Here is a 230,686-nt window from a genome sequence, read left to right as displayed (position 1 = left end):
GAGTGATGAAGGTTTTCGGATCGTAAAGCTCTGTTGCCAGGGAAGAACGTCTTGTAGAGTAACTGCTACAAGAGTGACGGTACCTGAGAAGAAAGCCCCGGCTAACTACGTGCCAGCAGCCGCGGTAATACGTAGGGGGCAAGCGTTGTCCGGAATTATTGGGCGTAAAGCGCGCGCAGGCGGCTCTTTAAGTCTGGTGTTTAATCCCGAGGCTCAACTTCGGGTCGCACTGGAAACTGGGGAGCTTGAGTGCAGAAGAGGAGAGTGGAATTCCACGTGTAGCGGTGAAATGCGTAGAGATGTGGAGGAACACCAGTGGCGAAGGCGACTCTCTGGGCTGTAACTGACGCTGAGGCGCGAAAGCGTGGGGAGCAAACAGGATTAGATACCCTGGTAGTCCACGCCGTAAACGATGAATGCTAGGTGTTAGGGGTTTCGATACCCTTGGTGCCGAAGTTAACACATTAAGCATTCCGCCTGGGGAGTACGGTCGCAAGACTGAAACTCAAAGGAATTGACGGGGACCCGCACAAGCAGTGGAGTATGTGGTTTAATTCGAAGCAACGCGAAGAACCTTACCAGGTCTTGACATCCCTCTGACCGGTCTAGAGATAGACCTTTCCTTCGGGACAGAGGAGACAGGTGGTGCATGGTTGTCGTCAGCTCGTGTCGTGAGATGTTGGGTTAAGTCCCGCAACGAGCGCAACCCTTATGCTTAGTTGCCAGCAGGTCAAGCTGGGCACTCTAAGCAGACTGCCGGTGACAAACCGGAGGAAGGTGGGGATGACGTCAAATCATCATGCCCCTTATGACCTGGGCTACACACGTACTACAATGGCCGGTACAACGGGAAGCGAAGCCGCGAGGTGGAGCCAATCCTAGAAAAGCCGGTCTCAGTTCGGATTGTAGGCTGCAACTCGCCTACATGAAGTCGGAATTGCTAGTAATCGCGGATCAGCATGCCGCGGTGAATACGTTCCCGGGTCTTGTACACACCGCCCGTCACACCACGAGAGTTTACAACACCCGAAGTCGGTGGGGTAACCCGCAAGGGAGCCAGCCGCCGAAGGTGGGGTAGATGATTGGGGTGAAGTCGTAACAAGGTAGCCGTATCGGAAGGTGCGGCTGGATCACCTCCTTTCTATGGAGAATCGTTTTCTGCGATGGAAACATTCAAATATGAAGCGTAAGCTTCAAAACTCAGGTTTAGGCCTGTTACTCACTCGTTGCTCAGTTTTGAGAGCTCAAACTCTCAAGCTTCGACGAATACTTCATTCACACATTCGTGTGGAACCGAAATATTCATCGGGTTTCGCTTCGATGAAGCGAATTGCACCTTGAAAACTGGATACCGAAACGAAATTGCGTTTTAGAATATTCCTTTAAGCTGATCTTGTGTAAACAAGTGAAATAAAGGTAGCAGGTAAGGAAAGATCTTTTGCCTCTGGCAAAAATCATTCTTTATCGAACATCGACATGTTCTTTCTTGGAAAGAAAAGTCTAGGTTAAGCTACAAAGAGCACACGGAGGATGCCTAGGCGCCAGGAGCCGACGAAGGACGTGGCGAACAACGATAAGGCCTCGGGGAGCTGTAAGCAAGCTTTGATCCGGGGATGTCCGAATGGGGAAACCCGGCTGTCTTCATCGACAGTCACTTTCTGCTGAATACATAGGCAGAATAGAGGCAGACCAGGGGAACTGAAACATCTAAGTACCCTGAGGAAGAGAAAACAATAGTGATTCCGTCAGTAGCGGCGAGCGAACGCGGATTAGCCCAAACCAAGGAGCTTGCTCCTTGGGGTTGTGGGACGTCTCACATGGAGTTACAAAGGAACCGGTTAGATGAAGAGGTCTGGAAAGGCCCGCCAGAGAAGGTAAAAGCCCTGTAGTTCAAAACTTGTTCTCTCCGAGACGGATCCCGAGTAGTGCGGGGCACGTGAAACCCCGTATGAATCCGGCAGGACCATCTGCCAAGGCTAAATACTCCCTGGCGACCGATAGTGAAGCAGTACCGTGAGGGAAAGGTGAAAAGCACCCCGGAAGGGGAGTGAAATAGATCCTGAAACCGTGTGCTTACAAGAAGTCAGAGCCCGATCTAGGGGTGATGGCGTGCCTTTTGTAGAATGAACCGGCGAGTTACGTTCCCGTGCAAGGTTAAGGTGAAGAGCTGAAGCCGCAGCGAAAGCGAGTCTGAATAGGGCGAATGAGTACGTGGACGTAGACCCGAAACCGGGTGATCTACCCCTGTCCAGGGTGAAGGTGCGGTAACACGCACTGGAGGCCCGAACCCACGCATGTTGAAAAATGCGGGGATGAGGTGGGGGTAGCGGAGAAATTCCAATCGAACCCGGAGATAGCTGGTTCTCCCCGAAATAGCTTTAGGGCTAGCCTCGGAAAGAAGAATCGTGGAGGTAGAGCACTGATTGGGTGCGGGGCCCGCAAGGGTTACCAAGCTCAGTCAAACTCCGAATGCCATAGATTTAGTTCCGGGAGTCAGACAGTGAGTGCTAAGATCCATTGTCGAAAGGGAAACAGCCCAGACCATCAGCTAAGGTCCCCAAGTGTGTGTTAAGTGGGAAAGGATGTGGAGTTGCACAGACAACCAGGATGTTGGCTTAGAAGCAGCCACCATTGAAAGAGTGCGTAATAGCTCACTGGTCGAGTGACTCTGCGCCGAAAATGTAACGGGGCTAAACACACCACCGAAGCTATGGCTTGATGCTTGCATCAGGGGTAGGGGAGCGTTGAATGCGGGTTGAAGGTGTACCGTAAGGAGCGCTGGACTGCATTCAAGTGAGAATGCCGGTATGAGTAACGAAAAGATCTGTGAGAATCAGATCCGCCGAAAGCCTAAGGGTTCCTGAGGAAGGTTCGTCCGCTCAGGGTAAGTCGGGACCTAAGGCGAGGCCGATAGGCGTAGTCGAAGGACAACAGGTCGAAATTCCTGTACCACCGTAATCCGTTATGAGCAATGGGGTGACGCAGTAGGGTAGTGACGCGGACTGATGGATGTCCGTCTAAGCAGTGAGGCTGGTGTGTAGGCAAATCCGCATATCATTAAGGCTGGGCTGTGATGGGGAGCGAAAATTGTAGTAGCGAAGGTCATGATCTCAGACTGCCAAGAAAAGCCTCTAGCCAGGAGAAGGTGCCCGTACCGCAAACCGACACAGGTAGGCGAGAAGAGAATTCTAAGGCGCGCGGAAGAACTCTCGTTAAGGAACTCGGCAAAATGACCCCGTAACTTCGGGAGAAGGGGTGCCTCGGTAGGGTGAATAGCCCGAGGGGGCCGCAGTGAAAAGGCCCAAGCGACTGTTTAGCAAAAACACAGGTCTGTGCGAAGCCGCAAGGCGAAGTATACGGGCTGACGCCTGCCCGGTGCTGGAAGGTTAAGGGGAGTGGTAAGCCCTTCGGGGCGAAGCTATGAACCGAAGCCCCAGTAAACGGCGGCCGTAACTATAACGGTCCTAAGGTAGCGAAATTCCTTGTCAGGTAAATTCTGACCCGCACGAATGGCGTAACGACTTGGGCGCTGTCTCAACGAGAGATCCGGTGAAATTTTAATACCTGTGAAGATGCAGGTTACCCGCGACAAGACGGAAAGACCCCATGGAGCTTTACTGCAGCTTGATATTGAATTTGGGTACGATCTGTACAGGATAGGTGGGAGCCGTTGAGCCTTGAGCGCCAGCTTGAGGGGAGGCATCCTTGGGATACCACCCTGATCGTATCTAGGTTCTAACTTGGTACCGTGAACCGGTGCGAGGACAGTGTCAGGTGGGCAGTTTGACTGGGGCGGTCGCCTCCTAAAGAGTAACGGAGGCGCCCCAAGGTTCCCTCAGAATGGTTGGAAATCATTCGAAGAGTGCAAAGGCAGAAGGGAGCTTGACTGCGAGACCTACAAGTCGAGCAGGGACGAAAGTCGGGCTTAGTGATCCGGTGGTACCGCATGGAAGGGCCATCGCTCAACGGATAAAAGCTACCCTGGGGATAACAGGCTTATCTCCCCCAAGAGTCCACATCGACGGGGAGGTTTGGCACCTCGATGTCGGCTCATCGCATCCTGGGGCTGAAGTAGGTCCCAAGGGTTGGGCTGTTCGCCCATTAAAGCGGTACGCGAGCTGGGTTCAGAACGTCGTGAGACAGTTCGGTCCCTATCTGTCGTGGGCGTAGGAAATTTGAGAGGAGCTGTCCTTAGTACGAGAGGACCGGGATGGACGTACCGCTGGTGTACCAGTTGTTCCGCCAGGAGCACCGCTGGGTAGCTATGTACGGAAGGGATAAGCGCTGAAAGCATCTAAGCGTGAAGCCCCCCTCAAGATGAGATTTCCCAGTATGTAAGACCCCTTGAAGACGACGAGGTAGATAGGTTGGGGGTGGAAGTGCAGTAATGCATGGAGCTGACCAATACTAATCGGTCGAGGGCTTATCCTAAGATAAAACGCAAATGAGTTTCGGATCCAGTTTTCAGGGTGTAACCTTGAACGTATGTACAAGAGACATACGACAAGCGCATGGCTATTCATTCACACGATAAGTGATGAAGCGAATAACCGTACGATAGAATTTGCATAGCAAATTCATGTTTGGTGGCGATAGCGGAGGGGTTCCACACGTACCCATCCCGAACACGACCGTTAAGCCCTCCAGCGCCGATGGTACTTGGACCGCAGGGTCCTGGGAGAGTAGGACGTCGCCAAGCAAAAGTGAAAAGGATGATAATCTCAATGAGATTATCATCCTTTTTTATGCATTTTTAGATGGCCACCTGCTTCTAAGGTTGACAGAGAGAATGGGGTTTGCCACACTCTAAGTGTGTAATCTTTTTTATGGATGTCCAAGTATACGAGCGAGGTGATGAAGATATGGAGATCAGACAATTACAGCGTGAGGAATTTGAAGCGGCTATTGAATTATCTCAATATGCTTTTCAGTTTACAATGTCCCTAGAGGATCTGGAAAAGGCCAAGAAGAAATTCAAACCAGAACAAACATGGGGAATATTCGACGGACATGACTTAAATGCTAAACTGACTTTGTTACCGCTTCAGGTATACATAAATGGTCAGGTTTTTGATATGGGGGGCATTGCTGGTGTGGCGACGTGGCCAGAAAAGCGTCGCGGAGGCATGGTATCACGTTTATTGACGCATGCACTTGAAGAGATGAAGTCTGCGGGACAAAGTCTTTCTTTTTTGCATCCATTCTCCTTTGCCTTCTACCGTAAATTTGGATGGGAAACGTATACAGAGTACAAAAAATACGTCATTCCCATTGATAAATTCCCTGCAAAACTTAAAACAGAAGGTACAGTCAAACGCGATATCAAGGATATTTCAGAACTGGACCAAGTGTATCAAGCGTATGCATCTCGTTATAATGGCACGCTGGTACGAGATAAGGAATGGTGGCAAGAGCGGATTTTAAGTGAGAACTATCGAACTGCGGTATATTACTCAGAAACAGGCGATCCGCAAGGATATGCACTATACAAAATTGAAGATAAACAGTTGAATTGTGATGAGTTGGTATATGAAAATGAGACGGCTCGTCGGGCTTTATGGACTTATTTTGCAAATCATGACTCAATGATAACCCAAGGTAAATTTATTTACGTTCCAGCAGATGACAATTTGCCATTTTTACTTGATGATCCTCGAATTCAACAGGAAACTGTGCCTTATTTTATGGGGCGTATTGTGGATGCAGCTGCTTTTGTAGAAAGATTCCCTTTTGAGCAGATTGGAGAGGAAACAAGTTTAACCTTAAATCTGACTGATCGGTATGCTCCATGGAATGAAGGAGTATGGAGATTAACGATTACGACGAAAGGGCAAGGGTGTCTGGAGAGAGTGAACAAAAGCATTTCATCTAAAAATGCCATAGTAGTTGACTTGAAACTTGGGATTCAGTCACTGACGACTCTGATGCTTGGCTACCAGCAGGTTGATGATCTGTGTAAATGGGGGCGTATTGAAGGTAGCAGTGAGTATGTGTCTGCCCTTAAACGCGTAATACCAGTAAATCAAACGTTTTTATTGGATTTTTTCTGATAAAGGCCTATTTAGATCTTTTAAGCTCATCTTTCAGAGAATATAACTTGTGTGGTTATCATTATTTTCAACTCTTTCTGTAATGGGAAGAGTTTTTTTATGGTATTGTATAAAACATAATTAGATTGCGAAAAATGGTATTGACCCCTTGGCAAAAATGAATAATGTGCTATAATGTGAATATAGTCAAAGAAAGTCAAAGTCAATCAAACCTAGTGTGATTCTGTAGAAATATTATGCTGATGGATTGGCCGTATGAAGTAATTTCGATAGTAAAGAAGCAAACGAGAATTGAAATGATTTGCGTATAGTTAGGAGCTGACTCTTATGAACATAAGAGAAGTGTATGATTAATCGCAAATAAAGGCCACACTAGAGACAAGACGGTACATTTCAATGGATGTAGAACAGGCAATAGCCTCAATACAGCTTAGATTCGTGACTTTACCGTTTGGTTAAGTTCAATATACGGCGGACTCTGTGGAGCGTGAAATGTACTTGAATACTTGCGTTTCCGTTAGTGGAGGATGATGAAATGCGCAATGTTTCCGATATTATTGAACAATATTTGAAGAGTATATTGCTGGAAAGTCCCCAAGGTTTGGTGGAGATTCAGCGCAATGATCTGGCTGACCGCTTTTCCTGCGTTCCGTCGCAAATTAATTATGTAATTAGCACCCGGTTTACGCTGGAAAAAGGCTATGTGGTGGAAAGTAAACGCGGTGGTGGGGGCTACATTCGTATTCAGCGAATTCAGCTACCCGCACAGCATGCCATCCATACACATCTTCATCAGAGCATCGGGGAGGAAATTAGCCAATCAGCAGCAGAAGGACTGATTTATCAGTTAGAGGAAGCCCATTTTTTAAGCAAAAGGGAAGCTAATCTAATGAAGGCTGCTTTATCGAGAGATACATTATTACTGAAGCTTCCCTATCGTGATCAACTGCGAGCAAGATTGCTTAAGGCTATGCTGATCTCGTTGCTGGCGACCAAATAGTGTGTGAATAGAGACTAATGTTTGGATGTAGGGTGGGTATTAAATCCTGACATTGAAGGAGGTGCTTTTATGCTGTGCCAAGAATGTAATATGCGGCCGGCAACTTTGCATTTCACCAAAATTGTGAATGGCGAAAAGACAGAGTTTCATATTTGTGAGACGTGTGCGAAGGAAAAAGGGGAGATGATCCCTGGAACACCTAACGGCTTTTCAATTCATAGCTTGCTGTCGGGGATGTTGGATTTTGACTCCAGTACAAAGAGCCAGTCTCCAGGCCACAGTGGTCCGCAGAACCTGCAATGCAAGGATTGTGGCATGACCTATGCACAGTTTAGTAAGCTGGGACGTTTCGGATGCCCGTCGTGCTATCAATATTTTGATAATCGTCTGGACCCTCTGTTCAAGCGTGTGCATGGCAGTACGAATCATGTTGGTAAAGTTCCGGTTCGCACTGGTGGCCGACTGAAGGTTAAACGGCAAATTGACGATTTGAAAAAAGAGATGCAACAGCACATTGTACAGGAAGAGTTTGAATCAGCTGCTGAGCTTAGGGATCAAATCAGAGAGCTTGAAAAAGAAATGACTGAAGAGTAAAGTTTGTGAAGAGTAGGAGGGATGCGTAATGCCCAATATTCGGTTTACGGAGAAGCCGCTAAGTGACTGGATGCGTGGTGATGCTGCGGATTCGGAGATTGTCATTAGCAGCCGGGTAAGAATTGCGCGTAACTTGCAGCATCTGCCTTTTCCCATGCTTGCTACCAATCAGCAGTCGGCAGAAGCACTTCAGCGCTTGACGGATATCCTTCAGTATGATGATTTAGGCGGTTTTGGTACTTTTCATACGTTGAAAATATCCGAGTTGGATGAGATCGACAAGCAGGTGCTGGTTGAGAAGCATTTGATTAGTCCTAATTTGGCGAACGAATCTCGTAACGGTGCTGTCTTAATTAGCGATGATGAATCGGTTAGTGTTATGATAAACGAAGAGGATCATCTGCGTATCCAGTGCTTATATCCGGGATGTCAGGTTAGAGAAGCTTGGGAACGCGCTATGGTTATTGATGATGCATTTGAAGCGCATGTTGATTATGCATTTGATGATCGGAGAGGTTTTCTAACCAGTTGTCCAACGAATGTCGGCACAGGTATGAGAGCTTCGGTGATGATGCATTTGCCCGCATTAGTCATGACTCATCAAATCAATCGTATATTGTCTGCTGTTTCACAGGTAGGTCTTACAGTTCGCGGCATTTACGGTGAAGGCAGCGAAGCGGTCGGAAATTTGTTTCAGGTGTCTAATCAGATTACACTGGGACAAACCGAAGCGGAGATTATTGAGAATCTACATGGCGTGGTGCTACAAATTATTGAGCACGAGCGTTCTGCCAGAGAAAGGCTAATGAATGAATCTATGCTGCGAATTACAGATCGGGTGATGCGTTCATTCGGTATTTTGTCGTATGCAGCAGTATTGGATTCCAAGGAGGCTGCACAGCGGCTGTCTGATGTACGTCTTGGCGTAGATTTGGGAATTTTGGAGCGTCCTTCCACCGCAGCGATGAATGAGCTGAATGTGATGACACAACCCGGGTTCCTGCAAAAAAGCTTTGGGGATAAAATGAATACCGAAGAGCGCGATATGTACCGGGCGAAGCTGATCCGGCAAAAATTAGGCACAACCCTTTAATATATAAAATGATCTGAAATACACACTGTGGAGGTGCAGGATATATGATGTTTGGAAGATTTACGGAACGTGCACAGAAAGTGCTTGCTTTGGCTCAGGAAGAAGCAGTTCGATTGGGACACAACAACATTGGTACAGAGCACATTTTGCTAGGCCTCATTCGTGAAGGTGAAGGAATAGCAGCGAAAGCCTTAATCGGTTTGGGCCTGGGACTGGAAAAAATCCAGGATGAAGTGGAAACGTTGATTGGACGCGGTCAAGAGCAACCGACGAACATTGCCTATACTCCACGTGCCAAAAAAGTCATCGAACTGTCTATGGATGAAGCCCGCAAACTGGGCCATACCTATGTAGGTACAGAACATATTTTGCTGGGTCTTATTCGTGAAGGCGAAGGCGTAGCAGCACGGGTACTGAATAACCTGGGCATCAGTCTGAACAAAGCGCGTCAGCAAGTGCTTCAATTGCTCGGCAGCAGCGAGGCTGTTTCCAGCCATCACGGTGCTCCAGCTAATGTCAGCACGCCAACCCTGGACAGTCTGGCACGCGATCTGACGGCATCTGCGAAGGAAAACAACCTGGACCCTGTTATTGGGCGTAGCAAGGAAATTGAACGCGTAATTCAGGTGCTCAGCCGCCGTACAAAGAACAATCCGGTTCTGATTGGTGAGCCTGGGGTAGGTAAAACGGCGATTGCCGAAGGATTGGCTCAAAAAATCATAGCGAATGAGATTCCCGAAACGTTGCGCGACAAGCGCGTAATGACACTGGATATGGGCTCTGTGGTAGCAGGCACCAAGTATCGTGGCGAATTCGAGGATCGTTTGAAAAAGATTATGGACGAGATTCGTCAAGCGGGTAATATCGTGTTGTTCATTGACGAGCTGCATACGCTGATTGGTGCTGGTGGAGCGGAAGGCGCAATTGATGCGTCCAACATCCTGAAACCTGCTCTGGCACGTGGCGAGCTGCAATGCATCGGTGCGACCACGCTGGATGAATACCGCAAATATATTGAGAAAGATGCTGCTTTGGAGCGTCGCTTTCAACCCATTACAGTGGATCAACCTTCTCCAGAAGAGGCGATTCAAATTCTGTATGGTCTGCGTGACCGTTACGAAGCGCATCACCGTGTAAAGATCACAGATGAGGCTATTGAAGCGGCCGTAAAATTGTCAGATCGTTATATCACCGACCGCTTCCTGCCAGATAAGGCTATTGACCTTATTGATGAAGCGGGCTCCAAAGTAAGGCTGAATTCTTACACTGTACCGCCAAACCTGAAACAGCTGGAAAACCGTCTGGAAGATATCCGTAAAGAAAAGGATTCAGCGGTACAAAGTCAGGAGTTTGAAAAAGCGGCAGCGTTGCGCGATACAGAGCAAAAAATCCGCGAAGAGCTAGACGTGACGAAAAACCAATGGAAAGAACAACAGGGGCGTACAGATTCTGAAGTTACCCCAGAGGATATCGCTCAAGTCGTTGCAATCTGGACAGGTGTTCCAGTCAGCAAGCTGAAAGAGGAAGAAACACACCGCTTGTTGAATATGGAAGAGTTGCTGCATGAGCGGGTAATTGGACAGGACGAAGCAGTTAAGGCAGTAAGCCGGGCGATTCGCCGGGCACGTGCCGGACTGAAAGATCCGAAGCGTCCAATTGGGTCCTTTATTTTCCTCGGTCCAACTGGGGTTGGTAAAACAGAGTTGGCACGCGCCTTGGCTGAATCCATGTTTGGAGATGAAAATGCGGTTATCCGTATTGATATGTCTGAATATATGGAGAAACACTCAACGTCTCGTCTGGTAGGAGCGCCTCCAGGGTACGTTGGATATGAGGAAGGCGGTCAACTGACCGAGAAGGTACGCCGTAAGCCTTACTCTGTTGTATTGCTGGATGAAATTGAAAAAGCACACCCAGAAGTATTCAATATTCTTCTGCAAGTACTGGAAGATGGTCGTCTGACAGATTCCAAAGGTCGTGTCGTTGATTTCCGTAATACACTCATCATCCTAACATCAAATGTTGGTGCACAGGCGATTAAACGTAACTCCACGCTTGGTTTTACAGCTGTAGTGGACGCTGGAGCGGATTACGATAATATGAAGGGCAAAGTGATGGATGAATTGAAGAAAAGTTTCCGTCCTGAGTTCTTGAACCGGATTGATGAAATTATCGTTTTCCATTCTCTCGAAGAAAAACATATTGCTGAAATTGTGTCACTCATGTCTGAGGAGCTGCGTAAGCGCCTGAATGAGTATGAAGTGGACTTCGAGTTGACAGACAATGCTAAAAAATTCCTTGCCAAGGAAGGCTTTGATCCAGCGTATGGTGCGCGTCCATTGCGTCGTGCAATCCAGAAGCATATTGAAGATCGCCTGTCCGAGGAACTATTGACTGGCAACATCACTAAAGGTGACTCTCTCTTCATTGATGAGGAGAACGGTGCATTGACTGTAACGAAAAAGGATAATGTATCTGCCAAGTCCTAAGGCAGTTTACTAAATAAATAGTAGAAAAGGGTGTCTCGCAGGCTGGAAAGCTATTGCGAAGACACCCTTTTTGTGTATAAAACACGGTGAAAAGGTTGGGTAAATGCTTTGGGAAAGTTTGTGATATTGCTTTACGTCCGCCAAGCTTCAATGGTAAACTTTTATTGTTACAGCTCTTTCTGGGCTGTATGAACATAAATTTGACATCATCGTCGTCAATAAGGAGCCAAGGAACAAAGTATGGCTAAAGTGAAAACTAAGTTTTCCTGTACGGAATGTGGATATGAATCGCCCAAATGGTACGGAAAATGTCCTGGATGCCAGGCATGGAATTCCATGGTCGAAGAAACGGAAAGCGTTGTAAAAACTCAAGGAATGGGGTCTTCCCTTCTTACTCATAGCACAAAAGACAAGCCACTCCCTATTATAGAGGTGGAGAGTGGCAAAGAAACACGAATTTTGACGGGAATTGGCGAATTGAATCGAGTACTCGGTGGAGGTGTGGTGCCGGGTTCACTCGTTTTGGTGGGCGGTGATCCGGGAATCGGTAAATCTACGCTTATGCTGCAAACATCTAATGAGCTGGCTTTAACTGGTTTAAAGGTGCTGTACGTGTCTGGTGAGGAATCTGTCCGTCAAACGAAACTACGTGCAGATCGACTCGGTGCCTTGTCCCCCAGCCTATACGTATTATGTGAGACGAATTTGGAGACGATTGAAGAAGCGGTGGACAGCTTGAAGCCGGAGTTTTTGGTCATCGACTCGATACAGACTGTATATTTGCCTGAGGTGACGAGTGCACCAGGTAGTGTGGCTCAGGTGCGGGAATGTACTTCACGCTTTATGCGAATTGCCAAGGGGCTAGGTATTGCTACGGTACTGGTAGGGCATGTGACCAAGGAAGGTGCCATTGCAGGTCCGCGTTTGTTGGAACATATGGTTGATTGTGTGCTTTATTTTGAAGGAGAGCGTCATCATACGTATCGGCTTTTGCGTGCAGTTAAAAATCGTTTTGGTTCTACAAATGAAATTGGTATTTTTGAAATGGCTGAAAGCGGTTTGCGTGAGGTATCCAATCCTTCCGAGTTGTTTCTGTCTGAACGCCCACTAGGGGTGGCGGGTTCTACTGTTGTAGCCAGTATGGAAGGAACCCGGCCTGTATTGGTTGAACTGCAAGCATTGATTGCAGCTACGCATTTTCCATCTCCACGCCGGATGGGCACAGGAGTCGATCATCATCGAATGGGATTAATCATAGCCGTGCTAGAAAAGCGGATGGGCATGTTTTTGCAAAACCAGGACGCTTATCTCAACGTAGCCGGAGGTGTAAAGTTGGATGAACCGGCGGTAGATTTGGCTATAGCTGTGAGTATTGCTTCCAGCTTTAGAGATGCTCCTACAAAGCCGTATGATGTGATTTTTGGCGAGGTGGGACTGACAGGTGAGGTGCGCGCGGTATCCCGAGCAGAACAGCGAGTACGAGAAGCGGAGAAACTAGGTTTCAAACGGGTGATCATGCCGGAGAAAAGCTTGAAGGGTTGGACACATCCGAAAGGGATACAAATTATAGGAGTAGGAACGGTGGCAGATGCACTAGCAGCCGCATTAGATTAGGGGGCATTGAGAATGAAAGAAGCGAGCCAACTGGATAAAATGAACGATTTGCTGCGGCTTGTGGCACCGGGAACTCCCTTTCGCGACGGGTTGGAAAACGTTTTGCGTGCCAAAACGGGTGCTCTTCTGGTCGTTGGCTATAGCCCAGAAGTTATGGAAGTCGTGGATGGCGGTTTCTCCATCAATTGTGATTTTTCACCGAACTATTTATATGAGTTGGCTAAAATGGACGGCGCAATCATATTAAGCGAGGATTTAAAACGAATTTTATATGCCAATACGCAACTGATTCCGGACTCCTCCATTTCTTCAATTGAAACAGGAATTCGGCACCGGACAGCAGAACGAGTTGCAAAGCAGACTGGCAAATTAGTTGTGTCTATTTCCCAGCGGCGTAATATTATTACCTTGTATCAGGGGACATTACGGTATGCGCTCAAGGAAATCGGGGTTATTTTAACGAAAGCCAATCAGGCTATTCAGACGTTAGAAAAATATAGATCTGTGTTGGGGCAAGCCTCTACGAATTTGACAGCATCTGAATTTGAAGAGCTGGTTACCATGCCGGAGGTCGTTAATGTCATCCAACGGATCGAAATGGTGCTGCGCATCAAAATGGAGATCAAACGATTTATTAACGAGCTCGGAAATGAGGGCCGTCTAATTAGTATGCAGATGGAAGAGCTTGTCAGCAATATTGAGGAAGAAGCATGGTTGTTGTATAAGGATTATGCCAAAGACGATAGCGACGAAAAGATTCGTGAAATTATATTGGGACTCAAACGTTCTACGGACGACGAATTGTTGGATGTGAATCATATTGTACGTTTACTAGGCTACCCTTCTTCAGCTGCGACATCAGAGGAGTATATTGCTGCACGCGGCTATCGGGTACTGAACAAGATACCGCGTTTACCGAATGTGATTATTCATAATCTGGTAGAGCGGTTTGGACGTTTTCCACATGTCATCACAGCAACGATAGAAGAACTGGATGAAGTGGATGGTATTGGAGAGGTTCGTGCGCGTACGATTAAAGAAGGTCTTAAACGTTTGCAGGAACAAGTTTTCATTGACAGGCAAATGTAAATGTAATACAGTAAAAGGATTATAATGGAACAATTCATACATTGAGGTGAAGAGATGATTACCAAATCAATTCCGAACTTGTGTACCTTAGGTAACTTGTTTCTCGGAATGATCGCCATTTTATTGGCTGTAGACGGAAAATACAGTCTTGCCGCTATTATGGTTATTGTCGCCATGTTGTTGGACGGACTGGATGGAAGAATGGCCCGGGTCCTGAATGCCCAAAGCGAATTCGGTAAAGAACTGGACTCCTTATCAGATATGATATCTTTTGGTGTTGCTCCCGCAGTTATTATGTACATGGTTGCTTTTCATGATGCGAATTCGGCTCTCGCTTGGACGGTTACTGCCATTTTCCCGATGTGCGGAGCGTTGCGTTTGGCTCGATTTAACGTACGTCCTGGTGTACCAGGTTATTTTACGGGTCTACCAATTCCGGCAGCAGGTGGCGTATTAGCCACTTTGTCCTTATTCCATAACGATATTTCTTTGTTATACATGTCGATTGCCATGTTGCTGGTCTCTTATTTGATGGTCAGCTCCATGAAATATCCAAATTTTAAAAAGGTTGGCCTCCCGAAAAAAGCAATTTGGGTGGCTCCATGGGTCGTAATTGCAGCGGTGGTGTTGGCTGTTAAATTCCCTGACCAGCTGTCGAAGCTGATTTTTGTGCCACTGGTGCTGTATGCATTGTATGGTATGAAGCTGAACATTCGTAAACTATCACGCAGACGTGGGCGTGATCGGGATCGTTCCAGTCAGGAAGAACAGGACGATCAATATCGTCATTCACAGCGGTAGTATCAAGCAAGTATAAGCATTTATTTCCTTGAATTATTTCAAGGAGATAAATGCTTTTTTTATGCATAAAAAGTGAAAACACAGGGTTAGTTATGTGGGAAATGGATCATACTGGTAAGAGAAATGCTATGTATCCAATAAATAGCAGACTAATGAAAAGAAAATAAAGGAGGTATAGAGATTCAATGTGGAGAAAGGCTATTTTAACTTTTACAGGATTGTGCGGAGCATGGTTTGGCTATACGTTATACCAGCGGGTAGGGGGCATTGTATCGTGGATGCCAGAATGGTTGAGTGATGGGTCTTTACCGGGAATGGTTGTTTGGATGATGGCGGGAGCAGTGTTATTTATGGCCGGGTGCTCATTCGCAGGAGCATCCGTGGCGAACCGGTTGCAACAGGGCATTGAAGGCTTGGTACGAATTCCGATGAACGAGATGATGGCAGGTGTGATTGGTTTAGCGGTGGGATTGATACTTTCCTTAGCAGTCTATCCGCTTTTTTCATGGTTGGGGGCCCCGGGTCAACTTATCCAGACGGCTGTTACCGTGATATGTGGATATGTGGGATTAATGGTTGGACTAGAAAAGCGGGACGAGCTGTCATCCTTTTGGAGTTCTGGCTTTTTTGGTCGGGGAACGGGTGCAGAAGAACGCAAGCTGGAGGAACATAAAATTTTGGACACCAGCGTCATTATAGATGGGCGTATTGCAGATATCTGCAAGACAGGTTTTATTGAAGGAACGATTGTGATTCCTGAATTTGTGTTAGAGGAGCTTCAGCATATTGCAGATTCATCAGATTTACTTAAGCGTAATCGTGGACGACGGGGCCTGGATATTTTGAATAAAATCCAAAAAGAGCTGGATGTGAATGTGCTCATTTACGAAGGTGATTTTGAGGAAATTTCAGAGGTTGACAGTAAGTTGGTCAAGCTGGCAAAGGTGTTACAGGGTAAAGTTGTAACTAACGATTTTAACCTGAATAAAGTATGCGAACTGCAAGGTGTATCAGTGCTGAATATTAACGATTTGGCGAATGCAGTGAAGCCTGTCGTACTACCCGGTGAGGAAATTATGGTGCAGATTATTAAAGACGGCAAGGAGCATGGGCAGGGTGTAGCCTATCTGGATGATGGTACGATGATTGTTGTGGAAGGCGGACGTGACTATATTGGCTCTCTTATGGAGGTGCTGGTCACGAGTGTACTTCAGACCTCTGCCGGACGTATGATCTTTGCCAAACCGAAATTATTGGAAAAAGCTCAATAAACGCGGTATGATGAAGTAGATGTGTTATCATACGGATCGTCCAAGTGCGATCAGGGCAGGAGTTATTTGAATGAACAATCGGGTAGGAGTTGTCATTGTGGCAGCAGGGCGCGGCTCCCGTATGGGGACGCAGGAGAGCAAGCAATTTCTGCTTTTGCGGGACAAGCCCATCTTCATACATACACTTGAAATATTCGCAGCTATGCCCGAAGTGGATGAAATGGTGATGGTGACTGGGACAGCAGATGTGGAACGCTGCCGAGATTGGATTCATCAATACAAAATCGGTAAAAATGTACGGGTGGTAGCTGGTGGCAGTGAACGCCAGCATTCGGTCTATCGCGGTCTGCGCCACTTACAAGCGGATTGGGTGATGGTGCATGATGGTGTGCGTCCACTCATTCAACCTGAGCTTGTACGTTCATGCCTTGAGGCAGCCCAGCGTACTGGTGCTTCTGTAGCGGCAGTACCTGTAAAGGATACGGTCAAGCAAGTGAACGGGGATGGTATCATTACAGCAACGCCGGATCGCCGAAGTCTGTGGAGTATTCAAACGCCACAGACTTTTCGTCTTTCCGATCTGCTGCGAGCCTATGAGGAAGCGGAGCAGTCGAGATTCTTGGGAACAGATGATTCTATGCTGATAGAGCGGCTAGGCATTCCGGTTACTGTCGTTCAAGGCAGCTACAAGAACATCAAAATTACTACACCGGAGGATTTGGATATGGCGGCGCTATGGGTGAAAACAGAGGGAGAGGATATCAAATGATCAGAGTGGGACAAGGATTTGACGTCCACCAGCTGGTGGAAGGAAGGCCATGCATCATCGGAGGTGTGAATATTCCGTATGAAAAAGGTTTATTGGGCCATTCCGATGCAGACGTACTGCTGCATGCCATTAGCGATGCTATCCTGGGCGCGCTTGGCTTGGGAGACATCGGGAAGCATTTTCCAGATAATGACCCAGAATTTAAGGATGCTGACAGTCTTAAGCTACTGGAGCATGTGTGGGGGCTAGCTAAAGAGCGAGGATATCGCTTGGGGAATATCGATTCTACGATTATCGCACAAAAGCCCAAAATGGCATCGTATATTCCGCAGATGAATGAAGTCATCGCTCGGGCGCTGGAAGCAGAGGAGCTATCCCAGGTGAACGTCAAGGCGACCACGACAGAGCAACTCGGGTTTCCCGGCCGGGGTGAAGGAATCGCGGCTCAATCGGTTGTCTGTCTTATCAAGTAAATGCTATCATCTTGAGTAATTCAATTTGGAGGAGATTATATGAGCACGGAAGTTCGTGTACGTTATGCACCAAGCCCTACAGGGCATCTGCACATTGGAAATGCCAGAACGGCATTATTTAATTATTTGTTTGCCCGCAATCAAGGTGGGAAATTTATTATTCGTATCGAAGACACAGATGTGAAGCGCAATATTGAGGGCGGAGAAGAAAGCCAACTTAAATATTTGAAATGGTTGGGTATGGACTGGGATGAGAGCGTAGACGTGGGAGGAGAGTTTGGACCTTATCGTCAGACTGAACGCTTGGACATATATAAAACATACTGGCAGGATTTGCTGGATCGTGGTTTGGCTTACCGCTGTTACTGCACTGAAGAAGAGCTGGAGCGCGAGCGTGAAGAGCAGACGGCACGTGGGGAGACACCGCGCTATTCTGGAAAACATCGTGATCTAACAGAAGAACAGTGCCAGGCATTTGAAGCAGAGGGCCGTGTACCAAGTATTCGTTTTCGTGTACCGGAAGATCGTGAATATACGTTTGACGATATCGTTAAAGGACAAATTACGTTCAATTCCAAGGAAAGCGGCGATTTTGTTATCGTCAAAAAAGACGGTATTCCGACATATAACTTCGCTGTAGCAGTTGACGATTATTTGATGAAAATATCGCATGTACTACGGGGCGAAGACCATGTTTCCAATACACCGCGGCAGTTGATGATCTTTGAAGCTCTCGGGTGGGAACCGCCACGCTTCGGTCATATGACGCTGATTGTAGGTGAGGATCACAAAAAGCTCAGTAAACGTAACGAATCCATTATTCAGTTTATGGAGCAGTATGACAAGTTGGGCTATTTGCCAGAAGCTATATTCAACTTCATCGCACTGCTGGGTTGGTCCCCAGAAGGCGAAGAAGAGATCTATGATCGGGAACAACTGATTTCGATTTTCGATCCTAATCGTTTGTCCAAAAGTCCAGCTGTGTTTGATACAAATAAGCTTGCTTATTTGAACAATCACTATATTAAAAAGGCTGATCCTGAGCGAATTGCCAGCATGGCGATTCCACATCTCCAGACAGCGGGGCTGTTGCCTACTGAGCTGTCTGCGGAACAACTGGATTGGGCTAAGGCCCTTGTTCGCTTATACCAGGAACAGATGACATCTGCGTCCGATATTGTAACGTTGTCTGAGTTGTTTTTCCGTTCACATCTGGAACTGGATGCTGAAGCAGCAGCTGTATTGGCCGAAGAGCAGGTTCCTGAGGTACTTAGAGCTTTTGCAGGTAAAGTTGAAACGAGTGAGGAATTTACAGCTCCACAAATGGCTAAGCTGATCAAAGAAGTTCAAAAGGAAACCGGTTTTAAGGGGAAACAATTATTCATGCCGATTCGTGTGGCTCTTACAGGCCAAACGCATGGACGGGATCTGAATGAAACTATCTTTTTGCTTGGACGTGACAAGGTACTGGATCGTCTCAAGGCACAAATTAAAGGCTGATATTTCTTGTCAATTTGTTGTCTTTTCGCTATAATGACTCCATTGATACGGATTGATATTTACGTGTAAAGGCTGCGAACAGGAGAAGTACACTGCATAAGGGCATCTGCCAGAGAGGACGGTCGAGGGGAAACCCCAGGCTGAGAGCCGTCCAGTTGACCTGCGGAGGAAATGCGCCTGGGAGCCGTGCGCCCGAACCCTCATTAGCATCAAATGCTGATGTGACAAGGGCGTGCCGATTCGTTCCCGTTACAGGACGCCAAAGACGGATTATCTGCTTTTTATGCAGCAGATATGTTCGAAAGCAGAGTGGGACCACGTTCATGCGTCTCTGCAGCTTAGGCTGCGGAGGCGCTTTTTCTTTTTTATCAGACTCAGACTCGTTATAGATAGAAAAATGTCGAAGAGTGCTGGTGGATGCGAAAATTGGCGGAACGTGAAGTGTTGTGATGATGCGGCAAGGATATGAAGGGAATAGGAGGGCGACATGTTCAGACATTTCAAATCCGACATTCAGACTGTTTTGGATAATGATCCGGCCGCCCGGAGTAAGCTGGAGGTCATTTTTACGTATTCCGGTGTTCATGCCCTTTGGGCACACCGAATCGCACATTGGTTTTATTTGCGAAACTGGTGTACTCTAGCCCGTGTTATATCCCAGGTATCAAGGTTTATGACAGGCATTGAAATTCATCCTGGCGCTCGTATCGGAGATCGGCTGTTCATTGACCATGGCATGGGAGTTGTCATCGGGGAAACCTGTGAGATTGGCGACGATGTCGTATTGTATCAGGGGGTCACACTCGGCGGGACTGGGAAAGAGAAAGGGAAGCGCCATCCGACCATTGGGAATAATGTTGTTATCGGCTCTGGTGCGAAGATATTAGGCTCTTTCACGATTGGGGCACAATCCAACATTGGCTCTAATTCGGTTGTGCTCAAAGAAGTTCCACCAAACAGTACGGTGGTGGGCATCCCGGGGCGAGTTGTCAGACAGGATGGTAGGCGTCCAGACCGACTTAGTCATCAGTTGCCTGATCCGGTTGTGGATTCTATGCGAGAGCTTCAACGGGAAATAGAACGTTTGCGTGCAGAAATGTCTGATTTGAAGGATGGGGCATCCGCTCAGAAACATCAGGTGGCCCAAGAGAATACATTAGAAAAATGATTTTCATGAGGGAGGAACATAACAATGCCGCTTCAAATTTATAATACAATGACGAGGAGTCGGGAGCCTTTTGTGCCACTGGAGCCTGGAAAGGTTAAAATGTATGTATGCGGTCCTACCGTGTATGATTACATTCATATTGGCAATGCACGACCTGTAATTGTATTTGATGTGGTGCGTAGCTACCTGGAGTACTTGGGCTATGATGTAAACTATGTGGTGAATTTTACGGATGTCGATGATAAACTAATCCGCAAAGCTCGGGAACTTGACATGAATGTTTCGGCAGTTGCTGAGAAATTTATTGCTGCCTACCATGAGGATCTGACAGGATTGAATGTTCCTGCTGCCAGTATGAACCCTCGTGTAACAGAGAGCATGGATCTGATTATTGATTTTATTAAGGAATTGGTAGACAAAGACTATGCCTATGAGAATGATGGCGACGTGTTCTATCGGACCAAAAAGTTCAAAGATTACGGACAACTGTCAGGTCAAAATCTGGAAGAGCTTCAGTTCGGAATTCGTATCAATGTGGATGAACGCAAGGAAAATGCCGAGGACTTTGTACTCTGGAAGGCAGCGAAGCCGGGCGAAATTCATTGGTCGAGCCCTTGGGGAAATGGACGACCAGGCTGGCATATCGAATGCTCTGCTATGGCTCGCCATTATTTGGGGGATACACTGGATATTCATGGGGGCGGACAGGATCTGCAATTTCCGCATCATGAATGTGAATGCGCACAATCCGAAGTGATTACAGGTAAGCCATTATCCCGCTACTGGATGCATAACGGATATATTCGCATAGATAATGAAAAAATGTCGAAATCACTCGGTAATGGTATTTTAGTTAAAGATTTGCGCGCTCATCACAAGCCTGAGGCTATACGTTATTTTATGTTGTCGACGCATTACCGAAATCCGTTAAACTACAACCAAGAGACTATGAGTCAGGCGGAGAACAGTGTCGAACGGATCGCCAATGCAGTTGCCAATGTGAAGCATCGTTTAGCTAATGCGCTGAAAGGTAATGAGGGAGTATCGACGGAACTGCAAACGAAGCTCGACGGAATTTTGCAGCAGTTTGGCGAAAAAATGAATGATGATTTCAACACACCTGATGCGATTACTGCTGTATTCGATTGGGTTAGCGAAGCAAACCATTTGTTGCAACGAGATGTCGTACATCAGGCAGAATTACAAGCTGTATTGCATACCTTTCATTCGATGAATAACGTGCTTCGCATTTATTCGGAGCCGAGTGAAGAGTTGCTGGATGACGAAATTGAGCAGTTAATTGCAGAACGTGTCGAAGCTCGTAAGACCAAAAATTGGGGTAGAGCTGACGAAATTCGCGATCTGTTGGCTGCAAAAGGCATTGTGCTTGAAGATACGGCGCAGGGGATGCGGTGGCGGCGAAAATGAATGATAAGCCACTGAACTCAGGAGCATCGGAAGGTACGGGGAACTGGTTCCCGTACCCTGCGTCCAAGCCAGCACGTTTGATGCCTCCCATTGCACTAGCTTACATTGGTGATGCAGTGTACGAGGTAGCTGTCCGGCAATATTTGTTGGCACAGCCTAACCTGCGTCCAAATCATCTGCATCGGCGAGCCACAGGGCTAGTCTCCGCCAAGGCGCAGAGTCGCATGTTAGGGCTATTGGAAAATGTACTGACGGAAGAAGAACGCGATATTGTCCGACAAGGAAGAAATGCTAAATCAGGAAGTTTGCCCAAAAATGCTGATGTGCTTGAGTATCGGCACGCCACTGCACTGGAGGGGTTGATTGGATCTCTTTATTGTGATGGACATTTGGACAGATTAAGAGAGTTGATTACGTACGGAATTGCACAAATGGAAAATACAGAAAAATCATAAATGGGAATGGACTGGATGGAACAAGTATCAGCCGTTTCCCGGGAGGAAGCTAGAGATGGAAGAAGAATGGATTGCCGGTAAGCATTCGGTAACGGAGGCATTGCGTTCAGGCAGAACAATAAATAAAATTTGGATTGCGGATAATGCGCAAAAACATTTGACACTGCCGATTACAGCTGAGGCGAAAAAAGCAGGAATTATTGTTTTGCAGGTGGACAAGCGTAAGCTGGATCAAATGGTTCCGGGCATTCAACATCAGGGAGTGGTCGCGCAAGCTGCGCCTTTTGCCTATGTTGAAGTGGAAGAATTGCTCGCAACTGCTCGTGATAAGGGAGAAGAGCCGTTTTTGATTTTGCTGGATGAGATTGAAGACCCTCATAATTTGGGCTCCATCCTTCGTACAGCGGACTGTACTGGAGCGCATGGTGTTATTGTGCCGAAAAGGCGTTCTGCAGCTGTAACTGTAACGGTGTCCAAAACATCGGCAGGTGCTGTGGAGTACGTTCCGGTTGCGCGTGTAAACAATCTGGGACAAACCATTGATCGTCTTAAAGAAGAAGGTGTATGGGTAGTTGGCACGGATGTTACAGCGACAGACCCTGTCTTTGGGAATGGAGTATTCACGGGACCAGTAGCCATTGTCATTGGTAACGAAAATAAAGGTATGGGCCGTTTGATTCGTGAGAAATGCGATGTACTCGTCAAGCTGCCAATGGCGGGGCAAATTAATTCCCTTAATGCTTCTGTAGCTGCAGGTGTTGTCATGTACGAAGTATTGCGCGGACGACAGGCACGGGGCTAACGATATGGCTGACACGCGGGATGTTCTGCTTGTGGACGGTTACAACATGATTGGAGCCTGGCCCGAACTTTCCGCACTGGTACAATCTGGTATGCAGGAAGCGAGGGACAGACTTCTTGAACGACTGGCGGATCATCAGGCGTATTCCGGCAGAAGAGTCATCGTCGTATTTGATGCTTACAGGGTGCCAGGATTAGGTAAAACTTTTGCTCAGAGCAAAGTCCAGATTTATTTTACCAGAGAAAAAGAAACTGCTGATGAGTGCATCGAGCGATTGGTTCGGGAGCTGAGCAGTAAAAGAAGAAGTATTTACGTAGCGACAAGCGATCAGGTAGAGCAACATGTCGCATTTGGGCAAGGTGCACTTAGGGTGTCGGCGCGAGAATTACTGATCGAGATTGAGGAATCCGAAAGAGAAGTGCAGAAGCGAATCCAGCAGGATAGTGCTAAATTGTCCCGTAACTCGCTAGATGCCAAACTGAGCCCGGAGCTTCGAAAGTTGTTTGAACGATGGAGAAGAGAATAAACCAATAATTGGACGCCACTCCATTTTGAAACCATTGACAATTTTGTTAGCGCTCTTCTTTTTTAGGTTGTTGTGGTTGACGGTATCAGGTTACATCGCGTATACTTGTCGTATATTTGAGAGAGTAACGGGTACCTTGCGTTGCAGCCGGAGGGATTGTTAGTGAGTGTGGACCTCAAGGATATCATGTTGTCAAAGTTTGATTACAAAAATGATGAAGACATTGTCGGAGCAGTCCATGAAGGTGATGGGGAAGCGCTGGAGTTTCTGATCAACAAATACCGGAACTTTGTGCGGGCCAAGGCCAGATCCTACTTCCTGATTGGTGCTGATCGCGAGGATATTATTCAGGAGGGCATGATTGGTCTCTACAAATCCATTCGTGATTTTAAGGGAGACAAGCTTGCTTCGTTCAAGGCTTTCGCCGAGTTGTGCATTACACGACAGATTATTACGGCAATTAAGACGGCTACACGACAAAAGCACATTCCTCTGAACTCTTACGTGTCTCTGGACAAGCCCATCTATGATGAAGAGTCAGACCGGACGTTGCTCGATGTGATTTGCGGAACACAAGTAAGTGACCCTGAAGAGCTGATCATCAATCAGGAAGAATTTGTGGGCCTTGAGGACAAGATGTCCGAGATTCTGAGCGAACTGGAACGCAAGGTACTTATGTTGTATCTGGACGGACGTTCGTATCAGGAGATTGCAGAGGATCTTGACCGCCATGTGAAATCCATTGATAACGCGCTGCAACGGGTCAAGCGTAAACTTGAAAAGTATCTGGAAGTAAGAGATAGTTGAAAGTAGAGGCTGACAGGGAAAAAGGCTCGAGTCCGAGTCTTTTTTTATTCGTTATAGGTATAGGCTATGCAGGTTTATAAGTGTTACAAATGATTTATACTAAAAAAGACGAATAATAGATATCGCCTTGATTTTTGAAGCGGCTTTTCAGAGAACAGTTTAAAAGGATGCACAGATGTTAAAATGCACCACAGTCGGGACTGCGAATTGTATGCAAACATTCGTTGACATGGAAAACCCCGTGTGATAAAGTGTTTTAGGTAGGCCTAAATTCGCGGTTTTTTTTAGGATCAATTATGAGACTTCCGGTGTTGGATGTCTTCGGGAGGTGCACATCATGCGGGTAATTATTACTTTGGCTTGTACAACATGCAAACAAAGAAATTACACAACGACGAAAAACAAGCGTAATCACCCCGACCGCATGGAGATGAAGAAATTCTGTAAGTCCTGTAACGAACAGACTTCTCATCGGGAAACCAGATAGTTTTTGGAGGTGTAGTCGGCGTGAAACGCAGTTTCAAGTCTCTGTTTTCCTTTTTCTCTGAAAGCTGGGCTGAACTCAAGAAGGTTCGCTGGCCCAATCGTAAAGAACTGACCAACTATACGCTGATTGTCATAGGGACAATTGCGTTCGTCACGATTTATTTTTGGGTTCTCGACATCGGCATTTCCGCTGTGATCGAAGCGATTATCTAGGAAGGGTTCCAGGTGGCTTGATATGGAAAAAAGATGGTACGTCGTTCATACCTATTCAGGGTATGAGAACAAAGTCAAAGCCAATTTGGAAAAACGCGTTGAGTCCATGGGCATGGAAGACAAGATATTCCGTGTTCTTGTTCCTATGGAAGAAGAACTGGTAACCAAGGACGGTAAGAAAAAAACCGTTATGCGTAAAGTCTACCCTGGTTATGTCTTAGTCGAAATGGTCCAAACCGACGACTCTTGGTATGTTGTACGCAACACACCAGGTGTTACGGGATTTGTAGGGTCAACAGGCTCGGGTTCCAAACCGACGCCATTGCTTCCAGAAGAAGTTGAACAGATTCTGAAGCATATGGGCATGGTAGAGCCGAAACCGAAGATTGAATTCGATGTTAAGGAATCCGTGCGAATTAAAGTTGGTCCTTTTGCGAATTTTGTGGGCTCCGTGGAAGAAATTTTGGTTGAGAAGAGCAAGCTTAAAGTTCACGTCAACATGTTTGGACGGGAAACCCCGCTTGAGTTGGATTATACTCAAGTGGAGAAAATATAGATTTTTCTTACAGGTTTCTTGTGGGAGGATCGATAGGTCCGTCTACCACTATTGAGTCAAGGAGGTGTCATCCATGGCAAAAAAGGTAATTAAAATGGTAAAACTGCAGATTCCTGCAGGGAAAGCTAATCCAGCGCCTCCAGTAGGTCCAGCTTTGGGTCAAGCAGGTGTCAACATCATGGCATTCTGTAAAGAGTTCAATGCTCGTACTGCTGATCAAGCAGGCCTGATTATTCCGGTTGAAATTTCGGTATTTGAGGATCGTTCTTTTACGTTCATCACCAAAACTCCACCGGCTGCTGTTCTGTTGAAAGTTGCTGCTAAAATCGAAAAAGGTTCCGGTGAACCGAATAAAACGAAAGTTGCAACTGTAAATCGCGCTGCTGTTCGTCAAATTGCAGAGCAAAAAATGCCTGACCTTAACGCAGCTTCCGTAGAATCGGCAATGCGTATGGTTGAAGGTACTGCTCGCAGCATGGGTATCACCATCGTAGATTAATTTTATTAATCTACGTGTGCCGGCAGTTTGACTGTCCGGCAAGTGTGGGAGGAATATCCGCTAATACCACATAAGGAGGAAAACATTATGGCTAAACATGGTAAGAAGTACCTGGAAGCTGCTAAGCTGATTGACAGCGAAGCAACTTACGAGCCTTTAGAAGCCGTTGAACTGGTGAAAAAGGCTGCGACTGCTAAATTCGACGAAACCGTTGAAGCTGCAGTTCGTCTGGGCGTAGATTCCCGTAAACAAGACCAGGCTGTTCGTGGTGTTGTTGTCCTGCCGCATGGTACGGGTAAAACACAACGCGTTCTGGTATTTGCAAAAGGTGACAAAGTGAAAGAAGCGGAAGCTGCTGGCGCTGATTTTGTTGGCGATCAAGATATGATCAACAAAATCCAACAAGGCTGGTTTGAATTCGACGTCTGCGTTGCGACACCTGATATGATGAGTGAGGTTGGTAAACTGGGTCGTTTGCTCGGTGGTAAAGGTTTGATGCCTAACCCTAAAGCAGGCACAGTTACTTTCGACGTTGCCAAGGCTGTTCAAGAAATTAAAGCCGGTAAAATCGAATACCGTCTCGACAAAGCCGGTCAAATTCATGCACCAATCGGCAAAGCTTCCTTCAGTGCTGAACAGCTGAACGAGAACCTTAAAGCCTTGGTTGAAGCCTTGAACCGTGCGAAGCCAGCGGCTGCTAAAGGTGTATACCTGAAAAACATCGCTATTTCTTCGACTATGGGACCAAGTGCACGTGTGAACGCATCTGTTTACAGATAATATTTTGATTGACATGTTCAATCAAAATTGTTATTCTATAAAAGTTGTGAGTCCTTGTGACTGACCATTAAAGTTGAATATGCTTACCGTAGACAGTAGGTGCCTTAGGGCTTAATTTCCTACCGAGGTGTTATGATAGAACGTTTCATGTGACGGGCTTGTCCCGTCCATGTAGATTTATCAAGCCTTCGTACTCTACGGAGGCTTTTTTCATGCTTATGAAAGCAAGCTTTGTGAGATCACCAGATCGGGTGCTTCGAACAAAGCGGATAAATTGATCAGGAGGTGTACAGTTTGGCAAATGCAAAGGTGATTCAAGCAAAACAAGAAGCTGTTGAAGTTGTAGCTGCAAAATTACGTGAGAGCGTAACGACTGTGGTTGCAGACTATCGCGGTCTGAATGTTGCCCAAGTAACTGAGCTGCGTAAGCAGCTTCGCGAAGCCGGAATCGAATTTCAAGTGCTGAAAAACACACTGCTCCGCCGTGCAACTGCGGCAGCAGAATTGACTGAACTGGACGCAGTATTGACAGGTCCTACTGCAATCGCGTTCGGCAAAGATGATGCAGTGTCTGCAGCTAAAATCTTGAACGATTTCGCTAAGAAGAACAATGCACTGGAACTGAAAGGTGCAGTTGTAGAAGGTCGCGTTATCGGTGTTGAGGAAATCAAAGCACTGGCAGAACTGCCATCCCGCGAAGGTCTCCTTTCCATGCTCCTCAGCGTGCTTCAAGCTCCTGTGCGCAACTTCGCGCTTGCAGTTAAAGCTGTTGCAGAAAAAGAAGAGCAAAGCGCATAAGTTAGGGATTAAACCTGCTGTATAGCAGTTGAGAACAAAAAAATACGAATTTAAATGGAGGTTCAACCATGAGTAAAGAGCAAATCTTGGAAGCAATTAAAGGTATGTCCGTATTGGAACTGAACGATCTCGTGAAAGCAATCGAAGAAGAATTCGGCGTAACTGCAGCAGCTCCAGTAGCTGTAGCAGGTGGCGCAGCAGGTGGCGCAGCTGAAGCTGAGCAATCCGAGTTCGACGTAATCTTGACAAGCGCTGGCGGTTCCAAAATCAACGTTATCAAAGCAGTTCGCGAAATCACAGGTCTTGGCCTGAAAGAAGCAAAAGAACTGGTTGACAACGCTCCAAAACCACTGAAAGAAAAAATCGCTAAAGAAGAAGCTGAATCCATTAAAGCAAAATTGGAAGAAGCAGGCGCTTCTGTAGAAGTGAAATAATTGACTGCTTTCTAGCAGACAATGAACTAAAACAAACCCCTTGAGGTGATCTTCAAGGGGTTTGTTGCTGTAAAACGGTAGTGCCAGCATGTCTGAAAGGTAATTGTAAAGGCTATGATGGTAGTACAACCGAAAGAGGTGGGCATGAATGGCTGATCATTACTACTCCAAGCGGCCAGAGACGGCGCATGAAAGACGGAGCCTGGAAACAGTGCTGCGGGGGCGGTCATACCGTTTTGTCAGCGATTCAGGCGTTTTTTCGAAGCAGGGCATTGATTATGGGAGTCGCGTGCTGATTGAAGCGATGCAGCTTCCTGCACAAGCCTCGGTATTAGATGTAGGATGCGGTTACGGGCCGATTGGTTTGGCGGCAGCCGCGCTTGTCCCAGAAGGACACGTCACAATGGTTGATATTAATGAGCGAGCCGTTCAACTAGCGATAGAGAATGCGGAACGTAATGGGGTTAAGAATGTCACCGTTAAGCAAAGCGATTTGTTTGCGGAAGTGAAGAATGAACGTTTTGACGTAATTTTGACGAATCCTCCTATACGTGCAGGAAAAGAAACAGTGCATACCATTTTTGAACTTGCTTATGAGCATTTAAATGAGGGTGGAACTTTGTGGGTAGTCATTCAGAAAAAGCAGGGGGCCCCTTCGGCGAGTGCTAAGATAGAGAGTCTTTTCGGTCATGTGGAGGAAGTTACAAAGGATAAAGGCTATCGAATTTTGAAGGCCAAAAAAAGTTTTTAAGAAAATGCAATAGGACCATTGACTTGAATCCTGGTCTGTGATATCATTATAAAATGTCAGTATTAGGATGCCCTCCATGGCTTTAGTTTGTTGAAATGTCAATAGATTTATGCGTAGTAGGTATAGTATTTATCGCTATTACGTATAATACAACCATTTTGGGCAAATCTACAAGTGATGAAGATCTTCCGGTAAGAGGATTCTGCAGATACGTTGCTCTTTTTTCGAATGCATTCGAGTAAGGGCTTTTCTGTATTTGTAAGATTGAATCTTCTGTATGTGTCTTATTATAAGGTCACAAACAGAGGTTCGCAATGTATTTTTAAAGTGAGTAGACATGAGGGGTGAGTTTAAGTTGGCAGGACATCTTGTTCAATATGGTCGACGCACTCGGCGCAGTTATGCACGTATTAATGAGGTACTCGAGGTTCCGAACCTGATTGAGATCCAACAAAAATCCTATGATTGGTTTTTGGAGGAAGGATTACGGGAAATGTTTCGGGATATTTCACCAATTCAAGATTTCACTGGAAATCTGATTTTGGAGTTTATCGACTATTCTCTCGGAGAACCCAAATATACCGTTGACGACGCAAAGGAACGCGACGTTACGTATGCAGCACCGCTTCGGGTAAAAGTCCGGCTTATTAATAAAGAGACCGGGGAAGTGAAAGAGCAGGAAGTATTCATGGGAGACTTCCCGCTGATGACTGAAACGGGTACGTTTATTATTAACGGTGCGGAACGGGTTATTGTCAGCCAGTTGGTTCGCTCTCCCAGCGTCTATTTCAGCACAAAAGTCGACAAGAATGCGAAAACAACATACACCGCAACGGTAATTCCTAACCGGGGGGCTTGGCTCGAACTGGAGATGGATGCGAAGGATATTATCTATGTCCGGATTGACCGTACCCGTAAAATTCCGGTTACGGTGTTGCTGCGTGCACTTGGCTTTGGCACTGATGCTGAGATTCTGGATTTGCTCGGCAATGACGAATATATCCGCAACACACTTGATAAAGACAATACGGATTCCACGGAGAAAGCGCTGATTGAAATTTATGAGCGTCTTCGCCCGGGTGAGCCACCTACACTGGATAACGCAAAGAGCTTGCTTGTTGCACGCTTCTTTGATCCAAAACGTTATGATCTGGCCAACGTAGGCCGTTACAAAATCAATAAAAAGCTTCACATCAAAAACCGTCTGTTCAATCAACGTCTTGCTGAGACATTGATTGATACAACAACTGGTGAAATTATCGCTGAAGCAGGACAAATGGTGGATCGTCGCCTGTTGGACGAGATTCTGGCCCAACTGGAGGAATCAGTAGGACACCGCACGTATCATGTTGCTAGCGGCGTGCTGGAAAGCAATGATATTCCACTTCAAACGATTGATGTGTTCTCGCCAATCGAGGACGGTAAAGTAGTAAAACTGATTGCTAACGGAAATATTGATAAATCGGTTAAGAATATTACGCCTGCCGATATTATTTCCTCCATCAGTTATTTTATTAACTTGCTTCACGGTATCGGAAGTACGGACGATATTGACCATTTGGGTAACCGTCGTTTACGTTCTGTAGGTGAGTTGCTCCAAAACCAGTTCCGTATCGGTTTATCCCGTATGGAACGCGTGGTGCGTGAAAGAATGTCGATTCAGGATGCTAATGTAATTACGCCACAAGCGTTGATTAACATACGTCCAGTAATTGCTTCGATTAAAGAGTTTTTTGGTAGCTCGCAGCTGTCACAGTTTATGGATCAGACAAACCCGCTTGCTGAATTAACGCACAAACGTCGTCTGTCCGCACTCGGACCCGGCGGTTTGACGCGTGAACGCGCAGGCATGGAAGTGCGTGACGTCCATCCAAGTCACTACGGCCGTATGTGTCCTATCGAGACACCAGAGGGACCAAACATTGGTTTGATCAACTCTTTGTCCACATTTGCACGTATCAACGAGTACGGATTTATCGAAGCTCCTTATCGTTGGGTAGATCCGAAAACCGGAAAAGTTACAGACCAGATTGATTACCTGACTGCTGATGAAGAAGATAACTACATCGTAGCTCAGGCGAACGCGGAATTGACTGAGGAAAACACCTTTAAGGATGAGGTCGTCATTGTCCGTTATAACAAACAGTCTGATAACATTATTCCAATGGCTAGTAGCCGTGTCGATTACATGGACGTATCACCTAAACAGGTCGTATCAGTTGCGACAGCACTGATTCCGTTTCTGGAGAATGATGACTCTAACCGCGCATTGATGGGTTCCAATATGCAACGTCAGGCTGTCCCACTATTGATTCCGAAGTCTCCATTGGTCGGAACAGGAATGGAGCACAAGTCTGCAAAAGATTCTGGTGTTTGCATTGTGTCCAAATACAACGGAGTTATCGAACGTTCTTCGGCTAACGAAATTTGGTTGCGTCGTATCGAAACTGTAGATGGTGCTGAAGTGAAGGGCGACATTGTTAAGTATAAATTACACAAATTTATGCGATCTAACCAAGGAACTTGCATTAACCAACGTCCGATTGTGAACAGAGGAGATATTGTCAAAGTTGGCGATATTCTTGCAGATGGTCCATCTACGGAGATGGGTGAGTTGGCGTTGGGACGTAACGTTGTCGTTGCCTTCATGACTTGGGAAGGTTACAACTACGAGGATGCGATCCTGCTGAGTGAGAAACTGGTCAAGGAGGATGTATACACCTCGATCCATATTGAGGAATACGAATCCGAGGCTCGTGACACGAAACTTGGACCTGAAGAAATCACTCGTGACATTCCAAATGTCGGTGAAGAGGCGCTTCGCAACTTGGATGAGCGTGGAATCATTCGTATTGGTGCCGAAATCGGTGCAGGTGACATTCTTGTTGGTAAAGTTACACCTAAAGGTGTGACTGAATTGACAGCTGAAGAACGTCTCTTACACGCAATCTTTGGTGAGAAGGCACGCGAGGTTCGCGATACTTCTTTGAGAGTTCCTCACGGAACAGATGGGATTGTTGTAGATGTAAAGGTGTTTACACGTGAAAATGGTGATGAACTGCCACCAGGTGTAAATCAGTTGGTTCGTGTATATATTGCTCAAAAACGTAAAATCTCCGAAGGCGATAAAATGGCTGGACGTCACGGTAACAAGGGTGTCGTTGCCCGTATTTTGCCTGAAGAAGATATGCCGTTCCTGCCGGATGGCACACCAGTACAGGTCGTTCTGAACCCGCTGGGGGTACCTTCACGGATGAACATCGGACAGGTGCTTGAAGTCCATCTGGGTATGGCTGCAATGCGTCTTGGTATTCATGTGGCAACTCCAGTATTCGATGGTGCCAAGGAGTATGACGTGTTCGATACAATGGAAGAGGCAGGCATGCAGCGTAATGGTAAGACTGTGTTGTATGACGGACGTACGGGTGATCGTTTTGAACGTGAAGTTACTGTCGGTGTCATGCACATGATCAAACTGGCGCACATGGTCGATGATAAAATCCATGCTCGTTCTACAGGTCCTTACTCTCTCGTTACGCAGCAACCATTGGGTGGTAAAGCTCAATTCGGTGGACAGCGCTTCGGGGAGATGGAAGTATGGGCATTGGAAGCCTACGGCGCGGCGTACACGCTTCAGGAAATTTTGACTGTGAAATCCGATGATGTGGTTGGACGTGTTAAAACTTACGAATCCATTGTCAAAGGTGAAAATGTACCTGAACCGGGTGTTCCAGAATCATTTAAGGTCTTGATCAAAGAGCTGCAAAGCTTGGGTATGGACGTGAAGATTCTGTCTGAAGACGAACAAGAGATCGAAATGAGAGAGCTTGATGATGAGGATGACACAAGCGGCGATAAGCTGAGTTTGAATCTGGAAGGCTCTGAGGTTGGCGTAGAGTAGTTTGACTGCTAACTGACTCATATCAGCTTTGTTATATACCTTGATCCATTCTAGGATGGATCAGGTTTCTTGATACCGCCCGGTGCTGCTGGGCGGTATCAAACCTAAAAACTCAGGATTTGGTTAAGGAGGGTTGCTCCTTGTTGGACGTTAACAATTTCGAATATATGAAAATCGGGCTTGCTTCCCCCGAAAAGATTCGTTCTTGGTCCCGCGGAGAAGTCAAAAAACCGGAGACGATTAACTATCGTACGCTTAAACCGGAAAAAGAAGGACTATTTTGCGAGAAAATTTTCGGACCTACGAAAGACTGGGAATGTCATTGCGGTAAGTACAAACGTGTACGCTATAAAGGTGTTGTCTGTGACCGTTGTGGAGTAGAAGTTACTCGCGCTAAGGTTCGCCGTGAGCGTATGGGCCATATTGAGTTGGCTGCTCCTGTATCGCACATTTGGTACTTCAAAGGCATTCCAAGTCGTATGGGTCTTGCTCTTGATATGTCTCCAAGATCTCTGGAAGAGATCATTTACTTCGCATCTTATGTTGTAACCGATCCAGGAGATACGCCTTTGGAGAAAAAACAACTCCTGTCCGAAAAAGAATACCGTAGCTACCGTGAGAAATACGGCTATGGCTTCCAGGCAGGTATGGGTGCTGAAGCGGTTAAAAAGCTTCTTCAAGATTTGGATATAGACAAAGAGTTAGAATTTTTGAAAGAAGAGCTGCGTACAGCTCAAGGACAACGTCGTAACCGTGCGATCAAACGCCTTGAAGTTATTGAGGCCTTCCGTAACTCAGGCAACCAACCGGATTGGATGATCATGGACGTACTTCCTGTTATTCCTCCTGAGCTTCGTCCAATGGTACAGTTGGATGGTGGTCGTTTCGCTACCTCTGACCTTAACGACTTGTATCGTCGTGTTATTAACCGTAATAACCGTCTGAAACGTCTGTTAGATCTAGGTGCGCCAGATATTATCGTACAAAATGAAAAACGGATGTTGCAGGAAGCTGTTGACGCCTTGATTGATAATGGTCGTCGTGGTCGTCCTGTTACAGGTCCAGGTAACCGTCCTTTGAAATCCCTCAGCCACATGCTGAAAGGTAAACAAGGACGTTTCCGTCAAAACTTGCTCGGAAAACGTGTTGACTACTCTGGTCGTTCCGTTATCGTTGTAGGTCCGTACTTGAAAATGTATCAATGCGGTTTGCCAAAAGAAATGGCGCTGGAACTGTTCAAACCTTTTGTTATGAAAGAACTGGTGAACAAAGGTTTGGCGCACAATATCAAGAGCGCGAAGCGTAAAGTAGAGCGTGTGAGTGCAGAAGTATGGGATGTGCTGGAAGAAGTAATCAAGGAGCATCCGGTTCTTCTGAACCGTGCCCCTACGTTGCATAGACTCGGTATCCAGGCGTTCGAACCGATTTTGGTTGAAGGTCGTGCGATTCGTCTGCATCCGCTCGTATGTACTGCATATAATGCCGACTTTGACGGTGACCAAATGGCTGTTCACGTTCCGTTGTCTGCGGAAGCCCAAGCTGAAGCTCGTTTGCTTATGCTGGCATCCGGCAACATTTTGAATCCGAAAGACGGCAAGCCAGTTGTTACACCTTCCCAGGATATGGTTCTTGGTTCTTTCTATCTGACTATGGATAACAAAGAAGAAGAAGGAAGTAATATGATCCTTCGCAACATGAATGAAGCTATATCGGCTTACCAACGTGGTACAGCTGGACTTCATGCTCGTGTAGCTATTCCGGTTAAAGCTTTGAATAAAACGAGCTTTACGGAAAAACAACAGGAAGCGATGTTGATCACAACGGTTGGTAAAATTATCTTTAATGAAATTTTCCCGGCAAGCTTCCCGTACATCAATGATGCTACCCGTGCGAACCTGCTTTATGGTACTGCGGAGGAGTTCTTTGTTTACGAGAAGGGTGTAAATCTTACAGAAGCCATTCAAAACGCTCCGCAAGCTAGCGGGGTAGGCAAGGATTACCTTGGTAATATCATTGCCCGTTGTTTTGAGACTTACCATACAACAGAAACAGCTGTAATTCTGGATAAAATCAAGCAGCTTGGCTTTACGTATTCCACTCGTGCAGGGGTAACGGTTGCTGTATCGGACGTAATCGTGCCGGTGGAAAAACAAGAGATTCTTAAGGGATCCGAAGACAAAGCGCAAGTTGTAACGAATCAGTACCGTCGTGGTCTGATTACGAATGAAGAACGCTATGACCGGATTATCGATATTTGGTCTAAAGCGAAAGATGATATTACTGAAGTATTGATGAAGTCCATGGATCGCTACAACTCCATCATGATGATGGTGGACTCCAAAGCGCGGGGTAACAAATCACAGATTACTCAGCTCGGCGGTATGCGTGGTCTGATGGCGAATCCATCCGGACGTATTATCGAACTCCCAATCAAATCAAACTTCCGTGAAGGTCTGACAGTACTCGAGTACTTCATCTCCACTCACGGAGCGCGTAAAGGTTTGGCGGATACTGCCCTTCGTACGGCTGACTCGGGTTACCTGACTCGTCGTCTCGTAGATGTGGCACAGGATGTTATCGTGCGTGAAGAAGACTGCGGAACGGATAAAGGCTTCACAGTAAGTCGTATCCAGGATGGTAAAGAAGTAATTGAAGATCTCTATGACCGTCTGGAAGGTCGCTATTGCTTTGAAACGGTACGTCATCCTGAGACTGGCGAGATTTTGGCTAGACGTAACGAATTGATTGACTCCGACAAAGCTGAAGCGATTGTTAAAGCTGGCGTACACAAAGTTCAAATACGTTCTGTATTAAGTTGCCGTGCTAAACATGGCGTCTGCAAGAAATGTTACGGTCGCAATCTGGCGACGGGTAAACACGTTGAGATTGGTGAAGCAGTTGGTATCATCGCTGCACAATCCATCGGTGAGCCGGGAACACAGCTTACTATGCGTACGTTCCACACAGGCGGCGTAGCGGGTGACGATATTACACAAGGTTTGCCTCGTATCCAGGAGCTTTTTGAAGCGCGTAATCCTAAAGGTCAGGCAACGATTAGTGAAATTGACGGTACAGTTAAAGAAGTTCGTGAAGGTAAAGACCGCCGTGAGATCGACATTCAGGGTGAAGCTGAAACGAAAACATACTCAGTAACGTATGGTTCCCGCCTGCGCGTAAGCGAAGGTATGACTGTTGAAGCTGGGGACGAACTGACGGATGGTTCAATTGATCCTAAAGAAATGCTGCGTATTAAAGGTATTCGCGGGGTACAGAACTATATCCTTCAGGAAGTTCAACGCGTATACCGGAACCAGGGCGTAGAAATCAACGACAAGCACGTAGAAGTTATGATTCGTCAAATGTTGCGTAAAATCCGTATCATTGATGCGGGCGACACGATCTTACTTCCAGGCTCCTTTGTTGATGTCCATGAGTATGAAAATGCAAACAAGATAGCGATTCTCAGCGGTCAAGAACCAGCGGTAGCTAAGCCAGTACTGCTCGGTATTACCAAGGCATCTCTGGAAACTGACTCCTTCTTGTCAGCAGCATCCTTCCAGGAAACTACTCGTGTCCTGACTGATGCAGCTATTAAAGGCAAGGTTGATCAGCTGCTTGGACTGAAAGAGAACGTAATTATTGGTAAATTGATTCCTGCGGGAACAGGTATGAACCGTTACCGTAGCGTGAAATTTGCCCAGCCGGAAGAGGGGCAGTCTCCATCTGAGGAGCTCGAACCAATTTCGGCAGAGTAATACAAAAATAGTATGATTACCGGAACACCGCTGACATAAGCTTTGCATAAAAGCTGCAGTAGACGGTGCTCCGGTGCTTTTTTCAAAAATGAATCGTGTTATTCTGTTTAAATGAATTATGGTTTATATTTGTCTTGACATTACTTATAGTCAATGCTAATATAGCAAAGGTGCGTGAGCAGCCTATATGCTATTGGGTCTTTTCGGAGGAATGAGATATGTCTAAAGAACAGGGACTGCAAGATGCTCATGTCAAAATCGGTACCAAACAAACCATTCGTATGGTAGAATTGGGCTTTGCCTCAGAAGTATATGTGGCAGAAGACGCAGATCAGCGTCTCACTTCCAACATCATTGCTTTGTGCAACAAGCAAGGAGTCAAAGTGACTCTCGTAGACACAATGAAAAATCTCGGAGCTGCATGTGGGATTGAAGTGGGAGCCGCAATGGCTGCTATCGTAAAACAATAGGGTAAGGAACGTTTTTGTCTAAGGAATCGTTATTCTTGGCGGCAAAGACTTTTCATTTGTTCTTTTATGAACCGCCTGGGTCTGTGGGCTTAGATAAGGTTTGTAAAGTAACAGCAAAAATTGAGGAAGGGGGTGGCAACCAACATGCCAACTATTAACCAACTGGTTCGTAAAGGACGTCAAGCCAAAATCGAGAAATCGAAATCACCGGCTTTGCAAAAAGGTTTTAATGCCTTGAAACGTGAAGCTACCGACATCAGTGCCCCGCAAAAACGCGGAGTGTGCACTCGTGTAGGTACTATGACTCCGAAAAAACCAAACTCCGCACTTCGTAAATATGCTCGTGTTCGCTTGACGAACCGTGTAGAGGTGACTGCTTACATTCCAGGTATTGGACATAACCTTCAAGAACACAGCGTAGTGCTGATTCGCGGCGGTCGTGTAAAAGACCTTCCGGGTGTGCGTTACCATATCGTTCGCGGTGCTTTGGATACTGCAGGCGTAAACAACCGCATGCAAGCTCGTTCCAAATACGGCGCAAAACGCCCTAAAGCTAAAAAATCCTAATGAATATAAACCGCGTATGTCGGTTTAACATGTAAGAAAGGGGGATATCCATGCCACGCAAAGGTCCAGTTACCAAAAGAGACGTGTTGCCAGATCCGGTATACAACAGCAAGTTGGTTACCCGCTTGATCAATCGCATCATGCTCGACGGAAAACGAGGCGTTGCTCAAAGCATTCTGTACAATGCGTTCAAGCTTATCCAAGAACGTACGGGGAATGACCCGATGGAAGTTTTTGAAGCAGCTATCAAGAATATCATGCCAGTCCTGGAAGTTAAAGCACGCCGTGTCGGCGGTGCCAACTACCAAGTACCAATCGAGGTAAAACCAGAAAGACGTACGTCCCTGGGATTACGTTGGCTCGTAAACTACTCCCGCAACCGCGGTGAGAAAACCATGGAAGAGCGTTTGGCGGCTGAAATTATCGATGCTTCCAACAACACAGGCGCTTCCGTGAAAAAACGTGAAGACACGCACAAAATGGCTGAAGCGAACAAAGCGTTTGCTCACTATCGTTGGTAGGATTCAGCTCAAAAAAATAACTTCAATTTTGAAGGGAGACCCATTTCATGGCAAGAGAGTTCTCCTTGAAAAATACACGTAATATCGGGATCATGGCTCATATTGACGCGGGTAAAACCACAACAACAGAGCGGATCTTGTTCTACACAGGCCGTACGCACAAAATCGGTGAAGTTCACGAAGGCGCTGCGACAATGGACTGGATGGAACAAGAACAAGAGCGCGGAATCACGATTACTTCCGCTGCGACGACCGCTGCCTGGAAAGGTCACCGCGTCAATATCATCGACACCCCGGGGCACGTTGACTTCACTGTTGAAGTTGAACGTTCCCTTCGTGTATTGGACGGAGCAGTTGGTGTTTTCAGTGCGAAAGAAGGCGTTGAGCCTCAGTCCGAAACCGTATGGAGACAGGCTGATCGCTACGGCGTTCCACGGATCGCATATGTAAACAAAATGGATATCATTGGTGCCGACTTCCTGAATGTTGTCTCTGACATGCGTGATCGCCTTCAAGCGAACGCAGTTGCGATTCAATTGCCAATCGGCGCAGAAAATGATTTTACTGGTATTATCGATATCGTTGAACAAAAAGCTCATATGTACAAAGATGATCTTGGTCAAGATATCGAAGAAGTAGAAGTTCCTGCGGAATTCAAAGATCAAGTTGAAGAACTTCGTAATGAATTGATCGAGAAGGTTGCTGAACTGGACGAAGAATTGACAATGAAATACCTGGAAGGCGAAGAAATTTCGGTTGCCGAAATTAAAGCCGCTCTCCGTAAAGGTGTTGTAGAAGTTAAAATCTTCCCAGTTATCTGTGGATCTTCTTACCGCAATAAAGGTGTTCAGCTGATGTTGGATGCTGTTCTCGACTATTTGCCGGCTCCTATTGATGTGCCAAGTATTCAAGGGCATTTGGAAGACGGTACGGAAGTTGAACGTCACTCTTCCGATGAAGAGCCATTCTCCGCATTGGCATTCAAAATCATGACGGATCCTTACGTTGGTAAGTTGACATTCTTCCGCGTATACTCCGGTGTTCTTCAATCCGGTTCTTACGTATTGAATGCAACAAAAGGTAAACGCGAACGTATCGGACGTATTCTTCAAATGCATGCGAACAGTCGTCAAGAAATCACTGTAGTTTACTCTGGTGATATTGCGGCTGCCGTAGGTTTGAAAGATACAGGTACAGGTGATACACTGTGTGATGAGAAGAGTCCTGTTATTCTCGAGTCCATGAACTTCCCTGATCCGGTTATCGAAATCGCGGTTGAGCCTAAAACCAAAGCTGACCAAGATAAAATGTCTGTAGCTCTCGGTAAGTTGACTGAAGAGGATCCAACTCTTCGCGCTCATACTAACGAAGAAACAGGTCAAACCATCTTGGCGGGTATGGGTGAGCTTCACTTGGACATCATCATTGACCGTATGCGTCGTGAGTTCAAGGTGGAAACAAATGTGGGTAAACCACAGGTTGCTTACCGTGAAACGTTCCGTGCTCCAGCACGTGTCGAAGGTAAATTCGTTCGTCAGTCCGGTGGTCGTGGTCAATATGGTCACGTATGGGTTGAGTTCGAACCGCTTGAGCCAGGTACTGGTAGTCAATTCGAAAGTAAGGTAGTCGGCGGCTCTGTTCCTAGAGAGTACATCGCTCCTGCTCTTGCTGGTATTGAGGAACAAATGAAAAACGGCGTTATCGCAGGCTTCCCGCTTGTGGACGTTAAAGCTACAATCGTGGACGGATCATACCATGATGTCGATTCCAATGAAATGGCATTTAAAATTGCCGGATCAATGGCGCTGAAAGCAGCGAAAGACAAATGTAAACCAGTATTGCTCGAGCCGATTATGAAAGTTGAAGTAACGGTTCCTGAGGAATATATGGGTGACGTAATGGGTATGTTGAACTCCCGTCGTGGTCGGATTGAAGGTATGGATTCCCGCAGTGGAGCTCAAATCATTCGTGCGAAGGTGCCTTTGTCCGAAATGTTCGGATACTCGACTACACTTCGCTCCGGTACACAAGGACGCGGTGTGTTCTCCATGGAACTTTCTCATTATGAAGAAGTTCCGAAGAGCATTGCTGAAGAGATCGTTGCCAAAACCAAAGGCGGCGAGTAATACAATGTATCAGCTGACCGGTATGCTCTGGGTTTTACCAAAAGGGCATCCGGCAGCCTAAAATAAAACAAGTTATTGAGGAGGAATTGTTCAAATGGCAAAGGCTAAGTTTGAGCGTAACAAACCGCACGTTAATATCGGTACTATTGGTCACGTCGATCATGGTAAAACTACTTTGACTGCTGCAATCACAACTGTATTGTCCAAAACTTACGGTGGTGCTGCTGTAGCATTCGATCAAATCGATAAAGCTCCAGAAGAGCGCGAACGCGGTATCACAATCTCCACTGCACACGTGGAGTATGAAACACCTAACCGTCACTATGCACACGTTGACTGCCCAGGTCACGCCGACTATGTTAAAAACATGATCACTGGCGCTGCACAAATGGACGGAGCGATTCTGGTTGTATCCGCAGCTGACGGCCCAATGCCGCAAACTCGCGAGCACATCCTGTTGTCCCGCCAAGTTGGTGTTCCTTACATCGTTGTATTCTTGAACAAATGCGACATGGTTGAAGACGAAGAGTTGCTGGAATTGGTTGAAATGGAAGTTCGCGACTTGCTGAGCGAGTATGACTTCCCAGGCGACGACACTCCAATCACTCGTGGTTCCGCTCGTGAAGCACTGCAAAACCCAGACGGCGACTGGGCTAAGAAAATCGTTGAAATGTTCGAAACAATCGACACTTACATCCCAACTCCAGAACGCGACACTGACAAGCCTTTCCTTATGCCTGTCGAGGACGTATTCTCCATCACTGGTCGTGGTACAGTTGCTACAGGCCGTGTAGAGCGTGGTACAGTTAAAGTGGGCGACGAAATCGAAATCATCGGTATTCAAGAAGAATCCCGTAAATCCGTAGTAACAGGCGTAGAAATGTTCCGTAAATTGCTTGATTCCGCTCAAGCTGGTGACAACATCGGCGCACTGCTTCGCGGTGTAGATCGTGCACAAATCGAGCGCGGCCAAGTATTGGCTAAACCAGGTTCTGTTAACCCACATACAGAATTTTCTGCTCAAATCTACGTTTTGACTAAAGAAGAAGGCGGACGTCACAAACCTTTCTTCACTGGTTACCGTCCACAGTTCTACTTCCGTACAACTGACGTAACTGGAATCATTACTTTGCCAGAAGGTTCCGAAATGGTAATGCCTGGTGATAACATCACGGTTACTGTTCAACTGATCAACCCGATCGCTATCGAAGAAGGAACTAAGTTCTCTATTCGTGAAGGCGGACGTACAGTTGGCGCTGGTGCCGTAGCAACAATCTCCAAATAAGAAGGCTTTTGCCTTTGAATAGAGCAACAGTGTACTGGAACGAGTAACGTTGTATTGGAACGAAGCTTAACGAGCCCCTGCCCTGGTGCGGGGGCTTTTCTCTTGAAAAAATCGCGAGCTGCGAGCACAATTGTATCTTTTGAAAATAAGATGCATTGTTTTTTCGTTTTTGCTTGCAATAGGCAGAACTATTCGATATAATAACTAATGTTGTTTGTGACTGTGCGATGATGTGAGAGGTTACTGACACACCCGGCCCCTTTGCCATGGGAGGGCTGTCGGAAAATTTTCACGGAGTATGTCCGATACCAAATTGGGCGATAGAAGGAGGGACTAAAATGGCAAAGCAAAAAATTCGTATCCGTTTGAAAGCATACGATCATAGAATTCTTGATCAATCCGCTGAGAAAATTGTTGAAACAGCAAAACGTTCGGGCGCAGGTGTATCCGGGCCAATTCCGCTGCCAACTGAAAAACAAATCATTACTATTCTCCGTGCGGTACACAAGTACAAGGATTCCCGGGAGCAGTTCGAAATGCGCACACACAAGCGTTTGATCGACATTGTTAACCCGACTCCACAAACTGTGGATGCCTTGATGCGCTTGGACCTGCCGTCCGGTGTAGATATCGAAATTAAATTGTAATATGTAATTAGGAAAAGAAATGAGGTGTCAACATGAAAGGTATCTTAGGAAAAAAACTCGGAATGACTCAAGTGTTTACCCCTGAAGGTAACGTACTTGCTGTTACGGTTATCGAAGCAGGTCCTTGTGTTGTTCTGCAAAAGAAAGATCTGGAAAACGATGGATACGAAGCTATCCAACTCGGTTTCTCTGATAAAAAAGAAAAAAGATCCAACAAACCTGAAGCAGGACATGCGAAAAAAGCAAATACTGCACCTAAGCGCTACGTTCGTGAACTTCGTGGCATCGACCTTGCTGCGTACGAGGTTGGCCAAGAACTGAAGGCTGATGTCTTCACAGAAGGCGAGTTCGTTGACGTAACAGGTATTTCTAAAGGTAAAGGTTTTGCCGGCGTTATCAAACGTTGGGGACAAAGCCGCGGACCAATGGCACACGGCTCGCGTTACCACAGAGGTCCAGGTTCTATGGGTTCCATTCAAGCTAACCGCGTTCCTAAAGGTAAACACCTGCCAGGACACATGGGGCATGAAACGGTAACTATCCAACGTCTTGAAGTTGTTAAGATCGATACAGAACGTAATGTGTTGCTCGTGAAAGGTTCCATTCCAGGACCTAAAAATAGCTTCGTTAAAGTATTAGAAACGGTGAAAAAATAAACAACTGAAGAAAGGAGGAACACGAAATGCCAAAAGTAGCACTATTTAATATTAGCGGCAGCCAAGTTGGTGAAATTGAATTGAACGACGCAGTGTTCGGTATCGAGCCGAATAAGCACGTTCTTCATGACGCTGTTGTTATGCAATTGGCTTCCCTGCGTCAAGGTACTCACAAAGTAAAAGGACGTTCTGAAGTACGTGGTGGCGGACGTAAACCTTGGAAACAAAAAGGTACTGGCCGCGCTCGTCAAGGTTCGATCCGTGCACCGCAATGGGTTGGTGGCGGTACTGTATTTGGTCCGACTCCACGCAGCTATGCATACAAATTGCCTAAGAAAGTTCGTCGTCTGGCGATCAAATCGGCGTTGTCATCCAAAGTGATTGAGAATGAAATTATCGTATTGGACGCTCTTACACTGAACGGACCTAAAACGAAAGAATTCGCAGCCATTTTGAATAACCTTAAAGCTGATCGTAAAGCATTGATCGTAGCTCCTAGCTATGATGATAATGTAGCACTGTCCGCTCGTAATATTCCTGGTGTGAAGTTTGTAGCCGCAGATGGCATTAATGTTCTTGATGTGCTCGGACACGACAAACTGATCATTACGAAGGAAGCAGTTCAGAAGGTAGAGGAGGTGCTCGCGTAATGAAGGATCCTCGTGATATTATCAAACGTCCGGTTATCACCGAACGTACGGCTGGTATGATGAATGACTTGAAATACGTTTTCGAGGTTGACATTCGTTCTAACAAAGTCGAAGTTAAAAAAGCAATCGAAGCCATTTTTAACGTGAAAGTAAGTAACGTAAATACGCTTCGTGTTCCTGCAAAACCAAAACGCTACGGACGTCATTCCGGCTATACGAGCGAGTGGAAGAAAGCGTTCGTAACGCTGAGCAAAGACAGTAAGCCGCTTGAGTTTTTTGAAACGGTATAATTGAAACTGTAAAGTAAGGAGGGAAACTCAGTGCCAATTAAAAAGTATAAACCAACGTCCCCGGCCAGACGTGCTATGTCTGTATCTACTTTCGAGGAGATTACAACTAATCAGCCCGAGAAATCGTTGCTGGCACCTCTGAGCAAGCAAGCTGGACGCAATAACCAAGGTAAAATTACGGTTCGTCATCATGGCGGCGGACACAAACGTAAGTACCGTATTATTGACTTCAAACGTAACAAAGATGGAATACCGGGCCGCGTTGCTACGATCGAATATGATCCAAACCGTACGTCCAACATCGCACTTATCCACTATGTGGATGGTGAAAAACGTTACATCATCGCTCCTAAAGGTCTGAAAGTAGGAGACGAAGTGGTATCCGGTGCAGGTTCCGATATTAAAATCGGTAACTCTTTGCCATTGGAAAACATTCCAGTAGGTACGGTTATCCACAACATCGAATTGAAACCGGGTAAAGGTGGCCAACTCGTTCGTGCCGCTGGTACGGAAGCCCAACTTCTTGGTAAAGAAGAAAAGTATGTTACAATTCGTTTGACTTCTGGTGAAGTTCGCCGCATTCTGAAAGTTTGCCGCGCGACAATCGGTTCTGTAGGTAACGAAGACCATGAACTGGTGAAAATCGGTAAAGCTGGTCGTAGTCGCTGGTTGGGACAACGTCCTGAAGTTCGCGGTGTTGTAATGAACCCTAACGATCACCCACACGGTGGTGGTGAAGGTCGCGCTCCAATCGGACGTAAATCTCCAATGTCTCCATGGGGTAAACCAACCCTTGGTTACAAGACACGTAAAAAAGGTAAAGCATCTGATAAGTACATCGTTCGTCGTCGTACTAAGTAATAAAACGTGCGCATAAGTCGCACGTTAACATATTAAGGAACGACTACGTTTTAACGAAGGGAGGATTCATAAATGGGTCGCAGTCTCAAAAAAGGACCATTCATTGATGGTTACCTGTTGAAAAAAGTAGAGGTTTTGAACGAGTCGGAGAAAAAAGTGGTAATCAAAACTTGGTCCCGTCGCTCTACGATTTTCCCGCAATTTATCGGACATACGTTTGGTGTATACGATGGCCGTAAACACGTGCCAGTATACGTAACGGAAGATATGGTCGGACACAAATTGGGCGAATTTGCTCCAACACGTACGTACAAAGGCCATACGGATGACGATAAGAAAACAAGAAGATAATCAACACAGCGTAGTGTTTGAGAGGAGGTAAACTCAATGGAAGCAAAAGCACATGCTAAATCCGTACGGATTTCTGCTCGCAAAGTGAAACTTGTTATCGATTTGATTCGCGGTAAGCAGGTTGGTGAGGCGATTGCAATTCTTCGTCACACTCCAAAGTCCGCTTCTCCAGTCGTTGAGAAATTGTTGAATTCTGCGATTGCAAATGCAGATCACAACTACTCTTTGGACGTAAATAAATTGGTAGTATCTCAGGTTTTTGTAAACCAAGGTCCTACAATGAAACGATTCCGCCCGCGTGCAATGGGTCGTGCAAGCCGTATTAACAAACGCACCAGTCATATTACTCTGGTGGTATCTGAAAAATAAGGAGGGAAAACGTGTGGGCCAAAAGGTAAATCCCGTCGGACTCCGAATCGGTATTATCCGTGATTGGGAATCCAAATGGTATGCAGGCAAAGATTTCGGTGATCTTTTGCTGGAAGACGTTAGAATTCGTGAACATCTGAAAAAAAGATTGAAAGACTCCGCTGTATCCCGTGTTGAAATCGAGAGAGCAGCTAACCGTGTCAATGTAACGATTCACACTGCGAAACCAGGTATGGTTATCGGTAAGGGTGGTTCCGAAGTTGAAAATCTGCGTAATGAAATTACTAAAATCGCAGGCGGTAAAAAGGTGCACATCAATATTTCTGAAATTAAAAATCCTGAACTGGACGCAATCTTGGTTGCTGAAAGCATTGCACAACAATTGGAACGTCGTGTTTCTTTCCGTCGTGCTTTGAAACAAGCGATTCAAAGAACTATGCGTTCCGGAGCAAAAGGAATTAAAACTCAAGTAGGCGGACGTCTTGGCGGTGCCGAAATCGCTCGTTCCGAAGGGTACAGCGAAGGAACTGTTCCACTGCATACGCTTCGTGCCGACATTGACTATGGTACAGCGGAAGCTCATACTACTTACGGCCGTCTTGGCGTAAAAGTATGGATCTATCGTGGAGAGGTTCTTCCTCCAGCTAAGAAACAAGCTCCTCAGGAAGGAGGCAACTAATCATGTTGGTACCAAAACGCGTAAAACATCGTAAACAACAACGTGGTCATATGAAGGGTCGTGCAAAAGGCGGTACTACACTGAACTTTGGTGAGTACGGTTTGCAAGCTACTGAACCTGCATGGATTACTAACCGTCAAATCGAAGCTGCTCGTATTGCGATGACTCGTTACATCAAACGTGGTGGTAAGGTTTGGATTAAAATTTTCCCTGATAAACCAATTACTCAGAAGCCTCTTGAGGTTCGTATGGGTAGTGGTAAAGGTAACGTAGAAAAATGGGTTGCAGTAGTGAAACCAGGCAAGATTATGTTTGAACTTGCTGGTGTTCCGGAAGAGATTGCTCGTGAAGCAATGCGTCTTGCCGCTCACAAACTGCCAATCAAAACTAAGTTTGTGAAACGTGAAGAATTGGGTGGTGAAGCAAATGAAGGCTAGTGAATTCCGCAACCTAACCACTGCTGAAATCGAACAAAAGATCTCCGGTTTTAAAGAAGAACTTTTTAACCTTCGTTTTCAACTCGCTACCGGTCAGCTTGATAACCCGACTCGGATCGGCGCTGTGCGTAAGGAAATTGCTCGTGCTAAAACTGTGATCCGTGAAAGAGAACTTGGGATTAGCTAAGATATCAGACCGGGTGGAAAATCCGCCTGTAATTAGGAAGGAGGCCAACAATGAGCGAACGTAATGCCCGTAAAGTATTAGTCGGTAAAGTAGTCAGCGACAAAATGGATAAAACGATTGTGATTGCTGTAGAAACTTACAAAAAACATGATCTCTACCATAAACGCATTAAAGTAACTAAGAAATTCAAAGCTCATGATGAAAACAACACTGCACAAATCGGTGATACTGTTAAAATCATGGAAACTCGCCCTTTGTCCAAAGACAAAAACTGGAGACTGGTCGAAATCGTTGAAAAAGCTGTTATAATCTAATGTAGTGTAGTTTTTCCGAAAGGAGGATAAATAAATGATTCAACCATTTACACGTTTGACTGTAGCTGACAATTCCGGCGCGAAGGAACTGATGTGTATCCGTGTGCTCGGTGGTACGGGACGTCGTACAGCTCAAATTGGTGACCTGATCGTTTGTTCCGTAAAACAAGCAACACCAGGCGGCGTTGTCAAAAAGGGTGATGTAGTAAGAGCGGTTGTTGTTCGTACTAAACGTTCTATCCGCCGTAAAGACGGTTCCTACATCGGATTTGACGAGAACGCAGCAGTGGTCGTTAAAGAAGACAAGAGCCCACGTGGTACTCGTATTTTCGGACCAGTTGCTCGCGAACTTCGTGACAAGGACTTCATGAAAATCGTTTCCTTGGCTCCGGAAGTGATCTAAACTCACCTTAAAATGTGCCCGTAGGAGGTGTACGAAATGCCAAAAGTGAAAAAAGTTCTGGAATCCCATAACAACAAGCTGCACGTCAAAAAAGACGACACTGTTCTGGTGATTACAGGTAAAGATAAAGGTAAAAAAGGTCGCGTTATCGCTGCTTACCCTCGTCAAAACCGTGTGCTTGTGGAAGGTGTTAACATGATTAAAAAACACCAAAAGCCTAATCAGCTGAATCCACAAGGCGGCATCATCGAGAAAGAAGCTCCGATTCACGTTTCCAACGTTATGCACATTGATCCGAAGAGCGGAAAAGTAACCCGTGTTGGTTACAAAGTTTTGGACAACGGAAAAAAAGTGCGCATTGCAAAACGTTCTGGCGAAGTGATCGACTAATTATTTTTTAAAGAAAGGAGGTATATGATTCATGGCTACAACAAGAATGAAAGAACGTTTCTTGAAAGAAATCACTCCTGCTTTGATGCAGAAGTTCAACTATACAACAGTGATGCAAGTGCCTAAAATCGAGAAAGTTGTAATCAACATGGGTGTTGGCGACGCAGTCCAAAACTCCAAAGTGCTTGATTCAGCTCTCAACGACATGCAGCTGATCGCTGGTCAAAAGCCAGTAATCACTCGCGCGAAAAAATCTATCGCAGGTTTTAAATTGCGTGAAAACATGCCAATCGGTGTAAAGGTAACACTTCGTGGCGAGCGTATGTATTATTTCTTGGACAAATTGTTCAACATTACTCTTCCTCGCGTACGTGACTTCCATGGTGTATCAACAAAAGCTTTCGACGGACGTGGTAACTACACGCTTGGTCTGAAAGAACAGTTGATCTTCCCGGAAATCGAGTATGATCAAGTTGATAAAGTTCGTGGTATGGACATCGTTATCGTAACGACTGCCAAAACTGACGAAGAGTCCCGTGAGCTTCTGACTCAGCTGGGCATGCCTTTCGCAAAATAATGTTGGCATAACGTTTCGGGCGTCTGATTTTAAAGACACCCTGTTCTCCGAAACTATTTAGGAGGTGTCAGGCTAAGTGGCAAAAACTTCGATGAAAGTCAAACAACAACGCGCACCAAAGTTTAAAGTTCGTGCTTACACTCGTTGCGAGCGTTGTGGTCGTCCACATTCGGTACTGCAAAAGTTTAAGATCTGCAGAATTTGCTTCCGTGAATTAGCTTATAAAGGCCAGATTCCTGGCGTGAAAAAAGCAAGCTGGTAAAAAGTCCTGTTTGGGAAGGAGGTTTATACACAATGACTATGTCTGATCCAATTGCAGATATGCTTACTCGTATTCGTAACGCGAACACAGTTCGTCACGAAACAGTAGAAATGCCTGCATCTACAATGAAAAAACAAATCGCCGACATCCTGAAACGTGAAGGATTCATTCGTGATGCGGAATTTGTTGAAGATAGCAAACAAGGGATCATCCGTATTTTCTTGAAATACGGTGCGAACAACGAGCGTGTTATCACAGGTTTGAAAAGAATCAGTAAACCAGGTCTTCGCGTTTACACGAAGAGCAATGAGATTCCACGCGTACTGGGTGGACTCGGGATCGCAATCATTTCAACATCCAAAGGTATCATGACCGACAAAGAAGCACGTCAGTCTAAAGCCGGCGGAGAAGTTGTTTGCTACGTTTGGTAAGATAACGTTTAAAAGATAGGAGGTGCAACAGATATGTCCCGTATTGGTCGTAAACCAATCACAGTACCAAGTGGTGTTGACGTGACTTTGAACAACACAGCGATCACAGTTAAAGGTCCTAAAGGAACATTGACTCGTGAGCTTCATAAAGACATGTCCGTTACTGTGGAAAACAATGAAATTAATGTAGTTCGTCCTTCGGACAACAAACTTCACCGCTCTTTGCATGGAACAACCCGCAGCGTTGTCAGCAACATGGTAAGTGGTGTAACTGAAGGATTTTCAAAATCTCTGGAGCTGGTTGGGGTCGGATATCGTGCAAGCAAATCCGGAGATAAAATCGTTCTGAACGTTGGATATTCTCATCCGGTTGAAATCACACCGGAAGCGGGCATCGAATTCGAAGTTCCTTCGAACACTAAAATCATCGTTCGCGGAATTGATAAAGAGCGTGTAGGTGCCTACGCTGCTAAAATTCGTTCCGTTCGTGAACCTGAACCGTACAAAGGTAAAGGGATTAAATACGAAGGCGAGCGCATCATCCGTAAAGAAGGTAAAGCCGGTAAGAAGAAATAAGTTTCTTACCGACTTTGTGCGGTCTTTCTGCTGGAAAGACTTCGTACTTCTTTTTTACCCAGTGCGTCTTAGTATAAAGATTTAAAAGGCAAACTGAAGGGAGTGAAAACTTGAGATGATTACAAAACAAGATAAAAATAAAGCACGTGTCAGAAGACATCTGCGTGTACGTAAGAAAATCGAAGGTACGGCTGTACGTCCTCGTTTGAACGTATTCCGCTCTTCCAAGCATATCTACGCACAACTGATTGATGATGTAGCTGGTGTAACATTGGTATCTGCATCCACTATGGATAAAGAACTGAGCAGCGAAATCAAAAACGGCGGTAGTGTAGAAGCAGCTCGTAAGGTTGGCGAACTCGTTGCTAAACGTGCGAAAGAAAAAGGTCATGCTAACATCGTATTTGACCGTGGTGGATACTTGTATCATGGACGGATTCAAGCTTTGGCTGATGCAGCTCGCGAAGCAGGCCTTGAATTCTAAGACATTTCTCAAAAGGAGGTTAACGACTTGCGTGTAGATCCGAATACTTTGGAACTGACTGAAAGAGTAGTAAATATTAATCGTGTAGCTAAAGTTGTCAAAGGCGGACGCCGTTTCAGCTTCAGTGCTCTGGTAGTAGTGGGCGACGGCAACGGCTGGGTAGGCGCTGGAATCGGTAAAGCTGGCGAAGTACCTGATGCAATTCGCAAAGGTATTGAAGATGCTAAGAAAAACCTGGTTCACGTTCCACTCGTAGGAACAACAATTCCTCACCTTGTTACAGGTAAGTTCGGTGCTGGCCGGGTTCTGTTGAAACCGGCATCGGAAGGTACTGGAGTTATCGCTGGCGGTCCGGTTCGTGCTGTACTGGAACTTGCTGGTGTAGGTGATATCTTGACAAAATCTTTGGGTTCTTCGAATTCCATGAATATGGTCAATGCGACTTTGGAAGGTTTGTCCCGTTTGAAACGCGCTGAAGAAGTTGCAAAATTGCGCGGCAAATCCATCGAAGAGCTGCTGGGCTAAGGAGGGAATATCATGGCGAAATTAGAAATTACCCTCGTTCGTTCGTTGATCGGCCGTCCTGGTAATCAGAGAACGACTGTTAAAACGCTCGGCTTGCGTAAAATCAACCATAAAGTAGTTCAACCCGACAATGCAGCTATTCGCGGGATGATTAATCAAGTTAGCCATTTGGTTTCTGTTAAAGAAATTGAGGCTTAAGAAATAAAGTATTTTAACAATAATCAAGGAGGTGCAACGAACGATGAAGTTACATGAGCTTTCCCCAGCTCCAGGCTCCCGCAAAGAACGTAAACGTTTGGGTCGTGGTCCTAGTAGTGGTACGGGTAAAACTTCTGGTCGTGGTCATAAAGGTCAAAACGCTCGTTCCGGCGGTGGTGTACGTCCGGGCTTCGAGGGTGGTCAAAACCCACTGTATCGTCGCTTGCCTAAACGCGGTTTCGTAAATCCTACTCGTAAAGAGTATGCGGTTTTGAATATCGAAGATTTGAACAGTTTTGCAGCGGGTACAGAAGTAAGCCCTGAGTTTTTGCTGAACAATGGCATTGTGAAAAACGCCAAATCCGGAATTAAAATTCTGGGTAACGGTGAAATCACTGTGAAATTGACAGTTAAAGCGAACAAGTTCTCTCAATCTGCGGTAGAGAAAATTGAAGCTGCCGGCGGTAAAACCGAGGTGATCTAATGTTCAAGACCCTGAAAAATATATGGCGGGTTGAGGATCTTAGAACCCGAATCCTGTTCACCCTGTTTATACTCTTTGTATATCGTATTGGCTCCTTCGTGCCGGTTCCCGGCGTGAACAAGCAAGTCTTTACTTCTCAGGATCAAGCAGGAAGCGAGTTGTTTGGACTCCTTAACACCTTCTCAGGGGGCGCATTGTATCAGTTTTCGATCTTCGCCCTCGGGATTATGCCATATATTACAGCGTCCATCATTGTACAGTTGCTGTCAATGGACGTGATTCCGAAACTTGCGGAATGGGCTAAACAAGGAGAGCATGGTAAAAAGAAGTTGGCTCAAATTACGCGTTATGGTACGGTAATACTTGGCCTGATTCAAGCATTCGGAACGTCGATTGGCTTTAATCGACTGTACGGTGCAGCGATGATTCCAGGAGCCACTTTTGCAGATTATCTGGTCATTGCCATTGTGCTTACAGCAGGAACTACGTTCCTTATGTGGCTCGGTGAGCAAATTACCGAAAAGGGAATCGGCAATGGTATCTCTATTGTTATCTTCGCAGGGATTGCGGCGGGTATTCCAAGACATATTCGGACGGTTGTAGAATCTCAGTTTATTCAGGCGGATCAGCTGTTTATGAATATTCTGAAGGCAATTATAATTGCTCTGGTGATTGTTCTGATTATTGTTGGTGTTATCTACATCCAGCAAGGTATTCGGAAAATCCCGGTACAATACGCGAAACGTGTAGTTGGCAACAAAATGTACGGTGGCCAGAATACGCATATTCCGATGAAAATTAATGCGGCAGGCGTTATTCCGGTAATCTTTGCGGTATCATTGCTGCAATTCCCGACAATTATTGCGAGTTTCTGGGCAGATCATGTTTGGGCTAAGTGGGTTACCACTTACTTGTATTATGACAAGCCGCTGGGCATGGTTTTGTATGTCGTAATGATTATCGGTTTCACATTCTTCTATACCTTTGTACAGATGAATCCGCAGCAAATGGCCGACAATATGAAGAAAAACGGCGGTTATATTCCGGGAATTCGTCCGGGTAAAGCCACGGAGAAATACTTGACACGAGTAATGTCACGTTTGACAATGACAGGAGCTTTGTTTCTGGCAGTCATATCCGTTTTGCCGGTATTCTTCGGTTCGCTTTCGGGCTTGCCTCGTTCCGTGCAAATTGGCGGTACTTCATTGCTCATCATCATTGGTGTAGCATTGGATACAATGAAGCAAATCGAAAGCCAACTGATCAAACGCCATTACAAAGGCTTCATCAACAAATAGGCAATAGGTACCGGCTTAGGATGTTCGCATGCTTACCGGCACCTTTTGTGCTGTTTCTTGTGTAGGGGTCGTCTTGAGGAGTGACAGATTGTGAATATTTTGATCATGGGCCCTCCGGGGGCTGGTAAAGGTACACAAGCAGATGTCATTGTGAAGGAATTCGGCATTCCTCATATCTCGACAGGTGATGCTTTTCGCCTAGCGATGAAACAGGGAACACCTATTGGCATTAAAGCTAAAGAATATATCGACAAGGGTGAACTTGTTCCGGATGACGTAACAATCGGCATCGTTGAAGAACGGCTGCAACAGCCAGATTGCAAGAAAGGGTTCTTGCTGGACGGTTTTCCAAGAACTTTGGCTCAGGCTGAAGCCTTGGATCAAATTTTGGGTCGTTTGAATACGAAGCTAGATGACGTTATTAACTTGAAAGTGGATAGTGACAACTTGTTGGCACGAATCACAGGACGGCGGGTTTGTAAAACCTGCGGAACTAGCTATCATATTGTCTTTAATCCTCCTAAGGTTGAAGGCATTTGCGACAAAGACGGTGGGGAACTCTATCAGCGTCCTGACGATAATGAAGATAGCGTAAGAACACGACTTGACGAATATAGTAATAAAACAGCACCACTCCTCACGTTTTATGAGAACCAGAATCTTCTGCGTCATATCGACGGAGAACAGGATATTGATGTGGTTTCCCAAAATATCGTGTCCTTGTTGCGGGGTTAGCTGTAATGATCATTTGCAAGTCGGGGGCGGAATCAAGCTTTATGAGGAAAGCTGAGAGAATAGTTACGGAAACGGATCATTTCTTGGCAGGACACATCGAGCCCGGTATTACGACCGGTGAACTTGATCATTTAGCTGATCGGTATATTCGCAGTCAGGGAGCTGTGCCGTCTTTTAAAGGTTATAACGGTTTTCCTGCTAGCATTTGCGCTTCAGTCAACGAACAACTGGTGCACGGATTTCCCGGCAAACGCAAGTTAAACAAAGGCGATATCATCGCGAAAACTCGCCAGTTTACAATGTCGCATGCCATTCGGCAATATATTGAGAATCCAAACCGTGGTATTCCTGAGCAGGGGCCGAGGCTGAAAACCGGCATTGTGCTGGCTATTGAATCTATGATTCAAATAGGTTCTCACCATGTAGGGGCGCTGGAAGACAACTGGACGGTCGTTACGATCAACGTAACCTCATGTGCTCATAACGAGCAAGCGGTGACGTGCGGAACGGGCGGCATGGACATTTTCACGAAACTGAGTGCGTAGGTGATTGGAATGATTCAGCAAGGAAACCTGCAAATCGGTCAGCTGGTGAAGATTCTGAAAGGCAGAGGTGCCGGACAGATTGCGGTTGTCGTTTCAGTAGCAGATAGCAGGTTTGTATATATTGCGGATGGGGATAAACGAAAGTTTGATCAAGCGAAGAAGAAAAATGTTCTTCATTTGGTGCCTCAGCCAAAGATTAGTAGCGAGATTGTAAACAGTTTAAACGAAAGCGGTCGGGTGACGAATGGAAAGCTGCGCCATGCAGTGAAAACTTTCCTGGATTCGTCCGAATACCAAGCTGAAGAGAAAGGAGACTGACTTTGGCCAAAGAAGATGTCATTGAGGTTGAAGGTACGGTAATCGAGCCACTGCCGAACGCTACGTTCAAGGTAGAGCTGGAGAACGGTCATCAAATTCTTGCTCATGTTTCCGGAAAGCTGCGGATGCACTTTATCCGTATTTTGACAGGCGACAAGGTGGTTGTACAGTTATCGCCTTACGATTTAACCAAAGGCCGTATAACGTACCGCAAGTAATTCATGCAGGTTTTTATTAAACGTATATCATTTAAAAAAACTTGTTTTGCTCGGCAAAACGATGTGAATGTTCACGAAGCGAGTTTTACCAGGGTAAAGCTTGGAGGAGGTAATCAACATGAAGGTAAGACCTTCTGTAAAACCTATTTGCGAAAAATGCAAAGTCATTCGCCGCAAAGGGAATGTAATGGTTATTTGCGAAAATCCGAAACACAAACAAAAACAAGGTTAATAGAAGGGGGTGTAGCGTAAAATGGCTCGTATAGCTGGTGTGGATTTGCCACGTGACAAACGCGTTGAGATCGCCTTGACTTACATTTTCGGAATCGGTAAAACGACTTCTCAGAAAATCTTGAAGGAAACAGGCATCAGTGCAAACACGCGTGTTCGTGATTTGACTGAAGATGAAGTGAGCAAATTACGTGAAACGATCGACAAAGAAGTTAAAGTAGAAGGCGATCTGCGTCGTGAAATTTCCTTGAATATTAAACGTCTGACTGAGATTGGCTGCTACCGTGGTGTTCGTCACCGTCGTGGGTTGCCTGTTCGCGGACAACGTACTAAAACTAATGCTCGTACGCGTAAAGGTCCTCGTCGGACTGTAGCGAACAAAAAGAAATAAGAAGGGAGGATAACATTCAATGGCTAAACCGAAAAAAGTTGTACGTACAAAACGCCGTGACCGTAAAAATATCGAGACTGGCGTGGCACACATCCGTTCCACGTTCAACAACACGATCGTTACGATCACAGATCCACACGGTAACGCAATCTCTTGGGCCAGCTCAGGCGGCATGGGATTCCGTGGTTCCCGTAAATCTACTCCATTCGCAGCGCAAATGGCCGCAGAAACTGCTGCTAAAGCTGCTATGGAACACGGCATGAAAACTGTCGAAGTCATGGTTAAAGGACCTGGTGCAGGTCGCGAAGCAGCAATCCGCTCTTTGCAAGCTGCTGGTTTGGAAGTTAACCTGATCAAAGACGTAACTCCGGTACCTCATAACGGATGCCGTCCTCCAAAACGTCGTCGCGTCTAATGAGATTTCTCCTCTGCGTGTAGTATAGATCCGGCACAAACTGCCAAGAATGGATGTTTAGGTATACTGCATGATAGACTATGGATAAGGTGAATGTTTCATATAGGAGCGACGTTTTGAAGGAGGGATATTGCAGTGATAGAAATCGAAAAGCCGAAAATTGAGACGGTTGACGTCAATGATGATGGCACCTATGGAAAATTCGTAGTAGAACCGCTGGAACGCGGATACGGTACGACGCTTGGAAACTCGCTTCGCCGTATTCTGTTATCCTCGTTACCGGGGGCAGCAGTCACATCGGTTCAAATCGATGGGGTTCTGCACGAGTTTGCAACGGTTCCCGGTGTGAAGGAAGACGTAACGGAGATCATTCTGAACTTGAAAGCTTTATCGCTTAAAATCCACTCGGATGAAGAGAAAGTACTCGAAATCGATGCGGAAGGCGAAGGAGTTGTAACGGCAGGAGATATCCGTGCGGATAGTGATGTGGAAATTCTTAATCCGGATCTTCACATTGCTACGCTCGGACCGGGTTCGAGACTTCACATGCGTATTTTTGCCAATCGCGGTCGCGGTTACGTTAAGCAGGATCGGAACAAACGTGATGACCAGCCGATCGGCGTCATTCCCGTCGACTCCATCTACACTCCGATTGCACGCGTGAACTACGGCGTAGAAAATACGCGTGTCGGCCAGGTTACGAATTATGACAAGCTGACACTTGAGGTTTGGACTGACGGAAGTATTCGTCCCGAGGAAGCAGTGAGCCTTGGAGCCAAAATTTTGACCGAGCATGTGATGTTGTTCGTGGGTCTCACGGACGAGGCTAAAGATGCTGAAATTATGGTTGAAAAAGAAGAAGACAAGAAAGAAAAAGTTCTTGAAATGACGATCGAAGAGCTGGATCTCTCCGTCCGTTCCTATAACTGCCTTAAGCGCGCTGGTATCAATACGGTACAAGAACTCACGACTAAATCTGAAGAAGATATGATGAAGGTCCGTAACTTGGGTCGCAAATCTTTGGAAGAAGTACAAGAGAAGCTCGAGGAACTTGGTTTAGGACTTCGTACGGAAGAATAGTACAGCAACGTTTTTGTGAAGGAGGGGAAATTACATGGCATACCAAAAATTGGGCCGTAACTCCAGTGCCCGTAAAGCTTTGTTTCGTGATTTGGTAACCGATCTGTTCTTGTATGAGCGTATCCAAACTACTGAGGCTAAAGCAAAAGAAGTTCGTTCTATTGCTGAAAAACTGATCACCAAAGCGAAAAAAGGAGATCTGCACGCACGTCGTCAAGTGGCTGCGTTCGTTCGCCGTGAAACTTTGGATGGTGAGCAGGATGCAATCCAAAAGCTGTTTAGCGAATTGGCTACACGTTACACTGAGCGTCCAGGTGGATACACTCGTATCTTGAAATTGGGACCTCGTCGTGGCGACGCCGCTCCAATGGTATATCTGGAATTGGTTGACCGCGCGTAAACAGGCGAAGATGAGGGAAGGGTGGACAGAATCGGCTTGATTCTGAACAACCCTTTTTTTCTCTTGGAGGAGTCCTTGAGGGACTTCTCCTTTGTTATGTTCGGTTATTCCTTGTAAGGCCAGAGAATACCCCTATAAAGGTGTGAGAAGCATGCGGAACTTGTGCATGAAGGTGAACTATGACGGAACCCACTATGATGGCTTTCAGACGCAGCCTAACGGTAACACTATTCAGGACTGCCTTGAACATGCTATCTACTCATTGACGGGCGAGCGTCTTAAAATTACAGGCTCAGGCCGTACAGATGCAGGTGTACATGCATACGGGCAGGTATTCAATTTTCACACTGAATCGCCGATTCCAATACAGCGCTGGTGTCTGGCACTTAATGCCTGGTTGCCTCGTGATATCATCGTTACGGATGCGAGAGAGGTGCCAATGTCCTTTCATGCACGCCGCATGGCGAAGCGGAAGACATATCGGTACAGTATTAATGCGAACCGGTTTCCGGACATCTTTCACCGTCGTACACAGGCCCATCATCCAACGAGTCTGGATGTAAGAGCGATGGAGGAAGGGTTGGCTCATTTAGTTGGCACCTTTGATTATACTTCGTTCGCATCTCGACGTTCCCAAAAGACGAATCATGTTCGCACTATTTACGAAGCCTATATGACAGTAGACCATTCCTTTTCACGTCCGGGCTCGGATGATCAGGGAATTATTCATACTTATATTACAGGTAGCGGATTTTTGCAGCACATGGTTCGGATTATTATGGGGACTTTGCTGGAAGTGGGAGAAGGCAAAAAATCGTCGGATGATATTCCTTCCATTTTGGAGGCGAAAAATCGTTCAAAGGCTGGACCTACGGCCGTCGGACACGCTTTAACTCTCTGGAATGTAGAGTACGACGAAAACATCAAAAAACATTGATTTTACTCTTGCGGAATTGATGGTTATCCTGTAATATAAAAGTTGTGTTTTCTTAATGGCTTTCCCACAGCCCCAATTAAGATAATCACTTTAAAGTAACATCTAATCCATCAATAATGCAGCAACTTAACGAACGAAGATAAATGATGATTTCTGTTAACGAACTTAAGGAGGATACTTTTCATGCGTACTACGTATATGGCGAAGCCAAATGAAGTTGAGCGCAACTGGCACATCATTGATGCCGAAGGCAAAACGCTCGGTCGTCTGGCAAGCGAAGCGGCTGCGTTGATTCGCGGCAAACACAAGCCACAGTTTACACCACATGTGGACACAGGTGATTTTGTTGTTGTAATCAATGCGGAAAAAATCGTATTGACCGGTAAAAAAATGGAGAACAAGAAATACTACCGTCACTCCCTGCATCCGGGTGGTCTGAAAGTAACGGTTGCACAAGAAATGGTTAAGAACAAGCCTGAGCGCATGTTGGAATTGGCTGTTCACGGTATGCTTCCTAAAACTCGTCAAGGCGAGAAAATGAAGCTGAGACTTAAAGCTTACAGAGGCACTGAGCATCCACATGCAGCACAAAAACCTGAAGTTTACGAACTTCGCGGATAATTAAAAGGGAGGACAGTTTCATGGCACAAGTACAATACTATGGGACAGGTCGTCGTAAACATTCGGTAGCTCGTGTTCGTCTCGTACCGGGTGAAGGACGCATTGTCATCAATAAGCGTGATATTAATGAATATTTCGGTTTGGAAACTCTCAAACTGATCGTAAAACAACCACTGAACCTGACAGAAACAGTTGGTAGCTATGACGTACTCGTTATCGCTCATGGTGGTGGTATCTCTGGTCAAGCCGGCGCAATTCGCCACGGTATTTCCCGTGCTTTGTTGAAAGCAGATCCGGAATTCCGTCCAGCTTTGAAAAAAGCAGGCTTCTTGACTCGTGACCCACGTATGAAAGAACGTAAAAAATACGGTCTCAAAGCTGCTCGTCGTGCACCACAGTTCTCGAAACGTTAATATTTCGAATACAGAAGAACCTTTTCCTTATGGAAAGGGTTCTTTTTTTAATTTCCTAATCATTACCCACATGTGGATAAGTAGACCTAGTTTAAAGCTATGAGTTTCGGCATGTTTCAGCGAATACATAAATAACCGCATGCAAATGCACGGAAAACGAGAAGTTATCCACGAAGGAATTGAAGATGATATTGTTATACACAAATACAGTTTGCTATTTCAACGTAGTTTATTCTGTAATGTTTATAACCTGTGACTAAATATATTGTCCGGCAATTTAGTTTAGCCTGGTCTTAATATTCTCTGCTAAGTGCTGTTTCGCGAGGGTACTTTGCTTTCACCTGTTTATGTAAAGTTCTCGTTGATATGTTCTGGGAGCACTGTCTATGCCTCTTGTAGAGCTGTTTTGGGCGTAGCAGGGATACAGCAAGGAATACCTCTTTTTATTTGTGTGTACTGAGCAGAAGGACGATCCTTAACCTAACTGTCGGCTGCCTAGGCTGCTGCAATTGCAACGGCGATGTACTTGTTGCTGGTAATAGAAATAGTCTACACAGCAATCGCCACAAACTATAAACAGGAGCACTATGCATTGTCCGACTGTTTACCCTCATAAAATCGCTCCTCATTGATGACAGCTTTAAAAAGACTTCCAGAGCGATAAGAGCCTTGTTTGTGTCCAGTGGATCAATTGTTCGGTAATTGCCTCTACAAGCGCTATAGGATTGGATAGAGGCATAATAAGAATTCAGCGCGGAGTCATTTCTTTTATAATTTCCACAATGAAGGTATCGCTGACGCCAGAGCTCCTGAATAGTATAGTGGTTTCATCTGGCTAAAAATTCGGGTAAATGCTATTTCGCTTTTACCCTCTTCTGAACTTATCCATATACGGACTTCATCTTTTGAATGCAGAATAAGAATTCTGAAGCTAAAGGTATTTTCAAATCCCTCAGTTGGCGTCCTTCGATAATCTTAGATTCAGAAACGATGCTTGTTATCTTCTATAGATAGTTTTGCATGATCAAGTAACCCAAAGCTGTTCAGTATTACCGATGGCTGCCTCGCACTGGGCACAGGATTAGGATACGCTGCTCCTAGTTGACTCTAAAGCATTTTACTCAGAAAATCCGCAAGCAGACGTTAAGTACAAAAAAACATTTTGGCTATCAAATCATTCAACCAAGTGATTTTACGTAGCATGATAGGTTGTCAAAAAAATGCTTATCCGTACGTTCGGTTTGCTCTTCCAAAGTCACCATAGGGAATATTCCTTCAAGGACCAAACTACTTCCATATGTTGTTGTATAAGAAAGGCCTTTTTTTAAAAGCGTACTGTTAGTACATCTTTGTCTTCGACAGGGTGGAGAACAAGCCATCTTTCTTGACGGAAAAAATCCCTAATTCAAGCATACTTTCAGCTACAATAGTTACCTTTAGTAACCAAAGAGCTTATGTACCATTCTCAAATGTTTGGTATAAGAATATTTTATATAAAGTCAATGTACTTGGTTGGATACGCAAGAAAGCATTAAAGAATGCTGACAGAACAACATTCCTACAAGTTTGGGTGGATAAATGCTTGCATCAGGACATTTTGCCTTGGATTGACAATGATTAAGAAAGTTTTATACTGTATTTAATCTTATTAGTTTAGTCGGTATTGGAGTGACACTATTTATGAATCTTCATATGGAGGCGCATTGATAATGAATTTATTGGAGAAAGAAGCGTTGATTAGAGTCAAGGCAATTGAACTGGAAGATGCTACGCCAGAGGAAATTATCCAGTATGCTGTTCTTACATTTCCCAATCTTACCTTTGCTTGTAGCTTCGGAGCAGAAGATGTAGTACTAGTAGACATGCTTCAAAAAATTAGCCCTTCCACCGACATTTTTTACTTGGACACCGACTTTCATTTTCAAGAAACTTACGATACGCGAGATCAGATGAAGGCCAGGTACAACTTGGATTTTGTTAGAGTCTCTCCCTTAATTACTCCCGAAGAGCAAGCGGCTAAACATGGAGAGGAACTGTGGAAAACAGATCCTAACACATGTTGTGGTATACGCAAAGTTGAGCCGCTGACACGCATTTTGTCGCAATACGATGCATGGATTACCGGTATTCGCCGCGATCAGGCCCCTACTCGTGCGAATTCAAAAAAGATAGAGTATGATGAAAAGTTTGGACTCGTTAAATTTAACCCCTTGGCAAGCTGGACATCCGAGGATGTATGGAACTATATCCGCACTCATGAAGTGCTGTATAATCCATTGCATGACCGCAATTATCCAAGTATCGGTTGTGAGCAATGTACCCGTGAGGTCCTACCAGGTGAAGATCCTCGTGCAGGTCGCTGGTCTGGCAATGAGAAAACGGAGTGCGGGCTCCATCAATAAAATGATATTCAGGTAGCTATGAGTCATATTTATGAAGAAGAAGGGAAGTGCATTATGACTGCAATTCTTCCGCATGGCGGAACACTTGTTGATAAAATCATTACAGGACCGAAGCAAAAAGCACTTTTGCAGGCCGCAGAGGAATTGTTTCCTATCCGTGTAAACTCATGGACCATTTCTGATCTGGATTTGATTGGAGTGGGGGCTTTCTCTCCTTTGACGGGGTTTATGAATGAATCTGACTATAGGTCAGTGGTAACAGATATGCGTCTTGCCGATGGTACAGTCTGGAGTATTCCCATTACTCTTGCAGTTGCAGAAAGTATAGCCAGTGAATTGAAATTAGGTCAGCAGGTGGCTTTAGTGGGGGAAACAGACGGTACCATTTATGCTGTACTTAATATTGAAAGTATTTATCAGGTAGATCAGGCTGAGGAAGCCAGAAGAGTATTCAAGACGGATGACCCGGCTCATCCTGGCGTAAACAAACTGTTAGATCGACCTGCTACGTATGTTGGTGGATCTGTGCAAGTGCTGAATCGGCCGGAGGCCACACAATTTAGTGAGTTTTACTATACACCATCACAGACACGCGACTATTTTGCAGAAAAAGGCTGGAAAACAGTGGTCGGTTTTCAAACACGAAATCCGGTACACCGAGCACATGAGTACATCCAAAAAAGCGCGATGGAGATTGTGGATGCATTGTTTCTAAACCCACTCGTTGGTGAAACCAAGTCAGATGACGTTCCGGCAGATGTGCGTATGAAGAGCTATCTGGTGCTGCTGGACAATTATTATCCGGCTGATCGGACTTTTCTGGGGGTATTTCCTGCTGCCATGCGATACGCGGGCCCTAGAGAGGCCATTTTTCATGCTATTGTGCGAAAGAACTATGGCTGCACCCATTTTATTGTTGGAAGGGATCATGCTGGTGTAGGAGACTATTATGGTACCTACGAGGCACAGGAAATTTTCAGGCACTTTACACCTGAAGAGCTGGGGATTACTCCATTGTTCTTTGAACACAGCTTTTATTGCACCCGATGTGGAAACATGGCTTCAAGTAAAACATGCCCACATCCCAAGGAGCAACATTTAACGCTCTCGGGCACCAAGGTACGGGAATTGTTGCGCTCTGGGGTTTGCCCGCCACCTGAATTTACACGACCGGAGGTTGCTCAAGTGCTGATTGAAGGTATGAAGGAATTTGTTCATGCCTGAGTTGTACTATCTACACGCCTCGTCCCATATAGATTATTAGTATCTGTATAGGACGGAGGCGTTTTGTTATGCAAAAAAATAATCGTAAAAACGAGGTTACACTGTGGATTCGCTATCGGACGTTGCAAAAAATGCTGTTGGGCTGTTGTCTCGCCGTTCTATTTATTACGCTGGCATTGTATGAGATACCTGCTTCGAGAGCTTGGACCCATTGGAGTTTACCCCTTACAGGTAAAGTAATTGCCATAGATGCTGGACACGGAGGGCCTGATGGAGGGGCGGTTAGCAAAGAAGGGATTATTGAAAAGGATATTAATCTGGCAATCGCTTTTTATTTGCGGGATTATTTACAGCAAGCAGGTGCTGTTGTTGTCATGACACGTGAGGATGACCGTGACCTGGCGCAGCAAGAAACGAAAGGTTATTCCAAAAGAAAAACGGAGGATTTGAAGCAGCGTGTGCGTATAATTGAGGAGCAGAAAGCAGACCTCTTTCTAAGTATTCATATGAACAGTATCCCGTCGAGCCGTTGGAGTGGAGCCCAGACCTTTTACGTACCTAACCATGCAGATAACGAGAATTTGGCGTCTTTAATTCAGGAAGAGATCAAACGTAACTTGGAAAATACGGACAGAGTGGCTAAGACCGTGAACACAGTTTATTTATTGAAAGCTCTCAAAATGCCATCAGCCCTTGTTGAAGTCGGATTTTTGTCCCATCCAGAGGAGGCCAGACGACTAAGTGACGTGAACTATCAAAGACAGGTGGCGGCGTCCATATATAAGGGGATTTTGCGTTACTGTGCCGGGGAAAAGGGGATCTCACCAGCACCTGAGGCCAGATAGTGGTATACTGTAAGTGTTTACCACTCCGTAAATTCATCAAAGCAGAGGTGCTGATAAATCATGCAATCAAGAGAGCAAGTTATAGAGTTACTTCAACAAGTGCGGGAGCCTTATACAGGACGCCGTCTAGTCGATCTCCATTTTATTCGGGATGTGGTTGTTAAAGAGGATCGTGTATCCTTGACCGCTATTAGTCTTAATAACCAGGAAGAGACGCTTGCAGAACTGGAGCGGGAAATCCGGCAGACTTTAGAAGAGGCGGGATTAAGCCACGTCCATATTCGTATTCGTGAGGCATCTGAGCATGAAAAGTCCGCAATTCAAGCTGGGGAGAATACCGAGGACGCCGCTGACCCGGTTTTGACCAAAGGACATGCTGTCGGTATGGAAGAACATGAGCTGCTTAACCCAGCATCTGGCGTCCGGTTTATTGCTATTGCAAGCGGAAAAGGTGGTGTTGGAAAATCGACAGTAGCTGTAAATTTGGCTGCTGCTTTAGCTAGACAGGGGAAGCGTGTGGGTTTAATTGATGCGGATATCTATGGATTCAGTGTGCCGGATATGATTGGAGTAGAGGATGTGCCTTCGGTCGAAGAGGGTATCATTCAGCCAGTGGAGCGATTTGGTATCAAAATCATGTCAATGGGCTTCTTTGTCAGAGAGAATAACCCGGTGATCTGGAGAGGTCCCATGCTAGGGAGAATGCTCAGACAGTTTTTTAGTGATGTCGAATGGGGAAAGCTGGACTATATGATTCTCGATTTACCACCAGGCACTGGCGATGTAGCGCTTGACGTACATCAAATGATTCCGCAGAGTGAAGAAATCATTGTTACTACTCCACATGCGACGGCGGCTTTTGTAGCTGCACGTGCAGGCGCAATGGCGCTTCAAACGGATCATAAGGTCATCGGTGTTGTGGAGAACATGTCTTATTATGTGTCCTCCACTGGAGAAAAGGACTATGTTTTTGGGCGAGGAGGAGGGGCTATGCTGGCAGACACTCTTCATACAAAACTTCTTGCTCAAATTCCGCTGGGTATTCCAGATAATCATCCGTCAGAAGCCGACTTTTCTCCATCAGTATATAAATCCGAGTCGGCGACAGGAGCCATTTACAATGATATTGCTGCTCAAATTATGATCTTGCATACGAAATCTAAATAAAGAAAAAAGGCTGGTTTTTAAACCAGCCTCAGATTGTCGAGAAACCCCGTCATTTTGAGACGTGGGTTTCTTTTTTACATCATAATGCTCTGGTCTCTGGAGAAGCAGGGGGGTTACCCCTGTTTCTCCAGGCGATCTAGGTGGATCGCCATCTTCTTCATGTTCTGCACGGCTGCCGTCATAAGGGCTTGTTCCCTGACGTTTGGAAGACCGCGCAAACGGCAATAGCGAAACCCATGGAGCTCTTTGGCATCCGCGAAGCTTCGCTCAATCGTCTCTTTTCGTTTGCGGTACAGCTTTTTACCAGATGGGCTCAGCCGGTTGCTCCGTACCCACTCTTTGCTGTCTTCCCAGACATGCCGAGTCACCACTTTGCGGTGGTTTCGAGACTGGGTACACTGACTTAGCAGTGGGCAATGCTGGCACTGAGCTGGGTCAGAGGCATACTGCCGGTATCCCTTACGGTCCGTCGTTCGGTAGGGCAGTTCCTGTTGGGCTGGGCATCTATACGCATTGCGTTTGGCATCGTATTCAAACTTCCATTTCGGAAACAGCCTTGTCTGGGATGGAATCTTCGGTGAGCAATCACGGCAAAAATCTTTCGGTTCTGCAAACCTCGGCAAATCGGCGTTGTTAAATAACCTGAATCTAGTGCAACAGCTTCTACTTGAAAACCAAAACGTTCTCTTTGGCGATCCAAACGGGACAAATAGGGGACAGAATCATGTACATTCCCCGGTGTCACATGCACGTCCGTAATCAGATTGTACTTCATATCCACCGTGCGGTGGTCCAGATAGAAGAAGCCTTCGGGCTTGCCATCACGGATCATATAGCCGCTGTCCGGGTCTGTTTTGCTCACTTTAATTTCTTTTTCTTCATTCACTTCCTCTCGGGATTTTAAGGCTTTTTTCCGTGGTTTCTCCGGTCATCCTTCACCGCTTCGTTCAGCTCGTCCATATAGTCTTTAGTATTTTGCAACACATGTTCTTTGGTGTACTGGTGCCTGTTAGCATTGGCTTTGACGTGTGTGGAATCGGTGACGAGAACACGCCCACCCACCATTCGGTGAGAGATCGCCTGCAGCACAATTTCATCGAAGATATCTTGAAAGATCGTGGTGTCTTTAAAGCGAGTGCGACGATTCCAGCTCATCGTCGTATGGTCCGGAACTTTATCCGTTAAGCCCAACCCCAGAAACCAAGGATAAGCTAGGTTCGTCTGAATTTCTCGCTCGAGTTGCCGTTCTGAGCGAATGCCATAGAAATAACCGAGAAAGATCATTTTAAACAATACGGTAGGATCAATGGCAGGACGCCCGTTGTCTGCACAATACAGTGGTCGAACTTTATCATCGATAAACGAAAAATCGATATACTTATCTACTTTGCGGAGCAAGTGATCTTGAGGAACCAGATCTTCGATGGAAACAAATTCGTAGGATTGTTGTTTTTCGCGGTTGGAGCGTAGCATATCAACACCATCCGTTCTACAATAGTTACCTATATTATACAACATTAACGCGGTGTCGTTTTAAACAAAATTAACATAAAATAGGCTGTCGAGACTTTCTCGACAGCCTGAGGCTGGTTTTTAAACCAGCCTTTTTATTATTGGCTTCCTCCTTGTTCTCCTTCGCCTCCACCTTCGCCGCCTGCACCGCCTTGCTTATCGCCGCCTGCACCGCCTTGCTCACCACTTTTTTTCTCAACCTTGGGTTGAAGCTCCTCTTGTACGACGGTTTTGAGTAAATTCATAACCTCAAGTCGGAAAATCGGATTTTGCATGGCATCATGCATGACTGTCATAGATTGTTTGCGATATTCAGGGGTTTTAGTTAAGTCCATATACATTTTGGTTAATTCTGGCGACTTGAGCATTGCTTCAATTGATTTTTGATAAGAAGGGTCTTTTATAAGTTGCATATGAAGCTGTTTGCTTTGGCTGTTGATGGCTTTGGCAAATTCTCCGGCAAAACGCGGATCAGTCATAATCTTTTCGATTTCTTTTTTATATTCAGGTGATATCAAAGTATCTTTGACTGCGATCTTCATCTGCTCAGCCGATTGCATGGGCATAAGCATTTTCATTCCCATGCTGCCACCAGCCCCACCACCAGATCCACCCTCTTCACTGCTTTGACCGGATTGTCCTTCTTTGGATGAACTGTTTTCCCCAGTTAAAGCTTCCTCTACCGCTTTTTTTCCGTCATCACTTTTCAGGATATCGACAACCATCGTTTTCATCTCTTTATAACTGTTCTGGGGGGGCGCAGAACCCTGATCCGAGCCGCATCCACTCAGTGCAACGCCCAGTACGCATACCGTGCTAATAAATCGCAAACGAGTCCAATTCATGGCCGTATTCCTCCTTCATCATGAATGTGGATAGTATGCGGATGAATGGGGAGAAATATGTCGATTTGCTTTTGGTTTTTAGCTGAGAACGATGTAAAATAACTCCTTAAAGACCCAGTGCCTGATCGCGTACCTCTTTGCCTTTTACTGTACCCTGTTGAAGCAGTTCAGATACAGTCACGAATTCATAGCCCTGTGCACGCAACTTGTCGATAATGACGGGCAAGGCTTCATGCGTTTGTTTACAGGAATCACTGGCATGCAGAAGGACGATATCGCCAGGATGCGCTTTATTTACAACACGGTCGATTATGACCTGAGTACCAGGGTTTTTCCAATCCAGGGAATCTGTATCCCACTGAATGGTTTTGTAGCCTAAAGTGCCGGCAACCTGAAGGACCCTTTTATCAAAGTCGCCATTAGGCATACGGATCAACTTCGGGGACTGTCCCGTCAGTTCGGTTAATGTGGTATGAGCAATTGAAATCTGCTTACGAATATCTTCATCGCTTAAGCTACTGTAATTTTCATGTTTATGGCCATGACTGCCGATTTCAAATCCACTTTCTTTAATCTGATTCACAAGCTCTGGATGTGTTTTACTCCAAGGGGCAGAAAGGAAAAAGGTGGACTTGGTCACTTTTTTATCCTCAAGGACTTTTAAGATGGGGGCAGTACGCTTATCCCCCCAACTAATATCAAAGGTGAGAGCGATCAACTTTTTGTCCGTGGGTACACTATAAATAGCGGTTGGTGCTTCCTCGGAAAAAACCGTAACATTATCGGTTTCTACATAAATGACTCCAACGGTAAAGACGGCTGCAGCCATTACGATTAAGAATCGTTTGATTTTTTTACCGTTTAATACATAGAAAAAAGAATTCATGGTTAATAACGCTCCTTTCATCCTAGAAGTGCTTGTTTACTTAAAGCTATGCCGGGGGTTGTCAATTATTCCATTGGACTAATAGGAGGAATTATCAAATGGGACTAAAAGCTTTTTTTCACGATTTACACACGACAAGACGGCTAATTTTTATCTCTGCAATTCTTTTCTGCACAAGTATTATAGTGGGATGGTTAAGTACAGGCACTATTCAATCCATGCTGGCGCAACAAATGAAGGGGCTGGGAGAAGTAGCGCAGCGCTTGCAGAATTCTGAGCATCCACAATGGAGTTTTTTTGTATTTATCTTTTTCAATAATGCAATTAAATGTGTGCTGGTTATATTTATGGGGGCTGTATTTGGAATCGTACCGTTTATATTTTTGATTGTGAACGGTATGGTATTAGGGTTCGTAGTACACTTGCAGACAGATATAGGAAGAAGTATCTATGAGGTTGTTGTAAAAGGGTTACTGCCTCATGGTGTGATTGAATTGCCAGTTTTGATTATCGCCTGTGCTTTCGGATTGAAGTTCGGAATCAACATAATGTCTACTATAGGTACAAGCATAGGGCTAAAGCGTAAAGAAACTGGCCTGTCGTGGGATGTATTTATGAAACAAACGTTGAGGGTGTCCATATGGTCTGTCATCTTACTGCTTATAGCAGCTGCAATTGAGAGTGGCATAACTTATCGTTTATTGTCACAATAAAATATTATGGCCAATTATTTATATATTTCTTGAAAATTGAACATAACAAAGGGGAGAGCCTAAAGAAAAGGCAAAGATTAATCGGATAAGTTTGAAACCTTAGCAGTTGAGTTTAAAAATAGGTAAAGATTGGAACAATAGTTGAGCAAATATAAGTACTTTATAATCTGCTGATAAGGGAGTATGGTCATATGTTGGGAATGCTGTTTAACGAAAAAGAATGCAAGGAACTTGACTACGTTCTTCGTAAGGAGCTAGATGAAATGCTGCTTGATATGAGCGATACTCGATTGGATCAAGATATTCGCTACGCAATCGCACTTCGATATAAAACAGTCTTCCGCATGTATGCCCGTTTTGCACCCGCCAAGGAACTATCAAAATATGCTCGCAGAGGGCGAGTCCCACAAACTAAACAATGAAAAAGGTAGAAACTACATCAGATATCAGGAAGTAAACTATTTTTAAAAGCTTATACTTTCTGATATCAAAAAAAGTATTGACTCTATTCAATATTCATGGTAAATTAATTTTCGTTCCTTTTTAAAGAATTTGCTCAAAAAAAAGAAATTAAAAAAACTCTTGCAAATCTTAAAAAGAGATGATATATTATAAAGGTCGCCACTGAGACGCGGTGACGAAAAAAAAGTAAGACATTATGCGAGTTTGATCTTTGAAAACTGAACAACGAGTGAGTACGGATTTTGTTTACAAAATCCAACGCTGAAATTTCGGTACATGCCATCAGGCTGTATAAAATGGAAGCAAACAAGAGATATTTTATCTCGTCAGTTTCAACATGAGCTTATCGCTCTTTCTATAAACCAGCTTCGGCTGGTCTTTAATGGAGAGTTTGATCCTGGCTCAGGACGAACGCTGGCGGCGTGCCTAATACATGCAAGTCGAGCGGGGTTATGTAGAAGCTTGCTTCTACATAACCTAGCGGCGGACGGGTGAGTAACACGTAGGCAACCTGCCCACAAGACAGGGATAACTACCGGAAACGGTAGCTAATACCCGATACATCCTTTTCCTGCATGGGAGAGGGAGGAAAGACGGAGCAATCTGTCACTTGTGGATGGGCCTGCGGCGCATTAGCTAGTTGGTGGGGTAAAGGCCTACCAAGGCGACGATGCGTAGCCGACCTGAGAGGGTGATCGGCCACACTGGGACTGAGACACGGCCCAGACTCCTACGGGAGGCAGCAGTAGGGAATCTTCCGCAATGGGCGAAAGCCTGACGGAGCAACGCCGCGTGAGTGATGAAGGTTTTCGGATCGTAAAGCTCTGTTGCCAGGGAAGAACGTCTTGTAGAGTAACTGCTACAAGAGTGACGGTACCTGAGAAGAAAGCCCCGGCTAACTACGTGCCAGCAGCCGCGGTAATACGTAGGGGGCAAGCGTTGTCCGGAATTATTGGGCGTAAAGCGCGCGCAGGCGGCTCTTTAAGTCTGGTGTTTAATCCCGAGGCTCAACTTCGGGTCGCACTGGAAACTGGAGAGCTTGAGTGCAGAAGAGGAGAGTGGAATTCCACGTGTAGCGGTGAAATGCGTAGAGATGTGGAGGAACACCAGTGGCGAAGGCGACTCTCTGGGCTGTAACTGACGCTGAGGCGCGAAAGCGTGGGGAGCAAACAGGATTAGATACCCTGGTAGTCCACGCCGTAAACGATGAATGCTAGGTGTTAGGGGTTTCGATACCCTTGGTGCCGAAGTTAACACATTAAGCATTCCGCCTGGGGAGTACGGTCGCAAGACTGAAACTCAAAGGAATTGACGGGGACCCGCACAAGCAGTGGAGTATGTGGTTTAATTCGAAGCAACGCGAAGAACCTTACCAGGTCTTGACATCCCTCTGACCGGTCTAGAGATAGACCTTTCCTTCGGGACAGAGGAGACAGGTGGTGCATGGTTGTCGTCAGCTCGTGTCGTGAGATGTTGGGTTAAGTCCCGCAACGAGCGCAACCCTTATGCTTAGTTGCCAGCAGGTCAAGCTGGGCACTCTAAGCAGACTGCCGGTGACAAACCGGAGGAAGGTGGGGATGACGTCAAATCATCATGCCCCTTATGACCTGGGCTACACACGTACTACAATGGCCGGTACAACGGGAAGCGAAGCCGCGAGGTGGAGCCAATCCTAGAAAAGCCGGTCTCAGTTCGGATTGTAGGCTGCAACTCGCCTACATGAAGTCGGAATTGCTAGTAATCGCGGATCAGCATGCCGCGGTGAATACGTTCCCGGGTCTTGTACACACCGCCCGTCACACCACGAGAGTTTACAACACCCGAAGTCGGTGGGGTAACCCGCAAGGGAGCCAGCCGCCGAAGGTGGGGTAGATGATTGGGGTGAAGTCGTAACAAGGTAGCCGTATCGGAAGGTGCGGCTGGATCACCTCCTTTCTATGGAGAATCGTTTCCTGCGATGGAAACATTCAAATTAGCAGGTACATGTACCTGCGACCGGATATTCAATTCGGTTCATCACATTCGTGTGAATGAAATGAATATCCTTAAATTACTCACTCGTTGCTCAGTTTTGAGAGCTCAAACTCTCGAACGTTTGGTGGCGATAGCGGAGGGGTTCCACACGTACCCATCCCGAACACGACCGTTAAGCCCTCCAGCGCCGATGGTACTTGGACCGCAGGGTCCTGGGAGAGTAGGACGTCGCCAAGCGCAACCACTAAAGAAGAACTTCTTTGGTGGTTTATTATGGGCCCTTAGCTCAGCTGGTTAGAGCGCACCCCTGATAAGGGTGAGGTCGGTGGTTCGAGTCCACTAGGGCCCACCATATAACTTTATATTCCTTTTGGGGCTATAGCTCAGCTGGGAGAGCGCCTGCCTTGCACGCAGGAGGTCAGGGGTTCGATCCCCCTTGGCTCCACCAAAAAACTGCATGAATATCATCCGCTCGAATGAGATGGACCGATGTTCACACAGGCTACAGTTTCGATGAAACTGTATTGCACCTTGAAAACTGGATACCGAAACGAAATTGCGTTTTAGAATATTCCTTTAAGCTGATCTTGTGTAAACAAGTGAAATAAAGGTAGCAGGTAAGGAAAGATCTTTTGCCTTTGGCAAAAATCATTTCTTATCGAACATCGACATTTTCTTTCTTTGAAAGAAAAGTCTAGGTTAAGCTACAAAGAGCACACGGAGGATGCCTAGGCGCCAGGAGCCGACGAAGGACGTGGCGAACAACGATAAGGCCTCGGGGAGCTGTAAGCAAGCTTTGATCCGGGGATGTCCGAATGGGGAAACCCGGCTGTCTTCATCGACAGTCACTTTCTGCTGAATACATAGGCAGAATAGAGGCAGACCAGGGGAACTGAAACATCTAAGTACCCTGAGGAAGAGAAAACAATAGTGATTCCGTCAGTAGCGGCGAGCGAACGCGGATTAGCCCAAACCAAGGAGCTTGCTCCTTGGGGTTGTGGGACGTCTCACATGGAGTTACAAAGGAACCGGTTAGATGAAGAGGTCTGGAAAGGCCCGCCAGAGAAGGTAAAAGCCCTGTAGTTCAAAACTTGTTCTCTCCGAGACGGATCCCGAGTAGTGCGGGGCACGTGAAACCCCGTATGAATCCGGCAGGACCATCTGCCAAGGCTAAATACTCCCTGGCGACCGATAGTGAAGCAGTACCGTGAGGGAAAGGTGAAAAGCACCCCGGAAGGGGAGTGAAATAGATCCTGAAACCGTGTGCTTACAAGAAGTCAGAGCCCTATTTATGGGTGATGGCGTGCCTTTTGTAGAATGAACCGGCGAGTTACGTTCCCGTGCAAGGTTAAGGTGAAGAGCTGAAGCCGCAGCGAAAGCGAGTCTGAATAGGGCGAATGAGTACGTGGACGTAGACCCGAAACCGGGTGATCTACCCCTGTCCAGGGTGAAGGTGCGGTAACACGCACTGGAGGCCCGAACCCACGCATGTTGAAAAATGCGGGGATGAGGTGGGGGTAGCGGAGAAATTCCAATCGAACCCGGAGATAGCTGGTTCTCCCCGAAATAGCTTTAGGGCTAGCCTCGGAAAGAAGAATCGTGGAGGTAGAGCACTGATTGGGTGCGGGGCCCGCAAGGGTTACCAAGCTCAGTCAAACTCCGAATGCCATAGATTTAGTTCCGGGAGTCAGACAGTGAGTGCTAAGATCCATTGTCGAAAGGGAAACAGCCCAGACCATCAGCTAAGGTCCCCAAGTGTGTGTTAAGTGGGAAAGGATGTGGAGTTGCACAGACAACCAGGATGTTGGCTTAGAAGCAGCCACCATTGAAAGAGTGCGTAATAGCTCACTGGTCGAGTGACTCTGCGCCGAAAATGTAACGGGGCTAAACACACCACCGAAGCTATGGCTTGATGCTTGCATCAGGGGTAGGGGAGCGTTGAATGCGGGTTGAAGGTGTACCGTAAGGAGCGCTGGACTGCATTCAAGTGAGAATGCCGGTATGAGTAACGAAAAGATCTGTGAGAATCAGATCCGCCGAAAGCCTAAGGGTTCCTGAGGAAGGTTCGTCCGCTCAGGGTAAGTCGGGACCTAAGGCGAGGCCGATAGGCGTAGTCGAAGGACAACAGGTCGAAATTCCTGTACCACCGTAATCCGTTATGAGCGATGGGGTGACGCAGTAGGGTAGTGACGCGGACTGATGGATGTCCGTCTAAGCAGTGAGGCTGGTGTGTAGGCAAATCCGCACATCGTTAAGGCTGGGCTGTGATGGGGAGCGAAAATTATAGTAGCGAAGGTCATGATCTCAGACTGCCAAGAAAAGCCTCTAGCCAGGAGAAGGTGCCCGTACCGCAAACCGACACAGGTAGGCGAGAAGAGAATTCTAAGGCGCGCGGAAGAACTCTCGTTAAGGAACTCGGCAAAATGACCCCGTAACTTCGGGAGAAGGGGTGCCTCGGTAGGGTGAATAGCCCGAGGGGGCCGCAGTGAAAAGGCCCAAGCGACTGTTTAGCAAAAACACAGGTCTGTGCGAAGCCGCAAGGCGAAGTATACGGGCTGACGCCTGCCCGGTGCTGGAAGGTTAAGGGGAGTGGTAAGCTCGCAAGAGCGAAGCTATGAACCGAAGCCCCAGTAAACGGCGGCCGTAACTATAACGGTCCTAAGGTAGCGAAATTCCTTGTCAGGTAAATTCTGACCCGCACGAATGGCGTAACGACTTGGGCGCTGTCTCAACGAGAGATCCGGTGAAATTTTAATACCTGTGAAGATGCAGGTTACCCGCGACAAGACGGAAAGACCCCATGGAGCTTTACTGCAGCTTGATATTGAATTTGGGTACGATCTGTACAGGATAGGTGGGAGCCGTCGAACTTTGAGCGCCAGCTTGAAGGGAGGCATCCTTGGGATACCACCCTGATCGTATCTAGGTTCTAACTTGGTACCGTGAACCGGTGCGAGGACAGTGTCAGGTGGGCAGTTTGACTGGGGCGGTCGCCTCCTAAAGAGTAACGGAGGCGCCCCAAGGTTCCCTCAGAATGGTTGGAAATCATTCGAAGAGTGCAAAGGCAGAAGGGAGCTTGACTGCGAGACCTACAAGTCGAGCAGGGACGAAAGTCGGGCTTAGTGATCCGGTGGTACCGCATGGAAGGGCCATCGCTCAACGGATAAAAGCTACCCTGGGGATAACAGGCTTATCTCCCCCAAGAGTCCACATCGACGGGGAGGTTTGGCACCTCGATGTCGGCTCATCGCATCCTGGGGCTGAAGTAGGTCCCAAGGGTTGGGCTGTTCGCCCATTAAAGCGGTACGCGAGCTGGGTTCAGAACGTCGTGAGACAGTTCGGTCCCTATCTGTCGTGGGCGTAGGAAATTTGAGAGGAGCTGTCCTTAGTACGAGAGGACCGGGATGGACGTACCGCTGGTGTACCAGTTGTTCCGCCAGGAGCACCGCTGGGTAGCTATGTACGGAAGGGATAAGCGCTGAAAGCATCTAAGCGTGAAGCCCCCCTCAAGATGAGATTTCCCAGTATGTAAGACCCCTTGAAGACGACGAGGTAGATAGGTTGGGGGTGGAAGTGCAGTAATGCATGGAGCTGACCAATACTAATCGGTCGAGGGCTTATCCTAAGATAAAACGCAAATGAGTTTCGGATCCAGTTTTCAGGGTGTAACCTTGAACGTATGTAGAAATACATACGAAATACGCATTGAAATTCATTCACACAGCTGTGATGAACCGAGTTTCAATACGGAAGAATTTGCGTAGCAAATTCATGTTTGGTGGCGATAGCGGAGGGGTTCCACACGTACCCATCCCGAACACGACCGTTAAGCCCTCCAGCGCCGATGGTACTTGGACCGCAGGGTCCTGGGAGAGTAGGACGTCGCCAAGCAGAGCTTTATGCTTATTATTCCCTGATAGCTCAGTTGGTAGAGCACTCGACTGTTAATCGAGTTGTCACAGGTTCGAGTCCTGTTCGGGGAGCCATTTGCTCTCATAGCTCAGCAGGTAGAGTGCATCCATGGTAAGGATGAGGTCACCGGTTCGAACCCGGTTGAGAGCTTGTTATAGGATGGCCCGTTGGTCAAGGGGTTAAGACACCTCCCTTTCACGGAGGTAACAGGGGTTCGAATCCCCTACGGGTCATAGGGTAGTATGGAGGCTTAGCTCAGCTGGGAGAGCATCTGCCTTACAAGCAGAGGGTCGGGGGTTCGATCCCCTCAGCCTCCACCATTTTTCATCCTCTTACCTGGATGAATTCTTGGGGAATTGTGAATCATATGCATATTGGGGATTAGCCAAGCGGTAAGGCAACGGACTTTGACTCCGTCATGCATAGGTTCAAATCCTATATCCCCAGCCATTAAGAGCCATTAGCTCAGTTGGTAGAGCACCTGACTTTTAATCAGGGTGTCGAAGGTTCGAGTCCTTCATGGCTCACCATTGTATTACATGCGCGTGTGGCGGAATTGGCAGACGCACTAGACTTAGGATCTAGCGTCTTTGACGTGGGGGTTCAAGTCCCTCCACGCGCATATTGTTTTTGCGGACGTGGCTCAGCGGTAGAGCATCGCCTTGCCAAGGCGAGGGTCGCGGGTTCGATTCCCGTCGTCCGCTCCATATTTGCGCCCTTAGCTCAGCTGGATAGAGCGTTTGACTACGAATCAAAAGGCCGGGAGTTCGAATCTCTCAGGGCGCGCCATATTTAAAAAAGTATAATATCGGGATGTAGCTCAGCTTGGTAGAGCACCTGGTTTGGGACCAGGGGGTCGCATGTTCGAATCGTGTCATCCCGATACTAATTTGCGGGTGTAGTTCAATGGTAGAACTTCAGCCTTCCAAGCTGATAGCGTGGGTTCGATTCCCATCACCCGCTTACCGATTACCTAGAAGCCGAAAGGCTTCTTTTTATTTTGTCCACATTACATTTACTTCTATGTATATAGGCCAATGCAAATATGTCTCCTGTCATGCACAGTTGGGGATGACTTGTGTATATTGTACATAGGCTCTTGTTACTTTTGACACCTAGATCTCGAATTTCCTCCTCTAACGACCCCATTCTTCTGCAGTAAGGCTAATTTCGTGATCAAATCCTTTGAATGTAGGAATCCTATAGCTATTATGGTACGAATTCATGGTGATAACTCAACAGTTGCTCTTGGGTTGTGCACATTTCCCTTTATTTATGTGGGTAAAAAGCGGAGTGTTTAAGAGGAAATACCTTAGGAACACTGAGAAAATGGCTGATTTGTGTATATCCTTGTGGATAGAAGGCTAATGGAGTTGACTTTGTCAACAAATAATAAACATATACACATCATGTTGCATGAATTTGTACCTTTAAAAACACACTCTTTATAAGAGACTGTGCATAATGTTTCACGCATCACTAGTGTATACATTAATTTCTATTTATTAATTTCATATTTATTCATAAGAATCCAATATTTTCTCGAAAGAAGTAATTCAAAAAGATGATTTTTTACTGTAAATTTTGCAGCTTTTCATGCGGTTTTATTGTATGATGTTAAGAAAGTGTCAAATTTCGTGTGTATACGTACCTTTTCTACAACTGTATATGGTGTGGAACAGATCAGATGGGGGGAAAAGCATGACTGAGCTTACGTTAACCGCTAACAAAAACCAATCCAACAATCTGCTGCGGCGGGACGTTCGTTTTCTAGGGAATATTCTTGGTGAGGTATTGGTTCATCAGGGTGGCAACGAACTTTTGGATATCGTGGAGAAAATACGTGAGATAAGTAAATCGTTACGTGCCGGGTATCAGCCGGAGTTGTATGAGAATTTCAAACAAATGGTCAGCGGACTGGATACGGATATTCGTCACCAGGTTATTCGCGCGTTTGCGATTTATTTTCAGTTGGTGAATATCGCTGAGCAAAACCATCGTATTCGTCGTAAGCGGGATTATGAGCATTCGGCTGGTGAAGATGTTCAACCTGGTTCCATTGAAAGTTCCGTTCAGGAGCTTAAACAAGGGGGCTTCTCCGCTGAGGACGTTAGTAACTTGCTGAATGAGCTCTCTTTGGAGCTGGTCATGACCGCACATCCTACAGAAGCGACACGACGAGTAATACTTGATATCCATAAGCGCATTTCCGAGGACGTCATGCTGCTGGATAATCCGATGCTTACCTTGCGTGAGCGGGAACAGGTACGGGAGAATCTGCTAAACGAAGTAATTACGCTGTGGCAGACAGATGAGCTGCGTGATCGCAAGCCAACTGTATTAGATGAAGTAAGAAATGGAATGTATTATTTTCACGAGACCTTGTTTCATGTACTGCCAGATGTATATCAAGAATTGGAACGATGTTTAGACAAATATTATCCCGAACAAAAATGGCACATACCCACTTATCTGAGATTTGGTTCCTGGATCGGTGGAGACCGGGACGGCAATCCGTCTGTGACATCTCATGTGACTTGGGAAACGTTACGTATGCAGCGCAAGTTGGCTTTGAGAGAATATCAGCACACGTTAAAGGAACTCATGGGTTACTTGAGTTTCAGCACCAGCATTGTGCGAGTTTCCGATGCTCTGCTGGCTTCTATTGAAGAAGACCGTACTCACATTACACTTAAAAAGATGGAAGTATGGCATAACGAAAAAGAGCCTTACCGCATTAAACTGGCATATATGATTGCTAAAGTGAACAACATCCTGGATGAAAGCAAACAGGGTACCAATGAGCGTTACAATTCTGCGGAAGAGCTCATTGCAGACCTAAATGTTATTGACCACAGTCTGCGTCATCATTTTGCCGATTATGTGGCAAACACGTATATTCAAAAGATGATTCGCCAGGTAGAGTTGTTTGGATTCCATACAGCTACGCTGGATGTCCGTCAGCATAGTCAGGAACATGAAAATGCGATGACTGAAATTCTTTCTAAAATGAATATTGTGTCGGATTACAGTAAGCTGTCAGAAGAAGAAAAAATTAATCTGCTGGAAAAGCTGCTGAATGAACCTCGTCCGATTACTTCACCTTATTTAAAATATAGCGATAGCACACAGGAATGTCTTGATGTATATCGTACGATTTATTTGGCTCAGGAGGAATTCGGCAAGCAGTCCATTACAAGCTACTTGATCAGTATGACTCAGGGAGCTAGTGACTTACTGGAGGTTATGGTCTTATCCAAAGAGGTAGGCCTGTTCCGCATCGAGAAGGATGGCACTGTTATCTGTACGCTGCAATCTGTCCCTTTGTTCGAAACGATAGATGATCTGCACGCTGCACCTGATATTATGAGAAGATTGATGAACTTGCCTGTATATCGACAATCTGTGGCTGCGATGGACCAGCTTCAGGAGATTATGCTGGGATACTCGGACAGCAATAAAGATGGCGGTGTGGTTACAGCGAACTGGGAACTTCGGGTCGCTATGAACAGCATTACGGAAGTAGTTAATGAGTTTGGCGTAAAAGTGAAGTTTTTCCACGGTCGTGGAGGTGCGCTGGGTCGTGGAGGAATGCCACTTAATCGCAGTATTTTGGCTCAACCTCCTCATACGATTGGAGGCGGAATCAAGATTACGGAGCAAGGTGAAGTACTATCATCCCGATACTCGCTCAGAGGTATCGCGTACCGGAGCTTGGAGCAGGCAACATCGGCGCTGATTACGGCTGTAGCATATCATCGTTCCGGGAAGAAGGAAGTGTTTGAGGAGAGCTGGGAGGAGATTATCGCCCGCATTTCCCAAGTATCACTGGATAAGTATCAGGATTTGATTTTCCGAGATCCAGATTTCTTCAACTTCTTCAAAGAATCTACACCGTTGCCTGAGGTGGGCGAGCTCAACATTGGATCTCGTCCATCCAAGCGTAAGAACAGCGAACGTTTTGAGGACTTGCGCGCCATTCCATGGGTTTTTGCATGGACACAAAGCCGTTACTTGTTACCTGCATGGTATGCGGCTGGAACAGGTTTGCAAAGCTTCTATCAAAACAATGAGGATAACCTTAAAGTGCTGCAAACGATGTTTAGGGACTCTGCTTTCTTCCGGTCACTTATTGATACACTGCAAATGGCAATCGCTAAAGCGGATTTACTGATTGCAGAAGAGTACGCTGGGATGTCGGATAATGAAGAGGCCCGGCAGCGTATTTTCGGGCAGATTTCAGCGGAGTTTAAGCTGACATCTGAGTTGATTTTGAAAATAACCGGACAATCCGAGATTTTGGACGACGTGCCGGTTATTCAGGAATCTATCCGCTTGCGTAATCCTTATGTCGATCCGTTAAGTTACTTGCAGGTTCAATTGCTAAGTGAGCTACGTGAGCTGCGGGATCAGAACGGTGATGATACGGAGATGCTACGTGAGGTATTGTTGACGATTAACGGAATTGCCGCAGGCTTGAGAAATACGGGCTGATATAGTACGGTTGTACGAATACAGGCAATCGGGTACTCATGGGGTGCCCGATTGTGCTGTTTGTATATTGATGGCAGGCGTGCTTGCAGTTATTAACAATACTACAGTTGATTTCCGGATAAAATTAAACTACGATGAATAATCATAAACATATAATAAGTAACCCATCAGCAAGTCTGGGGGAGTATAGAGTGGATAATATGGAAAGCCGCTTGGTAAGGCTGGTACAGAAAGGCGATCAGCGAGCTTTTGCGGAGTTAGTCGAGTTATATAAAGATCGGATTTTTCATCTTTCCTACCGGATGCTAGGTAATCGCCATGAGGCGGAGGATCTGGTGCAGGAAACTTTTTTGCGTGTGTATCGTAATTTGGAAAAATACGATCATGGACAGAAATTCTCAACTTGGATTTATCGAATTGCTACAAATCTGTGCATTGATCGTCTGCGAAGGAGAAAACCTACATACTCACTTGATGCTGAAATGAATGATCAGGAAGGTGTCGATGGGTACGCCATGCTCGCCAGTGAAGAGCTTACCCCTGAGGGGAGCACGCTTCTGTCTGAAACACAGGCCTTGATTCATGACGCCATCGACAGCCTTCCGGATAAATACAGAACGATTATGGTTTTACGGTACTTGCAGGAGCTTTCCTTACAGGAAATCAGCGATGTGCTCAATCTCCCAGTCACCACTATTAAGACAAGAGTACACAGGGGACGGGATTTTCTGCGCAAAAAACTGGAGCACAAGCTATAGATCATGCGCATAGATTCTAGGAAAAGAGTCTGCGTAGATGTTTTTATGAAACATAATGCTCGTTGTAACGTATGTAAGATGAGCAAAGTTTCTAAGCCGGAGCATGTTATGTTGAGAAACACGGAAGAATATTAGAAAGGATTGGCTCATATGGATTGCAAACAAGCCGTCTCTTTTATGCATGACTATCTAGATGGCGACCTGTCTGAGCAGGACAAACATGAGTTGGAACAGCACTTGTTAGACTGCCCGGAATGCCGCATGCGTTTTAAAGAGCTGGAGCGGACGGATGCGATGCTTTACGGTACACGCTATCATCAAGTGCCGTGTGTATCGGATGAGCTGACATTTCGCATTATGAATGCTTTGCCGCCGCATAAAAGACAGACTGCGGTGCCTATGCTGACCTGGGTGAAAAGGCATCCCGCTGTAACAGCCGCCGCCTTCTTCCTTATTGTTATATGCTCAAGCATGGCCAGCTTTTCTAGCACGGACCATCAATTGGTAGTCAAAGGAAGTCATCTGGATCAAGTTGTTATTCAGGGCGATACTGTGATTGTGCCTGAGGGGAAATCCATTGCCGGAGATTTAACAGTGCAAAATGGTGAAGCCCGTGTATACGGCGAAGTGGAAGGAAATGTCACTGTAATTGATGGTTCTTATTATCAAGCGTCCACCGCCCATATTGCAGGACAGGTTAAAAGTATTGATCAAACCTTGGATTGGATTTGGTACAAGGTTACTGATTTATTCGGGGGACCTTCTTCTCCATAAAAGAAGCTTGAAATGGCAAGGACGATATCGAGCGCCTCTTTCCGCTGGAAAAGGCGTTTTTTTGTATATGAAGCTGGCGAATTGTACTGTATTTTACTGATTTTGGCGGTTCTTTTGTCACACAGCTTGCAACGTGAGCCTGATCGTTATAACCTAGATAGAGAGAGCACACTGTGTACATATTACACCCACTCACTACAGAAAATTGCGGGGGCATGCGCATGTTGGATTATTTTGCGGACCTGACTTGGAAAGAGTCCATTAAAGATATTATCGACATTTTGATCGTAACCTATATTATGTATCAGCTTATTTTACTTGTTCGCGGAACGCGTGCAGTTCAATTGTTGAAAGGGATTCTGTTTCTGGTTGTCATTTGGGCGGTTAGCACCTGGTTTGATTTGTATACGCTCAAGTGGTTGATGAATCAGATGTTCACCTTTGGTGTGGTGGCTATCTTTATTATTTTCCAGCCTGAGTTGCGTCGTGCACTGGAGCAATTGGGGCGTGGCAAATTATTTGGGCGTTCGTCTGCGGATGATGAAGAGATTAACAAGTTAATCGGAGAAATGATTAAGGCGCTGAATTATTTATCACGTAGGAAAATAGGAGCTTTGGTCGTATTTGAGCGCGAGACCGGGCTAAACGAATATACGGAGTCTGGTATCAAGACACAGGCTGTAGTCAGTTCTGAACTGCTAATTAACATCTTCATTCCTAATACACCTCTGCATGATGGTGCGGTGATTATTCAAAATAAACATATTGCTTCTGCGGCCTGTTATTTGCCATTATCGGAAAATCCGTTCATTAGCAAAGAGCTGGGAACCCGTCACCGGGCTGCGATTGGGGTGAGTGAGGTAACGGATGCCGTAACTGTCGTGGTATCGGAGGAAACAGGACAAATTTCTTTGGCCATTAATGGACAGGTCGTGCGCGACATTAAGGAAGAATCCCTAATCTCCAAGCTGTATGAGGAGTTGCGGCCAACACCGTCTTTGAAGGAAAAACGCGGCTCATTCTGGAATCGGAGGGGAGGCCGTGGAAATTCATGATGGACAAATGGATTAACAATAATACGATTTCCAAGATATTGGCGCTTGCGGTTGCTATCCTGCTGTGGGGAATGGTCCATCTAGATACAGGTACACCTTCATCTACGCTGACCGTTTCTTATAATAATAAAGTGATTGATAATGTAGCCATTCAGGCCAGTGGTCTGGATGATTCAAAATATGTATTGTCAACCATGGATACTGACCATGTTAAGATGGAGGTCAGAGGACAGCGTTCTGTGTTGACTTCCTTTTTTGCGGATAATTATCAAGCAAAGCTAAACTTAAACGGCTTAGGAGCAGGTACTAAAACATTGTCACTCGAACCGGACTTGCCGGATGGAGTGGAGTTGGTATCTATGACTCCTAACCGTGTTACGGTGACGATTGAGGAAAAACAAACGAAATCATTTAATGTATCTATAGTTCCTAAAGGAAACCCAGATGCGGGACTGCAGCTTGGTAAGCCTGTGATTGCTCCTCAGACCGTGAAGGTCACCTTGCCCAAAAGCCAGTTGAGTACCGTCACTGCCGTTCTGGGGGCTGTTAATACGGATGGCATCTCAGAAAAGTTTGAACAGAAGCGTGTAAAACTGAAGGCTTATAATAAAAAGGGACAGGAACTTACGGGAGCGGTCATTGAGCCGTCTACTGTGTCCGTTGAAATTCCGGTAACTCAGCAGGCGAAGTCTGTGCCTGTTAAGATTGTCTATTCCGGAGAGTTGCCAGACGGACTGGTGCTTTCTAAAGTGAATGCAAACGTGAAGGAAGCGGCGGTATATGCATCGCAGGATGTATTGAGCAGCCTCAGCTCTTACGTCACGGCTACATTGGATTTAAGCCAATTTACGGAAGCGGGGACTCGTACAGTTCAAGCTAATTTGGCAGCCCCCTCAGGTTCTGATAAAATCGAGCCAGGGTCCATACAAATTCAGGTGACTGTTGTTCCTTCCAATGAAGTCACAGATACGGAACGGACGCTGTCAGGCATCCCAATCGTTTTACAAGGTGCAGGAGATGGAGCGACTGCGACTGTTACAGCGCCCGCAGGCAAGACGATGGATGTTACTGTGAAGGGCCCGCAGGATCTGGTAAACAATTTAACCAATGATGATATTAGTTTGGTGGCAGATGTAAGTGGCCTCGCGGCTGGTCAACACGAGGTTACTCTGAAAGTAGGCTTGCCTAAATATATTACGCAAGCCGGAAATGCTGGCCAACTAAAGGCAACGATCAACATTGAGATCCCTTCTACGCCTGCTGTAACGAATCCGAATAGTGAGAATGAATCAAACCCCTCTGGTAGTGGCGAAAAGGGGCAGGAGAGGCCACAGGAGGGGCAAGGCAATCAAAGTGGAAACTCTGACGTTAAGACCGGGGACAACGCAGCTGCGGAGGATAAAACAAATCCTCATAACGGCGCAGATTCTTCTGCGAATGGAACCCCGGAGAACAGTCAGCCATAACATGTTTTATCTGTAGTAAATAATCATGATTTATTAGACAAAAAAAGGGAGTCATTTTACATGGGGAAATATTTTGGTACAGATGGTGTACGAGGCGTTGCTAATCAGGAACTTACAGCCGAACTGGCATATAGCATTGGCCGCTGCGGCGGATATGTTTTAGCAGGTAATGTAGAGAAACCGACAGTTGTTATTGGTATGGATACACGGATATCCGGTCTGATGCTGGAATCGGCTCTTGTAGCCGGTTTGCTGTCCATTGGAGCTAATGTGGTTCGCCTAGGTATTGTTTCGACGCCTGGGGTGGCATATCTCACACGTCAATTGAAAGCTGACGCTGGTGTAATGATCTCAGCATCACACAATCCAGTTGAAGATAACGGCATTAAGTTTTTTGGCGGTGACGGTTTTAAATTGACAGACGAAACGGAATTGAAAATTGAAGAGCTCATGGATGCAAAAGAAGACCAACTGCCTCGTCCGATTGGCGGCGGATTGGGAACGGTTGTTGTAGACGAGCATTCCCGTTACGATTATCTGGAGTTCTTGAAAACAACAATTAGCCATTCTTTTGAAGGAATAAAAATTGTACTGGATTGTGCAAACGGAGCAGCTTATGAGCTGGCGCCGAAGCTTTTTGCAGAATTGGGAGCTGAGGTGCACACCATCGGTGCCGAGCCTAACGGTTTGAACATCAATGATCATTGCGGCTCGACTCATCCTGAAAAGCTGAAAGAGGAAGTGCGCCGCTTGAAAGCGGATATTGGTCTGGCCTTTGACGGCGATGCCGACCGTCTGATCGCAATTGATGAGAACGGGGAAGAGGTAGACGGCGACTATATTCTCTGCATTTGCGGAGATGCAATGAACCGCGCTGGAAAACTCAAGGACAGCACTATTGTATCGACAGTGATGAGTAATATCGGTTTTTATAAAGCTACTGAAAAGCTGGCACTCAAGACTGCAAAAACTGCGGTCGGGGACCGTTATGTGATGGAAGAAATGCGTCGGGGTGGATTTAATCTGGGCGGTGAGCAGTCTGGTCATGTTATTTTCCTGGATCACAATACGACAGGCGATGGCATGCTGACTGGGATTCAGCTGGTAGATACCTTGAAAGCTTCCGGCAAGAAAATGAGTGAGCTAAAGTCGCTCATGAAACAGTATCCGCAAGTGCTCGTAAATGTGCGTGTGCAGGACAAACGCAATTACGAGGGGAATCCTGCTATTGCAGAAGCAATTGAGCAGGTGGAACAACAATTGGGCGATAATGGGCGTGTACTGGTTCGTGCTTCAGGCACAGAATCGCTCATTCGTGTGATGGCCGAAGGCCCGGATAAAGATGAGCTGGAGCAATTTGTCGGTCAGATCGTAGATGTCGTGAAGAAAGAATTAGTTTAAAATTTTGTAAACGTCGGTTGCCTGTGAAAAAGAAGCAGGCAACGGCGTTTGCGGTTATTTACTAGCGATTTATTGCCTTCATGGTGTAATTATGAATAAAGTGTCATTGCCAAATGATACTTAGCTGAATATAATATAGGGATGCTGTGACTCAGATAGAGAAAGCGAGGGTTGTAAGGTAACGTAATACAAGCGCCAGAGCTTGATTTTGTGCGGGGGAACTTGGTGGAGAAGCAACGGATTCAGTTGAAATAAAGTTGCTTGCAGATCGGTTCACGACAAAACAAGCTGACGAGGTGAAGGTGTTCGAAACATTCGGCGGGGACCTTCCGGTGAAGCATCAAGCCGTAAACCGGCAGCGGAAAATGAACAGGCAACTGTTTACACAACGCACCGGTAGATGCCTTTATTATTTTATAACCTAAATTATAAGATTCATTTCATGAATGTGCGGCCATCATCATTGGCGTGCGCGGTTTGGGAATTTCGTTACATTCGTGAAGAGATGCCTGTAAATTCTATAGTTATCATTGACAACTTCATAGATGAATGAACTTTATTCCACAATCTACCGCACACGTTAGTCCTGTGATGAGTCGTCTTGTGAAATGATGATCGGGAGGATAACGAATATGTGTGGCATTGTAGGATATATTGGTAATCAGAATACGCAAGAGGTATTGATTGACGGATTGAAGAAGCTGGAGTATCGCGGTTATGACTCTGCGGGTATTGCCGTGTTTACAGATTCAGGATTGCAAGTAGCCAAGGCTAAAGGTCGTCTGGCGAATCTGGAAGCTAAACTGGATGGTACGCCGTTGGTAGGCCATGCAGGTATCGGGCATACACGTTGGGCAACGCACGGTAAGCCTTCTGATGAAAACTCCCATCCACATTTGGATGAGAGTCAAAAGTTCTCTGTAGTTCACAACGGAATTATTGAGAATTATCTGGAGCTGAAGGAGCAGCTGATCAGCGAAGGTCATACCTTTATTTCCGAAACGGACACCGAAGTTATTTCCCATCTGGTTGCGCGTGAATATAAAGGGGATATCGTTAAAGCAGTACAAAAAGCAATTACCTTTATGCGCGGTGCTTTTGCACTGGGTGTGCTGACAGAGCATGAGCCTAATAAGCTGGTTGCTGTTCGTCAGGCTAGCCCGCTGGTTATTGGTGTGGGAGAAGGCGAGAACTTTATCGGTTCCGACATTCCGGCTATTCTGAAGTATACACGCAATGTGTTTATTTTGAACGATGGTGAAATGGCTGTTTTGACCAGTGATGCTGTCGAATTAATGACAATCGAAGGCCAATTTATTTCTCGGGAAATGATTCATGTCGAATGGGATGCTGTAACAGCAGAAAAAGGCGGCTATGAGCATTTCATGCTGAAAGAAATTCACGAGCAGCCTAAGGCTTATCGTGACACAATGTTGGGCCGTATCGATAAAGATACTAAAAAAGTTGTTCTTCCTGAGCTGAAGCTGACAGAAGAACAAATTAAAAATATCCGCAACATTCAAATTGTTGCGTGTGGTACAGCTTACAATGCTGGTTTGATTGGTCGTACCGTTATTGAAAGTCTGGCTCGTATACCGGTAGAAAATGATGTGGCTTCCGAATACCGTTATCGTTCACCTATCGTAACACCAGAAACATTGGTGATCGTGGTGAGCCAATCCGGTGAAACTGCTGACACGTTGGCAGCACTGCGTGAAGCACAAGCAAACGGCGCTCATGTACTGGCGATTACAAACGTAGTCGGTAGCTCCATCGCTCGTGATGCAGATGATGTGTTGGTTACACTGGCAGGACCGGAAATTGCCGTAGCCTCCACTAAAGCCTATTCTTCGCAGTTGATTGCGTTCTATCTGTTTGGTTTGTATCTCGCTCAAGTGCGTGGCACACAAACGGATGAGCAAGTAGCCCATGTGCTGGCTGCTATGGAATCTCTGCCAGAGCAAGTGGAAGAGATGCTGGGTAAAGCAGATGCGATCAAATCCTATGCTGAGCAAATTGCAAGCCACAAGCACCTGTTCTTTATTGGTCGCGGTCAGGACTATGCTGTAGTACAGGAAGGCTCCCTGAAGCTCAAGGAAATCTCCTACATTCATTCCGAGGCATATGCTGCTGGTGAGCTGAAGCATGGTACACTGGCATTGATCGAAGAGGGAATTCCAGTTATCGCTTTGGTAACACAGGAATCCGTGTTGGAGAAAACCGTGAGCAACATTAAGGAAGTCAAGGCTCGTGGTGCAGATGTTCTTGCGATTACGTACGAAGAGCACGCAGTTGAGTTGTTGAAGTCCGTGGATCAGGTATTTGCCATTCCGAAAACACTTCCAATTCTGTCTGCTGCAATTTCGGTTGTATCTCTCCAACTGTTGGCTTACTACGCTTCTCTTGCGCTGGGTCATGATGTTGATAAACCACGTAACCTGGCGAAAAGCGTTACCGTAGAATAAGCTTTAGTAAAATTCTAAATTAATGTTGTGTACAGACAATAAAGTCATGTACTAGACATTAAAGTTGTGTACTATTAATGACAGATAACAAGAATATTTCTTCTTAGTAAGTATTTAATAAAAAGCCCGATGAGCACGTATCTGTCTTCGGACAATAAAGTTGTGTACAAAACAATAAAGTTGTGTACAAATCGAGAAATAGACAATAAAGTTGTGTTCTAATTTATAGCAACTTGTGATCGATTATTATTAATTATGACTCTAGAAAACGATCTTTATTTGTCGATAAGTGTATTTAATGACAACATATTCTTTTGAAACTAATAATTATAAAATCCGTCTATAAAAAAGCTTGATATCCAAACTTAAACAGTCCCGATGAAAACTCTTAATCGGGACTGTTTGTATTTTATTGATTGTGGGTGGATTAATGAAAACTTTGGGAGAAAAGATAAAAATTATACGAAAAATGAATAAGCTTAATCAGACTGAATTTTCATCAATTATTGGCGTTTCTCAAGGTACATTAAGTGAATTGGAAAAAGATAAATACAGGCCATCCGTTGAAACTATAATTGCTTTAAAACTAAATTTTAATATTGATTTAGAATGGCTGCTACTTGAGGGGCCAGTGAATTCTAACATAGGATTATTTCATATCCAAATAGATGAGTTTGAACTAAGACTAGTTTCAAATTTACGAAAGCTAAACCTAGAAGATAAACAAGAAATTGGAGAAATAATAAATTTGAAATTAAAGCGATATTATAAGAACTGATTGTCCAAGGGAAATAAATTGCTAGAGTGAAATTAAGAATTAGATCGTAAATACGAAGTTTAGACTAACAGCACATTTAAGCTAACAGGCAGATTGCTTCAATAATAGAATAAAACGCTCCCCTTTTAATGTAAAACCTAGCCACACAGCCTCTGCTGTGTGGCATTTTTTATCAGTGAACTTATAAGGGCCAGTTAGCCTAAAATTTGCAAAGCTGTTTTGGAAGAGGAGAGTCCCATGTGGTTTATTCCAAATGAATTTGTCTCTGGACAGCTTTCGCAGGGGCATTGTCTCTTCTCCCTTTTAAACATGATTTATGCGCTAGGTCATATACTGGGAATGTATTTTCTTTTGAAAGGGGTTGAAATTATTGCCCGAAACTGATCCAAACCGTCAAATCTTCAAAGATGAATCGGGAAAAGTAGTATCTTGGAACGAGGTGGCAGGCGGTAAGCTTATCGATTATGAAGCCCATACCTCCTTAAGGCGTGGAGTAGATATTGATGCAAGTGCACTTGAGGGTATCAAAACTTCGTTTAACCAGATGAAGAACGTTCCAGTTTTTGCCGAAATTGGAGCGAAGGCTGAATTACGTGTTCAGGCTCAGAGCCCCCTTGATTTGTTTGAGGAAGCAGGGCTTGCAATTAGACTACAGGCCATTGCCCAACTGGCGGCAGGGATTGGTTTAAGACCGACGATGACCATAGGAGAGCTTAAGAATGCTGTGCTCGGATTACCAGATATGCAGGGGGCACCTGCTGAGTTGTTTGAGCTGCTGCTGAAAGAAGTCGATATCAGTGGGGTCGTGTATGCACAAGCTGCAATCGCAATTATGGCCTATGCGAACTTAGTTGCTACTGGATCTTTTTTGGCGGCAGGAGAAAGAGCTCAATCAGGCTTTCAATTGTTATTCGAAACTGGTTACGGGTTTAAGGTGGGAGCTGGCTATAGGGGGTATGTGGAGGTCAATTTCAAAAGCCCGCGGAGACTTGTGACCCGATTTTCGGGCGCTGCTGTTTTGAAGATCATTTCTACAGCGGCACAAGGTGGCTTATCAGCGGATCAGATGTCTCAATTCCTTTCCCTGCAAGCCCCGCTTATTTCGGCCGCGAGGTTGGCTTATGAGATCGGTGAACTGCCAAGAGAGCAGGCGGGTGCACGCAGCATAACCATTATCCTGCAGGAAGGGCAACGTTGGTTTATCGAAAGGCTTTCCGTTGTACAAGACGAAACCATCCGTTGGGCCGCCCTACAGGTATTGAATACGTTGAATACTCAGATGATGGAAAATCTTACAGAACCATTTAAGTTCAGCGGTTCCTTAAGCGCTCAAGTGCCGGATAGAATATCGAAAACCATTAACTCCCAACTGGGTCGTAGTCCAGACGCAGAACTCTCCATCGAAAACCTGACCGTATATCTGCTGCACATTCCACTGCACCGCCTGTTAGGGCAATCGAAGGAAGCTCAACTTGTCGCCGGAATATACAGTTCCGCCTTCCCAGGGGGGATGGAAGAAAGCATAAGGGCAATGTTTGCCTATACCGGAGGGGACACTTCGGCTGAAACGGAGCTTCTGCAGAAGCTGACCGCTGGACTTCAGGCATTCGTCCCCCGGGTGATCGGTACCCCGAGTTTTAACAGTGCCATGGATCGGGCCTTTGCGGGCAACCGGGAATTGGGCATCCTGCTACGGGGCGGATTAATTCCGGCGCTGGAGTTGGCGGCTGAGGTGACTCTGCCTTACGTTATGGGTCAAGGTAATTATGACAGGAAGCTGATTCGGGAAGCTGTATCCTCAGTATTACTAACGTTGATCGGACGCAACGTCATTAGGATATTTAACGGTATCGTAATGAAAATACAGAAAGATATTGGACAGTTACTCCGCGCCGCAGGCGACCAGCTCACGAGCCCTGCCGTTATGAACATTCTTCAAGTAACAGGAATGTCTTATATGAGGAAGCCCTTACAGGCAGGGTTTCGGGAAGCTGCGGGTCTGTTTAGCGATTTTGTTTCGCAAAAATTTTTTGACAATGCTCTTAAGGTGTTTACCCCCATTGAAGGGCGCTCTATTTCCTTTTATATAGAGAATCTTAGGGACCCAACGTGGGTTCCACGAGCTGACAGCGTCAAGGCTGTTGCTCTGGGAATGCTGGAAGTTCTGGCTAAAAAGATGAACGAGTTCATCACCAAAGTGATCGCAAGCGTATTGCAAGCCTTTCTGGAAATGCTTATTGCTCAGTTGGAGAAATTCATTGATGATTTTTTCAAGGAACAAGTCAACCGCTTCAGGGATACCCTTATGGAATTGGTCCGAAATAATATTACGAGTCCGCTGGCAAGAATCATCAGGGAGGAGCTGGCAAATCCAGTAATCGGTAGATTGCCTGCTGAAGTCCGAAAGCCGGTGGAAGAAGCTATAGACCGCGTTATCAGAGATGTGATCGGCGGACAATTATTGACGCCCATAACCAAGGTTTTGGGACAGGTGGAATTCGATCCAGAGAAAATCTTGGAGATTATGAGCGTACAAAATAATTTATCCGGATTTGCGGAGTATATATTCGACGAGATTGAACGGCAGCTCAATCGAATTGGATTCAATCTTCCTTTCAATCTGGATGTACCGATTACCCTTCCCGATATATCAGGTATTCCGGGTCTACCTAGTGGTTTGGGTATCCCAGGTCTGCCTGGCGCTTTTGGTGTGACGGGAGGCGGGGGTTCGACTGGTTATGGCGGCCTTGGCTCTATTGGGTCCATAGGTCCCTTCAATCCTTTAGATCCACTTGGGGGGGGGACCGATGTGCTAACAGGTGGCAGCGGCAATCCCGTTGATGTGCTCAATAAATTACTGAACGACGTGGGTCTCGGAAACTTGATCCCCGGTCCGGATGGCAATCTCCTTATCCCTCTAGGCCCCTTTACTTTAACACCCGGCCATATCGTTCGTGCCATCAGGGGAGCCATCCCGATGAGGCTTCTACAAGTTCTCTATTCCAACCTGTTGCAATATGCAGGACCCGGCATCCAGCAACTCAAGCGGATTACAGAGTTTAAGGCAGCAATACCTCGGATTCTGGCCCAATTCCAGGCCAGACGGAGTTTTGCACCCTCAATCCGAACATCAACCTACGACTCTCTGATCATGCTTCGTTCCGTAAAGGGGAACAACAGTCTCCATGCCCTGCAAGTTATTCTCCATTACTCGGGGCTTCAGAGGGGCTTCCCAGGAGCAGTCCATGGTTTTCCGGCTGTGTCTGTCTATCTGAATAATCGGATTCTACCACTTCGTTCCTTCCATTACTCTTGGAACTCAGATGGGGGGATACCAGGACGTCAGCCGGGTTTGTTGTTATGGCGCATGTTGACCGTTCAGGATTTTAAGTATGGTGAAAATGTACTGTACACAGTTGCAACGGATGCTTACGGCAGAAGAACGGAATCAGGAACCAGGTTCACGTTGGCGTTTACTGATACGGGAGTCTAGATAAAGAAGGGCAGGGCTGCCATGGCAGTTTTACGGGTGCAAGGGTAGCCCTGGTACAAGTGATTGGGTTATTGAATAGAATTACAGTGAGCAACATATTCAACTAACGGTATATAATAGCTCCAAAACAGCTTAGTCTAAGACTTTTCTTAATATATATAATGAGTAAAAATTATTTATCTTCTAAATGATTTCTCGCAATTTTAACACTATCTTATAAAGATTGGAATCCATCTCCCTAACGAACTGGGAAATTGGAGTAACAGCAATAAGAGAAAGCGTCAATCGAGCACGAGTCATGGCCACATACAGCTTGCGACGTTCGGTCGCTACATGAGCATCAGGATCATCACCTGGATCTGATAGTTTGATAGGAAGTCTGCCTTCCTGAAGACCGGTTACGATGACATGATCGAATTCCAAGCCTTTGGATGAATGAAACGAAACAAGTTTAACTCCCTGAGTTAGAAAATCGGCCTCATCCGACTTTATTTTTATTGCAGCAATGTTTACTTCGGCTAAGGTAAGTGCAATATCATCCAATCGGTCATTTGAATGTGCAATCACTCCAATTGTATCCGTAGGGAATTCTGTAATAAGTTCTTTAATTTTTTTTATAAGCTGCTTTTTTTCTTCGGCAGTTGAGCTAACCATGCTTAACTCTGGAACTGGCCCCTTAATATCCGGATCTGTGGATGGTAGAAATTCTGAATCGTTTAACAGTGTCTTATCGTGAGCCTGCAAACTTTTTGCAAGTTGAATAATTTGTTTGGTGGAGCGGAAGCTTTTATTAAGTATTTTACTTCGTGTTCCTTTTATATCAATATCCACGCTTTTCCAAGTAAAAGATCTTCTATATATTTGTTGTCCCTTGTCGGCTGCAATTGTAAGACTCTTAACAGCAAGCAATTTGATGACCTTTAATTGTGCAGGAGACAGGTCTTGTGCTTCATCGATGAGTACATGTAACGGTCTCCGGTCCACAGGGATTTCGCGTTCATGTATCAGTAACAGAAGGGCAATGTCATCAAAATCATGTGCATTTTTGCTTGTTAGTATGGACTGGTATTTCTCATAAACATCAAAAATGGATTCACGATGCAATTTAGTAACCTGAATTTGATTTCCCCGTCCTGTACGAGCACAACTTAAATATTTCTCTCTCTCATTCATGTTGTTGTTCTTAATCCAAGATACTTCCTCCTTAAGAAACTTTATTAATTGGTATTCGGTCACCTTTGGTGTTTTTGCTTTAATGTTTGGAAAGGTGGGGTCTCCGTATTTTGCGATTGTCCTTTTTGCGTAAGCAATCATTTCCACTTGTTCTTTTCCAGCAATATTTCTGGTGTTCAAGGCCCCAATCTCTTTTAGAATCTGCGATCCCCAAGTATGAAAGGTTAATGCTTCAACAGGTGTTTGTGTGGTTGCCTTTTTAGCGAGTTGTCTTAAATAGGTAGACAAAGCCCGATTAAAAGTCAAAAATAAAACATTTCGATCTCCTTCATTAGACTCTATCTTGTTCAGATAGTTCGCTCTTTCAAGAAGAATTGTCGTTTTTCCGGCACCCGGAATACCCCTTATCAACAATTCTCCTTTTGGAGTAAACTGCACGCACTTTTCTTGTTCTTCTGTCAATTTAATTAGTTTTAGTGCCATATTTTATTCTCCTTGCCAGCTTGATTTTAGAAATCATCCCCAAAAAAATTTAGCACCTCGGTTTTATACTTCTGTTCCGCTTTTTCCTGGAGCTTTTTCGCATTATTAATAAGCCCTATGTCGCCCAATTCGAGTATCTTGTCGTCATCTGTGGAAGTCGGTGTAAAACCGTTAAACTCATAGTGTTCTATCAACTCCGTACCTTCCCCCATACACTCATCAAAAAAACTATCAAAGTGTATTCCTGGGTGCCCAATTACATAAAGCTTTTCCTTGGCACGGGTTAAACCTACGTAAAGCAATCTTCTTTCCTCGTCTATATCTGGAGAACTTCCATTTGGAAATGTTCTGTCACCGAGGTACAAAAGAAAGACAACTTTAAACTCTTCTCCTTTGGCTGAATGAATTGTCCGAATCTGTATATTTGCATCCAGTATACTCGGTTCGGGCTCGTTCCCTGATTCAATGGTATTATATATCTCTTCCGATATTTCAAAGCAGAATTCAAGTCCCATTTTCTGAAATTCCGTAATTTCATCTCTGATATCTTCAGATAGAATGCCTTCTGGAATATCGGTAAGTAAGCGATGTGTATCTGCCTTAATAAACTCGACAATGGTCATTCCATAGTAGTCGGGGCTCATACAGATTTGAGAAATATAATTGCGTATTTCACGTTTGTGATCAACATCGGAATCCCTTATCACGTTTGCAGACAAATTATGAGCATTTAACGCTTCCATCACAATGGTTCCTTGGGGAGAATGCTCTGTGTTCTTTCTGACCAACACACAAATCTCCTGTGGCATAATTCCACTATTTTTCAAGATAGTCGAGATTTCAGATGCAACATAATCACCTGCAAGCTGAAGAGATGGTGCGTGGATCAACTTTACCGCTTCATTAACAAGTTTCAATTCCGGTATCAGTTTGTTGGGTATTTTACTCAGCAAATTTATTCGGTTTGCAACCTTTATGATATTCTCGGTTGATCGATAGTTTCTTATAAGAGAAGTGGTTGGTAGAGTTTTTTGGGCAACAGATCTCGCTCGATCTTCAAAGTTTAGAATATTTGATATGCTTGAACCATTAAACGTATAAATGGTTTGTCCAGCATCGCCTACAACATTAAGGCAAATATCATCCCGGGAAATAGAAAACAATAATGATTCTTGTGCGCGCGATGTATCCTGATACTCATCCACCAAAATATATTTCAGTCCGTTTCTCAACCGTTTTAATGTTTGTCCATCTGAATTTCCGAGTACACGAATGGCTTCGGTAATCAAACCACAATAATCTATGCAGTTGTTAACTTGAAGCAGGTTATTATATCTCGCCCATAGCTTCTTTAGATCATCGGTCTTGATATTAAAATTTCTACTACCGTCAGTCCAGCATATGTGCTGATTGGAAGGTAGTTCATTAGGTCTTGTAAGGCAATCCATGTCATTTGAACCTTGTCGAAGTTCATCCAATATCTTGAGGTAACAATCAATAGGGACTTTTTTGGCGCTCTCCGGTTTATCGAAAAGATAATCAAAATTATTATTCAATATCTCATTGCCTTCTATCAGCCTGAAATTTGGACGAAGCCAAGTTTCATTACATTCAATTGCCAATCTTAGTATACGATATGACAATCCATGAAATGTATATACGGGTACGGTGCTACCCATACCAATTTCCATACAAAATTCTTCAAGCTTTTGCAATAATCGACTTCGTGCGGTTCTAGAGAAAGATAAGGCTATAATTGAATCAGCCGGTATGTTCATTTCAAGTTGCAAATATAATATGCGTGCTGCTAAAGTACTGGTCTTACCCGTTCCAGCAGCTGCATTAATTGCCAAGCTTCCCAAAGGGGCCTTTATTACTTCCTGTTGTTCTTTGTTGAATCGGGATATTAAAGTATCAAGAGTCAAATGCTACATCCCCCAATAATATAATTTCAGATATATAGTTCGACATAAAAGGACTTTATTCCTACTTTTAATGAAATATTAAAGTATAATAATTCCATAGGGAGTGATATTTATGGGAGAACAGGAAAAGGTTAATATTCGTAATGACTTAATAGATCGATTGGCATTGGAGTTGGTAGGACCAAATTATGAAGATGAGGAGATCGGGGAATCTCCTTCCCAGAGATATTTGACCGGTATACTATGGCCGAATGGTACCTTAATGGAAAAGGAAGACGATGAAAAGACAGAGACGGATGACAATGAAGATGGCCATGGCACACCCGAAGCTATTGCACCTTTAATGCAGGCCATGAAGCCTTCTTCAATTGGCTTGTCTTTTGTTGTTGAAGCCGGTCAGGAGAAGATTCGCGTGTTCTATGAATGGGGCGAGTACTTTAAGCTGGGTGAGAAGAAAAAGTCACCTTGGAAAAGAACTCCCATTAAGGACAAAAAAACAATTGATTTAATGCCGGCTGATGGTTTGAGGCGCATAATTGCACTGAAATCAGACGCTATGGGAGAGGTTAATCTTGAATGGCTTGCCCGTCCTCTAAAAGATGGATCAGGAAGATTGGCGGTCAGCTTATTTTTGGTCAATCGCAGAGAGAAACCGGACACTCTCAAGGATGCATTTTGTCTTTATCAGCCTCTGTTAAAAGTAAAGGGATATGGATGCGAATACCCGTTCTCGGTAAGGAAATTAAACATGGACCGGGGTTATCAGGCTCCCGACGTGGCGGCAGACAATTTGTTGTATAGAAAACAGCGTGTTTTCGCGGTAGGGCATGGTGTTGCCGTTGACTGGAATGATTTCTCGAATGATGAAGAACTCGTTGGCAGTCTATTTACCAAAATCATACCCGTATATGAAATTCCGCGTGTTATCCCCCCTGACTGGCTGGGGAAAGGATCGCTTGATATGAAGGAAATATCGAAAGCAAGGAATGGCGATGAAATCTATAATTGTCTTAACCCGATGCTCGATGAATACGAAGGATGGATTGAGGAACAAGGCGATATCCTGGAGACGATAAAAATTGACCTCGATGAGGAGCAATATAACACGGGGGAGGAACATTTGCGATTGTGCAAGGAGTCCCTGAAGCGCATGAGAAAGGGACTTGGCTTAATAAGGGATGAAGGGAGGGACAGAGAGGTATTCAGAGCATTTTGCTTTGCCAATAGGGTCATGTCAAAACAACGAATACAGAGTATTTGGGCACGAAAAGCAAGCAAAACCAAAAATTGGTCCGAGGAACCAAAGGGAATACGTACTCAATGGAGGCCGTTCCAGATCGCATTTATTTTGCAGTCCCTTACGGGCATCGTTGAACCCTACCATGATGACAGAAAAGTCGCTGATTTGCTGTGGTTTCCGACAGGTGGTGGTAAAACGGAGGCATATCTCGGATTGTCGGCATTTGTAATGGCCCTGAGAAGACTTCGAAAAGAGCAAAATGGAAAGCGTGGAGATGCTGGTGTAACCATCCTAATGCGCTACACCCTGAGGCTATTGACCATCCAGCAATTCCAAAGAGCAGCAACCTTAATCTGTGCATGCGAAATGGAACGAATACAGGACAAGGATTCTTGGGGGGAAGAGCCCTTCAGAATTGGATTATGGGTGGGTAGCAAAAACACCCCGAATGACTTCGATGAAAGTGTAAAGCTAATGGAAAATAAACAACCAAGCCCTGGAGCACCTACTCCCGTTCAGTTGGTTTCATGTCCGTGGTGTGGTTCGGAACTGCACAGTCGTAGTAACTATTTTCTTGATAAGAAAAATAGGAGAATTTTAATCGGATGTTCAAGACGTGAATGCGAGTTTCACCGTTTGAAAAATCCAGAAGGGATTCCGGCTGTGGTTACTGACGAGGAAATATATAGATTGTTACCAACGCTTTTAATTGGAACTGTTGATAAATTTGCCCGACTGCCATGGGTTGGAGAAACCCAGTCACTATTTGGAAAAGTTAAAGGTCAAATTCAGCCTTGGGGATTTGTTTCTGAAGGGGCTGCTCCAAACACTCAAGGATGGATAAAAGATGTTTTGAAAACAAGTACAATAACAGGTGATTCCATGGATCAACGTGAGTTACTTCCCCCGGAACTAGTTATCCAGGATGAATTGCACTTAATTTCAGGGCCTTTGGGAACAATGGTGGGTCTGTATGAAACAGCTATAGATTATCTATGCAGTGGAATAAGGAACGGGGTGGAGGTAACACCGAAGGTTGTAGCATCGACAGCCACAATCCGACGTGCAAAAGAACAGATCCAGTCACTTTTCGCAAGAAGCCTTTCCATTTTTCCAAGTCCTGCTCTGGATTCGGGCAACTCCTACTTCGCAGTAGAGCAACCAACTAAAGAACTACCAGGGCGAAACTATGTGGGGATATTTGCTCCTGGTCGAAGCGTTAAAACAGCCTTGGTCCGGGTATATGCAGCTTTACTTTCGTCAACCGGGGCAATGAAACATTTGGATGAAGATCTTGATCCCTACCAAACACTTGTTGGTTATTTCAATAGTTTGAGAGAACTAGGCGGAGCTGTAAGATTAATTGAAGATGACGTAAGAAGCAGAATGAGTGTACTGTCATCTTCCAATCGCGGACAGAAATATCAATTTGTCGATCGTAAACTTAAGGAGAATGTACCCGAACTTACAAGCCGGGTGGATTCATCACAGATTCCGGCATTGCTTCAAAGGCTGGAGCAGCCCTTCCATGTGGACTCTCCAAATCATGTTAATCCTGTTGACGTTGTATTTGCCAGCAACATGATATCCGTAGGGGTTGATGTTAGTCGTTTGGGCCTGATGGTAGTGACGGGACAACCTAAAACAACTGCAGAATATATCCAGGCTACAAGCCGTGTGGGGCGCGAACATCCAGGCTTGGTCATTACGGTTTATAACTGGGCGAGGCCAAGGGATGTATCACATTACGAGCGTTTTGGCTCATATCATGCTGCATTATACCGATATGTGGAAGCAATTAGCGTTACCCCTTTTTCATCCCGGGCACGTGATAGAGCCCTTTCAGCAGTCCTTGTTTCAATGACAAGATTGTCCGAATATAAACTGTCCAAAAGAGAAACTGCCAAGAAATTCAGGTCCAATGCAGCGTATATTGAAAGCATTATGGAATTTATGAGGAAGCGGCTTGAGAATATGGGATTACAACGTGAAGATGAAGTGGAAGAGCATTTAAAGTCCTTGATGGACAAGTGGGAATCCAAAACTTTCGGAACAAGTCTGACATATACCGGAGGTAAGGAGAAATTGTTATATCCATTAGGGGAAAAGGCCCCTGCTTCAACATTTTCAATTCCAAATTCCATGAGAGACGTGGAGTCATCAGTTGGAATATATTTATTAAAGGAGTAGACTCATGAACGGGAAAATAGGAGAAGTTAGAAACAGCCAGCTTGTATCTACTTTTGGCCCTGGGGCTATCATGGATTTGCCGGACTTTTCAATCATAATTGCCGGAGTGGATGACTGGAATCTGAAACAATGTGTTCCAATAAATGAACCGAGGTTAACACGGAAACTGGGTATTCAAAAGATTTACACACCTCCCATGGTGGAGAGTAAGAATGAAACACGGCAGGGATCGCTTCCAGCCTATCGTTTCCCTCGATTCCTTGTGTGCCCAAAATGCAGAAAACTGTCACTCGCCAAAAACTTTTTCAAGAAAGAAAATGAAAATGTAAGTTATTGTAAATGTGATGAGGAAAACGGCTTAACAAAAGTTTTTCCTGCACGTTTTATTGTGGCCTGCTCTGCCGGACATATTGATGATTTTCCATGGGATTTCTATGTACACAAGGAGGACAAATCAGAAAAGTGTAAGGATTTGTTATACCTGAATGACAAGGGTGCTACAGGTTCAATTTCCGACGTGGAGATTGAGTGCAGGGGATGTGGCCAAAAACGTTCACTTGATGAAGCTTTTATGGGTAAAGGTTTGGGAAAATGCCTGGGGCACAGGAACTGGCTGGGTCCTTGGGACACCCAACCTTGTGAGGAAGAACAGAGGGCTTTGCTCAGGGGTGCTTCCAATCTTTATTTTCCTGTAGTGGTGAGCGCACTTTCCATACCTCCCTATTCAAGTCCCATACACCAGGATGTTGCGGGTGTAATGGATCGTCTAACCAAAGTGGAAAGCAAGGAAAATCTCCAGATGCTTATTGATATGGGGGTTTTTGCAGAGTTTGAGGATAAAAATGTCGATGATGTATGGAGTGCCATACAAAACCAGCGCTCACTCGGAGAAGGAGTGGATCAGGATTTGTATTACCCTGAATGGCAGGCTTTGTTGAAGGGAACATCCATGGATGCCAAGCATGATTTTGAGATAGAAGAACAGGGAGTGCCAGAACGGTACAAAGATAAATTATCCAATATTATCATGGTTAGAAGATTAACAGAGGTTAGAGTCCTGGATGGATTCAGCCGAATTGAAGCCCTCCCGGATAACATTGAAAAAGCAGATAGCGAAACGACAAAAGCTTCGTATAAGGCGTCATTGAGCAAAAAGGATTATCTTAACTGGAGACCCGGAATCATTACAAAAGGAGAAGGGATATTCATAACTTTAAACGAAGATGCATTGAAAATATGGGAAGAAAAATTTAATAGCAACCAGATACCAATGGCAGAGGCGTTCAGACAATATTGTGATGACAGAAACATGGAGTACCCCGGAGGTCCTGAACCCAGATATGTACTTCTCCATACCCTTTCGCACGCATTAATGAGGCAATTATGCATGGATTCTGGATACTCCGCAACTTCTTTGAGGGAAAGGATATATTCCAGAAATACCGATACAGAAAGAATGGCAGGAATTCTTATATATACAGCTACACCGGATTCGGAGGGCAGTCTGGGGGGATTGGTCGAACTGGGTAAGAAAGATAGGTTTGAGGAGATACTCTGGAGTGCTCTTCAGGAGGCTCGTTTTTGTTCTGGTGACCCATTATGTTCCGAACATAAACCGCATGCTATTGGTGACTTGAATGGTGCTGCATGTCATGCGTGTCAGCTTGCCGCAGAAACATCGTGTGAAAAGTCAAATCGTTTTCTGGATCGAGCGTTTCTGGTTCCTACCGTTTCGGAAACTGAACTGGCCTACTTTGAATAGGGGGAAAAATGCAGAGCGAATCCATTGCAAAATCTATTTCTTCCATTACATGTTCCTGCTCTTTAGCTGATCTTGAGAGAATAGTCCAGTACATCAGGAGTGGAGAAATCGATCAATATACCAGCTTGGCTGAATGGAAAAGAGCAACACTTCCTGCCAACGTTCCACTGCCATTAATTCAGGATTTAATATCTCAGTGGAGAAAGCAAGAATTACATCCGGATGTGATTATTTTAATTTTTCACTCGGCTATGCATACTAAAAGGAATATGGAAATGAGTATTCCAGAAGTGGAACTCGCATGGTCTGGTCCATTTACCAACCCCATGTCTTTAACTAGAAGCAATTATGCACTCATTAAAGAGATGATTGAACGTGCAAGAAGGGAAATCTTTTTAGTGGGCTATAGTTTTACAGCTAATGACAGGACACTTAGTATTTTGGATGCTCTTGCTGCTGCCATCCTCAGGGGATGCAGTGTAAGGATTGCATTACATGATAATGGCAGCAATATTAAAGAGTTTCTAGCAAACTGGAAGGAAAATATTCCAGAACCTACAATGCTGAAATGGATTGGAAATGCTGATGATCCCTTGGCGAGTCTTCATGCCAAGCTTTTAATAGTAGATAATATCGAGTTATATATTGGGTCCGCAAACATGACCTATCATGGCATGGGATCCAATATCGAATTAGGTTTGAGAATTGAGGGTGAACCTGCAAGAAAAGTCTCCAGGCATTTTTTTGCTCTTGAACAGGCGGGAGAATTAGTTAAATATTAGGGTAATGGTTTAATTTGAATATTTTTATAGATAAACCGAATTTCTGTCCTTATTTTGAGGATATAAGTTGCCAAATGTTAATGACGGTAATGGAGTTACAAGGAAATGAATGCGACAGATTGAAAGAAAGGCTTTAAATAATTAAGGAGTTTTTTCTTGCCGTTACCTTTGACGAATGAAAGCCTCTTTCATAGATTTGGGGGTGCAGAATGTCCGATGTTGTTTCCAAGGAAAAACGAAGCGAGATGATGGCTGGTATAAAATCGGTTTCTAAACTGGAGAACAGGGTGGCGTCGGAGCTTTGGAAAAAAGGATTGAGATTCCGAAGAAATGATAAATCATTACCCGGGAAGCCCGATATAAGTATAAAAAAATATAAACTGGTTATCTTTATTGATTCCTGTTTTTGGCATCAATGTCCCCTTCACTCCAATATCCCAAAGAATAACCGGGAATTTTGGAAGAAAAAGCTGTTGGGGAATGTAGAAAGAGATAAAAAGGTCACTGGACACTATGTAAGTTCCGAATGGAAAATACTACGAATCTGGGAGCATGATTTCAAAACAGAATTTGACAAGACCGTTTCTCTAATAGCGGATTTTATCATAAGAAACAGGAAAAGTGAGTGAACCAATTTGGAGAAGGATTTCAGGGATTATTCAGAAGACTTTAAAAATTATGTAGATGGGCTGGCAAAAGAACACGATAGGGAACAGCAGGGGGTCTTCACGGAAGTTGTTCTTGATTTTATCAGGGAATCCGGAGAAATTGGGGAATTTGAAGTGCTTAATTTCAGAAGAACCGGTATCCAGGTTAATGGTTTTTCCATTGTTGAGGACAATGATCTTTATGCCCTAACCTTGGTAATCTCTCTGCATACAAGGATTGCACCTCCTCTTGTACTGAGGAAAAATGATTGGGAACCTGCACTCAGAAGGGCCGTTTCTTTCTACAAAAAAAGTATTGGTGGGCTTTATAAAGCGTTGACCAAACAAAGTGAAGTCTTTGAATTAACCAAGTTTATATACGATCATCATGAACAAATTCATCAGTTGAAAATAGTTTTATTGACTGACGGTATGGCCAGAAATGTTAAACTGGATGAAACTAAAACAGGAATCGCTTCTGTGGAACTTCAAATCTGGGATATGGAGCGTCTTTATCGACTTTTAAGTTCAGGCAAAGGCAGGGAACCCGTTGAGTTCGATATATTAAGCAAGCTTGGGGCCGGGCTACCATGTTTGAAGATGCCTTTGTCCAATGAGATATACGAGGCATATTTGTTGTTTATTCCAGGTCAATTACTTGCCGATGTATATGAGGAATTTGGAGAACGTCTAATCGAACGAAATGTACGTTCGTTTCTTCAGATGAGAGGGACTAATAGGGGCATAAGAGACACCATCATAAATGAGCCGGAAATGTTTGTGGCATACAATAATGGGATCTCTGCAACGTCTGACAGAGTGGAATTTGAGGAACGAGAAGACGGGAGCCTTGTTCTATCGAAAATTCATGATTTTCAGATAGTGAATGGTGGGCAGACGACAGCCTCCATATATCACACACTTAAAAAGAAAAATGATGTTTCACGTATAAATGTACAAATGAAATTAACAGTAATAAAGGATTCGAAAAAATTGGACGAGATTGTACCCAGAATTTCGGCTTATGCCAATAGTCAAAATAAAATTCAAACGGATGATTTTTTCGCAAATGATCCATATCATAGAAAGATTGAACAGTTTTCCCGAACTATATGGGCTCCCGCTACTGAAGGAAAGCAAAGGCAAACCAGATGGTTCTATGAACGTGCCCGTGGTCAATACCTTGATTTGAAAGGGAGAGACAAATCACGTAACGCTCGAATACAGTTTGATCAAACTTACCCCAAATCTCAATTATTTACAAAAACTGATTTGGCCAAGTACATTAATTCATGGGATCAGATTCCTCATATTGTAAGTAGAGGATCGCAAAAAAACTTCCTCGAATTCACAAAAAAAATATCTGCCATGGACGTATCCAAGCTAGAACAGGATTATTTTAAGGATTTGATATCAAAGGCAATTCTATTTAATGGTGTATCTAAAAGAGTCCATTATAAATACCGAGCTAATATTGTGACCTATACTATAGCCTGGCTATCCTATAAGACGCAACAGCAGATTGATTTGGAATTGATCTGGCGCAAACAGGCAATTCCCGCGAGTTTGGAAGATGTGATTGACAGAGTGACGGATGCAGCATATCGACACATTGTTGACCCTCCCGGTGGAGAGAATATAACCGAATGGTGCAAAAAAGAAGAATGTTGGAACCAGTTCAGGGACATGGACGTGGAGATTATGCTCGGAATTTGAAATACTTATATGATTCCGTAATTTAACCTGGTATAATTTCTACATAACGAATTGGGAGATTTGAAAATGAACTTTATTGACTTATTTGCCGGTGCTGGTGGGCTTTCAGAAGGATTTGTGAGACAGGGATTTAATCCAATAGCTCACGTTGAAATGGATTCATACGCATCCGAGACAATTAAAACAAGAACTGCCTATCATTATTTAAACAGTGAAGGCCGCCTTGATGTATATAAGGAATATTTGAGAGGAAATATAACTAAGGAAAATTTATATCAGGAAATCCCGGTGAGTTTATTGGAAAGTATAATAAACCAAGAGATTAATGATGACACAATTCCGGATATTTTCAATAAGATTGACGAGTTGTTACTAGAGAATACCGGTCAGACTCAAAAAATTGATGTTTTGATTGGCGGTCCGCCCTGTCAGGCCTATTCGCTTGTTGGACGAGCCAGAGATCCACAGAAGAAGGAGAATGATCCGAGGAACTATCTCTATAAACAGTATGTGAAGTTTCTGGTCAAATATCAGCCTGATATTTTTGTGTTTGAAAATGTACCTGGAATTTTAAATGCTGGTGGAGGATCTTATTATAGGGATATTCAAGATTTAATGAGAGAAATCGGATATGAAATCAAACATAAAACCTTGGATGCTTCTCATTACGGAGTGTTACAAAAGAGAAAGAGAGTTATATTAATAGGATGGAACAGGGAGTTGGGATACGAATATCCGCGTTTTACCCAAATCGAACAGCTTGCATTAGTCGAAGATATTTTTTCAGACCTGCATCCACTTGCACCAGGTGAACAATTGAATGAATATGTTAAAGAACCAACATCATACCTTAGGGATACTAATATTAGAAATGAAGAGGATATATTAACACAGCACTTAACCAGAATGCATAATGAGAGGGATCTTGAAATATACAATATTGCGATAGACCTTTGGAATCGAGAAAAAAAACGTTTGAAGTATACAGATCTCCCAGAAAGATTAAGAACGCATAATAATCTTAAGGCTTTTCTGGATCGATTCAAGGTTGTAGCAAGAGATCTACCCTATTCACATACAGTAGTGGCTCATATAGCCAAGGACGGGCATTATTATATACATCCGGATATTAACCAGTCCAGATCAATATCTGTCAGAGAGGCAGCGAGACTTCAGTCGTTCCCTGATAATTTTTATTTTGAGGGACCACGTACAGCTGTATTTACACAGATAGGTAATGCAGTTCCGCCGTTGATGGCTGAAACTATAGCTATAGAAATCAAAAAAATGTTAATTGGTGAAGTGCAGTTATCATTTAAAGTTTAGACACCAAACAACAACTTCACTAATGTTATAAAGAAAATAATTTCTTCAAATGGGTGGGTTCAATTGCGAACCTACCTTTTTCTCATTGAACACAGTTAAGGTTCTTTCTGTAAACAAAATCATTAATTTGTCCGATACATATATAAAGAAGATTTACTGTTAAATATACCCTTGAAAAATATCATTTCACATATCATTTATATTAGACCTCGGTTTAAGATAACAGCTACTTTAATACGCACAGTATTATGTAAATGCAGCAACCAGAAAGGAGATGGAACGTGAATCGTGAGGAAATCCTTAAACACTTTGCAAGTGAGGTCTACGAACCGCTTAAGCACCAAATGTTATTCGCGTTGGAAGCCTCTTTTCAAAATCGCAAGCATGCTTTGGCCAAGACATTTCGCAATTCACTAGAGCCAATACTTCGGAAAGTCAAGCAGATGCAGCATGAAGGCACTAAACAGGCGTTGGGATATATATCTTACTCCATGCTCCGTACCGAATTAGCAAACGGAAGAGCGACCTATTTAGTGGAGGCGATGGATAAGAGATGGTTTATGGATCTCCATACTTGTCGAGATACCTATAATGCAGAATGGGCATTTCGCTATTTGGACGAGTGGGAGACGGAATTAAGTAAGCACGCTAAGAAATATGGCGGAAGAATCGGATTGGATGATATTGAAAGGATAAAATTGCGCGCGGCAATGTACATTCATCAATATATCATTGCACTGGCACGTTTTAGTATCACAGAGGAATGGCTGGACGAAATACAGTTTGCTCATGAAATACTGTTGGAAGATGTGTTCGAACTAAGAGTCGGAGAGTATTTAGACCAAAGTGAAGTCGTTTATAAACGAGATGTGCGTGTCAAAGATTCGACGGTGATGAAAGATTGGCTTGAGGAAAAGAAGCCATATGACTACATACATGAAGTTTTTCGGGGAATTGACGGATCTCAAGGAAATTATGAGGGAATACGACTGCAATATGCCGATTTGAGTGAAAGTTTTTTTAACAATAGTGTTTTTACAGGAGGAAATTTGATCGGCTCCTGTTGGGATAAAGCCTGTTTACAAGAAGCGGATTTTAGCGGTTGTTTGATTCAGGAAGCCCGTTTTGAACAAGCCAACTTAAGAGGGGCATCTTTCCAGGATGCAATAGCTGTACCAGGAATTTACCAGTCTGAGCGATGGGAAAGCCCCGGTTTTCAACCCGTAAGCTTTGCAGGAGCGGATCTTACAGGAGCCCAATTTCAGGGAGCTTACTTACAGGATGTGGATTTCACCGGGGCCATATTGCAGGGGGCTGACTTTATGGGAGCAGCGTTTGAGGGAGCCTGCTTCAAAGGAGCGGTGCTGGATGGAGCAAGGTTTAGTTTAGGTATGCATCCAGTTGTACAGAGTCTTACTTAATTTGAATAACCCAATGTGAGACAAACGGAATGGAAGGGACGTGGCATAGTGGAGTATTTTCTTTGTCAACATGATGATCGGATGTTGTATTCCGCTGTTCCCGTATGGGACGAAGAAGCCAATGCGGAGATGGTAAATATAAATGACTGGACGGAATGGCCCTCTTCTTATGCTGCACAGTTTAAGGTCAAGGGTCACGATTACACGGTTTACCCTGATATTCTGATGGGTTCCAGGATGATGGTATCTGATGCTGTGTATGAATTGTTACAGGTCTATACGCCGAGCCTGTTCAGCCGTATGGCTTTGTTCCGGGATATAGAACGTTCTGAGCAAAAGTTGTACTGGATGATTCAGCCCCCTTTAGTGAACTGTGTAGGTGAGATAAGTACATTTCATCCCGGAGGAACATTGATGAAGTTAGTAGTGGATCGAGAGCGTACTGAGGGGAGACCCCTGTTGCAAGTTCAAGGATTGCGTGAAACCTGTACATTAGTAAATCTAGCATTAGCAGAGAGTCTGTTGCGGAGGGGAACGAGTGGTATCTCCTTTCAGGAAGTCGATATGCAGTAACGAAATGGGAGGAGATATTTGTGGAACATCTGGATAAGAAAATTGTTTCTTTGCTACATACAGTAACATCAGGAAATGCCGAAAATAATCCATCCTTAACTGAGGATGAAGCTTTAAGTCACGCACACGAGAAGGAGCCGTTTGGGCAAACATTACAAACATTCATGCAGCTTGAAGGGGAAAGTCTGGTTTTTGCTCAGCGGTATTTAGTGGATGAACGCATTAGTATAACAATGCCAAAGAGCTTTCGAGGTATGCCAATGGATGAGCAACTATTAAAATATCCTTCTCATCATCGCCCAGATTTTATTTTCACTAATGAGGCAGGCACGATTAATTTAACCTTCAAGCATACCGAGAGTCCGTTACAAATAGAAGAGTTGGAGTACTTTACGGATGAGATGGCGCAGGTGGTAAAACAAACCCAGAAGTTGACTGAATGGTTTGGCCATGAAGTGTTGGAGGTAGGGGAGAATCGAATTGGATACTGTGAATTTATGACGCCAGTATGGAATGCGCGCATGTACAATTTATCCTTTTTTACGGTGCTGGAAGGACGGGCGCTAATGTGTGCGTTTAACTGTACTGATGAAGAAATGGTGACTTGGAAGCCCGTTGCTCGTAGTATGCTGCTAACGTTGAAAATCGAACCCGAGCGAAAGGAAGGTATGCCCTTATGACAATAACCAACATTACATATGATCGGCTGCAAATTACGCCATTTGAATTGGTTAGTATTCAGGAATTGCATATGACCAAGCGACTGAATGAGCACACCCGGCTCTCTTTTACGGCTATTTTGCCTGAAGAATTACAGGACAGTTATGTTCAATTGATCGAAGCTGATTCCCCGGTTTGTGTGTCGCAACTAGATGAAGCAGGCACTCCAACACCGCTATTTAACGGAACGGTGCTCCATATGGAAGTCAAAGTGGTCAGAGATGTGTATTACCTGGAAGTCGAGGCTATATCACACACGTATAAACTGGATATTCGCAAAAAAGACAGGTCCTTTCAGGATAAAAATATGAAGGTAGAGGAATTGCTGCGGGCTGTAGGTAGGGATTATCCCGGTTTTGACATTATTGATTCGGCTACAGGGGGAGAAGCTTTAGGTCGCATAGCGGTCCAATATCGTGAAACAGATTGGGAGTTCCTCAAGCGGATCGCTTCGCGTTATCATACTTCACTCACGCCTGCCTCGGTGTTTGAAGTGCCGAAGTGTTATTTTGGTGTTGAGGAGACCCAGTCAGGACTTGATTTAACGAATTATCATTACACCGTCAGTAAACGAGTCGCGGATTATCGTTATTTTAACGGCAATGATACAGCACATGTAAACGAGCATGATTTTATTGATTACCTGGTTGAGGCGGAGCAAGTTTTGGAGTTGGGCAGCACCGTTACTTTTAAAGGTAAAAACTTGTATGTGTACAAGGTAGACACTCACATGCAAAAGGGTGTGCTGCAGCACGTGTATACCTTAACCTCTCACAAGGGGTTGAGGCACAAGGAAGTCTTTAACGAACAGCTTATTGGTCTGTCTTTACCAGGTAAAGTCATTCAGGTAGAGCGAGATCGTATCAAATTACATTTGAATATAGATGCCGTTCAAGACCCTGCGAAGGCCCACTGGTTCACGTATGTTTCTCCTTATACTGCGGAAGGACATAGCGGATGGTACGTGATGCCTGAGTTGGGAGATACCGTGCTACTCTATTTCCCTGCCCATCGGGAAGAAGAAGGCATGGCAAGTACATCTTTGCGCCAAAAGAATCAGAGTGTAGAGCAGCATGCGCTTGCTAATCCCGACATCAAATTATTTCGTACGGCCCACGGTAAGGAAATCAAATTAACTCCCGATGAAATTGTAATCACCAGTAAGGAGGGAGCCGTGTATATACAGTTAAATGAGAAAGATGGTATTCATATTGTAAGCGACAAACAGATTCAGTTCTCAGCAGGGGGAAATATTTCCATTCATTCCGGCAGTAAAGTGAAAATCACGGCAGGGGATGAAATTCAAATGACGAGTAAAGGCAGCACCGTATCGCTGGGCGGAATGACAAATGTTCTGGGCAGTGAAGTGAAGACGAACTAAGAAAGGAATGAAAGGGGGAATAGAAGAATGGCAAATAAGTCTCATTCCGATAAGGAACCTATTCAAGCTGGACGGGGAAGTAAACAAGGATATGTTGTTGCTGGAGCGATCTTGAGCTGCAGCTTTGGTACGCAACCGACACGGCTCAAACGTCCGTTCAGTCACGGCGTATATGTGAAGGAGAAAGCCCAAATGAATGTTGGAGATTACTTGTCCGGCACCAATATCAGCAATTTCGGTCGTTGCTCCTGTCCGGCCAATCCAGCGGTCAAAAGCAGTGACATGGTCGATATTTATGGGGTCAAAAAAGCGAACTGTGTTCCGGTGATTACCGGGCCCTGGATCGGCGGCAAAAGCGATGTGCTCGTGGAAGGAGAACCAGCCTTGCTGGATCAATGCTCGAATGCGTGCCTATACGGGGGAATGATTCGGATTACAGACGATGGCCAGACGCTGGAGTAAGGAGGTACAAGTTGGATCACACACAAACGATGTTAACGTATAAGGAGTTGGAATGTACAGGTCCATATCCTCTTCAAACGATAAATGAACTGCGTATCGAACGAAAACTAAATGACCACGCTCGGTTAAAGATCAGTGGATGGATAGATGAAGAGCAGAGAGATCATTACATAGAACAGGATCAGGATAACGAACCGGTCATTATCCGTACCAAAACAGAGAATGGTCAGCCAGAACGTATTTTGTTCCATGGTTTACTGGTCCATGCAGAAACACGGATGGTGCGTGGCATCTATTATGTGGAGCTTGAAGCGGTTTCCCATACGATTCAGTTGGACATCACACCTATCACCCGTTCTTATCAGCATACCTTAATGCCCTACGGAAATTTGATCAAGCAAATCATTCAGAAGTACAGTCAGGCCGATGTTATTGATAACGCAACAAACGGTGCTACCTTGCATGCATTTACTTTACAATATCAGGAGACGGATTGGGCTTTTCTCAAAAGGATCGCTTCCCGATTTGGAGCTGTGCTGATCCCGGAAATTTCATTGAACGGACCCAAGTTCTGGTTGGGTATGCCGGAGGGACAATACGTTGAAATGAAGCATCCGGTTTACCGTACTCGACGTAGCTTTGATCCGAAGAGGATAGCGGAATTCAGCTATATGATGGAGAGTGAGACGCTTGCCCGGCCCGGGGATCTAACGGATTGGAATGGCGAGCAATGGATGGTAGCGGAAGTCACTTCTGAATTACAAAAAGGAGTGCTGCTACACGAGTATGAACTGGTTCACGAACAGGGAATTCAGCAAACAGAGACTTTGTGTCCTCACCTCACAGGAGCTTCGCTCGAAGGACGTGTATTGGAAGCCAAATCAGGCCGAATACGTGTTCATCTTACAGTGGATGAAAAGCAGGATCGGGAAACGGCATGGTGGTTTCCATATGCCAGCAGTTATACAGCCGAAGGGCATAGCGGTTGGTACGTCATGCCGGAACGAGGAGATAAAGTATCTGTCCGCTTCCCTACAGAGAAGGAGGCAGACGGATATGCGGCAAGTTCCATACGAAATGGGCGAAATTCGCCGAAGCTCGCTGACCCAGCTACCAAGCATTGGGGGACGCCTCATGACAAGGACATCAAGCTAAGTGCCAGTGAATTGAAGGTGACAGCCAAGTCGGAACAGGTTCATATTCAATTGAATGCATCGGGGGTTCAGGTCGTCAGTGAGCATGAATTGTCATTGTCGGCAGGCAAGACGCTCTCCTTGCATGCAGATGGGGAGCTGAATATTCAAGCTGCCGAGGCCATCTATTTCAAAGCGGGCAGTAGCAGCTTGGTGCTGGACGGTGAAACGGATATCCGGTCCGCTAAAGTACAGCTGGAAGGCACGGTTAAAAGGCCGGTTTTTGTAGCAGATTTAGCACCGATTTGGGAACCCCCATTAATGTCTGTGAAAGCCTATGCGGAGGCGCAGGCGGCGAAAAGTGCAGCAAACAGCAGTACAGGAGGAAGCTCCAATTCAAGCGTTACATCGAAAGATGGGGGAGCCGTTAAGTCAGCCGTAAACACTCCGGATTCACCGAAGGCTAGTCTACTCGATGGCGTATTAGGATTAGCTCAGAAAGTATGTGATGTGGCTGCGTCTATTCCTGTATTGGGAGCTATACCGAAAGCAGCAAGTCAAAAAATAGCTTCCATTCGTTCCGAAGTGGCTTCCTCTGGACCGTCATCCCTAGTTAAATATGCGGCAGCCGGTTTGTCCATGATTGCCAGCGTGCCTTCCCATGGTTGGGGAGTGGTGTTGGGGAAGAGTGCCAAGGTTGCTGCCCAAGCCTTACATGCGCACGCGGAGGAACAAAGGGCGCGTGAACGGCATGCAATGATGGATTTTCTGGGTAAGGTGTGGACGAGTGCCAGAGGATATGGAGAAGTACAATCCATATCGGACTTCATCAAATATGTAAAGGGAGTCAATCAGGCTTCCGTACAAGCCTATAGCGAAGTTCCTTCTGATATACGGGAACGATGGTATCAAAGAAATGTGGATCAACAGTTTGAGGATGCGCTGAATGCCTATTATAATAATCAGGAACTCTCCACAGATATAGTCGCATTAATGGAACATCAGCGGCAGACAGACAACCATTTTCGATATAGTGACAGAGCTTTGATGAGTCCCAAGTATCGGGATGATATGAAAGGGTATACGACAGAACAGAAGAAATATCTAATTGATTTTCTGAATTCAATTGACGATTATAGAAAGGAGTATGGGCCGTTTAGGGAAAGTCCTTTTATGAAAGACCTGGATGAGACTGAGCGGATTGTGTTTAATGAAATCAAAAACTCTGCCTATGAGAGTGCAGAGGGCATGGCAGAGAGGTTCCATAATTTCCCTAATATAGATATTCTCCAAATGGTGATCGATAACATCAAAGGAAAACAAGACGTAGCAGATAAAATTGTTAAAGTCATAACGGAGCCAGATGCTGTTTATGAAAAAGCAAAAAACAGCTCCCAACAAGAAAATGCCCATCTGTTAGTAGAAGCAGCATTTGCGTTTGTAGTTGGAAGGAAAGGAAAGAGACATTCCAGAGATGATGGTTCTTCACCAGGAGGATCGCATCATGATCATTCTTCTGAGGAGACGAATAATGGTGGTTCGGGCAGTAGTAGGACTAGAACAATTTCAAGTGCTGATGATTTATCAGATGCAGCTAAATCTAAAATCACTACTAGTCAGAGGGCTACTTTGAATCAACAAGAAAGAACATACTCACATTTAACCGAAATGGATTTAAAGGGAGCACAGAGAGATTTAGATGGCAACCCTGTTCCAAAACCAGGCGGAGGTTATTATGATCATGCTCAAGAAGTTTCTGACGCATATCGTGGTTTAGTTGATATGAAAAAAAGTTGGGAAGGGGTTCTTAGAAATCCTAATTTGGACACTGAACTCCGACAACTTTATACTTCTAAGTTAAATGATGTAGACGTTTCGATGAAAAAAATTGAAGATATGTTTGCCACTCATGGCGGAGTGTATCCACCTAAATAATGATTGGAGTAATGTATATGATTAATAGAAGAAAAGCATTAAAAGAGTTTTTAACAAATGAAGAATATAGAAGTATTGTGGAAAACGCAACACAATTTTCAGATATGACACTACCTGTATGGCACTTACAGATTACAGGAAAATGTCTCTTTGAGTTATCAAACTTCGATTTGATTCGTTGTATTAGACAAGGCATTTTTACCAATCTAGCAATATTTGAAATTATTGAAAGGATTGATGAACAGAATACACCTTTCTATGCTGATATTGATTCAATGGAATTGATGGAGAAATTATCATCTGTTAGTTCTGAAATGCTTTCAGTGTACAAGGGTAAATTAGATAGAATTATTGAAAATATTGAACAGAAGCACTTAATAGATTTAGCAGATATCTGGATGTTTGATGAACAGAAAGAAACATACAAAGACTATATCAATAAAATAAAGAATAAAATCCAATGATAAAATTTAATGAGATGCTTTTAAATATGAATGTCTGTCAAACGAGGTATGGTCAAGCCCCCATTTAGTGGATAGTAGAAACTGTAAGATATTTTGTGTAAACATTTCACAGTGTGAACATGAACCTCTGAATTTTGTTTGTAGTGTGACCTTGAAAGGCTGTAGTCTTTCAAGGTTTTTCTTTGTTCACCTTGTCAAAGAAGAAGTAAATCATCAGGAAGTAATTCTGCCCTATCCTCAACGCTTGAATAAGCAATGCTACCACGTAAAACGTAAAAGAGTGACGATTGGGATGCGTTCTGCATTCCAAAGTATTGCTGATGTCTTAAGAAAATAAAGTATTAGACTGGGAAAATAAAGTTGTAGACTCTCACCGGCGGCGCTGAATTACCGGGTAGGTTAAATAAATTGTAAAACGAATAAATTACTTTTCAGAAAAGAGTGTGAATATGCTGGATATTAACAAAGAAGATTTTATCGAAGATATTTCTAGAGATAATTTGAGGTTACCTTACCAAGCTATTGAGAAACTTACATCACTAATGAAGTTAGTTTTCGATAATTATCCAAAGGAGTCTATAGATAACGCTGCAGATATATCACGATTACATTTGCTTTCGAGACTCTACAATGATCTTAAATCAATCTATCTCCTCTCCTTGAAGGGTTATTCTGTACAAGCGGCCACAATAGCGTGTGCATTTTACGAGGCAGCCCTTACCGTTATTTGTATTGATAATGAGGAAGAAAAAGGTCGGAAGTGGTTAAAACACAAGGATACGGTACATGGCTATAGTAAAACGAGTGTTTTGAATAGAGAAGTGGTAAAGAAATTGAACTGGTCATCAGATACCTGGGATAACCTTAAAAAGGTTTATACTTATTTATCAATGGCAAAACATAGCAACCCATTGATTTTAACTGTCCACTCTTTCGTTGAAGTTAATGATGACAAGGGAAGTTATAAGGATTTTAATTACGGGCCAGAGGTTAGTGAAGCTTCTTTCAGATTAAGTTGGTATTCAATACTTATGTCCATGCAATTAGGAAATGCTGCATTAGGTACTTACGTCAATAATCTGGCTGAATTAATTGACGACCATTTATTTATTGAGATGCAAGAGTTACATTCAGAGTTTTTAGATCTTCTTGACGAAAACATAAGAGTGAGTGCTAAAAAATACGGGTAAATTGGTACGGCCATTGGCATTGGTCATCCGATCCTAATCATGAGACCTCCCCCACCTTAAACGCGGTTGTTACAAAGCGACGTCAACTACACGGTGGAACTACAGTTGGAACTAGCCAGTCTAATACTATATTTTATGATTCAGGTTTCTCAACGGACTTATATCATGGCTTAGTCTAAAACTTATTTCTCAAAAGCTGACAATTTTCCAAATCGAAAACCGCGTCAAACTAACATCTCCAGTCTATCACTTTTTTTCTCTCCAAACAGCTGATAGACTGATGAATTTCCAGATACGAATCCATTATACATGTACTGGACAATTGTACAATTGGTAGCAAAGCAGAATGTCATCGTCAAACATGCTAGTGGCTTGAAGAATCAGATGCACCAACAATTAAGCTATCACTATTCCTCTTACAAGAAAGTTTTTCTGTGACATTGAAGGTAAAGGCTGCTCTTGCTTTCTGGGAGAGGTATCCTGCACCACATCAAGCATTAACGGTGGGGTTAGATGAACTGGCTGAATACTTACGTAAAGCGAGTCATAACACCTGCTCTACCTGTAAGGCAGAGGAGATTTTGGAATGGGTCAAGTATGACGACGAAACGAAGCGGAACTTCCAAGAGTACAGGGACTTCCTTATCGTCAACATGACCAAGGACATGCGTAGAAGTCGGGAACACACCAGACAAATGTTAAGAATAAAGTATATATTGATGGGGAGAGTGCGTTTGCTCCAAGCTCTTCAAAAGAAAGGGATCCCAGAGGTTTTTGATCTGCGAAACAACGCCACAGAGGCAGAAATCTTAGCTAAAGAAAAACGTCCGAATATCCATGTCAAGCAAGAAATACGTGATGTATTGAAGGGATTTTATCCTTCCAAATAATTAAATCGATACAGCAAAGGGACTATTTCCTACGGGAGATAGTCCTTATTTTACCTTAAGATTATGATGATATTTTTATCATCTGAGCTTTACCAAGGGAATCCTTTTTTAAACGTAATATTGTTGTCTGACTTTCTTTCGTTGTGATTTATATTGTTCTGTCATTTCGGCATGATGTTTTTTTTGTTCGCTGTGATTCCAGTTTTTAATGCTTTTTATTGCTCTACTGATTTCTGAATAGTAGCCAACTAGATCGAGTTGTTTTTTCATCTCATTCTTTCCCGAAGACTCTCCATCGAACCAGCCATTTGGAGTTGAAAAGCAACTTCATCTGCAAGTACTTCGGTTGGAAGCTCCATGATTAATGCTTCAGCGACCCCATCTCTCAAAACCACACAGTATCTATTGTCAAGCATGATTGAATAGTACAATCCGGAGTTCCTCCTTTTTGAATGTTGTTTTATCACACAAAAATCTCGGTTAAAAGACGAAATTCAGTATGAAAGATGACTTTACCTGGATAAAGTGTTGAGTTCATTTCTAAGGTGTAGCCTTTTCAACAATATTGACATTAGGATATTTTATTATGTAATGAATATAAAAAATCTTATTGTCAATAAATATAGAAATAAGCTAAAGGGAGGAACGATGATGCCCCTGAAATCAGATTGTTTGAAAATGTATGATTTTGCTTCAGTAACACCTCTGGGTATTCGGTATCAGCAGCTTTATTATACTTGTTCCAAAGCGATACGAGAGCGTTGGTTTGAGATATCCCAAAGAGACGGGGGATGGAATATCCGCATTCAATATACCCCAACTGACTTGAGTGTTATTTATCTAGAAGCGGATTCCGAAGAACTTGAAGAATGCAGAATTGTTGTAAGAGAGTCATTGCAAGGTCTTAACTTGGATGAGTATTTACAGAGTGTCCAACTAATGAAACTGGCTAAGCAGATCATAAAAAATAACGATTAGAGTCCCATTTTTTACAGGGCAAGCATTTGGTAACCATAGATATGCATTTACACAAGGAGCGATGTACCAGTGTATTTAGATCAACTTGAACGGTTTATTAAGGAGGGGAACTATAAAAATCTAAAACGAAGTGAAAAGAAGTTGGCATTATTACGTAATAGTGTGATGAATCATCAAGAAAGTCTAGGTCTGAAACGCATGGTATGGTTAGAGCAGAGAGTTGTGGGAACGTTCTGCTCGGTACATACCTATGAGGAAGACAAGAGAAATCTGTTCGACTTTTTAAATAGTTATGGTTTACTTTCTCTGGTTTTAAACATTGAATGGGACAAACTTCTGCCCGAGGAACAAAAGAAGCTTGAACAGCTTTCAACTCCAAAACAGTCTTATTTACGTTTTTCGCCCAAAAAATCATTATGGATCGATGCTGACGAGTTAAGGAGCTTCGAGGCACACGTTAAACAGCTAGACATTATACAGCAGATCGAGGCGTGGAAAAGAATTCGGCTCTTTTATGATCAGGAATTACAACGCTGGGATGCTCTGCGAAAAGGCACGGTACGAGAAATGAAAGAGGGAATTCAAAGAGTAGAGCTTCCTTTTGGAAGTTTGAATGTAGTGCTCCCAAGTCCGCAGCTTAAAATCATCGATGTACTGGGTCAATTAAGTGAGGATTCTTTAGTTCGTGCTGGGCGTATTAATTACGAGTTAGTGATGGAATATGCTGCAAAAGGTTTCTTTAAAAAATCTGAGATCGAACGGTTTCGTCAGTTAAAAAATATAACGAATAAATATATACTGACCAAGCTGGAGAATGAAGAAAGGATGCATGAAATTTTTTATAAAAAGCAACTTCGATTATCACGACTTAGTCAAGAAAGTTTAAGGAAATCATAGACGATCCATGGCTTGCAAATATTTACGAATGATAAGGTCTGTTCTGTTTTAGGTGTTCAATTACGTTAATACATCATATGAATGGAAGCCACCCAATTTAAGATAACTCTGAGACGCACTATCTACAGCAGTATTGTTTTTCAAGGGGGTTGGACGAGAAAGGAAGCAACTATCCGGAGACCCAAGGTGTGAAAAAACACGTGCTTAGCGATCGTATATCAACGTTGAAAACCAAGATATTTATGATGGTGGGACCTATTTATTTATTCCTTGGAGTACAATTCATGGTATAATCTCAGCAAATATAATCCTTTATAGTTTACGCATTTTTGTCGAAAGTTAGATTATTAAAAATCTAGAGTAATCCAGAAATCTATCTCTAAAAAATTATATATCATACATCTAAAAGTCAGGCACCCTAGTTTTTATAGTGGGGCTTTTTTTGCATTAAGAAACTACGAGGTGAATGGAGGGGCATTATGGCTCAAGCATATCCAATTCCCACCACGATAGAAAAATGGATAAAACAAGGTAAAGGCCAGGGCATGGGCAAGCATTATGTACCTTGGTTTACAGCAAGGCAGGTACCTTCCCAAGGAAGAACCCATACTGCTAAGGGGATTAAATCAGGAAGAGAGCATTTACTTCTTTCTGATTTAGAATGGTATTACTTTTATTTATTAGAATGGTCTGATGTCATAGAAGGGTATCGAGAACAATATCCTCTCTTACCCATAGAAGAAACGATTAAAATTGCAGACGATCTTGGTATAGATCATCCTATTGATCCACGGAAACGTGAGTTGAAGGTAATGACCACAGATTTTGTAATTGATCAGGGCGAAAAGCCTATTGAGGCTGTAAATATAAAACCAGCCAATAAGTTAACTGTGCGGGAAGTAGAAAAAATGGAGATTGAAAGGCAATATTGGAAAGCAAGAAATGTTGGGTGGAGTTTGGTAACAGATAAGGATATTCCTGTGTCCTACGCAACAAATGTTCAATACGTTCATAAAACCTATGACCTCACTCCATATCGTATTACGAACCAGTATGTACTGAAAGCACGAGCGTTAATGGAACAAAGTATTCTAGATAAAGTCTGTAAATTAACGGATATAACCAATCAAGTAGATGACATGTTAGGGTTAACACCAGGAAATAGCCTAGTCATTGTAAGACATTTGATTATGACTAAACAATGGAAAGTAAACATGAAGACAAGAATTGATCCTAATCGACCATTGGAAATACTAAAAATCAACAGTAATGTATCCAGTCAACAAGGAGGGATACGCCGTGCTTAATGAGATTTATGTGAATACAGTGTTGGCATTATGGAAAGGCGAGCAGGGAGAAGACGAAGATTTGGAAAAACCCATTTTATATCGTGTATTGTGGATACAACGTTACGAAGATTTGGTTATTATGATCAATACAAGTGAGGAGAAAGGGGAGGCCCCTTCTCCTGAGATGTTCTCTTACTCTATGATTCAGGAAGAGCTCAAAGCTGGAAATATAGAAAAGACAATCATATCTATACCAAGGATTTATCTCTCTGACCAAGAGTTAAGTTCTAAAGACAAACAAATTCGTGATCAGAGATGGAGTTATTTAAATTTGATTGCAAGTAAGGAACATTTGCCGGAAGTATTCTTCAAGCATAAGCGAAGTTCCCTCATATCTGATTTGCATAATCAGAAAGGGATATCTAAGACCCTAATCTGGAGAATTCTTAGGAGGTACTGGCAACGTGGGATGATTGAGAATGCGTTGCTTCCTGATTATGATCGCTGTGGTGGAAAAGGAAAGGAACGCTTGAATACGCAAAAAAAACTAGGTAGACCTAGTATGCAAAGCCAGCTTGATGAGGATCTAAAAGGGATTAATGTTACGGATGAAATCAAACATATTTTTCGGGTTTCCATTGCTAGATGGTTTCATAAACGTGAAAAACGAACTTTCCAAGAAGTTTATGAACTCATGTTAGCCCGATTTTTTAATGATGGGTTTGAACTTGTTGAAGGGAAACAGGTCCCCATCCTTAAGCCTAGCCATGAAAGACCAACTCTACGTCAATTTAAATATTTTTACCAGAAAGAAAACAACACTAAGGATATGATTATAAATCGTGAAGGTAGCAGAAGGTACAATATCAGGTACAGAGCAGTAGAGGGTAATTTAAAACACCGGAATTTTGGGCCAGGTTCTGCATATCAGATTGACTCTACGGTTGCGGATATCTATGTGGTGAGCCGTTTTAATCGAAAATGGGTTATTGGCAGACCAATAATTTATATAGTCTCGGATGCATTCAGTTCTTTAATTGCAGGAATATATGTGGGTTTTGAAGGGCCCAGTTGGGTAGGTGCGATGCTCGCTTTAGAGAATGCAGCTTCTAATAAAGTAGAATATTGCGAACGATTTGGAATTGAACTTGCAGAGGACGAATGGCCAGCTATTGGGTTACCAGAGGTTTTAACGACAGATCGAGGAACAGAGTATACCAGTCAATATCCTAAGCATTTAAAAAGGACATTAAATGTGGAGTTGGAGGCTTTACCTCCATTTCGTCCAGATTGGAAGCCAGTAGTGGAGAAAACCTTCGATTTAATTCAGGGGTTGGCTATAAAATGGACTCCAGGTGCTGTTCTTGAACGAGAAAAAGAAAGAGGTGAAACTGATTATCGTTCTAAGGCTATTCTTGATATTCATGAATTTGAAATGATTTTAATTGAGTGTGTACGCTATCATAACAAGCGTTATTTACCCTCCTATGAGCGGTCACCCGCAATGGTCGAAGACGAGCTCAAACCAACACCGGTAAACTTATGGCAGTGGGGCATACGCAAAGGATTGGGGTCTCTACGCTGGGTGACAAAGGAAGAACTTCGCATGAACTTACTTCCCTCCAAAAAAGGCCGATTTACGAGGGATGGCATCCGTTTTGCTGGACATGTCTATACTTGTGCAACGGCTGAACAAAAGTCTTGGAGATTTCGAGCAAAGAACAAAGAAGTTATCGAAGTGGAATATAGTTATGATCCCAGAGATACCTCCATTATTTTCTTAAGACATGAGGGTGGCAGTTTTGAAGAGTGTTACCGCTTAAGTGACCAGTATGAATCAACGAAGGTTAACTCATTTTACCGATATGAAGAAGAATTGGACAAGATGGCTTATGAGGAGCAACTTTCTCGGATGGGTCAGGATGAAAATATTCAGAATAGGATTATACTGCGTGCAAAAAATGCAGCCATAGTTGAAGAAGCCAAACAAAAGACGGGACAAGCAATAAAGGGAATGAATCAGACGGCTAGACTAAAGAACATGCGGGAGAAACAATGGCAAGAAAAAGAGAGAGAGCGACAAACAAATAACTGGACAATTGGACAGGATCAGCCGTCCAAAGTAAAAAGTAATGTTGTGCCTTTCCATTTGGACGTTAACCCTCAGGAAAATCGCTTACAGCAGACTAAAGCAGATTTACTCAGGAAAATTTTAGAGGAGGATGAGGAGTCATGACCGTCAAACATCCTGTTCGAGGTAGGGTTGAGGTGGCCGAATATAGAGATACAGGAATTCCTGACTATAACGGGCATCCTCTAATCGAGGCTCTTCCCTACATCATGGAAGATGCAGATGTCATTCGTAAAATAAAAAATATAAAAAAATTTAATCCAGAAGAGCGATTGCTGAGTCCAAGTAAACGTAGGCACTGTATCGAAAGGTTAAGAAGCTTTGTTATTCCTTTGAGTCATCATATAGAACTTCAACAGGATTTTTCAGAAATGATTAGGCAGGGATATTTATCAAGAAATATAAACACAACCGATCATATACGTCGTTTAAGATCGGTGATGCTTGGTTTCAAAGATGCAGAGATAGCAAAGCTTGAAAGGGAACGTTTATTTGTTCCGGCGCCCACTTCATCCGGGCTGGCGATTATTGGGATATCCGGGGCCGGGAAAACCACAGCCATCAATCGGATACTCAGTCTTTACCCGCAAGTTATCATGCATCCTAAGTATGAAGAAAAGCAGCTTGTTTGGTTAAAGATTGATTGCCCGGTGACTGGAACCGTTAAACAGTTATGTTTAGGCGTCATTAAAGAAGTAGGCGAACTTTTTGGAGATATGAACAATGAGCTTTATTCCCGATATACAACTGATCAGCTAATACCTATTCTAGCTTCGATGGCCATGAGATACCACTTGGGAGTACTTGTTATTGATGAAATTCAATATTTGAGTGAGGCGAAAACTGGTGGGGCTGCTCTTATGTTGAACTTCTTTAATTCATTAATAAACATGATCGGTGTCCCTGTAATTCTTATTGGTACACCAAAAGCTAAAAATTTGTTTTCCCAAGAATTTAGAAATACCAAACGAGTCACAAATCAAGGGAGTATTTACTGGGATCGTTTAAAAAAAGAAGATAGTGATTGGATGCTGTTTCTTTCTCAGCTTTGGAAACATCAATGGACTAAACATGAGGTTGAAATGACTGAGGAACTTAATAATGTCATGTATGAAGAAACCCAGGGAATACCCGATTTAGTAGTTAAGATTTTCATTGAATCCCAAAAAAGAGCTATTGAAACAGAGGAAAGGTTAACTCCTTCCCTTATACATTCAGTAGCACAGAATCAATTTAAAATATTGCAGCCTGCTCTTGACGCATTAAGAAGTGGAAAGAAAGAAGAAATGCTCCGTTTCCTTGATATTTTTCTTAGCGAATCTCCGAAAGAAATCTTAACAAATGTTGATCGAACAGAACTAAAAAGGAATTTCGGCTTAGATGTTGACCAACTTCTAGACGAAAACCAACAAGAAGACGAGATGAACGAGATTGTGATCTGGTTGATGGATGCCGGGGTTACAGAGAAAGCTGCACGAAAGGTAGCAGGAAAACACAAAACCGAAGATATCACATTATGGAAAAGGTTGGCCTTTCAAGAAGCACATTCTCCGACCGTGGATGTGTTTGATACTATTCCAGCGTCTTCAAAGAGAAAAGAAACGGAGAAAAATAGAAAATTAAGTGGTCTAATTGTGTATGTTAATAAAGAAACAGTTAGAAAGAAAAATAAACAAACCAATTATGCAACTTTAGAAGCTGCTGGGTATATTCAAGATCCGTACAAATTTTTACAACTGGAGTGAAAAGGGAATGAGAGCGACTTTGTATCCAGATGAATTGTTAGCTAGTTTCATAGCCCGAAATCATTTGTTGAGAGGGCATAGAAGCATAAAAACCACATACCAGTCGGTTTTTCATTTAACAGCTGGTAAGACGGCCTATGATCTACCAAGTGGTTTAAAAACCATGCTCCAAAGTGAACAGTTAAAAATAACCTTAGATGAGCTCATTCACTTTCACACTCTGTATCCTTATTACAAGCCTTTCTGGTCAATACAGCAAAGTAGACAAGTGAAAGTAGAAATGGAAGCGGACAAAAGTCAGCGGATTCAAATGATAGCGGGAGTAATGGCCAGCATCATTCGTACCCATAAAGTTCTGAAAATATGCCCTTTATGTTTACAAGCGGATCTAGAAAAATTTGGTGAAGTTTACTGGCACAGAACGCATCAATTGCCGGGAGTTTTAGTGTGTCCTATTCATAACTGCTTTTTGTTAGAGAAATGCCACCAATGTAACGAAGATTTTATGGATCAGAGCATTCAGTATCCTACTTTGCCGACTACATTCTGTAGAAACCATCATCCTGTAAGTGAGATGGTTCGTATTGTCGAAAATCAGCGTTTGATTGGGCTATCAGCTTTTAGTAGCTATATCTTGGAAGGTGGATATAGTGAATATAACAAGGAACAATTGCATGCTAAATATATACAACGCTTAGCCCGGCTTGGTTATTGTACAGCGACAGGCAGAGTCAAACAAAGAGAAGTAAGGGAGTTTTTTTTGAGCCAATATAATCCTCAATTTTTAACCCAGATCGCTGTCAAAATTCCAGAAGATAACGATTTCAACTGGTTGTCGACCATCCTCCGTAAATCAAGAAGGGCCCAACATCCACTCCTGCATATATTGATCATTCAGTTGCTGTGGGATACACCGGAAAAGATAAAGTTAGAAGGGGAAAGCTCACCTTTTGGCTCCGGGCCATGGCCATGCTTAAATCCAATTTCTGATCATTACCAAGTTAATGTTATTCCCCATGTAAAACTAACAAGATGTTCGAATACCCAGAGACCAGTTGGGACTTTCGAATGTCCAAGCTGTGGATTTACCTATTCAAGAAGAGGCCCAGATCAAGGCAGAAATGCTATCTACACTATAGGCAGGATAAAAAAGTTTGGGCCAATTTGGCAAGGTCATTTAGATCATTTGTCTATGGATCGTACATTGGGTTTGAGAGAACTGAGCAGGTTTATGAAATGTGACCCCAAAACGGTCAAACGTTACTTAACTGGATCTGTAAGCGTTAAGAACGAAGTGAATAAATCAACTGATTTTCAACAAAAAAAGAAAAAAATCAAAGCCATTTCCAATACTAAAAAATCCAATGCACCACACATAAGGGTAAACTGGGAAGTGCGAGATCAGGAAATAAACAAGCTTATTATAGATGCTATACAGAAAATTAAACAACGGGAGGGTAAGCCTATTAAACTTACTAAAGCCCGAATAGGTCGAACAATAGGCCAATTAGCTATTTTAGAAAAAAAGCTGGATCAACTTCCACTGTGCAAGAAAACACTCCAAAGATATGTGGAAACTTTGGAGCAGTATCAGAAGAGAAGAATCGATTGGGTCATTAATCAATGCACATCACAGAAATTGCCTTTAAGAAAATGGGTCATAATAAGGAAAGCTGGCATAGGTCGGAAATATTTGAAGGAAATGGAGTGCTATATTGCTGGGAGACTAAATGACGCCGTTTAAACTGGGGATGTGACAAGTGAAGATAAACGAATTATTGGATATGGAAGAATTTCATAGAATGAAATTGAGGTTATACCCAGATGAATCTGTCTACAGTATTTGCGCGCGCTATTACTTGTATTCAGGCCATTTTGCACGTTTGGCAAAAATAAAAAGGAACAAAAAGTTGTATTTAAGTTTAAAGAATGCTTTCCTGTTGATGAGCCCAGTCAGCCTTCCTGTTGGTTCTAGGTGGGCAAGTGATTCTTATTTCCTTGAAAAACACAGCGCATATCCGTATTTTAGTCATTTTATTTTAAATCAAGAGCACAGAAAGAGATTTAAGCGATCAATATTAGAAGGGGATCCTTATATATTAGAAAAAAGACTGCATCCGGATCAAGGCAGAAAGTTAAGATTGTGTCCTATTTGTGTAGATGAAGAGGTTAATAAATATGGAGAACCTTATTGGCATCGTTCACACCAACTACCAGGGAGTATAGTATGCCATATTCATAATGTATTATTAGTGTTTGAATGCCCTGTATGTAGTGAGAGCTTAGCCGATAGAAATGATACCCTCCCCAAGGTTCTTCCCTTATTTTGTTCCCGTGGACATTCGCTTCATTGTATTCGTTCAAATAGTAATAAAGATTTATTTACCATTGCCAATAATAACTGGCTGCTGCTTCACAAACAAAGAGCCATTCGCTTTACCAGAATCCGAAAAACCATGTTTTATTATTTTAATAGAGATAAAGTTGAACAAACCCATTCTTTTTATTCAACAATAATGTATTCAAAATTTCTTAGTCGCTTTGGCGAAGAAGTGCTGTCACAAATTGGGTTGTCAGATCAGGATATAGTGCTCCCGTCGCTTTGGGGAAAGGAAGTGTTGATCAATCCACTTATCTACATTATTTATATGATTTATTTCTCAGGTTCAACGATCGAATTTATAAAAATTTAAGGTCAATTGAAATATCTTCAATAAAGAAATCGAAAAGTTTAATTATATACTGTTAGCGTTAGACATTGTAATATTAGAGGGAAATGGGTGAGGTTTAAAAAAGTATTAATAAAGAAACGATTTTAATTTCAATAATCATAATAATTAATAATTTATCTCAAAAGTAATACCTTATTTAAAGGAATATAACTTACAAATAATTGAATCTTGAACACAACTTTATTGTTCCTACATCAGGTTGCGTTTCATGCAATTTTACCTCTAGAACACAACTTTATTGTTTCTTACTCAACTATGCGATAAGGAAAACCGTTGATCTAACAACGTCGCCTGAACACAACTTTATTGTCTACAGACAGTATCATCGGGCTTTTTATTAAATACAGAGGGTGACTGCTTAGGTTTCAATCAGAGCGAATATGAATTGCATAACAAGTCAAAAGCTTTTGAATCCTTTCCTGTTAGCGAAATCTGAGCAAATTCATTAAACCAAAGACTTAATCGGTGAACCGGCTGTATCCGTATAATGCACCTCGATGGCCAAGTCCGTTTCATGGTGGAGCAAACCGTCGATGACGTGTACGGCATCCCGAGTGTTCGTATTGATGACTTTCGTGTAGAAAATGGAAAATTAGTTGCTCACGAACCGATAAATCGTAGCTCTTTTTCCCGTCCCGTAATGGGGATTCGCATCACCGTGAAGCGTCGAAACTCCAATATGGACCTAAATTCCATCAATTGCATTATTTCACATACAAAAAAGAGCAGCCAGTTTAGTTGCTCTTTTTGTATGTTAAACATATTGAGTTTTCATCAATTGAATCTCCTAATAGAGAATATTACTGTCCCATTTCCTTGTAGATTAATCAATTGTACATATTTTCCCCTTTAGAGGATACTCTCTACTAGAAGATAAGAATATAATCTTTTCGTCAAAATATTTATTAAAATAGTTGTTCGTTTTAAAATGAATATCAGGCTGATACCATTTAGAAAACCCATTTCGCTGAAACAACAAGGGCATACCCAATTGCTCGGATCGCTTCCCCTTTAAACCATCTCCAATGTTCAGCGAATCAATATATATTCGATCAACAATCCCCTGTAATCTTTTGGGGAAATCTGGCGTGAAGGATAAAAGAGGAGAAATGGATGCCTGTGTAGCAATTCCTGCTGCATGGACATTTCTAAGAGCCTTTATGCGCTGGTTGATCCCTGGAGCTAAAGGTGCAAAAAGTCGCTTTACATCTTCTCGGTCTGTTTCAATAGTCATAGAAACTAATAACTCACAACGTTGTTGCAATTCTAATAGTATATCGAGGTCTCTAACCACCAGAGGACTTCTTGTTTGGATTTGAAGGAAATCTGGTGGAGATTCAATCATCTCCGTTAATATTTTTCTTGTGATCTCAACCTTACGCTCCATGGGTTGGTATGGATCTGTAGCAGTAGACATGAATATATTGATAGGTTTATTTCTTCGGCGAAGACTATTAATTTCTTTACTGTAGTTTTCAACTGCGTTAAGTTTAATATCAATCCATTCTCCCCAAGGAATATCTTTATATTTTTGAATGGGCATTTCTCTAACATAGCAATAACTACATCCAAAAGCACAACCACTGTAAGGATTCAAAGAGTGAGTAAATCCAACAGTAGATGCTCCTTTGGTTTCGCTCAAAATTTTTTTGTCATCGTATTATCAATCTGCATGTTAGATACCCCTTCATTTTAAATATTTACATAAATGAAATTCCGAATGAACAGAAACTCCTTCCACCAGTTCAACTGATAAAGGGAGTTTAATTAATTATAGTAAGAGGTGTGTGTATTTAGAACGCATCAAGACCCGATATAATCCCAGGATGACGGACAAAAGACCAATGGGAATGTACTGTGCGCCATTCGCCATTAATTAAACGAAAAACTTCAGCATTAGCGAACCCAAAAGGGTTTAATAATCAATCAATCGAGATCGAAGACGGCCTTTTATCAGCGATTGCTGAATATTGCGATGGAGATGCCAGAGTAGCTTTAAACACACTAGAAATGGCTGTATTACACGGGAAAAAATCAGATGGAGCCATTGTAGTGAATAAAAATGGTTTAGTACAAATGTTAAATCGCAAGTCATTATTATATGACAAAAATGGTGAGGAACATTATAACATCATATCTGCTTTGCATAAGTCGATGAGAAATAGTGATGTTAATGCTGCAATTTACTGGTTATCGCGCATGTTGGAGTCCGGAGAAGATCCATTATTTATTGCTCGAAGATTGGTCAGATTTGCAAGTGAAGACGTTGGTTTAGCAGATAACCGAGCTTTGGAGATAGCAGTAGCTGTTTTCCAGGCTTGTCAGTTCATTGGTATGCCAGAGTGCGATGTACATCTAACCCAAGCTGTCATTTATCTCACCTTGGCCCCGAAGTCCAACGCAGCTTATTTGGCCTATAGAGCTGCCAAAAAAGACGCCTTGCATTCCGTAAATGAACCTGTTCCCTTACAGTTACGAAATGCTCCGACTAAATTGATGAAAGAACTGAATTACGGGAAAGGTTATAAATATGCCCATGATACTCAAGAAAAATTAACAATGATGCAGACCATGCCAGATTCTCTCATTGGACGGGAATATTACCACCCCACTATACAAGGATCTGAAATGAAATTTAAACAACGGATGGAAGAAATTTCAGCATGGTATGCAAGCCACAAAGAAACCTAATTGCGTTTAATGAATAGATGATCCAATAGAAATCGAGGTAATTCGTCATGACAATAGAAGAAATTATGGAGCATTGCTTATCATACCCAAGTTCATATGAAGATCACCCTTTTGGTGACGGATGGACTGCGATGAGACATCAAGGGAACAAAAAAATTTTTGCCTTGATATACAATCATGATGAGCATCTTTGCGTCAACCTAAAATGCAACCCTGATCATGCTGATTTTTTGCGAAAAGCGTTTGAAGAGGTAAAGCCTGGTTATCACATGAACAAGGAACATTGGAATACAGTAATATTAGATGGTGATCTACCAGAAGATGAAATTCACGATATGGTGCATCATAGCTTCGAATTGACCAAGCCAAAAAGCTCCAAAAAACATACTAGCTAGAGAATAAATTTCTTATTGACAATTAAATTTTGCGGAAGTCATTATGTAAAAGTATCCGTTTCGAGAGGTGTAATATGAAGTTTAATGAATTCTTTGTAGGGCAGCGGTTCGAGACTGATTCTATAAAAGTAACCAAAGAAAAAATTATGGAATTCGCATCTGAATTTGACCCTCAGTACATGCATTTGGATGAGAAGAAAACTCAGGAAGGCATGTTTGGAGGAATTATAGCTTCAGGAATCCAAACATTAGCCCTAACATTTAAACTATGGGTAGAGTGTGGTTTATACGGTGAAGATGTAGTGGCTGGTACTGCTATGGACAATATCCGATTTATAAAACCTGTATACCCTGATGATGAGTTACATGTAGTTGTTGAAGTCATTAATCTAGAAGATAACCGAAAGAATACAGGAATTGTAACTGTGAATTTATCTACTTTTAATCATACGACTCAAAAAATTTTTGAAGGGGATCTTTCTGTAATAATAAAAAAATAACGTATCTTTAAACAAATGAAATTGACGGGATATCCCTCATTCACGTATTCCAAAGCGGGGAGAAAACATATCCTATCGTCAGCGCAAAGGAATGCACAAAAGATAATTGTGTCCGTTCAGAGAATGGCTCCTGCAGATGCAGGAGCGGTTTTTGTCTGCAATAACATTCAGTTGGCTGCATCATTGACACAGACCAGCACCGGGAAAATCCAGTGATCTTCTGTTGTGGGAAGCAAAATTTAAGGAACTCCTGTATGAGAAGATATATCCTTTGAGACATGAAAGAAATTTCATGTGCCACCTTTACTGGATAGAAAAAGAGCTTAAAAAATACGAAGATCCAGGTTTAGAACTTCTATTAGAAAAATTGTATTCTGAAGAGATATTAGAAAATATAAAAATGGACGCACATTTTAATATAAAATGAAATTAAAATAAGTACTTAAATAATATTATTAGTACTATTTTTTTAATGAATTAATTAAAAATACTGGACTTCAGTACACAACTTTATTGTATGTACACAAATGTCTGGTGATAAAAAAGTCTTGAACCAGTAAAAAAAGTCTGGAACTGGTCATTTTACAAACATCAAGAAAGATCCCGATGATATATCGGGATCTTTTTAGCTTAGGAGGGCAATTATGTCTACAATAGGCCAACGAATTCGAACTATTAGAAAAACAAACAACTTAAATTAAATAAAGTTTGCAAGTATAATTGGAATTTCTCAAGGAACGTTGAGTGAGCTGGAGCAAGATAAATATAGACCCTCTCTTGATTTAATTATAGCAATTAAGGAAAGCTTCAATTCCCATATAGAATGGTTAATCTTTGGAGATACACCTGTATCAATTGAGCCCACACAGTAGGGAACGTCATTCGATTAGCAATACAAAGTAAATAATCAGTTGTAACGTCAAAAACCTTTGCTAAAGATATTAAATGATTAATTTTAGGCTGTGCTACGTTTCGCTCCCAATTAGAAACAACCTGTTTAGTTACCCCGATTTTATTAGAAATTTCCTTTTGTATCCATTCATGGAGTAGTCTCGAATTTTTACATCGCTGTTCCAAAGTATTCATGAATTCATCTCTATTGAGAAAATCAAATAGCTTTTACCCGACCCATCTGCTTACTAATTATACTTACTTATAGCCCATATTATAGCTTATTCATACCCTACTGTACCCTACGAGTAGCCTATGAATAGGCTACGAAGTAAAATATAGCTAAAAAATATTACTTTGCTATTGTATAAAGCTGTGAGTTGTTATATTCTACATTTGTATTTTGAAGTAAAACTAAAATATATCTTAGGAGTAGAAAAAGATAACTGAACTTTACTCTGATTTAGTAGTTCTAAAAAGAAGGTGAATAATGAGCAAAATTCGATCAAGTAACTCTATAGCATCTATTCAACGGAAAATCAAAGAAGGAAGAGGTCAAGGCCACTTTTCGGAATATAAACCTTGGTTGACGGTACATGATGTACCTTCAATAGGGATAGTTACTCGAATTCTTGGTTGGAAAAGTGGTCGACTTCACCATTATCTGTCTGAACACTTTGAATTGGCACATCATTGCCAAATGGAAGTGGTCAGAGCAAGTGATTGATATTCGCGAACAATTTCCTTTATTACCCCTAGATAAAACCCTCTATATTGCATAAAAGTTAAACATCCAACTGACCCCAAGAATAAGCTTCCCATCATTATGACTACAGATATGTTACTTACAGTAAAACAAGAAAAAAGTATAAAATTTATTGCACATTCTATCAAACCTTTTAACAAGTTGACAAAACGAGTTGTAGAGAAATTACAGATTGAAAAAGAGTTCTTTAAAGACCAAAAGATAGAGTGGGCACTTATTACGGAAAGGCAGATAAACTACAATTTATTCAGGAATGTCGAATGGCTTCATAATGCTAAAAACAACGATAAGTTGTCAAATCACCATATAAATAGTCTCGAAGATAATCTCTATTATGCTATTCAACAAAGTGAAAAACCATTTGCGAAAGTTACAAGAGAACAAGATGAATTATTTGGTTTACCAAGTGGGTACTGGATATGACTCATCTAATACAGCCTACTCTACAATCCATGATTATTTTAGAAAATAGACGCAAGCGCAAGGATTCGGAGCACCAGCAGAGAATGTATACAGGGAAGATCTCCCAAATTGGCCGGCACCCCGCCTCAGTGTCGACACGCGTCGAATTCCCCGATTGATGGCAAGCCATTCCCAGTGTTTCTTCTCCATTCGCTCTTTTTAGGCAAAATATTAACACTTTATGTTGGGAAGACCCAATTTAACTAAAGTTTTACTATACATTATTGGAAATTTTGATATAATTCTACCTAGGTCAACCTTCCAATTATGATAGAAAATAGAATTGGATGGTTTTTATACCTGTCCAAGCTGTGCCGCGAGAGACCAGTCCACTGGCAACCCAGCAAGCTGGCATGCGGAGACCGACAATTGTGGAAAATGACAGTCGAGAATATGTTGCTCCATGACGTCAGAAGGTTCAGAAAGGATGAAGCCAACCTTATCCCAATTCCGATGGAAGATGAAGCGCGTGAGCATTTTTGAAAAGCTGGAATTCACCGCCAATCCAAGGGCTGTCCCGTTCATGCCATACGGAGCATTCTTTGAGCCTCATGCAGCACCATCGTCACATCTAATCGTCAGGAAAAGCTCACTACCCCGCAGCCGGATCTTTACTTATCCACACCAGGCGGGGGAATACACAAATCGTACATAGAGTGTATCAATATCCTTAAACATAGGCTTCGACAAAGGCAGCTCGGGTGCCGAATCCGGAGGTACGGCCGACTTTGTGCTGGCCGGCCGGAACCCTACAGCAAGTCTTACATCGATGGGAGGAACATCCCTTGTCCACCCCCAAATCCAATTCCGAACCCAATGTTAAACCAAAGCCCGTCTTCGGGCGGCTCGTCCGCAGCAAGCATATTGAAGCAGAGGAGCCGGAAGCAGCCGCATCTCTTGCGTAGAACAATGCTCTTTGTTGTCTTTCACGCATGGGAGCCGAGCGGGACAGCTGCTAGGCAGAGGATTGCCGCATGCGATCAACCGGGCAAGCGAAGCGGTGACCTGGCGAAAGCCATTGACATTGTTGTCACATGTTTGAAAAGGCGGGGAGCGAGGCTGGAGCGTTGCTGCGGCATATGCTCCGCCGGATTGCTTTTGCCGATGAAGAGAGGGGAACGATCCAGATGGCTTTTGAAAAAGAAACGTTGTTTTGGAACGAAAAATTCGGTAGCGAAGATTATACCTTGACGCGGCTGCCTTACAGCAAAGCTCCAAGCTCCCTGGCGCCCATTATGACAACCGTCGGCGGTTCGCTTTCGGAGGAAGTGGCGCAGCGCGTCCTTCAAATGAGCAAGGGGGCTCCACTGGCCACTTTTATGATTTTGCTCGCCGGTGTTCAGTCGCTCTTGCATAAATATACAGGCGCTTCTGACATTCTGGTCGGCATGCCAGTTGTACGGAAACCGACGGAGACGCGCCGATCCGTTAATCATACGGTCATTTTGAAAAACTCGCTTTCGGTGGGTGCGACTTTTAAAACGCTTCTGAGCGAGCTGAGGACTTCCTTGCCGGAAGCGATTCAGCACCAACATATTCCGTTCTTGAAAATGGCGGAGAAGCTGGACCTGCAATATGCAGACGGGATACCCGTCATCCATACGCTAGTATCCCTTAAGGAGCTGCATCTGGACGAAATCGGGCAAAACGTGGTCACGGATTGTTCCTTTGAATTCAGCTTAACCGGCGGGACGATACAGCTAGCGCTGTCATATAACGAGCACTTATATGACTCCGAGTTCATGACTCGGGTCGTAGGCCATCTGAATCGCCTGCTGGCCGTGGGGCTTCACGAGTTGGAGCTGGACATCGTGCGGGCGGACATGCTGTCGGAGGACGAGAAATTTCAATTGCTGCAAAGCTTTAACGATACCGAGAAGGACTATCCCCGTGATCGGACGATTCATCAGCTCGTGGAGGAGCAGGCGAAGCGGGTGCCCGAAGCGACGGCGGTTGTCTTTGAGGGGCGGCGGCTTTCGTACGCGGAGCTGAATGAACGGGCGAACCGGCTGGCGCGGACGCTGCGATCGGTCGGCGTGCTGCCCAATCAGCTGGTAGGCTTGATGGCCAGGAGATCGCTGGAGACGGTCGTTGGCATTCTGGCGGTTCTGAAAGCTGGCGGTGCCTACGTGCCGATCGACCCGGAATACCCGGAAGAACGCATCCGCTACATTCTGGAGAACTCGAACGCGCAGTTGCTGCTGACTCAAAGGGAGCTGCTGCTGCAGGTGCCGTTCGAAGGGACCGTGGTGGCGCTGGATGACGAGCAGGCCTACAGCGACGATGGCTCGAACCTGGAGCCGGCCAGCGGTCCGAACGATCTGGCTTATGTCATCTATACATCAGGTACGACGGGCAAACCCAAAGGGGTCATGCTGGAGCATCGCGGGCTGGTCAGCCTGAAACTGACGTTTGCCCATACGCTTCACACGACCGAACAGGATCGAGTGCTGCAATTCGCCAGCCTATCGTTCGATGCGTCGTGCTGGGAGATGTTCAACGCCCTGTATTTCGGGGCGACCTTATATATACCGTCAACCGAGACGGTTTTGGATGATCAGCTGTTCGAACGTTTCATGAACGAGCATGCAATTACGATCGCCACTTTGCCGCCAACTTATGCGGCTTATTTGAATTCAGACCGCCTGCCGAGTCTGAGCAGGCTCATCACGGCGGGCTCCGCCGTTTCAGCAGAATTCGTGCAGCAGTGGAAAGACAAGGTACAGTACTATAACGCGTACGGTCCGACGGAAGCCTCGATCGCCACATCCGTGTGGGCGGCGTCTACGTATGACACCGAACGCAGAGCGATACCGATCGGACGTCCGATCTGGAACCATCGCTTGTATATACTGGGCGCACAGAATCAGCTAGCGCCTATCGGAGTGGAGGGAGAATTATGCATCGCGGGCGTCGGCCTCGCCCGGGGATATTGGAACCGGCCGGATCTGACGGCGGAGAAATTCATCGAACACCCGTTTGAGCCCGGAGAGAGACTGTACCGGACGGGCGACTTGGCCCGCTGGCTGCCGGACGGAAATATTGAGTACTTGGGCCGGATTGACCATCAGGTGAAAATCCGTGGATTCCGGATCGAGATCGGCGAGATTGAAGAGCAGCTTCTGAAGATCGACTCCGTGCAGGAGACGATCGTAATCGCGCGGGAAGGCAAAAGCGGGCAAGAACTGTGCGCTTACCTGGTCGCGGGCCGCCCGCTTACGCTCGGCGAGCTGAGAAGCGAGCTGGCGCAAAAGTTGCCGAATTACATGATTCCGGCGCATTTTGTTCAGCTTCCGCGGATGCCGCTCACGCCGAACGACAAAATCGACCGCAAGGCTTTGCCCGCCCCGGAAGGAAACGCACTGACCGGCGGCGCGTACGTAGCTCCCCGCAATGAAGCGGAGCGGACGCTTGCCGATGTGTGGCAGGCGGTATTGAACGCCGATCGCGTTGGGGTAACGGATCATTTCTTCGAGCTGGGCGGAGACTCGATCAAGTCCATTCAAGTATCTTCGCGGCTTCATCAAGCCGGGTACAAGCTGGAAATCCGGGATTTGTTCAAATATCCGACTATCTCACAGCTCAGCCTGCATGTGAAACCGATCGGACGTACCATCGATCAAGGTGAAATAACGGGTGAAACGGAGCTGACACCGATTCAGCATTGGTTTTTCGGGAGCTCCTTTGCGGACCCGCATCATTTCAACCAGTCGGTGATGCTGTACCGGAAGGAACGCTTCGACGAAGAGACGGTGCGTCAGGTGCTGCAAAAGCTGGCCGAGCATCATGACGCCTTGCGGATGGTGTTCCGCAAGACGGAACAAGGGTTTAGCGCGCGGACCCGCGCGATTCAGGAAGGCGGGCTGTTCACGCTGGACGTGTTGGACTTCAAGGATGCGGAGAATACCGCGCAGGCTGTGGAAGCGAAGGCAACGGACATTCAAGCGGGCATCGATCTGGAGAACGGGCCCCTCGTGAAGGCGGGACTGTTCCGGTGCGCGGACGGCGATCATTTGCTGCTCGCGGTTCATCATGCCGTGGTGGACGGCGTGTCTTGGCGCATTTTGATGGAGGATTTCGCTCTGGGTTACGAGCAGGCCGGCAAAAGCGAGGAAATTCGTTTCCCGGCCAAAACGGATGCGTACCGCACTTGGTCCGAGCAGCTGGCCGCTTACGCGCAAAGCCCGGAGATGGCGAAGGAACGGGCCTATTGGCAGGCTGTGGAACAAATTGCGGTTCCGGCCGTGCCGAAGGATCTGGAGGCGGACGTTACGACGCAGCAGGACAGCGAATCGCTGTTCGTGCGTTTGACTCCCGAAGAAACGGAGCTGCTGCTGAAGCGGGTTCACCGGGCCTACAACACCGAAATGAACGATATTTTGGTAACGGCGCTCGGCATAGCCGTTCGCAAGTGGACGGGACACGAACGGGTGCGGATCAATCTCGAAGGACACGGACGCGAATCGATCGGAACGGATATCGACATCACGCGCACAGTCGGCTGGTTTACGACCAAGTTTCCGGTCGTCCTAGAGCCGGAAACCGACCGGGATTTGGCCTATCAGATTAAACAGGTCAAGGAAAGTTTGCGCCGCATTCCGAACAAAGGGCTTGGGTACGGCATATGCCGCTATCTCTCCAAATCGGAGGATGGCTTTGTTTGGGGCGCAGAGCCGGAAATTAATTTTAATTACCTCGGCCAGTTCGACGATGATGTCAACCAGGACGAGATCGGTATATCTTCTTATTCCAGCGGCAGCCCGACCAGCGACCGGCAGGCCCGCAGCTTTGTGCTGGATATCAACGGCATGGTGCTGGACGGCGCTTTATCGCTTGATCTTAGCTACAGCCGGAAGCAGTATCACAAGGTAACGATGGAAGCCTTCGCTCAGCGGCTTGAGCAAAGTCTACGAGAGCTCATTATCCACTGCGCAGGCAAAGAAAATACCGAATTGACGCCTAGCGACGTGCAATTTAAAGGCTTGACCATCGCCGAACTAGAGCAAATCGCCCAGCGCTCGGGCCATCTCGGGGAAATCGAAAATATTTACTCGCTTACGCCGATGCAGAAGGGCATGTGGTTCCACAGCGCGCTTGACCGGCAAACGGCCGCTTACTTCGAGCAGACGCGATTTACGATGAGGGGAGTACTCGACGTCCAGCTTTTCGAGAGGAGCTGGACGGAACTTGCGAAACGTCATTTGGTGCTGCGGGCGAATTTTGTGCAAGGACCGGCGGGCGAGCCGCTGCAAATCATATACCGCGACAAGCCGGTCGGCTTTGAATATGAAGAGCTGCTTCATTTGCAGGCGGACGAGAAACAAGCGTATTTGGATAAAAAGGCCGAGGATGACAAACTTCGCGGCTTCGACATGGAACATGACGCGCTCGTTCGGGTTACGATCCTGCGCACCGAAGAGCAAAGCTATCATGTGCTGTGGAGTTTCCAGCATATTTTGATGGACGGCTGGTGCCTGCCGCAGCTGACGCAGGAGCTGTTTGAGACGTACTCGGCCTTGGCATCCGGCAAGCAGCCAGCGGGAGATAAGGGATCGGATTATGGCGCTTACATCGAATGGTTGGAGAAACAGGACGATCAGGCGGCATCCGGCTATTGGACGGCATTCCTGGCAGGTTATGAAGGGCAAACCGTACTCCCGGGACAAAAGGAACCGGCGCCGAACGGCAGATTTACGGCTGATCACGTCACCGCCGAGCTGGGCAAGGACTTGAGCGAGCGGATGGACCGGGTGGCGAAACAGCGCCTGGTTACGGTCAATACGCTGCTGCAAGCCGCTTGGGGCGTTATGCTGCAAAAATATAACGGAACAAACGATGCCGTATTCGGCAGCGTCGTGGCCGGAAGACCGGCGGAAATCCCGGGTATCGAGTCCATGATCGGGCTGTTCATCAATACGGTGCCGGTCCGCGTCACGAGCGAAGCGGACACCGTGTTCGCCGACCTGATGGCGAAGCTCCAAGAGTGGGCGCTGGAGTCCGGGCGTTATGATTACTATCCGTTGTATGAAATTCAAGCCCGCAGCGTGCAAAAGCAGAACCTGATCAACCATATCATCGCTTTCGAGAACTATCCGGTGGACGAGCAGATGGAGCAGGCGGGCGACCAGCAGCACGGCGACCTGACGATCGCTGACGTTCAGATGGAGGAGCAGACGAACTATAACTTCAACGTGACCGTGGTGCCGGGAGTCGAAATCGAAATCCGGTTTGACTTTAACGCCGAAGTGTTCGATAAAGACAGCATCGAGCGGCTCAAGGGGCATCTCGTCCATCTGCTGGAGCAGGTGACGGATAACCCGGAAATTACAGTGGGCGAGCTGGAACTTGTGACGGAGGCGGAAAAGGCCGACCTTCTCGGACGTTTTAACGACACCACCACGGAATTTCCGCGCGAGAAGACGCTCGTTCAATTGTTCGAAGAACAGGCGGAGCTTTACCCGGACAACGTGGCCGCCGTCATGAACGAGCGACAGCTGGCTTACCGCGAGCTGAACGAGCGATCCAACCGCCTTGCGCGGAAGCTGCGGGAGACGGGAGTAGAAGCGGACCAACTGGTAGCGATTCTGGCCGAACGCTCGCTCGATATGGTCGTTGGCATTCTGGCGATTCTCAAAGCGGGCGGAGCCTACGTGCCTGTCGATCCGGACTACCCGGAGGAGCGCATCCGCTTCATGATCGAGGATTCGGGCGCGCCGTTATTGCTGATTCAAAAGCATCTGCACGAGAAGACCGACTTCGCAGGAACGCGCCTCGAATTGGACGATTTCGTTTGGGGCGACAGAGGGGCGGACTCCGAAGGTGCGTTGGACGCTTCGAACCTGGAGCCAATTTCCGGGCCGGGCAACCTGGCATATGTCATCTACACGTCGGGAACGACCGGCAGACCGAAAGGAACGCTGATCGAGCATAAGAACGTCGTGCGCCTCCTGTTCAACGACAAGAACCTGTTCGACTTTGGGCCGTCCGACACGTGGACGCTGTTCCACTCGTTCTGCTTCGATTTCTCTGTCTGGGAAATGTACGGAGCGCTGCTGAACGGAGGCAAGCTGGTCATCGTACCGCCGCTGACGGCGAAAAATCCGGCCGATTTCCTGGCGCTGCTGGGCCGCGAACAGGTCACGATTTTGAACCAGACGCCAACGTACTTCTACCAGCTGCTGCGTAAGGTCTTGGCGGACCATCCGTACGATCTGCGGATTCGCAACGTCATCTTTGGGGGCGAAGCGCTGAGTCCGCTGCTGCTCAAGGGCTTCAAGACGAAGTACCCGGAGACGAAGCTGATCAATATGTACGGCATTACCGAGACGACGGTTCACGTGACATATAAGGAAATCACGTGGGTCGAAATGGAGGCGGCGAAGAGTAATATCGGCAAGCCGATCCCGACGCTGAGGGTGTACATCCTTGATGAGAACCGCCGCCCTGTGCCGATTGGCGTAGCGGGCGAAATGTACGTGGCCGGGGAAGGCCTTGCGAGAGGATACCTGAACCGTCCGGATCTGACGGCGGAGAAGTTCGTCGATTCCCCGTTTGCGGAGGGGGAGAAACTGTACCGCTCGGGTGACTTGGCGGCTTGGCTGCCGGACGGCAACATCGAATACCTGGGCCGGATCGACCACCAGGTGAAAATCCGCGGGTACCGGATCGAGCTGGACGAAATCGAGACGCAGCTGCTGAACGTCGAGGGCGTGGAAGAAGCGGTGGTGCTCGCCCGTCAGGACGGCGAGGGCGAGAAGGCGCTTGTTGCCTACTTTGTGGCGGACCGAACGCTGACGGTCAGCGAAATGAGAACCTCGCTGGCCCAGGGAATGCCGGGGTACATGATCCCGTCGTACTTCGTGCAGTTGGAGCGCATGCCGCTGACGACCAACGGCAAAGTGGACCGCAAAGCGCTGCCGGAGCCGCAAGGCGGCATACAAACGGGCGTCGAATACGTAGCGCCGCGTAACCGGACGGAGTCCCAGCTTGTGAAGATCTGGGAGGAAGTACTGGGCTACTCCGGCATTGGAGTCCTGGACAATTTCTTCGACCTGGGAGGCCATTCCCTGCGGGCGACGACACTGGTGAGCAAGGTGCATCAGGAGCTGAACGTTGAGCTGCCTCTGCGCGACGTATTCCGCTACTCGACGATCGAGGAGATGGCTCTCGCCATCTCCTCGATCGGAGAGCAGTCGTTCTCGTCGATTCCGCTGGCAGGCGCAAGAGCATATTATCCGCTTTCCTCAGCTCAGAAGCGGCTGTTTATCCTGAATCAACTGGAAGGGGCCGATCAGAGCTACAACATGCCGGGCGTGCTGCTGCTGGAAGGATCAATTGACCGGAGCCTCCTGGAGAAGGCTTTCCGCGGACTGATCGCACGGCACGAAACGCTGCGAACCGGCTTTGAGATTGTACAAGGCGAAGCAGTACAGCGCATTTACGAGAGCGTCGACTTTGCCGTCGAGTACCGTCGTGCGAGCGAGGAAGAAGCGCCTGAAGTCGTGCAGGCCTTCATCCGGCCTTTCGACTTGGCGAAGCCTCCGCTGCTGCGGGCGGAGCTCGTAGGGCTGGCAGCCGAACGTTATTTGCTGATGTTCGACATGCACCATATCGTCTCCGACGGGGTTTCGATGGACGTGTTAGTCGAGGAACTCGTTCGTCTGTACGGTGGCGAGTCATTAGAGCCTTTGCGCATTCAATACAAGGACTATGCGGTATGGCAGCAGTCGGACGAGCAAAAAGTGCAGTTGAAACGCGAGGAAGCTTACTGGCTGGACCGTTACCGGGGCGAGCTGCCGGTTCTGGAAATGCCGACGGACTATCCGCGTCCTGCCGTGCAGAGCTTTGAGGGACAAACGCTGACGTCCTTCGTGGACGAGGCAACGAACGAAGGCTTAAAGCAACTGGCGGCCCAAAGAGGAACGACGCTGTATATGGTGCTGCTTGCGGCATATACCGTGCTTTTGCATAAATACACAGGTCAGGACGATTTGGTCGTCGGAACGTCGATTGCGGGCAGAACGCACGGAGACACGCAGCCTTTGATCGGAATGTTCGTCAATACGCTGGCGCTCCGCAATTATCCGGCTTCGGAGAAGACCTTCCTCTCGTATCTGGAAGAAGTGAAAGAAACGACCTTAGGCGCTTACGAGCATCAGAATTATCCGTTCGAAGAGCTCGTCGATAAAGTGCAGGTCAGCCGGGATTTGAGCCGCAACCCGCTGTTTGACACGATGTTCTCCCTGCAAAACTTGGAGGACAAAGAGTTTGGGCTGGAAGGGCTGAAATTGTCCCCGTACCCTAGCGAATACGGCACGGCCAAGTTCGACCTGAGTGTGGATGTTACGGAAGAAAACGGCGGCCTGGAGTGCAGCTTTGAATTCGCAACGGCTCTTTATAAAGAAAGCACGATCCGGCGGCTGTCGACTCATTTCGGACATTTGCTTGCGGCGATCGTAAGCCGTCCGGATGCGAAGATTGCCGAGCTGAACTTGTTGACGGCAGAGGAAAAAGAGCAAATTCTCGGCGCGTTCAACCCGGCGCAGCCGGAAGCGGCTCCTGTGGCGGCGTTCCATCGGCTGTTCGAGGAACAGGCGGAGCGCACACCGGAAGCGGCGGCCGTCGTGTACGAGAACGACCGGCTGACGTATGCGGAGCTGAACGAGCGGGCGAATCGCTTGGCGGCTACGCTGCGCGCAAACGGCATCGGCCGGGAGACGATCGTCGGCATTCTGGCCGAGCGTTCGGTGGACTTGCTGGTGGCCGTGCTGGCCGTCTGGAAAGCGGGCGGGGCGTATGTGCCACTCGACCCGGATTATCCGGCGGAGCGCGTGCGGTTCATGCTTGAAGACAGCGGAGCGAAGGTGCTGCTGACGCAAACGCCGCTGCGAGAGCGTGCTGAAGCTTGGCTCGGCGAAGAGGAGCTGGCGCTGGCGGCGGTGCTGTACCTGGACGACGAAGCGTCGTACAGCGAGGAGCGGACGAATGCCGACAGCTTCCATGAAGCCCGTCCGGAGGATCTGGCGTACGTGATCTATACGTCGGGAACGACGGGCAAGCCGAAGGGCGTGATGATCGAGCACCGCAGCCTGGTGAACACGGCGGCGGGCTACCGGCGGGAATACCGGTTGGATCAGTTCCCGGTGCGGCTGCTGCAGCTCGCAAGCTTCTCGTTCGACGTGTTCGTGGGAGATATCGCGCGGACGCTGTACAACGGAGGCACGATGGTGATTGTGCCGAAGGACGACCGGATCGATCCGTCTCGTCTGCACCACTGGATGGAGCGGGAACGGGTCACCATCTTCGAATCGACGCCGGCGCTGATCGTGCCGTTCCTGGAGTACGTGCACGAGCAGCAACTGGATATGAGCTGGATGGAGCTGTTGATCACGAGCTCGGACAGCTGCGGCGTGGCGGATTATCGCACCTTGCAGGAACGCTTCGGCTCGTTGTTCCGGATCATCAACGCATACGGCGTGACGGAAGCGGCGATCGACTCCAGTTTCTACGACGAGCCGCTGACGAAGCTGCCGCAGACAGGCCATGTGCCGATCGGCAGAGCGTGGCTGAATGCGAAATTCTACATCGTGGATGCGCACCTGAATCCGGTGCCGGTCGGGGTGCTGGGCGAGCTGGTCATCGGCGGAGTCGGAGTGGCGCGCGGGTACTTGAACCGTTCGGAGCTGACAGAAGAGAAGTTCGTAGACAGCCCGTTCGCCGCGGGCGAGCGGCTGTACCGAACGGGAGACTTGGCGCGGTGGATGGAAGACGGCAACGTGGACTTCATCGGCCGGATCGACAACCAGGCGAAAATTCGGGGGTACCGGATCGAGACGGGCGAGATCGAGTCGCAGCTGCTGCGGGTGGAAGGCGTGCGCGAAGCGGTGGTGCTGGTTCGAAGTGACGCGAACGGGCAGAAGGCGCTATGCGCGTATTACACACCGGATACCGGAGCGGAGCTGGCAGTGAACGATCTGCGCGGCGCGCTGGCGCAGGAGCTGCCGGGGTACATGATCCCGTCGTACTTCGTGGAGCTGGAGCGCCTGCCTCTGACGCCGAACGGAAAGATTGACCGGAAGGCGCTACCGGCGCCGGAAGGGGAAGCGGGAAGCGGAACGGAGTACATCGCACCGCGCAATGAGCTGGAAACGAAGCTGGCGGCGATTTGGCAGGAGGTGCTGGGGCTTGCGAAGGAGATTGGCGTTCACGACAACTTCTTCGACATCGGCGGCCACTCCCTGCGGGCGACGACGCTGGCGGGCAAGGTATTTAAGGAATTAAACGTCAACCTGCCGCTGCGCGACGTATTCCGTCACTCGACGATTGCGGCGATGGCCGAGGCGATCGCCCGGATGGAACGGCGGGAGCATGAGGCCATTCCTCAAGCGGAGGAGAGAGAGTACTACCCTCTGTCCTCCGCGCAGAAACGGCTGTTCATTCAGCACACGCTGGATGGAGCGGATCAGCTTTACAACATGCCGGAGCTGGTGCAGGTGGAAGGCGAGTTTGACTTAGACCGGTTGGAAGCCGCCTTGCGGAAATTGATAACACGGCATGAATCGCTGCGCACCGGTTTTGAAATCGTGAAGGCCGAAGCGGTTCAGCGGATTTACCCGCAGGTCGATTTTGCTATCGAGCATCATCAAGCGGATAAAGAGGATGCGGCTCAAATCGAGCAGATCGTCCGCAGCTTCGTTCGTCCGTTTGATCTCGGCAAGCCGCCGCTGCTGCGCGCCGGGGTCATCGAGCTGGAGCCGAACCTGCATATTCTCCTTTTCGACATGCACCATATGGTGTCCGACGGCGTATCGATGGCGATTGTGATCGATGAGTTCTCGAGTTTCTACGCCGGGGAAGAACTGCCGCCACTGCGCATTCAATACAAGGATTATGCCGTTTGGCAGCAGTCGAAGGCCCACCGAGAGCGGATTGGGCGGCAGGAAGCGTACTGGCTGCAAACCTTCGAAGGCGAGTTGCCGACGGCGGACCTGCCGATGGACTACGAACGGTCTGCGGCTCGCAGCTACGAAGGCGCGCATCTGGAGTTCGACGTCGAAGCTTCTCTCTCTGCGCGGCTGCGCGAATTGGCGGCCGAGCGTGAAAGCACGCTGTTCATGGTGCTGCTTGCGGCTTATACCGTGCTGCTGTCCAAGTACAGCGGGCAGGAGGACTTGGTCGTGGGTACCCCGGTGGCGGGAAGAACGAACGCCGATTTGGAACCGGTCATCGGGATGTTTGTCAATACGCTGGCGATCCGCAATCGTCCGTCGGGCGACAAAACGTTCTTGTCCTACCTGGAAGAAGTGAAGGAAACGGCTTTGGGTGCTTTCGAGAACCAGGATTATCCATTCGAGGATCTGGTGGAGCGTTTGAATGTGAAGCGGGAGCCGGGCCGCTTCCCGCTGTTCGATGCCGTTTTCGACTTGCAAAATATCGAAGAACGAGACGCCGAGCTGGAAGGGGTCAGCCTGAAGACTTACGAGCTTGACCATTTGGAAGAAGCGAAGTTCGATCTGACGCTGTTTATGTATGAAAACAACGGGGCGCTGAGCGGGGGCTTCTTCTACGCCACCAAGCTGTTCAAAGAAGCGATGATCCGCACCTTGACCGAGGATTACCTGCGGGTACTGTCTCAAATTGCGGAAAATCCACAACTCGAGTTAAGCCGGATTGAATGTCATAAACCGGCGGCAGGCGCAAAGAGTGCCGTCGATACGATCGAATTCGCGTTCTAATCCTACAAGCGCGCCTCCGCCGTCAAGCGAAAGCGGCGCGCATCCCAAGGAAGACGGCGAACAACGTCCAAGCCCGTAAACGCGCAGGCCGAAAGCATGCTTTTTCGGACCTGCGCCGGGGCATGCGGTCACTTCATTTTTAGGGGAGGTACAAATGAAATCTTTGTTTGAAAAGGAAGAACGGTACTGGAGCGGCAAGTTTGACGCCGATGACAGCCTGAGCTTCCTTCCCTACAGTCAATCCTCCAAATTATACGCCGACGGGGAAGCTGTGGCCGAGCCGGGTTTGCTTCACCGTACTCTGCCGAGCGAACTCTCGGAGAGAATCATTTGCCTCGCCAACGGTTCGGATTTGGCTTTGTACATGATTGTTTTGGCAGGAGTAAAAAGCCTGCTGTTCAAATATACCGGGCGGGACCAAGTGCTGGTCGGCATGCCTTCTTATAGCGCAGACCCCGACGGGACTCCGCCGCCGCATGACATCTTGGTGATCAAGACGTCCGTAAGCCGCCAGACTACGCTGAAAACGCTGCTCGGGGGCATCAAAGCTTCCATCGGCGAGGCGCTGGAGCATCAGCACCTGCCTTTTCGGAAAATGGTGGAGCCGCTCCATCTGGACTATACGGGGGACGGCCTCCCGGTCGTCAACACCGTCGCATCCTTCGCCCCGATTCATCCGGAACCGCTGGGTAACCGGGTGGCGGCCGATACAGTTTTTCGCTTCGACCGTCAAAACCACTCCATTGAGCTGGAAATAAGCTTTGACGGGCAGCGGTACGAGCGGGCATTTGTGGACCAGGCGGCCGACCATCTTGTTCGGCTGCTGTCCGTGCTTATATTTCAGCCGGATCTGGAGCTCGGACAAGCCGATGTGCTGTCCCCAGACGAGAGGGAGACGCTGCTGAAGCGATTTAATGACACCGAAACCGGGTTCGAGCGGGGGAAAACGATTTACGGCTTGTTCGAAGAACAGGCGGAGCTTTACCCGGACAACGTGGCCGCCGTCATGAACGAGCGGCAGCTGACCTACCGCGAGCTGAACGAGCGATCCAACCGCCTTGCGCGGAAGCTGCGAAAGACGGGAGTAGAAGCGGATCAGCTGGTAGCGATTCTGGCCGAACGCTCGCTCGATATGGTCGTCGGCATTCTGGCGATTCTCAAAGCGGGCGGAGCCTACGTGCCTGTCGATCCCGACTACCCGGAGGAGCGCATCCGCTTCATGATTGAGGATTCGGGCGCGCCGTTATTGCTGATTCAGAAGCATCTGCATGAGAAGACCGACTTCGCAGGAACGCGCCTCGAATTGGACGATTTCGTTTGGGGCGACAGTGGGGCGGACTCCGCCGATGCGCTGGACGCTTCGAACCTGGAGCCGATTTCCGGGCCGGGCAACCTGGCATATGTCATCTACACGTCGGGAACGACCGGCAGACCGAAAGGAACGCTGATCGAGCATAAGAACGTCGTGCGCCTCCTGTTCAACGACAAGAACCTGTTCGACTTTGGGCCGTCCGACACGTGGACGCTGTTCCACTCGTTCTGCTTCGATTTCTCTGTCTGGGAAATGTACGGAGCGCTGCTGAACGGAGGCAAGCTGGTCATCGTACCGCCGCTGACGGCGAAAAATCCGGCCGATTTCCTGGCGCTGCTGGGCCGCGAACAGGTCACGATTTTGAACCAGACGCCAACGTACTTCTACCAGCTGCTGCGTAAGGTCTTGGCGGACCATCCGTACGATCTGCGGATTCGCAACGTCATCTTTGGGGGCGAAGCGCTGAGTCCGCTGCTGCTCAAGGGCTTCAAGACGAAGTACCCGGAGACGAAGCTGATCAATATGTACGGCATTACCGAGACGACGGTTCACGTGACATATAAGGAAATCACGTGGGTCGAAATGGAGGCGGCGAAGAGTAATATCGGCAAGCCGATCCCGACGCTGAGGGTGTACATCCTTGATGAAAACCGCCGCCCTGTGCCGATTGGCGTAGCGGGCGAAATGTACGTGGCCGGGGAAGGCCTTGCGAGAGGATACCTGAACCGTCCGGATCTGACGGCGGAGAAGTTCGTCGATTCCCCGTTTGCGGAGGGGGAGAAACTGTACCGCTCGGGTGACTTGGCGGCTTGGCTGCCGGACGGCAACATCGAATACCTGGGCCGGATCGACCACCAGGTGAAAATCCGCGGGTACCGGATCGAGCTGGACGAAATCGAGACGCAGCTGCTGAAGATCGCCGCCGTGCAAGAAGCCAAGGTGCTCGACTGCGACGACGCGAACGGCCATAAGCAACTTGTCGCTTATTACGTCGCAGAAACGAGGCTGGCGGCGAATGAACTCAAAGAGGAGCTCGCCAAGCAGCTTCCGGGTTATATGATTCCTTCGTACCTCGTGCAGCTTTCGCGGATGCCGCTGACCCCGAACGGGAAAATCGACCGCAAAGCGCTGCCCGCGCCGGAGGAAGCCGCGGACGGAGGAACGGAATATGTCGCGCCGAGAACGCTGCTCGAAATGAAGATCGCCCGCGTCTGGCAGGATACGCTTGGCGTTCCGCAGGTCGGCGTAAAGGATAACTTTTTTGAGTTGGGTGGCAATTCGTTAAGTCTGATGAGGCTCGTTCAAGCCGTTTACGATGAAACGGGCATTGAGATACCGCTGAACCGCCAATTCCATCATGTAACCGTTGAGGCCATGGCTTTCGGAGAGGGGGATCAGGGCCTGGATAAAGGGGGAGACTCCTTCATTAAGTTGAATAAAGCAGGAGATCTGAACGTGTTCTGCTTCCCTCCGGGCAGCGGCTTTGGCATCGGTTATCGAGAGCTTGCAAGCAGGCTCGACGGCGGGTTCGTGCTCTACGGCATTGATTTTATCGACGATGCCGTCGATTACGAGGCCATGCTGAACCGTTATGTGGACGAGATCGTCCGCATCCAGCCGGAAGGACCTTACGTGCTGCTCGGCTACTGCTTTGGAGGCAACCTGACGTTCGAGGTAGCCAAAACGATGGAGAAAAGAGGCTATTCCGTAACGGACGTGCTCATGGTGGACTCGTGGATTAAGGACACGCTGACGTCTTCCGAAACGTCGGAGAAAGAGCTTGAAGAAATGCTTGCCGATTTCGACGAAGAAGAGAAGGAATTAATGAGCAACCCGCTCGTGCGGGAGCGGGTTCATCGGAAGGTCAAAGCGACCTTGGCGTACGAAGCGCAGCTTATTAATTCCGGCACGATCCCGGCCCGGATTTACGAACTGATTGCGAAGGACAGCGAAGCGTTCCGCCTGGAGCACCAATTGCCGTCCTGGCGGGGGGCAACGACGCAAGCTTACGCCGATTACCGGCTGGAGGGTGCGCACGAGGAATTGCTGGAACTCGCGCGCGTGGAAGAAACGGCCGTCGTCATCCGGGACATCTTAGAGCAAGTCAAGCGGCAGATCGAAGCGGAGGCCGGGGTACTGCATGGAAGCTGACCGCCAGCCGTCTGTTCTAGAACAAGGCACAGCGGCGCCTTCCAAGCGTCAAACCGCTTACTACGCCGCCTGGAAAGCGTTCCGCTGGTTGATGTCCTATGTAAGCCGTCACAAAGGCTGGATGATCGTCGGTGTCTTGTCCGCGATTGCCGCCGCCGTTATTGAGATATGGACGGGAAGTTTGATCGAGCAGCTGACCACCCAGGCCGAGAAGGGGGCGGGGCCAATCGTTCTGCAAATCGTGTACACGGTCTTTGTGGTCATCTTGATCGGTGTGCCGGCGAAGTTTTTCATGAGCTTCGGCGTGGAGCGAAGCAGCGCCTCTGCGGTGCAGGATATCCGCAACCATGTCATGCGTCATATCGGCAAACTCCCGGTCTCCTATTTGGAAAAGCAGCACTCCGGCGACGTATTGTCGCGGATCAACAACGACCTGCAGCTCATCCAGCAGTTTATGATTCGGGACCTCGCCCAGTGGTTTTATCATCCGCTGTTGTTCATCGGCTGTTTCACTTATTTGATCTACCTCCAATGGGAGCTGATGCTGTACAGCCTGCTGTTATTTCCCGTAGCGCTGCTGGTTTCCCAATGGATCGGCAAGCAGTTGGAGCGGTTGACGGAGGAAGCCCAGGCGAACATGGGCCGAATGAACGTCAACCTCCAGGATACACTTGGAGGTATGCCTATTGTAAAAAGCTACCTGCTATCCGGCATGTTATCTCGCTCCTACCAAGTGCTGCTGCAATTGACGGCTCAAAAAAAGCTGGCCGTGAAAAAGCGGGAAGCCTGGGTCAACCCGCTGCTTTCCACGCTGATGATCAGCCCGATCATTTTCGCCGTCAGTTACGGAAGCTATTTGATCTACAAAGGGCAGCTAGGCGCGGGGGAGCTGATCGCCTTCCTGTACTTGCTGAATCTGTGTCTGGAGCCGCTGGAGCATATTCCCGAGCTCATCACGCGGACGTTCGAAATGGCCGGTGCCCTGAGAAGGGTCTCCGAAATCGTCGAGCAGCCGACCGAAACGGAAAATGGCCGTTCGCTTCCGAAAGCGAGCGCCTCCCCCATCGAGTTTCAGAACGTAACCTTCGGGTATGAGGAGAGATCCCCGATCCTGCGGAATGTTAGCTTCTCTGTGCCGGAAGGGAAGACGATCGCGCTTGTCGGAGCGAGCGGCGGAGGGAAGAGCACAGTGTTTAAGCTTGTATACGGCTTTTATCCGCTTCCGGAGGACCAGGGCGAGATCCGCGTGTTCGGCAGCCTGATCCACGGCGCCGATCCGGAGCAGCTTCGGTCGCATTTTTCCGTGGTAACCCAGGATTCATATTTGTTTAGCGGCACGATCGCTGAAAATATCGGCTACGGGCGGGAAGTAGCGTCGATGGACGAGATTATCGAAGCCGCCAAAGCCGCTCAGGCGCATTCCTTCATTATGCAGCTGCCCGACGGCTACCAGACGTATGTCGGAGAGCGCGGAGGCTTTTTGTCCGGCGGGCAGCGCCAGCGCATTGCAATGGCCCGGGCTTTTCTGAAGGATGCTCCCGTTCTGCTGCTGGACGAGCCAACGTCGGCTCTTGATCCGGAGTCGGAAAGCGCGGTTCAGGAAGCGCTGGGCGTATTGATGAAGCAGAGAACGACGATGGTTATTGCCCACCGGCTTTCTACAGTACAAAACGCCGACGAAATTTGGGTCATGGAACAGGGGAGTATTGTTGAAAAGGGCACTCATGAACAATTGTTGAAGATGAAGGGACTGTACGCCCAGTCGTACTATCAGGAATTTACTGAGTCTGCCGAACGCAGGGAGGTGGCGTACACATGAAAAAGGGCGGATGGCTCTCGCAAGTGAAAGAACTCGGCTACTTGCTGATGTTTATGAACCGCAAGCGCAAAACCCAGTACGCCATTGGCCTGGCCGTGACGGCGCTCACCCAGACATTGTTCCTGATCGCCTTCAGCTTGGTCGTACATAACTTGGTTGATTTCGCCGTGTCCCGGGATACGTCCCTGATGGTGGAAGCCTTTATTATTTTGGGCGCGGTCTTGTTCCTGGAAAATGTGATTTCTCCCTGGTTCATTTACTTAAACCAGCGCAGTGTCGAGCTGACTGTGCTGAATATCCGCGAACGTCTTTATGACAAGCTGTGCCGGGTGCAGCCGAGATTCCTGGAGCAGACGCACCATGGGGACTTGCTGTCGCGGGTGAACAACGACGTAACGACCGTTGAGTTTACATTCTCGCAGGTTTACTTCGTTTTGCTGCTTCAAGTTGTCTTTTGCATCGGCTCCATTGTCTCCATGGTGTTGATCGATTGGCGGTTTGCCGGCGTATCCTTCGTCATTCTGCTGCTGTCCTCCGTGGTCAGCCTGAAATTTGCGCGGGATATTCGCGCCTTGTCCGAACAAGGCTTGCTAACGCTCGGTAAAATGACCGAAAAATTCAAAGATTTTATGGGCGGCATTCAAATTGTGAAGCTGTTCCGCATCCGCACGATTTACGGCCAGTACGAGGCGTTGAACGAACAAATGACGCAGACGCTTCGGCAAACCGCGCAGAAGAATGGCATGCAGGCTGCGGTGAATCATTTTATCAGCTACGTCACGTTCTGCGGCATCATCGTCATCGGCAGTCTTCTTTATGCCTACGGACTGATGGGAATGGGAAGCGTCGCCGCCCTGGCGGTTCTGCAAGTGAATCTGACGCATGCCTTGTTGAACTTGGGGATGGTTCTGTCGATGACCCAAAATTCGCTCGCGGGCGCTCATCGGATTCAAGAGGTACTAAGAGAGGAAGAGGAACCGGAGCGTTTGGGATCTCCTCACAGCGAGCTCGTGTCGGAGGCTGCGGTGGAGTTTCGCGATGTGGAATTTTCCTATCAGGCGGATAAAAAGGTGCTTGTCGACATCTCCATGCAGGTGTTTCCCGGCCAGGTCGCCGCTATCGTGGGGACCAGCGGCAGCGGCAAAAGTACGCTGATCAAGCTGCTGCTCGGCTTTTATCCTGTGGACAGCGGAGAAATCCTGCTCCAAGGCAAACCGTTCGGCCATTACACGCTGGAAGAAATCCGCAGGCAGATTGCATACGTTCCGCAGGAGCCATTCTTGTTTACCGGCACGATTGAGGAAAACATCCGCTACGGCAACCCGGATGCAACGGATGAAGAAGTGATCGAAGCGGCCAAAGCGGCGTACGCTCACCATTTCATTCAGGAACTTCCTGAACAGTATAAAACGCCGGTGGGAGAGAGAGGAGCGTCGTTGTCGGGCGGACAAAGGCAGCGAATTGCGATCGCACGGGCGTTTCTCAAAAATGCCCCGATTCTGCTGCTGGACGAAGCGACTTCCGCGCTGGATAACGAATCCCAGCATTGGGTACAGCAGGCCTTGAACGTATTGATGAAGGGGCGCACCACCATTCTGATCGCCCACCGACTCAGCACCGTGGAACATGCGGATTTGATTACCGTCATGAACCAAGGGACGGTCGTCGAGCGGGGCCGCCATCAGGACCTACTGGCGCTCGGAGGTTTTTACGCCCGGCTGTACGGCTAGATCCGCTTTACGGCGGGCGGCTTCTTGCTCGCGAATGCGACAGAGTCTTTTAGTAATCCAAGGTATGACTTTATAACCGGTAGTTACCAGAAAACGTAGACACGAAAAATGAGGAAGAGTCCGATGGAGCCGTTCCGGGAATGGCCTGCGCGGTTCTTCTAAGAGTGACTAAGTGACATCTAGGTACAAAGCCTATCTATAAAGAATCTCTAAACCGGGAGTGTGTCGATGTGACAGAGAATACCAACGAGCAATATGGATTAACGCAAGCCCAGCGCCGAATATGGTTCATGGAAATTATGAATCCGGGAACGTCCATCACGATGCTTTCCGCGACCTACCAGATTACGGGCGAGATCAACACACAGCTTCTGAAGCAAGCGGCGGCAGAGATCGTCAAAACCTATGACGTTTTCCGAATCCGCATTAGCGGGGATTTGCAAAATCCAACGCAGTGGTTCGAAGAGCCGGAGAATGTCCAAGCTAGGATAAGCCGCCTCGAAATAGGCACAATCGAACAATTCTATGCTTGGGTGAAGGAAGTAAGCGAAAAACCGGCCAGCGTGTTCGACGAACACCTCTACGAATTTACGATTATTCATTTTGCGAACGGCCAAGTATGGCTCAATTTGACGGTAAACCATATTATCGCCGACGGCTTGTCTGTCAATGCTTTGCTGCATGCGGTGATGGAAAAATACCTGGAACTGCGCAAAGGCATCTCCAGCAGTTACCAGCCCCCTTCCTATCTAGATTATATTTCCGCGGAGCGTGAATATGAGCAATCGCAGCGTTATCAGAAAGGCAAGGAATACTGGCTGACGAAGTACAACACTTTGCCTGAAACGACCGGCATTAAATCGTATCCGCCATTCTCGATCGGCAGCGAATCCAATAAACTGTCCATCACTTTGGACGGTTCCCGGTATGAACGCATTCTGGCCTTCAGCGAACAATATCAGGTCAGCTTATATACATTATTTCTGTCCGCCATGTACGCCTTATTGTACAAGCTGACCGACAGCACCGATGTTCCGGTCGGCACGGTTTTTGCCAATCGCACCAGCAAGAAGGAAAAAGAAACGATTGGCATGTTCGTCAGCACCGTGGCTACGCGGATTCGTCTGAATCCAGACAGGAACGTGCTTTCCTTGATCCAAACGGTTTCCAAGGAAAATACGGCGGATCTGCGGTATCAGAAATACCCTTATAACCAATTGATCCAGGATTTACGCGAACAACACGGCCGCAACGATCTTTCGGGGCTGTTCCGCACGTCTCTGGAATATCTGCCTTTGAAAATCGTGGAGTACGAAGAAATCAAGGTACGCCTGGAGGCTCACTTCGCTAGGCACGAGATGGACGATTTGCTGCTGCGCTTCGACCATATGCTGAATGAAGGACATGTCATTCTCCATGCTTCCTATCGTACCGGCTTGTTCGAGACGGCCGAGATTGATCGGATTATGGAACAGTATGTAACCGTTCTGGACCAGTTTCTTCAGACTCCCGAACTGCCGGTACGCGAGATTTCTCTGCTGAGCGATGAGGAGAGACACCGCATTCTCAACGTTTTTAACCCGCCGGTGGCAGGGCTGAGCGAGGGAGAAGCGTTTCATCGGTATGTTGAAAAGTTTGCTCGAGAAATTCCAGATCATCCGGCAGTCGTCTACATGGACAAACAGCTGACCTACGGCGAATTGAACGAACGCGCCGAGCGGCTGGCTTCTCTCCTTCGCGAACAGGGCGTGGGAAGGGAGACGATTACGGGGATCTGGGCGGAGCGTTCGGTGGAACTGCTGGTCGGGGTGCTCGCCGTTTGGAAAGCCGGCGGAGCCTATGTACCACTGGACCCCGATTATCCGGCGGAGCGGATTGAGTACATGCTCAGCGATAGCGATGCATCGGTGCTGCTTACGCAGCGTCATCTGTTGGAGCGGGCCGGAGGTTGGTTGGCCGATGACCGGCTGAAGCTTCAAGCTGTCTATGCCATGGACGATGAACAGATTTATAACAGGGATGCCTTAGCCGTGGAATTTGAATCTGCCGGCAGCGCCCCGCAAGACTTGGCTTATGTGATTTACACCTCGGGTACGACGGGACGTCCGAAAGGCGTCATGATCGAGCACGGTAGTCTCGTGAATACGGCGGATGCGTACCGTCGCGAGTACCGGTTGGATCAGTTTCCGGTGCGGCTGCTGCAGCTGGCCAGCTTCTCGTTTGACGTGTTCGTCGGAGACATCGCGCGGACGCTGTATAACGGAGGCACGATGGTGATTGTGCCGAAGGATGACCGGATTGATCCGAACCTCTTATACGGCTGGATTCGGGACCAAAACATTACGGTATTCGAATCGACGCCTGCGCTCATCCTGCCGTTCATGCAGCATATTTATGAAGAAGGACTGGACGTTAGCTCCATGCAGTTGCTGATTACCAGCTCGGATGCTTGCAGTGTCACCGATTACCGATTGCTGCAGGAAAGATTCAGCGGACAATTCCGCATCATCAACAGCTATGGCGTTACCGAAGCGGCCATTGACAGCAGCTTTTACGGTGAGCCGCTGGATAAGCTGCCACCGTCGGGTCATGTGCCGATCGGCAAAGCTTGGCTGAACGCCCGGTTTTACATTGTCGATGCCGCGTTAAAGCCGGTTCCTGTAGGGGTTCCGGGCGAGCTTGTCATCGGCGGCGCCGGGGTGGCGCGCGGGTACTGGAACCGTCCAGACCTAACCGCCGAGAAATTTGCGGACAGCCCGTTTGTACCGGGCGAACGTCTGTACCGGACAGGCGATTTGGCCCGCTGGCTGGAAGACGGCAACGTCGACTTCATCGGCCGGATCGACTATCAGGTGAAAATTCGCGGGTTCCGGATCGAACTCGGCGAAATTGAAACGGCCCTGCTGCGTTTCCCGGGCGTCAAGCAGGCTGTGGTGACCGACCGTACGGATGAGCAGGGACAAAAGTATTTGTGCGGCTACGTGGCGGCGGATGCTTCCGTGCAGCTGAGCGATCTGCTGTCCCAATTGAAGCAAGAGCTGCCGGCCCATATGGTCCCGGCCCGGCTGGTGTCTCTTGATAAGCTTCCGCTCACGCCGAACGGCAAAATTGACCGTAAGGCGCTGCCTGAACCGACCGGAGAGGTAGAAGCAGGCCGTGAGTATGTGGCTCCTCGCACAACGCTGGAAACAAGACTTGCTCTCATTTGGCAGCAGGTGCTGGGTATTGCGCGAGTTGGAGTCCAAGACGATTTCTTTGACTTGGGTGGTCATTCCTTGCGGGCCTCCACGCTGGTTTCCAAGATTCGGAAAGAGCTGCAAGTCGAGGTTCCGCTGCGGGAAGTTTTCCGCTACACCACGATCGAACAGCTGGCCCAAAGAATCGGCGGTTTAAGGCAGCAGGAGACGTATGAGATTACAAAGGCGGCTGAGGCCGAGTACTATCCGGTTTCATCCGAGCAAAAGCGCCTGTACGTCTTGCGCCAGCTTGACGGGGCTGAGCGCAGCTATAATATGTCGGCGGCGCTTCTTCTCGAAGGCAAGCTGGACTGCACGCGCGTCGAGCATGCGTTCCGGGCGCTGATTCAGCGCCATGAGACGCTGCGTACCGGGATCGAGCAGGTTCAAGGCGAGCTTGTCCAGCGCATCTATGACGAGGTGGAGTTTGCTGTGGATTATTTCCAAGCGAGCGAGCGGGAAGTAGAGCAAGTGGTGGAAGCTTACTATCACCCGTTTGATCTGACCAAGCCGCCACTTTTCCGCATCGGCCTAATCGAAGTCGCCGAGGATCGCCACATTCTGCTGTTCGATATGCACCATATCGTCTCGGACGGCATTTCGACAGCGCTGCTCTTCGATGAGTTCAGCCGCCTGTATCGGGGCGAGGAGCTGACCCCGCTGCGCATTCAATACAAAGATTATTCCGTTTGGCAGCATTCCGAAGCTTACGGGCAGATGCTCCAGCCGCAGAAGGAGTATTGGCTGGAACAGCTGTCGGGCGAGCTGCCGGTCTTGGAGCTACCGACGGACTTCCCGCGGCCTGCGGTGCAAAGCTTTGACGGCCGAACCGTGAAGTTTTATATCGAGAAAGATCGGACGGAGAAGCTGAAAGAGCTGGCGGCACGGACAGGGACGACCCTGTACATGGTGCTGCTGTCGGCTTACACCATCCTTATGCATAAATATTCGGGTCAGGAAGATCTGATCGTAGGAACGCCGATTGCCGGAAGAACGCAGGAAGAAGTGCAGCCGATCGTAGGGATGTTTATCAACACGCTGGCCATTCGCAGCCGTCCGGAGCGTTCCAAGCCGTACCTTTCGTACCTGGAAGAAATCAAGGACATCACGCTCGGGGCTTTCGAGCACCAAAATTATTTGTTCGAAGACTTGGTAGAAAGTCTTCACATTCCGCGCGCGACTGGCCGGAATCCGCTCTTTGACACGTTCTTCTCCCTGCAAAATACGGAGAACGAGCAAATTGTCATCGAGGGGCTGGAGCAATCGTTTTATCCACTGGAAAACCAAACATCCAAGTTCGAGCTACTCCTGGATATTTCGGAGCTGGACGGTCAGCTCGAATGCCGGTTAGAGTACGCTACGGCTTTGTATAAACAGGAGACCGCAGAGCGGTTCGCCAGACATTATGACAAGCTGCTTGAAACCATCGCAGCAGCGCCGGACGGGGATATTGCCTCGCTGGAAATGCTCAAGGAGGAGGAAATCCGCGAGCTGGTGCGCGGTTTCAACGATTCGGAGGCGGATTACCCGCGGCAGCAGACGATTCACGGCTTGTTCGAAAAACAGGCGGAGCTTTACCCGGATAACGTGGCCGCCGTCATGAACGAGCGGCACCTGACCTACCGTGAGCTGAACGAGCGATCCAACCGCCTTGCGCGGAAGCTGCGGGAGACGGGAGTAGAAGCGGACCAACTGGTAGCGATTCTGGCCGAACGCTCGCTCGATATGGTCGTCGGCATTCTGGCGATTCTCAAAGCGGGCGGAGCATACGTGCCTGTCGATCCCGACTACCCGGAGGAGCGTATCCGCTTCATGATCGAGGATTCGGGCGCGCCGTTATTGCTGATTCAAAAGCATCTGCACGAGAAGACCGATTTCGCAGGAACGCGCCTCGAATTGGACGATTTCGTTTGGGGCGACAGAGGGGCGGACTCCGAAGGTGCGCTGGACGCTTCGAACCTGGAGCCAATTTCCGTGCCGGGCAACCTGGCATATGTCATCTACACGTCGGGAACGACCGGCAGACCGAAAGGAACGCTGATCGAGCATAAGAACGTCGTGCGCCTCCTGTTCAACGACAAGAACCTGTTCGACTTCGGGCCGTCCGACACGTGGACGCTGTTCCACTCGTTCTGCTTCGATTTCTCCGTCTGGGAAATGTACGGAGCGCTGCTGAACGGAGGCAAGCTGGTCATCGTACCGCCGCTGACGGCGAAAAATCCGGCCGATTTCCTGGCGCTGCTGGGCCGCGAACAGGTTACCATTTTGAACCAGACGCCAACGTACTTCTACCAGCTGCTGCGTGAGGTCTTAGCGGACCATCCGTACGATTTGCGGATTCGAAACGTCATCTTTGGGGGCGAAGCGCTCAGTCCGCTGCAGCTCAAGGGCTTCAAGACGAAGTACCCGGAGACGAAGCTGATCAATATGTACGGCATTACCGAGACGACGGTTCACGTGACGTATAAGGAAATCACGTGGGTCGAAATGGAGGCGGCGAAGAGCAATATCGGCAAGCCGATCCCGACGCTGAGGGTGTACGTCCTGGATGAAAACCGCCGCCCTGTGCCGATCGGCGTAGCGGGCGAAATGTACGTGGCCGGGGAAGGCCTTGCGAGAGGATACCTGAACCGTCCGGATCTGACGGCGGAGAAGTTCGTCGATTCCCCGTTTGCGGAGGGGGAGAAACTGTACCGCTCGGGCGACTTGGCGGCTTGGCTACCGGACGGCAACATCGAATACCTGGGCCGGATCGATCATCAGGTGAAAATCCGCGGGTACCGGATCGAGCTGGACGAAATCGAGACGCAGCTGCTGAACGCCCGGGGCGTGGAAGAAGCGGTGGTGCTCGCCCGTCAGGACGGCGGGGGCGAGAAGGCGCTTGTCGCCTACTTTGTGGCGGACCGGACGCTGACGGTCAGCGAAATGAGAACCTCGCTGGCCCAGGAAATTCCGGGGTACATGATCCCGTCGTACTTCGTGCAGCTGGAGCGCATGCCGCTGACGACCAACGGTAAAGTGGACCGCAAAGCGCTGCCGGAGCCGCAAGGCGGCATACAAACGGGCGTCGAATACGTAGCGCCGCGTAACCGGACGGAGTCCCAGCTTGTGAAGATCTGGGAGGAAGTACTGGGCTACTCCGGCATTGGAGTCCTGGACAATTTCTTCGAGCTCGGAGGCCACTCCTTGCGGGCGACGAACCTTGTCAGCAAGATTCAGAAGGAAATGAACGTCGAACTTCCGCTGCGCGATGTGTTCCGCTATACGACGGTAGAGTCGATGGCCGGGGCTATTGCCAGCTTGGAAGAAACGCGGCACTGCTCGATTCCGAAAGCGGAAGAGAAAGCGTACTATCCGGTTTCCTCCGCGCAAAAAAGGCTGTACGTCCTGCACCAGCTGGATAGTTCGGAGCTGAATTATAACCTCCCAAGCGCCTTGCAATTGGAAGGGGCTTTGAACGAGGTCAAAGTGGAAAAGGCGCTGACTACTTTGGTGGCCCGGCACGATATGCTGCGCACCGGTTTTGAAATCGTGAATGGGGAGCCGGTTCAGCGTATTCATCCGCTCGTAGCTTTCAAGGTCAAGAAGCTTCAAGCAAGCGAAGATCAGGTTGCGGCCATTCTTGAAGGCTTCATTCAGCCTTTTGACTTGACCCAGCCGCCTTTGCTGCGCGCCCTGCTGATCGAACTGGAGAAAGAGAAATTCCTGCTCGCGCTGGATATTCATCATATTGGTTCCGACGGCCTTTCCATGGACGTGCTGCTGCGCGAATTCGTGCGGCTTTACAATGGGGAAGAATTGCCGGAGCTGCGGATTCAATACAAGGATTACGCCGTTTGGCAGCAATCCGAGGAGCAGCGCCAGCGCATCAAACGGCAGGAGGAATACTGGCGCGGGGTATTCAGCTCCGAGCTTCCGGTTCTTGAGCTGCCTCTCGACTTCTCCCGCCCGGCCGTCCAGCAGTTTGACGGTCAAACGCTCACGTTTACGCTGGATGCGGAGAAAAGTGAAGCTCTCAAACGGCTTGCCGGCGATTCGGGGGCGACGCTATACATGCTTCTGCTGGCTGCGTACTCCGTATTGCTTCATAAATACGCGGGACAGGAAGATATAGTGGTCGGCACTCCGATTGCCGCCCGTTCTCACGCCGACCTGCAGCCGATTATCGGCATGTTCGTCAATACGCTGGCCCTTCGCTTGGGTCCGGCGGCGGAGCGGACGTTCCTGGATTACTTGCAGGAAGTGAAGGAAACGACGCTTGGAGCCTACGAGCACCAGGACTATCCGTTCGAGGAGTTGGTGGAAGCTCTTCAGGTGAGCCGGGATTTAAGCCGGAATCCTCTGTTTGACACCATGTTTTCTTTGCAAAAACACGAAAGCTTGGATTTAACCCTGGAAGGCTTGCAATGGTCGCTGTTCGACATCGAGGAAAAGACGGCAAAGTTTGATCTTAGCTTGGATATCGTGGAAGCCGATAACGAGCTGGTTTGCAAGATCGAGTACGCTACCTCGTTGTTTAGACAGGAAACGATGGAACGGCTGGCGGGTCATTACGAGCAGCTTTTGGCGTCGATCTTGGCTCAGCCGGGTGCGCAGATTTCAGATTTGGATATCTTGCCGGACAGCGAAAAGCATGATTTGCTGGTCGGGTTTGACGTGTCGTCTTCGGCTCTTGCGAAGCAACCCGCCGCAGAGGGTACAGGTTTGGAAGCGGATGAGTCGTGGAGAGAGAGAACGTTCCACGAGCTGTTCGAGGAGCAGGCGGAGCGCACTCCGGGAGCGCTGGCGGTTGTCTACGAAGACAGCAAGCTGACGTATGCGGAGCTGAACGCCAAAGCGAATCGTCTAGCGTATGCACTGCGGGCGTGCGGGGTGAAGCCGGAGCAGGTGGTCGGCATTCTGGCCGGCCGTTCGGCGGAACTGTTGATCGGGGTGCTCGCCGTATGGAAAGCGGGCGGCGCTTATGTGCCACTCGACCCGGACTATCCGGCGGAGCGGATCGAGTACATGCTCGCGGACAGCGGGGCGTCGGTACTGCTCACGCAGACCTGCCTGCTGGAGCAGGCGGAAGCTTGGCGCAGCGAAGGAGCTCTAGTGCTGCAAACGGTGCTTGCGCTTGACGACGCCGAGACGTACAGCCTCGGAGCGGCTGTGGGCGTACAAGCTTTGGGCGAAGCAGGCGCAGAGGCGGAGGCTTTGGCGCAAGCGGAAACGGCTGCTGCCGAAACGTCTGCCACGGCAGAAGCCGAGAAGAACGTACTAACGGCGGATCTCGCATCGAATCCGGCGAATGTGAACAAGCCACGCGATTTGGCTTACGTCATCTACACCTCCGGTACGACGGGCAAGCCGAAGGGCGTGATGATCGAGCACCGCAGCCTGGTGAACACGGCGGCGGGCTACCGACGGGAATACCGGTTGGATCAGTTCCCGGTGCGGCTGCTGCAGCTCGCCAGCTTCTCGTTCGACGTGTTCGTCGGCGACATTGCGCGGACGCTGTACAACGGCGGCACCATGGTCATCGTGCCGAAGGACGACCGGATTGATCCAACCCGCCTCTACGGCTGGATTCGCGACTACGCCGTGACGGTGTTCGAATCGACTCCGGCGCTGATCGTGCCGTTCATGGAGCATGTGCATGCCGAGGGTCTGGACCTCAGCTCGATGCAGCTGCTGATCTCAAGCTCGGATGCGTGCAGCGTAGCGGATTACCGCACCTTGCAGGAGCGCTTCGGCTCGCAGTTCCGTATTATTAACAGCTATGGCGTAACGGAAGCGGCGATTGACTCCAGCTTCTATGACGAGCCGCTGGAGAAGCTGCCGAAGACGGGCAGCGTGCCGATCGGGAAAGCGTGGCTGAACGCCAAGTTCTACATCGTGGATGCGAATCTGAAGCCGGTGCCGATCGGGGTGTTGGGCGAGCTGGTTATCGGCGGAGCGGGTGTGGCCCGCGGTTACTTGAACCGCCAGGATTTGACGGCGGAGAAATTCGTAGACAGCCCGTTCGCCGCTGGGGAGCGGCTGTACCGGACGGGCGACCTGGCGCGCTGGATGCCAGACGGCACCGTGGACTTCATCGGCCGGATCGACAACCAGGTTAAAATTCGCGGCTATCGGATCGAGCTTGGTGAAATTGAAGCGGCCATGAAAAATTTTGCCGGCGTGCGTCAAGCGCTTGTCATCGACCGGACGGACGAGCGGGGGCAGAAATATTTGTGCGGGTATGTCGTAGCGGATTCCAGCTTCGATCTGGAAAGGCTTGTGGCCCATCTGGACGCCGCGCTGCCTTCCCATATGGTGCCTTCGCGCATCATGCGCCTGGATCAAATGCCGCTTACGCCGAACGGGAAGATCGACCGTAAAGCGCTGCCTGTGCCGGAAGGAAGCATTCGTGTCGAGGCTGCATACACGGCGCCTCGTACTCCTGCCGAGCAAGCACTATCGTCGGTCTGGCAGTCGGTGCTGGGCGTGGATCAGGTCGGCACGATGGACAATTTCTTTGCGCTCGGCGGCGATTCGATCAAGGCCTTGCAGGTATCGTCCCGTCTTTTGCAAACGGGGTACAAGCTGGTCATGAAAGATTTGTTCCATTACCCGACGATTTCCGCCCTTAGTTTGCATCTGCAAACGGCGGAGAGAACGGCAAGCCAGGCCGAAGTGACGGGAGAGGTCATCTTGAACCCGATTCAGCGCTGGTTCTTTGAACAAAATCCGGCTGACGTACATCACAGCAACCAGGCGTTCATGCAGTTCTCCAAGCAAGGCTTTGACAAAGAAGCTTTACGCCAAGCGGTGCGTCAGCTTGTCGTGCATCACGATGCTCTCCGTACGGTTTACCGCCAAACCGAGAACAGCTATACCGCCTGGAACCGCGGCGCCGGGGAGAACGAAGCGCTGTTCGATCTGGAAGTTGTCGATTTCAAAGGAGTCGGCGACGTGAAAGAAGCGGTAGAGGCTAAGGCGAATGACATTCAAGCGAGCATCGATCTGGAAAACGGTCCGCTGGTGAAGCTCGGCTTGTTCCGCTGCGACGACGGCGACCACCTGCTCATCGCGATCCATCACTTGGTCGTAGACGGCGTATCCTGGCGGGTTCTGCTTGAGGATTTTGCTGCCGGCTATGAGCAGGCGCTGCAAGGGCAGCCGATCCGTCTGCCGCTCAAAACGGATTCATTCCAAACGTGGGCGAAACAGCTCGCTGATTATGCGAACGGTCCGGCGATGGAAAGCGAGAGAGAGTATTGGCAACATATCGAGCAATTGACCTATGAGCCGCTTCCGAAGGATTTTGAACAAGGCAGATCCAAGCTGAAGGACAGCGGGCTCGTGACCGTTCGCTGGACGGCAGAGGAAACCGAACAGCTGCTGAAGCAGGCACACCGTGCTTACCATACGGAAATGAACGATTTGCTGCTTGCTGCGCTTGGCCTCGCGGTACAAGCTTGGAGCGGCCGGGAACGCGTGCTGGTGAATCTCGAAGGCCACGGCCGGGAAGATATTTTGCCGGATGTGGACATTACGCGCACAGTAGGCTGGTTTACAAGCCAATTCCCTGTCGTTCTGGAGCCGGGTCACGCCCAGGCGCTCGGTCATCAGGTGAAACAGGTTAAGGAAAGCTTGCGCCGCATTCCGAACAAAGGAATCGGCTACGGCATCCTGCGTTATTTGTCGGCGTCGCGTGACGGCGAGCGCTTCGCTTTGGAGCCGGAGATCAGCTTTAACTATTTGGGTCAGTTCGACCAGGATTACGAAAGCAGCGACTCGCAGCCGTCTCCGTTCAGCTCGGGCTCCGATTCAAGCCCGAATGCAGTGATGGATTTTGTCCTCGATATCAACGGTATGGTGTCGGAAGGAGTGCTGGAACTCACGATCCGTTATGGGGAAACCCAGTATAAGCGGGAAACGGTAGAGCGCCTGGGCACCCTGCTTCAATCGAGCTTGCGTGAAGTCATCAGCCATTGCGTATCGAAAGAGCGGCCGGAGCTTACGCCTAGCGACGTACTGCTTCAAGATGTGACGGTGGAAGAACTGGAGCGGCTGTCTGAACATACGGCGGCGCTCGGCGAACTGGAGAATGTATACACCCTGACTCCGCTGCAAAAAGGGATGTTGTTCCACAGCCTGCTGGATGCCGATTCGGAAGCTTACTTCGAACAGGTGACCTTCGATCTGTACGGAAGCCTGAATGTCGAAGCCTTCACCCAAGGATTGGATACGCTGGTGCAGCGGAATGAGGCGCTGCGGACCAACTTTATTACTGGCTGGAGAGACGAGCCGCTTCAAGTGGTATTCCGCGAGCGGAAGTGTGAAGTGTACTTCAAAGATATTCGCTCGGTAAGCGATGAAGACCCGGAGAAGACGATAGCCGATTTTGTCAGCGCGGATAAAGCGAACAAGTTCGATTTTGCCCGAGGCTCTCTTATGCGCGTGACAGTTTTGCGCACGGGCGACGAGTCCTACCATGTGATCTGGAGTCACCATCACATTTTGATGGACGGCTGGTGCATGTCCTTCATGATCAAGGAAGTGTTCGACACCTACTTCGCGTTCCACGAGAAGCGGACGCTGGAGCTTCCTCCGGTTACCTCGTACTCCCGGTATATCGAATGGCTGGAAGCTCAAGATGCCGCGAAAGCTTCGCGTTACTGGTCCGAGTATTTGGCGGGTTACGATCAGCAGACCAAGCTGCCCCAGGAGAAAACGCAGCTGAAGCAGGGCGCTTTTGAAGCAGCTGAAATCGATGTGGAACTCAGCAAGGAACTGACCGGGCAAATCGGGCGGGTGGCGCGCCAGCAGCAGGTGACGCTCAATACGTTCATGCAGACCGTATGGGGACTGGTTCTGCAGGTATACAACAACAGCGAGGATGTTGTATTCGGCTCCGTCGTATCCGGGCGTCCGGCGGAAATTCCGGGCATCGAAAGCATGATCGGCCTGTTTATTAATACGATCCCGGTCCGTATTCAAGGCAAAGCCGAGGAGACGGTAGCCGATATCTTGAGAAAAACCCAGGACCAAGCGCTGGCATCGGGAGCTTACGAAACGTTCCCGCTGTTCGAGATTCAGTCGCTGAGCGAGCAAAAGCGCGACTTGATCAACCATATCATGGTCTTTGAAAATTATCCGATGGAAGAACAGATTGAGCAGGTCGTCGGCGGAGACAAAGAAGCGCTGAAAATCGCTAATATCCAGTCGCCGGAGCAAACGAACTACGACTTGGACATTACCGTCATTCCAGAAGAGCATATTTTGCTGCGGTTTACGTACAATGCGCTGACGTTCAGAGAGGAAGACATCAGGCTGATCCACGGTCATTTTGCCCGGGCACTGGAGAAGGTTGCGGCTAATCCGAACATCCGCGTGAATCAGTTGGAGCTTTTGACGGCGGCGGAAAAAGAGCAAATTCTCGGCGCGTTTAACCCGGCGCAGCCGGAAGCGGCTCCTGCGGCCGCGTTCCACCGGCTGTTCGAGGAACAGGCGGAACGCACGCCGGAAGCGGCAGCTGTCGTGTACGAGAACGACCGGCTGACGTATGCGGAGCTGAACGAGCGGGCGAATCGCTTGGCGGCCACGCTGTGCGCAAGCGACATCGGCCGGGAGACGATCGTCGGCATTCTCGCCGAGCGTTCGGTGGATTTGCTGGTGGCCGTGCTGGCCGTCTGGAAAGCGGGCGGGGCGTATGTGCCGCTCGACCCGGATTATCCGGCGGAGCGCGTGCGGTTCATGCTCGAAGACAGCGGAGCGAAGGTGCTGCTGACGCAAACGGCGCTGCGAGAGCGCGCCGAAGCCTGGCTCGGCGAAGAGGAGCTGGCGCTGGCGGCGGTGCTGTACCTCGACGACGAAACCTCGTACAGCGAGGAGCGGACGAATGCCGACAGCTTCCATGAAGCCCGTCCAGAGGACCTGGCGTACGTGATCTACACGTCGGGAACGACGGGCAAGCCGAAGGGCGTGATGATCGAGCACCGCAGCCTGGTGAGCACGGCGGCGGGCTACCGGCGGGAATACCGGTTAGATCAGTTCCCGGTGCGGCTGCTGCAGCTCGCAAGCTTCTCGTTCGACGTGTTCGTGGGAGATATCGCGCGGACGCTGTATAACGGAGGCACGATGGTGATTGTGCCGAAGGACGACCGGATCGATCCGTCTCGTCTGCACCACTGGATGGAGCGGGAACGGGTCACCATCTTCGAATCGACGCCGGCGCTGATCGTGCCGTTCCTGGAGTACGTGCACGAGCAGCAACTGGATATGAGCTGGATGGAGCTGTTGATCACGAGCTCGGACAGCTGCGGCGTGGCGGATTATCGCACCTTGCAGGAACGCTTCGGCTCGTTGTTCCGGATCATCAACGCATACGGCGTGACGGAAGCGGCGATCGACTCCAGCTTCTACGACGAGGAGCTGGCGAAGCTGCCGCAGACAGGCCATGTGCCGATCGGCAAGGCGTGGCTGAATGCGAAATTCTACATCGTGGATGCGCATCTGAATCCGGTGCCGGTCGGGGTGCTGGGCGAGCTGGTCATCGGCGGAGTCGGAGTGGCTCGCGGGTACTTGAACCGTCCGGAGCTGACGGAAGAGAAGTTCGTAGACAGCCCGTTCGCCGCGGGCGAGCGGTTGTACCGCACGGGAGACTTGGCGCGGTGGATGGAAGACGGCAACGTGGACTTCATCGGCCGGATCGACAACCAGGCGAAAATCCGGGGGTACCGGATTGAGACGGGCGAAGTCGAAGCGAAGCTGCTGAGTGTAGGTGGCGTGAAGGAAGCGGTCGTCGTCGTCAGGGAAGATCAAGAAGGTCAGAAAGCTTTGTGCGCTTATTATACAGCGGAAGATGGCTTGACGGCGGCGGACCTGAAACGGGCGATTGCCAGCGAGCTGCCGGGGTACATGATCCCGTCATACTTCGTGGAGCTGGAGCGCCTGCCTCTGACGCCGAACGGAAAGATCGACCGGAAGGCGTTGCCGGCACCGGAAGGGGGAGCAGGCGGAGGCCGCGAATACGTGGCGCCGCGCACCGAACTTGAGGCGAAGCTGGCCGCCATTTGGCAGGATGTGCTTGTTCGGGAGAAGGCGGTAGGCGTAACGGACAACTTCTTCGACATCGGCGGCCACTCCCTGCGGGCGACGACGCTTGTCAGCAAAATGCATAAGGAGCTAGGTGTTGAATTCCCGCTTCGCGACGTATTCCGCTACTCGACGGTTGAGGAAATGGCCGCGGCTATGGAGCGGCTGGAGATCGGCTCGTTCACGGCTATTCCGGCTGCGGAACCTAGCGAGTATTATCCGCTCTCTTCCGCTCAGAAACGTCTCTATATCTTGAACCAGCTGGAAGGAGCCGAGCTGAGCTATAACATACCGGGAGCTATGCTGCTCGAAGGAAAGCTCGACCGGCAGCGGTTTGAAGAAGCGTTCCGCGGGCTCGTAGCTCGTCATGAAACGCTGCGTACCGGCTTTGAGATGGTAAAAGGCGAAGCGGTTCAGCGGATTTACGAAGAAGCTGCCTTCCAGGTGGAATATGTGCAGATCAGCGGGGAGCAGGCGGAAGAAACGGTGCGCCAATTCGTTCGTCCGTTTGATCTAGCGAAGCCGCCACTTCTGCGGGTAGGCCTTGCCGAACTGGCGCCGGACCGGCACATTCTAATGTTCGATACGCATCATATCGTATCCGACGGCGTTTCGATTGACGTACTGATCGAAGAGTTCGTACGCTTGTACAGCGGGGAGCAGTTGGAGCCGCTCCGCATTCAGTACAAAGATTATGCGGTATGGCAGCAATCGGACGAGCAGAAAGCTCAGCTTGCCAAGCAGGAAGCCTACTGGCTCGACATGTTCCGCGGAGAGCTGCCGGTTTTGGAATTGCCGACGGACTATCCGCGCCCGGCTATGCAGAGCTACGAGGGCCGCACGCTGCAATTGTTTATGGATAGCGAGAAAAGCGAGGGTCTGAAACGGCTTGCAGCCGAGAACGGCGCAACGCTTTACATGGTTCTGCTTGCTGGTTATACAATATTATTGCATAAGTATACAGGGCAAGAAGACGTGGTGGTCGGTACGCCGATTGCGGGAAGAAATCACAGCGACGTTCAGCCGCTGATTGGGATGTTCGTCAATACTCTGGCCATCCGCAGTTATCCGGCTGCCGGTAAAACGTTCCTTGACTACTTGAAGGAAATCAAGGAGACGACGCTGGGCGCTTTTGAACATCAGAATTATCCGTTTGAGGAACTGGTGGATAAGGTGAACGTAGCTCGCGATTTAAGCCGCAATCCGCTGTTCGATACGATGTTTGCTTTGCAGAATACAGAGAATTTGGAAATCCAGCTTCCCGGACTCCATTTGTCGACGTATGCCAGCGAAGAAATTGTTTCTAAATTCGATCTCAGCTTGGACGTCACGGAGATCGAGGAAGGCTTGGAATATCTGTTTGAATACGCCACTGCTCTTTATAAAACCGAAACGGTGGAGAAATTGGCCGCTCACTACTTGCAGCTGCTTGAATCCATTCTCCGCAACCCGTCGGCGACTATTGCCGAGATGGGTATTTTGACACCGGCGGAAAAAGAGCAAATTCTCGGCGCGTTTAACCCGGCGCAGCCGGAAGCGACTCCGGCGGCCGCGTTCCACCGGCTGTTTGAGGAACAGGCGGAGCGCACGCCGGAAGAGGCGGCCGTCGTGTACGAGAACGACCGGCTGACGTATGCGGAGCTGAACGAGCGGGCGAACCGCTTGGCGGCTACGCTGCGCACAAGCGGCATCGGCCGGGAGACGATCGTCGGCATTCTCGCCGAGCGTTCGGTGGCCGTGCTGGTGGCCGTGCTGGCCGTCTGGAAAGCAGGCGGGGCGTATGTGCCGCTCGACCCGGATTATCCGGCGGAGCGCGTGCGGTTCATGCTTGAAGACAGCGGAGCGAAGGTGCTGTTGACGCAAACGCCGTTGCGAGAGCGCGCCGAAGCCTGGCTCGGCGAAGAGGAGCTAGCGCTGGCGGCGGTGCTGTACCTCGACGACGAAGCGTCGTACAGCGACCAGCGGACGAATGCCGACAGCTTCCATGAAGCCCGTCCGGAGGATCTGGCGTATGTGATCTACACGTCGGGAACGACGGGCAAGCCGAAGGGCGTGATGATCGAGCACCGCAGCCTGGTGAACACGGCGGCGGGCTACCGGCGGGAATACCGGTTGGATCAGTTCCCGGTGCGGCTGCTGCAGCTGGCCAGCTTCTCGTTCGACGTGTTCGTGGGAGATATCGCGCGGACGCTGTACAACGGAGGCACGATGGTGATTGTGCCGAAGGACGACCGGATCGATCCGTCTCGTCTGCACTACTGGATTGAGCGAGAGCGGGTCACCATCTTCGAATCGACGCCAGCGCTGATCGTGCCGTTCCTGGAGTACGTGCACGAGCAGCAACTGGATATAAGCTGGATGGAGCTGTTGATCACGAGCTCGGACAGCTGTAGCGTGGCGGATTACCGAACCTTGCAGGAACGCTTCGGCTCGTTGTTCCGGATCATCAACGCATACGGTGTGACGGAAGCGGCAATCGACTCCAGTTTCTACGACGAGGAGCTGACGAAGCTGCCGCAGACAGGCCATGTGCCGATCGGCAAAGCGTGGCTGAATGCGAAATTCTACATCGTGGACGCGTACCTGAACCCGGTGCCGGTGGGGGTGCTGGGCGAGCTGGTTATCGGCGGAGTCGGAGTGGCGCGCGGGTACTTGAACCGTCCGGAGCTGACAGAAGAGAAGTTCGTAGACAGTCCGTTCGCCGCGGGCGAGCGGTTGTACCGCACGGGAGACTTGGCGCGGTGGATGGAGGACGGGAACGTGGACTTCATCGGCCGGATCGATAACCAGGCGAAAATCCGGGGGTACCGGATTGAGACGGGTGAAGTCGAAGCGAAGCTGCTGAGTGTAGGTGGCGTGAAGGAAGCGGTCGTCGTCGTCAGGGAAGATCAAGAAGGTCAGAAAGCTTTGTGCGCTTATTATACAGCGGAAGAAGGCTTGACGGCGGCGGACCTGAAGCGGGCGATTGCCAGCGAGCTGCCGGGGTACATGATCCCGTCGTACTTCGTGGAGCTGGAGCACCTGCCTTTGACACCGAACGGAAAGATCGATCGGAAGGCGCTGCCGGCACCGGAAGGGGGAGCAGGCGGAGGCCGCGAATATGTGGCGCCGCGCACCGAACTGGAGGCGAAACTGGTCGCCATCTGGCAGGACGTGCTGGGGGCGGTCACGATTGGCGTGACGGACAACTTCTTCGACCTCGGCGGTCACTCCCTGCGGGCGACGACACTGGTCAGCAAGGTGCACAAGGAGCTGAGCGTGGACCTGCCGCTGCGCGATGTGTTCCGGCACTCGACCATCGAAGCGATGGCCGAAGCGATCAGCCAATTGGAGCGGCAGGAACACCTCTCCATTCCGGTTCTGGATAAGAGGGATTACTATCCGCTTTCCTCCGTGCAAAAACGGCTGTACATCCAGCAGCAGATGGAAGGCGCCGAGCTTAGCTACAACATGTCCGGCATGACGGTTCTCGTCGGGCGCTTGGAACGGAATCAATTCGAGGCGGCGCTCAAAGAATTGATAGCTCGTCACGAAATTTTGCGAACCGGCTTCGAAATGGTCGACGGCGAACCGGTACAACGGATTTATCCGGACTTGAAGTTTGCCGTCGAGTATACGAAAGCGACGGAAAGTGAAACGAAGAGCATCGTAGACGGCTTTGTGCGCGTCTTTGATTTGGAGCGGCCGCCGCTGCTGCGTGTGGGCTTAGTCGAATGGGAAGCGGAACGGCAACTGCTCATGCTGGACATTCATCATATCGTCACGGATGGCATGTCGATGGGCATCTTTGTCGAAGAGCTGCTGCGCCTGTATAACGGCGAGACTCTGGAACCGCTTCGGATTCAATACAAGGAATTCGCCGCTTGGCAGCAGTCCGAACCTGTAAAAGAGCGACTGAAACGTCAGGAAGCCTACTGGCTGGACGTGCTGGAAGGCGAACTGCCGACGCTTGAACTGCCTACGGACTTTGTCAGACCTGCCGCTCGCAGCTTTGAGGGAGATGTGCTGCCTTTCAGCATCGACAAGCAGATGACCGACAGCTTGCAGCGCATCGCCGATGAGAACGGCGCCACCCTTTATATGGTGTTATTGGCGGCCTATTCAATCCTGCTCAGCAAGTACTCGGGACAAGAAGACTTCATTGTAGGCATGCCGGTTTCGGGCCGCACACATGCCGACCTAGAGCCGCTCATCGGAATGTTTGTCAACACTTTGGCGATTCGCCATTATCCGTCCGGGGAGAAGACGTTCCTCGCTTACTTGAACGAAGTCAAAGAAACGATGCTGGGGGCCTACGACCACCAGGATTATCCGTTCGAGGAGCTTGTGAAAAAGCTGCAGGCACCGCGAGATCAAAGCCGCAATCCTGTATTCGATGTCATGTTTGTTCTGGAAACCAAGGAAGATAACGTTCAAAGCTTCGGGGATATCAAGATCGAATCTTATCCGGAAACTCATACGGTTTCCCAATTTGATCTTACCTTGGTCATTTCGTTGCTGGATGAGGGAATGAACGGGCAGTTTGAATATGCTACCAAGTTGTTTACGCGCAATCTGATCGACAATTTCGCTCAGGACCTGCTCGTGATCATCACCCAAATTTGCGAACAGCCTTCGGTGCTGTTGAAGGATATTTCCCTGAACGGGCAATCCGAACAGGAGCAAGATGTGCTAGAGGCCATTGATATTATTTTCTAATCCCTTACCCGGCTTGGGTGTATGCCGTATTTCTCTCGGTACGCATCCTGCCGGGTGTTTTTTTTCAAATAAAGAGGAAAAATCCACCACAGGAATCTGACGTCAAGTGCCGCTGAGTAACTATTTCAATTATTGGAAAATCGACAAAACACAACAGAAAACTTAGTTTACCTTTGGGATACTAAGAATCAAACCATTTAAACAGAGATAATTCCACCATAAAATCCGAATACACGAAAAACGAAAAGAAGTAATTGCCGATCGTTGCAGACGAGTTTAATCTTTTGACTATGACACCAGAAGAACAACAAAAGGCACACGAAGACTACAGGAAGAAATACAGATATCTGAAATAAGAGGTTTAGGAAGCGGAGCTTCTCCGCATTCCATAGAAGGCTTTAGAAGAAGCTTTAACTGACATCGTTAGCTACGGAGTTATTTTCAAAAGGCAAATTCAATTGGAATGTAAATACGTTATGACTATTGAAGAGTTGAATATATTCTTGACTGAATTGTATTCAATTATTGATATTCGGATATTTATTGTTTCACCTGAAATTGCCGGACTCCTTATAATAGAGTCCGGCAATTTCAGGTTCTTCCCAATTTAACATGACTATTAGCCGTCTATCCTTGTAAGTGAGCCCTGGAGGGAGAGATGAAGGATGACGGATATATGGGATTTACATCTTTATTATACTAACGGCGGCTTTCCTGAAATAAGGAGAGCTTTTTTATTCAATAAACGGCTAGTTGAAAATAGCATTACAATAAATACTTGACTCTCCCCATTAGGGGAGACACTAAACTCAATTTGTAAGCTAATCAATTAAAAGGAGGAAGTCAAAATGAACTTAGATATTAGAGACATTAGAAAAGAGGATATAGAACGTATTAAAGCGATTATTGCAGATACCTGGAACGCAAAGGATTTTATAGAGGATGACGGCATAATAAATGCAGCAGTTACAATGAAGTTCATAAGTCCAATATTAAATAAAAGTACTTTTGGAAGAGTAGCTACATTAGATGGAGAAGTTATTGGTGTAATTTTTGGTTCAAGAGTTGGTGAAATAACATCTTATAGATTGCTACAAGAAGATTATACAAGTGAATTGCTACAACTCTTAAATCTAAATGACATAGAACGAAAAGTATTTGTTGAACTCACCTCTATGACTAATGAGGCATACAGCAAGTTAATTAGAGGAAAAGAAGATGAGTTTCAGGGTTGCTTAGAATTCTTTGCTGTTTCTGAAGAAGCTAGAGGAAAAAAAGTAGGGAAAAAATTATTTAATGAGCTCATCTCTTACTTAAGAAATACAAAAGCAAATAAAATTTATGTGTATACAGATACAATGAGTAACTATGGATTCTATGACCATAATGGATTTGTTCGTCTTGATGAAGAAGTAACTGTATTTAATCTACCTAACGGTAAACTCGAAAATACAAATTTTATTTATGAATACAAACTTTAAGCAGCTAAAAGTCAGCCTACCTTATTTATGGGGTGGGCTTTAGACTTATTTGAAATTGGGAGAAGTGATTATATTGATTAAAAACATCTGTCACTAAATAAAACAAATAAACCTTATTACACGTCAAACTGTTTTTCTCCAAATATTCTTTTACCAATTGAAATATTTCAATCTCAGTATCTCCCGTACAATTAACAGTTAAATATTCTCCTTTTGGTAATTCAGATATATTAAAGGTATCTTTAAGCAATCTATAATCATCTGATGTTATTAGACGAAATACATCACTGATTTTCCAATTATCATACTGACATGAATAAATTAATCCACACTGAAACGTATGAGTTGCGAATTCGCCTAATTTTTCATCTAATTTATCGAATGACTTTATCTCATTAAGTTCTCCACCTGATGTAGGTAAACTTAAAAAGTATCTGTCTTCAAATGTCTGAATATTAAATCCATTGTTCATAAGTTCATCTTCAGATGAATGGATAGCTGCCTTTAAAATTTCTATTTGTTTATTAAGTTTCTCTAATTTCTTTATTTCTTTATGAATTTCTTCATTTTTCTGTTCTAAGTAAAGTTTAAGGTAATTAGTATCGGCTTTAGCAAATAAGGCTTTAATTTCTTTAACACTTACATTACTTTGCTTACAAATTTTTATAATATCCAGATAGATAAATTGATTAACTGTATAATAGCGATAACCGTTATCGGGATTAGTGTATGCAGGTATTAATAAACCAATATTATGATAATAACGTAAGGTTTTTATCGTAACATTTTTTAATCTGGAAACTTCCCCAATTGAAAAATACCTTTTATTATCCATAAATTCCTCCAATAATTCTTATGTGTGAAAGTTGTTCTGCTGATACATCAATTCCTACCCTCCTAATAAATCACAAGTTGTGCTCTTATTCAACTAACGGGGCGTTAGAAGAATTAAACGATTACTACCGGATTACGCAACTGGAAGATCGAGTGCTTTAGTGTGGAACAATCTCTTTTCTAATGCCATAAAGTTAGCGAGCCAAGCGTTAAGGTGACTGTTAGACTGAAAATAGAAGAAGGATTTGCAGTAGTGAAGGTTTCGGATACTGGCTGTGGTATCAATCTGGAAGTGAAGCGAGTGGTAGATATTGTGGACTGTGAAATCTCTGTTGAAAGCAAAGCGGGCAAGGGGAGTACCATGAAAGATGTTCACGAAAAAGTGCCTGCTCCATCTATTTTAAAGAGGCAGGCACTTCATTTCCATGAGAGTAAAGCGAAGATTGCAAAAATCCAGGAACGGGCATATGATCAACCTTTTATATCCGCGGAAAGTTAAGGACATCATCCGGCGGTAACGGAAATGACGCTCGAATATAAGTTGTTGGAGCTATTTTTTGATGAACGGGCAACATCCGTTCATGTAGGTTCTTCTTGGATAACGATTTATAAAGTATAGATATAGCTGCTGCGGCTATTTTCTCGGATGGTATATCGATGGCCGTAATGGGCGGTGTAGAATATTGGGTAGCATCCGGTCCGGTCATCCCGATCGATATAATAGCAACTTCCTCAGGGATTCTAATATTCAAACGGTTAAATTCATGGGTCATTCCCAGAACAATGGTATCCGATTCACAGAATATAGTTTTAGGCCTATCCGTCATTTGGAGATATCTCCCGGCCGCTGCAACTCCACCGGCAAGCGTATTTGGTGCCATCATAATATGTGGTTGATCAACCGAAATATGCTGCTTCCTACACTCTTCAAGAAACGCGTTGATACGCTGGTTGGAAGCAACATAAGGACTTTCCACTGCAACCACTCCGATTTGTTGTACCGACTGTTTAGTAAGCAAAGAAACTGCCTCTATTGCAACTTCGCCGGAGTCAACATAAACTGTGGAGAATTTTTTGGATTGGCGATTAATCAAAACGATTGGCATGCGGGGCGACAATGACTCCAAATACGCAAGATCCGCCTCGGAAGTAGCACCTATAATAATTCCATTATACGTATTGTTCATGATCTCTTTAGCGTCTTTTGCGATTTGATCATTCGTATAAATACGTATAACAAGCTCGAAATCAAATTGTTTTTTTTCTATTTCGGATTGAATCCCCGCCAACAGTGCCGTGAGCATGTTCGTCCGGGCATCTAATGTCCAATATAAGGCAATGATCGGCTTGGCCCGATCTAAATTGCGTAAACGTCTTGCACTAACATTCGGCTGATAACCTAATTCATCTATGGCTTTCATGACTTTATTGTAGGTTTTCAAGGGAATATTCCGTTCCTTGGTTTTGCCGTTAATGACAATGGAAACCGTCGAAACGGATACCTCAGCCAATTTAGCAACATCCTTCAGTGTAACCATCTAAAGGTCTCCAATCTAATAAATAATTGGTCATACTTTCCTTAAATATAATCATAATCTAATTTTCAGTAAATGTGAACAATTGTGAAAAGTAGAACATAACCTTGATTTGCTCATTTTATTGATATAAAATGAGTCTGTCAATAAGTACAACGTTATACTAAAACGTTGTACTAAAACTCAATTCTAAAATTCGGCCGAATCCTTAGAAAGGAGAATAGTGAATACCTTGTGTGTATTGAATAGTGATTCATGGTGATTTTTTAGTACAACGTTGTACTAATCGTAATTATTTATATGCTTCAACAAATCCAAGGAATATAACGGTGATTGCTTTGGAGGATTAAAAGTATTATTCCGTAATATCAAAAAGAGAAGATGAGGTAGATGGCATACAATATCTCGGTTATTTATGGAGATGGTATCGGTCAAGAAATCGTTGATCAAGCGATCAAAGTGATGAATGAAGTCGGCAACGTATTTCATCATACGTTTCATTTTGAAAGATGTGAAGCTGGAACCGAGGCCGTTCAAAAGTACGGCGAACCCCTTCCTGATAAGAGCCTAAGACAATGTCAAGAAAGCGACGCGATATTATTAGGCAGCCTTTGGCTAGACCACTATCCGGAATTACCGCAAGAGAAGCGTCCTAGCTATGTTCTTTCTCTACTTAGGAAAAAGCTACAGCTTACAATAAATATTAGACCCATCTCCGTGTATAAATCATTGGCGGATTTGAGCCCTCTGAAGAACGGTATCATTGGCGAGGGGTTTAATATTCTTATGCTTCGTGATCTGGCTGGGGGCATGCTCATGTCCAAAAGATACCGGGGAATCGGGGATCATGGCAAAGAAGCATTCGATACAGAGTACTATAATGAAGAAATTATCAAAGCGAATGCATGCGCCGCGTTTGAAATTGCTCGTGGGCGCAGCAAGAAGGTCACAAGTTTGGATAAGGCGGTCATCTTGGAGAGTTCGAAATTGTGGCGTGAGGTTGTACAGGAGGTTAGCGCAGATTATCGGGATGTCAGTCTGGTGAATCAGTATATTGATGATGCCGCTGCGCAGGTCATTACCAATCCTCATAACTATGACGTCATTCTAACGTCTGGTATGTTCGGAGATATCCTTTCGGATGAAATATCGGCATTGGCAGGAACACCGAATGTACTTCCGTCAGCAGAGCTCAATCACCAAGGCAAAGGTTTGTTTACACCTAACCAAATACACAATAAGGATTATTCCATTATAGGCGGAGATATCGCCAATCCGATCGGTTCTATTTTATCTGGCGCGATGATGTTGCGGTTTGCTTTCGGTTTGGAAAAAGAGAGCCAGACCATTGAGAAAGCAGTTAGACAGGTATTAAATGAAAAATACGCAACAAAGGACATCTGCTTACCAGGAAGTAAACGGATTGGGACAAGCGAAATGGGGTCTATCATATCCGAAAAGATAAGGGAAATAGGGAAGGAGCTGGTTTGATATGACGATGATCGAATCTATTTTGAACGAAAAGTCCGGAGCAACCACAGTAATTGAACCGAACTATATTGTTTTAAGTGACAGTTTACCATTAGAAATTGTAAATGAATTAGAAAATATAAAGCGGCTTGAGGCACCTGAGCGGGTGATCGTAATGCTCTATTTCGATACTCCCGCTGGGAATTTCATATCGGCTGAAATACAGAAGAAACTCATCCAGTTTGCTCGCAAGCACGAACTGAAATTTGTCCAATCCCAAGGCATCGGATATCACATTCTGCTGGATCAATATGTAAATCCTGGTGACATCATTGTTTCGCCAGGCAAGCACAACAGCATTTTCGGTGTAGAGCAGGCTCTTGGTTTACATGTGAATCCATCCGAATTGCTTCAAGTGTGTGCCAGCGGCAAGATGAGTCTAGTGGTTCCGGAAACCGTGTACATTGAACTTAAGGGTCAGCTCAAACCAGAAGCGTCCATTAAAGATTTCTTAATCTCTTTTTTAGCATCAGAAGAGCTTAAATACGCCGGCAAAGCTATCGAATTTTATGGCAAGGGCTTAAATTCCTTATCCCCGAAAGAAACAACAGATCTTTGCCAATTGGCTTCGAGAAGCGGTGCTGTAACAGCTTTTCTTCAAACAGATTATCAAGGACCGGGCCAAGAAAGCTATGATCTAGGAGATGTGCAGCTGATGGTTGCTCTGCCGGGGGCGATCCATCAATCGCAACCTACGGCTGAATTGAAAGGCACTCCACTGTCGGCTTGTTTCATCGGCGGATGCACAGGAGGCAGTATTGAGGATTTGAGAACAGCCGCAGCGATTCTGAAAGGAAAACGGATTCCAATTAATATGCGGTTATCGATTGGACCACAAACTAATGAAGTTTACAAGCAGGCTATTTCCGAAGGGTTGATTCAAACTTTTATTGATAGCGGTGCGCAAATCTTGAGCACAGGCTGCGCCAGCTGTGTGACAACCTCAAAAGGTGTTATCGCTGAAGGCGAAACGATGCTATCTGCTAGTTGCTGGAATTACAAGGGATGCAACGGCTCAAAGGACTCGCTGGTTTACCTGGCTTCCGCAGAGTCCGTTGCCAACTCCGCGTTGAAGGGCTGTATTACATTAAATTCGAAGGGATGAGAAGTCTTTTATGGAAAAGAAATTTAGCGGTAAGATATGGAAACTACCGGACGATGTCGATACAGATACTATTATTGCAGGTCGGCACGGAGTTATCCTCGATAAAAAGGAAATGGGTTCGCACTGCCTTGAAACACTTCGCTCCGAATTTGCATCTCAGGTACAACCAGGAGACATTATTGTGGCTGGTAAAAATTTTGGCTGCGGATCATCACGGGAAATGGCCGCCGAAGCGATTAATGTACATGGTGTTTACTGCATCATCGCTAAATCCTTTGCCCGCATTTTCTTTAGGAATGCGATCAATAACGGAATGCTGCTGATTGAAAATGCAGAAATACCTGAGCACTGCGAAGAAGGGGACATCCTGACTGTCGAAGTGAACCAGTCAGTTACAGTCAACGGCAAGAGCTTCAGCATTCCCAAGGTGCCCGAGAACTTGTTTGAAATTATTCAAGATGGCGGACTAATCCCCAACATCATTAAACGAATGGAAAAAGCTGAAGTAGAAGGGAGATAACAAGCAATGGGATATACACTGGCTGAAAAACTATTAATGAAAAATACGGGAGAACAAAGTCTGGCCCCAGGCGATATTGTAATCGCTCGGCCTGATCGATATATGATCCATGATATTTATACTTCGTTCCTAAAGCGCGCTTTAAAGGATATGCATGTGACCCAAGCGATCTATCCGGATCGCGGAGTAATTATCTTTGACCATCTGATGCCGACCAACCAAGCTGATACCGATCCTGCTCATTTTGTGGATGGACTTGAGTTGGCCGAAAAATTCCAAATTAAAAACGTTCATAAGGGCGAGGGAATCTGCCATTCTCTGATGCATGAGCTGAGATACGCAAGACCAGGTGAAATCGTCGTAGCGACAGATAGCCACACAACGACCTATGGCGGGGCGGGCTGTTTCTGTACTGGCATTGGACATACCGAAATGGCAGCAGTTATGGCAACGGGCGAGATTTGGCTCAAAGTTCCCTCGGCCATCAAGATTGTGCTTGAAGGTGAATTTCAAGAGGGTGTCGGAGCAAAGGATATTATCCTAAGAATCCTTGGTGACATCAAATCGGACGGCGGACAGTACAAGTCGATGGAATTCACAGGAGCTGCCGTGCGCAGCATGAGTATGCAGTCACGATTCACCATAGCCAACATGGCTTTGGAAGCCGGTGCAAAGGTAGGATTATTCGAAGCAGATGAAAAAACAGCCGAGTATTATGACATGGACTATAATGATATTTCCTGGCTGAAAGTGGACGAAGACGCCGAGTATGAACAAGTTCTTCGTTACGATGTCAGCAAGCTCGAGCCCCAATTGTCATGTCCGCAAGGGGTTGATAATGTCCATCCTATATCCGAAATTGAAGGAACGAAACTGAATCAGGTTTATATCGGTTCTTGCACCAACGGTAGCATTGAAGATATGGAGACGGCAGCGAAAATTCTTGAAGGTAAAAAAATAGCTCCTTTCCTGAAAATGATCGTGATCCCGGCAACCACCAACGTTTACAAAGAAGCGATGGAACGCGGTTTTATTCAAACCTTCATCGATGCTGGTGCCAGTGTCTCGCACCCTTGCTGCGGATTATGCTGCGGTCAACCATATGGTTTAATGAGTGACGACGAGGTGGTACTTGGCACTAACAATCGCAACTTTATCGGTAGAATGGGAACCAAGAAGTCGCTGATTTATTTGTCTTCCCCGGCAGTGGCCGCGGCATCCGCGTTAATGGGGGTCATCACTCATCCAGCTAAACAATTTGCGCTATAACAATAATCAGATGGGAGTTTACTATGGATAAGCAAATTGGGGTTACCGCTATGCCGCCGAAGTCGAATTTCATAACTCAATTAAAAAGAATAAAGATTTCAGGGTTGCCGTTAAAGTACTATATTCCCTTTTCTATTATCATTTTGCTTGCGGTCTATACGGGGAATTTGAATAAAGATATTATCGGTTCGATTGCATTTCTCTTGATGGCTGGTGGTTTGTTCTCATATGTTGGAGGCATCATCCCCATTTTTGGAAGTTGGATGGGAGGGGCAATCCTCCTGCCGTTATTCGCTGGCTCCGCACTCGTGTATTTTGGCCTGATCCCGGATTACGTGCAGACGAATATTTCTGGTTTGATTGGATCGGGCTTTGTCAACTTATTTTTGTCGGCAATCATCATCGGTTCGATCCTCAGTATGGATCGGAAGGTACTCGTCTCCATCTCATTACGGCTATTACCATGCATTATTGGTGCTCTGGCCTTTGTGTTCATCTTCTTATTTCTAGGATCGCTCCTAACAGGTTCAACGCTGCTGGAGGGTCTATTCATGATCGGTTTGCCGAATTATACCGGAGGCTCTTCTGGTGCAATCGCTGTTGTTCCGTCCATTTACAGCCCAATTTTTCACAAGCCGGCAGGAACTTTTTCTGGGCAATTCCTTGTATACATGAACATTTCGAACCTGATTTGCGTCATTTTCGCCGGCTTGCTGCATAAACTTGGCAAGCGCTATCCTTCGCTAACAGGTAATGGCGAATTACTGAAGAATGTGCGCAAAAATGCAGACCAACCCGTTGAAGAAAAAGCTAAAGTCTCGAGTGATTTGAAAAAAGATATTACGAAGTTAGGTACAGGCTTGTTTGTTTCGGTTGTTTTTATAATTGCCGGTAACATTTTGCAGACTCTCATACCACAGCTTAACTTTATAGCCTGGGCTGTAATTTTAGTCATTATCGTGAAAGCAACTGGATTCTTGGATGATAGCTTGTGCCAATCTAGTGACTACTGGCAAGGGTTTATGGTTCGAAACTTTTTACCGTTCCTGATCACGGGGATTGGGATTGCATCGCTTGATTTGAGCCAAGTGTCCTCCTATTTTACAGTATCAAATTTTATCATTATCATCTTTGGGGTTATCGGCTCTGTCGCAGGTTCATTAATTGTCGGCAAGCTTATGAAATTCCATCCTATAGATTCGATGATCGCCGTAGGTCTTAATTTAGGAAATCTGGGAGGAACCGGTGCTATCGGGGTATTGTCAACTTCGGAGCGGATGGGGATGATGCCATTTGCAACTATCGCCAACCGGATCGGCGGAGCCATAATGGTTATTGTTATCAGCTTGCTGTTGCCATACTTTTTATAATCCACCACTTTAAAATGTTTCCACTATTCGGCTGACGTTGGACGATATACGGACAGTATAATGTGAAAATGTTCACATTATACTGTCCGGTAACGTATTTCCATTTTCCATGATGAGGCCAATCACCGAAAGGAGTTTTCAACCTTGAATAAAATCGTAGTTTATCAAGCGCGTCCTGACGAAGCGGCATACTTCGAAAAATTTGGGAAGAAGTTTGATTTGGATATCAAATATGTGACTCAAGAGTTAAATGCCGAGACCGCAATTCAAGCGCAAGACGCTGAGGCTGTAACGATACAAGGGAGCAATAAAGCGGACCGAGCAACTTTGCAAGCTTTAAGTAGGGTTGGGGTCAAGTATCTCGCATTAAGAAGCGCTGGATACAATTATGTAGATAGAGCTGCGGCTAAAGAGTATGGCATTCGCTTTTCCAATGTTACCTACTCGCCCAATAGTGTCGCGGATTTTACCACGATGTTAATTCTAATGTGTGAACGCAAAGCACAACAGATTTTAGCACGAGGCACCGTACAGGATTACACTTTGGCAGGTATTCAAGGAAGAGAAATCAGAAACTTAACTGTGGGGATTATAGGTACCGGTCAAATTGGAGCTACTGTTGCCAGAAATCTTTCCGGATTCGGATGTAACCTTATAGGTTACGATATTTACAAAAATGATAATCTAAGAAATTTGATAGAGTATGTTTCGCTGGAAAAGCTATTCTCCACTAGTGATGTGATTACCCTGCATGCACCATTATTCGATAGCAACTACCATATGATCAATCGGGAAAGCATCGCTAAAATGAAGGATGGCGTCTGCATCGTGAATTGTGGGCGGGGACCATTAATCGATACCGAAGCGCTGATTTATGGGATTGAGACGGGAAAAGTAGGGGCTGCAGGACTAGATGTGATTGAAGATGAACTGGGCATCTTTCATGAGGATCACCGTTTGAATGTCCTGAATAATCACCAACTGGCCATCTTAAAGGCATTGCCCAATGTCATTATAACGCCACATACCGCATTTTATACGGATCAAGCAGTGAGTGATATGGTAGAAATTGCGCTAAAATCGCTCATATCTTTTATGAATAATGGAACTAGTCGGTGGGAAATACAATCATAGATCAAAAAATATCCTTTGTGATAATTGAATCGCAAGGAGAATGTATAGATAGAACAACAGTTCAACGGCAACAACATCATTAATGTTCCTGTTTTATTTGAGATTTTCCTTAGTTACTAACTATAATGTAACTGAAAAATGACTGTAAATCCCTTTGAAACATTGTTATTACTGGATTTTGCAGGAACCAACTTAACATTAAAGTTGGTTCCTGAGTTATAAACCGATTGGTGTTTGTGTTCAAAGACATTAATGATGGTAACACACTAAATATTATAGTTAGCAACCGTAATTATTTTCTAGTAAGTATTTAACAAAGGCCCGATGAGCAAGTATCATCGGGCTTTTTTATTAAATTCAAGAGGCGACAGCTTTGGCTCAATCAGAGTGAGTATAGTTACATGAACCCTTTCCTGTATTGGTATCTTTAAAGTAATTGAAGCAGGAAAATGCTAACCACCCGTAAACATATGGGTTAAACTGGGAATTTATTAAATACCTGAAGGGCTGCTTTTGTACTACGGGCTAATTGCTCGTGTATTTTACCCAATCATATTCAGCGTATAGCGGATTCGCTCCATTATACGAACCTAGCCAGTCGTCAACACCAGTGCCATTCCATAAATTCATCATAATCTTGCCTGGCGTGCTTGGTATGTTCGTAGTTGCCGTATGCTTTAGAACCCCGTCAACATACCACTTAATGTATCCTGGTTGCCAATCGAATGCATAGGTGTGAAAGCCTCTTGATGCATCAAAGCCCAGATCAACAACCTTCTCGTGACCACCGACACCGTTTGTATAATAGTTGAATTGCACTTTTGTCGTGTCTTTGCCTAAAAATTCAATATCTATTTCATCCCATTGCGTGCCATCAGTAGGCCCCGTATACGTAAAAAAGGAAGATACGATCCCTGTATTTTTAGCAGGCTTCATACTGACCTCGTATAAGCCGTATCTGTAAGTGTTCGTCGATCGATACTCTCCGCAGTCAAACTTATTGTACGCAGAACTCGTTAAGCCAAGCTTCATTTTGCCATCGTTCGTAAAATTAACATTATTGGCACGCCAAGTGCAATTAAACATGTTCCCATTGGAATATCCGTCTGCCTTTTGCCATGCCCCCGAATTGAAACCATTAAGTGGTTCCCAAAAAACATTCCCCGCATAAACGCTTACCGAAAAAAACAGAGAGACAATGCCCGTGACCATTAAAGTGAACCAAGATTTCTTCTTCATTTTACACCTCCATAAAAGATTGACCAAACATGAAAGAAATGGATGACGATGATACATTATTTCAAGTATTGACCATCTTACCGAAAAAATAAAGCGCTTCCAAATTTGGTATCTTCATTGTAGTTTGAAATGGAGTCGTCCACAATAGCAAACTTAACACTTGAGGCATAATTTAAAAAAAACTAAATTTTATCAAGTTGTGGTTTAAAAATGTAAGTACTACAATTATATACAAGAAATGAAAATCAGGATTAAAATATTCTATTAAGGGGGGAAATGACGATTTTGAAATGGGATAGACTCAGGAAGCGGAGCCACTACATGTTTATACCATTTTATTCTTTTGGTATAATAGTCAATTAATTTTTGAAGAGGAGGCCTTTCTTTGAAAAAATTAGGTATGGTATGTAAAATAGCTCTGATACTTGTATTCTTATTGCCTTTAACACCGGTCTTTGGCCAACATATAGATGCATGGTCAGGTATGCCTATGGGAAAGCTCCATGTCAGGGGCAATCAATTGGTGAACAGCAGCGGAAAACCTGTTGTTTTAAGTGGCTGGCATCAGCCGTCGGGGGCATACTGGACCTATCAAAATAGTAATTATTATCTCAATTTAAATGGTAACAATCGTCATGCAGCAATTTTGGCTTATTTGAAGGATATCACTGACACCTTTGCAGACACCAGACCGAAGTATGGAAGCAACCACGGCTGGTATATGAATCAGGTCCGATTGTTTATTGACCGCCAGGATATGGGAGATGTGGCCGCAGGGTCATACAATTTCTCAGGTTTACAAGCAGCTACACAAAATGTGATTATTCCATACATCAATTATGCGAAAACAAAGGGCATTTATGTTACCCTTGGTCTTGATTTCACTTTGGCTAACGACCAGGCTACAACACAATCCAATCTGGACAAATTCAATCAAATATGGGGGTATCTTGCCTCGCAGCCGGCTATTAATAGCGCGGATAACGTCATGTTTGAACTGATCAACGAGCCTATTAAGTCATATGCGAATGGGCATTGGGGAGGCTATCCTGGTGAAAATGATTTTGTTGACCATTGGAATGATCTGAGAAGATTCCAAAACTCTATCATTTCCACGATTCGAAGTAAAGGAGCGGATAATGTCATCTGGGCTGCAGGACTTGGATACAACCAATTTTACAGCCCGGCGGCAAAACACCCGCTGATAGATCCATTGAACAACTACGGCTATGCTGTCCACTGGTATCCGGGCTACGGAGCGCATGATAACAAGGACAAGCTACAATCGCAATGGGATTCCAACATTAAGGCGGCAGCTCAAGCCTATCCAATAAATATCACAGAATTTACCTGGTTCAAAACACAGCCCGGCGATTCGGAGTACTGGAATTTGTTTAACGGCTCTAATAATGGATTTGGGCAAAACACGAAGTCCATTTTTACAGCAGCCGGTAATGTCAGCATGACCGCACACATGAATGGCTTTCTGCTGGAAGCTGGAGCAAGGAGTTCATTTGCGGACCCAACAGCCGGGTTAAAGTGGGATGGCGATAACCGACGTCAGGCGATGGCCCGCTTCTTGTTTGACTGGTACTATGAGCGTGCACGGACCTATCCGAGAGCACTACTCCAGAACAGTGAATCAGCAACGGATGATGTGCCTGTGGCTGCACCGACTGATGTGCTTACAGATACATACATTAATGCACCGACGGACGCACAATCAGAATGATGTTAATACTTTCAGCTACCGACAGCCTTTCCAATTGGATAGGCTGTCGTATTATCTTATAGAAATGACTAGTGTAAGATTGACGGTCATTATGAGGCCTTCCGTTATGTAAAGTTGTTGAAATGATGGGGAGAGAGTATAGTTTGTATGTATTTATTTTGTACGGGAAGAGGTTCATATGGCGACAATTCATGATGTAGCATTAAAAGCAGGCGTGTCGGTCACTACCGTATCCCGTGTAATGAATAACCGGGGATATATCAGCGAAACTACACGCAAAAAAGTGTTCGACGCAATGGAGGAACTTAATTATCAACCAAATGAAATAGCACGATCTCTGCTACGTAAGCAGTCCAATATTATTGGCCTTATTATTCCCAATGTCTCGCATCCTTTCTTCAGTGAGCTTGCCAATCAGGTTGAGTATTACGCCTATCAGCATGGCTGCAAGGTCCTGCTGTGCAATTCACATATGGATCCCGTGAAAGAGAAAGTGTATATTGATATGTTGAAGCGGAACCGGGTGGATGGCATCATTATGGGTAGCCATACATTAGAAGTAGAAGAGTACCGACATTTGAATTCACCGATCGTGACGTTTGATAGGCAGATTGACCCGTATATTCCTTACATATCCTCGGATAATTATCGCGGAGGCGAGCTGGCTACGGAGCTGCTCATTCGCAAAGGCTGCCGGAAAATTGCCCATATCTGCGGAAATCTGGAGCTGAACATGCTGTCCAATGAGCGGACCAAAGCATTCCGGGATGTGGTGGGTAAGCATAATGTCCAGCATGTGATTGTTCAAACAGACTTGAATGTGTTCGACCAGAAGGAGTACGAGCGGATCATTTCAAAACTCGTTCATGAACATCCGGATGTGGATGGGGTATTCGCAACAAGTGATATTATTGCTGCTTTCGCGCTGAAGGAATATATTCGCGCTGGAAGGCATGTGCCAGAGAATGTGCGTATTGTAGGCTTCGATGATGTAAGCGTTGCTTCCTGGCTGACGCCAGAACTTACATCGGTAAGACAGCCGATTGCAGAGATCGGCAGGCTGGCGGTCGAGCTGATCCGCAGGCAGGCGGAGGGGGAGCAGGTACAACCTGTCAATCTGTTGCCTGTTGAACTAATTGAGCGTGCAACGACCTGAATGAAAATCTGTTCCTCTAACAAGGGGAACAGATTTTTTTTAGTACATGCTAAGGGAATAACATGTCAAACGATTGACACAAGTTAAACCTTTGACATATAATCCGTTTGTAAGCGTTTTATTTAAGTGTTCAGAGCCATTATATAAATAAGGGGATGACAACAGTGAGTAAATTCAAAAGAGTTCAATGGATGGTAATGCTGCTTCTTTTAGTTATGGTGGTGTCTGCATGTGGTGGCTCCGGTGGAGAAGGTAATTCGGCTTCTGGAGGGGGATCAGGGGATTCGAAAAATGTGAAGATTACGCTTTTGAACTCCAAAGGCGAAATCCTTCCACAGCTGGAGGAAGCCGCTAAGGCCTTCCAGAAAGACAATCCGGGTATTACTGTTGAAATCCAGCCGGTTCCGACTGGTGGGTCGCCTTTTGAGCGTGCCTCCGCTTTGTACGCATCCGGAAACCCGCCGACCATGATCATGCTAGATACAGGTGATGTGGAGAAGTTCAAGGACCGTATCCTCGATCTGAGCGGAGAAAAGTGGAATAAGGACACAGTTGAAAACGCTACCACAGCTACGACGGTTGACGGCAAAAATTACGCGTTTCCGCTGGCTGTTGAAGGCTACGGATTCATTTACAACAAAGCCGTTGTAGATAAAGCGGTAGGCGGAAGCTTTGATCCTACCACAATTAAAACCCGAAATGACCTTGAAAAACTGTTTCAGCAAATTGAGGCATCTGGTAAGAAAGCATTGGTGATTTCACCAATGGACTGGTCTCTGGGCGCTCATTATTTGCCTCTTGCTTATGCAGGCCAGAACAAAGACATGGCTGAAGTGGACAAATTCATGGCGTCACTAAAAACGGGCCAGGCTAGCTTGGCTAATAATCCTGTATTTAACGGACTTATGGATACATTCGACCTCATGATGAAATACAACATCGATCAGGCTTCTCCGCTAGCAGGAGCTTATGAACGCGGACCGGAGCTGCTCGGCAAAGGTGAAGTTGGCATTTGGTTCATGGGCAACTGGGCATGGCCGCAAATCAACAGTTTTGATACGGCTAACAAAGAATATGGTTTCTTGCCTGTACCCATCAGTAACAATGCCGATGACTACGGCAATCAGGAGATTTCGTCCGCTGTATCCAAGCGCATTGTTATTGACAAGGAGAAGACTACTCCGGAACAGCAAGATGCGGCGAAGAAGTTCCTGAACTGGATCGTATATGATGAGAAAGGCCAGGATTTCCTCGTGAACCAAGCGAACATTATCCCGGCGTTCAAAAATATTACACTGCCTGCGGCCGACCCGCTTGGCAAGTCCATCCAGGATTATATTGCAAAAGGCAAGTCAGAGCAGTCGATGAGCATGCTGCCTGCGGACCACTGGTCTAAGACAGGATCTTCCATGCAAAAGTATCTGGCGAAACAGGGAGATCGTGCAACACTGGTTAAAGAAATCGAAAACTACTGGAAAACCGTTAAATAAGGTTGTTTTCAAATTACCTGGAATAGAGAGAGAAACCCGAAACAAAGGAAGGGATCATCATGATTACGGAAAAAGGAGTATGGAACCGGCTGCGGACGCGGCTACTGTTTACGGGCCCAACCTTGTTTGCCTTCATAACGGTAATGATTATTCCATTTTTGTATGGCATCTATCTGACGTTCACAAACTGGGATGGTATTTCCACCACACTATCGCTGGTAGGCATCCAAAACTATCTGGCTGTTTTTAGAGATATCGAGTTTTGGAAGTCATTCGGCTTGACGCTCAAGTATGTGTTTTATACCGTTGTTCTTATCAATGTGATCGCTTTTATGCTGGCTTATGTGCTGACTAAAGGGTTAAAAGGGCAGAGTATTTTCCGGGCAGGATTTTTCCTGCCCAACCTTGTCGGGGGCATTGTACTCGGTTTTATCTGGCAGTTTATATTCAACAACGTGCTTGTCTATTTGGGACAACATGCCAGTATACAGTCGCTCAGCACGACTTGGCTGGCTGATCCCGACAAAGCGTTCTGGGCACTCGTGATTGTAACGGTGTGGCAGAACGCGGGTTACATGATGGTCATTTACATCGCGGGATTGACGGGTGTGCCGAATGATATTATGGAGGCCGCAAGCATTGATGGGGCAAACAGCTGGACCAGACTGCGGAAAATGGTATTGCCCTTGATGGTTCCTTCTTTCATCGTATGTATATTTTTGTCCCTGCAACGCGGATTTATGGTCTATGACGTGAACCTTGCGCTCACGAAAGGTGGGCCGTTCAGCAGTACTCAAATGGTGTCGATGCATGTGTATGAAAAGGCATTCCTTTCCCGTGATTATGGTGTGGGGCAAGCAGAAGCATTCGTGTTGTTCCTGATGGTTGCTCTCATCACTCTGCTTCAGGTTTATTTTAGTAAGAAGTTGGAGGTGGAGGCGTAATGACAAGAAAAAGAGTTGCTTCCTCCGTAATCAAATTCATTGTGCTGACAGTCATACTCATATTGTTCATCGTACCGTTCGTCTTTCTGCTGATCAATTCGTTCAAAGAAAACATGGCCATCACCTCAAATCCGTTATCGCTTCCAGAGAGCTTCAGTATGGTCAATTATATGAATGCATTTGATAAAATGAATTACATCGCTGCCTTCACCAACTCATTGGTCATAACGGTGTTAAGCGTTCTGTTTATATCGCTGTTTGCGGCGATGACGGCTCATTATTTTGTCAGAAACAACACCAAGTTCAACCAATATACATTTATGCTGATGGTTGCATCCATGATCATTCCATTCCAGGCTATCATGATTCCATTGGTGAAAATCTACGGGTCACTTGATCTGCTGAACAGTAAGTGGTCGCTGATTTATATGTATATCGGTTTTGGTAGCTCGCTGGCCGTCTTCATTTATCATGGTTTCGTAAAGAGTATTCCAAAAGAACTGGAGGAAGCGGCGCTAATTGACGGCTGCACGCGGGTTCAAACATTCTTCCGGATCGTGTTTCCGGTACTGATGCCCACGACTGCCACCATTTCCATTCTCAATGTGCTGTGGATCTGGAATGATTTTCTGCTGCCTTCCCTCATTCTGGTCGATCCGGAGCAAAGGACACTTCCGTTGTCCACGTATAACTTTTATGGGACCTATACAGTGGATTATGGTCCATTGATGGCAAGTTTGGTACTGACGATATTTCCGATCATTATCATCTATCTGTTCGCCCAGAAGTATATTATTCAGGGTGTTATGCAAGGTTCGATTAAATAATTGTAGGAGTAGGATGCCTTATCAAACAGACTAGAACGTATACGAGAGAGCGTGCAGATCAATTTATTTCCCAATCGAAGCATATGCTTCGGCCGGATTATCGGCTGAACTACCATTTAATGGCTGAATTCGGCTGGATGAATGATCCGAACGGCTTCATTCAATATAACGGGCAGTATCACTTGTTCTATCAACATTACCCGTATAAATCAGTATGGGGACCGATGCACTGGGGACATGCAGTCAGCCGTGATCTTATGAAGTGGGATTATCTACCGGTCGCTTTGGCACCGGACGGCGAGTTCGACCAGGATGGCTGCTTCTCTGGCAGTGCGATAGAGCAGGACGGGAAGCTTGTCCTGATGTATACCGGACATGTTGTAACCGGGCCTGACAAGGATCAGGATTACAAGCAGTCACAAGGGATTGCAGTATCGGAGGACGGGGTGACATTCGAAAAGTGGGAGGGCAATCCGGTCATCGGTTATGACGCCGTACCGGACACGATCAGCCGTAAAGACTTCCGTGACCCTAAGGTGTTCAGGCACGAAGATCAATATTACGCCGTTCTTGGTTCTAATGATGCCCAAGGGAACGGACTTGTACTGCTTTATCGTTCTGAAGACCTGAAAAGCTGGACGTATGTCAATGTACTAGCCGTGAGTGACGGACGTTTCGGCGATAATTGGGAGTGTCCGGATTTGTTCCCGCTTGGCGGTCGGCACGTATTTATGCTGTCTCCACAGCGCATGCCCCCTCAGGGAGAAGCATACCGCAATCTGCATTCCACCATGTACGGTATAGGTGATTTCAATGCGGAGGCTGGAACATTTACGGCAGAGCGGTATGCTCAGGTAGATCACGGATTCGATTTCTATGCCCCGCAGTCAACCTTGGATGATAAAGGGCGGCGAATCGTCATCGGATGGATGGATATGTGGGAGTCGGAGATGCCGACCCAGCAAGGGCACCATTGGGCGGGTGCAATGAGTCTTCCGCGGGAAGCGGTTATCGACCACGACAGATTGCTGTTCCGTCCGCTTGAAGAGGTGGAAAATTACCGATCCAATCTGTTCGAACAGCGGGATATCTTGCTGACAGGCGAGCAGATCATGGAAACGTTCGGAGATAGCTACGAACTGAAGGCGGTATTTGAGTTCGAAGCCAGTAACACCAATGAATTCGGCTTGAAGCTGCGAGTGGGCGACGAAGAGGAGACTGTACTCTCGTATCGTCCCGATGACGGTCTGTTCCGTTTTAACCGTGAGCGTGCAGGTATAGGCCCGGGCGGAGAGAGAAGAGTGCCTTTAAACTTAAACGAGGGCCGTCTGGAGCTTCGGATTTTTGTCGATAAAAGCTCGGTGGAAATATTCATCGGCGACGGTGAATACGTCCTCACAGGAAGAGTGTATCCGGGAGCAGAATCTACAGGCATTCGAGCGTTCACGAGCGGAAAGTGTACGATGGCTTCGTTTCAGAAGTGGGATATCTCCACATAGAAATGCATGATAAACAGGAACCCGACCCTTGATGGTCAGGGCTCCTGTTTTTTTGTAGAATTGTAATCGTGTGATTTACACAAGCTTATTTTGAAGATAGGCATCAATTTTTGCGAGGGCTTCTTCTGTACCGCCAGATTGCTGGAAGCTATCATTTATTTTTTGTACGCCCTCTTTATACGTTGCGTTCGACAGTACCTCATGTACGGCATCTCTTAACGATTGTACATTGATGTGGTCTTTGGTTATGCGATAGCCAGCTTGAAGTTCTGTTAACCGCTGCGCGACCATGGGCTGATCCTTGTCCTGCGGCAGTACAACCAAGGGTACGTTAAAGTGAATTCCTTCATTTACACTATTCATTCCACCATGAGTAATAAACACATCTGAATGACGTAATACCTCCAATTGGGGAACATAGGGCGAGATGATAAAGTGCTCTGGCGCCGGATTGATTTTCGTAAAGTCAGCTTTCTCGCCAGCTGCAATCACGACGATACCTTCAAAATCGGAAAAAGCTTCAATACAGGTGTTAAAAAAGTCTTCAGTATGGTCCAGAACAGTTCCCATCGAAATATACAAAACCTTTTTATCCTCTAGTCTGTCCAGTGGAAATGAATTTTCCCCTTTACGTTCTGGAAAGTTGGGACCAATAAAGAGATTCTCGTCACCATACTGTTCACCGTCTGGTTGGAAATATCGACTGGTATATACAACATTCAAAGCCCCTGTATTGCTCATAAATTGAACCATATTTTCGGGAGCAACACCGAACCTTTCTTTCATGAGCTGCAGTGAGGTCGTGGCATGTTCATCAAGTTGAAACGGCTCTTTTTCATTAAAGCGAAAGAGATTGGTAGCCATCCGATTCTGTGAAATCAGAAAAGATGGGGAGGAAGCAATACCAGGGATTTTCAAATAGTCTCTAACTAACTCGCCAGCTCCGAATCTATCATAGAATACAAAGTCAAAATCAATGCTTTTAGACAGTTGCTGAGTAATTGCTAATATGTCCAGCGAAGTCTGAATATGAATTTTCATAAATGCACTCAACCCATCCGGAGTATTGGAATCAATAGAAGCGGTCCTGACCAGATCAGAATGCAGGTGAACCTTCGCTCCAACTGCTTCGAGTCTGTCCTTGTATTTCTCAGTTGTAATGTAATGTACTTGGTCCCCTCGTGCTGCAAAGGCTTGCGTCATCCCAATCGTAGGGTTCACATGTCCTTCTGCCGGAAAGTTAACCATTAATATGTTTAACATTCATCATTACTCCTTTTCTCTACAATTAAGATTGCAGTTTTCACTGAATCTCTCAATCCATAATAACAATAATATTTATTTTTTCAAATGATATCCTTTCAAGATCGTGAAACACATGTTGGCATGAAATATGTATAACAAATATTTACCTCGTGCATAGTAAGGGGGAACTCTACTTAGCAAGGGAGGTTTTTTCTAAGTGAATGTTCAAAGAGCGCAAGAAATAGCGTCTTCTTCCATAATGGCGAATGTGTTGTGTGATGGGCTACCCATTTATATTCAGCATGTGAATGAACAGCGTGAGACGGCACGGATCTATGCGCTGAACAACCCGGAAGAAGAACGGGAAGTACCTTTGTACGCGTTAACAGAACGAGATCAGACCCTTGAATAGAAAGGAGCGACGTGAAAAATGAAACCGAACCAACAGAAAGAGATTGAGGCAGATCGTTTGAACTTTCGTGATCAGACGGATGATGTGGTCAGAGAAGTACCGGCCACAACGGATGCCAGCGAAGCTGTTGCAGCAATGACTTCACATATCAATAAATACGATGTACCAGATGAGTTGGAAGAAGAATAGTAAGTGGTCAAGCGCGCACAGGATAACCTGCTGCGTGCTTTTTATATGACGCATAACTTGGATGGTATCAAACAAAAAGTATTCAATGCCCAAACGTACAAGTGAAGCTGCCCATGTGTACGTTTTTTTCTTTTCGTTTTTTTGTAAAATAATATATAAATGATTTCTGCTCAAACTAAATGGACTAGGCCGTCATAGTGCCATTATCTCTATTAAGTCGAAAAGCCGAATTTAGAATTGTAGGAGGGAATTATGAACGATGAATTCAATGTACAGGTCCAGAATGTAGATCCGGAAATAAGTGAAAGTGAAGGTGAATTTGAGAAGAAAGATATTTCAAAAGTATTAACTATAATATGGATTTTTATAATTTATAGTGAGTCTGTCATTCTTCAACATTTGTCTAGTGGTCTAAATCTGCTGCAAAGTGTCTTATTTACTGTAATCGTCATATTACACATCCTCTTGTACTTGCATGCTCAAAGAGTTGCAAAATATTTTTCATGGGCTTATTTTGTTGTGCAAGGGGGATTGATCTTTTCAAGTGCATTTCTTCTACCTGACAGTTTCTCCATTGTGCTGGTTGGGTTAATGCCAATTTTGGTGGGTCAGAGTATAGGTATTTATTACAAGCCGCTTAAGGTCATTCTTGTATTTTTGATTTCCTATGTACTTTTTTGTGTGGCTGTAGTCTGGCATAATGATGGCAGGCAATTTGTATTGTTCATCCCGCTATTTTTTCTCATTGCAGTTGTTATAGTAGCTTATGCCATTCTTTTTCTCAAACAAGTTCAAGCACGAATCCGAACGCAAAACGTTCTTAAAGAACTTGAAATCGCACATCAAAAGGTCGAAGAACTTACAATCGCTAACGAACGACAACGTATGGCCCGTGATCTTCATGATACGCTGGCGCAGGGACTTGCTGGGCTAATCATGCAACTTGAAGCCATTGATGCTCATCTGACAAAAGGAAGTACGCAAAGAGCTCAGGAGATCGTCCAACAATCGATGTCACAAGTGCGAAGAACATTGTCTGATTCAAGGCGAGCTATAGACAATCTGCGTTCAAAAACCATCTCGGAAGTTGATTTTGCAGAAGCCGTGGAGGAAGAAATACAGCGATTCACAATGGCTACGAGCATTCGTGTAATCCGCAACATCAAAATTAAAGCTTCGGTTCCCAGACTGGTGTTCGAACATGGATTGTTTATTATAAGCGAGTGTTTAACCAACGTAGCGAAGCATTCACATGCTAATACTGTATGGATAAGTATTTTAGATAACGAAGGCAAGATTGGAATCGAGATTCGCGATGATGGAAAAGGATTTGATACGGATATTATTGCCAAGCAAACAGGGCATTACGGAATAATAGGTATATATGAACGTGTACGGATGCTAGGTGGGGAAATTAATATTAACAGTATATCTCAAGAAGGTACAACTATAAAAATAGAGGCGCCTCTTACTAAAGGAGACCTATTATGAAATACAAGATTTTAATCGTCGATGATCATTGGGTAGTTAGAGAAGGATTAAAGCTGGTGCTGGAGACCAATGACAGTTATGAAGTTATTGGTGAAGCTGGAGAAGGTGTAACGGCTCTTAAATTGGTCGAAGAACTTCAGCCGGATGTCATCCTGTTGGATTTATATATGCCGCAAATGAGTGGTTTGGAAACCATGAAAGCCCTCAGAGAAAAACAAAATGAAACGCCAGTCATTATCCTGACGACCTATAACGAAGATGATTTAATGATTAAAGGACTCTCTTTGGGAGCAAAAGGATATTTGTTGAAAGATACCAGTCGGGAAAACCTATTTCGCACTATTGAGTCTGCGCTTAGGGGAGAAACGCTGCTTCAGCCAGAAATAACAGCCCGGGTGTTCGCTGCCACGAATAAGAGAGAAGCTGAGATAGAATCACACGAAAGAAACTTAGTTCTGACTGATAAGGAAAGGCATATATTAAAGTCTGTTGCACATGGTTTTAAAAGTAAGGAAATTGCGTTTGATATGGGAATTTCCGAGCGTACCGTGAAGGCACATTTAACGAATATTTATAATAAGCTTGGTGTTGACTCCAGATCCGAAGCCGTTGCCGTTTCATTGGAACGTGGTATTTTACAGTTGTAGAGATAATAACTGAAAATATGTTATTTCATTGCCCAGTCGTACATAAGGTGCTTGCCCCTTTGTACGATTTTTTTGTTTGTTCATTGTTATAACATGAAAAAAGGATGAAAAAGTTTACTTGACCCACGGGTTGCTGATAGCACCTTTAGAAGAGAGAATCAGGGAGGATGACATGAAGTTGAAGAAAAAAGGAATTAGGATAATGATTGCAGGGGTTGCATTAGCTATCGTAGCTTCCGGTTGCTCCAGTGCAACGGAGAACTCTGTAACAGAAGCCAGTCACCCGGTGAAAGTGGAGAAACTTGCAATGAAACCTTTGGCCAATGATTTTAATTTGGCGGGGACATTGCAGGCAAGTAATGAGGCCAATGTTTCCTTTGAAGCGGATGGACGTATATTGAGCACTATGGTTGAGGTTGGGGATTCAGTAGAAAAAGGGAGTGTCCTTGCGAAGCTAGATACATCCAATTACCAGTTGCAGCTGGATCGGGCAAAGGCAACCATGGAAAAGGCAAAGGCTGGTGTTAGCCAAGCGGAGGCTTCTGTCCAATCGGCACAGGCGGGCATTCATAGTTCGCAATCCCAGGTCAATGCGGCCCAATCGAAATTGCAGGAATTGAACAATGGCGCCAAAAAGCAGGAGATAGCACAGTCTCAAAATGCGGTTACTGTAGCAACTAATAATTATAACAAGAAGAAAGCGGATGCCGCACGCTCCCAAAGTCTATTCCAGGCAGGTGCGGTATCTTTAACGGAAAATGAGAATGCGCAGCTGGAATTAGCAAACGCACAAAAAAGCTTAAGTGATGCGCAAGAGAAATTGTCTCTTTTGCTTGCAGGGGCATCCCAGGAACAGCGTGCCCAAGCTTCGGCCGGCGTAGATCAGGCCAGAGCAGGGCTGGAATCGGCTAGGGCTACTATACAACAAGGGCTAGCCAGTAAAGCTCAGGCACAGGCTACCTATGAGGATGCATTGGCTGCTTATGAACAGTCATCCTTGTCACTGAAAAAAGCGACTTTAACCTCCCCGATCACTGGTGTTGTGATTGAAAAAAAGATATCTGATGGTCAACTGGGCTCCAGTGGAAGTGAGGCATTTGTTGTCGGAAATATCAAGACTTTAAAAGTACTCCTCCCCGTACCAGACAGTGAAATCTTATCGTGGAAGAAAAACCAAAAAGTTAATATATCTCTCTACGATGAAATGAGAACAGGAACCGTCACCCAGATCTATCCATCGACGAACTCCAAAACGGGAAGCATCAATGTGGAAGTTAGCATTCCCAATCCCGAACTGAATTGGAAACCTGGTCAAGTCATCAGCGCATCTAAAAGCATAAATCAAAACGAAGCGCTTTTAGTGCCCGTAGAGGCCGTAATTAGTACGGGAAATGATCCTTATGTCTTTAAAGCTGTAAATGGAAAAGCTGTCAAAACACCGATTAAACTGGGGAAAGTGACTAATAATCAGCTCGAAGTGGTCTCTGGGCTACAGGCAGGCGATCAAATCGTTACGCAAGGAGCAGGAACCTTATTTAATGGTGATTTACTTGGGAATGGTGTACCTGGGAAATCGGAGGAGTCGTCCGAATGATTAAATATATCGTTAAAAAGCAAAAAATTACACTCATTTTCTTCGCCATGTGCATTGTGCTAGGGCTCTACAATTTTACATCGTTACCTAAACAGGAGCAGCCTGATGTTATTCCCTTGTCAGCCAGTGTTACAACCATCTATCCAGGCGCTTCACCTGAAAGAATCGAGCAAACCATTACTAAGGTCATGGAACAGAAAATTAAAGCCGTACAAGGTGTCAAAACGATTTCTTCCACTTCATCTAAAGGCCAATCTAGTATAATAATAGATGCTTTTGAAGATGCGGACCCGACAAAGGTGTGGGCTGATCTTCGTACAAAGGTACAGGATGCACAGTCTGAGCTTCCAGCAGATGCGATGCAGCCCATTATTAATGATAGCATGACAAGCTCTTTCATTGGTTCATACGCGATTACTTCTGATAAAATTGAGAATTTATACGCGTTAAATGAATTGATGAACAAATGGAAAGATCAATTAAAAACGGTCTCGGGTGTTTCGCAAGTTAATATTCAAGGAATACCAGATCAAGAAGTACGAATTAGTTTAGACACACAAAAGATGCAACAATATAACATCTCCTGGGAGCAGGTTGTTCAAGCAATCAAAAATGAGAATGAGAGAGTTCCTACAGGAAGTATGGATTTCAATGAGCGTACTTATCAGCTGACGGTAAATGCCTCTACGGATCCATCTATCCTAAATAACGTCCAGATTTCAAGCAATGACGATGGATACCCGATATCTCTGAAGGATGTAGGGACAGCCTCACTTGTTTTTAAAAAAGCGACTAGTTATACGTATGTGAATAACAAGCCTGCTATTTCCATCAGTGTGAGTGGAGATACAGGCACAGACGTGCCAACGGTATCTAAAGCGACAACAGCCAAAATCAATGAACTTGTGAGCGGTTTGCCGAAGAATGTACATTTTGAACTACTTTTTGCGCAAAATGATCGAGTCGATGAAATGTTTGGAAACCTGACCAAAGAGATGATCATCGCTATTATATCGGTCATTGTTATATGTACATTAGGTTTGAATTTGCTGACTTCAGCATTTGTGGCCTTAGCCATTCCTGTTTCCATCGCCATTGGCTTTATCTTCTTGCCCACAACAGGAATCACGCTGAATCAAATTTCAGTCATCGGATTAATCATCGTATTAGGGATATTGGTTGATGATGCCGTCGTGGTCAATGACAACATTGAACGCCGACGCTCTGAATTTGGGGAAGATGCTACGGAGGCGGCCATTAAAGGGACCAAAGAGGTATCCTTATCGATCATTACAGCTACGCTAGCTACGGTTGCGGCATTTGCCCCGCTTTTATTCCTGCCGGGCACTATTGGTGACTTTATTAAACCGATACCTACCGTTATTTCGTTAACGATGCTGGCTTCCATGATTATGTCGTTAACAATTATTCCTATTTTCCGTCAATGGTACGATCAACGTCGTAAAGGAAAAGAGAGTAGTAAGACAGTTAAGCCACCTGGACTTCTGGGGAATCAAATACAATCTCTATCCAATGTGTACTCTAAAAACTGGATGCCTAGAATACTGCGACGTCCACTGTTAACAGCGCTTATTGGTCTTATGATGGGTACAGCAGCTTATGGACTACTTGCTGTTGTTCCCATTGAATTATTTCCGGATTCCGATCAAGCGGATGCCACGATTAGTGTAACGATGCCAGAAGGAACGTCGTTGCAGGCAACCAATCAAGTTGTAAACGAGATTGGGAGCTGGGTCAAAAAACAGCCAGAAACAGAGCGGCTGGCGGCAACGGCAGGTGGGGGAGCGCCTCAGCTGTACAGCGATGTTGCAGGCGGTCACGGCTCTAGTGGAGCGGTCAACGGCCAAATTGCTGTCGTTGGAAAAGAGGGGCTATTTGATCTCAAAAAAACAGTAGATAACTGGACCCATACGCTACAAGCTAAATATCCATCTGCATTAATCAGCATTCGTGTTCCCCAATTAGGTATTCCGGTCGGCAGTGCGGTGTCTATCCGTATTAAAGGAGAAGACATTGATAAGCTGCAAAACATGACAACTAAAGTCAAAGAAATGGTTGCGGGGACCCCCGGAGCTGTAGATGTGACCGATAATATGGGTATGCAAAGCTATAATCTGAATTTCCAAATCAATCAGCAAGCCTTGGATAAATATCAGGTTAGCTATTCCGATTTAACGCGTACTTTGCTATTAATGGGTGACGGGGTGAATGTAACGGATTTTGATACGGGTAAGGAATTGCTTGATGTCAATATATACATGAACAAACCAAACCATGATCCTGAGGTATTATTCCAACAATTAAGTGTGAACAATGCGGCAAGGGAGCAAATCCCCTTATCCCAATTAGCCACGATGAAACCGGACTTTTCCATCCAACAAATCCACCGCTATGATCTGGAACGGACGGTAACGATCTCAGCCAATGGAAATGGGCGTACGGCTACAGAACTCACTAATGATATCCGTAGCAAACTTACAAATACCCAGTTTGAACCAGGCTACACCTGGGAGATGGGAGGGGAAACATCTGCGCAGTCTGATATGTTTAAGGACTTGGGCAAATTAGCTGTTATTGTTATTTTCCTTATTCTCCTCTTGATCACGATGCAGTTTTACTCCGTCTCCACACCGCTCATTATTATGACCACTGTGTATCTGGCAGCGGCAGGCGGAATTCTTGGAAGTTTTATTTCAGGGATGCCCATTGGATTCATGAGTATTATGGGGATCATTTCACTTGCTGGTATCGTCGTGCGTAACGGTATCGTGTTGATAGAGTTTATTGAAGATGCGCGGCGTGAAGGCGCTGATTTAACAGACGCCATTCTAATGGCATGCTCTGCACGTTTCCGTCCGATCTTGCTTACTTCGCTAACTGCGATAGTGGGTATGATTCCTATTGCCACAATAGGGGAGATCTTGTTCAAACCGTTGGCAACGACCATTATTTTCGGACTGATTTTTTCAACCATTTTAACATTGTTTGTAGTTCCGACTCTGTATATGGTCGTAGCTCATCTGAAGCTGAAACGGAAGCATAAGAAGGACAAGGCTATAAATAGCGATAGCTCATTGACCTTGTAGGTAAATATATAATTACAGGATCGTACATTAGGCGAGAGTCTTAATGTACGATTTTTTTATTTCATTGACATAGTCCACAAAAATCTTTACTATAATTGTTGCAAAAGTCCACTAAATAGGGGGAGTTATGATCAATATAGATGCTAATATCATAGCGGATATGAGGCGTTTTAATCGGTTCTATACGAATATACTGGGTGTTTTGGATAGACATGTGCTGGATAGCGGATATTCCTTTACCGAGGCTCGTGTCATTATAGAGATCGGGTTGATCGAGCCATGTATAGCGAATACTCTAGTTGAATCTCTTAAAATTGATCGCAGCTATATGAGTAGGATCATTGCTAAATTTTGCAAAGAGGGCTTTCTTGTTAAGGAAAATTCAACGTTGGATAATAGAACAAATCTGATTCGTTTGACTCCTAAAGGAAAGGCGTTCTATAACCAACTGAATGAAAGGTCTGATGAACAAATTCTAAAATTAGTTCAAGGACTTTCAGAAGAAGAGATACAAGAATTGCATGCTTCTATGTTGTTAATTCAGAAGAAATTGGATAATTTGGAGAGGATACAGAATGATACGATTTGAATGCGACTATACCGAAGGTGCCCATGAGCGCATATTAAAGCGACTACTGGAGACGAATGATGAACAAACTCCAGGTTATGGTGTGGATGATCATTGTGAAAAAGCTAGAGCATATATTAAAGAAGCATGTGACTCCCCAAATGCGGATGTACACTTTTTGGTTGGAGGTACACAGACCAATACCACCGTCATTTCTTCTATTCTGCGTCCGCATCAAGGCGTCGTTGCTGCAGTTTCTGGACATGTGGCCGTTCATGAAACCGGAGCGATTGAAGCTGTTGGACATAAAATACTTACTTTGCCAAGCGGGGATGGGAAGATCCGGGCCGAGCAGGTACAAGATTTGTATGACGCTCACTGGAATGATGCCGCTCCTGAGCATAGTGTACAGCCCGGGATGGTTTATATTTCCCAACCTACTGAGAATGGAACGATCTATAGCAAAGCAGAGCTGGAAGCATTAAGTAGAGTCTGTCAAGAATGTGGTTTACCACTGTTCATAGATGGAGCCCGATTAGGCTATGGCTTGGTGGCCGAAGATAGCGATGCATCTTTAGCGGATATAGCACAGCTTTGCGATGTGTTTTATATTGGCGGGACAAAAATTGGAGCATTGATGGGAGAAGCCGTAGTCATTCTAAATGATACATTGAAAAAAGATTTCCGATATATGATCAAGCAAAAAGGAGGACTGCTGGCTAAGGGAAGAATGTTGGGCATTCAATTCGAAACTTTGTTTGAAGACGGTTTATACGTTGAAATCTCCAAACACGCTATAGATATGGCAATGCTGCTTCAAAGCGGATTATCTGAGCAAGGTTTTTCTTTTCAATACCGTTCTACAACCAATCAGCAGTTTCCGATTTTACCAGATCGTATACTAAAGGCATTGAGTGAAAAATATACTTACTCCTTTTGGGAAAAGGTTGATGATACACATAGTGCAGTTCGATTCTGTACCAGTTGGGCTACGAAGAAAGAAAATGTTGAATTGCTGATTCAGGATATTAAAGCATTGCAATAATGGTCATAGAAAGAGTAATTTATAATTTTAAAGATGTAAAATGACTATGTAATAGCCATACTTCGGTGCACGCATTGCAGCGAAGTATGGTTTTTTTGTGCATTTTACTTATTCCAACGCGGCTTGTATTTAGTTCCATGAAAGAGCAAGTGGATATAAAAATGGAAAAACAAGACAAGAGCGGAGGTATAAAATTGGCGTCTAATTCTTTACACTGAATATCTACCGAACCTGCTTGCGGTACTGAAGAGGAGAGAGCCCAGTTATTTTTTTAAAGATTTTATTAAAGTGGGAAGCATGACCGAACCCGACATCCTCTGCAATATGCTGGATTTTGTCTTTGGTGGTTCGAAGTCTGGTTTGGGCCGCCCTGACCCGCACTACGCGGATGTATTCGCTGAAATGAAAACCAGTCAACTTTAGAAAGATACGGCTTAGGTAAGCTGGACTAATGAAAAAGCAGGCAGCCACTTGTTCGAGAGTTAACGGTTCATTGTAATGATCCTGAATAAAAGAAGAAATTTCCGTGATTTTCTGATGCATGGGATGGGAGGAGACAGGTTCACTACGCTCGATCGCTTCCGATCGGTGCACCAGGATAAGCATTTCCAGCAGTAAATGCTGTACGCAACGGTCATGCAGAGGCTGCTTATTCCTGCATTCGGTATTCATCTGTAGGAATAAACGTTCAACCTCCACTTGCTCTCTCGCAGGTAAGCGAAGTAACGCGGATTGCTGATATGGCGGCAGGTCAAGAATGTCATGATCCTGCTGTGGGAGAAACGTCGGAGAAAAATGAATCAAAATGCGCTCTGTTTCCTGCAATTGCGTACTGGCGGTAGAGTGCAAGTCATGAGGAAGGATGAATATCAGATCCCCCTTGCGAGCGGTGTATACCTTGCCATTCATAAAATAGATGCGTTCGCCTCGCAGTAAGAGATACAGCTCATAGTTCTCGTGGACATGAGGCCGGGGCATAACTGTGAAACCGGTACGATAGATGTGATGAATGGAGAATTGTTGTTCGCCAATGACATATTTATCTTCTTTCATTTCATTCATGTGCTTCTTCCTTTACAAATTAAGATAAGTAAGCGCATTCATACATCAACAGTATATATGACAACCTGCCAATGATAAAAGCAGAAAAGATTGATGAAAGGAGGTGAAGGCGCTTCTGAACGTCTCGGATCGTGTTTTTATAAAAATATGCGCTGATGTGGAAGAAAATCTTAGGGAGGAAACAGAATATGAGCAAGCAGCGTACATGGAAAAAGGTGCTATGTAATATGGTTGTGGGTTCATTGTTGTTGTCCTTGTGCCCGCCGCTGATCCAAGCGGAAACTGCGATAGGAACAGAGAACGCAAAGATGGCAAAAGTGGCGACGGATATTCCGGCGTTTCCGGGGGCTGAGGGTGGCGGTAAATATGTTACCGGTGGACGCGGAGGTGAAGTGTATGAGGTTACCACGCTGGCAGACTACGGCAAAGGGGAGCAGATCATACCCGGATCTCTTCGCGCAGCGGTCAGCTCCGATAATCGGACGGTCGTATTCCGGGTGGGTGGAACGATTCATCTCAAGGAGCCACTTAAAATCTTGGGAAACAACCTGACGGTTGCGGGTCAGACAGCTCCTGGCGACGGTATAACTGTAAGCGATTACACAACAGGGATTGATGCAGATAACGTCATTCTCCGTTACCTGCGTTTCCGATTGACCGACCGTTACCCCAGTGAGGATGACGCGTTAGGAGCCAGATACCATAAAAATATAATGATTGATCACTGTTCCTTTAGCTGGTCGGTGGATGAGGTACTGAGCCTGTATGACAACGTCAATACAACGGTACAATGGTCCATTGCGTCCGAAAGTATGCTAATGACTACGCACCAGAAAGGTCGCCACGGCTATGGCGGCATATGGGGTGGACGAAATTCCACCTATCATCATAACTTGTTGGCTCACAATGCAAGCCGTAATCCGCGTTTTCCAACCGATAAAAAACAAATCGACGCTGTGGAAATGACCAATAATGTCATTTATAACTGGGGATTTTTCTCCTCATACGGCGGTGGTGAAGGATCGTATAATGTGCTAAATAACTATTATAAGTATGGCCTTAACACATATGAGGGCGTTCGCGGTCAAATTTTTGTAGACGTGGGTAGTAAAAAATATAAAACACGCATCTTTATTGGTGGTAACTATATGTACGGCAATGACTCGGTTACGAAAGACAACTGGCAGCTTGGCACATCCATTGGGTCCATTATTGATCCGTCCACCCGTTTGGCGGAGCCGATTGAAGTCAGAGGGGAATACGACAACGGAATCTCACCCGATGCGTACGGTCCATATCAAGCGACAGATGCACAAACCGCATATACGGAGGTGCTTGCCGGCTCAGGAGCCACGCTGCCAAGAAGAGATGCGGTGGACGCCCGAATTATGAATGATGTGAAGAATGGAACGGGTGCATTTATTAACTCTCCGCGTGAAGCAGGGTGGATTTATGACGATTCTAACGTAACGACGACGGAGCTTTCTGACAGTGACCATGATGGAATGCCGGATGAATGGGAACGTGCCCATGGGCTGGACCCCAATAATGCAGATGATCGTAACGGTCAGGGGCTTGCCGGCACAGGGGCGTATGCTCATTTTGCCAAGGGTTATACGAATCTGGAGGTCTATTTAAATGATCTTATTGAGAAGCTGTCGAATGGAAATGAGGTGAATAATCCAGAGGCTGTCGTTCAGGTGTCGGATGCAAACGGACGTTCACTAAAGCATAACGATATTTTGGAAGCAGGCCGGGATGCGACCATAACAGCAACAGCCAAGGACAAAGATGGTATTGCTCATGTTGAATTTATCATTGACGGCAAACTCGCTGGAAAAGTAGAGACTGCGCCTTATCAAATGAATTGGAACCATGTGACGGACGGGACCCATTACATTGTTGCACGGGTAACAGATCACAAAGGGACTGCCGTATTTTCCAATCCTATCACCATCCACGTTAACACGACTGCACCAACAGGAAGCTGGCTCAGCGAGGAGGTTGGCTCTGAGGGCCACAGTGGTTATATAAAAGGGCATACTCAGGTCTTAAAAGAAGATGCAAGCGGCAGCAGTATAAGACTGAAGTCAGCGGGAGACGTTGACGGTAAGGCAGATATTTTCCATTATGCTTATCAAAAATGGGAAGGTGACACTGAAATTACAGCCCGTGTGGAACATATTACCCCAGTGGATGATAATGCCGAAGCGGGTGTAATGATTCGTGAATCGCTGAAGCCTGGATCAAAAATGGCTTTTATGTCTTTAGCATTTGTTAAATATGGCAAACAGGGTATTCTTATCAGTCGTGATCAAACGGAGGGTAAGACGAAACGTGCGTCAATGGAGACGTTTATTACAACGCCATATTCGGTTCGTCTGGTACGACAAGGACCAAAGGTTACCGGCTGGGTGTCCGCAGATGGTGTGACGAACTGGGAGAAGGTTGGTGAAACGGTTATAGATGTGCCGGATCATCAACCGCTATTGTTCGGGTTGGCTACTGATGCATCCAAACCACAAAACGATGTATGGAATTACAATACGTCGGAATTCAGCCATGTCACCATCCGCAACCTGACAGACTCAGGAGGAACTCGTCCTACTAGTGTGGTGGTAGCGACCTATGGTCCTGCTGACTTTACATCTCTCCAGGCAGCTATTGACGCAGTCCCTGACGACAGCAATACAAGGACAGTTATCCATCTCAAAAACGGTACGTATCGTGAGAAAATAAAGGTGAATTCCTCGAAGAAAAACCTGAGTATTATCGGAGAAGATCGGGATAAAACGATCATTGCTTTTGATGATACGGCCAAAACCGTGGTGGATGGAAAAGAATTAGGAACAAGCAACAGCTATACCATGCGTGTGCAAAGTCCTGATTTTGTGTTGGAGAATGTCACGGTTGCCAATACAGAAGGAACCGGGCAGGTGCAGGCTGTAGCGTTATATGCTGAAGGCGATCGTGGTAAGTATCACAATGTCAAAATTACCGGCCTACAGGATACGTTGCTTGTGAACCGTGGCAGACAGTATTTCAAGGACAGCTACATCAGTGGCAGTGTAGATTTTATATTTGGCAATGCACCCGCTGTGTTTGATAATTCGATCATACACAGCCTGCGTGCCGGATATGTGACAGCAGCTTCAACAGAAGAGAACAAGCCGGGCTTTGTATTTATTCAATGTCGTCTGACAACAGAAAATGGCTTAACAGGCAAGGTGGATCTCGGACGGCCATGGCGCCCTCACGCTCATGTTACTTTTTTGAAGACCTATATGGATGACCATATCAAGCCGGGCGGCTGGAATAATTGGGGCAAGGAATCCAATGAGCAGACCGCAAGATTTGGAGAGTTTGATAACTTTGGACCAGGTGCAGGAAGTAGCGAACGTGTACCTTGGGCCAAACAGCTTACTGCCGATGAAGCAAGCCAGTACACCGTTGAAGCTGTTCTGAGTGGACCAGATCATTGGGATTGGCGTCTTTAAATTTGATGTTCAGTGGTTAAGCGGGGCAAGCGCTTCTAGCGTTCAGCCTCGCTTATTTCTATCGTTTGAGTGGAGGATACATATTTAATTTTTAGGTATTGAAAATACTTGTTTATATGGTAAATGTTTGCTATGTTTAAAGTGTATTTATTTCAAATTGTAATTTATTTTTGATTTTGGAGGTGTAACGTATGGCACGTGTGTTAGTAGTGATCACGCCTGCTGAAGGCCATGTTAATCCGACACTAGGATTAGTGAAAAGGTTGGTAGACAGTGGGGAGGATGTTGACTATGTGTGTACGGAAGAATATCGTACGAGAATTCAACAGACAGGAGCGCAGATGATCACCTACCCTTTTGTGGATGATGCTTTTTCCAAAGACTCTGATTTAAAGCCAGCAGAATACAAACATCATTATCAATTTGTATACATGATGGTAAAAGGTATGATTCTTCCGATTATTCCAGAGGTTTTGAGAGTGATCGAAAACAGAACCTATGATTATTTAATCTATGATTCATTGATGGGCTGGGGAGGCACGATTATTGCAGAGAAGCTAGGAATTCCTGCTGTATGCTCTATCGCTTCTTTTGCTTTCGTAGAGCCATTGGGATCGGGGCAAGGCATGAATGACAATGATCCGGAGGTAAAGAAGTTATACACGGCTACGATGCAAATAACGCATCAACTAGCTAATGAGCTTCAGGTTGACACTCCGGCTATAGAAGAGATTGCTCCTCATGGCGGGGACTTAAGAATCGTTTATACAAGCCGCTATTTTCAACCGCAAGCCGAAAAACTGGATCACAGTTTTATTTTTACAGGTCCTTCTATTGTACCGCGTAAAGATGCTCCTTCTTTCCCGTTCGAACAACTTCGTGTTCTGCATCCACAGGTGGTTTACATTTCTATGGGCACTATTTTGAATAAAGACTTGGAATTTTATAAGCTTTGTTTTGCAGCATTTCGCGATTTGCCTGTGCAGTTTGTGCTGTCTTCAGGCAATTATACAGATATGGAGCCACTGGCCCCGTGTATCCCTGACAATTTTATAATCAAACCTTATATTCCGCAATTGGAAATGCTCCAGCATGTGGACGCTTTTGTTACACATGCGGGGATGAACAGTACAAGTGAAGCACTGTATTACAATGTGCCGCAGGTCATGATTCCTTTAACATCGGATCAGCCCATCGTAGCTAGTCGGGTGCAGGAACTGGGAGCGGGTGTTGTTGTGGATAAAAATGAGCTTACACCCGCTAGTTTGAGAGCTGCCTTATTAGAGGTATTGAGTCATCCAACCTATAAAGAACAGGCTCATGTGATCGGCGAATCATTACGCCAGGCTGGTGGGTACAGTCATGCGGCAGATACAATCATGAGCCATTTCTCTACCATAGAAAAATAAGCGGCAGTCTATATACTGTGATTCCTTTCTTTTAAAGTAGCAGATTTTTCAAACTCTAGTTTCTTTGAAATCGCCAGAAGACCAAGGGAGCAGATGATCAGGGCCAAACATACCCAATAGCTGTTTCGGTAACCAATCCATTGAGCGGTTAATCCGCCCATCAAGCTCCCCACCAGTCTTCCGATGGTTGTCGCATTGGAATATAGCGTCGATGCGTACCCTGGAAGAGAGGGCAACAAATCCTGCATGTAACTAATGCCAATGGCAGAAATCACTGCAACAAAGAAGGCTAGAAGAAGCTGCCCCACGAATAGCTGCCACATCTCCGTAGACATAAGGACAAGGAGATAATAGACAACTCCTGTTAATGCTCCTAAAAATATAAGCAAACGGTTGGAGTATTTAGCTGCTAGTACGCCTAGCATGAGCATCAAGGGTATTTCTACAATTGCGCAAATACTGGATACTAGAGCAACGTCACTCGTGTCGCCTTGTAAATTGTGAATGATGAACAAGGAAATATTCAAATTATTCATCCAGTGAGACGTATAGAGCAGAGTAAGAACGGAAAAGGGAATCAGAATCTCAATATTTTTATGTAATGTAATGTGATGAAGTGAAAGTTGATTGTTATGTTTAAGTTGAGCGGGAGGCTGCTTGATAAAAAAGAATAGAAGCACAGCAATGAGAACAAAAATAGAGGTCGTTCCCATAAAGATACCCTTAAAGCCCGTATGTGCAATCAAAAAGGAACCAAAAAGCGGCCCGGTAATAAAGCCAAGAGAAAACATAGACCGAAGCGTTGAATTCGCAAAGGCGTGATCCGCAGATTTACTGCGATTTACTGCTTCACGTGCACTGGCAAATAACTGCGGCATCCCAGGAGCACCAATGGCCGTAAAGATCGTCATATAAACAAAAAGCACATAAAAATTTTGGATTACAAGATATCCTGCAAAGGCTACGGCATTAAATAACGTGCAAATTACCAAAATTTGTTTACGGTCTAAGCCGGTATCAGAACGTTTAGCAATCAGAGAGCTTATCCATATGCCACAAATCAAAGTCACCGCTGTAAACACACCAAAGGTTCCTACAGATACGCCAAGTGTACTTGTAAAATATACAGCTAAAAAAGGTGCGCTGATGGATATAGCCATGCCTTGCAATAACATGCAGATCATGAACAATGGGTAGTTAGGTATAACAAAAAGATTTTGAATACGCTTTAGCATTTCATTTTTACACCCCTTCAGATTTAGAAGCAGAATAATACATACCTATCCCATCTAAACTACATATGACTTTAGCATAATTTGTATATTTACATAGTGTAAAATATTATATATTATTTTTCACTTATTTGAGCAGGTCATATGCAAGGTCATATACAGGCAAAGATACAGTATCAGGAGTGGGGTGTAGATGTGTATGCGGAATTCTCCTGTAGAATTTGCCTTAAAGACTGAAGCGATCTACGAACTGCTTAATCAGTTCATTCAATGATCCGGCGGCCTTCGTAGGAAGGCGGTGATCGACTTTTTCAATGAAAACAAGCTCACTCTTCGGTAATTGTTGATGCAATATTTTGGCATAGGGATGAAAGTGCTTATCCTCTTCACCATAAACAAGCAGGACGGGAAGCTGGATTTCCCCGAGCCGTGAGGTGCAGTTGTACTTCAAGCTGTATCGATAATATTGCTCGACATTCCTGGGATTTCCCTGCTTCGCATCGCTGAATAACTTACGTAACAAAGATAGCTGTTTCGTTTGTGACCAAGCAATAGAAAGGGCAAGTGTACCGACTGCACCGATTTTGGAAAGAGCAATGCCCAAAGAAATTTTGTTTCTTAGTCGCCCTTCGTTTACTTCTGACATTCCACTGATAACAATGCCTCCCCATGCCCGATCTGGATAAGTCAAGAGGAATTCAAGTACTATCGAGCCTCCGGTAGAATATCCACACAGAAATACTTTATCAAGGCTCATCCGGTCCATCAAATGTTTAATATCCTTGACAATGAGAGGGTAAGTAACCGTTTGCTCGGAAGGCTGACTTTTACCGTGTCCTCTGATATCAAAAGCTATAGTTCGAAAATGGGGCGAGAGTCCTTGGATTTGGTATGTGAAATTTAAGCTTGTGAGTACTGGAGGGTGAATGAATAGGATGGCCATTCCTTCACCGGAATCCATATAATGCATGGAGTATTCGTTTATGTTTGTAGTCGTCATGGTTATGTTCCCTCCCTGAATGGTTTGATCTTAAATTTGGCCTATTAGATCCAAAAAATTCATGGAGGTGTAACTTTAATTGCTTGTATGAGATACCTTTGTCCCGATGATCCAATGCAGGAATAATTTTTTTAGTACAAGAAAAAAATAAGAGGATCAAGTTTTTCTAAGAAAGGGACACATACATGGGCATGAAAAATAAAGTTACCATAGCACTAGTGCTAGGTTTATTGTTGTTGGTTTTGGGGTGTAGAGCGGACTCCAGTCAACAGCTAAAACAACAAAGTGTGAAGCCACCTATCACAGTAAATCAAATGGGCAAAAAACCTGTCATTGTGATCTTGATTGATTCTTTAATGGATAAGCCTTTGCAAGATGCAATTCAAGAAGGCCGTGCACCCGCAATGCAATATCTCTTAAATCAAGGGCAATATTTTCCGCATGTAGTGAGTTCATTTCCCACGATGTCTGTGACAATCGACAGTACATTATTAACGGGAACGTATGCAGACCAACATCATGTGCCCGGACTCGTTTGGTACAGCAACCAAAAGAAACGCATGATTCTCTACGGCAATGGTGCCAAAGAAGCCTTAAAGATAGACCAACTACAAGTATTCTTAGACGCAATTTACCAATTAAACCAAGTCCATTTGAACAAAAAAACGAAAACCATACATGAGGAATTGGCTGACAAAGGAAAAGAATCCGCGTCCATCAATGCTATTGTCTTTAGAGGGAAAACGAAACATGCCTTAAAAGTGCCTGACTTCATAGCGAATAGCAACAGGGTGCCAGAAAAAATGATAGTAACAGGGCCTAAATGGTTATCTTATGCAGCTCTGGCACAATTGAATCCGAAAAATAACTGGAATACTCCTTTGTGGAAAAAATTTGGGATGAACGATGAATTTTCCGCAAAAGATGCCGCTTTTCTAATCAGCCAGAAGAAACTTCCAGACGTAACCATCACATACTTTCCTGAGAATGATAATTTGGCGCATAGAAAGGGCCCGACTCAACTGAAGGGAATCGAAAAAGCAGATCAAGCACTGCAAACTGTGTTGAACGCATATGGTTCTTGGGAACAGGCTGTAAACAATGCGATATGGATTGTCATGGGTGACAGTGGACAAAGTGCGGTTTATGATGATCGACAGGCAGCAACGGTTGATATAAGGCCTCTTTTGAATCATTACCGCATTGCAAAATTAAATCAACCCGTAAGAACTGAAGACCAAATCGTGATTGCCGCTAATGAACGAATGGCGTATATCTATGCGATTAACGATAACGTGGAGTTGTCTGACGTGGTGAAGTTTTTACAAAATGAGGACAAGCTCGACATTATCGCTATGAAAGATGGTAAAAACAATATTCATGTTACAAAGGGGAAAACGGGTAAGCTATTTTCTTATCATCCCGGTGGAAAATTCATTGATGAATATGGACAATCGTGGACCTTGTCGGGCGAAGAGGACCTTGTGGATATTAAGGTGAATAACAACCGGATCAAGTATGGAAAATATCCAGACGTTTTGGCGAGGTTACACGGGGCAATGAATTCACATGAAGGAAGATATGTTGTCGTCACGGTCCAACCCGGATATGAACTCGTCGGTGAAAGTTCTCCCACCCACATCGGTGGAGGTGCTCATGGATCGCTGCATGAAAAGGATTCCCTTGTCCCATTAATTATTTCCGGAACGAATACACGCCCCAAAACACTGCGAATCGTTGATATAAAAGACTGGATTCTGCAATTGGTAAACGAATAAGTATTATTCGGTTCTTGATATTAAGATTGAACTCCATTAGCATATAAGCATGTAGTTATATAAGCGGAAGGAGGTCACACATTGGAGCAACTTGGTTATGTAGCCGATCATTTAAAGCTACTGGGGGATAAAACCCGGTTGGCCATGCTTTCCCTGCTAAGAGAAAGAGAATGGTGTGTTTGCGAATTTGTAGATATCTTTGATATGTCGCAGCCAGCAATTAGCCAACATTTGAGAAAACTAAAGTCGCAAGGGATTGTAAAAGAAGAACGACGAAGTCAGTGGGTATACTATTCCCTAAATGTAGACGATAAGCCGCATATTCAAGCTGTTCTTGAGCGTATGCCAGACTCCAAGCAAATTTTAAAATGGCTGAATAAAGAGGAGCCGATCACATTTTGTGAACCGAATTCCTCAGCTTGTTCATCCTAAAGACTGTTCCGTGTATCTCCTTGAGGGATAACGGTGCTATTATATAAGTATATGTTTATAAGGTAATATATTGGAGGTTTAGAACATTGATTTTGTTGGCATGCATTATATTTTTAGCCACTTTAGTATTGGTGATCTGGCAGCCTAAAAATCTGTCCATCGGATGGTCTGCCTGTGGCGGTGCCATACTCGCCTTGCTGGTGGGTGTCGTCGATTTGCATGATGTTTGGGAAGTTACTCATATTGTCTGGAATGCGACACTGGCTTTTGTAGCCATTATTCTGATTTCGTTGGTGCTTGATAAAATCGGCTTCTTCGAATGGGCGGCGCTTCACATGGCACGAGCTGCGCGAGGAAGCGGAACCCGGATGTTTGTTTATGTGACCATTCTTGGCGCCGTTGTTGCTGCTTTTTTTGCGAATGACGGTGCGGCCTTAATACTGACACCGATTGTACTGGCGATGGTTCGGGCACTTAAATTGGATGAGAAAATGATTTTTCCTTTTATTATAGCGAGCGGTTTTATTTCAGACACGACGTCGCTTCCGCTTGTGGTCAGCAACTTGGTCAACATTGTGTCAGCCGATTTCTTTGGGATCACCTTTATGGAATATGCGAGTCGCATGATTGTACCTAATTTATTTTCTTTAGCAGCCAGTATAGGAGTACTGTATCTTTTTTTCCGTAAAAGAATTCCGAAAACGTTTGATGCGACACAATTAATCAGGCCTGCGGAAGCGATTAAAGATCCAAAGATGTTCCGTATGTCCTGGATCGTTCTCGCGGTTTTGTTCGTTGGCTACTTTGCATGCGAATTTTTTAATATTCCCGTTTCGGTGGTGGCTGGTATTATTGCTATCTTTTTCTTATTGATGGCGCGTAGAAGCCCTGCAGTGCCGATGAAAGAAGTCATCAAGGGTGCTCCATGGGCTATCGTATTTTTCTCCATCGGAATGTATGTTGTGGTGTATGGTCTACGTAATGCCGGTTTGACGGATCTGCTGGCCCATGTGATTCAAGCGGCTGCCGATCAAGGTATGTTTGTGGCCACCATGGGCATGGGTTTTATTGCGGCGATTATCTCGTCGGTCATGAATAACATGCCTACGGTCATGATTAATGCGCTTGCCATTGATGCTACCCATGCAACCGGTATGGTCAAAGAGGCGTTGATTTATGCTAACGTCATTGGTTCTGATCTGGGACCGAAAATAACTCCGATCGGTTCATTAGCCACGTTGTTGTGGCTGCATGTGCTCCGTTCGAAAAACGTAAAAATTTCTTGGGGGACTTATTTTAAGACAGGCATTGTCTTAACCATTCCTACACTTTTTATGACCCTACTGGGCTTATATCTATGGTTAATCATTTCATAATGGAACATTGAAGGAGACGGTAATGATGGAAAAAAAGACAATTTACTTTTTATGCACTGGTAACTCTTGCCGCAGTCAAATGGCAGAAGGCTGGGCCAAAAAATACTTGGGAGACCGTTGGAATGTATACAGTGCGGGTATTGAAGCACACGGCCTTAACCCTAAAGCGGTGCAAGCGATGAATGAAGTAGGGGCTCGTATTCGGAAATTTTCGGAGACTGGTGAATAAACAAGGTACACAGCTTAGGTATAGTATTACAGCAAGCACGCCTCCTTAAAGGGGTGGTGCTTGTTTGGCGTTTTTCTCCTTCACAGAATACTCTTCCAACACCTTTGTTTTATCTCCATAGATCCTATCCAAATGATCTTCTCCCCATAAGCAAAAACGATCAAGCAGATCTTTAAAATCCCATCCATATTCACTAAGCTCATATTCCACTTTGGGGGGAACTTGGTTATAAATGATGCGGTGGATGATTCCATCCTTTTCAAGCTCTCTAAGCTGTTGGGTGAGCACTTTTTGGGTGATTTTCGGAATGAGTTGACGAAGTTCGTATGTACGTTTTCTGCCGCTGGTTAAATGGTGTAGGATAATGCCTTTCCACTTTCCACTGATGACCTCCAAAGTTGCCTCGATCCCGAGCATATAGGTTTTGGCTTTGTCTTCCATAGACTTTTCCCCCTCTCCGATCTGTAGTACAAAAAGCACTAAGGAACCTTAAAGTACCTACAGTACATTGAAGTGCGTACTTCACGCTTTAATGTATAACATCCATAATATCATCTGTAGACAGGGTTCACCAATTATGAGGAGAAAGAAGGTTACGGATACATGAAAGTTTTATTGGTCGTCACGCATCCTAGAGAAGATTCACTAACCCTTGCGGTCATGAATCGTTTTGTAGAGGGATTGAAAGAGAATAAGCACGAGGTAGATATTTTGGACTTGGATCGGGATGGATACAATCCGGTGTACAGCGCTGCAGATGAGTTGGATTGGAATACGACCCATAAACAATATGCTCCTGAAACACGGAAAGAGATGGATAGAATAGTGGCTGCGGATGCTCTGGTCTTTGTGTTTCCATTATGGTGGTATAGTGTCCCGTCCATGCTAAAAGGGTACCTGGATAAAGTGTGGAACATAGGTTTACTTCAGGAGTTCACGTCAAAGCAGGTTCTGTGGATATGCTTGGCGGGGGGGACGAAAGAACATCTGATCAAGTATGAATATCACGATTTGGTTACTAATTATTTGAATAAAGCCATTGCTGGTTACGCAAGAGTAAGAGAGTCCAAGGTGGAGTTCTTCTATGATACTTTATCCGAATCGAAAGAATACATTGAAGGTTTACTGGAGCACGCTTATCAATTAGGTCGGGCATATAAGTGAATTTTATTCTGATAACAATGATAATTTAATATTATTGAGGATTTTACAAAATCCTGATTATTGAAAAAGGGTTAAGGATCGTTAGACGGCACTTAACCCTTTTTTATTTTGTAGACGAGACTCTATCCTTTTATAGGCTCGTGCATAGGTGCTGATGGTACCCCTTGCATAGATAACCCGCTGCCAGTTGTGCTTGCTGGAACAACGGGATGTGGTAATCCCTTTTCAGAAGCAGTGCCCGCAGTCTGCTTGGCCAGCTTCTGTTTCTCCCATAGGGCTCTGGCGATCACCAGCAAGGAGAGTACACCCACATATAGTAACAGAGAACCGAGTTCGGGAAGCATCTCCTGCAAAGGTGCACCACGCAGACCCATAGTGCGCAGGAATTTATACATCCATACAAAGGGGAAGAAATCACCGATTTGAATCGCTAAAGGTGGAAACAGTGATCTGGAAAGAACAGCCCCTGATAGAACAAAAGCAGGCATGAGTATCATCACCATTCTGCCAATGGCTATTCCCGGATGTGCAGCGCCCCATGCAACCAGGACATTGATACAAACGGTACCGAATACATACAGGACAACTGGAATTATAAAGAGAATTGGATTGGCCTCGAAACGGCCTCCCCCAAACACTTTAAGCATCCCTAGAGAGAAGATTAAGCCAGCCGTCGAAAACAGCGTATAAGGAAGCATACGCAGCAGGATGTTGAACGGATTTTGCAGCTCAGCAGCCAGCCTCTTGGAAACCCGGAGTCTGGCGACCAGAGGTAAGCTATTTATATTCAGTATCATAAAAGAGAACATACAAGTGAATGCAAGTATCGTCGTATTCTGATAGTCATTCGTTGGATTAAACATGGAACGCACTTCCAAGGCGATACCATTGAGGGCCCCTTGAGCCTGTTCTGCGTTCATCCCGGTTTTCAACATAGCTGGAACAGACAGTTCCATATTCTCGGAAACGCTAATTTCCTGCATAGCTGTACGAATCGAAGTAATAGATTGTACATTGGTATTATCGAGAATGAGACCCACGCGGCTGGAGAGGGAACGATTGTGATTGTCCTCTAAACCATGCGGCAATGAAATAACAGCCAAATATTGCTCATGATAAAAATACTGTTCAGGGTTGTCCGTATACGAAACAATCTCAGCTACGTTCATATACGGGGAAGCATCTATTTTCTGAATGAACTCACGGCTGTAAGCTGTGTTATCTTGATCCACCACTACCACGTTAGCGTCGTTAATTTGGCTGCTTGGGAGCAACAGTGAATACCCCAGTACGGCAATCAATGGGAAGATAATAGCTATAATCGGATACTTGGAGTGAACCAGATACAACCATTCATCACGAAGAGATTTCATTTGTATTCACCTCAACTGTCATGCCTGGTAGCAAAGCTGCTTCTCTTGTTACATATACACGTACCTGGAATGTAGCGGTATCTGCTTCTCCTTTTTCACGGGACATCTTCACATTAGCGAATTGTGGTGCAGCAGTTACATAGCGTACCGTACCTTTCAAGTCCTTATTGAGACCAGAGATATGAGTTTTAATTTCTTGATTGGCCTTGAATTTCCCCGCTTGTTCTTCATTCACATAGAGATCGTAATATAAATCGTTGGTTTCCAGGGTAATCACAGGAGCACCTTGCGCCACATTTTCGCCGACTTTGGTACTAATCGAAGTCACCTTGCCATCCTGTGGTGCTTTTAACACCAGGCGTTCTTTTTTGAGCAGCAACGTTTTAAGCTGAACTTCCTGTGTGTCTTTTTGTTGCTTTAAAAGGTCAATAGCCAGCTTCTGATCTGCCAACTGTTGACGACTCTGCTGAATGGTTTCCAGCTGGGTCTTGGAACGATCGACGGACAATTGGGCACCGCGAATTTCTTCCTCGGCTTGTTTTACCGAAACGGCTGCTTGTGTCGTCTGTTCACTGGCCTGCATACGTTCTTCAGAAGTGGCACCATGAAGTAGCTTTTGTAGAGCCTCTTTTTGCTGACTCAACTGATTTGTCGCTAAAGTCAAAGAGGATTCGGCATCATCCAACGCTGCTTTGGATGCACTTCCTGCATCATAGAGTGCTTTATTACGCTTATAGTTGGTCTGCGCAGTCTGAACGTTTTTGGTTGCTGAGGCTACAGCAATTCGTTGCTGCTGAACATCTTCATCCCGAACCCCGTTATTGACCTGTTGTTCCGCAGCAGTGGCTTGACGCTCAGCCGCTTGTGCCCGCTGCAATGCTGCCTGACTTTTACTCTCAGTCACTTGAGCTTGCGCGATATCTAGCTGTGCCTGTTTTTCCTGAGTTGCTGCCCGTGTATAGCCTAAATTGATGGATTGTTGTTGTTGGCTGATTTGCGTATTGAACTGGGCAATTTGTGTCCGCAGCTGCTCAATTTGCAGATCCACATCTGTGGAATCCAAAGTCATAAGGACAGTTCCTTTTTTCACCTTCGTTTCTTCTGTTACCGGGATGTTCAGGACTTTGCCTCCTACTTGTTCAAAAGATACATGAATGCTATCCGCATTTAGTGTTGTGCCTTTAACGGATCGCGAAGCATTGACTTGATCTTGTCCGTTGGTCTGGAGCAGGAAACCCCCGCCGATCAGACAGGCGATAGAAATGAGAGGGATGATGAGGCTAGTGGCTTGTGTGCGATTCATGGGTAATACGCTCCTTAGATTCATAAAATGGGTTAAACATAGACTCGAATAAATATCCTGATATGTACATTTTATTTATTCTTTTATTTAATAATTTAAAAGTTAGTTGGCTAACTAAAACGCAAAATTGAAACTTATTCTGGTTTTGCTGCTTTATATATCTCTTTTGCTTGAGGGATGCCACTTTCTATTTTTTGCAGTAACGTCAGGAGCAATTCCTTTTCATCGGTGGACAGGTGGCTCATCAGTGTGGAAGTGCTTGTAAAATGTATAGGCAGCAGTCTTTCCATCATTTCTGTTCCTTGTTCGGTCAGTTTAACAATGCTCATACGGCGGTCGGAAGGATGAACAGATCGAATAATAAGCCCATCGCGTTCCAGGCGGTCAAGCAGACCGGTAACAGTAGGCTTGCTAACCCCTACTTTCTCCGCAAGCTCTGTAGCCAGCAATCCTGTATGGATGTTGCGGTACAGAAGAATTAATATTGAAAATTTCCCATGAGATATACCGAACTTCTCAAAGCCCTCAAAGCTGACTTTAAAGACGCTGGAAGATACCCGCATAAAAAATAGCATAGCTTCTGTTGCTCTTACATCAATCTCGGGGATACGCATAGAAAATTCTTGTAGCGCCTCACGAGTGGGCAAGTCCCGTAAATCAAAATCCATAAGGTTCTCCTTTCTTCTTACAGTATGTTCCAATCAATAAATTAGTTAGCCGACTAATCTTAATCTATTCAAAAATGAATTTCAAGCTAAACTTTGTTAATCGTCATGCACATTTCTCACCAAATGGAGGTTGTTCGTGCCATGGTTCAAGCTTTTCCCTGCATTGATATTTACAATGAATTGCTTGATAATAAGTGAATATCGCACGAGACAAAGAACCCAAAAGTGAGGAATCTGGAATGACGACAAAATTATACTACACTGCTCCGCATCTTACGGAGTGGGACACTCATATTACACGAAGCATGGAAAGAGACGGAAAATATTTGGTTATGCTGGAGGAAACGGCCTTCTATCCGCATGGCGGAGGCCAGCCTTGTGATACAGGAACCATTCAGGGCGTTCGGGTATTAGATGTTGTCCTCGAAGATGGGGACATTTGTCATCAGGTAGAGCGTTTGCCGGAGGATCGGAAAGTAGCCTGCCGATTGGATTGGGAACGCAGATTTGATCATATGCAGCAGCATAGCGGGCAGCACTTGCTGTCAGCGGTTTGTCTAGAGTTGTTGGGTGCCCGTACGGAAAGCTTTCATCTGGGACAAGAATATGACACGATTGATGTGAACTGTTCGGATATAACGCCTGCGCAGCTATCGGCAATCGAGCAGGAAGTAAATCAGCAAATCTATAGTAATCGCAGCATAAAAAGTTATTTTGTAACCCGTGAGCAATTGAAGGACATTCCGCTTGTGAAAACGCCCAAAGTGACAGAAAATATTCGGATTGTCGAGATCGAGGGCATTGAATATAATGCTTGCGGTGGCACACATGTAGCTCAGACCGGGGAAATTGGGATCATTAAATGCTTAAAATGGGAGAAGCAGAAGGGGATGGCAAGAATCCATTTCAAATGTGGCGCTCGCGCACTCCAGGATTTTAACGATAGTGTTCAGATATTGGACGTGTTATCTATGAAGTTCAATACCGGGCGAAAAGATATTTTGACCCGATTCGAAAAGTGGGAGCAGGAGCATAAACAGCTTAAGGCGCAAGTGGAGCTCCTACAAGAGGAAAATGCTTCGTACCAGGCGAAAGAGTTGCTATCTGCTGTGCAGGGGCATGTTCTTGCTCATGTATTCGAACAAAAATCCCTGCAGGACATGCAGCAATTGGCTACCAAGCTGACAGCTGAGCATGATTTGCTTGTTCTATTTGCCACAACAGCAGATAACAAAATCATACTGGCACATAACGGCACCCAGTCTGTTAGCTGCGGAGCATTTTTGAAAGAGAATCTGGGGGCATTTCACGGTAAGGGGGGCGGTAGCAACCAATCAGCTCAGGCTGCATTCCCGTCCCGTGAAGACCTTTTGAATTTCTTTGAAACGGCCCAGCGCCAGTTCGTTCAGGGCTGATGTAATGGAGGATTAGTGGCGTAGGGGAAGCTTCCACTTTTCCTTTTCTGTAAATAAAATAAAAGAAAAAATAAGTGCAACAACAGCGCCCCAAACGGCTTTATCCCCAATTGTCAAAGTTAGAAATCCCCCCAGCAAGGCTCCTACCAAGAAGGCTGCCAGGATGACACCATAACGCATCGCTCGAATGGCAGCGTTCGTGTCCTTGGTCGTTACGGCGACATACACAGCCTCGATAGCTGATCGGAGGTTACCGGTGCTGACCGTGGAGGTGTACGGCACATCAATGAGCTTGCGGAAGGAAGTCATTTGCACGGAAGCGACGAACGAGACGATCACCACCACTACCGTATTGGGAACTCCTTGCGGAATCAATCCCACGATGAAAAAAATCGCAATTTCCAGTAAAAGAATTGCGCGGGTCCAGTCCGGAGTTAAACGGTGGGTTGATTTTCGTTTAATCCCTTCAGCAACAAAAACCCCCAGTGAAAAGGCGATCAGGGGCGGGATATAGGATAACGCCTGAATCCAGTGCCCCTGAATGACTTTGACAGCCAGCAGCACGATATTGCCTGTCTGTGCGTTGGCGAAAACACCGCCTCTTCCAACAAAGGTATATGTGTCCAAAAAGCCCCCTACTAATGATAGTAAGGCGCCCAGTCGCAACGATTCGGACGTTACCTGATGTAAATGTATTTTGCCTTTCATAAACACGGCATATAAGCCTCCTATGCTAAACGTCGATTGTTTAAAGTTAACACGAAAATCCAGGACCATACAATTAAATTAATCACTTAAGCATGAAAATGACACAAAAAAGCCACATCAGGTCCCATACAATAGAAAGGACGTGATGCGGCTTGTTGGAGTGCTGTTTAAAGTGTCATCTGGAACTTCGAGAATGTGCTTATTGCAGAGCTTGAACGAGGGCTGCGCCGAATTCCTGTGCACCATCTGGGCCATCGGCTGTAATAATGTCGCTATGCGCAACGACATGCTGAGCGAGATATTCGGCTTGATGCACTTGAAGCTGATCCTTTTGTATATCCACTGGATAGCATGTAGCCGTTCTACCAGAGAGTAGTCCGGTTTGAGCCACGGCTACAGAGCCTGCGCAGATGCCAGCCAATAAAGTCTTTTGCTCATGAGTTTGTTTTAGCAGAGTTTGGAGATCCGCGTTATTCCACAGATGGTCATTCGTACCTGATCCGCCGATCACAGATACTACATCATAATCAGCCAGCACAGCGTTTGTAAAAACAAGATCAGCTGTCGCTTTACCGTTGTAGTCACCCGTGATTTCGCCTGTTTTTGTACTAGCTAGGGTCACGGTAACGCCTGCTTGCTCCAGCGCTTCCTTCGGTTTAAACAATTCATCCTCATTAAAGCGCTCTGGGGGTATAATAAAAAGAGCTTTTTTACTCATACTTTATTCCTCCTTGAATGTGTAACGTTATCTACTATTGTAGGATGGCTTCGTCAGGCTGTGAAGAATGCACTTTCAAGTACGGAGGTTACCTGCAGGTTACTATTAGAGTGCAAGACCATGATGATTTAGAAGGAGTTAATTATATATGTCTGATACGCTAAGAGAAGAAATACGGGAGAAGATCGTTAACGGAGACTATAACTGCGAAAAGGAACTAACCTTGTCAGTGTTAAGCGGAAAATGGAAGGTCGTCATTTTATGGCATCTGGGTGTGGAAGGAGCGCATCGTTTCAGTGACCTGCAAAGGCTGTTTCCGAAGCTGTCGCATAAAGTGCTGACCAATCAGTTGCGGGAGTTGATGGAGGACGGTATTGTGCACCGGGAAGTGTATCCCGAGGTACCTCCAAAGGTGGAGTATTCGATGACCGAGCTGGGGATGACGATTTTACCCATTGTGGAGATGATGTATGACTGGGGGAAAAAACGGGTGCAATCCATACGTGAGGAAATGCAACGCAGCGGTGAGGGAAACGTTTAAAGTTCCTTCATATGAAAAATAGAACGCCTTGCACTATGAGTACAATTGTACTTAGAGCAAAGGCGTTCTTTGGCATGTTAGCAGTCTGTGTTTTTATCATATTAGTCTAGGAACAATAGCGGTAGACGTGAAGCTGCTTCAATAAGAATCATTGCTGTTCAAGTGCTGGTAGAACCTCAATCCAGCGTGTAGCCCAAGTACCGATATGGTCAAACAAAGGAGCTAAATCGCGTCCTTTATCCGTAAGAGAGTATTCAATCCGTACGGGCTTCTCAGGATAAACCATACGTTGTATGATTCCTTCTTCCTCCAGCTCTTTCAAACGGTCCGAAAGGACCTTTCCACTTAAATTAGGAATTGAATTCTCAATAGCGACGAAACGTTGCGGACCATTCGTTAGTTGAAATACGATCAATACCGTCCAACGCTTACTCAGTAGTTCCATAGCCTTTTCAAACCGTGGACACATCTGCGGAATGTTCATGTGATCACCTCATGTTTATTATTAACGATTCACTGTTAAAAGTAAATGATTTTACTTTACATAAATTTATTACTTGACGAAATGATATGATATAAATATACTTTGTTACATAAAGTAACTTGTTAGCTTTGAGACGGAGCTTAAGATATGAATACTTAAAATTTAAACTTAATTTGATGTTATTTTTGATATTATTAATGATGTAATTAAATGAACAGGTACGAACTAATCGTTGAGGTTATGGTTTGGGTGTAGGGGGAAGTCGGATGAAGCTGGAATGTGAAGTGTGCGTAGTTGGAGGGGGACCCGCAGGGACTTTGTTGTCCTGTCTACTGGCGGCGCAGGGTGTATCCACGATATTGATTGAGCGGCAGAGCATAGCGGGAAAGGCCTTTCGCGGTGAAATCTTAAATGATGAGGGTCAGGAAGTGATCCAAAGGCATAAGCTGCTCGAACAAATTCATGAGAACTATGTTCTCGCCTCCACAAGGATCGAATATTGGGGGCATCAGCGGCAAGTGAAGACGGTCAAGCCAGTATCAGTAGATGGTAATGTGGGGGTTCATATTCCACAGCCTCGATTTTTGGAGGCTTTGCTCAAACAGGCGTCAACCTACGAGTCCTTCCGTTACCTGGCGGGTACAACTGTGACTGCGTGAGAAGGTAACAGCGAGCAGGGGTACACGGGCTTGACCGCCCGCGATAAGAACGGTCATGAGATCACGATTCACAGTTCGTTGATTGTAGGGGCAGATGGTCGCTATTCGACTGTGCGCAAGCTGGCGCAGATGCCTGTGACGAACATTCGACACGGCTATGATCTGCTATGGGCGAAAATTACGGCACCTGCTGGGTGGGAGCCCGTCACTCGTCTGGCATGGGTCAACGGAGGACAATTGGCTTTATTCTCGCAGGCTGAGGGCTATATTCAAATTGGCTGGAATGTGGAGGAGGGTAGCTTTCTAACCCTGTTTAAGCAATCCTTTGAACCATTTATACAACGGTTTACAGAGGCTTTTCCAGATTTGAAGCATAGTGTGCATGATCATATTCGTTCATGGAAGGACTTCGTACCGTTGGATATTTTCAGCAGTCGTAGTGACACCTGGACGCAGAACGGACTGGTCCTTATTGGAGATGCGGCGCATACCATGACACCTACCGGAGCTTTTGGCTTGAACGCAGCTTTGAAGGATGCCGATGTGCTAGCCAGTGAGCTTCTTCGTTTACGACAGAAGAGCTATACCGCAGGAGACCTAAAGGCGTTCGAAGACGGACGACGGCAGGCTGTCACCGAGCTTCAGGAACGGCAACTGACGATGGAATCCACGTTTCATGAACATTTCTTACACAGAGTTAATGATTTATGACCCTAACAATAACGATTAGCCTTTGAAGAATTAGGCATTTTCTATATAGAGCTTATATAAAGGATGGTGCAGAGAGATGAACCAAAAAGATGTAGCTACGCTACTTAACGATAAAATTCAAACTGTTCGTGGAGAACAATCTTCGACGATTTTGGTTGGACCGATCAAACTGCCAGTTAATTTGGAAGGGGAAACGGTTGTTTTTCAGTGGTACTGCTGGTTGCCTGTACGGGATGAGGAAGATCGTCAGGACTTACTGAATGCCACCGCTGAGACGATTGTGAAGCGATTGTCCACACTGGATTTGGCAGAGGGACAACAGTCAAGCGTTTTGGTGTACGGCGATCTCGAGCAGTCGGAAAATGCATTAGTTCGCATGCATAGTATTTGCCATACTGGAGATATTTTTGGTAGCAAGCGTTGTGATTGCGGATTTCAACTCCACCAGTCCATGAAAATGATCGTGGAACATGGAACGGGTGCATTGTTCTATCTGGCTAACCATGAAGGCCGCGGAATTGGTTTGTTTAGTAAAGCAATGGCTTATATTCTGCAGGAAGAAGGCATGGATACCGTCGAAGCCAATCATCAATTGGGTTTTGAAGATGATACACGCAACTATGCGGATGCCATTAGTGTGCTCCGTCACCTGAGACAAAAGCCGGTAACCCTGATTACAAATAATCCTAAAAAACTGGATGCCTTGAAAAAATCGGGTATGAATGTGGCGGGTCGTATGCCGCTCTGGGGCGATGTGTCGCAATATAATGAACGGTATTTAAATACAAAAGTAGAACGATCCGGCCATTTGCGGGATTCCGATCTCAGGGAGGTTCTATGACCACTCACGAAAAATATATGCGCCTGGCACTGGAAAATGCCAGAAGTGCTAAAGGGCAAACAGAACCGAATCCGCTCGTCGGATCAGTCATTGTCAACAACGGCCGTATCGTTGGGATCGGCGCTCATCTGAAGCCCGGCGAGCCACATGCCGAGATTCATGCGTTGCGTATGGCGGGTGAACACGCTCAGGGAGCGACGATTTACGTAACGCTGGAGCCGTGTTCCCATCACGGCCGGACAGGCCCGTGCGCGGAAGCGATTGTGAAGGCTGGTATTCGTCGAGTGGTGATTGCAGCGCTGGACCCAAACCCGCTGGTTTCCGGCAGAGGGGTACAGATTTTGAAAGATGCGGGCATTGAGGTCATTGTCGGCGTATGTGAGCAGGAATCCATCCGCATGAATGAAGTGTTCAATCAATATATCGTGAGCAAGCGTCCTTTTATTACGATCAAATCGGCAGTAACGCTGGACGGTAAAATTGCAACTCGAACCTCTGAAAGCAAGTGGATCACATCTGAGGCTGCACGGGAGGATGTGCATCGTCTTCGTCACGAGCATGTAGGAATCCTGGTCGGTGTACAGACCGTGATTCATGATAATCCTCAGCTTACGACTCGTCTACCAGAAGGACGGAATCCGATTCGTATCATTCTGGATAGTAAGCTTCGAATTCCATTGGATGCTCGTGTCATTACAGATGGGGAGGCTCCGACCTGGATATTCACAGGACGGGCCTACGATGAAGGCAAGCGAAGCCAGCTGGAACAGCTGGGTGTAAAAGTATATCCGACACAGGATGAAAACAGCGATCGGGTTAACCTGCCGCAAATGTTGGATATTCTGGGGGCAGCGGAGGTGTCATCGGTGTTCGTGGAAGGCGGAGCCGAAGTGAACGCTTCGTTCGTGCAGCAAGGGCTGGCAGACAAGCTGGTGCTGTATATGGCGCCGAAGCTGGTTGGAGGACGTGCAGCCCCGGGATTTCTCGGGGGAGAAGGCGTGTCTGCGATGAGCGATGCGGTGGCATTGCATGATTTGAGCGTGACACAGGTTGGTGTAGATTGGAAAATAGAAGGGTATTTTGAGCGGGGAAAATGAGTGAGTTGTTTTCGGGTGGAGGAGGCGCTTCGCGGAGAGGTTGATCTTCCGATCGCTGTTGCAGTGGGATTCTTCGGATTGTATGAGAGATTTAAAGGTAAGAATCCCACTGCAAAGGCGAACGCTTCCGCTTCTCCAGATTCAACCCCTTCGCTCCGCTGCCGCTCACCGCAAAGTCACTCTTTTTCCGAAATGTTGTGGAGCATGGGAAGGGCATAAGAAACTAAATACTCAAAAACTCAAAGGCTCAAAAACTTATAAATTCAAAACAGAGGATCTGAAGGGCTAAAAGGCCTGGAGGATTCTTTTTTTATATACTAAACGTTTATTAGGGTGAATGGTTAATGGGATGAATAACTCATAGGGTGAATGTCTTATGGGGTGAGTTTGAAAACATAATTACGCGAATGTCTACCACTGGATCTATAATTTGGATGCTGTAGGCAACATCGACCGCAGCATCACCGCTAATTCACCTATTTATGCCGTATTTCAAAAAAACGGTGTAAAAACTTATGTGCCCTACAATTTTACAAACCAGGTCAAAACGGTAACCTTCTCAGATGGGCACAGTATTACCATGCAGCCGAATAGCTTTAATGCCGGAAATGGAAGCGGCGGTGGCAATCCGCAGCCTGATACGGAGGCTCCATCCATCCCGGCGAATGTGCGAGTTACGACCAAAACGGCTTCGGCAGTCACTCTGGAGTGGGATGCAGCTACAGACAATGTTGGCGTTGCTGGGTATATCGTTTATAAGGACGGGGCACAGGCGGCAGAGATAAGCGGTATTTCCGCTTCAATGACAGGGCTAAATGCAGCTTCAACTTACAGCTTTACCGTTAAGGCTCGCGATGCAGCTGGTAACCTATCTGCAGCAAGCCATGCTGTATCGGTAACTACGGAGGCAGCATCTGGCGGTAATGAGGGTGGCGGAGAAATGGAGGATTATAAAGCAGGAGCTCGTTTTGTCAGCGATCGTGAAGCATTGCTTCAATTTACACCTAAAACAGCCTCGGCCTATGTTGACGTGCATTACACTTTAACGGGTGGACAACAGCTCAATTACCGAATGACCAACAACGGCGGTGTCTGGGAGCAGCGGGTAACAGACCTCGATATCGGGAAGGGTGTCAGCTATTGGTTTACCTATGAAAAGGCGGGATTGCAATACGAGACCCCTCCATTCAGCTATACACACCAGCAGATTGCCTCAACAACGACAGACGTTCCAGAACTTCCAGAACTTCCAACACCAGGCGCTGATCCCGTTTTCGAAAAAACATCCTAGTGGATCAGGCCTAAGATACGAACGCGACTAGTTAACTATAGAAAGAAAGACACGAGGGAAGCACATATGCTTCTCCTGTGTCTTTTTCGTTTTTTATAGGGTCGTAATACTTTCGCCATGTTCGCGAGTTCTAGATTACGCGATAATGATAAAGGCTGATACAGGAAGATATTACCGAGGCGCGGATTTCCAAAGGTCCCGCAGTGCCTGCCCTGATGGGGTCAGGTATCCTGTAAACTTGCGTATCCACCAACAATTAGGGTTCGATTCCCAATCGCCTTCCACGCGACTTCTGGTAGAGTATTCGAATGATCGAATAAAAACAATGAAAAGACCCGGATAAGAGCATCCCATGTCTGGTCTTGATGACAGATACCGGGGCGATGGCTATGTGGCCAGCGGATACCGGAGAGAGCAAGCACCGACAGGGCTCGAGGCTTCGGGGATACAGATTCACAGTCGATGTTGGGCTGATGAATCCCATCCTTAGAACACGAAAACAGGCGGTATCTTTCTTTTTCCTCAAGCTTGACCCCGCCGTTCACACCGGAGGGATGCTCTGCAAGGGTCCTAACCCTACTACAACAAATAAAAATAAAAAATCCTCATTTTAAAAGTGTGTTAATTTTAAGGCGGGCAGCTACGGAGCGGTCCATTTGAATCTGAAGAAGCGAAGCGTTCGCCTTTGCCCCTGAATTTTAACCCTATAAGGGGTTCATCAAATCCAAAAATTCAGGAGCAACAGCGATCGGAAGATCAAATGGATCGCGGAGCGCCACACGTAGAAAAAAGCACTCTTTTAAGTTGAGGATTCTAAATACTAGGAGTGATACGATGTTTAAGAAGATAACAATTAAATCCGATGAGCGCGGATTGCTGTTCAAAAAAGGAAGCTACCACAAATTGTTGCAACCAGGAACTTACCTATTGAAGACATTTCAGCAGGAAGCGGTTGAAATTTTGAATGTAGCCGAACCATTTTTTGTACCGGACCATGATATTCGTTTGTTTTTGACAGATCCCCTATTGCTTGAGCAATTGAATGTCATTGATGTAGAGGACCATGAATATGTGCTGCATTATGAGGATAATCGGTTTGTGGAGCTGCTGACGGCTGGGAAATATGCTTATTGGAACGTGCTCAAGGAACATCGTTTTGTTCGTGCAGATACTCGGCAGCCTGCAATTGATAAGGCATTGGGGCAAGCATTCTTGTCCAAGACACCGGGCTTCTGGAAGGCGCTTCAGGTGGGCAGCTATGAATTAGGATTTTTGTATTACGATAATGTGTTGCAGGGTGAGCTGAAACCGGGTAAATATTATTTCTGGATGTCCACGGTGAATACAGAGATCAAAACGATAGATATGCGACAACAGCAAATGGACTTGATGGGACAGGAAATCATGACAGAGGACAAAATTACGCTGCGCCTCAACTTCGTCTGTCAGTACCGTATCATCGACCCATTGCGGGCATTAGAATTCCGGGCATACGAGGAGCAAATGTACATTATGCTTCAACTGTTGTTACGCGAATACGTTGGCACGATGAAGCTGGATGATTTGCTGAAAATGAAGCAGGAGATTGCGGTATATGTTTTGACTCGACTGAATGAGCAGAGCGACGAATATGGAGTGACTTTTACGTCAGCAGGGGTGAAGGATATTATTTTGCCGGGGGATATCAAGGATATTCTGAATACGGTGCTGTTGGCAGAGAAGAAGGCACAGGCCAACCTCATCACACGACGTGAAGAGACGGCATCCACTCGTAGTCTGCTCAATACGGCCAAGCTGATGGACGAGAACGCCACTCTCTATCGTCTCAAAGAGCTAGAATTCATGGAAAAAATCTGCGAGAAGATTGGCACGATTTCGCTAACTGGCGGGAATACGTTGCTGGAGCAGCTGAACACGCTGGTTCACATGAAAGAGGGGCAGGGACTCCAATAACTGAAAATACTCCCGAACGATGAGTGCAAGCCGCCTCAAGGTTCGGGAGTATTTTGCGTTTTAGTTCGTCTTGGTGGATGCGAGAAAAGCGTCCATATCGATCACCGGAATGAGGGTACCCTGATGCTCCATCACGGTAGGGAACAACTCGCGCTGCCACTCTTCCTCATTGCTTTGTAGCTGACTGTCCTCGGCAGAAGCCGTGTCCTCCACCTGATCGACAAGCAGAGCAATCTTCGCACGGCTGAGCAAAATCATTTTGTCCTCGGAGGAATCGCTGGATGCAGGAAGAAGCAGTTTTTTGCGTAAATTAAGGATCGTAAATACATTGCCGCGAATAGTCACCATTCCTTCATGCCATGCTTCGGAAAAGGGAAGCGGAGTTCCCTTCTTAGCATTCATGACTTCTTCTACTTCCACAAAGTTTAAAGCGAACTTTTTGTCCGCTAGACTGCACACAATAAATTCAGACATAACAATTCTCCTTATCTATTCAGATGAGCCATCACAGGTTGTGATTGAGCGGTAAAATGGGTTAACTATTGCGTTTTGACAGATGGAACGATAAAGTTGAGGATGCGGTAAAATGGTTGTAGTTACTCACAGAATATCACAAACGAGCAGTTAAATCTTCCAAAATAACAACCATACGGCCAAGGCGTGGCTTCAAGTTTCCCTTCATATATCATGTTTGGGACTAAAGCTGTGTCCGATGGCACTACATTTTAAGATAAGCGGGTTGAGGTAGAGTGGATCATGAAAAGCAGCGATTAAGTATCGAAGCAGCCAGATTATACTATCTAAACGACTACAGCCAGCAAGATATCGCGGTCAGACTCGGGGTTTCGCGTCCTACGGTATCGCGGTTACTTCAGGCTGCCAAGGAACAAGGATACGTGCGGATTAGTATTGTGGACCCGATGGAGGATATGGACGCGCTCGGAGAGCAGGTGAAGAAGAAATACGGACTGGATACTGTGTTAGTCTGTTATTCGCCGTTAAATGAATATCAGGAGATCAAGAAGCATATTAGCAAAAAAGCAGCCGATTATTTGCATGAAACGGTACAGGATGCTGATATTATTGGAGTGACATGGGGAACAACCATGCATGCCGTGGCGCTTCATCTCCAACAAAAGCAGGTCAAGGGAGTTGAGGTGGTTCAGCTCAAGGGAGGCGTGAGCCATTCACATGTCAACACATATGCTGTGGAAACCGTGAATTTGTTCGCAGAAGCCTTTCATACCATAGCAAGGTATTTGCCGCTGCCTGTAATTTTCGACAGTCACGCCGTTAAGAAAATGGTCGAGGAGGATCGGCATATCCAGCGTATCATCGAACTTGGCAAGCAGGCGAACATCGCGGTGTTTACGGTGGGGACGGTCAAGGAGGATGCGTTGCTGTTCCGATTGGGTTATTTTAACGGGGAAGAGCAGAAGCTACTGCAAAGAATTGGCAAGGGCGATATTTGCTCACGCTTTTTTGACGCTGAGGGCAACATATGCAGTCAGGAAATTAACAGCCGTACCGTTGGGATTGATTTGCCTGATTTGCGAAAGAAGGAGAAGTCCATTCTCGTCGCTGGAGGCCAGCGCAAAGTGGAGGCCATTCGGGCATCGCTGCGTGGCAAGTATGCGAATATCTTGGTGACGGATCAGTTTACGGCACAAGCACTTTTACAATAGAGCAAGTCGCCTCCATCCAGCAAAATACACGGTTATGGCGTGTGCCTACAGGGTAATATGAATGGTAGGTGAACGCCTTATGTACAAGCGTGAACATAATTTCAAAATGTGTTTTACATATGTTCAAAGCCGTGCTATGATGATCTCATCACAGAGAAATAAAGGACTTTTGTCTTCACACTATTTATCTAATGAAGGAGCTTTTAGATATGAACATTGCAGCATTAATCGACCATACATTGTTGCGTGCAGATGCGACGAAGGATGAAATTACTAAATTGACTGCCGAGGCAAAAAAATATCAGTTTGCTTCTGTATGTGTGAACCCGGGGTGGGTAGCTTATGCAGCAGAACAGCTCGCAGGCACAGACGTAGCCATCTGTACAGTTATCGGTTTCCCGCTGGGAGCGAGCACGTCCGCAACGAAAGCATTTGAAACGAAAGATGCTATTGCTAACGGAGCGACTGAAATTGATATGGTTATTAACATAGGCGCTTTGAAGGAACGTGATGTACAGCTCGTCGAGCAGGATATCCGTGCTGTCGTGGAAGCAGCTGCTGGTACACTGGTAAAAGTGATTATCGAAACCTGCCTGCTGACTGACGAAGAGAAGGTACTGGCATGTGAGCTGTCCGTCAAAGCGGGGGCGAATTTTGTCAAAACCTCGACAGGCTTCTCAACAGGTGGAGCTACTGTGGGAGACGTTGCCTTGATGCGCAAAACAGTAGGGCCTGAGATTGGTGTAAAAGCTTCTGGCGGCGTACGCAGTCTGGAAGACGTGCAAAAATTAGTAGAAGCTGGCGCAAGTCGGATCGGTGCAAGTTCCGGTGTGAAAATCATCGAGGGCGAGCAGTCTACATCTTCCTACTAAGTTCATTTTAAAGTCATGGAGGGATTCGCAATGAAGGATCAATTGATTCAGAAAGCGCTTGAGGCGCGTAACCAGGCATATGTTCCGTATTCGAATTTTCAAGTGGGTGCTGCGGTTCTCGGAAGCGATGGCACGATTTATCACGGATGTAATGTGGAAAATGCCTCCTACGGCTTATGCAATTGTGCAGAGCGGACAGCGATTTTTAAAATGGTATCCGAAGGCTGCCGGAAAATTGATTCGATTGCGGTTGTAGCTGATACGGAAGGGCCTGTGTCTCCATGTGGAGCCTGTCGTCAGGTCATTTCCGAATTTGCTCATCAAGATACCAAAATTTATCTGACAAACCTTCATGGCAACACGGAAGAGTGGACGGTGGATCAATTACTACCGGGTGCCTTTCGACCTGCGGATCTGGGGAATTAAAAAAAAAGAATGCCTCTTTGGGGCGCGTTCTTTTTGTGGGGAATGTAAGCGCTTAATGTAATAAGGGGGAAATTAAATGAAATATGTAATCGCTCTGGTGGGATTGCTTGTTGTATTTGCACTTACTTACGTTGCTAGCAGTGACAAGCGCAAAATCAGGTATCGTCCGCTGGTGGTTATGGTTGTGTTGCAGGCGGCGCTAGCTTTTGTATTGCTGAATACAGGGATTGGTGAAATTCTAGTCAAAGGTTTTGCAAAAGGGTTTAAAAGTCTGATTGATTATGCTCTGGAAGGGATTAACTTTGTATTTGGCGGAATTGCGAATGAAGGAGCAGCACCGTTCTTTATCGGTGTACTGCTGCCAATCGTGTTCATATCCGCGCTGATTGGTATATTGCAATATGTAAAAGTGTTGCCTTTTATTATTAAATATATCGGGCTTGTCTTGAGCAAAGTAAACGGAATGGGTAAACTGGAATCCTACAACGCTGTAGCTTCGGCTATCTTGGGTCAATCCGAGGTGTTTATTTCCGTTAAGAAGCAAATTGGTCTGCTGCCAAAACATCGGTTGTATACGCTGTGTGCGTCTGCGATGTCTACGGTGTCCATGTCGATTGTGGGAGCTTACATGCAAATGTTAAACCCCAAATATGTGGTCACAGCTTTGGTATTGAACCTGTTCGGCGGCTTTATTATCGCATCTATTATTAATCCGTATAAGATTGAGAAGGAAGACGATTTACTGGAGGTTCAGGAGGAAGAGAAGCAGTCCTTCTTCGAAATGCTCGGAGAGTATATTATGGACGGCTTCAAGGTCGCTATTACGGTAGCTGCGATGCTGATCGGTTTTGTGGCGCTGATTGCCATGGTTAACGGGATTTTCTCCTGGTTGTTTGGAATCAGCTTCCAGGCGCTGCTTGGATATGTGTTTGCGCCTTTCGCTTTTGTCATGGGTATTCCGTGGAACGAAGCTGTTCAGGCGGGCAGCATTATGGCTACCAAACTCGTATCCAACGAATTTGTGGCCATGCTGGATCTGACCAAGCAAACAGGCTTGTCGGAGCGCACGGTCGGGATCGTATCGGTATTCCTCGTATCCTTTGCTAACTTCTCATCCATCGGTATCATTTCCGGGGCGGTGAAGGGGTTGCATGAAAAACAGGGAAATGTGGTAGCCCGCTTTGGTCTGAAGCTGTTGTACGGGGCAACGCTAGTTAGCGTGCTGTCGGCAACGATTGCAGGGTTGTTTTTGTAAAAAAAACAGCGAGTCAGGAAAGGATTTTTATAATGTCTAAATTCAAACGGATTCACTTGGTGGTTATGGACTCGGTTGGTATCGGCGAAGCGCCGGATGCTGCCCAGTTTGATGATTACGATGTAGATACGCTCGGTCATATTGCCCGCGAACGCGGTGGTCTGAAGATGCCGAATATGGGTAAGCTCGGTCTGTCCAATATTCGTTCCATAGAAGGAGTGGCAGCGGCCGACAAGCCGCTCGCGTATTACACTAAGATGCAGGAAGCGTCCAATGGTAAGGATACGATGACGGGTCATTGGGAAATCATGGGTTTGAATATTGCAGTTCCTTTCCGTGTATTTCCTGATGGGTTCCCGGATGAGCTGATTCAACGCATTGAGGAGCACACAGGTCGCAAAGTGATTGGCAATAAGCCTGCTAGCGGAACGGAAATCATTGATGAGCTGGGCGAAGAACACGTGAAAACTGGAGCGCTCATCATCTATACCTCGGCGGACTCTGTGCTGCAAATTGCAGCGCATGAGGAAGTTGTACCTTTGAAGGAGCTCTATGAGATTTGCGAGTTCTGCCGTAAAATCACGCTGGAAGATCCGTACATGCTGGGTCGCATTATTGCACGTCCGTTCGTAGGCGAGGCAGGGAACTTCTCCCGTACCTCCAATCGGCATGATTATGCGCTCAAGCCGTTTGGTCGCACTACCATGAACGAGCTGAAGGATGCAGGTCTGGATGTGATCGCCTTGGGTAAAATCTCCGACATTTATGACGGTGAGGGTGTGACGAAGGCGGTGCGTACAGTGTCCAATATGGACGGCATGGATAAGCTGGTGGCTACGC

General features: G+C 46.1%; 178 protein-coding genes, 13 tRNA genes, 7 rRNA genes, 4 pseudogenes and 1 other annotated feature (2 of these 203 only partly in view). Of the genes and pseudogenes, 176 read left to right on the top strand and 26 right to left on the bottom strand.

Going from position 1 to position 230,686, the window contains the following annotated elements; translation table 11 throughout:
- The 74 genes from NSS94_RS22115 to NSS94_RS21750 form a co-directional block, all read left to right on the top strand.
- Positions 1-1,141, top strand: a 16S ribosomal RNA gene (locus NSS94_RS22115); it begins 415 nt to the left of the window's first position.
- Positions 1,142-1,503: 362 nt separating this feature from the next.
- Positions 1,504-4,431 (top strand): 23S ribosomal RNA (locus NSS94_RS22110).
- A 151-nt stretch (positions 4,432-4,582) separates the two neighbouring features.
- Positions 4,583-4,699: ribosomal RNA gene (gene rrf / locus NSS94_RS22105) — 5S ribosomal RNA — on the top strand.
- The 16S, 23S and 5S rRNA genes sit together here, the layout of an rRNA operon.
- A 163-nt stretch (positions 4,700-4,862) precedes the next feature.
- Entirely contained in the window at positions 4,863-6,050 is a 1,188-nt protein-coding gene (locus NSS94_RS22100) for a GNAT family N-acetyltransferase (RefSeq protein WP_029514507.1), read from the top strand.
- 535 nt (positions 6,051-6,585) lie between these two features.
- Complete coding sequence (locus NSS94_RS22095; protein WP_013312188.1) at positions 6,586-7,050, top strand: CtsR family transcriptional regulator; 465 nt, start codon at positions 6,586-6,588, stop codon at positions 7,048-7,050.
- A gap of 69 nt (positions 7,051-7,119) precedes the next feature.
- Positions 7,120-7,644 carry a UvrB/UvrC motif-containing protein gene (locus tag NSS94_RS22090; protein ID WP_029514506.1) on the top strand — a complete coding sequence of 175 codons (525 nt, stop codon included), beginning with the start codon at positions 7,120-7,122 and terminating at the stop codon, positions 7,642-7,644.
- Positions 7,645-7,672: 28 nt separating this feature from the next.
- The gene (locus tag NSS94_RS22085; RefSeq protein WP_029514505.1) at positions 7,673-8,737 is read left to right on the top strand and encodes a protein arginine kinase; all 1,065 of its coding nucleotides are present in this window, start codon (positions 7,673-7,675) and stop codon (positions 8,735-8,737) included.
- 44 nt (positions 8,738-8,781) lie between these two features.
- On the top strand, positions 8,782-11,226 hold the full coding sequence (gene clpC / locus NSS94_RS22080) for an ATP-dependent protease ATP-binding subunit ClpC (RefSeq protein ID WP_023990572.1): 2,445 nt from the start codon (positions 8,782-8,784) through the stop codon (positions 11,224-11,226).
- 240 nt (positions 11,227-11,466) lie between these two features.
- The gene (gene radA / locus NSS94_RS22075) at positions 11,467-12,840 is read left to right on the top strand and encodes a DNA repair protein RadA (protein WP_013312184.1); all 1,374 of its coding nucleotides are present in this window, start codon (positions 11,467-11,469) and stop codon (positions 12,838-12,840) included.
- 12 nt (positions 12,841-12,852) lie between these two features.
- Positions 12,853-13,929: a DNA integrity scanning diadenylate cyclase DisA gene (gene disA, locus NSS94_RS22070; protein ID WP_013312183.1), complete on the top strand. Its 1,077-nt coding sequence runs from the start codon at positions 12,853-12,855 to the stop codon at positions 13,927-13,929.
- 54 nt (positions 13,930-13,983) lie between these two features.
- On the top strand, positions 13,984-14,730 hold the full coding sequence (pssA, locus tag NSS94_RS22065; protein WP_069011498.1) for a CDP-diacylglycerol--serine O-phosphatidyltransferase: 747 nt from the start codon (positions 13,984-13,986) through the stop codon (positions 14,728-14,730).
- A gap of 185 nt (positions 14,731-14,915) precedes the next feature.
- A complete protein-coding gene (locus NSS94_RS22060; protein WP_029514502.1) occupies positions 14,916-16,001 on the top strand; it encodes a PIN/TRAM domain-containing protein in 1,086 nt (361 codons plus the stop codon).
- A 70-nt stretch (positions 16,002-16,071) separates the two neighbouring features.
- Positions 16,072-16,770, top strand: a complete 699-nt coding sequence (gene ispD, locus NSS94_RS22055) for a 2-C-methyl-D-erythritol 4-phosphate cytidylyltransferase (RefSeq protein ID WP_029514501.1) — start codon at positions 16,072-16,074, stop codon at positions 16,768-16,770.
- Entirely contained in the window at positions 16,767-17,243 is a 477-nt protein-coding gene (ispF, locus tag NSS94_RS22050; protein ID WP_025723806.1) for a 2-C-methyl-D-erythritol 2,4-cyclodiphosphate synthase, read from the top strand. Before ispD ends, ispF begins: the two co-directional genes overlap by 4 nt.
- A gap of 39 nt (positions 17,244-17,282) precedes the next feature.
- Positions 17,283-18,743, top strand: coding sequence for a glutamate--tRNA ligase (gene gltX, locus NSS94_RS22045; RefSeq protein ID WP_029514500.1), 1,461 nt, complete (start codon positions 17,283-17,285; stop codon positions 18,741-18,743).
- 487 nt (positions 18,744-19,230) lie between these two features.
- On the top strand, positions 19,231-19,911 hold the full coding sequence (gene cysE, locus NSS94_RS22040; protein WP_029514499.1) for a serine O-acetyltransferase: 681 nt from the start codon (positions 19,231-19,233) through the stop codon (positions 19,909-19,911).
- Between the two features lie 24 nt (positions 19,912-19,935).
- Positions 19,936-21,339: a cysteine--tRNA ligase gene (gene cysS / locus NSS94_RS22035; RefSeq protein WP_340956983.1), complete on the top strand. Its 1,404-nt coding sequence runs from the start codon at positions 19,936-19,938 to the stop codon at positions 21,337-21,339.
- Complete coding sequence (locus NSS94_RS22030) at positions 21,336-21,794, top strand: Mini-ribonuclease 3 (protein ID WP_340956982.1); 459 nt, start codon at positions 21,336-21,338, stop codon at positions 21,792-21,794. Before cysS ends, NSS94_RS22030 begins: the two co-directional genes overlap by 4 nt.
- Before the next feature lie 55 nt (positions 21,795-21,849).
- Entirely contained in the window at positions 21,850-22,596 is a 747-nt protein-coding gene (gene rlmB, locus NSS94_RS22025) for a 23S rRNA (guanosine(2251)-2'-O)-methyltransferase RlmB (RefSeq protein WP_013312173.1), read from the top strand.
- 4 nt (positions 22,597-22,600) lie between these two features.
- A complete protein-coding gene (locus NSS94_RS22020) occupies positions 22,601-23,122 on the top strand; it encodes an NYN domain-containing protein (RefSeq protein WP_007432599.1) in 522 nt (173 codons plus the stop codon).
- Positions 23,123-23,284: 162 nt separating this feature from the next.
- Positions 23,285-23,929 (top strand): RNA polymerase sporulation sigma factor SigH, encoded by a 645-nt coding sequence (gene sigH / locus NSS94_RS22015; protein ID WP_016324748.1) that lies wholly within the window; start codon positions 23,285-23,287, stop codon positions 23,927-23,929.
- Between the two features lie 337 nt (positions 23,930-24,266).
- Positions 24,267-24,416: a 50S ribosomal protein L33 gene (rpmG, locus tag NSS94_RS22010; protein ID WP_023990562.1), complete on the top strand. Its 150-nt coding sequence runs from the start codon at positions 24,267-24,269 to the stop codon at positions 24,414-24,416.
- Positions 24,417-24,436: 20 nt separating this feature from the next.
- Entirely contained in the window at positions 24,437-24,628 is a 192-nt protein-coding gene (secE, locus tag NSS94_RS22005; RefSeq protein WP_013312170.1) for a preprotein translocase subunit SecE, read from the top strand.
- A 22-nt stretch (positions 24,629-24,650) separates the two neighbouring features.
- Positions 24,651-25,184: a transcription termination/antitermination protein NusG gene (nusG, locus tag NSS94_RS22000; RefSeq protein WP_007432596.1), complete on the top strand. Its 534-nt coding sequence runs from the start codon at positions 24,651-24,653 to the stop codon at positions 25,182-25,184.
- 73 nt (positions 25,185-25,257) lie between these two features.
- Positions 25,258-25,683, top strand: a complete 426-nt coding sequence (gene rplK / locus NSS94_RS21995; protein WP_007432595.1) for a 50S ribosomal protein L11 — start codon at positions 25,258-25,260, stop codon at positions 25,681-25,683.
- An 87-nt stretch (positions 25,684-25,770) separates the two neighbouring features.
- On the top strand, positions 25,771-26,463 hold the full coding sequence (rplA, locus tag NSS94_RS21990) for a 50S ribosomal protein L1 (RefSeq protein WP_013312169.1): 693 nt from the start codon (positions 25,771-25,773) through the stop codon (positions 26,461-26,463).
- Between the two features lie 68 nt (positions 26,464-26,531).
- Positions 26,532-26,683: a sequence feature (ribosomal protein L10 leader region), on the top strand.
- Between the two features lie 74 nt (positions 26,684-26,757).
- The gene (rplJ, locus tag NSS94_RS21985; RefSeq protein ID WP_013312168.1) at positions 26,758-27,261 is read left to right on the top strand and encodes a 50S ribosomal protein L10; all 504 of its coding nucleotides are present in this window, start codon (positions 26,758-26,760) and stop codon (positions 27,259-27,261) included.
- 68 nt (positions 27,262-27,329) lie between these two features.
- Positions 27,330-27,695 carry a 50S ribosomal protein L7/L12 gene (rplL, locus tag NSS94_RS21980; RefSeq protein WP_029514495.1) on the top strand — a complete coding sequence of 122 codons (366 nt, stop codon included), beginning with the start codon at positions 27,330-27,332 and terminating at the stop codon, positions 27,693-27,695.
- A 148-nt stretch (positions 27,696-27,843) separates the two neighbouring features.
- Positions 27,844-28,446 carry a class I SAM-dependent methyltransferase gene (locus NSS94_RS21975; RefSeq protein WP_029514494.1) on the top strand — a complete coding sequence of 201 codons (603 nt, stop codon included), beginning with the start codon at positions 27,844-27,846 and terminating at the stop codon, positions 28,444-28,446.
- 355 nt (positions 28,447-28,801) lie between these two features.
- Positions 28,802-32,347 (top strand): DNA-directed RNA polymerase subunit beta, encoded by a 3,546-nt coding sequence (gene rpoB / locus NSS94_RS21970; RefSeq protein ID WP_029514493.1) that lies wholly within the window; start codon positions 28,802-28,804, stop codon positions 32,345-32,347.
- 140 nt (positions 32,348-32,487) lie between these two features.
- Positions 32,488-36,102 (top strand): DNA-directed RNA polymerase subunit beta', encoded by a 3,615-nt coding sequence (rpoC, locus tag NSS94_RS21965; protein WP_029514492.1) that lies wholly within the window; start codon positions 32,488-32,490, stop codon positions 36,100-36,102.
- A gap of 218 nt (positions 36,103-36,320) precedes the next feature.
- Positions 36,321-36,572 (top strand): ribosomal L7Ae/L30e/S12e/Gadd45 family protein, encoded by a 252-nt coding sequence (locus NSS94_RS21960; RefSeq protein WP_007432588.1) that lies wholly within the window; start codon positions 36,321-36,323, stop codon positions 36,570-36,572.
- A gap of 144 nt (positions 36,573-36,716) precedes the next feature.
- Positions 36,717-37,139, top strand: coding sequence for a 30S ribosomal protein S12 (gene rpsL / locus NSS94_RS21955; RefSeq protein ID WP_007432587.1), 423 nt, complete (start codon positions 36,717-36,719; stop codon positions 37,137-37,139).
- Between the two features lie 50 nt (positions 37,140-37,189).
- On the top strand, positions 37,190-37,660 hold the full coding sequence (rpsG, locus tag NSS94_RS21950) for a 30S ribosomal protein S7 (protein ID WP_007432586.1): 471 nt from the start codon (positions 37,190-37,192) through the stop codon (positions 37,658-37,660).
- A gap of 47 nt (positions 37,661-37,707) precedes the next feature.
- Positions 37,708-39,786 carry an elongation factor G gene (gene fusA, locus NSS94_RS21945; protein ID WP_029514491.1) on the top strand — a complete coding sequence of 693 codons (2,079 nt, stop codon included), beginning with the start codon at positions 37,708-37,710 and terminating at the stop codon, positions 39,784-39,786.
- Positions 39,787-39,880: 94 nt separating this feature from the next.
- Positions 39,881-41,071 carry an elongation factor Tu gene (gene tuf / locus NSS94_RS21940; protein ID WP_023990558.1) on the top strand — a complete coding sequence of 397 codons (1,191 nt, stop codon included), beginning with the start codon at positions 39,881-39,883 and terminating at the stop codon, positions 41,069-41,071.
- A gap of 338 nt (positions 41,072-41,409) precedes the next feature.
- A complete protein-coding gene (rpsJ, locus tag NSS94_RS21935) occupies positions 41,410-41,718 on the top strand; it encodes a 30S ribosomal protein S10 (RefSeq protein ID WP_005544556.1) in 309 nt (102 codons plus the stop codon).
- 32 nt (positions 41,719-41,750) lie between these two features.
- Positions 41,751-42,374, top strand: a complete 624-nt coding sequence (rplC, locus tag NSS94_RS21930) for a 50S ribosomal protein L3 (protein WP_013312161.1) — start codon at positions 41,751-41,753, stop codon at positions 42,372-42,374.
- A 26-nt stretch (positions 42,375-42,400) separates the two neighbouring features.
- Positions 42,401-43,024 (top strand): 50S ribosomal protein L4, encoded by a 624-nt coding sequence (gene rplD / locus NSS94_RS21925; protein WP_013312160.1) that lies wholly within the window; start codon positions 42,401-42,403, stop codon positions 43,022-43,024.
- Positions 43,024-43,314 (top strand): 50S ribosomal protein L23, encoded by a 291-nt coding sequence (gene rplW / locus NSS94_RS21920; protein ID WP_013312159.1) that lies wholly within the window; start codon positions 43,024-43,026, stop codon positions 43,312-43,314. Before rplD ends, rplW begins: the two co-directional genes overlap by 1 nt.
- 30 nt (positions 43,315-43,344) lie before the next feature.
- On the top strand, positions 43,345-44,175 hold the full coding sequence (gene rplB, locus NSS94_RS21915; protein ID WP_029514490.1) for a 50S ribosomal protein L2: 831 nt from the start codon (positions 43,345-43,347) through the stop codon (positions 44,173-44,175).
- A gap of 72 nt (positions 44,176-44,247) precedes the next feature.
- The gene (gene rpsS / locus NSS94_RS21910; RefSeq protein ID WP_029514489.1) at positions 44,248-44,526 is read left to right on the top strand and encodes a 30S ribosomal protein S19; all 279 of its coding nucleotides are present in this window, start codon (positions 44,248-44,250) and stop codon (positions 44,524-44,526) included.
- 36 nt (positions 44,527-44,562) lie between these two features.
- Positions 44,563-44,895, top strand: a complete 333-nt coding sequence (rplV, locus tag NSS94_RS21905; RefSeq protein WP_013312157.1) for a 50S ribosomal protein L22 — start codon at positions 44,563-44,565, stop codon at positions 44,893-44,895.
- 13 nt (positions 44,896-44,908) lie between these two features.
- Positions 44,909-45,574: a 30S ribosomal protein S3 gene (rpsC, locus tag NSS94_RS21900; protein WP_013312156.1), complete on the top strand. Its 666-nt coding sequence runs from the start codon at positions 44,909-44,911 to the stop codon at positions 45,572-45,574.
- Positions 45,575-45,576: 2 nt separating this feature from the next.
- Positions 45,577-46,011, top strand: coding sequence for a 50S ribosomal protein L16 (rplP, locus tag NSS94_RS21895; RefSeq protein WP_007432576.1), 435 nt, complete (start codon positions 45,577-45,579; stop codon positions 46,009-46,011).
- Positions 46,001-46,198 carry a 50S ribosomal protein L29 gene (rpmC, locus tag NSS94_RS21890; protein WP_007432575.1) on the top strand — a complete coding sequence of 66 codons (198 nt, stop codon included), beginning with the start codon at positions 46,001-46,003 and terminating at the stop codon, positions 46,196-46,198. The genes rplP and rpmC overlap by 11 nt, the downstream gene beginning before the upstream one ends.
- A 50-nt stretch (positions 46,199-46,248) precedes the next feature.
- Positions 46,249-46,512: a 30S ribosomal protein S17 gene (gene rpsQ / locus NSS94_RS21885; protein ID WP_007432574.1), complete on the top strand. Its 264-nt coding sequence runs from the start codon at positions 46,249-46,251 to the stop codon at positions 46,510-46,512.
- Between the two features lie 34 nt (positions 46,513-46,546).
- The gene (gene rplN, locus NSS94_RS21880; RefSeq protein ID WP_007432573.1) at positions 46,547-46,915 is read left to right on the top strand and encodes a 50S ribosomal protein L14; all 369 of its coding nucleotides are present in this window, start codon (positions 46,547-46,549) and stop codon (positions 46,913-46,915) included.
- Between the two features lie 36 nt (positions 46,916-46,951).
- The gene (rplX, locus tag NSS94_RS21875) at positions 46,952-47,305 is read left to right on the top strand and encodes a 50S ribosomal protein L24 (protein WP_013312155.1); all 354 of its coding nucleotides are present in this window, start codon (positions 46,952-46,954) and stop codon (positions 47,303-47,305) included.
- Positions 47,306-47,336: 31 nt separating this feature from the next.
- Positions 47,337-47,882, top strand: coding sequence for a 50S ribosomal protein L5 (gene rplE / locus NSS94_RS21870; protein ID WP_007432571.1), 546 nt, complete (start codon positions 47,337-47,339; stop codon positions 47,880-47,882).
- Between the two features lie 76 nt (positions 47,883-47,958).
- A complete protein-coding gene (locus NSS94_RS21865) occupies positions 47,959-48,144 on the top strand; it encodes a type Z 30S ribosomal protein S14 (RefSeq protein WP_010348808.1) in 186 nt (61 codons plus the stop codon).
- Positions 48,145-48,176: 32 nt separating this feature from the next.
- On the top strand, positions 48,177-48,575 hold the full coding sequence (rpsH, locus tag NSS94_RS21860) for a 30S ribosomal protein S8 (protein ID WP_007432570.1): 399 nt from the start codon (positions 48,177-48,179) through the stop codon (positions 48,573-48,575).
- A gap of 33 nt (positions 48,576-48,608) precedes the next feature.
- Positions 48,609-49,151: a 50S ribosomal protein L6 gene (rplF, locus tag NSS94_RS21855; RefSeq protein ID WP_029514488.1), complete on the top strand. Its 543-nt coding sequence runs from the start codon at positions 48,609-48,611 to the stop codon at positions 49,149-49,151.
- A gap of 115 nt (positions 49,152-49,266) precedes the next feature.
- Complete coding sequence (gene rplR / locus NSS94_RS21850; RefSeq protein WP_007432568.1) at positions 49,267-49,635, top strand: 50S ribosomal protein L18; 369 nt, start codon at positions 49,267-49,269, stop codon at positions 49,633-49,635.
- Between the two features lie 27 nt (positions 49,636-49,662).
- Positions 49,663-50,160: a 30S ribosomal protein S5 gene (rpsE, locus tag NSS94_RS21845; RefSeq protein WP_013312151.1), complete on the top strand. Its 498-nt coding sequence runs from the start codon at positions 49,663-49,665 to the stop codon at positions 50,158-50,160.
- A 12-nt stretch (positions 50,161-50,172) separates the two neighbouring features.
- Positions 50,173-50,358, top strand: a complete 186-nt coding sequence (gene rpmD / locus NSS94_RS21840; RefSeq protein WP_013312150.1) for a 50S ribosomal protein L30 — start codon at positions 50,173-50,175, stop codon at positions 50,356-50,358.
- Between the two features lie 43 nt (positions 50,359-50,401).
- Positions 50,402-50,842 (top strand): 50S ribosomal protein L15, encoded by a 441-nt coding sequence (gene rplO / locus NSS94_RS21835; RefSeq protein ID WP_013312149.1) that lies wholly within the window; start codon positions 50,402-50,404, stop codon positions 50,840-50,842.
- A complete protein-coding gene (gene secY, locus NSS94_RS21830; protein ID WP_013312148.1) occupies positions 50,842-52,140 on the top strand; it encodes a preprotein translocase subunit SecY in 1,299 nt (432 codons plus the stop codon). Before rplO ends, secY begins: the two co-directional genes overlap by 1 nt.
- Before the next feature lie 90 nt (positions 52,141-52,230).
- Complete coding sequence (locus tag NSS94_RS21825) at positions 52,231-52,875, top strand: adenylate kinase (RefSeq protein ID WP_029514486.1); 645 nt, start codon at positions 52,231-52,233, stop codon at positions 52,873-52,875.
- A gap of 5 nt (positions 52,876-52,880) precedes the next feature.
- Positions 52,881-53,420, top strand: coding sequence for a M24 family metallopeptidase (locus tag NSS94_RS21820; protein WP_029514485.1), 540 nt, complete (start codon positions 52,881-52,883; stop codon positions 53,418-53,420).
- Positions 53,421-53,429: 9 nt separating this feature from the next.
- On the top strand, positions 53,430-53,738 hold the full coding sequence (locus tag NSS94_RS21815; protein WP_013312145.1) for a KOW domain-containing RNA-binding protein: 309 nt from the start codon (positions 53,430-53,432) through the stop codon (positions 53,736-53,738).
- Positions 53,739-53,740: 2 nt separating this feature from the next.
- Positions 53,741-53,956, top strand: coding sequence for a translation initiation factor IF-1 (gene infA, locus NSS94_RS21810; RefSeq protein WP_006212898.1), 216 nt, complete (start codon positions 53,741-53,743; stop codon positions 53,954-53,956).
- A gap of 118 nt (positions 53,957-54,074) precedes the next feature.
- Positions 54,075-54,188 carry a 50S ribosomal protein L36 gene (rpmJ, locus tag NSS94_RS21805; RefSeq protein WP_003333770.1) on the top strand — a complete coding sequence of 38 codons (114 nt, stop codon included), beginning with the start codon at positions 54,075-54,077 and terminating at the stop codon, positions 54,186-54,188.
- Between the two features lie 21 nt (positions 54,189-54,209).
- Positions 54,210-54,578, top strand: a complete 369-nt coding sequence (gene rpsM / locus NSS94_RS21800) for a 30S ribosomal protein S13 (protein WP_007432560.1) — start codon at positions 54,210-54,212, stop codon at positions 54,576-54,578.
- Between the two features lie 19 nt (positions 54,579-54,597).
- Entirely contained in the window at positions 54,598-54,993 is a 396-nt protein-coding gene (gene rpsK, locus NSS94_RS21795) for a 30S ribosomal protein S11 (protein WP_013312144.1), read from the top strand.
- Between the two features lie 135 nt (positions 54,994-55,128).
- Positions 55,129-56,073 carry a DNA-directed RNA polymerase subunit alpha gene (locus tag NSS94_RS21790; RefSeq protein WP_007432558.1) on the top strand — a complete coding sequence of 315 codons (945 nt, stop codon included), beginning with the start codon at positions 55,129-55,131 and terminating at the stop codon, positions 56,071-56,073.
- Between the two features lie 34 nt (positions 56,074-56,107).
- A complete protein-coding gene (gene rplQ / locus NSS94_RS21785) occupies positions 56,108-56,473 on the top strand; it encodes a 50S ribosomal protein L17 (RefSeq protein WP_013312143.1) in 366 nt (121 codons plus the stop codon).
- 151 nt (positions 56,474-56,624) lie between these two features.
- The gene (gene truA, locus NSS94_RS21780) at positions 56,625-57,410 is read left to right on the top strand and encodes a tRNA pseudouridine(38-40) synthase TruA (RefSeq protein ID WP_029514484.1); all 786 of its coding nucleotides are present in this window, start codon (positions 56,625-56,627) and stop codon (positions 57,408-57,410) included.
- A 183-nt stretch (positions 57,411-57,593) separates the two neighbouring features.
- Positions 57,594-58,031 (top strand): 50S ribosomal protein L13, encoded by a 438-nt coding sequence (gene rplM, locus NSS94_RS21775; RefSeq protein ID WP_013312141.1) that lies wholly within the window; start codon positions 57,594-57,596, stop codon positions 58,029-58,031.
- Between the two features lie 20 nt (positions 58,032-58,051).
- Positions 58,052-58,444, top strand: a complete 393-nt coding sequence (rpsI, locus tag NSS94_RS21770) for a 30S ribosomal protein S9 (RefSeq protein ID WP_013312140.1) — start codon at positions 58,052-58,054, stop codon at positions 58,442-58,444.
- A gap of 1,709 nt (positions 58,445-60,153) precedes the next feature.
- Positions 60,154-60,846 (top strand): phosphoadenylyl-sulfate reductase, encoded by a 693-nt coding sequence (locus NSS94_RS21765; RefSeq protein WP_029514483.1) that lies wholly within the window; start codon positions 60,154-60,156, stop codon positions 60,844-60,846.
- A 54-nt stretch (positions 60,847-60,900) separates the two neighbouring features.
- On the top strand, positions 60,901-62,070 hold the full coding sequence (gene sat / locus NSS94_RS21760; protein WP_029514482.1) for a sulfate adenylyltransferase: 1,170 nt from the start codon (positions 60,901-60,903) through the stop codon (positions 62,068-62,070).
- A 68-nt stretch (positions 62,071-62,138) separates the two neighbouring features.
- Positions 62,139-62,915: an N-acetylmuramoyl-L-alanine amidase CwlD gene (gene cwlD, locus NSS94_RS21755; protein WP_029514481.1), complete on the top strand. Its 777-nt coding sequence runs from the start codon at positions 62,139-62,141 to the stop codon at positions 62,913-62,915.
- Between the two features lie 60 nt (positions 62,916-62,975).
- Entirely contained in the window at positions 62,976-64,082 is a 1,107-nt protein-coding gene (locus tag NSS94_RS21750; protein ID WP_318628397.1) for an Mrp/NBP35 family ATP-binding protein, read from the top strand.
- A 113-nt stretch (positions 64,083-64,195) separates the two neighbouring features.
- On the opposite strand, the pseudogene NSS94_RS21745 reads toward NSS94_RS21750, so the two are convergent.
- From NSS94_RS21745 to pdaB, 3 genes and pseudogenes are all read right to left on the bottom strand, one after another.
- A pseudogene (locus tag NSS94_RS21745) lies at positions 64,196-65,555 on the bottom strand (IS1182 family transposase).
- A 137-nt stretch (positions 65,556-65,692) separates the two neighbouring features.
- Positions 65,693-66,439, bottom strand: coding sequence for a spore germination lipoprotein GerD (gene gerD / locus NSS94_RS21740; RefSeq protein WP_341040126.1), 747 nt, complete (start codon positions 66,437-66,439; stop codon positions 65,693-65,695).
- Positions 66,440-66,545: 106 nt separating this feature from the next.
- A complete protein-coding gene (pdaB, locus tag NSS94_RS21735) occupies positions 66,546-67,325 on the bottom strand; it encodes a polysaccharide deacetylase family sporulation protein PdaB (protein WP_023990485.1) in 780 nt (259 codons plus the stop codon).
- Positions 67,326-67,423: 98 nt separating this feature from the next.
- Here pdaB and NSS94_RS21730 point away from each other — a divergent pair, with 98 nt between their 5' ends.
- From NSS94_RS21730 to NSS94_RS21595, 28 genes are all read left to right on the top strand, one after another.
- Positions 67,424-68,038 carry a stage II sporulation protein M gene (locus NSS94_RS21730; protein ID WP_029517533.1) on the top strand — a complete coding sequence of 205 codons (615 nt, stop codon included), beginning with the start codon at positions 67,424-67,426 and terminating at the stop codon, positions 68,036-68,038.
- 191 nt (positions 68,039-68,229) lie between these two features.
- Positions 68,230-68,460 carry a hypothetical protein gene (locus NSS94_RS21725; RefSeq protein WP_013312131.1) on the top strand — a complete coding sequence of 77 codons (231 nt, stop codon included), beginning with the start codon at positions 68,230-68,232 and terminating at the stop codon, positions 68,458-68,460.
- 419 nt (positions 68,461-68,879) lie between these two features.
- Positions 68,880-70,435: ribosomal RNA gene (locus NSS94_RS21720) — 16S ribosomal RNA — on the top strand.
- A gap of 159 nt (positions 70,436-70,594) precedes the next feature.
- Positions 70,595-70,711 (top strand): 5S ribosomal RNA (gene rrf, locus NSS94_RS21715).
- Between the two features lie 38 nt (positions 70,712-70,749).
- Positions 70,750-70,826 (top strand) — tRNA-Ile (locus NSS94_RS21710).
- 20 nt (positions 70,827-70,846) lie between these two features.
- Positions 70,847-70,922, top strand: a tRNA-Ala gene (locus NSS94_RS21705).
- Between the two features lie 249 nt (positions 70,923-71,171).
- Positions 71,172-74,099 (top strand): 23S ribosomal RNA (locus NSS94_RS21700).
- Positions 74,100-74,248: 149 nt separating this feature from the next.
- Positions 74,249-74,365 (top strand): 5S ribosomal RNA (gene rrf, locus NSS94_RS21695).
- A gap of 19 nt (positions 74,366-74,384) precedes the next feature.
- Positions 74,385-74,460, top strand: a tRNA-Asn gene (locus NSS94_RS21690).
- Positions 74,461-74,463: 3 nt separating this feature from the next.
- Positions 74,464-74,536, top strand: a tRNA-Thr gene (locus NSS94_RS21685).
- Positions 74,537-74,547: 11 nt separating this feature from the next.
- Positions 74,548-74,619: transfer RNA gene (locus tag NSS94_RS21680), tRNA-Glu, on the top strand.
- 11 nt (positions 74,620-74,630) lie between these two features.
- A tRNA-Val gene (locus NSS94_RS21675) sits at positions 74,631-74,706 on the top strand.
- A gap of 55 nt (positions 74,707-74,761) precedes the next feature.
- Positions 74,762-74,836: transfer RNA gene (locus NSS94_RS21670), tRNA-Gln, on the top strand.
- Between the two features lie 4 nt (positions 74,837-74,840).
- Positions 74,841-74,916, top strand: a tRNA-Lys gene (locus NSS94_RS21665).
- An 11-nt stretch (positions 74,917-74,927) separates the two neighbouring features.
- Positions 74,928-75,008, top strand: a tRNA-Leu gene (locus NSS94_RS21660).
- 10 nt (positions 75,009-75,018) lie between these two features.
- A tRNA-Gly gene (locus NSS94_RS21655) sits at positions 75,019-75,093 on the top strand.
- A gap of 5 nt (positions 75,094-75,098) precedes the next feature.
- Positions 75,099-75,175 (top strand) — tRNA-Arg (locus NSS94_RS21650).
- 20 nt (positions 75,176-75,195) lie between these two features.
- Positions 75,196-75,269: transfer RNA gene (locus tag NSS94_RS21645), tRNA-Pro, on the top strand.
- Positions 75,270-75,278: 9 nt separating this feature from the next.
- Positions 75,279-75,349, top strand: a tRNA-Gly gene (locus NSS94_RS21640).
- Between the two features lie 738 nt (positions 75,350-76,087).
- Entirely contained in the window at positions 76,088-78,880 is a 2,793-nt protein-coding gene (gene ppc / locus NSS94_RS21635; RefSeq protein WP_341040125.1) for a phosphoenolpyruvate carboxylase, read from the top strand.
- A gap of 191 nt (positions 78,881-79,071) precedes the next feature.
- Complete coding sequence (gene sigW, locus NSS94_RS21630) at positions 79,072-79,638, top strand: RNA polymerase sigma factor SigW (RefSeq protein WP_016818747.1); 567 nt, start codon at positions 79,072-79,074, stop codon at positions 79,636-79,638.
- A 150-nt stretch (positions 79,639-79,788) separates the two neighbouring features.
- Entirely contained in the window at positions 79,789-80,412 is a 624-nt protein-coding gene (locus NSS94_RS21625) for an anti-sigma factor (protein WP_307353483.1), read from the top strand.
- Between the two features lie 221 nt (positions 80,413-80,633).
- Positions 80,634-81,467 (top strand): diadenylate cyclase CdaA, encoded by an 834-nt coding sequence (gene cdaA, locus NSS94_RS21620; protein ID WP_341040124.1) that lies wholly within the window; start codon positions 80,634-80,636, stop codon positions 81,465-81,467.
- A complete protein-coding gene (locus tag NSS94_RS21615; RefSeq protein WP_069011563.1) occupies positions 81,464-82,933 on the top strand; it encodes a CdaR family protein in 1,470 nt (489 codons plus the stop codon). The genes cdaA and NSS94_RS21615 overlap by 4 nt, the downstream gene beginning before the upstream one ends.
- Before the next feature lie 60 nt (positions 82,934-82,993).
- The gene (glmM, locus tag NSS94_RS21610) at positions 82,994-84,334 is read left to right on the top strand and encodes a phosphoglucosamine mutase (protein WP_029516808.1); all 1,341 of its coding nucleotides are present in this window, start codon (positions 82,994-82,996) and stop codon (positions 84,332-84,334) included.
- 632 nt (positions 84,335-84,966) lie between these two features.
- Positions 84,967-86,799: a glutamine--fructose-6-phosphate transaminase (isomerizing) gene (gene glmS / locus NSS94_RS21605; RefSeq protein ID WP_029516807.1), complete on the top strand. Its 1,833-nt coding sequence runs from the start codon at positions 84,967-84,969 to the stop codon at positions 86,797-86,799.
- Positions 86,800-87,229: 430 nt separating this feature from the next.
- Positions 87,230-87,577 carry a helix-turn-helix domain-containing protein gene (locus tag NSS94_RS21600; protein WP_341040123.1) on the top strand — a complete coding sequence of 116 codons (348 nt, stop codon included), beginning with the start codon at positions 87,230-87,232 and terminating at the stop codon, positions 87,575-87,577.
- 370 nt (positions 87,578-87,947) lie between these two features.
- Positions 87,948-91,070, top strand: a complete 3,123-nt coding sequence (locus NSS94_RS21595) for a hypothetical protein (RefSeq protein ID WP_341040122.1) — start codon at positions 87,948-87,950, stop codon at positions 91,068-91,070.
- A 183-nt stretch (positions 91,071-91,253) separates the two neighbouring features.
- Here the strand turns inward: NSS94_RS21595 and NSS94_RS21590 are convergent, their stop codons facing one another.
- Together NSS94_RS21590 and NSS94_RS21585 are read right to left on the bottom strand one after the other, a co-directional pair.
- Positions 91,254-92,726, bottom strand: a complete 1,473-nt coding sequence (locus NSS94_RS21590) for an ATP-dependent helicase (RefSeq protein ID WP_341040121.1) — start codon at positions 92,724-92,726, stop codon at positions 91,254-91,256.
- Positions 92,727-92,752: 26 nt separating this feature from the next.
- A complete protein-coding gene (locus NSS94_RS21585) occupies positions 92,753-94,651 on the bottom strand; it encodes an ATP-dependent helicase (protein WP_341040119.1) in 1,899 nt (632 codons plus the stop codon).
- Between the two features lie 112 nt (positions 94,652-94,763).
- On the opposite strand from NSS94_RS21585, the gene drmA reads away from it, so the two are divergent.
- From drmA to NSS94_RS21510, 15 genes are all read left to right on the top strand, one after another.
- Positions 94,764-98,081: a DISARM system helicase DrmA gene (gene drmA, locus NSS94_RS21580; RefSeq protein ID WP_341040117.1), complete on the top strand. Its 3,318-nt coding sequence runs from the start codon at positions 94,764-94,766 to the stop codon at positions 98,079-98,081.
- Between the two features lie 4 nt (positions 98,082-98,085).
- A complete protein-coding gene (locus NSS94_RS21575; RefSeq protein WP_341040116.1) occupies positions 98,086-99,843 on the top strand; it encodes a DUF1998 domain-containing protein in 1,758 nt (585 codons plus the stop codon).
- A gap of 8 nt (positions 99,844-99,851) precedes the next feature.
- Positions 99,852-100,625 (top strand): phospholipase D-like domain-containing protein, encoded by a 774-nt coding sequence (locus tag NSS94_RS21570; protein ID WP_341040114.1) that lies wholly within the window; start codon positions 99,852-99,854, stop codon positions 100,623-100,625.
- A gap of 209 nt (positions 100,626-100,834) precedes the next feature.
- Complete coding sequence (locus tag NSS94_RS21565; protein WP_064797316.1) at positions 100,835-101,254, top strand: very short patch repair endonuclease; 420 nt, start codon at positions 100,835-100,837, stop codon at positions 101,252-101,254.
- Positions 101,255-101,260: 6 nt separating this feature from the next.
- On the top strand, positions 101,261-102,988 hold the full coding sequence (locus NSS94_RS21560) for an AIPR family protein (RefSeq protein ID WP_341040111.1): 1,728 nt from the start codon (positions 101,261-101,263) through the stop codon (positions 102,986-102,988).
- A gap of 66 nt (positions 102,989-103,054) precedes the next feature.
- On the top strand, positions 103,055-104,314 hold the full coding sequence (locus NSS94_RS21555; RefSeq protein WP_341040110.1) for a DNA cytosine methyltransferase: 1,260 nt from the start codon (positions 103,055-103,057) through the stop codon (positions 104,312-104,314).
- A 281-nt stretch (positions 104,315-104,595) separates the two neighbouring features.
- Positions 104,596-105,735, top strand: coding sequence for a pentapeptide repeat-containing protein (locus NSS94_RS21550; RefSeq protein ID WP_341040108.1), 1,140 nt, complete (start codon positions 104,596-104,598; stop codon positions 105,733-105,735).
- A gap of 15 nt (positions 105,736-105,750) precedes the next feature.
- Complete coding sequence (locus NSS94_RS21545; RefSeq protein WP_341040106.1) at positions 105,751-106,308, top strand: hypothetical protein; 558 nt, start codon at positions 105,751-105,753, stop codon at positions 106,306-106,308.
- A 20-nt stretch (positions 106,309-106,328) separates the two neighbouring features.
- A complete protein-coding gene (locus NSS94_RS21540; RefSeq protein WP_341040105.1) occupies positions 106,329-106,988 on the top strand; it encodes a hypothetical protein in 660 nt (219 codons plus the stop codon).
- Entirely contained in the window at positions 106,985-108,409 is a 1,425-nt protein-coding gene (locus tag NSS94_RS21535) for a phage baseplate assembly protein V (RefSeq protein WP_341040104.1), read from the top strand. Before NSS94_RS21540 ends, NSS94_RS21535 begins: the two co-directional genes overlap by 4 nt.
- 27 nt (positions 108,410-108,436) lie before the next feature.
- A complete protein-coding gene (locus tag NSS94_RS21530) occupies positions 108,437-108,871 on the top strand; it encodes a DUF4280 domain-containing protein (protein ID WP_341040103.1) in 435 nt (144 codons plus the stop codon).
- A gap of 11 nt (positions 108,872-108,882) precedes the next feature.
- Positions 108,883-111,939 carry a phage baseplate assembly protein V gene (locus NSS94_RS21525; RefSeq protein WP_341040102.1) on the top strand — a complete coding sequence of 1,019 codons (3,057 nt, stop codon included), beginning with the start codon at positions 108,883-108,885 and terminating at the stop codon, positions 111,937-111,939.
- A gap of 17 nt (positions 111,940-111,956) precedes the next feature.
- Positions 111,957-112,403: a contact-dependent growth inhibition system immunity protein gene (locus NSS94_RS21520; RefSeq protein ID WP_305166979.1), complete on the top strand. Its 447-nt coding sequence runs from the start codon at positions 111,957-111,959 to the stop codon at positions 112,401-112,403.
- Positions 112,404-112,852: 449 nt separating this feature from the next.
- Positions 112,853-113,593, top strand: coding sequence for a hypothetical protein (locus tag NSS94_RS21515; RefSeq protein WP_341040101.1), 741 nt, complete (start codon positions 112,853-112,855; stop codon positions 113,591-113,593).
- Between the two features lie 440 nt (positions 113,594-114,033).
- Positions 114,034-114,483: a hypothetical protein gene (locus NSS94_RS21510; protein ID WP_341040100.1), complete on the top strand. Its 450-nt coding sequence runs from the start codon at positions 114,034-114,036 to the stop codon at positions 114,481-114,483.
- A 108-nt stretch (positions 114,484-114,591) separates the two neighbouring features.
- Here NSS94_RS21510 and NSS94_RS21505 read toward each other — a convergent pair whose 3' ends face one another.
- On the bottom strand, positions 114,592-114,753 hold the full coding sequence (locus NSS94_RS21505; protein WP_341040098.1) for a hypothetical protein: 162 nt from the start codon (positions 114,751-114,753) through the stop codon (positions 114,592-114,594).
- A complete protein-coding gene (locus tag NSS94_RS21500) occupies positions 114,750-114,914 on the bottom strand; it encodes a hypothetical protein (RefSeq protein WP_341040097.1) in 165 nt (54 codons plus the stop codon). Before NSS94_RS21500 ends, NSS94_RS21505 begins: the two co-directional genes overlap by 4 nt.
- 220 nt (positions 114,915-115,134) lie before the next feature.
- Here NSS94_RS21500 and NSS94_RS21495 point away from each other — a divergent pair, with 220 nt between their 5' ends.
- The 7 genes from NSS94_RS21495 to NSS94_RS21465 all read left to right on the top strand — a co-directional run bounded on the left by NSS94_RS21495 (position 115,135) and on the right by NSS94_RS21465 (position 124,216).
- Positions 115,135-115,461, top strand: coding sequence for a hypothetical protein (locus NSS94_RS21495; RefSeq protein ID WP_341040096.1), 327 nt, complete (start codon positions 115,135-115,137; stop codon positions 115,459-115,461).
- Positions 115,462-115,530: 69 nt separating this feature from the next.
- Entirely contained in the window at positions 115,531-116,358 is an 828-nt protein-coding gene (locus NSS94_RS21490) for a hypothetical protein (RefSeq protein WP_341040095.1), read from the top strand.
- Positions 116,359-116,837: 479 nt separating this feature from the next.
- A complete protein-coding gene (locus tag NSS94_RS21485; RefSeq protein WP_341040093.1) occupies positions 116,838-117,665 on the top strand; it encodes a TnsA endonuclease N-terminal domain-containing protein in 828 nt (275 codons plus the stop codon).
- Positions 117,658-119,883: a Mu transposase C-terminal domain-containing protein gene (locus NSS94_RS21480; protein ID WP_341040092.1), complete on the top strand. Its 2,226-nt coding sequence runs from the start codon at positions 117,658-117,660 to the stop codon at positions 119,881-119,883. Before NSS94_RS21485 ends, NSS94_RS21480 begins: the two co-directional genes overlap by 8 nt.
- The gene (locus tag NSS94_RS21475; protein ID WP_341040091.1) at positions 119,880-121,523 is read left to right on the top strand and encodes an ATP-binding protein; all 1,644 of its coding nucleotides are present in this window, start codon (positions 119,880-119,882) and stop codon (positions 121,521-121,523) included. The genes NSS94_RS21480 and NSS94_RS21475 overlap by 4 nt, the downstream gene beginning before the upstream one ends.
- Before the next feature lie 7 nt (positions 121,524-121,530).
- Complete coding sequence (locus NSS94_RS21470) at positions 121,531-123,267, top strand: TnsD family Tn7-like transposition protein (RefSeq protein WP_341040090.1); 1,737 nt, start codon at positions 121,531-121,533, stop codon at positions 123,265-123,267.
- 16 nt (positions 123,268-123,283) lie between these two features.
- The gene (locus NSS94_RS21465; protein WP_341040088.1) at positions 123,284-124,216 is read left to right on the top strand and encodes a TniQ family protein; all 933 of its coding nucleotides are present in this window, start codon (positions 123,284-123,286) and stop codon (positions 124,214-124,216) included.
- A 464-nt stretch (positions 124,217-124,680) separates the two neighbouring features.
- Here the strand turns inward: NSS94_RS21465 and NSS94_RS21460 are convergent.
- Positions 124,681-124,940 (bottom strand): annotated as a pseudogene (locus tag NSS94_RS21460) (Tn3 family transposase); the annotation flags it as partial.
- A 138-nt stretch (positions 124,941-125,078) separates the two neighbouring features.
- Positions 125,079-125,897: an SPL family radical SAM protein gene (locus NSS94_RS21455; protein ID WP_341040087.1), complete on the bottom strand. Its 819-nt coding sequence runs from the start codon at positions 125,895-125,897 to the stop codon at positions 125,079-125,081.
- A 215-nt stretch (positions 125,898-126,112) separates the two neighbouring features.
- Between NSS94_RS21455 and NSS94_RS21450 the strand changes: the two genes are divergently transcribed.
- From NSS94_RS21450 to NSS94_RS26280, 4 genes are all read left to right on the top strand, one after another.
- Positions 126,113-126,946 (top strand): AAA family ATPase, encoded by an 834-nt coding sequence (locus tag NSS94_RS21450; protein ID WP_029516805.1) that lies wholly within the window; start codon positions 126,113-126,115, stop codon positions 126,944-126,946.
- Between the two features lie 47 nt (positions 126,947-126,993).
- On the top strand, positions 126,994-127,341 hold the full coding sequence (locus NSS94_RS21445) for an MmcQ/YjbR family DNA-binding protein (RefSeq protein ID WP_029516804.1): 348 nt from the start codon (positions 126,994-126,996) through the stop codon (positions 127,339-127,341).
- A gap of 74 nt (positions 127,342-127,415) precedes the next feature.
- On the top strand, positions 127,416-127,841 hold the full coding sequence (locus tag NSS94_RS21440; protein WP_104497168.1) for a MaoC family dehydratase: 426 nt from the start codon (positions 127,416-127,418) through the stop codon (positions 127,839-127,841).
- A 701-nt stretch (positions 127,842-128,542) separates the two neighbouring features.
- Positions 128,543-128,713: a helix-turn-helix transcriptional regulator gene (locus NSS94_RS26280; RefSeq protein WP_081317611.1), complete on the top strand. Its 171-nt coding sequence runs from the start codon at positions 128,543-128,545 to the stop codon at positions 128,711-128,713.
- Here NSS94_RS26280 and NSS94_RS21435 read toward each other — a convergent pair.
- Entirely contained in the window at positions 128,649-128,927 is a 279-nt protein-coding gene (locus NSS94_RS21435) for a helix-turn-helix domain-containing protein (protein WP_341040086.1), read from the bottom strand. The genes NSS94_RS26280 and NSS94_RS21435 overlap by 65 nt on opposite strands.
- A gap of 643 nt (positions 128,928-129,570) precedes the next feature.
- Between NSS94_RS21435 and NSS94_RS21430 the strand changes: the two genes are divergently transcribed.
- Complete coding sequence (locus NSS94_RS21430; RefSeq protein WP_341040084.1) at positions 129,571-129,921, top strand: TnsA endonuclease N-terminal domain-containing protein; 351 nt, start codon at positions 129,571-129,573, stop codon at positions 129,919-129,921.
- A 333-nt stretch (positions 129,922-130,254) separates the two neighbouring features.
- Here the strand turns inward: NSS94_RS21430 and NSS94_RS21425 are convergent, their stop codons facing one another.
- A complete protein-coding gene (locus NSS94_RS21425) occupies positions 130,255-130,485 on the bottom strand; it encodes a hypothetical protein (RefSeq protein ID WP_340956976.1) in 231 nt (76 codons plus the stop codon).
- A 509-nt stretch (positions 130,486-130,994) separates the two neighbouring features.
- On the opposite strand from NSS94_RS21425, the gene NSS94_RS21420 reads away from it, so the two are divergent.
- The 6 genes from NSS94_RS21420 to NSS94_RS21395 all read left to right on the top strand — a co-directional run bounded on the left by NSS94_RS21420 (position 130,995) and on the right by NSS94_RS21395 (position 170,185).
- Positions 130,995-142,694 (top strand): amino acid adenylation domain-containing protein, encoded by an 11,700-nt coding sequence (locus NSS94_RS21420; protein ID WP_341040082.1) that lies wholly within the window; start codon positions 130,995-130,997, stop codon positions 142,692-142,694.
- Between the two features lie 154 nt (positions 142,695-142,848).
- Positions 142,849-146,157 carry a non-ribosomal peptide synthetase gene (locus tag NSS94_RS21415; RefSeq protein ID WP_341040081.1) on the top strand — a complete coding sequence of 1,103 codons (3,309 nt, stop codon included), beginning with the start codon at positions 142,849-142,851 and terminating at the stop codon, positions 146,155-146,157.
- Positions 146,147-147,976 (top strand): ABC transporter ATP-binding protein, encoded by a 1,830-nt coding sequence (locus NSS94_RS21410; RefSeq protein WP_318628467.1) that lies wholly within the window; start codon positions 146,147-146,149, stop codon positions 147,974-147,976. The genes NSS94_RS21415 and NSS94_RS21410 overlap by 11 nt, the downstream gene beginning before the upstream one ends.
- Positions 147,973-149,706 carry an ABC transporter ATP-binding protein gene (locus NSS94_RS21405; protein ID WP_341040078.1) on the top strand — a complete coding sequence of 578 codons (1,734 nt, stop codon included), beginning with the start codon at positions 147,973-147,975 and terminating at the stop codon, positions 149,704-149,706. The genes NSS94_RS21410 and NSS94_RS21405 overlap by 4 nt, the downstream gene beginning before the upstream one ends.
- 230 nt (positions 149,707-149,936) lie before the next feature.
- Positions 149,937-168,704 carry a non-ribosomal peptide synthetase gene (locus NSS94_RS21400; RefSeq protein ID WP_341040076.1) on the top strand — a complete coding sequence of 6,256 codons (18,768 nt, stop codon included), beginning with the start codon at positions 149,937-149,939 and terminating at the stop codon, positions 168,702-168,704.
- An 848-nt stretch (positions 168,705-169,552) separates the two neighbouring features.
- Entirely contained in the window at positions 169,553-170,185 is a 633-nt protein-coding gene (locus tag NSS94_RS21395) for a GNAT family N-acetyltransferase (RefSeq protein WP_340933276.1), read from the top strand.
- A 25-nt stretch (positions 170,186-170,210) separates the two neighbouring features.
- Here NSS94_RS21395 and NSS94_RS21390 read toward each other — a convergent pair whose 3' ends face one another.
- The gene (locus tag NSS94_RS21390) at positions 170,211-171,020 is read right to left on the bottom strand and encodes a MerR family transcriptional regulator (RefSeq protein ID WP_340933274.1); all 810 of its coding nucleotides are present in this window, start codon (positions 171,018-171,020) and stop codon (positions 170,211-170,213) included.
- Positions 171,021-171,233: 213 nt separating this feature from the next.
- Between NSS94_RS21390 and NSS94_RS21385 the strand changes: the two genes are divergently transcribed.
- Positions 171,234-171,518, top strand: coding sequence for a hypothetical protein (locus NSS94_RS21385; RefSeq protein WP_340933272.1), 285 nt, complete (start codon positions 171,234-171,236; stop codon positions 171,516-171,518).
- Here the strand turns inward: NSS94_RS21385 and NSS94_RS21380 are convergent.
- Positions 171,499-172,557, bottom strand: coding sequence for a LacI family DNA-binding transcriptional regulator (locus NSS94_RS21380; RefSeq protein WP_340933270.1), 1,059 nt, complete (start codon positions 172,555-172,557; stop codon positions 171,499-171,501). The genes NSS94_RS21385 and NSS94_RS21380 overlap by 20 nt on opposite strands.
- Before the next feature lie 387 nt (positions 172,558-172,944).
- Between NSS94_RS21380 and leuB the strand changes: the two genes are divergently transcribed.
- The 6 genes from leuB to NSS94_RS21350 all read left to right on the top strand — a co-directional run bounded on the left by leuB (position 172,945) and on the right by NSS94_RS21350 (position 179,482).
- On the top strand, positions 172,945-174,045 hold the full coding sequence (gene leuB, locus NSS94_RS21375) for a 3-isopropylmalate dehydrogenase (RefSeq protein ID WP_340933268.1): 1,101 nt from the start codon (positions 172,945-172,947) through the stop codon (positions 174,043-174,045).
- Between the two features lies 1 nt (position 174,046).
- Positions 174,047-175,189 carry an aconitase family protein gene (locus NSS94_RS21370; RefSeq protein WP_341040075.1) on the top strand — a complete coding sequence of 381 codons (1,143 nt, stop codon included), beginning with the start codon at positions 174,047-174,049 and terminating at the stop codon, positions 175,187-175,189.
- Between the two features lie 10 nt (positions 175,190-175,199).
- Positions 175,200-175,709, top strand: a complete 510-nt coding sequence (locus NSS94_RS21365; protein WP_340933264.1) for a LeuD/DmdB family oxidoreductase small subunit — start codon at positions 175,200-175,202, stop codon at positions 175,707-175,709.
- Positions 175,710-175,715: 6 nt separating this feature from the next.
- Positions 175,716-176,978: an aconitase/3-isopropylmalate dehydratase large subunit family protein gene (locus tag NSS94_RS21360; RefSeq protein WP_340933262.1), complete on the top strand. Its 1,263-nt coding sequence runs from the start codon at positions 175,716-175,718 to the stop codon at positions 176,976-176,978.
- Between the two features lie 23 nt (positions 176,979-177,001).
- On the top strand, positions 177,002-178,348 hold the full coding sequence (locus tag NSS94_RS21355) for a 2-hydroxycarboxylate transporter family protein (protein ID WP_341040074.1): 1,347 nt from the start codon (positions 177,002-177,004) through the stop codon (positions 178,346-178,348).
- Between the two features lie 144 nt (positions 178,349-178,492).
- On the top strand, positions 178,493-179,482 hold the full coding sequence (locus NSS94_RS21350) for a D-isomer specific 2-hydroxyacid dehydrogenase family protein (RefSeq protein ID WP_341040073.1): 990 nt from the start codon (positions 178,493-178,495) through the stop codon (positions 179,480-179,482).
- 525 nt (positions 179,483-180,007) lie between these two features.
- On the opposite strand, the gene bglS is transcribed toward NSS94_RS21350, so the two are convergent.
- Entirely contained in the window at positions 180,008-180,721 is a 714-nt protein-coding gene (bglS, locus tag NSS94_RS21345) for a beta-glucanase (protein WP_029519363.1), read from the bottom strand.
- 385 nt (positions 180,722-181,106) lie between these two features.
- Here bglS and NSS94_RS21340 point away from each other — a divergent pair, with 385 nt between their 5' ends.
- The 6 genes from NSS94_RS21340 to NSS94_RS21315 all read left to right on the top strand — a co-directional run bounded on the left by NSS94_RS21340 (position 181,107) and on the right by NSS94_RS21315 (position 188,369).
- Positions 181,107-182,453: a cellulase family glycosylhydrolase gene (locus NSS94_RS21340; protein ID WP_341040072.1), complete on the top strand. Its 1,347-nt coding sequence runs from the start codon at positions 181,107-181,109 to the stop codon at positions 182,451-182,453.
- Between the two features lie 178 nt (positions 182,454-182,631).
- Positions 182,632-183,609, top strand: a complete 978-nt coding sequence (locus tag NSS94_RS21335) for a LacI family DNA-binding transcriptional regulator (protein ID WP_322252795.1) — start codon at positions 182,632-182,634, stop codon at positions 183,607-183,609.
- Between the two features lie 164 nt (positions 183,610-183,773).
- Complete coding sequence (locus NSS94_RS21330) at positions 183,774-185,099, top strand: ABC transporter substrate-binding protein (RefSeq protein WP_029519359.1); 1,326 nt, start codon at positions 183,774-183,776, stop codon at positions 185,097-185,099.
- Between the two features lie 59 nt (positions 185,100-185,158).
- On the top strand, positions 185,159-186,043 hold the full coding sequence (locus tag NSS94_RS21325; protein WP_029519358.1) for a carbohydrate ABC transporter permease: 885 nt from the start codon (positions 185,159-185,161) through the stop codon (positions 186,041-186,043).
- On the top strand, positions 186,043-186,870 hold the full coding sequence (locus NSS94_RS21320) for a carbohydrate ABC transporter permease (RefSeq protein ID WP_029519357.1): 828 nt from the start codon (positions 186,043-186,045) through the stop codon (positions 186,868-186,870). Before NSS94_RS21325 ends, NSS94_RS21320 begins: the two co-directional genes overlap by 1 nt.
- Before the next feature lie 83 nt (positions 186,871-186,953).
- Complete coding sequence (locus tag NSS94_RS21315; RefSeq protein ID WP_029519355.1) at positions 186,954-188,369, top strand: glycoside hydrolase family 32 protein; 1,416 nt, start codon at positions 186,954-186,956, stop codon at positions 188,367-188,369.
- A 75-nt stretch (positions 188,370-188,444) separates the two neighbouring features.
- On the opposite strand, the gene NSS94_RS21310 is transcribed toward NSS94_RS21315, so the two are convergent.
- Entirely contained in the window at positions 188,445-189,632 is a 1,188-nt protein-coding gene (locus NSS94_RS21310; RefSeq protein ID WP_341040070.1) for a macrolide family glycosyltransferase, read from the bottom strand.
- Between the two features lie 199 nt (positions 189,633-189,831).
- Between NSS94_RS21310 and NSS94_RS21305 the strand changes: the two genes are divergently transcribed.
- From NSS94_RS21305 to NSS94_RS21270, 8 genes are all read left to right on the top strand, one after another.
- The gene (locus tag NSS94_RS21305; RefSeq protein ID WP_016820419.1) at positions 189,832-190,026 is read left to right on the top strand and encodes an H-type small acid-soluble spore protein; all 195 of its coding nucleotides are present in this window, start codon (positions 189,832-189,834) and stop codon (positions 190,024-190,026) included.
- A gap of 18 nt (positions 190,027-190,044) precedes the next feature.
- Positions 190,045-190,215: a hypothetical protein gene (locus NSS94_RS21300; RefSeq protein ID WP_013373210.1), complete on the top strand. Its 171-nt coding sequence runs from the start codon at positions 190,045-190,047 to the stop codon at positions 190,213-190,215.
- 252 nt (positions 190,216-190,467) lie between these two features.
- Positions 190,468-191,706 (top strand): sensor histidine kinase, encoded by a 1,239-nt coding sequence (locus NSS94_RS21295; protein ID WP_341040069.1) that lies wholly within the window; start codon positions 190,468-190,470, stop codon positions 191,704-191,706.
- Positions 191,703-192,353: a response regulator transcription factor gene (locus NSS94_RS21290; protein WP_341040065.1), complete on the top strand. Its 651-nt coding sequence runs from the start codon at positions 191,703-191,705 to the stop codon at positions 192,351-192,353. The genes NSS94_RS21295 and NSS94_RS21290 overlap by 4 nt, the downstream gene beginning before the upstream one ends.
- A gap of 172 nt (positions 192,354-192,525) precedes the next feature.
- Positions 192,526-193,947 carry an efflux RND transporter periplasmic adaptor subunit gene (locus NSS94_RS21285; RefSeq protein WP_165149524.1) on the top strand — a complete coding sequence of 474 codons (1,422 nt, stop codon included), beginning with the start codon at positions 192,526-192,528 and terminating at the stop codon, positions 193,945-193,947.
- Positions 193,944-197,054, top strand: coding sequence for an efflux RND transporter permease subunit (locus tag NSS94_RS21280; RefSeq protein ID WP_341040064.1), 3,111 nt, complete (start codon positions 193,944-193,946; stop codon positions 197,052-197,054). Before NSS94_RS21285 ends, NSS94_RS21280 begins: the two co-directional genes overlap by 4 nt.
- 127 nt (positions 197,055-197,181) lie before the next feature.
- Complete coding sequence (locus NSS94_RS21275; protein ID WP_307353534.1) at positions 197,182-197,643, top strand: MarR family winged helix-turn-helix transcriptional regulator; 462 nt, start codon at positions 197,182-197,184, stop codon at positions 197,641-197,643.
- Positions 197,630-198,667 (top strand): threonine aldolase family protein, encoded by a 1,038-nt coding sequence (locus NSS94_RS21270; protein ID WP_340956946.1) that lies wholly within the window; start codon positions 197,630-197,632, stop codon positions 198,665-198,667. The genes NSS94_RS21275 and NSS94_RS21270 overlap by 14 nt, the downstream gene beginning before the upstream one ends.
- 222 nt (positions 198,668-198,889) lie before the next feature.
- Here the strand turns inward: NSS94_RS21270 and NSS94_RS21265 are convergent, their stop codons facing one another.
- Complete coding sequence (locus tag NSS94_RS21265) at positions 198,890-199,729, bottom strand: helix-turn-helix transcriptional regulator (protein ID WP_023990412.1); 840 nt, start codon at positions 199,727-199,729, stop codon at positions 198,890-198,892.
- 188 nt (positions 199,730-199,917) lie between these two features.
- Between NSS94_RS21265 and NSS94_RS21260 the strand changes: the two genes are divergently transcribed.
- Positions 199,918-203,226 (top strand): pectinesterase family protein, encoded by a 3,309-nt coding sequence (locus tag NSS94_RS21260; RefSeq protein WP_341040059.1) that lies wholly within the window; start codon positions 199,918-199,920, stop codon positions 203,224-203,226.
- Positions 203,227-203,417: 191 nt separating this feature from the next.
- A complete protein-coding gene (locus NSS94_RS21255) occupies positions 203,418-204,635 on the top strand; it encodes a macrolide family glycosyltransferase (protein WP_340956944.1) in 1,218 nt (405 codons plus the stop codon).
- 8 nt (positions 204,636-204,643) lie between these two features.
- On the opposite strand, the gene NSS94_RS21250 is transcribed toward NSS94_RS21255, so the two are convergent.
- Together NSS94_RS21250 and NSS94_RS21245 are read right to left on the bottom strand one after the other, a co-directional pair.
- Complete coding sequence (locus NSS94_RS21250; RefSeq protein ID WP_341040056.1) at positions 204,644-205,870, bottom strand: sugar efflux transporter; 1,227 nt, start codon at positions 205,868-205,870, stop codon at positions 204,644-204,646.
- A 223-nt stretch (positions 205,871-206,093) separates the two neighbouring features.
- Positions 206,094-206,867 carry an alpha/beta fold hydrolase gene (locus NSS94_RS21245; RefSeq protein WP_029519343.1) on the bottom strand — a complete coding sequence of 258 codons (774 nt, stop codon included), beginning with the start codon at positions 206,865-206,867 and terminating at the stop codon, positions 206,094-206,096.
- 185 nt (positions 206,868-207,052) lie between these two features.
- Here NSS94_RS21245 and NSS94_RS21240 point away from each other — a divergent pair, with 185 nt between their 5' ends.
- The 4 genes and pseudogenes from NSS94_RS21240 to NSS94_RS21225 all read left to right on the top strand — a co-directional run.
- Positions 207,053-208,645, top strand: coding sequence for an alkaline phosphatase family protein (locus tag NSS94_RS21240; protein ID WP_341040054.1), 1,593 nt, complete (start codon positions 207,053-207,055; stop codon positions 208,643-208,645).
- 81 nt (positions 208,646-208,726) lie between these two features.
- Positions 208,727-209,077 carry an ArsR/SmtB family transcription factor gene (locus NSS94_RS21235; protein ID WP_341040053.1) on the top strand — a complete coding sequence of 117 codons (351 nt, stop codon included), beginning with the start codon at positions 208,727-208,729 and terminating at the stop codon, positions 209,075-209,077.
- 86 nt (positions 209,078-209,163) lie between these two features.
- The gene (locus NSS94_RS21230; protein WP_318628111.1) at positions 209,164-210,453 is read left to right on the top strand and encodes an arsenic transporter; all 1,290 of its coding nucleotides are present in this window, start codon (positions 209,164-209,166) and stop codon (positions 210,451-210,453) included.
- Between the two features lie 25 nt (positions 210,454-210,478).
- Positions 210,479-210,655: pseudogene (locus tag NSS94_RS21225) on the top strand (arsenate reductase/protein-tyrosine-phosphatase family protein); the annotation flags it as partial.
- Positions 210,656-210,727: 72 nt separating this feature from the next.
- On the opposite strand, the gene NSS94_RS21220 reads toward NSS94_RS21225, so the two are convergent.
- Positions 210,728-211,123, bottom strand: coding sequence for a winged helix-turn-helix transcriptional regulator (locus tag NSS94_RS21220; RefSeq protein ID WP_013373192.1), 396 nt, complete (start codon positions 211,121-211,123; stop codon positions 210,728-210,730).
- Between the two features lie 162 nt (positions 211,124-211,285).
- Here NSS94_RS21220 and NSS94_RS21215 point away from each other — a divergent pair, with 162 nt between their 5' ends.
- On the top strand, positions 211,286-211,846 hold the full coding sequence (locus tag NSS94_RS21215; RefSeq protein ID WP_341040049.1) for an NAD(P)H oxidoreductase: 561 nt from the start codon (positions 211,286-211,288) through the stop codon (positions 211,844-211,846).
- Positions 211,847-211,968: 122 nt separating this feature from the next.
- Here the strand turns inward: NSS94_RS21215 and NSS94_RS21210 are convergent, their stop codons facing one another.
- From NSS94_RS21210 to NSS94_RS21200, 3 genes are all read right to left on the bottom strand, one after another.
- Positions 211,969-213,219: an ABC transporter permease gene (locus NSS94_RS21210; protein ID WP_341040048.1), complete on the bottom strand. Its 1,251-nt coding sequence runs from the start codon at positions 213,217-213,219 to the stop codon at positions 211,969-211,971.
- The gene (locus tag NSS94_RS21205) at positions 213,203-214,522 is read right to left on the bottom strand and encodes an HlyD family secretion protein (RefSeq protein WP_209949883.1); all 1,320 of its coding nucleotides are present in this window, start codon (positions 214,520-214,522) and stop codon (positions 213,203-213,205) included. The genes NSS94_RS21210 and NSS94_RS21205 overlap by 17 nt, the downstream gene beginning before the upstream one ends.
- Positions 214,523-214,656: 134 nt before the next feature.
- Positions 214,657-215,190 carry a MarR family winged helix-turn-helix transcriptional regulator gene (locus NSS94_RS21200; RefSeq protein WP_029519335.1) on the bottom strand — a complete coding sequence of 178 codons (534 nt, stop codon included), beginning with the start codon at positions 215,188-215,190 and terminating at the stop codon, positions 214,657-214,659.
- A 239-nt stretch (positions 215,191-215,429) separates the two neighbouring features.
- On the opposite strand from NSS94_RS21200, the gene NSS94_RS21195 reads away from it, so the two are divergent.
- On the top strand, positions 215,430-216,605 hold the full coding sequence (locus tag NSS94_RS21195; protein ID WP_341040045.1) for an alanyl-tRNA editing protein: 1,176 nt from the start codon (positions 215,430-215,432) through the stop codon (positions 216,603-216,605).
- 12 nt (positions 216,606-216,617) lie between these two features.
- Here NSS94_RS21195 and NSS94_RS21190 read toward each other — a convergent pair whose 3' ends face one another.
- Both NSS94_RS21190 and NSS94_RS21185 read right to left on the bottom strand, forming a co-directional pair.
- Positions 216,618-217,319: a YoaK family protein gene (locus NSS94_RS21190; RefSeq protein ID WP_029519333.1), complete on the bottom strand. Its 702-nt coding sequence runs from the start codon at positions 217,317-217,319 to the stop codon at positions 216,618-216,620.
- Positions 217,320-217,512: 193 nt separating this feature from the next.
- Positions 217,513-218,031: a DJ-1/PfpI family protein gene (locus NSS94_RS21185; RefSeq protein WP_069011589.1), complete on the bottom strand. Its 519-nt coding sequence runs from the start codon at positions 218,029-218,031 to the stop codon at positions 217,513-217,515.
- A gap of 148 nt (positions 218,032-218,179) precedes the next feature.
- Between NSS94_RS21185 and NSS94_RS21180 the strand changes: the two genes are divergently transcribed.
- A complete protein-coding gene (locus NSS94_RS21180) occupies positions 218,180-218,572 on the top strand; it encodes a winged helix-turn-helix transcriptional regulator (RefSeq protein ID WP_013312050.1) in 393 nt (130 codons plus the stop codon).
- A gap of 148 nt (positions 218,573-218,720) precedes the next feature.
- Here NSS94_RS21180 and NSS94_RS21175 read toward each other — a convergent pair whose 3' ends face one another.
- On the bottom strand, positions 218,721-219,056 hold the full coding sequence (locus NSS94_RS21175; protein ID WP_013312049.1) for a winged helix-turn-helix transcriptional regulator: 336 nt from the start codon (positions 219,054-219,056) through the stop codon (positions 218,721-218,723).
- 266 nt (positions 219,057-219,322) lie between these two features.
- Here NSS94_RS21175 and NSS94_RS21170 point away from each other — a divergent pair.
- From NSS94_RS21170 to NSS94_RS21145, 6 genes and pseudogenes are all read left to right on the top strand, one after another.
- Positions 219,323-220,426, top strand: a pseudogene (locus NSS94_RS21170) (FAD-dependent monooxygenase).
- Between the two features lie 76 nt (positions 220,427-220,502).
- A complete protein-coding gene (locus NSS94_RS21165) occupies positions 220,503-221,267 on the top strand; it encodes a GTP cyclohydrolase II (protein WP_029519329.1) in 765 nt (254 codons plus the stop codon).
- Positions 221,264-222,364: a bifunctional diaminohydroxyphosphoribosylaminopyrimidine deaminase/5-amino-6-(5-phosphoribosylamino)uracil reductase RibD gene (ribD, locus tag NSS94_RS21160; protein WP_029519328.1), complete on the top strand. Its 1,101-nt coding sequence runs from the start codon at positions 221,264-221,266 to the stop codon at positions 222,362-222,364. Before NSS94_RS21165 ends, ribD begins: the two co-directional genes overlap by 4 nt.
- A gap of 430 nt (positions 222,365-222,794) precedes the next feature.
- Complete coding sequence (locus NSS94_RS21155) at positions 222,795-223,655, top strand: fibronectin type III domain-containing protein (RefSeq protein WP_341040043.1); 861 nt, start codon at positions 222,795-222,797, stop codon at positions 223,653-223,655.
- 352 nt (positions 223,656-224,007) lie between these two features.
- A complete protein-coding gene (locus tag NSS94_RS21150) occupies positions 224,008-224,145 on the top strand; it encodes a hypothetical protein (RefSeq protein ID WP_341040042.1) in 138 nt (45 codons plus the stop codon).
- 344 nt (positions 224,146-224,489) lie between these two features.
- Positions 224,490-225,608, top strand: a complete 1,119-nt coding sequence (locus NSS94_RS21145; protein WP_029519326.1) for a slipin family protein — start codon at positions 224,490-224,492, stop codon at positions 225,606-225,608.
- A 60-nt stretch (positions 225,609-225,668) separates the two neighbouring features.
- Here NSS94_RS21145 and NSS94_RS21140 read toward each other — a convergent pair whose 3' ends face one another.
- Positions 225,669-226,082, bottom strand: coding sequence for a chemotaxis protein CheW (locus tag NSS94_RS21140; RefSeq protein WP_029519325.1), 414 nt, complete (start codon positions 226,080-226,082; stop codon positions 225,669-225,671).
- 275 nt (positions 226,083-226,357) lie between these two features.
- On the opposite strand from NSS94_RS21140, the gene NSS94_RS21135 reads away from it, so the two are divergent.
- From NSS94_RS21135 to deoB, 5 genes are all read left to right on the top strand, one after another.
- The gene (locus NSS94_RS21135; RefSeq protein ID WP_023990386.1) at positions 226,358-227,293 is read left to right on the top strand and encodes a sugar-binding transcriptional regulator; all 936 of its coding nucleotides are present in this window, start codon (positions 226,358-226,360) and stop codon (positions 227,291-227,293) included.
- A gap of 209 nt (positions 227,294-227,502) precedes the next feature.
- Positions 227,503-228,165: a deoxyribose-phosphate aldolase gene (gene deoC / locus NSS94_RS21130; RefSeq protein ID WP_341040040.1), complete on the top strand. Its 663-nt coding sequence runs from the start codon at positions 227,503-227,505 to the stop codon at positions 228,163-228,165.
- A gap of 30 nt (positions 228,166-228,195) precedes the next feature.
- Positions 228,196-228,591 (top strand): cytidine deaminase, encoded by a 396-nt coding sequence (locus tag NSS94_RS21125; protein ID WP_311080053.1) that lies wholly within the window; start codon positions 228,196-228,198, stop codon positions 228,589-228,591.
- A 76-nt stretch (positions 228,592-228,667) separates the two neighbouring features.
- Positions 228,668-229,846, top strand: coding sequence for a NupC/NupG family nucleoside CNT transporter (locus NSS94_RS21120; protein WP_341040039.1), 1,179 nt, complete (start codon positions 228,668-228,670; stop codon positions 229,844-229,846).
- A gap of 32 nt (positions 229,847-229,878) precedes the next feature.
- Positions 229,879-230,686, top strand: partial view of a phosphopentomutase gene (deoB, locus tag NSS94_RS21115; RefSeq protein WP_250240425.1) — the 5' portion only. Its footprint extends 374 nt past the window's final position; only the first 808 of its 1,182 coding nucleotides appear in the window; the start codon lies at positions 229,879-229,881; the stop codon falls past the right edge of the window.

This window comes from Paenibacillus sp. FSL L8-0644 (genome assembly GCF_038008165.1).
GTDB lineage: Bacteria > Bacillota > Bacilli > Paenibacillales > Paenibacillaceae > Paenibacillus > Paenibacillus polymyxa_D.
The sequence above is the reverse complement of the archived record's forward strand: the minus strand, read 5'-3'. Positions and strand labels throughout refer to the sequence as shown.

Coding starts and splice junctions, on each gene's coding strand:
- NSS94_RS22100 (WP_029514507.1), top strand. CDS start 4,863: ATGGAGATCAGACAATTACAGCGTGAGGAATTTGAAGCGGCTATTGAA.
- NSS94_RS22095 (WP_013312188.1), top strand. CDS start 6,586: ATGCGCAATGTTTCCGATATTATTGAACAATATTTGAAGAGTATATTG.
- NSS94_RS22090 (WP_029514506.1), top strand. CDS start 7,120: ATGCTGTGCCAAGAATGTAATATGCGGCCGGCAACTTTGCATTTCACC.
- NSS94_RS22085 (WP_029514505.1), top strand. CDS start 7,673: ATGCCCAATATTCGGTTTACGGAGAAGCCGCTAAGTGACTGGATGCGT.
- clpC (WP_023990572.1), top strand. CDS start 8,782: ATGATGTTTGGAAGATTTACGGAACGTGCACAGAAAGTGCTTGCTTTG.
- radA (WP_013312184.1), top strand. CDS start 11,467: ATGGCTAAAGTGAAAACTAAGTTTTCCTGTACGGAATGTGGATATGAA.
- disA (WP_013312183.1), top strand. CDS start 12,853: ATGAAAGAAGCGAGCCAACTGGATAAAATGAACGATTTGCTGCGGCTT.
- pssA (WP_069011498.1), top strand. CDS start 13,984: ATGATTACCAAATCAATTCCGAACTTGTGTACCTTAGGTAACTTGTTT.
- NSS94_RS22060 (WP_029514502.1), top strand. CDS start 14,916: ATGTGGAGAAAGGCTATTTTAACTTTTACAGGATTGTGCGGAGCATGG.
- ispD (WP_029514501.1), top strand. CDS start 16,072: ATGAACAATCGGGTAGGAGTTGTCATTGTGGCAGCAGGGCGCGGCTCC.
- ispF (WP_025723806.1), top strand. CDS start 16,767: ATGATCAGAGTGGGACAAGGATTTGACGTCCACCAGCTGGTGGAAGGA.
- gltX (WP_029514500.1), top strand. CDS start 17,283: ATGAGCACGGAAGTTCGTGTACGTTATGCACCAAGCCCTACAGGGCAT.
- cysE (WP_029514499.1), top strand. CDS start 19,231: ATGTTCAGACATTTCAAATCCGACATTCAGACTGTTTTGGATAATGAT.
- cysS (WP_340956983.1), top strand. CDS start 19,936: ATGCCGCTTCAAATTTATAATACAATGACGAGGAGTCGGGAGCCTTTT.
- NSS94_RS22030 (WP_340956982.1), top strand. CDS start 21,336: ATGAATGATAAGCCACTGAACTCAGGAGCATCGGAAGGTACGGGGAAC.
- rlmB (WP_013312173.1), top strand. CDS start 21,850: ATGGAAGAAGAATGGATTGCCGGTAAGCATTCGGTAACGGAGGCATTG.
- NSS94_RS22020 (WP_007432599.1), top strand. CDS start 22,601: ATGGCTGACACGCGGGATGTTCTGCTTGTGGACGGTTACAACATGATT.
- rpmG (WP_023990562.1), top strand. CDS start 24,267: ATGCGGGTAATTATTACTTTGGCTTGTACAACATGCAAACAAAGAAAT.
- nusG (WP_007432596.1), top strand. CDS start 24,651: ATGGAAAAAAGATGGTACGTCGTTCATACCTATTCAGGGTATGAGAAC.
- rplK (WP_007432595.1), top strand. CDS start 25,258: ATGGCAAAAAAGGTAATTAAAATGGTAAAACTGCAGATTCCTGCAGGG.
- rplA (WP_013312169.1), top strand. CDS start 25,771: ATGGCTAAACATGGTAAGAAGTACCTGGAAGCTGCTAAGCTGATTGAC.
- rplL (WP_029514495.1), top strand. CDS start 27,330: ATGAGTAAAGAGCAAATCTTGGAAGCAATTAAAGGTATGTCCGTATTG.
- NSS94_RS21975 (WP_029514494.1), top strand. CDS start 27,844: ATGGCTGATCATTACTACTCCAAGCGGCCAGAGACGGCGCATGAAAGA.
- NSS94_RS21960 (WP_007432588.1), top strand. CDS start 36,321: ATGTCTAAAGAACAGGGACTGCAAGATGCTCATGTCAAAATCGGTACC.
- rpsL (WP_007432587.1), top strand. CDS start 36,717: ATGCCAACTATTAACCAACTGGTTCGTAAAGGACGTCAAGCCAAAATC.
- rpsG (WP_007432586.1), top strand. CDS start 37,190: ATGCCACGCAAAGGTCCAGTTACCAAAAGAGACGTGTTGCCAGATCCG.
- fusA (WP_029514491.1), top strand. CDS start 37,708: ATGGCAAGAGAGTTCTCCTTGAAAAATACACGTAATATCGGGATCATG.
- tuf (WP_023990558.1), top strand. CDS start 39,881: ATGGCAAAGGCTAAGTTTGAGCGTAACAAACCGCACGTTAATATCGGT.
- rpsJ (WP_005544556.1), top strand. CDS start 41,410: ATGGCAAAGCAAAAAATTCGTATCCGTTTGAAAGCATACGATCATAGA.
- rplC (WP_013312161.1), top strand. CDS start 41,751: ATGAAAGGTATCTTAGGAAAAAAACTCGGAATGACTCAAGTGTTTACC.
- rplD (WP_013312160.1), top strand. CDS start 42,401: ATGCCAAAAGTAGCACTATTTAATATTAGCGGCAGCCAAGTTGGTGAA.
- rplW (WP_013312159.1), top strand. CDS start 43,024: ATGAAGGATCCTCGTGATATTATCAAACGTCCGGTTATCACCGAACGT.
- rpsS (WP_029514489.1), top strand. CDS start 44,248: ATGGGTCGCAGTCTCAAAAAAGGACCATTCATTGATGGTTACCTGTTG.
- rplV (WP_013312157.1), top strand. CDS start 44,563: ATGGAAGCAAAAGCACATGCTAAATCCGTACGGATTTCTGCTCGCAAA.
- rplP (WP_007432576.1), top strand. CDS start 45,577: ATGTTGGTACCAAAACGCGTAAAACATCGTAAACAACAACGTGGTCAT.
- rpmC (WP_007432575.1), top strand. CDS start 46,001: ATGAAGGCTAGTGAATTCCGCAACCTAACCACTGCTGAAATCGAACAA.
- rpsQ (WP_007432574.1), top strand. CDS start 46,249: ATGAGCGAACGTAATGCCCGTAAAGTATTAGTCGGTAAAGTAGTCAGC.
- rplN (WP_007432573.1), top strand. CDS start 46,547: ATGATTCAACCATTTACACGTTTGACTGTAGCTGACAATTCCGGCGCG.
- rplX (WP_013312155.1), top strand. CDS start 46,952: ATGCCAAAAGTGAAAAAAGTTCTGGAATCCCATAACAACAAGCTGCAC.
- rplE (WP_007432571.1), top strand. CDS start 47,337: ATGGCTACAACAAGAATGAAAGAACGTTTCTTGAAAGAAATCACTCCT.
- rpsH (WP_007432570.1), top strand. CDS start 48,177: ATGACTATGTCTGATCCAATTGCAGATATGCTTACTCGTATTCGTAAC.
- rplF (WP_029514488.1), top strand. CDS start 48,609: ATGTCCCGTATTGGTCGTAAACCAATCACAGTACCAAGTGGTGTTGAC.
- rplR (WP_007432568.1), top strand. CDS start 49,267: ATGATTACAAAACAAGATAAAAATAAAGCACGTGTCAGAAGACATCTG.
- rpmD (WP_013312150.1), top strand. CDS start 50,173: ATGGCGAAATTAGAAATTACCCTCGTTCGTTCGTTGATCGGCCGTCCT.
- rplO (WP_013312149.1), top strand. CDS start 50,402: ATGAAGTTACATGAGCTTTCCCCAGCTCCAGGCTCCCGCAAAGAACGT.
- secY (WP_013312148.1), top strand. CDS start 50,842: ATGTTCAAGACCCTGAAAAATATATGGCGGGTTGAGGATCTTAGAACC.
- NSS94_RS21820 (WP_029514485.1), top strand. CDS start 52,881: ATGATCATTTGCAAGTCGGGGGCGGAATCAAGCTTTATGAGGAAAGCT.
- NSS94_RS21815 (WP_013312145.1), top strand. CDS start 53,430: ATGATTCAGCAAGGAAACCTGCAAATCGGTCAGCTGGTGAAGATTCTG.
- rpmJ (WP_003333770.1), top strand. CDS start 54,075: ATGAAGGTAAGACCTTCTGTAAAACCTATTTGCGAAAAATGCAAAGTC.
- rpsM (WP_007432560.1), top strand. CDS start 54,210: ATGGCTCGTATAGCTGGTGTGGATTTGCCACGTGACAAACGCGTTGAG.
- rpsK (WP_013312144.1), top strand. CDS start 54,598: ATGGCTAAACCGAAAAAAGTTGTACGTACAAAACGCCGTGACCGTAAA.
- rplQ (WP_013312143.1), top strand. CDS start 56,108: ATGGCATACCAAAAATTGGGCCGTAACTCCAGTGCCCGTAAAGCTTTG.
- truA (WP_029514484.1), top strand. CDS start 56,625: ATGCGGAACTTGTGCATGAAGGTGAACTATGACGGAACCCACTATGAT.
- rplM (WP_013312141.1), top strand. CDS start 57,594: ATGCGTACTACGTATATGGCGAAGCCAAATGAAGTTGAGCGCAACTGG.
- rpsI (WP_013312140.1), top strand. CDS start 58,052: ATGGCACAAGTACAATACTATGGGACAGGTCGTCGTAAACATTCGGTA.
- NSS94_RS21765 (WP_029514483.1), top strand. CDS start 60,154: ATGAATTTATTGGAGAAAGAAGCGTTGATTAGAGTCAAGGCAATTGAA.
- sat (WP_029514482.1), top strand. CDS start 60,901: ATGACTGCAATTCTTCCGCATGGCGGAACACTTGTTGATAAAATCATT.
- cwlD (WP_029514481.1), top strand. CDS start 62,139: ATGCAAAAAAATAATCGTAAAAACGAGGTTACACTGTGGATTCGCTAT.
- NSS94_RS21750 (WP_318628397.1), top strand. CDS start 62,976: ATGCAATCAAGAGAGCAAGTTATAGAGTTACTTCAACAAGTGCGGGAG.
- gerD (WP_341040126.1), bottom strand. CDS start 66,439: ATGAATTGGACTCGTTTGCGATTTATTAGCACGGTATGCGTACTGGGC.
- pdaB (WP_023990485.1), bottom strand. CDS start 67,325: ATGAATTCTTTTTTCTATGTATTAAACGGTAAAAAAATCAAACGATTC.
- NSS94_RS21730 (WP_029517533.1), top strand. CDS start 67,424: ATGGGACTAAAAGCTTTTTTTCACGATTTACACACGACAAGACGGCTA.
- NSS94_RS21725 (WP_013312131.1), top strand. CDS start 68,230: ATGTTGGGAATGCTGTTTAACGAAAAAGAATGCAAGGAACTTGACTAC.
- ppc (WP_341040125.1), top strand. CDS start 76,088: ATGACTGAGCTTACGTTAACCGCTAACAAAAACCAATCCAACAATCTG.
- NSS94_RS21625 (WP_307353483.1), top strand. CDS start 79,789: ATGGATTGCAAACAAGCCGTCTCTTTTATGCATGACTATCTAGATGGC.
- cdaA (WP_341040124.1), top strand. CDS start 80,634: ATGTTGGATTATTTTGCGGACCTGACTTGGAAAGAGTCCATTAAAGAT.
- NSS94_RS21615 (WP_069011563.1), top strand. CDS start 81,464: ATGATGGACAAATGGATTAACAATAATACGATTTCCAAGATATTGGCG.
- glmM (WP_029516808.1), top strand. CDS start 82,994: ATGGGGAAATATTTTGGTACAGATGGTGTACGAGGCGTTGCTAATCAG.
- glmS (WP_029516807.1), top strand. CDS start 84,967: ATGTGTGGCATTGTAGGATATATTGGTAATCAGAATACGCAAGAGGTA.
- NSS94_RS21600 (WP_341040123.1), top strand. CDS start 87,230: ATGAAAACTTTGGGAGAAAAGATAAAAATTATACGAAAAATGAATAAG.
- NSS94_RS21590 (WP_341040121.1), bottom strand. CDS start 92,726: ATGGCACTAAAACTAATTAAATTGACAGAAGAACAAGAAAAGTGCGTG.
- drmA (WP_341040117.1), top strand. CDS start 94,764: ATGGGAGAACAGGAAAAGGTTAATATTCGTAATGACTTAATAGATCGA.
- NSS94_RS21575 (WP_341040116.1), top strand. CDS start 98,086: ATGAACGGGAAAATAGGAGAAGTTAGAAACAGCCAGCTTGTATCTACT.
- NSS94_RS21570 (WP_341040114.1), top strand. CDS start 99,852: ATGCAGAGCGAATCCATTGCAAAATCTATTTCTTCCATTACATGTTCC.
- NSS94_RS21565 (WP_064797316.1), top strand. CDS start 100,835: ATGTCCGATGTTGTTTCCAAGGAAAAACGAAGCGAGATGATGGCTGGT.
- NSS94_RS21555 (WP_341040110.1), top strand. CDS start 103,055: ATGAACTTTATTGACTTATTTGCCGGTGCTGGTGGGCTTTCAGAAGGA.
- NSS94_RS21535 (WP_341040104.1), top strand. CDS start 106,985: ATGACAATAACCAACATTACATATGATCGGCTGCAAATTACGCCATTT.
- NSS94_RS21530 (WP_341040103.1), top strand. CDS start 108,437: ATGGCAAATAAGTCTCATTCCGATAAGGAACCTATTCAAGCTGGACGG.
- NSS94_RS21520 (WP_305166979.1), top strand. CDS start 111,957: ATGATTAATAGAAGAAAAGCATTAAAAGAGTTTTTAACAAATGAAGAA.
- NSS94_RS21515 (WP_341040101.1), top strand. CDS start 112,853: ATGCTGGATATTAACAAAGAAGATTTTATCGAAGATATTTCTAGAGAT.
- NSS94_RS21505 (WP_341040098.1), bottom strand. CDS start 114,753: ATGAAAAAACAACTCGATCTAGTTGGCTACTATTCAGAAATCAGTAGA.
- NSS94_RS21495 (WP_341040096.1), top strand. CDS start 115,135: ATGCCCCTGAAATCAGATTGTTTGAAAATGTATGATTTTGCTTCAGTA.
- NSS94_RS21485 (WP_341040093.1), top strand. CDS start 116,838: ATGGCTCAAGCATATCCAATTCCCACCACGATAGAAAAATGGATAAAA.
- NSS94_RS21475 (WP_341040091.1), top strand. CDS start 119,880: ATGACCGTCAAACATCCTGTTCGAGGTAGGGTTGAGGTGGCCGAATAT.
- NSS94_RS21470 (WP_341040090.1), top strand. CDS start 121,531: ATGAGAGCGACTTTGTATCCAGATGAATTGTTAGCTAGTTTCATAGCC.
- NSS94_RS21445 (WP_029516804.1), top strand. CDS start 126,994: ATGACAATAGAAGAAATTATGGAGCATTGCTTATCATACCCAAGTTCA.
- NSS94_RS21440 (WP_104497168.1), top strand. CDS start 127,416: ATGAAGTTTAATGAATTCTTTGTAGGGCAGCGGTTCGAGACTGATTCT.
- NSS94_RS21435 (WP_341040086.1), bottom strand. CDS start 128,927: ATGAATACTTTGGAACAGCGATGTAAAAATTCGAGACTACTCCATGAA.
- NSS94_RS21430 (WP_341040084.1), top strand. CDS start 129,571: ATGTTACTTACAGTAAAACAAGAAAAAAGTATAAAATTTATTGCACAT.
- NSS94_RS21425 (WP_340956976.1), bottom strand. CDS start 130,485: ATGAACGGGACAGCCCTTGGATTGGCGGTGAATTCCAGCTTTTCAAAA.
- NSS94_RS21420 (WP_341040082.1), top strand. CDS start 130,995: ATGTTTGAAAAGGCGGGGAGCGAGGCTGGAGCGTTGCTGCGGCATATG.
- NSS94_RS21415 (WP_341040081.1), top strand. CDS start 142,849: ATGAAATCTTTGTTTGAAAAGGAAGAACGGTACTGGAGCGGCAAGTTT.
- NSS94_RS21410 (WP_318628467.1), top strand. CDS start 146,147: ATGGAAGCTGACCGCCAGCCGTCTGTTCTAGAACAAGGCACAGCGGCG.
- NSS94_RS21405 (WP_341040078.1), top strand. CDS start 147,973: ATGAAAAAGGGCGGATGGCTCTCGCAAGTGAAAGAACTCGGCTACTTG.
- NSS94_RS21395 (WP_340933276.1), top strand. CDS start 169,553: ATGAACTTAGATATTAGAGACATTAGAAAAGAGGATATAGAACGTATT.
- NSS94_RS21390 (WP_340933274.1), bottom strand. CDS start 171,020: ATGGATAATAAAAGGTATTTTTCAATTGGGGAAGTTTCCAGATTAAAA.
- NSS94_RS21380 (WP_340933270.1), bottom strand. CDS start 172,557: ATGGTTACACTGAAGGATGTTGCTAAATTGGCTGAGGTATCCGTTTCG.
- leuB (WP_340933268.1), top strand. CDS start 172,945: ATGGCATACAATATCTCGGTTATTTATGGAGATGGTATCGGTCAAGAA.
- NSS94_RS21370 (WP_341040075.1), top strand. CDS start 174,047: ATGACGATGATCGAATCTATTTTGAACGAAAAGTCCGGAGCAACCACA.
- NSS94_RS21365 (WP_340933264.1), top strand. CDS start 175,200: ATGGAAAAGAAATTTAGCGGTAAGATATGGAAACTACCGGACGATGTC.
- NSS94_RS21360 (WP_340933262.1), top strand. CDS start 175,716: ATGGGATATACACTGGCTGAAAAACTATTAATGAAAAATACGGGAGAA.
- NSS94_RS21355 (WP_341040074.1), top strand. CDS start 177,002: ATGGATAAGCAAATTGGGGTTACCGCTATGCCGCCGAAGTCGAATTTC.
- bglS (WP_029519363.1), bottom strand. CDS start 180,721: ATGAAGAAGAAATCTTGGTTCACTTTAATGGTCACGGGCATTGTCTCT.
- NSS94_RS21335 (WP_322252795.1), top strand. CDS start 182,632: ATGGCGACAATTCATGATGTAGCATTAAAAGCAGGCGTGTCGGTCACT.
- NSS94_RS21325 (WP_029519358.1), top strand. CDS start 185,159: ATGATTACGGAAAAAGGAGTATGGAACCGGCTGCGGACGCGGCTACTG.
- NSS94_RS21320 (WP_029519357.1), top strand. CDS start 186,043: ATGACAAGAAAAAGAGTTGCTTCCTCCGTAATCAAATTCATTGTGCTG.
- NSS94_RS21315 (WP_029519355.1), top strand. CDS start 186,954: ATGCTTCGGCCGGATTATCGGCTGAACTACCATTTAATGGCTGAATTC.
- NSS94_RS21310 (WP_341040070.1), bottom strand. CDS start 189,632: ATGTTAAACATATTAATGGTTAACTTTCCGGCAGAAGGACATGTGAAC.
- NSS94_RS21300 (WP_013373210.1), top strand. CDS start 190,045: ATGAAACCGAACCAACAGAAAGAGATTGAGGCAGATCGTTTGAACTTT.
- NSS94_RS21295 (WP_341040069.1), top strand. CDS start 190,468: ATGAACGATGAATTCAATGTACAGGTCCAGAATGTAGATCCGGAAATA.
- NSS94_RS21290 (WP_341040065.1), top strand. CDS start 191,703: ATGAAATACAAGATTTTAATCGTCGATGATCATTGGGTAGTTAGAGAA.
- NSS94_RS21285 (WP_165149524.1), top strand. CDS start 192,526: ATGAAGTTGAAGAAAAAAGGAATTAGGATAATGATTGCAGGGGTTGCA.
- NSS94_RS21280 (WP_341040064.1), top strand. CDS start 193,944: ATGATTAAATATATCGTTAAAAAGCAAAAAATTACACTCATTTTCTTC.
- NSS94_RS21275 (WP_307353534.1), top strand. CDS start 197,182: ATGATCAATATAGATGCTAATATCATAGCGGATATGAGGCGTTTTAAT.
- NSS94_RS21270 (WP_340956946.1), top strand. CDS start 197,630: ATGATACGATTTGAATGCGACTATACCGAAGGTGCCCATGAGCGCATA.
- NSS94_RS21265 (WP_023990412.1), bottom strand. CDS start 199,729: ATGAATGAAATGAAAGAAGATAAATATGTCATTGGCGAACAACAATTC.
- NSS94_RS21260 (WP_341040059.1), top strand. CDS start 199,918: ATGAGCAAGCAGCGTACATGGAAAAAGGTGCTATGTAATATGGTTGTG.
- NSS94_RS21255 (WP_340956944.1), top strand. CDS start 203,418: ATGGCACGTGTGTTAGTAGTGATCACGCCTGCTGAAGGCCATGTTAAT.
- NSS94_RS21250 (WP_341040056.1), bottom strand. CDS start 205,870: ATGCTAAAGCGTATTCAAAATCTTTTTGTTATACCTAACTACCCATTG.
- NSS94_RS21245 (WP_029519343.1), bottom strand. CDS start 206,867: ATGACGACTACAAACATAAACGAATACTCCATGCATTATATGGATTCC.
- NSS94_RS21240 (WP_341040054.1), top strand. CDS start 207,053: ATGGGCATGAAAAATAAAGTTACCATAGCACTAGTGCTAGGTTTATTG.
- NSS94_RS21220 (WP_013373192.1), bottom strand. CDS start 211,123: ATGGAAGACAAAGCCAAAACCTATATGCTCGGGATCGAGGCAACTTTG.
- NSS94_RS21215 (WP_341040049.1), top strand. CDS start 211,286: ATGAAAGTTTTATTGGTCGTCACGCATCCTAGAGAAGATTCACTAACC.
- NSS94_RS21210 (WP_341040048.1), bottom strand. CDS start 213,219: ATGAAATCTCTTCGTGATGAATGGTTGTATCTGGTTCACTCCAAGTAT.
- NSS94_RS21205 (WP_209949883.1), bottom strand. CDS start 214,522: ATGAATCGCACACAAGCCACTAGCCTCATCATCCCTCTCATTTCTATC.
- NSS94_RS21200 (WP_029519335.1), bottom strand. CDS start 215,190: ATGGATTTTGATTTACGGGACTTGCCCACTCGTGAGGCGCTACAAGAA.
- NSS94_RS21195 (WP_341040045.1), top strand. CDS start 215,430: ATGACGACAAAATTATACTACACTGCTCCGCATCTTACGGAGTGGGAC.
- NSS94_RS21185 (WP_069011589.1), bottom strand. CDS start 218,031: ATGAGTAAAAAAGCTCTTTTTATTATACCCCCAGAGCGCTTTAATGAG.
- NSS94_RS21180 (WP_013312050.1), top strand. CDS start 218,180: ATGTCTGATACGCTAAGAGAAGAAATACGGGAGAAGATCGTTAACGGA.
- NSS94_RS21175 (WP_013312049.1), bottom strand. CDS start 219,056: ATGAACATTCCGCAGATGTGTCCACGGTTTGAAAAGGCTATGGAACTA.
- NSS94_RS21165 (WP_029519329.1), top strand. CDS start 220,503: ATGAACCAAAAAGATGTAGCTACGCTACTTAACGATAAAATTCAAACT.
- ribD (WP_029519328.1), top strand. CDS start 221,264: ATGACCACTCACGAAAAATATATGCGCCTGGCACTGGAAAATGCCAGA.
- NSS94_RS21150 (WP_341040042.1), top strand. CDS start 224,008: ATGTCTGGTCTTGATGACAGATACCGGGGCGATGGCTATGTGGCCAGC.
- NSS94_RS21145 (WP_029519326.1), top strand. CDS start 224,490: ATGTTTAAGAAGATAACAATTAAATCCGATGAGCGCGGATTGCTGTTC.
- NSS94_RS21140 (WP_029519325.1), bottom strand. CDS start 226,082: ATGTCTGAATTTATTGTGTGCAGTCTAGCGGACAAAAAGTTCGCTTTA.
- deoC (WP_341040040.1), top strand. CDS start 227,503: ATGAACATTGCAGCATTAATCGACCATACATTGTTGCGTGCAGATGCG.
- NSS94_RS21125 (WP_311080053.1), top strand. CDS start 228,196: ATGAAGGATCAATTGATTCAGAAAGCGCTTGAGGCGCGTAACCAGGCA.
- NSS94_RS21120 (WP_341040039.1), top strand. CDS start 228,668: ATGAAATATGTAATCGCTCTGGTGGGATTGCTTGTTGTATTTGCACTT.